This is a genomic window from Dactylosporangium sp. CA-152071 (genome assembly GCF_050936335.1).
GTDB classification, from domain to species: domain Bacteria; phylum Actinomycetota; class Actinomycetes; order Mycobacteriales; family Micromonosporaceae; genus Dactylosporangium; species Dactylosporangium maewongense.
This window is the reverse complement of record NZ_JBNJMZ010000002.1, coordinates 1,934,209-2,154,099: the sequence shown is the minus strand read 5'-3', so window position 1 is coordinate 2,154,099 and position 219,891 is coordinate 1,934,209. Positions and strand designations below refer to the sequence as shown.

Below are 219,891 nucleotides of genomic sequence, written 5' to 3'. Positions count from 1 at the left end.
GGCTTCCGCACTGTCGTCAGCCAGGACGGCACCCGCCTGTCCGGCTTCTACCTGCAGTACTCCGCCGCCGACAACGCGTGGGCCTTCGCCATGCTCGCCGCGGACACCGCCGGCGCCGCCGCGACCCGCGCGGTGTCGCCGTTCCCGCCGCAGGCCGGCGGCTGGACCCACCTCGTCGGGGTCCGCGACGCCGCCGCCGGGCAGCTGCGCCTCCACGTCAACGGCGTCCTCGTCGCGACCGCCTCGAAATCCTCGGCGTGGGCCTCGGGCGGGGCCTTCGCGATCGGCCGCGGCAGGTGGAACGGTGCCGCCGCCGACTTCCTTCCCGGCCAGGTCGACCGGGTCAGGGTCTGGAACCGGGCCCTGACGACCACCGATGTCAGAGTGCTGAGGTGACCTCATGCGACGCGTCCTGGTATCCCTGCTGCTGCTCGGGTTCATCGTGCTGCCCGGGCCGGCCGCGCACGCCGCGGCCGCGATCTGCGCGCTCTACTGCGACACCCGCGACCCGTCCCTCGCCCGGCAGGAGACGTTCCCCGTCCCGACGGTCGTGATCAACGGCCGCCGCCTCGTGCTGCACGTGTCCGATGTGGACGGCATGGCGTGGGGCAGCATCGACGCCGGCGTCGTCGGCGACTCGGTGTGGCTCGACCGGTCCTTCGACGGCGGCGCCACCTGGGACGGGCTGCTCGGCAAGGCGTCGATCCCGGGCACCTGGACCGGCACCCGCACCCTCATGTACAACGTGGGCGACCCGTCGCACCACCGGCGGGGCGTGATCCGGGCGTGCGGCGACGCCGGCGGGGTCACCTGCACCGGCTGGAGCCACCTGCCGCTGTGCGCACCGACGTGCGACGGGGCCTCCGGCGGTACCGACGCCGAAACCGTCAGGACGACCAGCCTCAACGGCCGGACGTTCGGGCTGCACCTGGACGCGGCCGGGATGGCGTGGGGCACCATGTCGGGCGCGCAGGCCGGCGACGAGGTGTGGCTGGACCGCTCCTGGGACGCCGGCGCGTCCTGGCCCGGCGGCTCGCTGCTCGGCCGCACCACGGCGGCGCGCACCGCCAGGTTCAACACCGCCGATCCCGTGTCGCTGCTGTACGGCGGCGCGATCCGGGCCTGCGGGCGGGCCGGCTCTGTCACCTGCACCGCGTGGGCGCGCCCGTCCTCGAACCGTCCCTCGGCGATGGCCGACGCGCTGATGCACTCCTACGACCCGAGCACCGCGTGGTGGCCGTCGAGCTGGTGGAACTCCGCCGTCGCGCTGCGCACCGTCATCGACTACACCCGCCGCACCGGCGACAACCGGTACCTGTGGACGGTGCGCCGGACGTTCGACGTGAACCGGGTCGCGTTCCCGGCCGGCGCCCGCTCCTCCGACCCGATCGACGGGCACTTCATCAGCCGCTCCATCGACGACAGCGCCTGGTGGGGCCTGACCTGGGTCGCCGCCTACGACCTCACCGGCGACCGCGCCTACCTCGACGAGGCGGTCACCATCGCCGCCTACGTCCACGGCTTCTGGGACACGTCCACCTGCGGCGGCGGCGTGTGGTGGGACCGGGAGCGCACCTACAAGAACGCGGTCACGATCGGCCTGTACGTGCGGCTCACCGCGGCCCTGCACAACCGCCTCGCCGGCGACACCACCTGGCTGCAGCGCGCCGTCACGTCGTGGAACTGGTTCACCGCCAGCGGCATGATCAACGCCTCCGGGCTGGTCAACGACGGGCTCACCACCGGCTGCGCCAACAACGGGCAGACGGTGTGGAGCTACAACCAGGGCCTCGCGATCGGCGCCGCCATGGAGCTCTACCGCGCCACCGGCACCGCCGCCTACCAGGACCGCGCCCGCCAGCTCGGCACGGCGGCGCTCGCCTCGCCGCTGGTCCGCTCGGGCGTGCTCACCGAGGCGTGCGACGTCGCACCGTCCACCTGCGACGACAACGGCAAGCAGTTCAAGGGGATCTTCATGGGGTACCTGGCGGAGGCGGGCACCCAGTTCCAGTCGTTCCGCACCACGCAGGCGAACACCGTGTGGAACGGCCGCGACTCCCTGAACCGGGTCAGCTCCCGCTGGGCCGCCTCCTCGTCCGCCCCCGCGGACTGGCGCACCCAGGCCAGCGCCCTGTCCGCCGTCCTGTCCAGCTAGCGGTAGTTTGTTGCCTGCGGCTTCTGGGCAGTAATAGCCGTGAAGTGTTCGGACTTTTGTAGGTTTGCTGAGGTGTGAGCGATGACTGTGCGTCGTCGGTGTCCACCGGCGCCGGGTTCGTTGGAGGGCTACGCTGCCCGCTTCGATGATCTGTTCGGCAGGCTGGCCCAGCGTCGGGGGTTTCGTGAGTACCTGACCGGGCTGCTCGCGCCGCGTGACCGGAACAAGACGTTGACCTGTCTGGCCGGGGCTGAGCCGGTCATCGGGGCTCAGCATCCGGCGGTACAACGGCTGCAGTTCTTCCTGTCGGAGTCCACCTGGGACCATGAGCAGGTCAACGCCCGGCGGGTGGAGTTGCTGCTGGCTGATCCCGCCACCGCGCCGCATGCCGGTGGGGTGCTGGTCGTCGACGATTCCGGTGACCGCAAGGACGGTACCGCCACCGCGCATGTGGGCAACCAGTGGCTGGGCCGCTATGGCAAGACCGACCGCGGGATCGTCACCGTGACCACCCTGTGGGCCGACGAGCGGCTGTACTACCCGCTGCATGCGGTGCCCTACACCCCCGCGCACCACTTCCCGAAAGGCAAGCACGACCCAGACTTCCGCACCAAGCTGCAGATCGCTGCCGACCTGGCCGTGCAAGCCCGTCAGTCGGGCGTGGTCTTCCGCGCGGTGGCCGCCGACTGTGCCTACGGCGACCAGGACGGCTTCCGGGCCGACCTCCGCGCGGCGGGACTGCCATTCGTCATGGCCCTCAAACCGCACCGGGGGACATGGGCCTACGCAGACCAGGCGTACACCCCCGTCGACGCTGCCCGCGACCTGGCCTGGAACAGTCCCGAAGAGCCGGGCGACTGGACGCCGGCGCCCCGGACGTTCCGCGACGGGCATACCCAGACGTGGTGGGCCGCCGAGGCGCGGCTGGGCTGGTGGGGGCCGGACGGGACGACCCGGCTGGTCGTGGCCACCGCCGACCCGGCCACCCTGCCGGAGAAGGCCACCTGGTATCTGGCCACCGATCTGCCTCGACTCGGCGGCCCCCGGGCTGTCGACAGCCCTCATCCACCCGCGGACCTGGCGGAGATCGTGTGGATCTATGGGATCCGGCACTGGATCGAGCAGGGCTACAAGCAGGTCAAGGACGAACTCGGGTGGGCCGATTTCCAAGCCCGTTCCGACACCGCCATCCGTCGCCATCAGACCCTGGTCAACTGCGCGTTTTGCTTCTGCTGGGATGCCTGGTTAGCAGATCGAGCACCGTCACAGCCAGCAGCACCACCCCCTGATCCCGGTGCTCGAGAGAGGGGACCCGCACCCGGCAGGCCGTCGGCAGCCCTGTGCTGGCCCCGAACCATCCGGGAGGTCCGCGGCTGGCTCGTTCCCTGGATCATGTTGCGGCGCTGTTGGCGGGCGTGGTCGAACAGGCCCCCACCCGCCGAGCTCCAGGCACTCCTCGACGCCGTCGCAAGTGGACAACCCCTGTACCTGTACCACCTGAGCTAACAAACTACCGCTAGTGGTTTGTCGGTGAGATAGCGCGGTAGTACTGCGTATGCCAGTGAGGACGGCTCCGGCGTTGCCGGTCACCGGTGAGCAGCGGGCCGAGTTGGGTCGGATGGCCAGGTCGGCGGTGCTTGCTCATCGCAAGGTGGTCCAGGCCGAAGCGTTGCTGTGGGCGGCGGATGGGATCGCGAATGAGGAGATCGCCCGTCGTTGTGGGGTCGACTCGGACACGGTGCGGCGGTGGCGTGCCCGGTTTCTGCAGACGGGTCCGCAGGGGGTCGGTGTCATCGCGAAGGGACGCGGTCGTAAGCCGTCCCTGCCGGCGGGCACGGTCGCGGAGGTGGTGCGGTTGACCCTGCACGAAGCCCCCGCAGGCGGGTCGACGCATTGGACGACGCGGTCCCTCGCGCGGCGGGTCGGGATCGGTAAGGACGCGGTGGCCCGGATCTGGGCTGACCACAACCTCAAACCGTGGAAGGTCGAAACGTTCAAGGTCAGCAACGATCCACGATTTGAGGAGAAGCTGGTCGACGTGGTGGGTGTCTACCTCAACCCGCCGGCGCGGGCGGTCGTGTTCAGCTTCGACGAGAAGCCCCAGTGCCAGGCCCTGGACCGCACCCAGCCCGGTCTGCCGCTCAAGCCGGGCCGGGCGGGCACGATGACCCACGACTACAAGCGCAACGGCACCGTCGACCTGTTCGCCGCGCTGAACATCGCCACCGGTGAGGTCCTCACCCACTGCCGGCAGGCTCACGCCGCAAGCGACGTGTTGCGGTTCTTTCAGCAGCTCGACGCCACGGTGCCACGGGGACTGGCCGTGCACGTCGTGCTGGACAACCTGTCAGCACACAGCGCGCCGGAGGTGACCAGGTGGCTGTCCCACCGCGACCGCAGACGCTGGCACCTGCACTTCATTCCCACATCCAGTTCCTGGCTGAATCTGGTCGAGCGCTGGTTCAAGGAACTGACCGACAAACGGCTACGCCGTGGACGGTTCACCAGCGTGGCAGATCTCACCGAGGCCATCACCGCCTGGGCCACCGCCTGGAACGACGACCCCAAGCCCTTCATCTGGAAAGCCACCGCAGAAGACATCATCGCCAAGGTCCAACGCGGACGCGACACCCTCCACCAGATCAAAACACAGACGGACCACTAGCGGTAGTTTGTTGCCTGCGGCTTCTGGGCAGTAATAGCCGTGAAGTGTTCGGACTTTTGTAGGTTTGCTGAGGTGTGAGCGATGACTGTGCGTCGTCGGTGTCCACCGGCGCCGGGTTCGTTGGAGGGCTACGCTGCCCGCTTCGATGATCTGTTCGGCAGGCTGGCCCAGCGTCGGGGGTTTCGTGAGTACCTGACCGGGCTGCTCGCGCCGCGTGACCGGAACAAGACGTTGACCTGTCTGGCCGGGGCTGAGCCGGTCATCGGGGCTCAGCATCCGGCGGTACAACGGCTGCAGTTCTTCCTGTCGGAGTCCACCTGGGACCATGAGCAGGTCAACGCCCGGCGGGTGGAGTTGCTGCTGGCTGATCCCGCCACCGCGCCGCATGCCGGTGGGGTGCTGGTCGTCGACGATTCCGGTGACCGCAAGGACGGTACCGCCACCGCGCATGTGGGCAACCAGTGGCTGGGCCGCTATGGCAAGACCGACCGCGGGATCGTCACCGTGACCACCCTGTGGGCCGACGAGCGGCTGTACTACCCGCTGCATGCGGTGCCCTACACCCCCGCGCACCACTTCCCGAACTTCCGCACCAAGCTGCAGATCGCTGCCGACCTGGCCGTGCAAGCCCGTCAGTCGGGCGTGGTCTTCCGCGCGGTGGCCGCCGACTGTGCCTACGGCGACCAGGACGGCTTCCGGGCCGACCTCCGCGCGGCGGGACTGCCATTCGTCATGGCCCTCAAACCGCACCGGGGGACATGGGCCTACGCAGACCAGGCGTACACCCCCGTCGACGCTGCCCGCGACCTGGCCTGGAACAGTCCCGAAGAGCCGGGCGACTGGACGCCGGCGCCCCGGACGTTCCGCGACGGGCATACCCAGACGTGGTGGGCCGCCGAGGCGCGGCTGGGCTGGTGGGGGCCGGACGGGACGACCCGGCTGGTCGTGGCCACCGCCGACCCGGCCACCCTGCCGGAGAAGGCCACCTGGTATCTGGCCACCGATCTGCCTCGACTCGGCGGCCCCCGGGCTGTCGACAGCCCTCATCCACCCGCGGACCTGGCGGAGATCGTGTGGATCTATGGGATCCGGCACTGGATCGAGCAGGGCTACAAGCAGGTCAAGGACGAACTCGGGTGGGCCGATTTCCAAGCCCGTTCCGACACCGCCATCCGTCGCCATCAGACCCTGGTCAACTGCGCGTTTTGCTTCTGCTGGGATGCCTGGTTAGCAGATCGAGCACCGTCACAGCCAGCAGCACCACCCCCTGATCCCGGTGCTCGAGAGAGGGGACCCGCACCCGGCAGGCCGTCGGCAGCCCTGTGCTGGCCCCGAACCATCCGGGAGGTCCGCGGCTGGCTCGTTCCCTGGATCATGTTGCGGCGCTGTTGGCGGGCGTGGTCGAACAGGCCCCCACCCGCCGAGCTCCAGGCACTCCTCGACGCCGTCGCAAGTGGACAACCCCTGTACCTGTACCACCTGAGCTAACAAACTACCGCTAGCGGACCCCGACTGGAGGATCGCACGGCCGACCGATCGTGCGGTGGGGCCGCCATGGTGGTAGAGAGGAGTTGCGTCGATCGCCGGCCGTGGAGGGGCTTCCGGAAGTGTCTGATGAAGACGAGCTGTCCGCCGTGGTCGGCGACCCGGACGTGGTCCGGTCGGTGTACGAGGAGCTGCCGGTGGTGTCGTACGCCACCGAAGGCCGGACCACCGGGTCGTGGCGACGAACGCCACGTTCCGGGCCTACACGGGGCGTGGTCGCCTGATCGGGATGCCGCTGCGGGAGGCGTTCCCGGAGTCGATGGGCCAGCAGATCCTGCCGATCTTCGATCAGGTGCTGGCCTCGGGGCAGCCGGTGCATCTCCGCGGCTTCCGGGCGCAGCTGACGTGGCAGGACACCGGGGAACAGATCGAGGTGTACACGGACCTGCGGTGGCATCCCCGGCACGGACCGGACGGTGCGGTCGTCGGCGTGATCGTCGACCTGGTCGCCGCCACCTCGGACGTCGCGGCCGCGATGTCCGCGCTGGACACCGCCGCCGCCGGCATCCGCGGGGCGCGAGCCGCCACGGTGTGCGTGATGGTGATCGACCCCGGCATCGGAACGCTGCGGTACGTCACCGCCGGCCACCCGCCGCCGCTGGTGGTGTCCACCTCGGGCACGGCCCGGTACCTGCCGGCCACCGGTGCGGGGCCGATCGGCGTCGTCATGCAGGTCGCCGACGGGGGCCGCTGGCGCGAGCCTGCCCCGTCCGCCGACCGCGGGCTCGGCCTGCAGATGACCTCCCAGCTGGTCGACAGCCTGCGCATCGCGCACGACGAGCAGGGCACCACCGCCACCGTGTCGCACCAGGTGAGCCGGCCGGCCCGGCTGCTGACCGCCGGCGACCTCGCCTGGGCGTCCGCCCGGCCGCCCGCCCGCACCGAGTTCCTGCTGGTCCTGGAGCAGCCGTCGGCACCGGGCCCGCGCATCCGCGTCGACGGCCCGGTCGACGCCGCCACCGTCGCCGAGTTCGACCGCGCGATCCGCAACGTCGGATCCACCGGCACCCGGTCGCTGACCGTCGACCTGACCGGCGTCACCCACCTGGCCAGCGCCGGCGTCGCCGCGCTGCACCGGCTGACGGCCCTGCACCGCGACAACGACACCAGTCTGCGGCTCTACGCGCCCGTGGGGGCTCCCGCGGAAACGATCATGTCGCTGGTCGCCCTCGACCATGACACCCTCGACCCAGAGGCCGACTGAGGAACCGCACCGTGACCGGCTCCACCCAGCACGTCAGAACGGTGAAACCATGGAACCTGACCGTGCCCGGGCCGTCGTCACACCGGTCATCACCCCCGAGGCCCTCATCCTGCGGATCGTCGGCGACGTCGACGCCGACACCAGTTGGGCCGTGCACGCCGAGTGCTGGGCGGCGGTGGTGTCCATGCCGCCGCCCAGCCTCGTCATCGTCGACCTGCTCGCGGTCGAGTTCCTCAGCGCCGCCGCGGTCCGGCTGCTCCTGCAGTTCGCCGACGCCTGCGGCGCCAAGGGGCTGCGGCTGTGCCTCATCGTCACCCCTGGCACCCTGCAGCTGCGGATCCTCATGCTGGCGGGCCTGCACCAGCGCGTCCCCATCTTCCCCGCCGTCAACGACGCGTTCGGCGCCGACGGGGCTTGACCTGAAGCCCGGTTGAGGTCGGATGGTGTCCGGCATGGACACAGCGATCGCAGCGATCCGGGACGTCGTCGGCAGGGTGCAGGACGCGCAGCGGCGGGAGGCGGTCGACGACTTCGTCGCGCTGTTCCGCCACGACGCGGTCTGGACCACTGGGCACGGGAAGCGGCTGACCGGCCGGGACGAGATCGGCGAGTTCACAAGGAAGGTGCTGCCCGGCGCGATGCGCGGCACGACCGTCACGTATGAGCTGGTCGACGTCCTGTTCATCCGGCCCGACGTGGCCGCCGCGCGGGTCCGCCAGACGACGGCGTCGCCGGACGGCACCGCCGAGGGCAGCCCCGTCTACGTGATGGCCCTCGAGGACGGCCGCTGGCTGCTGACCGCCTGCCAGAACACCCCGGTCGTCAGCTGAGGTCCCTGAGGTCCCTGAGGTCCGCCGCGTGGTCGCGGGCCCACTCCGCGAACGTGCGGGCCGCCCGCCCGGTCACCGGCGTCGCCGTCGGCAGCTCCACCGGGACCGGCGCAGTGGCCTCGACGGTGGCCTCGACGTCGGCGGAGGGCACGTTGCCGGAGTAGTCCTCGAACCCGAGCAGGAAGTCCGCGTTGGCCGCCGCGAAACCGCCCTGCGCGCGGTACAGCTCCCGGGCCCGCCCGGCGGTCACCACCTCGAGCCGCACCGGCCGGCCGGTCGCCGCGGCGATCGCGTCGACCTGCTCCCGGCGGGTGATCACCGCGGGGCCGTTCACGTCGTACGCCCTGCCGTGGTGCCCGTCCTCCAGCAACGCCACGGCAGCGACGTCGGCGATGTCGGCCTCGTGGACCGGGCACCATGCGGCGTCGGGGAACGGCTCGCGGACGACGCCCTCGGCGCGGATCGACGGTCCCCACAGCCACAGCTTGTTGAGCATGAACTCGCCGGGGCGCACGTGCGTCCACCGCAGGCCGGAGCCCTCGACGGCCCGCTCGACCGGCAGGTGGAAGTCGGTGTCGTATCCGCCGGTGACGGCGCCCGAGGACAGGGTGACGATCCGCTCGACGCCGGCCCGCGCCGCCAGCTCCACCACGTCGCGGGCGGTGCGGGCGACCGGGAACAGGTACATCCGCGAGACCCCGCGGAGCGCGCCTGTGAGTGACGCCGGGTCATCGAGGTCGCCGCCGAGCACCTCGACACCATCGGGGAACCGTGCCGTGCCGGGCGAGCGGGTGAGGGCGCGGACCCGCGCTCCCTGTGCGGCGAGCCGCCGCACCACGAGCCTGCCCACGTTGCCGGTCGCGCCGGTCACCAGGATCGTCATGCCACCGATCCTAGGCGCGGCGCAGGTCGGTGGCGGTGGCTCGGCGGCGGACGGCGGCGGGCGCGATCGCGGCCAGGACGCCCAGCAGCGCGGCCGCGACCCACAGCGCCGGGGCCGTGGCGCCCAGGACGTCCGATGTGGACAGTGACAGCGTCCCGGTCCAGGCGGCGAGCACGACGCCGGCGCAGGCGCCGGCCAGGGCCAGGGCGACGATGAGCGGGACCGCGGCGGCCAGGAACTCCGCCGCGGCGACCGTGCGCCACGGCGCGCCGACGACGAGGAGACGGGCGTTGCGCCGGCGGTGCTGCAGGAACCGTTCGATGGCGCCGACCCCGAACGCGGCCCCGGCGAGGAGCGCGGCGACGGCGAGGGTCACCGACGGCAGGACCAGCCCGGCGGAGCGGTCGAAGCCGTGCGCCGACTCCAGCGGCCCACCGAGCGGGACGGGCCGCAGGTCGCCGGGCCGCTGCAGATAGGTCGCCGGGAGGTGCGCGGCGAGGTATGCGGCGAACGCCTCGGCGTCGGCCGGATCGGTGGAGAGGGCGACGACGGTTTGCCGGCCGTCGTCGGACGACCCCGCCACGCGGTCGACGCCGGGTGCTTCCGTCAGCCCGGCCGTCGGGCCGAAGACGATGTAGGTCGCCAGCGGGGTGCCGTTGCGCGGGCTCGGGCCGGTCCATTCGGCGTGGCCGGCCGCGGCGGCGAGACCGACGACCGAGAGGAACAACGCCACGGCGACCGACGCGACGTGCCGCGGCGCGTGGGACGGCGTGTGGTCCAGGCGCCGGCCGGCCAGGCGCGCCGGCACCGGGCCCACGGTGGCGAGGCGGCGGCCGAGCCAGGCGGTGAGCACGGGCACCGCCGCCGGAAGGCCCGCGGCGCACAGCAGGACGCCGCCGCCGAAGAGAGCCGCCTGCGCGGCGAAGGGCAACCCCGGCACCAGTACCGACGCCGCCGACGCCACACCGAGCACCGGGGTGAGCAGCCGGCGCGCGGTCGGGCGCGGCGCTGGAGTGTCGCGGGGCAGCGGGAGCCCGCCGGAGTAGTCGTCGATGTGGACGGCGAGCAGCGTCAGCCCGGCCACCACCGCGGCGATCATCGCGGGTGGGGTGCGCACGTCGGTGGCGAACCAGTGGAACCGGCCCAGGTGCCAGCCGCCCGACAGCGGCCGCAGCAGGAGCAGGAACACGCCGGTGCCCAGCAGCGCGCCGAGCGCGGAGACGACGCCGGTCTCGGCCGCCGCGACCAGCTCCACCTGGCGGCGGCTGGCGCCCAGGCGGTGCAGCGTGTCGGACCGGCGGCTCGGCACGCCAGGGGCCACCCCGGAACAGGCGGCGAGCAGCGCGCCGAGCGGGAACAGCAGGAACACGGTGAGCACGGTGGTGACGATCCACTCGCCCACGTAGTACTTCGCCCACGGGACGGGCGGCTCGCCGCGGGGGCCGAAGCCGATGATGACGGGCGCGTCGGCGAGCGCCGCGGGGTCGACGCCGACCCAGGCGCGCAGCTCGTCGGGGGCGACGAGGCCGGCCGGGCCGATCGTGCCGACGATCCGCTGCGGGAAGCGGGCGCGGGCCCGGGGGTCGGTGCGGATGAGCTCGGCGAGCGCGGGCGAGACGACGGCCTGGTCGGGCAGCGGGACCTTCGCCAGCCCCGGTGGCACCTGCGGATCCCGGGATCCGATTGCCGCGACCGCGAACCGGACGAGCTCCCGCCCGCCGATGCTGTCCTGGATCATGGTGAAGCGCGTCCCGCCGTCCTTGTCGCCCGGGCCCACGACGATGTCGCGTGCGGTCTCGCGGTGGTCCTGCGCCTCGATCACGCCGGGGACGGCGAGCGCGCCGAGCAGCAGCACGGCGCCGATCGCGGTGCCGGACGCCATCAGCGCCATCCGGGCCCACGCCCGGCGCCCGCCGGCGAAGGTGAGCCGGATCCCGAGGCGCAGCCAGGGTGCCATGTCACGTCCTCAGATCGGGGAGTCGGTGGGACGGCCGTCGTGGAGGAAGACGGTGCGGTCGGCGTACGCGGCGACGCGGGCCTGGCGCGTGGCGAGCACGATCGCGGCGTCGCGGCGGCGGGCGGCGCTGGTGAACGCGTCGAGGAGCAGCTCGCCGGCGGCGTCGCCGACGGCCGTGGCCGGCTCGTCCGCGAAGACGACGGCGGGGTCGTGGACGAGCGCCCGCGCGACGGCGGCCCGCAGCACCTGGTCGCCGGGCACCTCCCAGGGCCGCCGGTCGGCGACGTCGGCGAGATCGAGCTCCTTGAGGAGCCCGGCCGCGGAGTCGCGGCGGCCCTGCAGGCGCAGCGGCAGCTCCACGTTCTCCAGCAGGGACAGCTCCGGGATCAGGTCGCCGGACTCGAACACGAAGCCGAAGCGGCGCAGGCGGATCGCGCTGCGGGCGTCGTCGGACAGCCCGTTCAGCTCCTGGCCCTCGAAGGTGACGAGGCCGCCGTCGGGGACCAGCACCCCGGACAGCACGTGCAGCAGCGTGGACTTGCCGCAGCCGGCGGGCCCGACGACCGCCACGACCTCGCCCGGCGCGACGGACAGGTCGACGTCGTCGAGCGCCTGCGCGGCGCCGAACGCGAGCCGCAGCCCCCGGCCCGTCAGCACGGGTGCTCCTGGAGGCTCGCCCGGATGCGGTCGATGCGGGGGCCGGCGGCGTCGATCCAGCGCAGGTCGGCCTCGAGGTGGAACATCTCGAAGTCGGCGTCGAGCTGCTCGATCGGCTCGCCCGCCGTGCGGACCTCGCGCAGCTGCCGCATGCGGGCCATGTGCGTCTGCCGCTGCCGCTCCAGGATCCGCTGCGGCTGCCGGCTGGTCAGCAGCGCGACCACGATCTTGGCGAACAGGACCTGCCGGGCGGCGCGCAGGTCGGGCAGCTCGGGCTCGGCGAGCCAGCGCTCCAGCTCCTCGACGCCGGCGCCGGTGATGCCGTAGAGCCGCCGGTCCGGGCCGCCGCCGGGCTCGACGCCGACCTGCTCGGTGAGCCCGGCGTCGGCGAGGCGGCGCAGCGACGAGTACACCTGGGCGGAGGCGACCGGATGCCCGCCGGCGAACCAGCGGTCGTACCGCTGGCGCAGCGTGTACCCGTACTGTGGCTGCCCTTCGAGCAGGCCCAGCAGGGATCGACTGACCGACATGTGTCGGACAGTACCGCAACTAGCAACCGCGTTGCTAGAGTCCTGGAAAGTCCTCCGGGACGCGGGCCGGCTCGTCGTACTCGGCGCTCAGCCGGGCGATCTCCGCGGCGAGGTCGGCCCGCAGCTGGTCGTGCCCCGGCCCGAGCGGCACCGTGTGCGCCGCGGCCGGGTAGTGACTGACCGGACCGCGCAGCAGCTCCGGCGGCTCCCACCCGTACCGCGGGTGGATGTGCGCGTGCAGGATCGGGTCCAGGTTGCCGAGCACGCTGTAGTTGACCCGCCGGAACTGCGGATCGTGCCGCGCGCACACGGTCTGCACCGCCTCGCCGATGAGGTCCACATCCGCCAGGAAGGCCAGGCGCCGGGAGCGCGACAGGTCGGCCAGGCGGTCCGCGGAAGGGTCGTCGGACAGCAGGAGGCAGTAGCCCGGCAGGAACTGCGTGTCGCCGATCACCGCGAACCCCGACGACAGCCGGGCCAGCACGGTCGGGTTGCGACCTTCCAGTGCCGACCGGATACGGTCTTTGCGCCAGTCGTCCATCGCCGTCACGGTACCGTCAGCGCATGGGGACGAGCTACCAGACGCTGCTCGTGGCCGCCGCGCTCGGACCGGTCTGCGACGCGCTGGCCGTGGCCGGCGTCGACGCGATCGCGCTGCCCGCCGCGCCCGACCGGACCGCGGTCATCCCGCGCGAGGGCGACCTCGAGTTCGCCGACCCCGGCGACCTGGCGGAGCGCATCGGCGCCGGCACCGGCTGGGCCACCCTGGCCAACGTGGTCGAGGACTCCGACTGGCTGCAGCTGGAGGCCTACCGGGAGGGCCGGTTCGTGCACCGGTACCGCTCCGACCGCCCCACCCCCGACGACGCCGCCCGCCTCGCCCCGTTCGGCACCGGCGAGGTCGACACCACCCGCCTCGGCCGGGCGCTGCGCGGCGAGTTCGACGGCACCGGCCCCGTCTACGCTGAGTTCCAGCACCGCCTCATCCTCAACGCCCTGCACCTCGACCCGCGCGGCCTCACCACCGCCTACCGCTGGGCCGACCCCGGCGACCTCCCCGGCGCGGTCAGGGTCGCCCCGTAGCCGGTCACGCCGGGTCCAGGATCGCGGCGAAGCGCTCCTCGGCGAGGTCGAGCTGGCGGAAGATGTGCTGCTTCACCAGCCGCGACAGCGGGGTGTCGGGCCGGGCCACCAGCTCGCGCAGGACGGGGACCAGCGGCCGGTACTTCGCCGCGGACGAGGCGACCTTCGGCCCCGTGGTGTGGATGACCCCGACGCCGTTGTCCGTGAAGTCGGAGACCTTCAGCACCCGCGCCCACGGCTCCCGTTCCAGGCTGTCGCGCACGTGCTGCCGGTACTGCGTGTGCTTGTCGACGGCCGGGTCGTAGACCGGGTTGGTCACGGCCGCGACGAGCCGCGCCGTCCGCTCGCCGAAGCGCGCGGCGAGCACAGCCAGGGCCGCCTCCGCCGTCGCGCCGGGCGTGCCGGCCAGCTCGTCCGGGTGGTCCTCGACCGCGTCGTGCAGCACCGCCGCCACGATCACGTCGACGTCGCCGACCTCGTAGTGGTGCATGATCCGGATCGCCACGCGCAGCAGATGGTTGACATACGGCTCCCGCACCCGCCGGTCGTCCTGGTGCAACCGCGCCGCCAGCTCCAGCGCCTCGACCAGCCGCTCCCGCTCCTGGGGCGCGAACCGCTGCACCTCGAGCCGGTACCGCTCCCGCAGCCCGTCCTCCCCGTAGACCTCGGTGATCGCGTGCATCGGCATCGTCGCGAGATACGCCGGATAGTCCATCGTCAACTAATACCGGATCACGGCAACCGCCGGGTTGACCTGAACCCAAGTTGAGGTTGCACGATCGCCGGGTGATGCGAGCTGTGTGGTGGCGTGCGGTCGGTCCCCCGTCGGTGCTGGAGCTGGGGGAGGCGGACGAGCCGGTCCCCGGGCCGGACGAGGTGCTGATCCGGGTGGAGGTGGCCGGGATCACGTTCATCGAGACGCAGACCCGGGCCGGCCGGGCCCCGAAAGCGGGCGCGGTCCCGCCGGCCGTGCTCGGCAACGGGGTCGGCGGGACCGTCGCCGCGGTCGGGCCGGGCGGCGACCCCTCGCTCGTCGGGCGGCGGGTCGTGGCGAGCCTGAACGGCACCGGCGGCTACGCCGAGCTGGCCGTCGCCGCGGTCCGCGACACGGTCCCGATCCCGGACGGCGTGCCCACGCCGGACGCCACGGCGCTCGTCGCCGACGGCCGGACCGCGCTCGGCCTGCACGAGCTCGGCCGCCCGCGGCCGGGTGAGACCGTGCTCGTCGAGGCGGCCGCGGGCGGCGTCGGCAGCCTCCTCGTGCAGCTCGCCCTGGACGCCGGCGCGCGCGTCATCGGGGCGGCGTCGGGGGAGCGGAAGCTGGCCCTGATCCGCGACCTCGGCGCCGAGGCCGTCGACTACACCGCGCCCGGCTGGACCGGGCCGTTCAAGGACCTCGACGTCGTGTACGACGGGGTCGGCGGCGCCATCGGCCGCGCGGCCCTCGCCGTGACGGCCGGCCGGTTCGTCGTCCACGGCGCCGCGGGCGGCCCGCCGACCCAGCCCGGCGACGGCGTGACGGCCTTCGGCTTCCCGGACCTGCTGGCGATCGGCCGCCGCGCCCCGGAGCTGGCGACCCGAGCCCTGCGCGCCGCCGCCGAGGGCCGCCTGCGCCCGGTCATCGGCCAGACCTTCCCCCTCGCCCGCGCCGCCGACGCCCACGCCGCCATCGAGTCCCGCCAGACCATCGGCAAGACCCTGCTGGCGGTCTAACCGACGGGGGTGCCGGTGCGGGCGGCGCGGGCGGAGCCCCAGTCGTAGAGGGCCTGCAGGACCGGGGCGAGGCTCGCGCCCTCGTCGGTGAGGCGGTATTCGACGTGCGGCGGGACGGTGCCGTGGTCGTGGCGGGACACCAGGCCGTCGGACTCCAGCTCGCGCAGGCGCTGCACCAGCATCTTCTCGCTGATCTGCGGCATGCGGCGGCGGAGCTCGCCGTACCGGTGCACGCCCTCCTTCAGGTGCGCGAGGATCACCGGGCGCCAGCGGCCGCCGATCACGTCGACGGCGAGCTCCACCGGGCAGTGGTAGCGCTTGTCCAACACGGGCTCCTACTCACCGGAAGGTGCGTACTTGATCGACAACCGCGGGGTGTGGTCGGGTGTTCCCATGAGAGGCCAGCGAAGCGGCTCGGGCCGCTCATCATGTGACAGTTTCGGCTCAGGCCGACGCCGGAGCGCAGCGGAGGTGGCGGCATGAGCGATGTTGACTCGTCCCAGACACCGACGCTGTACGAGTGGGCCGGCGGCACCGAGGCGCTGAAGAAGCTCACCGAGGCGTTCTACCGCAAGGTCCCGCAGGACGAGGTGCTCGCGCCGGTCTTCGCGCACATGAGCCCGCACCATGCCGAGCACGTCGCGGTGTGGCTGGCCGAGGTGTTCGGCGGGCCGGCCACCTACACGGAGCGGCACGGCGGCTACCCGTACATGCTGAGCCAGCACCTCGGCAGGGCGATCACCGAGCAGCAGCGGCGCCGCTGGGTGAACCTGATGCTCGACACCGCGGACGAGGTCGGGCTGCCCGGCGACCCCGAGTTCCGGGCGGCGTTCGTGGGCTACCTGGAGTGGGGCACGAGGCTGGCGCGGGAGAACTCCCAACCGGGCGCGCAGCCGCCGAAGGAAGCGCCCGTCCCGCGCTGGGGGTGGGGTGTCGCGCCTCCGTACCAACCGTGAGACAACGGGCCTGTAGGACATTTAGCCTGAATGGGTGGGAGGCTATCAGCTGAGCGTCGACCTCGGCACCTCGAACACCGTTGCGGTGCTCGCGGGGCCGGACGGCGTGCACCATCCGCTGCTGTTCGACGGCGAGGAGTTCATGCCGTCCGCGACGTGTCTGGACAACGCGCCGCACCTGCTCGCCGGCCGTGACGCGCTCGCCCTCGGCCAGTCGTTCCCGGACCGGCTCGCCGCGTACCCGAAGCGCTGCGTCGACACCGGCGGCGTCGTCCTCGGCGGGGTCGAGTGCCCGGTCACCGACCTGTACGCGGCGGTCCTGGCCCGCGTGGCGGCCGAGGCGCGTCGCGTCGCGGGCGAGCCGATGAGCACCGTGACCCTCAGCCATCCCGCCTGCTGGGACCGCCGCCAACAGCAGACGCTCACGCGCGCCGCCGCGAAGATCGGTCTGGGCCCCACCAGGCTCGTCGCCGAGCCTGTCGCGGCGGCCCTGCACGTCGTCGACTCCGGCGTCCTCGACGTCCCCGACGGCATGTCCCTCATCGTGTACGACCTGGGCGCCGGCACCTTCGACGCCGCCGTCGTCTGCCGGACGGGCGCGACGTTCGAGGTCCTCGCGCAGCGCGGCCTGCCCGACGCGGGCGGCCTCGACCTCGACGCGGCCATCGTCAGGCACCTCGGCGCCGTGCTCGCCGACGACACCATCCGGTGGGAGCGGCTCACCCGCCCGCAGACGGTCGAGGACTGGCGCGCCGGCCGGCGCCTGCTGGACGCGGTCCGCGCCGCGAAGGAACTGCTCTCCGTGGCCGAGTCCACCACGATCCAGGTGCCACTGTTCGAGGAATCGGTCCTGTTGGACCGGAAAGATCTGGAGAAGGTCGCCCGCCCGCTGCTCGACCGGACGGTCGAGGCCACCTGCGGCGCGATCACGGAGGCGGGCATCATGGCCGAGGAGGTCGCCGGCGTGCTGCTCATCGGCGGCGCCTCCCGCATCCCGCTCGTGTCCCGGCTGCTGCGCGACCGGCTCGGCTTCGAGCCGACCCTGGACCGCCGGCCGACGCTCGCGGTCGCCGACGGCTGCCTGCCGGTCCGCCCCCGCAACGCCGCCCGCCGCCCGCGCCGCGCCACCGCCGCCACCGTCTCCGCCGCGGCCGCCTCCCGCGCGGCTGCCGCTGCCGCGAACGCGGCCTCTGAGGATGCCGCTCCTGTTGCGGATGCTGCTCCTGTTGCGGATGCGGCTGATGTACCGCCCACCGCCGCGCCGCCCGTCTCCGCCCCGCCGGTGTCGTCGCCGCCCGTCTTCACGCCGCCCGTCTCCGGTCCGTCGCCGTTCGCGCCCGCTGCCGGGCCTTCGCCCTTCACGCCGGCTGGCGGTCCGTCGCACTTCGTGCCGACCGCCGGGCCGTCGCCCTTCGCACCGTCCTCCGCCGGCGTGCCGTCGGCGGCCGCACCGGTCGATGCGGCCTCGCCTGTTGCGTCGCCGGCGGATGTACCGTCGGCCGCGGCGCCGCCCGTCTCGGCACCGCCGGTCTCCGCCCCGCCTGTTTCTGGGCCGCCGGTGTCGGGGCCGCCTGTGTCGGCGCCGCCTGTTTCCGGACCGCCGGCGGCCGACGAGGTGGCTGGTGCGGTGGTCGACGCGGAGCCCGAGGCCGCGGAGCCCGAGGCCGCCGAGCCTCCGGAGCCGGAGCCGCCGCGCGTCCCGCACCCGGCGTCCAGGGCACACGCGTCCGCCGTCTCGCACGTGACCGACGCCGAGCCGGAGCCCCCGGTCGAGCAGCCGCCCCCCGTCGCGCACCCGGCATCGGCCGCGCGCGCGTCCGCCGCGGACCACTCGCCGGGCGCCCGGCGCAGGACGTACGGCAGGCACCCCGGCTCCGGCCGCCAGCGGGCGTCGGTTCCTCAGGCAGACGACAGCTGGGACCCGCAGGAGACCCCGTCCCCGGACGGGGCGCCGCAGGACTCCTGGGGCTCGCCCGAGGAGGAGCACTGGGACCCGCGCACGACGCCGGACCAGTACGCCGCCGCGCCCCCGCACGACTGGGTCGCGGCACCCGGCCACCAGGAGCCCTGGGACCCGTACGGAGCTGCGCACGCGGCTTCGGCCCGTCACGAGTCCTGGGACCCGCGAGACGCCGCCCCGCACGCGGCTCACGCCCCCCAGGAAGCCTGGCATCAGCAGGAGGCGTGGGAATCGCAGGAGACGTTCGTCCCGCACGAGGCGTGGACCACGCACCCGGCGACCGGGTCGCCCGAGGCCGCTTCGACGAGCACGGCCTCCGCGCCGCCCCAGGCCCCGTGGGTGGACCCCCACCCACACCCGACCGGCGCGTCGCGGCAGTCGTCAGCCTGGCCGTGGTCCGAGCCGGCGTTCGGCCAGGCACCCGCCCCCGCGACGACCGCGCCGCAGAAGATCCCCAAGGTGCGCCGCAAGCCCGCGAACATCACGGCCGGCAGCACCAGGTCGAAGGCCGTCCGAGCCGCGAAGATCACCGCTGGCACCCTCACCGGCGCGGTCGTGGCCATCGCCGCCGGCGTGTGGGTCGGCTTCGCCGTCGCGCCGTCGGAGCAGCTGCCCACGATCCAGGTCGGTCAGTGCGTCCGCCAGGACGGCGCCCAGGCCCGCCGCGTCGACTGCACCGAGCCCGACGCCTACACCGTCACCGCCAGGGTCTTCCCGGCCGGCTCGTGCCCCGACCCCGCCCAGCCCTACGCGATGCAGGAGCAGACCCAGCTCTGCCTCGCCCCCGCCGCCCGCAAACCCGCGGGCCCGAAACCCGCCGCCCCGCCGACCCGCCGCTACGGCCCCTGACCGGCGGCTAGGGTCGAGCGCATGGAGCGCGATGACTGGACCGTGGAAGACCACCTGCGCGGCAAGCCGGCCGGCAGCGTGGAGCTGTACCACTGATTCGTCGAGCTGGTCGAGGCGTGCGGGCGACCGCGGGCAGCTCGACGACGCGTTCGCCGGATGGGTCGCCGAGGCGTACGAGGTCGGCCAGGGCGGGCACCTGACCCGGTGAGCGCTGCGCGGTTGGTAACTGAATCGGCTAAGTTCCATCCTTGACCGATGTTCGGTGGAGTCGTAACCTGACTTCGCTTAACCGGTTAGGTCGATCACGTTCAATGCTCGCGGCTGGCGCCGGCCGCGGGACACCCCGCCCGATCGGCATCGAAGGAACCCGCATGAGCAAACCCGCCCGCCGCCGATGGCCCGCCGCGCTGACCGCCGTCCTCCTGGTCCTGGTCGGCGCCGTCGTCACGCTGACCGGCGTCAACCAGGCCGCCGCCGCCACCGCCTTCGTCCAGCGCTGCGGCATCCGCTTCTGCCTCGGCGGCAAGAGCTTCTACTTCGCCGGGACCAACACCTACGACCTGTTCACCTACGGCTCCGGCTCCGGTGACACCGAGACCCAGTACATGGACAAGGCCAAGATCGACGCGCACATGACGAACCTGGCCGCCGACAAGGTGACCGTCCTGCGCCTGTGGATGTTCAGCATGGAGAGCTGGCACGGCTTCGAGACCGCCAAGGGCGTCTACAACGAGCAGCAGTTCGCCCTGTTCGACTACATCATCGAGTCGGCCCGGATCCACAACATCCGCCTCATCCCGGTCTTCGACAACTACTGGGAGGCGTACGGCGGGATCGACCGCCGCCTCCAGTGGGAAGGCCTGTCCGGCGGCCAGCCGGGCCGGGGGCAGTTCTTCAACAAGTCGAAGTGCCCAGGCTGCTTCACCAGCTACAAGAACTACGTCTCGTACGCGCTGAACCGCACCAACCACTACAGCGGCGTCAAGTACAAGGACGATCCGACCATCATGGCGTGGGAGCTCATGAACGAGCCGCGCTACGAGAACCAGACCCCCAACGAGAACACCAGCGGCACGACGCTGCGCGCCTGGGTCGACGAGATGGGCGCGTTCATCAAGGGCATCGACCCCAACCACCTGCTCGGCACCGGCCTGGAGGGCCACGAGACGCGGTACGGCTTCGGCGGCGACGAGGGCAACCCCTTCGTCTACATCCACCAGTCGCCGTACATCGACTTCACCTCCGCGCACCCGTACCCGACGGAGTCCTGGGCGAACCTCGGTATCGAGCAGACGAAGACCCTGGTCCGCGCCTGGATCAACGACTCGCACAACCTCGTCGGCAAGCCCTTCTTCATGGGCGAGTTCAACGTGCACAACGTCGACCGGACCGCCTGGTTCAGCGCCCTGTACAGCGACTTCGAGGCCGCCGGCGGCGACGGCAGCGCCTTCTGGTGGTACTCGGCCACCAACGTCGACGGCAAGTTCGGCGTCATGAAGGGCGCACCCGAGCTCGCCCCGTTCCGCACCCACTCCGCCAACATGATCACCAAGAGCGGCGGCGTCGTGCCCAGCGTGTCACTCTCCGCCAGCCCGTCGCGGACGCCGTCCACGTCGCCGTCGGCCTCGCCATCGGTGCCGCCACAGTCCGGCCCCTGTACCGTCCACTATGGACTGTCCGACTGGGGCAGCACGTTCAACGGCGACGTGACGATCCGCAACACCGGCACCGCCCCGATCGCCGGCTGGGCCCTGCGGTGGACGTTCCCGGGCAACCAGGTCGTGACGAACATGTGGAACGCCGTGCCCACCCAGACCGGCAACCAGGTGACCGCCAGGAACCCGGCCGACTACAACGTCACCATCCCCGCCGGCGGCAGCCTGAACTTCGGCTTCAGCGCCACCTCGGTCCCCGGCACCAACGGCATCCCGTCCACCTTCACCCTCAACGGCGCCACCTGCACCAAGGTCTGACGAGGTGGGGGCCGGCCCGCCGGCCCCACCTCCTGCATCTCCGCGGCGTCCGGAAACGCGGCGACCGTCTCCGCGGCGAGCTCCCGCAGGACGTCATCGGCCGGCCTGGTCCGCGCGACCGCGCCCGCCGCGTCCGGGGCGGCACCGAGCAGTACCACGAGCCCACCAGTCAGCGCCTCCGCATCGCCCCGGACGCCCCCGTCGGCGGCGACTTCCTCGTCAAGGCCGCCCTGTCCGAGATGCTCCCCGCCGACGAGACCACCGCCGACGTCACGATCCTGCGCCACGTCCGCCTCACCCCCGATTAGGCCCGCAGCGTCGCCGAGCGCTTGGAGCAGTTCGCCGGCAGCGACCACCTCCCCACCGACGACCCCACCGGCGAGCCCCACGGCATACTGCTCAGCCTCTACCGTGCCGACATCCCCTCCCTCCCCGTCGAGCCCTCCGCGCCGGCGCACACAGAGCAGTAATCGGAAGGTTGCGGGTTCCAGCCTCGCCGTCGGCCCTCAACTCGATTGCTTGTTTACGCTGGTCAGCTGCCTCCTTCCGTTCCTCTTTCTCGATGGATCGAACGCGAGGATCTTGGCATCCGGGCCCTCGGAAACCTCGGTAGCGGGGGGCCGGCCTGGGTCGGCTGCGGAGAGGTCTCCTGCTTGGCAAGAGCAACCAGCACGGCAAACTGCTCCGGGGTGATGTCACGGAGTTCAGGTCCTGGGCCGCCACCACCGACAGCCTTCCAGCGGCCGCAGAGCGCTGAGGAAGCCGGTGGCAGCACCGATCCAGGTTTCATCGCGCGGCGTCGGCCACACTGCGGCATGCCGGTCGGCTGCTGCGCCGCGCCGGAACTGCTGGCATGCCAAAACTGCGTTTCAGGCGTGAGCTGGGGATTTGCCTAGTGGATCAAGCGGCGGTGGCGCGTCCGACGAGGAGTTCCGCGCCTTCGGCATCGGCGTGCCGGCGCCGCGGGACAAGGTCGACGGGTGGATGCCGTCGCTGGGCTATGCGCCGCTGGACCGCCCGCCCGGGATGCGTGACCGCGTCGCCACCGCCGCGGCGGCGGCCGGCCGCTCGATGGACGACATCACCTGCGCCCCCAACGTCGAGGTGCGCGTCGGAGACGTCAGGCCCGGCGTGATCTCCGGATCGCCGGACCAGGTCGCCGAGCGGCTGCGGGCGCTGACCGGGATGGGCTTCACCGTGCTCAACCTGAAGCCGTCCGGACCCGGTCGGGACGAACAGGTCGAGCGCCTCGCCCGCGAGGTCCTACCGGCCGTCTGACCAGCACCGCTCCGGCCGTCGTGGTCGTCACGGCGCCGCCTCGCGGTATCTTCGGTGACTGCCTCGTCGACGCTCTGGCCGTGTAGCCGGCGCGACCGGTCGCTTACCAGCGCCGCGGGACGTCCCGCGGCGCTGTTGTGTTGCGGCTCGTCGCGGATTTTGACGGTTCTGTTACGTCCGTGCGTCCGTGGCGTTCTTGACACGCTGGGCGCCCGTGGCCAAGATGTAAAAACCAAGCGCTTGTTAGGTTAATGGACATGAGGCCAAACGGCCGGCGGTGTTCGCCGCGATCACTCCTCCTGAGGCTGACGATTCGTATAATTCCGTGACAGGGGTACAAATGGGCGTTTCATTGACGAGCCGCATCGTCAGCTGTCTCGCGCTGGCGGCGCTCACCGTCGCCGGCTGCGGTAACAAGGCGGGGAACGAAAAGCCGAGCAACGGCACCGCGTCCGGCGCTCCGATCATCATCGGTCTGGACGAGGACAGCACCGGCTCTGGCGCCTCCTACAGCACCATCGCCGGCAAGACGATCCGGCTGGCGATCCAGGACGTCAACGACAAGGGCGGCGTGCTGGGCCGCCCGCTGCAGCTGGTCGTCGAGAACGACGAGTCCGACCCGACCAAGGTGCCGGCCGTGCTGCAGAAGCTCGCCGGCCAGGGCGCCAAGGCACTGTTCCTGCAGAGCGGCAGCGCCGCCATCCTCCAGGCGAAGTCGACGCTCACGGCGCTCGGCCTGCCCGCCATCGCACCCACCGGTGTCACCGCCACACTGGTCGCACCGCCGGACAACGAGCTGATCTACATGCTCGCCAACACCACCACGGACTGGGCACAGGTGTACTGCGGCGCCTTCAAGGCCGCGAACATCACGAAGATCGGCGTCCTCACCGACGACACGACCACGATCGCCGCGCTCGACAAGGCGCTGCTGCCGGCGCTGTCCTGCGTGCAGATCGTGGCCACCGAGAAGGGCGCGGCCAACGCCTCCGACCTGTCAGCGCAGGTGGCCCGGCTCAAGAACGCCAACCCTGACGCGGTCCTGGTGACCAGCGTCGGCGGCGCGTTCGAGGTGCTCGCCCAGAACACCCTGGGCAGCCAGATGAAAGGCACGAAGCGCTTCTCGCTCGCGTCCATCGGCAACCAGCCCGCCTCCTGGAAGCTGGCCGCCCCGGGCGCCCTGGAGGGCCTCATCTTCATGGGCTCCATCAACACGGCAAACCCGCGCACCCAGGCGCTCGTGACCCTGCTGAAGGACAAGTACGGCAAGGACTACGACATCACCGCATACGACGCCCAGGCATGGGACTCGGTGCACGTGCTCAAGCTGGCGATCGAGAAGGCCGGCGGGGTCGACGACTCGAAGAAGCTCAACGAGGCGATCCAGAGCGTCAAGGGCTACCCGGCCACCTTCGGCCAGGCGAACTTCACGCTGTCGTTCGGCGCCGACAAGCACCTGGGCGCGGACGGGGCGTGCGGGCTGTCGCTCATCGAGTTCGGCGCGGACAACAAGCCCAAGGGCCCGTGGGCCACTTTCCAGCCGCCGTGCGCCAAGTAGTGAGGTAACAGTATGGGCCAGCTGCAGCTGTGGTTGTCCGCCCTCGAGATGGGGTGTTTCTTCGGCCTGCTCGCGCTGGCCTACTACCTGGTCCTGGTCGGCGCCGGGTTCTTCAACTTCGCGATCGGGCCGTACGCGATGGTCGGCGGGCTGTGCACGTCGTACCTGGTGCTCTACGAGGACATGAACGTGTGGGCCGCGGCGGCGGTGGCGATCACCGCCGCCGCGGCGCTCGCCGTCGTCACCGAACTGGTCGTGGTCAGGCCGGTGCAGCGCCGCTCCGGCGGCGGCGAACTGCCCGCCCTGGTCGCCGTCGCGGCGGTGCTGTTCGCGATCCAGCAGCTCGGCGGGTACCTGTTCGGCTACACCACGTTGCCGGGGCAGAACCTCCTCACGTTCGACCCGGTGACGGTCGGCGACACGGTCGTGCAGCCGAGCGCCCTGGTGCTGCTCGCCTTCACCGTCGTCGCGTTCGCGGGTCTCGCGGTGTGGATCCGCAGCACCCGTACCGGCCGGCTGCTACGCGCGGTCGGTGACAGCACCCACGCCGCCGGACTCCTCGGCCTCCCCGTCAACCGGGTGCGGCTCATCGCGTTCCTGCTGTCGGGTCTGCTCGCCGGGATCACCGGGCTGCTGTTCGCACCGAAGGCGGGCGTCAGCTCACTGTCGGGGCTCAGCTGGGCGCTGTCGGGCTTCCTCGCGATGGTGGTCGGCGGCACCGGCTCGGTCTGGGCGCCGCTCGTCGGCGGGCTGCTGCTCGGCGCCGTCGAGGTCTTCGTCCCCTACTACTTCGGCGGCCAGTCCCACGTGTACGGGCTGCTGATCGTCGCCCTGTTGTTCTTCGCCCTCAAACCGAGCGGCCTGTTCGTGCGGAGGGTACGAGCATGAAGCGCTTCCCCGGCTCCTTCGGCCTGCTGGGCGGCGTCGTGGGCGCGGTGCTGATCCTGCTCTGGGTCGGCGCGGACGGCTACAAGCAGACGCTGGTCACCACGACCGCCACCTACGCGCTGATCGCACTCGGCATGTACGTGCCGTACCTGATGGCGGGATCACTGTCGATGGCCTACGGCGCGTACGCCGGCATCGGCGGCTACGCGGTCGGCCTGATCTCGACGAAGAGCGGCCTGCCGCTCATCCTCGCCTGGGTCGCCGGGCCGATCGTCGCGGCGGCCGTCGCCGTGCTGCTCGGGCTCGCCACCCGGCGGCTGTCCGGCTTCTTCCTCGCCGCGGTGACGCTGCTGTTCGGGATGGCGTTCACCGCCTGGCTGGTGGACGCCGAAGGTATCTCCGGCGGCTCGGGGGGCCTCGGCAGCCTCCGCAAGCTCGACATCCTCGGCTGGCAGCCCAGCCACTACCAGGTCGTCGTCGGCTGCACCGTCGTCGTGTGCGTCATCGCGTTCCTGCTCGACCGGCTGCGGATGTCGCCGTGGGGTGTGATCGTGCGGACCATGCGCGACGCGCCCCGCGCGGTGGAGGCGGCCGGGGTGCGGGTGCCGGTGATGAACCTCGTGTCCCTGGCCATCGGCGCCGCGATCGCGGCCGTCGGCGGCGGCCTGTTCACCTACTCGGCCGGCAGCGTCACCCCGGACACGTTCACCCTCAACCTGGTGTTCCTGGCCATCTTCATGCCGCTCATCGGCGGCGCGGCCACCCCCTGGGGTGCCGTCCTCGGCGCCGTCATCGCCGTCGAGCTCACCCTGAACTTCCCCGCCGTGGAGACCAGCGGCACGCTGATCCTCGCGCTCGGGGTCCTCGTCATCCTGCTCGTCGCGCCGCAGGGCGTCATCGGATACGCGAGCAGGCTCACCAAGCTTGTGGGGGGACGCCGTGGCTGAGACGCTCCTCGTCGGATCCGGCCTGACCAAACGCTACGGCGGGGTCACCGCCCTGCAGGACGTGTCGTTCTCGCTCACCGCCGGTGAGGTCCTCGGCCTCGTCGGGCCCAACGGGGCCGGCAAGACGACCCTGGTCGACCTCATCTCCGGCGCGCAGCCGGCCACCGAGGGATTGTTGACGCTGCGCGGGCAGCGCCTGGCCGGTCCCGCGTCCCGGCGCGCCAAGGCCGGGCTGGCCCGCACCTTCCAGTATCCGCAGCTCGCCCTCGAGCTCACCGTCGCGGAGAACCTGCTGCTCGGCCGGGCCGCCCGGCGGCACGGCACCGTCTGGCAGATGATCGCCGGGTCGTTCAGCGGGGCGTTCCGCCCGTACCCGCCGGCCGACCTCGCCGCCGTCGCCGCGCTCGCCGAGGAGCTCGGCATCGACCGGCTCGACCGGCCCGCCGGCGACCTGTCCCTCGGCGAGCAGCGCCTCGTCGAGGTCGGCCGCGCGCTCGGCCAGGACCCCCTGGTGCTGCTGCTCGACGAGCCGTTCGCCGGCTCGGACGCGGCCGGCGTCACCGGCATCTCCGAGGTGGTGCGCACCGTGCAGCGGCGCGGCCACGCGGTGATCCTCGTCGACCACAACGTCGACCTCGTCGCGGGCCTCGTCGACCGGATCATGCTGCTGGACCGCGGCCAGTCGGTGTTCGACGGCTCGCCCCGGGAATGCCTCGACAGCCCGCAGATGCAGCAGGTGTACTTCGGGGTCACCGACCCCGCCCCGGCCGCTGCCCCAGATGACGCCGAGGAGGTTCCGCATGTCGTCTCATGAGCTGCGCCTCGAAGGGCTGACCGTCCGTTACGGGCATGCCAGCGCGGTCGCCGGTGTGGACATCGTCGCGCCCGGCGGCGTGATCACCGCCCTGGTCGGGCCGAACGGCGCCGGCAAGAGCAGCGCCCTGCTCGCCGCGTACGGCTCGGTCGCGGCGACCGGCCGGGTGTTCCTGGACGGTGAGGACGTCAGCCGGCTCAAACCGGCTGCCCGGGCCCGCGCCGGGATCGCCGTGGTGCCGCAGGGCCGCCAGCTGTTTCCGAAGCTCAACGTCGCGGACAACCTGCAGGTCATGGCGGAGCTGCTGCGCCTGCCGCGCAGTGCGGTGCAGACCGCGATCGACCGCTTCCCCATCCTGCGGACCCGGATGAAGAGCCTCGTCGGCGTGCTGTCCGGCGGTGAGCAGCAGATGCTCGTCGTGTCCCGGGCGCTGATGGGCTCGCCGCGGGTGCTGCTGCTCGACGAGATGATGACCGGGCTCGCCCCGCTCGTCGTGCAGGAGCTGCTGCGCACCGTCACCCAGCTCGCCGGCGAAGGCGTCGCGGTGCTCATGGCGGAGCCCGCCCTCGGCGCGGTCCGCGGCGCCGTCGACCGCGGCTACGTGCTGGTCCGTGGTGAGGTGGTCGCGACCCGCGAGGACGGCGGCGCGGCCCTCGACGGCGAGTACCGCACCCGGATGGGTGTGCTGAAGACCGCCGCGCACTGACCCAGCCGCATCGGGCCCGTACGACGTCCTTCGTCGTGCGGGCCCGAACGGTGTGGTCAGGCGGCGTAGCCGCCGTCGACGTCGAGCTTCTGGCCGGTGATGAACCGGGCCCGGTCGCTGGCGAGGAAACACACCGCCTCGGCGACGTCGGCGGCGGTGCCGAACGTCCGCAGCGGGATGTTGCCGCGGGTCACCTCCAAGGCGCGCTCGTCCAGATCGCCGTCGGCGATGAGGCGGGCCGCCATGCCGTCGGTGAGCATGCCCGGCCCGACGCAGTTCGCCCGGACGCCGAAGCGGCCCTCCTCTGCGGCGATCCCGCGCACGAGCGCCTCGACCGCCGCCTTGGGGCCGGCCGAGAGGCCGTCGCGGACCGGGAACCGGCGGGTGGCGGCGGTGGTGACCGCGACCAGGCTGCCGCGGGATTCTCGCAGCCGCGGCAGGGTCGCGGCGAGGATGTTGAAGAACCCGGCCACGTCCTCGGTGAGCTGCGTGGCGAACCGGTCCGGCGCGACCCGGCTCAGGTGCAGCATCGGCACGTGTGGCCCGGCGGCGTGCACCAGGGTGTGCACGACCGGTGCCGCGTCGATCAGCGCCGCGCACGACGCCGGATCGCTCAGCTCGACCCGGTGCGCGCTCGCACCCGGCAGGTCGGCGGCGAGGGCCTCGGCCGCTGCGGCGTTGCCGCGGTAGGCGAGCAGCACGCGGCTGCCGCGAGCGACGAGGAGGCGGGCGACGGCGCTGCCGATGCCGCCGGTGGCACCGGTGACGACGGCGACGCCCTTGCGGAACCTGAAATCCATCCGCTCAAGGTACCAAGCAAGCGTTTGGTAGAGTACCCGTCGTGGAGCTGAAACTCGGGGTCATGCCCGTCCTCGGCGGCACCGGCGCCGCCGATCCCGCCACCACCGCCCGCTTTGTCCGGCTGCTCGAGGACCTCGGCTGCGAGTCCGTCTGGGCCGTCGAGCACGTCGTGGTCCCCGACGACTACACCTCTGCGTATCCGTACGACCCGGGCGGCCGGATGAGCCTCGGCGCCGGCGACGACATCCCCGACCCGCTGCACTGGCTCACCTTCGCCGCCGCGCACACCACCACGCTGCGCCTCGGCACCGCCATGCTCATCCTGCCCGAACACCACCCCGTCGACCTCGCGAAACGCCTCGCCACCGTCGACGTGCTCAGCGGCGGGCGGCTCCTGGCCGGCATCGGCGTCGGCTGGCTGCGCGAGGAGTACGACGCCCTCGGTGTGCCGTTCGAGGAACGCGGCGCCCGCGCCGACGAGTACCTCTCCGCCATGCACGCGCTCTGGACGCAGGCCCCGGCGAGCCACACCGGCCGGTTCGTGTCGTTCCACGACGTGCACAGCCGCCCCCGGCCCACCCGCCCCGGCGGCGTGCCGATCGTCGTCGGCGGGCACTCGCTCGCCGCGGTGCGCCGGGCCGCCCGCTTCGGCGGCGGCTGGTATCCGCTCGGCGTCAGCGCAGACCGCTTCGCCGAACTGCGGACCGCGCTCGCCGCCGAGTGCGCGGCAGCCGGCCGCACCATCGACGACGTCGAGATCACCATGAGGGCCCCGGGCAACGTGGGGGAGCTGGAGACGCTGCGCTCCCTCGGCGTCTCCCGGGTCGTCATCCGGGCCGACCCCGCCGACCTCGTCGGCGTCCGGGACAAGGTCCGCCGGTATCAGCGAGAGGTGCTCCGCGCATGAGATCCGTCATCGTCACCGGCGCCGCCCAGGGACTCGGCAAGGCGCACGCACTCGCCTTCGCCGCGGCCGGCGCCCGCCTCGTGCTCAACGACCTGGACGCCGGCGCGCTCGCCGAGGTCGCCGCACACACCGGCGCGGTCGCGTTCCCCGGCGACATCGCCGACTGGGACTTCGCCGCCGCCCTCGTCGGCAAGGCGGTCGCCGAGCACGGCCGCCTCGACGCCCTCGTCAACAACGCCGGCCTGGCCCGCGACCGGATGGTCGTCAACCTCGCCGAGGACGAGTGGGACGCCGTCATGAGGGTCAACCTCAAGGGCACCGCCGCTCCGCTACGGCACGCCGCCGCGCACTGGCGGGCCCGGGCCAAGGCCGGTGAGGACGTCGCCGCCCGGGTCGTCAACACCACCTCCGGCGCCGGGCTCATGGGCAGCGTCGGGCAGGCGAGCTACAGCGCCGCCAAGGCCGGGATCGCCGCACTGACCCAGGTCGCCGCCGCCGAACTGGCCCGCTACGGCGTCACCGTCAACGCCATCGCCCCCAGCGCCCGCACCGCGATGACCGAGGAGGTCTTCGCCGACGCCATGCGCGCCCCCGACGCCGGCTTCGACGAGATGGACCCCGGCAACGTGTCCCCGCTCGTCGTCTGGCTCGCCGGCGCCGACAGCGGCGACGTGACCGGCCGGGTCTTCGAGGTCTCCGGCGGCCGGGTCAGCGTCGCCGGCGGCTGGCAGCACGGCGAGGTCCGCGACGCCGGCCGGCGTTGGCACCCCGACGAGCTCGGCCCCGTCGTGCGCGACCTGCTGTCGCGCGCACCAGCCCCGGCGGCCGTCTATGGCGCCTGAGGTGAGCCTCCGGGCGGCCGACGTCCGCGCCTGGCTGCGGGAGCACCTGACCGGCGAGTTCGCCCCGCTGGTCGGCGCGGGCGGACCGGGCCGGGAGCACGAGCAACTGGAGCTGCGGGCGAAGTGGGAGCGGGAGCTCGGCGCCGCCGGCTGGATCGGCCTCGGCTGGCCGGCGCCGTACGGCCGTGGTGCGAGCATCGCCGAGCAGGTGGTGTTCTTCGAGGAGTACGCCCGCGCCGGCGGCCCAGGCCGGCTCAGCCACATCGGCGAATACCTGCTCGCACCGACCCTCATCGCGCACGGCACCGAAGCGCAGCGCCGCCGCTTCCTGCCGCCGATCGCCCGGGCCGAGGAACTGTGGTGCCAGGGCTACTCCGAGCCCGGCGCCGGTTCCGACCTCGCCGGGGTCCGCACCCGCGCGGAACTGTCCGGCGACCGCTGGCGGATCACCGGGCAGAAGGTGTGGACGTCCCTGGCGCACGCCGCCGACTGGTGCTTCGTGCTCGCGCGTACCGACCCCGCCGCGACCCGCAAGTCCGGCCTGTCCTACCTGCTGGTGCCGATGCGTCAGCCCGGCGTCGAGGTGCGGCCCATCATGCAGCTCACCGGGACGTCGGAGTTCAACGAGGTCTTCTTCGACAGCGCCAGCACCGACGCGGACCTGGTCGTCGGGGCGCCCGGTGACGGCTGGCGGGTCGCCACCCGCACCCTGTCCTACGAGCGCGGTGTCGCCACCCTCGGCCAGCAGCTCGGCTTCGCTCGCGAACTCGACGCCGTGGTCGCCGCCGCGCGGGCCAACGGGTCCTTCGACGACCCCGTCGTCGCGGACCGCATCGCGGAGGCCTGGGCCGGGCTGCAGGGCCTGCGCCACCACGCGCTGCGGGCGCTGTCGGCCACCGAACCGGACCCGGTCGGGGCGTCGGTGGCGAAGCTGCTGTGGGCCGGCTGGCATCAGCGCCTCGGGGAACTGGCCATGGACGTGGGCGGGGCCGCGTCGACCGTCGCCGAGGCCGCGCCGTATGAGCTGACCGACGCCCAGCGGCTGTTCCTGTTCACCCGCGCCGACACCATTTACGGCGGCTCCGACGAGATCCAGCGCAACATCGTCGCCGACCGGATCCTCGGCCGAACCCCGCGAGGCACCCGATGACCCTGGAGCAGGAACAGAAGCAGGAACAAGAGCAGGAGCACGCCGCGCTGCGCGAGAGTGTCGCCGCGTTCTTCAGCACCGGCGCGGACTGGGGCCGGCTTACCGGCGAACTCGGCCTGACCGCCCTGGCCATCGGGGAGGACCACGGCGGCTTCGGCGCCTCCCTGGTCGAGGTCGGCATCGTCCTGGAGGAGGCCGGCGCCGCGCTGCTGCACTCGCCGCTGCTGTCCACCACGGTCGCCGCCCTCGCCCTCGACCCGGACCTGCCCGCCGCCGCGTCGCTCCTGCCGGCACTCGCCGCCGGTGACCTGATCGGCGCGGTCGCCCTCGACGGCAGCTGCACCGCCCGGCCCGACGGCGACGGGTTCGTCCTGGACGGCTCGTTCGCGCACGTCCTGGACGCCGAATCGGCCGGGGTCGTGATCGTGTCGGACGGCACTGCGCTGTACGCCGTCACCGACCCGGAGATACGGCCGCAGCCGACCCTGGACCAGACCCGCGGGCAGGGGACCCTCGTGCTGTGGGAGGCGCCCGGCCACCTCGTCGCCCGCGACGCCGCCCGCGCGCAGGACCTGCTGCACGCCGCGCTCGCCGCGGAGTCCATCGGCGTGGCCCGCGCCTCGCTGCGGGTCACCGTCGAGCACCTGCGCACCCGCGAGCAGTTCGGGGTGCCCCTCGCGACGTTCCAGGCGCTGCGGCACCGCGTCGCCGACCTGCACGTCCACCTCGAACAGGCGGTGTCATCCGTGTGGTACGCCCTGCGCGCCGCAGGCACATCCGAGTTCGCCACCGCGGCGCCCCTCGCCAAGCTGATCGCGACGGAGGCCGCGTGGACCGTGACCCGGGCGTCGATCCAGCTGCTCGGCGGGATCGGCTTCACCTGGGAGCATGACGCGCACCGCTTCCTGAAACGCGCCACCGCCAACCGGCTCCTCGCCGGCGACCCGGTCGCCCTGCGCCGCCTCCTGCTGTCCCGCGCCGGCCTGTAGCGCCGCTACGCCAGGCGTGGCAGCGGCTTCGGTGCCGACCGCACAACGTTGCCGGCCTGCGACATCAGCGTGATGGCCATCTGGAGCACGAACTTGACCGTCACGATGGCGGCCAGCGCCGCCACGGCGACGAGGGTGGCTTTGGCCCGCCAGGCGAGCGTCACGTCAAGAGCGTAGGCGGTCGTGCGCCGTCGCGAGGACCCGCCGGATGGTCAGGGCGTGACGGGGCGGGCGGTCTCGGTGTAGCGGGGGAGCTGGCCGCCGCCGTCGACGAGGAGACTCGCCCCGGTCAGGTACGCCGCGAGGGGCGACGTCAGCAGCAGCACCGCGTCGGCAATGTCGGCGGGGGTCGCCATGCGGCCCATGGGGACGGTCGCGGCGACCGCGGCCAGGGCGTCCTGTCGCCGTAGTGCGCGGCGTGTCGTCGGTGCGGACCACGCCGGCGGTGACGGTGCTGACCCGGACCTTCGGCGCCCACTCCAGGGCCAGGGCGCGGGTGAGGACCTCGAGGCCGGCCTTGGCGGCGGCGTACGCGGCGGTGCCGGGTGCCGGTCGCAGCGCGGACACGCTGCCGATGTTGACGATCAGCCCACTGCCCGGCTGGGTCTGCATGACCGCGTTCGCGGCCTGGGCGACGAAGAACGGCGCGAGGAGGTTGAGCCGGACGACGGCGGTCACCAGGTTCGGCGAGGCGATCGCGGCCGGGACCGCGGGGGAGCCGCCGGCGTTGTTCACCAGGAGGTCGAGTCGGCCGAACCGGTCGACGGCCGTCGTCACCAGCGCGGCGGCCTCGTCCGGCTCGCGCACGTCGGCGGCGGTGAAGACCACCCCGGCCGGCAGGTCGGCAGGTTCGCGCCGGCCGCAGACCAGGACCTGGAAGCCGGCACCGGCGAGACGCGCCGCGATCTCCCGGCCGATCCCGCGGGTGCCGCCGGTGACCAGCGCGGCGGGTTCAGAGCCGTTCGATGATGGTGACATTCGCCGTCCCCCCGCCCTCGCACATGGTCTGCAGCCCGTAGCGGCCGCCGGTGTCCTCCAGGGTGTGCAGCAGCGTCGTCATCAGCCGGGCCCCGGTCGCGCCGAGGGGGTGGCCGAGCGCGACCGCGCCGCCGTTGACGTTGATCCGGTCCGGGTCGGCGCCGGTCTCCCGCTGCCAGGCGAGGACCACCGGCACGAACGCCTCGTTGATCTCGACCAGGTCGATGTCGTCGATGGTGAGGCGGCTGCGCCGCAGGGCGTGCGCGGTCGCCGGAATCGGGCCGGTGAGCATGTAGACGGGGTCGTCGGCGCGGACGCTCAGGTGGTGCACGCGGGCGCGGGGGCGCAGGCCGTGGGTGCGCACCGCCGCTTCGGAGGCGACCAGCAGGGCTGCGGCGCCGTCGGAGATCTGGCTGGCGAGTGCGGCGGTGACGACCCCGCCCGGGGTGAGCGTGGGCAGGCCGGCCATCTTCTCCAGCGAGGTGTCCGGGCGCGGTCCCTCGTCGGCGGACACGTCACCGTAGGGCACCGTCTCGCGCGTGAAGCGGCCCGCGGACCGGGCGGCGGCCGCCTTTTGATGGCTGCTCAGCGCGTACACCTCCATCTCAGACCGGCTGAGGGACCATTTCGTGGCGATGAGCTCCGCGGCCCTGAACTGGCTGATCTCCTGGTCACCGTAGCGGGTCTGCCAGCCGGTGGAGCCGCGGAACGGATCGTCGAAGCCATACGTCCGGCCGGCCAGCATCGCGGCGGAGATCGGGATGGCGCTCATGTTCTGCACGCCACCGGCCACGACGAGGTCGGCGGTGCCGGACATGACGGCCTGGGCGGCGAAGTGCAGCGCCTGCTGGGAGGAGCCGCACTGCCGGTCGACGGTGACGCCGGGGACGGCGTCGGGCAGGCCGGCGGCGAGCCAGGAGGTGCGGGCGATGTTGCCGGCCTGCGGGCCGATGGCGTCGACGCAGCCGAAGATGACGTCGTCGACGGCGGCCGGGTCGACGCCGCTGCGGTCCATGAGCGCGGTCAGCACGTGCGCGCCGAGGTCGGCCGGGTGCACGCCGGCGAGGCCGCCACCCCGCCGGCCGACTGGGGTGCGCACCGCTTCGACCAGGTAAGCCTCTGTCATGCTCGACACTTTACCAAGCGAGCGCTTGGTTGGTAAGGTGTGTGGCATGGAACCGTTGAGTGCCCGGACGCTGCCGGACCTGGTGTGCTCCGGCGCCGAGCACCACCGCGACCGCGAGGCGATCGTCGACGGCCCGGTCCGGCTCACCTACGCTGGGCTGGCCGAAGAGGTCGCCCGGTTCGCCGGAGCCCTTGCCGCCAGGGGTGTCGGCAAGGGTGACCGGGTCGCACTGTGGGCGCCGAACTCGTGGCGGTGGGTCGTCGCCGCGCTCGGCGTCGTCACCGCCGGTGGTGTCCTCGTCCCGCTGAACACCCGCTTCAAGGGGCCGGAGGCCGGCTACATCCTGGCTCGCAGCGGCGCGCGGCTGCTGCTGGTCGACGACGGCTTCCTCGGCAACCGCTACGTCGACTCGCTGGCGGCGGAGAACCTACCCGACTTGTCGGACATCGTAACCCTGGCGGAGTGGGACACCTTCAGCCTGCGGGTCGCGGTCACCGGCGCCACCACGGTGCCGGTGGTCATGATCGAGCGGCTCCGCGAGGAGCTGAAGCTGGCGAGGGTGCTCACCGCCTACGGGCTCACCGAGTCCTGCGGCACGGCCACCATGTGCCGCCCCGGCGACGACCCAACCACCGTGTCGACCACCTGCGGCGCCGCGATCGACGGCGTTGAGGTCGCCGTCGATCCGGTCACCTCGGAGGTGCTCATCCGCGGGTACAACGTGATGCGCGGCTACTGGCAGGATCCGGCGGCGACCGCCGACGCGCTCGACGCCGCCGGCTGGCTGCACACCGGCGACATCGGCGTCCTCGACGAGCGCGGCTACCTGCGGATCACCGACCGGCTCAAGGACATGTTCATCGTCGGCGGGTTCAACGCCTACCCGGCCGAGATCGAGCAGGTCCTCGCCCGGCACGAGGGCGTCGCCGAGGTCGCGGTCATCGGCGTCCCCGACGAGCGCCTCGGCGAGGTCGCCCGCGCCTGCATCGTCCCGCGAACGGACCACACAGTGACGCATGAGGAGCTTGCCGTGTACTGCATGGAACGCCTCGCGAACTACACGTTGCCGCGCTCCTACGTGTTCCTGGACGCGTTGCCGCGCAACGCCAGCGGCAAGGTGCTCAAGACAACCCTGCGCGCGGCGGCGTAGATGGACACCGTCATCGTCACCGGTGGTGCCAGCGGCATCGGCGCCGCGATCGTCCGCCTCGCGCTGGAACAAGGCCTCCGCCCGGTTGTCTGGGACCTGGCCCCGACCGACGGCGGTCTCGTCGTCGACGTCCGCGACCCGGCCGCGGTCGCGGCGGCGCTGGAGGCGAGCGGGCCGGCCCGGTTCCTCGTCAACAACGCCGGCCCGGCCAGCGGCGGCGCCCCGCTCGGCTTCGCCGAGGGCCTCACCGCGACCGCCGGCAGCGTCGAGACCGTCACCACGGCCTGGCTGCGCACCGGCCCGCCCGAGGGCGCGGCGGTGGTCAACGTCGCCTCCGTCGCCGGGAATCTCGTCGGCACCGACTCGGCCTGGTACTCGGCCGGCAAGGCCGCCATCGCCGGCTACACCCGCCACCTCGCCACCCGGATCGCGCCGGCGGTGCGCGCCAACGCCGTCGCCCCCGGCTTCATCGACACGCCGAGGATGGCCGGGTTCGGCGACACGCCGCTCGGCCGGGACCTCATCGCCCGCAACCCGATGCGCCGCGCCGGGCGCCCCGAGGACGTCGCCGCCGCGGTGCTGTTCCTGCTCTCCCCGTCCGCCGCGTACATCAACGGCGTCCTGCTGCCCGTCGACGGCGGCTGGACGGTCTCCCAGTAACCGTCAAGGAAAGGGGCTGCGCAGATGCCTGACGCCGTCATCGTCTCGGCCGTGCGTTCGCCGATCGGTCGCGCCTACAAGGGTTCCCTCGCCGGCGTGCGCGCCGACGACCTCGCCGCACAGGTCGTGCGCCTGGCCCTGGAGCGGGTCCCGTCGCTGGACCCGCGGACGCTGGACGACCTCATGCTCGGCTGCGCCCAGCCGGCCGGCGAACAGGGGTACAACCTCGGCCGGCAGGTCGCGATGCACCTCGGCCTGGACATGGTGCCCGGCACGACCGTCAACCGGTACTGCGCGTCGTCGCTGCAGGCGATCCGGATGGCGTTCCACGCGATCAAGGCCGGAGAGGGGCACGCGTTCGTCGCCGCCGGCGCCGAGGTTGTCTCGCACTACCCATTGGGGAAGGCGGATGGCATGCCCGGCACCCGCAACCCGCGCTTCGACGGCATCACCGGGTCCCGGCCCTGGTCGGACCCGCGGGACCGCGGGGAGCTGCCCGACGTGTACATCGCGATGGGGGAGACCGCCGAGAACGTCGCCGAGCTGTGCGGGATCACCCGGCTCGAACAGGACGAGTTCGCGGTCCGCAGCCAGAACAACGCCGAGAAGGCCCTCGCCGACGGCTTCTGGGACCGCGACATCACCCCGGTCACCCTGCCCGACGGCACCGTGCTGCGCCACGACGACGGGCCGCGGGCCGGCGTCACCCTGGAGAAGGTCGCGGCGCTGCAACCCGCGTTCCGACCCGACGGCACCGTCACCGCCGGCAACTGCTGCCCGCTCAACGACGGCGCCGCCGCCCTGGTCGTGCTCAGCGACGTGCGGGCCCGCGAGCTCGGCCTGACCCCCCTCGCGCGGATCGTCAGCACCGGCGTGTCCGCGCTCAGCCCGGAGATCATGGGCCTCGGCCCGGTCGAGGCGACCCGCCGCGCCCTCGCCAACGCGGGCCTGGGCATCGGCGACATCGACCTGGTCGAGATCAACGAGGCGTTCGCCGCGCAGGCGATCCCGGCGTACCGGCAGATGGGCGCCGACCCGGAGCGCGTCAACGTGCACGGCGGTGCCATCGCGGTCGGCCACCCGTTCGGGATGACCGGCGCCCGGATCGCCACCACACTGCTCAACGGCCTCGTGCACCGCGACGCACAGTTCGGCCTGGAGACCATGTGCACCGCCGGCGGGCAGGGCATGGCCATGGTGATCGAGCGGCTCGCCTGATGGGTGCCCTGGACGACAAGGCGGTCGTCGTCACGGGCGCCGGGCGGGGCCTCGGCGCCGCCTACGCCCGTCTCGCCGCGGCCGAGGGGGCGGCGGTGCTCGTCAACGACGTCGACGCCGACCTAGCTCTGACCGTCGCTGCGCAGATCACCGCGTCCGGCGGCCAGGCCGACGTGGCGGTCGGCACGATCAGCACCTGGGACGGCGCCGGCGCGGTGGTCGAGCGGTGCGTCGAGGTGTTCGGCGCGATCGACGGCCTGGTCAACAACGCCGGGATCTTCCGCCTCGCGCACCCGTCGCAGCAGGACCCCGACGAGTTCCGCGCCGTCATCGAGGTGAACCTGCTCGGCACGGCGTACTGCGGCCTGCACGCGATCCGGGCGATGCTCGCGCAGGGCGGCGGCTCGGTGGTGAACGTGACGTCCGGCGCGCACGCCGGGTCGGCGGCAATGGGCGCCTACGGGGCCAGCAAGGGCGGCGTCGCCTCGCTCACCTACTGCTGGGCGGCCGACCTGACCGGCACGGGAGTGAGGGTCAACGCCGTCTCACCGAACGCGCACACCCGGATGGCCGACACGTTCGAGGCGTACCTCGGCGCGGCCGCGAAGGGACAGAACGTGAGCAAGCCGCCGGAGCAGAACGCCCCGGCGGTCATCTACCTGCTCTCCGACGCCGCCGCGGCCGTGCACGGGCAGGTGGTCCGCATCGACGGCGACGAGCTGTCGATGATCGCGCACCCCGTCGTGCAGGGCACCGGAGCCCAGGACGCCGAGTGGACGGTGGAGAAGGTCGAGGCGGCCTTCGCGGCCGGTGCCGTCGGCCCGATCAGCCCGGTCGGCCTGCACCGCGCCTAACTTGATCTTTAAACCTGTTCGGCGTGGTCGGGACTGGTGGATTTCTTCCCCGCGGAACCGGCCGAGATTCCCACCCGCACCACCACGGCCACCGTCAGGCACGCTGATCCTCCGCAGCCCTTGATCGGATCTTCTTCCCAGACAAGAGGAATGATCGATCAAGGGCTGCACCCATGATCAGCCAGGGGCCGATGCCAGCCCACCCGAGGTTGAAGATCAAGTTAGCGGGACTTGGCCAGGCCGTCCAGGAACAGTGAGGTGCAGTCCTCGGCGAGGCGGGTGATCGGGTATGCCGCGGTGGGCTTGAACCAGCGCACCGACAGCCAGACGGCGTCACGCATCAACCGGTAGAGGATCTTGGGGTCCAGGTCGTCGCGGATGACGCCCTCGGCGATGCCTGCCTCGATGACGGACAGCCAGGTGCTCTGCACCTCTTTGCCGGCGGTGCGCAGATATCCGAACCGTTCGATCTGGGTCAGATAGTTGACATCGTTCTGGTAGATCTCGGTGGCGTGCGGGTGCGCCTCGACGACCTCGAGCGAGGCCACGATGAGGTCGTGCAGGCGGGTCCGCGGGTGGCTTTCGCCGTCCAGCACCCGCTTGTAGCGGGTGCGCAGGTCGTCCAGGTAGGAGGTCACGATCTCGTCGACCATGGCTTCCTTGGACTCGAAGTGGTGATACAGGCTGCCGGACAGGATGCCGGCCTCGTCGGCGATCTCGCGCACGGTCGTGGCCGAGACGCCCTTGCGGGCGAACAGCGCCGCAGCGCTGGCGAGAATCCGCTCGCGTCGATCCCCAGGCTCTCGTGCCATCCCGCTCTTCCTCACCGATGTCGTTGTGCAGCCTCGTCAATCCCGTTCGCACCAGGAGTCTACGTGGACCGCGGCCGTGAGATACGGCTCGGCAGCGAGTGTAGCGCAATCAAGCAAGCGCTTGGTACGTTCATCGGGCAAGGTCCAGCCTGCGCGGTGAAGAAGGCGGCGATGGCGAACAAGCAGATGACCGAAGATGAGGTCGTGGCACAGCTGCGCTCGGGCATGACGATCGGGATCGGCGGCTGGGGATCCAGACGCAAACCGATGTCCCTGGTGCGCGCGATCCTGCGCTCCGACCTCACCGACCTGACCATCGTCAGCTACGGCGGCCCTGACGTCGGCCTGCTCCTGGCCGCCAAGAAGGTCCGCCGCCTGGTGTACGGGTTCGTCTCCCTGGACACGATCCCGCTCGAGCCGCACTTCCGGGCGGCCCGCCAGGCGGGCGCGGTGGAAGTGACCGAATACGACGAGGGCATGCTGCGCTGGGCGTTGTACGCCGCAGCGTGCCGGCTGCCCTTCATGCCCAGCCGTGCCGGGCTCGGCTCCGACGTGCTGAAGGTCAACCCCGCGCTGCGGACCGTCGCCTCGCCCTACGACGACGAGGAACTCGTCGCGATCCCGGCGGTGCGCCTCGATGCGGCCCTGGTGCACCTCAACCGGGCCGACGTGCGCGGCAACGCCCAGTACCTGGGGCCCGACCCGTACTTCGACGACCTGTTCTGCAGCGCCGCCGACAAGGCCTACGTGTCGTGCGAGCAGATCGTCGACACCGCCGAGCTCATCCGGACCGCACCCGTGCAGTCGCTGCTGTTGCAGCGGTGGATGGTGCACGGGGTCGTCGAGGCGCCCCGCGGCGCGCACTTCACCTCCTGCGCCCCTGACTACGGCCGGGACGAGGCGTTCCAGCGCGAATACGTCGCGGCCGCCGCCGACCCGCAGGCGTGGGCGGCGTTCTACGACCGGTACCTGGGGGTCCTGACGTGAGCAACGGCATGAGCGCTGTCACTCGCGCTGAGGTGTGCGTCGTGGCCTGCGCCGAGGTGTGGCGCGGCGACGGGGAGATCCTCGCCAGCCCGATCGGCCTGGTGCCGAGCATCGCCGCCCGGCTGGCCCGTGCCACCTTCGCGCCGGACCTGCTGCTGTCCGACGGCGAGGCGTACCTGACGCAGGGCACCTGGGCGATCGGCGCCACCCCGCCGGTCGTCGAAGGCTGGATCCCGTTCCGGGCCGTGTTCGACCTGCTGTACACCGGCCGCCGGCACGTCATGATGGGCCCCAGCCAGATCGACCGCTACGGCAACGCCAACATCTCCGCCATCGGCGACTTCGCCCGCCCGACCCGGGCGCTGCTCGGCGTCCGCGGCGCGCCCGGCAACACCGTCAATCACCCCACCAGCTACTGGGTGCCCCGGCACGGGCAGCGCTCGTTCGTCGCCACGGTCGACATGGTCAGCGGCGTCGGCTACGACCGGGCCGCCGCGAACCCGGCCGCCGGCCGCTACCACGAGATCCGGCGGGTGGTCAGCAACCTCGGCGTCTTCGATTTCGGCACCGACGACCACCGGATGCGTCTGGTCTCGGTGCATCCCGGCGTCACCGTCGACGAGATCGTTTCCGCGACCGGCTTCGAGCTGACCGTGCCCGCGGACGTACCGCAGACCCGGCTGCCGACCGACGCCGAGCTCGCCCTGATCCGCGAGGTCATCGACCCGGCCTCGGTCCGTTCGCGGGAAGTCGACACGTGAGTGCGCTGCGGCCGCCGATCTGCGAGCTGTTCGGCATCCGGTACCCGATCGTGCAGACCGGCATGGGCTGGGTCTCCGACGCCCGGCTCACCGCCGCCACCTCCAACGCCGGCGGCCTCGGCATCCTCGCCAGCGCGACCCTGTCCTACGAGGAACTGGTGACCGCGGTCGCCGACGTGCGGCGGCTGACCGACGCGCCGTTCGGGGTCAACCTGCGCGCCGACGCCCCCGATGCGGCAAAGCGCGCCGATCTGCTCATCCGGGAAGGTGTACGGGTTGCCTCGTTCGCCCTCGCGCCGAAGCCCGAACTGATCGAGCGGCTCAAGGCCGCCGGCGTGGTGGTGGTGCCGTCCGTCGGGGCGCGCCGGCACGCGGAGAAGGTCGCCGCGTGGGGCGTGGACGCCGTCGTCGTGCAGGGTGGCGAGGGCGGCGGGCACACCGGCCCGGTCCCCACCACCCTGCTGCTGCCCCAGGTCGTCGACGCCGTCGACATTCCGGTCATCGCCGCCGGCGGCCTCTTCGACGGACGTGGCCTGGTCGCCGCCCTCGCCTACGGCGCCGCCGGGATCGCGATGGGGACCCGGTTCCTGCTCACCAGCGACAGCCCGGTCGGTGCGGCGGTGAAGCAGCGGTACCTCGACGCCACCGTCACCGACACGGTCGTCACCGCGGCGCTGGACGGCGTGCCGCAGCGGGTCCTGCGCACCCCCTTCGTCGATGACCTCGCCGACACCGGCGCGCTGCGGCGGCTGCCCCGCGCGGTCCGCAACGCGCAGTTGCTGCGGAAGCTGTCGGGCCGGTCGTGGCTGAGCATGCTGCGCGAGGGCCGGGCCATGCGCGGCAGCCACGACCTGCGCCTCAGCCAGCTCGTCCTCGCCGCGAACACCCCGATGCTGATCCGCGCCGCCATGGTCGACGGCCGCGCCGACGCCGGCGTCATGGCCACCGGCCAGGTTGCCGGGCTCATCGACGACCTGCCCAGCTGCGCGGAGCTCATCGAGCGCATCATGGCCGAGGCCGCGGACACGCTGAAGCGGTTCGCCTGATGCCCGCCTACGCCATCGAGGACGTCGTGCCGGTCGTCCACCCGACCGCGTACGTCCATCCGACCGCGGTGCTCATCGGCGACGTCCACGTCGGCGCCGGCTGCTACGTCGGCCCACTCGCCAGCCTGCGCGGCGACTTCGGGCGCATCGTCATGGCGGCCGGCTCGAACGTCCAGGACTCCTGCGTCCTGCACACCTTCCCCGGCACGGTCCTGACCCTCGGCCCGGACGGACACGTCGGGCACGGCGCGGTCCTGCACGGCTGCCGCGTCGGCGCCGGCGCGCTCATCGGCATCAACGCGGTCGTGCTGGACGGCGTCGACGTCGGCGAATACGCGTTCGTCGGCGCGCACTCCCTCGTCAGGGCCGAGTTCGTGGTGCCGTCGAGGACCCTGGTGGCCGGCGCGCCGGCGAAGGTCGTGCGGGACCTGACGGACGTGGAACTGGCCTGGAAGGCGCACGGGACGGCGGTGTATCAGGCCCTGGCCGTGCGCAGCCGCGACTCGTTGCGACCTGCTACGCCGTTGACGGAGGAGGAGCCGGACCGGCCGCGGCTGTCGACGACCGCGGCGGTCGCGGTGCCGCTCGATCAGGCCCGGCGCGCCTCTGGTCAGCCAAGCAAGCGCTTGGTAGAGTCGTGACCATGCCGAACAAGACATCGGGCCACGGGCTGCTCGCCGGTCGCACCGTGCTGGTCACCGCCGCCGCGGGCACCGGCATCGGCTTCGCCACCGCCGAGCGGTGCGTCGAGGAGGGCGCCACGGTCGTCGTCTCCGACCGGCACGAGCGCCGCCTCGCCGAAGCCGCCGAACGCCTCGGCGTCCTCGGCGTGCCGTGCGACGTCACCGACCAGGCCCAGGTGGAGCACCTCTTCGCCACCGCCGTCTCGCATTTCGGTGGCGGGCTCGACGTGCTGGTCAACAACGCCGGGCTCGGTGGCACCGCCGCCGTCGTGGACATGACCGACGAGCAGTGGAGCACGGTCCTGGACGTCACGCTCACCGGCACCTTCCGCTGTACCAGGGCGGCACTGCGGCACATGATCCCGCGCGGCACCGGGGTGGTGGTCAACAACGCCTCCGTCATCGGCTGGCGGGCCCAGGAGGGCCAGGCGCACTACGCCGCGGCGAAGGCCGGGGTCATGGCGCTCACCCGCTGCTCCGCCCTCGAGGCGGCCCGCTCCGGGGTGCGGGTCAACGCCGTCGCGCCCAGCCTGGCGATGCACCCGCACCTGGCGAAGGTCACCACGGACGAACTGCTCGCCGAGCTGTCCACCCGGGAGGCGTTCGGCCGCCCCGCGGAGCCGTGGGAGATCGCCAACGTGATCGTGTTCCTGGCCAGCGAATACAGCTCATACATGACCGGCGAGGTCGTCTCGGTCAGCAGTCAACACCCGTAGAGAGGCCGGCATGGTCGACGACAGTGCAGTCGGGGTGACCGGCGAGCCGTTCACCCTCGACATCGAACGCGGCAAGATCCGCGAGTTCGCCCGCGCGACCGGCTCGGCGAACCCCGACTATCTGACGGCGGAGGACCCGGTGATCCCGCCGACGTTTCTGACCACCGCGTTCTTCTGGCAGACCGGGGGGTCCGACCCCTGGCCGGCGGTCGCGATGGACCAGCGCAAGGGGCTGCACGCGGAGCAGGAGTTCGTGTTCCACGGCCCGCCACCCCGCGCCGGCGACCGGCTCACCGGGCGATCCCGGATCGAGTCGGTCACCCGCAAGGAGGGCCGCAGCGGCACCCTCACCTTCGCGGTGATGGTCACCGAGTTCCGCGACGAGACCGGCCGCCACGTCGCCACCGCCCGCCTCACCGGCGTGGAGACGGCAGTGACCGGTACGCAGCGCAGCGGAGAGGCCGGTCATCAGGCAGCGCAGTCCCAAGGTCAGGGCGGCGCCGAAGCGAAGGTGACGGCATGACCGCCTCCGTCCACGGCCCGCTGACTCGGACTGACCTGGTGCGTTACCAGGGGGCGTCCGGGGACTTCAACCCGATCCACCACGACGAGCTGTTCGCCCTGGCGGCCGGGATGCCGGCGCCGCTGTCGCTGGGCATGCTGCAGGCCGGGTTCCTGGCGACCTGGGCGACCGACCGGTTCGGCGCCGCGGCGGTCCGCTCCTTCCGGGTCCGCTTCGCCGCCCAGGTCTTCCCTGGCGACACCGTCACCTGCGACGGCACCGTCGTGCGGCAGGACGAGGGCAGCTTCGACGTCGAGATGACGTGCACCACCCAGGACGGCACCGTCGCCGTGTACGGCTGGGCGACCTTCACCACGGAGGCATCGTGATCGAGTCCACAGTGGACGAACTCGGGGTGGCCGAGATCGTCATGGCCAACCCGCCGGTGAACGCGCTGCCGGTGGCCGGCTGGTTCGCCCTCGCCGCCGCCCTCGACGCGGCCGGCGCCGACGCGGGCGTCCGCGCGGTCGTGCTGCGCGCCGAGGGACGCGGTTTCAACGCCGGCGTCGACATCAAGGAACTCCAGGCGAGCACCGGCTACGGCGCCCTCGTCGGGGCCAACCGTGGCTGCGCGGCCGCGTTCAGCGCCGTCTACGACTGCCCGGTCCCCGTCATCGCGGCCGTGCACGGGTTCTGCCTCGGCGGCGGCATCGGCCTGGTCGGCAACGCCGACGTCATCGTCGCCTCCGACGACGCCACGTTCGGGCTGCCGGAGGTCGACCGGGGCGCCCTCGGCGCGGCCACGCACCTGTCGCGGCTGGTGCCGCAGCACAAGATGCGGGCCATGATGTACACGTCGGCGACCGCGACCGCCGCCGAGCTGCACGCGTTCGGCTCGGTCCTCACCGTCGTGCCCCGCGACGAGCTGCGGGCCGCCGCGTTCGCCGTCGCCCACGACATCGCGGCCAAGGACCCGGCGGTCATCCGGGCCGCGAAGGAGTCGCTCAACGGCATCGACCCGTGGGACCCGAAACGCAGCTACCGCTACGAGCAGGGTTTCACCTTCGAGCTCAACCTCACCGGCGTGGCCGACAAAGTCCGGGACGAGTTCGGCCAATGACCGGAATCCGCCTGGAAGACACCCCGGACGAGGCCGCCTTCCGCGCCGAGGCACGGGCCTGGCTGCGAGCCAACGTGCCCGGCCCGCTGCCGTCCGGCGACACCCGCGAGGGCTTCGCCGAGCACCTGCACTGGGAACGCGCCCTGTTCGACGCCGGCTGGGCCGTCGTGTCGTGGCCGCGCCGGTACGGCGGTCGCGACGCCTCGCTGTGGCAGTGGCTCATCTTCGAGGAGGAGTACTACGCCGCCGGCGCACCGCAGCGCGTCACCCAGAACGGCATCTTCCTGCTCGCCCCGACTCTGTTCGAGTTCGGCACCGCTGCGCAGCAGGACACCCTCCTGCCTCGGATGGCCGCCGCCCGGGACCTGTGGTGCCAGGGCTGGTCCGAGCCCGGCGCCGGCAGCGACCTCGCCGCCATCAGCAGCCGCGCCGAACCCGTCGACGGCGGCTGGCGGCTCAACGGGCAGAAGACCTGGACCACCCGAGGCGCCTTCAGCACCCACCTCTTCGGTCTGTTCCGCACCGACCCGGCCGCCGCCCGGCACCGCGGCCTCACCTACTTCCTCGTCCCCCTGGACGCCGGCGGGGTGACGGTCCGCGGCTTCGGCCGCCTCGACGGCGACGAGGGCTTCGCCGAGGTCTTCTTCGACGACGTGTTCGTCCCCGCCGGCGCCGTCCTCGGCGAACCCGGCAAGGGCTGGCAGGTCGCCATGTCCACGACCGGCTCCGAACGCGGCCTCACGCTGCGCTCCCCGGGCCGGTTCCTGCACACCGCGCAGCGGCTCGTCGCGCTCGCCGCCGCGCAGGGCGACCGGCTGCGGCCCGTCGTGCGGGAGCGGGTCACCCGGGCCTGGCTCAACGCCCGCGCCTACCAGCTGTTCACCCTCAACCAGGTCACCGACCTCGTCGAAGGGCGACCACCCGGCGCCCGATCGAGCCTCAACAAGCTGTTCTGGTCGCGGCTGGACATCGAGCTGCACGAGATCGCCCTGGAGCTGCTCGGCGCGGAAGCGGTCCTCGACTCGCCGTGGACCCGCGGCTTCCAGTTCTCGCTCGCCGGCCCGATCTACGCCGGCACCAACGAGATCCAGCGCAACATCGTCGCCGAGCGGGTGCTCGGCCTGCCACGAGCGTGAAGGGAAGCCACTGTGCGGTTCGCGTTGACTGAGGACCAGACCGCGCTGCGCGACGCGGTGCGGGCGCCGCTCGCCGCGGGCGGCTGGTCCACGCTCGCCGATCTCGGCGTGTTCGCCGCCATGGCCGACCTCGGCCTGGACGAGACCGACCTCGTCCCGGTCCTTGAGGAGGTCGGCTACGCCGCCGTCGCGCTGCCGGTCACCGCGACCGCGTTCGTCGCCGTGCCGCTGCTCGCCGCGCTCGACGACGACCGGGCCGCCGCGGCCGCCACCGGGTCGCTGCGGATCGCGGTCGCCGGGCCGGGCGGCCTCACCCCGTTCGGCGGGCACGCCGACCTCGTGCTGCACCTCGACGGCGGTGTCGCCCGGATCGGTGGCCTGAGCACTGCCGCATCCACTGTGGACACCAGTCTCGACGCCGTCGTCTCCATGGCTGCCGGCGTCCTCACCGACGACCCGGCACTCGTCGAGGCCGCCGCCGGGCGGGCCGCCCTCGGCCACGCCGCCGAACTGGTCGGGCTCGGCCGGCGGATGCTCGACCTGACCGTCGGCTACGTCCAGCAGCGCTACCAGTTCGGGGCGCCCGTCGGCAGCTTCCAGGCCGTCAAGCACCAACTCGCCGACGCGTACCTCGGCCTGGAGTTCGCCCGGCCCGCCGTCCTTGCCGCCGCCTGGGCACTGCAGGAAGGCGCGGACGCGGGACCCGCCGTCGACGGCGCCGTCGTGCTCGCCGCCGACGCCGCGCACGCGGCGAGCCGCGCCGCGATCCAGTGCCACGGCGCCATCGGCTACACCGTCGAATACGAACTGCACCGCTTCGCCAAACGCGCCTGGGCCCTCGCCGCCCTCGCCGGCCCCGGCGACCGCCTCGCCGCCCTCGCCACCACCATCGGTCTGAAGGAGCAAGGGACATGACCGACGAAGCAGACGTCGTCCGGTATCGCACCGAAGGCCCGGTCGCGGTCGTGACGATGCACCGGCCGCAGTACCGCAACGCCCAGAACTCCGCGATGACCTACGCGCTCGACGACGCGCTGTACCGCGCCGCCGGCGACGACGAGGTCAAGGTCATCGTGCTCACGGGGGAGGGCAAACACTTCTCCGCCGGGCACGACATCGGCACGCCCGGCCGGGACATCGACACCACGTTCCCGCGCCGCGCCGGCCTGTGGTGGGACCACGTCGGCAAACCCGGCGCGGAGAGCCGCTTCGCCCGCGAGTCCGAGGTGTACCTCGGCATGTGCCGGCGCTGGCGGGAACTGCCGAAGCCGACCATCGCTGCGGTCCAGGGCGCCTGCATCGCCGGCGGGCTGATGCTGGCCTGGTGCTGCGACCTCATCGTCGCCGCCGACGACGCGTTCTTCGCCGACCCGGTGGTGCGCATGGGCATCCCGGGCGTCGAGTATTTCGCCCACCCGTGGGTGATGGGTCCCCGGCACGCCAAGGAGTTCCTGTTCCTCGGTGAGCGGGTGTACGCCGACCGCGCCCTGCAACTCGGCATGATCAACCGGGTCGTGCCACGCGCCGACCTGGAATCGTCCACGATGGACATCGCCCGGCGGATCGCGGAGATGCCCCGCCTCGGCCTCGCCCTGACGAAGAAGGCGGTCAACCAGGCCGAGGACCTGATGGGCCTGCGCGCCGGGATGGACTCGGTGTTCGGCCTGCACCACGTCGCCCACGCGCACAACGCCGAGGTCGGCCACGACTCCCTCGCCGGGCACGACGCCCGGTCGATGCGCGACGGCGGTCGCTGATGCCGCGACGGTACGACGGCCGCGTCGCCCTCGTCACCGGTGCCGCCTCCGGCATCGGGCGGGCCGTCGCGACCCGCCTGCGGGACGAGGGCGCCCGCGTCGCCGGCCTCGACATGGCCGCCGTGGACATCGACGGGGTCCACGGCATCCGCTGCGACCTGCGCGACGAAGATCAGGTCGCCGCCGCCGTCGCCGACGCGGCCGGATGGGGCGGCCGGATCGACCTGCTCGCCAACGTCGCCGGGGTCGCCTCCTACGCGCACACCACCGACGTCACCCTCGCCGAGTGGGACCGGATCCTCGCGGTGAACCTCACCGGCACGTTCCTCGCCTGCCGGACCGCGCTGCCGCACCTGATCGCCGCGCGGGGTGCCGTCGTCAACGTGGCGTCCCTGGCAGGGGTCCGCGGCTGGCGGTACAGCGCCGCGTATTCCGCCGCGAAGGGCGGGGTCGTCGCGCTCACCCGGGCCCTCGCCGTGGAATACGCGCCGGATGGGGTGCGGGTCGCCTGCGTGTGCCCGGGGTCCGTGGACACGCCGCTGAAACGTAACCTGGTGCCCGTGCCGGACCAGGACCCGCGGCTGGCCGGGCACGCCCGGGCGCTGCTCGACCCGCCGGTCGCCGAGCCGGACGAGGTCGCCGCCGCGATCGCCTACCTCGGCTCCGCCGAAGCGCGCTTCGCCACCGGTGCCGTGCTGCGCCTCGACGGCGGCGCCGGTGTCTGAGTACCCTCCGGACGTCGTCGCCCACCACGCCTCCGGCACCTGGACCGCCGAGACGATCGCCGCGATGGTCGCCCGCAACGACCCCGACCGGGTCGCGTTCATCGCCCCCGAGGGCACCTTCACCTGGGGCGAATACGACGTCCTGTCATCACGCCTGGCACAGTCCTATGTGGATGCCGGGTTCGCGCCCGGGGACCGGCTCGCCGTCCTGCTCACCGGCGGCGCGCTGACCCACGTCGCCTACCTCGCCGCGCAGAAGGCCGGCCTGGTTACCGTCGGGATCGGCCCCCGGGCCGGCGACGCCGAGATCATCCACCTGCTGACCAAGACCGGTGCGGTGGGGCTCGCCACCCGCTGGTCGCACCGCGGCCGGCCGGGCGCGGAGATCGCCGCGCGCTGCGGCGCGCCCCGGCACGTACCACTCGACCTGGCGTCCCTGCCCGCCGCCGGCCACCCGGGCCCTGGGCTCGGCGCGGACGACCTGTTCTTCGTCAACTCCACGTCCGGCACGACGGGGCTGCCGAAGTGCGTACGGCAGACGATGAACAACCGCAAGTACTTCGGACCCCTCGCCCACGCCGCCGGCCGGTTCGGCCCCGATGAGGTCTTCGCCAGCGCGCTGCCCGCCCCGTACGGCTTCGGGCTGTGGAGCGCCCACGTCGTGCCAGCCATGTACGGCTACCCGACCGTGCTCACCGCCGAGTTCGACGCCGCCGAGACACTGCGGCTCATCGAGGAACACCGGGTCACCGTGCTGTGCGCGGTCACCGCCCAGTTCATCATGCTGCTGAACTCACCGGCGTTCGCGACCACGGACCTTTCCTCGCTACGGGTCATGTTCACCGGCGGGGAACGAGTGCCGGTCGAGCGGGCCCGCGAGTTCGAGGAACGGACCGGCTGCGCGGTGCTGCAGTTCTACGGCTCCAACGAGGCCGGTCCGCTGTCGGTGACCACCGTGGACGACCCGCGCACGGCCAGGCTGACCACCGCCGGCCGGCCGATCCCCGGGGCGCGGCTGCGGCTGCTCGCCGACGGCGCCGACGTCACCGCCGACGGGGGACCGGGCCAGGTGGCCGCCAGCGGCCCCGGCTGCACCCCCGGCTACCTCGACGACGACGCCGCGAACGCCGCCCTGTTCCGTCCCGACGGCTGGCTGCTGACCGGCGACGTGGCCACCGTCGACGGCGACGGCTACCTGTCCATCACCGGCCGGATCGCGGACTTCATCATCCGCGGCGGCCACAACGTGAGCGCGCTCGTCGTGGAGGAGGCGGTCGGCGCCCACCCGTCGGTCGCGCAGACCGCCGTCGTCGCCGTCCCCGACCCGGTTCTCGGCGAACGCGTCTGCGCCTACATCGTCACCCGCGACGAGCTGACCCTCGACGCCCTGCGGGTGCACCTGGACGCGGCAGGGGTGTCGAAGCAGAACTGGCCGGAGTACCTGGTCGCCCTGCCGTCGCTGCCCCTTGGTACCGGCGGCAAGGTGGACAAGGCGGCGCTGCGAGCCGACGCGGCCCGGCGCTTCACCGCCTGACGTCCGCGGCGCCGCGGGCACCGGACAGCGTGGCGGCACGGGCGACGCTGCGACCTACCGGGACCTCGGGGAGGCGGCCTGGGCGTGGACGCTGCGCCACGTGCACCGCGACGACGGGCCGTGGCTGCCTGACCGGGTCACCGACGGCCGGCCGGAGCCCGCGCCTGACCGGGACTCCCTCCACGCCGGCATCGCGGGGCTCGCGCCGGTCCTCGCCGAGATCCGGCTGCGCCGGCCGCTGAGCGGGGCCGAGACCGCGCTCTCGGGCGGGATCGTCGAGCGGCTGGCAGCGCAGGCCGAGACGCGCGTGGAGCCGTCGCTGTACGACGGCGAGCTGGCCCAGGTAGGTCAGCTTCAGTGCCTGATGAGGGTCTGGGCCACCTGGCCGTCACCGATGGGGCGGCCGTCGAGGGTGGCGTGCACGTCGAAGAGGTAGCGCCGGCCGCGGACGTCGGCAAGGACGGCCGTCACCACGAACTGCTGGCCGGTGCGGGCCGGGCCGGTGTGCCGTACCCCGATCCAGGTGCCCAGTGACGCGGTTGCCGGCGCGAAATACGGGCGCAGGACGTCGGCGGCGGTGTCCTCCAGGCAGGCGATGAGCGCCGGGGTGCTCAGCACCGGCTCGGTGTCCGGGACGTGGTCGGTGGTCTGGTCCGCGGTGACCGTGAAGGTGCGGGTGCGGGAGGCGCCTGGGCCGAGGTCGGTGCGCAGCAGCCGGTGCGGTGCCTCGTCGCGGGGTGCGCCGTGGCGCACGCGGAGGTCGGCGACGAGCCGCTCACCCCGCACCAGCCGCAGCATCACCACCCGGCCGCCGGTCGCACCCTCCACGGAGGTGAGCCGCAGCGGGTCGTCGCCGTGGCCCGCTGGGTCGCCGTGCCAGATGAGCTGCTCCACGTGGGCGTCCGCCGGGATGGGCAGCAGCGGCAGGATGCGAAGGTCCGCCGGGGTGCCGGCGGGGGCAGTCCAGAGGTCCGGCACGCGGCGCTCCCTACCTTGACATGCTCGAAGGGTCAGGAACAGAATGGCACAACCAAGCGCTTGTTTGGTAGAGGTCTTGGGGGTTCTTCGTGCACGACCTGTTCCCCGCCGGAGCCGCGCCGGCGCCCGGCAGCGTCCACGAGCGCTACGTCGCCGACCGCCTCGCCGAGGTGCGGGACGGCGAGACGCTGCCCGACACCGTCCGCCGGCACGCCGCGGCGCAACCGGACGGCATCGCCTTCGTCGCCGGCGACGACCGGCTCACCTGGGCGCAGTTCGACGCCCGCTCCACCGCCTTCGCGCAGCGGCTCGCCGACGCCGGGCTCCCGCGCGGCACCCGCGTCGGGGTCCTGCTGCCCGACGGCGTCGAGGTGCACGTCGTGTACCTCGCCGCGATGAAGGCCGGCATGATCGTCGTCGCGATCGGCCCGCGGGCGGCCCGTCTGGAGGTCCGGCACCTGCTCACCGTCGGGGGTGCCACCGCGCTCGTCAGTCTGGCCCGGCACCGCGACGAGCCGGTCGCCGCACTCGTGGAGGGGCTCGGCATCGTCGTACACCTCGAAATCCAGAAACTCGAGGACGGCACGGTCGCGCCGAAAGGGGCGCACGAGCTGCGCCGCGACGAGATCCACCTGCTGAACTCGACGTCCGGCACGACCGGCATGCCCAAATGCGTGGTGCACAACCAGGACCGCTGGTTCTACTACCACGAGCTCGCCGTCGAGTGTGGCGACCTGCGCCCCGACGACGTGTTCCTGACGCTGATCCCGGCGCCCTACGGCTTCGCGCAGTGGACCGCCAACTTCACCCCCACGCTGCTGGGCGCCCCAACCGTGGTCATGCCCCGCTTCTCCGCCGACGAGGCGCTGCGCCTCATCGAGCGCGAGCGGGTCACCGTCGTGTGCTGCGTCAGCACCCAGTTCATCATGATGCTCAACTCGCCGGTCGCCTCGGACGTGGACCTGTCGTCGCTGCGGGTCATGTTCACCGGCGGCGAGGCCGTGCCGTTCGAGCGGGCCGCCGAGTTCGAACGCCGCACCGGCGCCAGAGTGTTGCAGTTCTTCGGCTCCAACGAGACCGGCGCACTGTCGCGGACCTCGGTCACCGACACCACCGACCAGCGGCTGCGTACCGCCGGGAAGGTCATCGACGCGATGCGGGTGCGGCTGTTCGCCGAGGACGGCACCGACGTTACCGCCGTCGGCGGCCCCGGCCAGGCCGCGTGCGCCGGCCCCGCCACGTGCCTGGGCTACTTCGCCGACCCGGCCGCCAACGAGGCGCTGTTCACGGCCGACGGCTGGATGCTCACCGGCGACATCTGCACCATCGACGCCGACGGCTACCTGCGGGTCGTGGACCGCAAGTCCGACTTCATCATCCGCGGCGGCAAGAACATCAGCGCCGCCGCTGTCGAGGACCACGTCGGCTCGCACCCCGCGGTCGCCATGGTCGCCGCGGTGGCAGTGCCGGACCCGACATTCGGCGAGCGGGTCTGCGCCTTCGTCGTGCTGCGCGACGCGGAGACCCTCGACCTCGACGGGCTCCGCCAGCACCTCGACGTGCGCGGGGTGTCCCGGGACAACTGGCCGGAGCGCCTGGAGATCGTGCCGGACCTGCCCCGCGGCTCCGGTGGCAAAATCGCCAAGGCCCAGCTCCGCCAGCGCCTGCGTGCCTGAACGGCGTTGCCGGGCCGTCAGGCCTTCGGGTCGGTGAGCAGATCGCGCAGGCGGCCGCGCTGGATCTGGCCGGTCGCGGGGGTGCGGGGGATCGTGCTGGTCGTCGCGACTCGGCGGGGCACCTTGAACCCGGCGAGCCGGCCCTCCACATGCGACCGCACCTGGGCCACCGTCGGCGGCGGGCAGCCGTCGGGGACCACGAACACCGCGCAGACGACCTCGCCCCACCGGTCGTCGGGCAGGCCGACGACCGCCACGTCGAGCACGCCCGACAGGTCGCGTAGCGCGTGCTCGACCTCCGCCGGGCCGACCGACTCGCCGCCGGTGCGGATCACCTCGCGGGTGCGGCCGGTCAGGAACAGGTAGCCGTCCTCGTCGAGGCGGCCGAGGTCGCCGGAGCGGTACTCGCCGGTGAGCGGGTCGGCGCCGAGGTAGCCGTTCATCAGCGCGGGGCCTTCGACGCAGACCTCGCCGTCGGCGGCCAGCCACAAGGCGTTCGGGGTCGCGGCCCGCCCGACGCTGCCGGGCTTGCGGGCCAGATCCCAGTCGTGCAGTGCCGCCATCCGGCCGGCCTCGGTGGAGCCGTACAGGATCGTCGTGGTCGTGCCGGGCAGCCTGGCCTTGATCCGTTCGACGAGGTCCGCGGCGACGCTGGACGTGCCGGTGTCGGCGTGCAGGAGCGAGCGCAGGTCGGCGGCGCGGTGCTCCCGGTCCAGCAGACGTTCCCAGACCGCCGGGATGCAGTACAGCGCCGAGGGGCGCTGCCGGCGGACCACGTCGATCACCTCGACGGCGTCGGCGCGGCGCACCAGGTGCACGGCGGTGCGGTGCTGCCAGGCCTCCATCACGTAGTGCCAGCCGCCGTAGTGGTACAGCGGGAACGTGCACACCACGCCGCCGTGCCCGCGCAGGCCGCTGGTGAACGTGCCGCCGCCGGGTGCCGCACGCAGCCAGCTCGCCCGGTGGCTGACCAGGGCGCCCTTCGGTGTGCCGGTGCTACCGCTGGTCAGGTACACGATGTGCGGCGCCGCGTCGTCCACCGGCCGCCGGTCCCAGACGCTGGAGCCGTTGCCGAGGGTTTCGTGGTGTACGACTCCCGCCTCGCCGAACGCCAGGTCCGACAGCACGAGCCGGGGGTCGAGGTACCGGCGGACCGCGTTGCGTTCGTGCACCGGCAGGGCGGGGTTCAGCGGGGCGAACACCGCGCCGAGCCGCGCGCAGGCGACGAACACGTCCAGGGAGCGCAGGGTGGGCGTCGCGCACCACAGCACGATGTCGCCGGTGCCGACCCCGCGGGCGGCGAGGGCGTTCGCGGTCCGGTTCGCGGCGACGTCCAGCTCCGCGAACGTCACCGCCCCCGCGCCGAGGGTGGCAGCGGTCCGTCCAGGGGCGGTGAGCGCGGCAAGCGTGACGATGTCCCCGATCAGCAGGCTCATGCGGCTGCGTCCCAGGGGCCGATGCTGACCTGTGCGGGGCCGGCTGCGGCGTGCGCCGCCTTGTCGCGGGTGATCTCCAGGGCCTTCGGCAGCGCGTCGACGCCGTCGAGCCGGTGCGTCACCAGGCAGTCGAGGTCGACGTAGCCGCGGCGCACCAGGCGCAGCGCCTGCTCGAACGCGCTGCCGCCGGGGGAGTAGCCGCCCGCGCCGGACCGCGGGTGCAGCAGTGCCACGGCACGCTCCCGCAGCAGGCCCAGCGGTGCGCTCGCGTGCCGGGGCAGGACCGCGACCATGACGATCCGCCCGCCGCGCCGCACGCATTGGGCGGCCAGCTCCAAGGTGGACGTGCCGGCGAGTCCGGCGCTCGGCATGCCGCCCGCGGTCTCGAACACCACGTCGGCGCCGATGCCGCCGGTCGCCTCCAGGACCGCGGCGTGGACGTCCTCGGTCGCGTCGATGACTGCATCGGCACCGGCCGCGAGAGCGAGCCGCCGCTTGGCGGGGCTGCGGCCGGTGACGATGATCAGGCCGGCGCCGCCGTGCCGGGCCACCTGCGTGTGCAGCACGCCCATCACGCCGGCGCCGAGGATCAGGACGCTGTCGCCGGGCCGCACCTCGGCGATGGCGTGCCCGTGCAGCGCGCCGGCGAGGGGCTGCACGGCGGCGGCCTGCGCCGCGGTGACCCCGTCCGGGACGGTGACGACCGACTTCGCCGGCACGGCGACCCGCTCGGCGAACGCCCCCGCCCGGGTGAAGCCGAGCACAGCGGGGGAGGGGCAGGCGTCCGGGCGGTCCCGGCGGCAGGCGGCGCAGGTGCCGCACGCGGCCGTCTCGACGGCGGTCACCCGGTCCCCGACCGCGTGCCCGCTTCCCGGCCCGGCGACGCTGATGACCCCGGCGAACTCGTGGCCGCCGAAGCGGGTCGGCCCGGCGGCGAGCCGGGCGGCGAGGACGTCGTGCATGGCGACCGGGTCACCGGCGATGAGCATGCACTCGGTGACGCTCGGCTGGACGCAGGCGACGTCGATGACGACCTCGTCCGGCCCGGGGACCGGGTCCGGGACCTCCTCGACGGTCGGATCGCCGAAGCCGTGCAGTACCAGTGCCCGCATCTCATGCTCTCCTCGGCCGTGCTTGACGGTGCAGTTAGATTTTGTATTCAATATTCAAATCTCGTCAAGGGAGGCTCGGATGGAGCGGGAGCTCATCGTCACCGGGGTCGGCGGGCAGGGCATCCAGCTGCTCGCGAAGACCCTCGCCCTCGCCGCCACCCGGGAGGGGCGCTATGCGATGCTCGCCGCGGACTACGGCGGCGAGATGCGCGGCGGGCCGTCCAAGGCCGGCGTCGTCGTCGGCGACGCCCCACTGCACGCCCTGCCGATCCTGCCGTCAGCCTGGTCCGCGATCTTCGCCCACCATCGCTTCGCCGAGGGCGTGCAGGACCGGCTCCGACCCGGCGGCATCGTCGTGGCCAACACCCCGCTCGTCGACCCCGACGGCTTCCGCGCCGACCTGCGGGTCTTCGTCGTCGACGCGATGGCCGCGGCCAAGGAGTGCGGCGCGCCGAACGCGTCCGGGTTCGTCCTCCTCGGCGCCTACAACGCCCTCACCACGATGGTGGCGGCGGCGTCGCTGGTCGCCGCGATGGAGGAACTGCTGCCTCCCTACCGGCAGCAGCACGCCCCCGCCAACGCGCGTGCCCTCGAGGCGGGCGCCCTGACCGTGCGGGCCGGTGTGGCATGAGCCTGGAGCTGCTCGACGGCGGGGCCGCCATGGCTGAGGCGGCGATCGCCGCCGGGTGCCGGTTCTTCACCGGCTACCCGATGTCACCGTTCACCGGCCTGCTGGAGGAGATGTCACGGCGGCTGCCCAAGGCCGGCGGGGTCTGCCTCAACGCGGAGAGCGAGATCGAAGGCGTCAACATGACCCTCGGCGCCGCCGCGGCCGGAGCCCGCGCCGCGACCGGCTCGTGCGGGCAGGGCATCGCGCTGATGCAGGAGGCGATCGCCGAGGCCGCGCTCAACGAGACCCCGTTCGTCGTGTTCAACCTGGCCCGCAACCAGCAGGACTACTTCCAGGCCACCCGCGGCGGCGGCTGGGGCGACTACCGCACGATCACCCTCGCCCCGAAGGACGTCCCGGAGGCCATCGAGCACACCCAGCTGCTGTTCCACCTCGCCGACAAGCACCGCGCGCCGGTCATGCTGTACGGCGACCCGCTGCTCGCGCAAACCCGCGTCGGCGTCGACGTCCAGGCCCTCGACTTCGGCCCGCTGCCGGCCAAGGACTGGGCGCTGGACGGCACCGGCGGCGGCACCGGCCGCAGCCGCCAGATCTGGACCTGGGCGATGGGCAAGGCCAACGACCCCGGCCCCGGCCCCGACGGGCACTGGCGCGCGGTCGCCGACAAGTTCGACCGGATCGCCGCGGAGGAGCAGCGCCACGAGGAGTCCATGGTGGACGACGCCGAGACCGTCGTGGTGGCGTTCGGCACGGCGGCGAAGTTCGTCGAGCACGTCGTGACCGGGCTGCGCGCCGAAGGCCACCGCATCGGCTGGTTCCGGCCCGTCACCCTGTGGCCGTTTCCCGGCGCCGCGCTGCGCCGTGCCACCACCGGCGCCCGCAACGTTTTGGTCTTCGAGCTCAACGCCGGGCAGATGCTCGACGACGTGCGCATCCACGCCGCCGACCGCGACGCCGTCCGGTTCGTCGGCGGGGTCAGCATCGCCGAGTCCGGGCTCTCCTACGGTCCCCTGCTCGACGCCCCCGTGATCCGCGAACGAATCCTAGGTGCGACATGATCATCGACACGTCCGGGCCGCCCGCCGTCCCGGCGAAACAGGTCGCCGACTTCAAGCCCAGTCTCCTGCTCGGCGAGCACTCGCTGTGCCCCGGCTGCGGCGAGCCCGTCGCCCTGCGGATCCTGCTGGAGGTGCTGCAGGAGCTCGACATCGTGCAGCGCAGCATCGGCGTCGTCGGGCACGGCTGCTACGGCAGCTTCGTGCGCATCATGGACGTCGACGTCCTGCAGTGCCTGCACGGCCGCGCCCCGGCGTGCGCCACAGGCATCAAGCGGGTCCGCCCCGGCGTCGCCGTGTTCACCCTGCAGGGCGACGGGGACATGGCCAACGAAGGGCTGCAGGAGGTGCTGCACGCCGCCGCCCGCGGTGAGAACATCACCTGCGTGATGCTCAACAACGGGGTCTTCGGCGACACTGGCGGCCAGCAGACCGCCGCCACCGTCCTCGGCCAGCGCACCAAGACCAGCATCGACGGGCGCGACCCGGACACCCACGGCTACCCGATCCCGGTCGCCGACCTGGTCGCGTCGCTGCAGGGCGTCGGCTACGTCGCCCGCGGCGCCGTCTCCAGCGCCGGTGGGGTGCTGCAGGCGAAACGGATGCTGCGCAAGGCGTTCGAGACCCAGCTCGCCGGCGGCGGGTTCAGCCTGGTGGAGATCCTCACCATGTGCCCGACCGGCTGGTTCGTGCCGACCGCCGAAGGACCGTCGTATCAGCAGGGCACCATGGAGCAGACGTACGGCATCGGCGAGCTGGTGACCCGGTGAAGCTGCAGCGGGCCAACACCAGCGAGGCGGTCGCGGCGCACGTGCTGGACCTGTTGTTCGCCGGTGAGCTGCGCAGCGGCCAGCGTCTCGACCTCGACGAGATCGCTTCGCGGCTCGGCGTGAGCCGGGTGCCGGTCCGCGAGGGCCTCATCCAGCTCGAACGCGACGGTCTCGTCGAACGCGCCCACTACAGGCGGGCGTTCGTCGCGGAGTTCGACGACGCCACCGTCCGGGAGGCGTTCGAGCTCTACGGCATGCTCAGCGCGTTGACCAACCGCCGCGTCGCCGCGCGCCGCGACCCAGCGGTCGTGGAGGCTCTGGGCAAGCTCGACGAGAGCCTGGCCGGCTGCGACGACCCGGCCGAATTCGAGTCCCTGGCCCGCGAGTTCCGCCGGGTCGTCAACGTCGCCGGCGCCCGCAACCACCTGCGGGCGTTGCTGCGCACGTTCAGCGGCCTGGTCCCGGCCGCGGCCCGGTTCTCCATCGACGACGCCCTGCCGGCCGAGCGTGCCGCCCTGCACGCCGAATACGCCGCGATCCGCGACGGGGACCCCGACGCCGCCGGCGCCGCGGCCCTCGCGCACCTGCGCCTCACCGCCGACAACGCCGTCGCCGCGCTGCGCCGCCGCGGCGTCTTCCCACCGTCCGTCGTGGACGGTGCAGAGTGGACGGACGCGGCGGCCGTCCTGAAAGGAACGACCCCGTGAGCCGTGGCACCCTCGTCATCGACACCGACCGCTGCAAGGGCTGCGAGCTGTGCCTGGCCGCCTGCCCCCCCAGCGTGCTGAGCATGTCCGCGACCGTCAACGAGCAGGGCTACCGGTATCCGGAGCTGCACGACGGCTGCACTGGATGTACCGCCTGCCAGATCGTCTGCCCCGACTTCGTCATCGCCGTCTACCGATACACCCCGCCGCCCGCGTGAGGGCGGCGAGGCTCCCGACGGACGGTCAGTTGTTGGAGTCGGCGCTGGTCAGGAAGCCGGCGTTGACCCGCGCGCCGCCGCTGTCGTAGCAGGCCACGTCGCGCGCACAGTCACACCGAGACGGTTTGCCGACAGTCCGTGGCGCTGGTGTTCGTTCACCATGTCCTTCGATATCTCGCGGCGCCGCACCCGGCGGTCCTCGCTGTCGCCGTCGCCGCCGTGTGGTTCCTCGTCCGCGACGAGCCGGCCGCCCCCGACGCCGGTGACTGCCTGAGTTAACCCGCCCCGTCGACGTTCGAGACGGGCGACTGCGGGTCCACCGGCGCGCGGTACGTCGTGCTCGGCCGGGTCGAGAACCGCACCGACGAGGACGCCAGGGACGTCTCGATCATCTGCGCCCGCTGGCCGGACGCCACCTTCGACTACTGGCGCGAACAGCCCGGCAGCAAGGGCGTCGTCATCTGCGCCAAGGAGCGCTAGCCCGCGGGGGCTTGATGAACACGTCGTCTACCCGGTGGATCGGTGGTCCCAGCAGACCGGCAATCCACTGGGTAGTCATGCTGCCGCCTTGGGCGGCGCCACGTCAGTGGCGAGGCGAATTCAACCAAGCGATTGCTTGATTTGCTGGCGGGGTGCGGCTTAATCTTCTAAAAGATTTGGAGGTGAGCCGTGACACTCACGACAGCACCGCCCGGCTCGACCGACGCGCCCATGCGCGACGGCGGGACCGCCACCTGGTCGCCCCGCATCACCCCGCCGATCGGCGTCGACCTCACCGACCGGCAGGCCCTGGCCTGCGCGTTCCGCATCCTGGGGAACAGCGGCTTCAGCGAGAACATCGCCGGCCACATCACCATGGTCAAAGACGGCCAAGGCGGCACCGAAGGTGCCATGTGGGTCAACCCGTGGGGCCTGTGGTGGGAGGAGATCTCCGCGTCCGACCTGTGCGTGGTCGACCGGGACGGCACCGTCCTGGATGGCCGGTGGGACGTCACCCCGGCCATCCACATCCACACCGAACTGCACCGGGTCCGGCCCGACGCCAGGGTCGTCGTGCACAACCACCCGTACTACGTCACCGTGCTCGCCGCGATTGGGGTGCTGCCGCAAATCGTGCACCAGACCGGGTGCATGTACGACGGCGACCTCGCGTTCGTGCACGAATACACCGGCGAGGTCGACGACGCCGCGCTCGGCGCCGACCTGGCCCGCCGGATCGGGGACAGCTCCGTGGTCATCCTCGCCAGCCACGGCATCATCGTCACCGCCCCGACGATCCAGGAGGCGACATACCGCTCGGCGAGCATCGACCGTGCCTGCCGCCTCGCCTACGACGTCATGCTGCTCGGCCGCGACCCCCTGGAGATCGCCCCCGGCCTGCGGCACGGCATGAAGAAGTCACTGCTGGAGCGCGGCACCGACGTGTTCTGGGCCGGCGCCGTGCGCTCACTGCTGCGCCGCGAGCCCGAAGTACTGGACTGAAAGGCAACGTCATGGCATCGATCGACGAGTTACTGCAGAACAGTTCGTTCACCATCGCCGACCGGTCGAAGGTGACCTTCCTGCCCGACCCGCCCCGCCAGCCCCGCAAGTACACGTTCATCTCCGTCGACGACCACATCGTCGAGCCGCCCGACGCGTTCGAGGGCCGCATGCCGGCGAAGTTCGCCGAGCAGACGCCCCGGGTCGTCGAACAGGACGGCAGCCACGTCTGGATCTACGACGGCAAGGAGTTCCCGAACGTCGGCTTCAACGCTGTCGTCGGCCGGCCGGTCGACGAGTACAGCATGGAACCGAGCCGCTTCGACGACATGCGCCGCGGCTCGTGGGACATCCACGAACGCATCAAGGACATGGACCTCAGCGGCGTGTACGCCTCGCTGTGCTTCCCGTCGTTCCTGCCCGGCTTCGCCGGCCAGCGCCTGCAACTGTCCACGAAGGACACCGAGCTGGCCCTCGCCGCCACCCGCGCCTGGAACGACTGGAACATCGAGGCGTGGTCCGGCGCCTACCCGGACCGCATGATCCCCTGCCAGCTGCCGTACTTCCTGGACCCCGAGGTCGGCGCCCAGGAGATCTACCGTAACGCCGAGCGCGGGTTCAAGGCCGTCACCTTCACCGAGGCACCGCACCTGCTCGGCATGCCGTCGCTGCACACCGGGCACTGGGACCCGATCATGCGCGCCTGCGAGGAGACCGGCACCGTCATCAACCTGCACATCGGCTCGTCGGGAACCTCGCCGTCCACCGCCCCGGACGCCCCACCGGACGTCGTCGGCGTGCTGTTCTTCGGGTACTCGATGTTCTCCGCCGTGGACTGGTTGTACTCCCGTATCCCGGTGCGGTTCCCCGGCATCAAGATCGTGCTGTCGGAGGGCGGCATCGGCTGGGTGCCCGGCCTCGTCGACCGGCTCAACCACATGCTGAGCTACCACGAGATGTACGGCACCTGGAAGGGCATCGACCTGACCCCAGCCGAGGTGCTGCTGCGCAACTTCTACTTCTGCGCGGTCGAGGACCCGTCGTCCTTCGCGCTGCGCGACGTCATCGGCGTCGACCACATCTTCCTCGAGCAGGACTACCCGCACTGCGACTCGACCTGGCCGCACACCCAGCGCACCATCGAGGAGGAGATCGGTGGCCTGCCCGACGCCGACGTGCGCAAGATGACCTGGGAGAACGCGTCCAGGGTATACCGGCACCCGGTCCCACCCGCGGTCCAGGACGACCCGGACGCCTACTAGACTCCGCCTCCATGGTCTCAGCCGACCGGCTCGCCGAGCAGGTGGCCGATCACATCCGCGGCCAGATCGTGCGCGGTGAGCTCGCAGACGGTGCCCCGCTGCCCAAGTCGGAGGAACTCATCCAGCGCTACCCGGTGAGCATGCCGACGTTCCGCGAGGCGATGCGCATCCTGGAGGCGGAAGGCCTGATCACGGTCCGCCGGGGACGGCTCGGCGGTGCGGTCGTGCATCGGCCCTCCCCGGCGAACCTCGGCTACAACCTCGGCCTCGTCCTCGCCGCGCAACGCGTCGGCATCGACGACGTCGCCACCGCGCTCCGCCACGTCGAGCCGGCCTGCGCCGCCCTGTGCGCAGGCCGGCCCGACCGGGCCGACACCGTGGTCCCGCGGCTGCGGGCGCTGCACGAGGAGTATCTGGCCTGCATCGACGACCTGGTCGAGGTCGTCGGCGTGTCCCGCCGCTTCCACGAGGCCCTCGTCGGCCTGTGCGGCAACCCGCCGCTGATCGTGCTCGCCGGGGCGCTGGAAGCCCTGTGGTCCAGTCACGAGCAGGACTGGGCCACCCGCATCCGGGAGACCACTGGCGTACCACTGCGCGAACGCCGCGCGGCCGGCGAGGTGCACGGCCGGATCCTCGCGCTCATCGAGCAGGGCGCCGCCGACGAGGTGCACCGGCTCGTCACCGAGCACCTGACGTCCGCGCAGCGCAACCCCAGCCCGGCCGGCCCGTCCGCCGTCATCGACGCGGCCCTGATCCGCCGGCAGCCACGCGGGTAGCGGAGGTAACGGCCTTTCGAACGCGGTTGGATCGCTGGCCTTTCGACACCCGCATGCGGTGCGGTTGTAGGACCGCCCGCCGAACCCGGGTGCGTCGGGTGGAGGCACGATGGTGGTCATGGAGCGTGCGGGGTGGGACCGGTCCGTGAGACGACGGACCAGCCGGCGGTGCGCCGCGGCAACCTGTGCCGCACGCTGCGGCACATCCGCGCCAGCGGGCCGCGGTCCCGGGCCGCGATCGCCGCCGGCCTGCACAAGACGACCGTGTCGAGTCTCGTCGAAGAGCTGCTGAGCCGCCGCCTCGTCCGTGAGACCGGGCTCGAACGGTCCGGCGTCGCCGGTCGCCCGGCGCGCTGGGTGGCGCTGTCACCTGAGCTCGGCGCGGTCCGGGATCGAGATCAACATGGACTACCTGGCGGTGCACGGCTGCTACCTGACCGGCCGGACGGGTCGTCGAGCGACGGGTCGGCTTCGACGCGCAGGGTCGCGACGTCGAGACCTGCCTGGCCGATCTGGCCGCCGCTCGTACCATCGCGGAACTGACGGATCATGGTGTGACCCCAGTGCAGCACTGACCGCGGCGGAGGAGACACAGCGACGCCGGGAACCACACGAGCTTCCGCTTCTCGCAATGTCTGACCGGCAACGGAATCCGGCCGTCCATGGGGCCCGTCGGCGACTCGTTCGACAACGCACTGATGGAGTACTTCTGGTCGACCTTGAAGATCGAACTGGTCCATCGCACCAGCTGGCGAACCCGCGACCAGGCAGGCTCCCCCGGTGGTGTTGTACGCGGTGATGCGCATCCCTTGCCGGGGCCAGGACCGGCGTACCTGCAGGCGGAACCAGCCGCGGGCGTAGCTCACGACGAGGCGGTACACGGCGCTGGCCGCGGCGGTCGCCGGACGGTGTGCGGGGTTGAGGTCATGGCTGCTGGGGCGTGAGGACCTCCGTCAGGTCGCGGAGCATCTCGGAGGCGGTGACGGGGTCGAGGGCGTCGAACGTGCGGGTCAGGGTGCGTGGGGCCCAGGTGCCCCGCGGGTGGTCGTTGAGCCAGATGGTCCTGAGCTCCTGGTCGGTGAAGATGTCGTGGGCGCCGATCGGGATGCCGGGGTCCAGGTCGATGACGATGGCGCGGTTGTCCGGGGCAGGGCGCCAGATCCAGCACTGCACGCCGGCGTCCTGGGGCTCGCCGCGTCGCCAGCCGCGGCGTTCCAGGCCGAGGAGGGTCTTCGTGGGGACCTTCAGGTCGGTGAACCTGGCGAGGCTCGTCGACGCCCGCTCCGACGCGGTCAGTGCGTGCACCGCGCGGCCCAGCTGCGCGAAGGGCTGGAGGATCTCGTAGTCGGCGAACAGCGACACCCAGGCGGGCAGGTCCGCGCCGAGCAGGACGGGGTGGGCGAGGGCGACGGCCGCGGTGGGCGGGAGGGTGTACGAGTCGTCGGCGGCGTCGGCGAAGGTGCCGTCCTCCGCGACACGGAAAGCGGTCACGCCGAACGTGGTCATGCCACCGTTGTCCGCGGCGGCGGTGGTCGCGTCGACGCTGGGCTCGGTCGGAAGGAGGGTGGCGGTCCACACGAGGCGCCGGGCGATGTGCCGCAGCAGCGGGTGCGCCACGACGTGGTCCTGGAACGACGCGGCCGTCCAGTGGCGCCGGCTGACCATCGCGGCCTCCAGGCGGCGGATCTGGTCGGCGGCGATGGTGCGGACGTCCTTCTTCAGGGCGGTGTAGCGCTGGTACGCGGTGGGCGCCAACTCCTGGTCGTCGCGCGCCCCCGGCTTCGGCAGGTCCTTGCGCGGCGCGCCGCCGTCCGCGGTGACATAGGGCTTGAGCTGCTCGTCGAAGCCGACCACGAACTGGCGAGGCCCGTAGTCCAGCAGGAGGGAGCCGGAGGCGTCGAGGCCGAGATCGGGGACCAGGCGGTCGGCGAGCTGCTCCTCGGTGAGGCCGAGCGAGGCGGCGACCTCGGCGACCTTCTCCGTCGCCCGCTCCTTGAGGCCCTTGAACTTGGCCTTCTGCGCGATCCCGCTCAGGTGCGCCAGCGCGAGGTCGGAGCCGATGCCGGCGAGGACGTCCAGGCCGGTGACGGCCTTCGCGTGGCCGCCTTCGCCGGGCCAGGCGCGGATCACGGGGGAGAGGCGGCGGACGGTGTCGTCGTCGCCGAGCCACTGCAGGGCGAGCAGGGGCCACGGCTCCTTCGGCGGGGCGCCGACCGACTGCCACTGGGTGAACACGGCCCAGGCGAACTGGGCGAGGGAGCGGCGGTCGAGCTGCTCGACGACGAGCGGCACGCCCGCATACACCTCGTCGGGCCGGGAGATGGCGAGCATCGTGCACAGGTGGCGGGCCGGCTCGTCGCCGAGGGCGGCGGAGCGGTCCTTGAGCAGGACGCGGGGCATCAGCGAAGGGTCGGCCCAGGCCGGCAGGTCGGGGATCTTCGCTGGCAGCACGTCGAGGGTGCTGCCGCCGAGCAGCGCGTCGAGCGCCGCGCCGGCGTCGGGGCCGAACGAGGTGCCGGCGGCGAGGACCTCGTCGCGGTGCCGGACCGCGAGCATCCGCAGCACCTCCTCGGCCGCCTGCCGGTCCGGGCCGGTCGGGCCCACCGCGGCCGGGGTCAGCGCCCGGGCCGCATACGCCGGGTGCCGGTCGAGCCAGGCGAGCACGAGCGCCCGCAGCGACTTCAGCCGCCGCAGCGAACGGGCCATGTGCGTGGCGACCTCGGGCGAGGCGAACGGCAGCAGCAGCTCGGTGCACGTCCCGGCCTGCTTGTCCGCGAGGTGCAGGGCGGCCGGCAGCGCGGCGAGCCCGAAGCGGGCGGCGATCGGCGGGAACCACTGCGGGGCGTCCCAGATCCGCTGGGGGCGCCAGTCGGGCAGCAGCTCGGCGACCACGTCGTCGGGGGCGGTCAGCATGAGCGTGACCTCGTGGTGCCCCTGCAGGGCGCCGGCGCGGTAGTGCTGCACCGCGGTCTCGATGGATGTGTCGAGGGCCCACCAGGTCGCATTCGGCACGCGCCGCGCGGCCCACGCGTCCCGCTCGCCCGGCGCCCAGTCGAGCACGGGCTCGGCGGTGAAGCCGAGGCCGGGGACGACCTGCGGCCGCGACCGCGGGCGCCGCACCGTCCACGGCGGGGTGACCAGCAGCTCCGGCAGTGCCGGCGGCGACGCCAGGGGCACGGCGCTGTCGTCGGCCAGGATGGCCTCGACCCGCGCCTGCGAGGCGGGCGGCAGCGCGACGCCGGCGGCGAGGTCGCCGTGCGCGAGGACGTGCACCCGCAGCATGTCCTGCGCGGCCCGGCCGGCGTCGGCGGCGAGGATGCGCAGCGCCCGCTCCGGGAAGCGGCGGGCCGCGTCGAGGGCGGCGAGCGGCACGTACTTGCGGTCGAGGCGGGCGACCAGCCCCGCGAACGCCTCGTCGGTCGGGAACAGCGCCAGGGCGCTCACGAGCCGCTGCTGGATCTCGGCGTCGACGTTGCCCGTGTCCAGCCACTCCAGCAGGTGCGGCGTGACGGCGGGTCCGGTGCCGTCCACGGCGGTCGCGAGGGCCTCGGTGTCGCGGGCGAGCCACCAGCCGCCGGAGGCGGGCGCCGCCACGGCCAGGTGCGCGCTGCCGGACGCCGCGCACCACAGCAGCTTGGCCCGGTAGTTGTCGGTGGTGCCGGCCAGCTCCGCGGCGACGCCGTCGACCCAGTCCCGCCGCGTGGGGACGAGGAACGCGGCGGCGGCCCGCCGGTAGGCCGATCGGTCCCGGTGGCCGGCGAGCATCGCGACCACCGCGGCGTGGTCGTCGTCGGACGCGACGGCCAGCGCCGCCCTGACCCGCCCGGCGAGCGCAACCCAGTGCGGGAAATAGCCCCAGCCGGGCAGGGCCCGCCACGTCACCCGCGCCGGCACCTGGACGCTGTTGTGCATGTAACCGCCGGTGTCCAGGTCGACCGCCTCCACCGTGGCGGCAGCGGCGAACAGCAGCCCCCGCGAGGGGATCCACAGGTCGGCGAGCCGGGCCAGCCGGCCCGTGTCCTTCCACGACACGTAGGGGGCGACGAGCGCCGCCACCACCCCCGCGCCGGCGGCGGGGCCACTGGAGGGGTCGGCGAGATACGCCCGCGCGGGCGCCACGAGCGAAGGATCGCTGTCGGGATGGTCGAGCCGGGCGTCGATCATGCCCCGCGCAGCGGCGATGAGCTCCATCCCCCGGGCCCGGTCGTGCTTCAGTACGGGCCCAGGGGTGCCGCCCCGGCGGGGGATGAACACCTTGCGCCAGGAGGCCGGAAACTCGAGATCCACGCCGACACACTAACGACGAGGTACGACAAAAACCTCAGGCGCCGACGTACTCCGCCAGATGCTGCCCGGTCAGCGTCGCACGGGACGCCACGAGCGCGGCGGGCGTCCCGGTGAACACGACCTGCCCGCCGTCGTGCCCCGCCCCCGGCCCGAGGTCGATGATCCAGTCGGCGTGCGCCATCACGGCCTGGTGGTGCTCGACCACGATCACCGACTTGCCCGCGTCCACGAGCCGGTCGAGCAGCCCCAGCAGGTGCGACACGTCCGCGAGGTGCAGGCCCGCGGTCGGCTCGTCCAGCACGTACACGCCGCCCTTGTCGCCCATGTGCGTGGCCAGCTTCAGCCGCTGCCGCTCACCGCCGGACAGCGTCGTCAGCGGCTGCCCGATCGTCAGGTACCCGAGCCCCACGTCGACCAGCCGGCCGAGGATCACGTGCGCCGGCGGCGTGTGCGCGTCGGTCCCGGGGCCGAAGAACTCGAACGCGTCGGCGACCGACATCGTCAGGACCTCGCTGATGTCGCGGCCGCCCAGGTGGTAGTCGAGGACCGACGCGTCGAAACGCTTGCCCTCGCACACCTCGCAGACGGTGGCGACGCCGGCCATGACCACCAGGTCGGTGTAGATGACGCCGTTGCCGTTGCAGTTGGGGCAGGCACCCTCCGAGTTGGCGCTGAACAGCGCGGGCTTCACGCCGTTGGCCTTCGCGAAGGCCTTGCGGATGGGTTCGAGGAGGCCGGTGTACGTCGCGGGATTGCTCCGCCGGGAGCCGCGGATCGGGCTCTGGTCGACGGACACGACATCGCCGAACGTGGGAACGGAGCCGTGCACCAGTGAGCTCTTGCCGGAGCCGGCCACCCCGGTGACGACACAGAGCACGCCGAGCGGGATGTCGACGTCGACGTCGCGCAGGTTGTGCGCGTTCGCGCCGCGGACCTTGAGATACCCGGACGGCGACCGCACGTCGGGCTTCAGTGCGACACGGTCGTCGAGGTGCTTGCCGGTGAGCGTACCGCTGTTGCGAAGGCCCGGCAGGGTGCCCTCGTAGCAGACCGTGCCACCCCCGGAGCCGGCGCCCGGACCGAGGTCGACGACGTGGTCCGCGATCGCGATCGCCTCCGGCTTGTGCTCCACGACCAGCACCGTGTTGCCCTTGTCGCGCAGCCGCAGCAGCAGGTCGTTCATCCGCTGGATGTCGTGCGGGTGCAGGCCGATCGTGGGCTCGTCGAACACGTACGTGACGTCGGTCAGCGGCGAGCCGAGGTGCCGGATCATCTTGACCCGCTGCGACTCGCCCCCGGACAGCGTGCCGGAGGGGCGGTCGAGGGAGAGGTACCCCAGCCCGATCTCGACGAAGGAGTCCAGCGTGTGCCGCAGGGCCGCGAGCAGCGGCGCGACCGACGGATCGGCCAGCGTGGAGACCCATGCGGCCAGGTCGCTGATCTGCATCGAGCACGCGTCGGCGATGTTCCTACCGTCGATCTTCGACGAGCGGGCCTCCTCGCTGAGCCGGGTGCCGCCGCACTCGGGGCAGACCCCGAACACGACCGCCCGCTCCACGAACGCCCGCACGTGCGGCTGCAGCGCGTCGACGTCCTTGGACAGCATCGACTTCTGGATCTTCGGGATCAGCCCCTCGTAGGTCAGGTTGATCCCGTCGACCTTGATCTTCGTCGGCTCCTTGTGCAGCAGGTCGTTGAGCTCCCGCTTCGTGTACTTGCGGATCGGCTTGTCCATGTCGAAGTAGCCGCAGCCGCTGAAGATCCGGCCGAACCAGCCGTCCATGCTGTAGCCGGGGATCGTCAGCGCGCCCTCGCTGAGGGACTTGCTGTCGTCGTACAACTGCGAGAGATCGATGTCGTTGACCTTGCCGCGGCCCTCGCAGCGGCTGCACATGCCGCCCGTGATGCTGAACGCGCGGCGCTCCTTGATCGTCTGGCCGCCCTTCTTGACCGTGACGGCGCCGGCACCGCTGATCGAGGCGACGTTGAACGAGAACGCCTGCGGCGAGCCGATGTGCGGCTGCCCGAGCCGGCTGAACAGGATGCGCAGCATCGCGTTGGCGTCGGTGGCCGTGCCGACGGTCGAGCGGGGGTCCGCGCCCATCCGCTGCTGGTCGACGATGATCGCGGTGGTCAGCCCCTCGAGCACGTCGACGTCGGGTCGGGCGAGCGTCGGCATGAACCCCTGCACGAACGTGCTGTAGGTCTCGTTGATCAGCCGCTGCGACTCCGCGGCGATCGTGCCGAAGACGAGCGAGCTCTTGCCCGAGCCGGACACGCCGGTGAAGACCGTCAGCTGGCGTTTCGGGATCTCGATGCTGACGTCCTTGAGGTTGTTCACCCGTGCGCCCCGCACCCGGATCAGCTCGTCGGCCATCACATCTCCCTCTGTCGTCGGCTCCCGTCCACGCTAGCCGGAGCCTCACCGCCCGTGCTTCTCGAATCCTGATCAGAAGCGCGACCAGCAGCCTGATCAGAAGCGCGACCAGCAGCCTGATCACAAGCGTGATCAGCAGTCCCATCAGAAGCGGCGGCGGCCAGCAGCCGCTGCCCGATGACCCGTGCCGTGTGCCGCAGCTCGGGTCCGCCCACGATCCGGAAGGCGCACGGCAGCGCCGCGAGCTGCTCGGCATACCACCACGGGTTGCCGGTCGAGCCCACCAGCCGGCACGTGGCGTCGTCGAGCGCCTCGAGCCGCCCGAGCGCCGCCGGTACCCTGCCCGCCAGCTCGCCGATCGGCCGGTCGAGGACCAGGTCGACGGCGTACTCCCAACCGACCGTGAGGTGCTCCTCCAGCACGGCGACCGGGTCGAACGGCGGCGGCGGGTCGAACCCGCCGTCGAGCACCGAGACGGCCGCCACGCGATCGACCCGGTACGCCCTGCGCGCGCCGGACGCGTGCGACCAGCAGATCAGGTACCACCTTCCGTGCCGGACGACGACCGACCACGGGTCGACCTCGCCGTCCCACTCGGTGCCGGACTCGTTGCGGTACGACACCCGCAACCGCCGGAAGCCGGCGCACGCCTGCACGAGCGTGGCCGTGATCTGCGGGTCGGGCCGGGCGGCGGCGCGGTCGGGGGCCGGTGCGGTCGCCCGCCGCACCGCGTCGGCCTGCGCGGCGACCTGCTCGGGCAGCGCCCGCACCAGCTTGCCGAGCGCGGCGCCGACCGGGCTCGCCGGGTCACCGGCGTCGTGGTGACCGTCGAGGACCGCCATGACCAGCGCGAGCGCCTCCGCGGCGGTGAACGTCAGCGGCGGCGGCCGCAGGCCACGACCCACCCGGTAGCCACCGTACGGTCCGCGGACCGACTCGATCGGGATCCCCGCGTCGCGGAGCACCGCGATGGACCGCCGCGCCGCCCGCTCCGACACGCCGAGCCTGGCCGCGAGCCGGTCGGCGGTGATGCCCGGGCTCGCCTGGACGAGCTCCAGCGCGAGCAGCGCCCGGGAGGCGGGACTTTCCACGGTCGCCCTTCCGCGAATCCGGACGCGAAACGTCCGGAACCGATCCTACCGTGATCGGCATGATGCTGAACGAGCCACCGCCGGACGCCGGCGAGGCGGAGATGCAGTTGTTCGCCCTCGAACGGTCCCGCGCGCAGTTCGCGTGGAAGGCCGGCGGGCTCGACGAGGCGGGGCTGCGGCGCGCCCAGCCGCCGTCCACCCTCACCCTCGCCGGGCTGCTGAAGCATCTGGCGCTGGTCGAGGAGCTGTACACGATCGACTTCACCGGCAAGGCGCCCGGACCGCCGCTCGACGCGCCCGAGGCGGCCACCGACCTCGACTGGGTGTGGCGCAGCGCGGCCGGGGACTCCGCCGAATACCTCTACGAGCTGTGGCGCGGCGCGGTCGAGCGCTCCCGGGCCGCCATGGCCGAGGCCCTCGCCGACGGCGGGCTCGACCAGCCCGCGAAGTACCGGGCGTTCGACGACGGCAGGCGGCCGAACCTCCGGCGGCTCGTGATGGACCTGCACGACGAGTACGCCCGCCACGTCGGCCACGCCGACCTGCTCCGTGAGGCCATCGACGGGCTCGTCGGCGAGGACCCTCCGCTTTCGTGATCGAATGCGTAGCGCGCAGACTCCCGGCTTCAGCCGTGGGGTTAGCGCGTCGACTCTGCGCGGACAGTGGAAAGCGCGTTGCTGTGTAGTGTTCGTGTGTCCGTCAGGCTGCGGTCGAACAGCAGCATCGTCTTTCAGTGCGCGTTTCATGTGGTGTGGTGCCCGAAGTACCGGCGATGCGTGCTCGGCGGCCGGATCGAGGAACGACTCGAGCAACTCATCCGCGGAGTCGTGGAGGAGAAGGGGGCGTGGCTGGTGGCCTTGGAAGTCATGCCCGACCATGTCCACCTGCTGGTCAAGGTCGACCCGCAGCTCGGCGTCCATAAGAGCGACCGGCAATAGGTCAGGATCTGGGCGGGTGGGGACCCCGGGTGCGAGGCAGGCACGGGTCCATTGATTATCGGAGTTCTCTACGCTTCGTAACCGATGGAGTCCCGTGCCTGCGCTGCCATCATCGTTGTTCGAGCCTGTCTGGGTCCAGTTCGCCGCGCTGTGGCCTGAACAACCCGAGTTCGACCCGGCGCATCCCCTCGGTTGTCACCGCCGCCGAATCCCGGACCGGGTCGTGTTCGAGCACGTCATCGCCGCGCTGGTCCACGGATCCGGGTATGAACGCGTCGCCTCGCAGACCTGCTCGGACCGCACGATCCGCCGGCGTCTGCGGCTGTGGGCCGACGCCGGGCTCGGCGAGCAGATCCACGAGCTGGCCCTGGACGCCTACGACCGGATGATCGGCCTGGACCTGGCCGACGTCAGCGCCGACGGCGCGATCACGAAAGCACCGTGCGGCGGGGACCGGGCCGGCCGGTCACCGGTCGACCGTGGCAAGGGCGGCATGAAACGCTCGACCGGCGTGGACGGGTACGGCATCCCGCTCGGCATCGTCGGCGCCACCGCCAACCGGCACGACTCCCCGCTGCTGCGCGACACCTTCGCCGCGTGCAGCACCCAGCTGCGGCACCACTGGCCGGAACGGGTCACTGCCCATCTCGACCGCGGCTACGACAACAACCGGGCCCGTGACCTGCTCGACGAACTCGGCTTCGACGCGCAGATCGCCCGCAAGGGCGTACCCGCCCCGATCCAGATCGGCAAACGCTGGGTGGTAGAGCGGACGAACTCGTGGATGAACGGCTTCGGCAAGATCCGCCGCTGCACCGACCGCGACGCCCAGACCATCGACTTCTACCTGTACCTGGCCGCCGCCATCGTCACAATCCGTCAACTCATCCAACGAGCCCGCACCCTCTACCGCTGGGACACCCGACCCACCACCCGCAGACTCAAGTGACACCTACTGCCGGTCGCTCTAAGCTGGTGAAGGCCGTCAAGGCCCGCACGTCGCGGGTACTGCGCGACGAGTTCCCGTCACTTCGTTCGCGGCTGCCGACGCTGTGGACGAACTCGTACTTCGTGGCGAGCACGGGCGGTGCCCCGTCGGCTGCGGTCAAGGCGTACGTCGAGCAGCAGAAGGACCGTTGAATGCTGACCGGCCGCCGCTATCTGCTGGCGTTCACCGACGAGCAGGCCGCCTACGCCGAGGCGGTCGGCGCGGTCTGCCGTGCGGTGTGGAACACCGCGCTGGAGCAGCGCCGCGTCTACCGTCGCCGCGGCGCGTTCATCTCCTATGTGGAGCAGGCCCGGCAGATGGCCGAGGCGAAGAAGGACCCGGACTGCGGGTGGCTGGCCGACGCCCCGTCACACACGCTGCAGCAGACGCTGCGGGACCTGGACCGGGCGTGCAGGACCCACGGGACGTGGAAGGTGCGGTGGCGGTCCAAGACGCGGACCGCGCCGTCGTTCCGGTTCCCCGACCCGAACCACATCGCGGTACGGCGGCTGAACCGGCGGTGGGGTGAGGTGCGGCTGCCGAAGTTCGGCCCGGTCCGGTTCCGCTGGACCCGGCCGCTCGGCGGCAGCATCCGCAACGCCACCGTGTCCCAGGACGGCGGGCGCTGGTACGTCTCGTTCTGCGTCGAGGACGGCGTCGCCGAGGCCGCCGGGAACGGCAGGCCGCCCGTCGGCGTCGACCGGGGCGTGGCAGTTGCGGTCGCAACCTCCGACGGCGGCCTGCACGACCGGGCTTTCGCCACCCCGGGCGAGACGGCACGTCTCAAGCGGTTGCAGCAACGCCTGTCCCGATCGTTGCGCACCCATGGCCGTAACCGCCGCTCCAACCGACGCGACGCGGTGCGTGCCCAGTTCGGCCGGCTCAACTCCCGCATCCGGGCGCGGCGGGCCGACTTCGCTGCGCAGACCGCCGTGCGGCTGGTCCGTGAACACGGCCTGGTCGCCGTCGAAGACCTGCGCGTGACGACCATGACGGCCAGCGCGAGAGGCACCGCCGAGCAGCCCGGCCGTAACGTGCGGCAGAAGGCCGGGCTGAACCGGGCCATCCTCGGCAAGGGCTGGGGCGGGTTCCTGCTCACCCTGCAACACGCGGCCCGCTACCACGGCGCGACCGTCGTCAAGGTCAACCCCGCGTACACGTCGCAGACCTGCAACTCCTGCCGGCACATCGCCCGGGACAGCCGCGAGAGCCAAGCGGTCTTCCGGTGCGTCGCCTGCGGGCACCAGGACAACGCCGACGTGAACGCGGCAAAGAACATCCTGGCCGCCGGGCTGGCGGTCACCGGGCGTGGAGACCTCGCCACCGGGCGGTCCGCGAAGCGCCAACCACCCGAACGGCGCTCGGCATGAACACGCCTCAGCCACGGGAATCCCCCGGCTTCAGCCGTGGGGAGGAAGTCAACCTTTGGTCTTCGTGAAGAGTCGCTCATGCGCCGTCACATCGATTGCCGAAAAGGGTTTCGGCATCGAATATGGACGGACATGGAGCTCAGAGCAAGGCGCCGCCTGATTGTCGGTGTCGTCGCCGGTACGGTGGCAGCCGTCGCACTCGCCGCGACCCTCTATGTCACGACGGGATCAGGCGGCGGCACCGGCGGGGAGCGGCCGCAGGTCCAGGCGGCGGAGCAGGCCGGCCTGCCCGCCGACGGCGCTCAGGGGGCCGGGCTCACCAGCGCCGGCCCGTCGGCCTCGGTGTCCGCCTCCGCGCAGACCGCAGGCGCCTGCTCCCGTCCGGTCGGCGCCGCGCCGGTCGTGAAGGTCACCGACGTCGCCACCGGGGTGCGCGTCACCGGCTACGGCCGCGAGGGCGACACCGACCCGCTGCCGATGGCGATCGCGGCGGCGCCCGGCGGCGGGTCGTGGCTGGCGTGGCTCGGCACCGACGGCCGCGTGTACCTCGGCCGGCTCGGCTGCGACGACAAGCTCGTCGGCAGCCCGACCAGCTTCACCGGCATCGACCTGCAGGACGTCGCCGCCGACGCGAACGGCGGCGTGCTGCTGCTCACCCGCAAGGGCAACTGCGGCGGCGGCACCCTCTGCGGCGGCTCGTCGAGCCCGTGCAACACGATGCACATGATCCGGTTCGACAACTCCGGCAAGCAGGTGTGGGAGCGGCAGGTGACGAACCTGACCGGCGACCGCACCGGCTACGACGACGGCGCCAGGTTCATCTGGTGGTACCAGCATCACGGCCGCCTCGCGTACGACGGCACGAACTACGCGGCGTACTTCGGTGTCGCCATCACCGTCAAGAACGGCGCCTGCGTCGACATTCACGAGGGCGACCGCATGCAGGTCGTCGGGCCCTCCGGGGCCCTCGTGTCAGGTCGCGGGAGCTTCGAGGTCGGGTGCAGTCACAGCTGGACGACCCGCATCGCCTGGGACCCGCGGGTCTCCCGCTTCGCGATGGTCTGCGCCACCGACAACGCGTGCCGGATCGCGCAGCCCAATCCGTACCGGACCGTCGCCTCCGGCACCTGCGACGGCACGCTCTTCGGCGGTGACCTGGTCCTCGCCGCCTCGAAGGGCTACTGGACCACGTGGAGCCAGGGCGGCAAGGCCCGCCTCGAACACTTCAGCACCGGCGCGTCCGATGCCACCGTCACGACCTCGGCGAAGACCGCCCATCCGCACCTGGTGGCCTACGGCTCCGGCCGGATGCTGCTGGCGTGGGAGTCCGGCTCGTCGATGACGGCGCAGGTGTACGACACGGGCGCCGCCCGCGCCGTCGGCGGCACGTTCACCGTCGACGCGAAGGACCACGCGTACCAGGCGTTCAAGGCGTACCCGGACGGCAGCGTCGCCTACGCGGCGGCCGGCGCGAACGCGACCACGATCCGGATCGCCCGCGTGCAGCCGATGGCCTGACCCGGTGGTGGGGCGCCCCCTCGCACAGGGGCGCCCCACCGGCTCTCAGCCGGCCGCGCGCTCCGGCCAGGTGCCGAGGTGGACCAGGTCGTCGCTGAACGTCGCCCCCTCGGCGAGCGCCAAGGCGTCCTGCTCGGTGACGCCCTCGCCCTTGATGTTGACGAAGAGGTTGCGCCCGTCGGTGCCGGGCACCGCGAGCTGTTGCCCCGGCCCGCTCGTGTACCACATCGCGGGCCGGCCGTTGACGGTCCGGTTCGGCACGAACTTGGTGCCCTCGGCGGACCAGTCGGTGACGTTGCCGTAGGTGAGGATCAGCGAGTCACCCGACGCCCCGCGGAAGGACACGGAACCCGACTGCCACGACCGGCCGTCCGCGCCCGCCGGACCCATGCTGGTCGTGCAGCTGTTCCACTCGGTGCCGGCCGGCACGGCGCCGACCCAGATCGGCACCGCACACCGCTGGGACCGGTCGAGGTGCACGCCCGTGGCGGCAGCCGTGACGACGGCGGCGGCATCGGCGGTCTCCATCGTGAGCACGGCCCACAGCCCGTCGACCGGCTGCCACCACAGCGCCCACGTGACCTTCCCCGGGGTCCATCCGTCCGGGAACTGCTGGATCGTCCCCGGACGACCCGCCACGGTGACCGCGACCGGCGCCGGGCTGTTCGGTGGGCCCCCGCCGGCGGCCAGCCCGCCGACCTTCGCCTGGTCCAGGTCCGGGCTGAGCACCACCGTCGCGGTGTGCTCGGTGGTGGACTCCCGGGTGCCCGAGCCGGTCCAGATCTCCGCCCGCTCCACGCCGGGGCCGGACCGCCACCAGCCACCCGTGCCACCGAACGCGGCCAGGTCGACGTCGAAGTGCAGCACGGCCCGGTCCGTCCCCACCGTGTCCGGTCGTTGCGCCGCACCCGGCACGTTCGCAACAGGCAGGGCCGCGGCCCTCGCGGTCGCCCTGTTGACCGATACGCTCGGCGGCGCCGCGACCGTCGGCGTCGTGCCACCACCGGGCAGCAGCCGCGGCACGGCCATCGCGCCCGCGGTGAGGGCCGCCGCGGTGCCCGCCGCGGCGAGCACGAGCCTGCGCCGCCGGGCGGCCCTGACCCGGCTCATCGTGCCGGCGCGCAGCGCCGCCACGTCGACGTCACCCTCGCCGTGCGGGCGCAGCGCGTCGGTGATCGAGTCCGCGAGCTCGGTGTGGTTCATCCGGTCCTCCCCGTCAGTACCGGCTCGGTCACCCCGAGCCGGAGGCGCAGCGCCTGCAGCGCGCGGGCCGCGTGCGTGCGCACCGTAGCCTGGCTGCAGCGCATGATGTCGGCGATCGCTGCGTCGTCGAGGTCCTCGTAGTAGCGCAGGACCAGCACGGTGCGCTGCCGCTCGGACAGCCGGCGGATCTGCCGCCACATCGCGTCGCGCTCGACCGTCTCGGTCCCGTGGTCCCCGGCGGCCGGCCCGTCCACCGGCTCGCCGACCGCGGGCTCCCGGTTGCTGCGCCGCCGCCACCACGAGTGCGCCGCGTTGGCGATGACCCGCCGCACGTACACGTCGGGCTGGTCGGTGCGCAGGATCCGGTTCCACCGCGGGTACGCCTTCGCGAGGGCCTCCTGCACGAGGTCCTCGGCGCGGTGCGGGTCACCGGTCAGGACCCGGGCGAACCGGATCAGACTGGGCCCGCGCGCCGCGATGTACTCCTCGAATGTCACGCTGGGAAACCTCCTTCGCGGGTCCAGACGCAACACCGCTCTCCGCCTGTTGACACGCGTTCTGTCGCCGATGCGACGCTGTGCCATGCGGGGGGCAAAAAACGCGGCAGCCGCCACCGGGACGGTGACGGCTGCCGGACGGGGCAGGGTGGAGCTACCGCACGACGTTGTAGGCGTTGATCTCGCCGGCGCCGTAGAACCCGTTACGGTTCCCGCCGGAGCAGGTGGCCTCGTAGCCGACCAGCTTCGGGACCGGGTTGTAGACGCCGCTCGGGCACGGCATGCTGACGGCGGTCCGCTCCATGAACGAGGCGAGCGCGCCGGGCGTGAGGTTCGGGTGGGCGGACAGCGCGAGCGCCGCGACGCCCGCGGCGTGCGGGCCGGCCATCGAGGTGCCCTGCTTGTAGCCCCAGCCGTTGGTCTTCGTCACCGTGTTGAAGGTCGTCGACAGCACCCCGTCGGTGATCGTCGACGGGCTGCCGCCGGTGCGGAAGCGCGTGTCGCCGCCGGGCGCGGTCACGTCGACGACGCCCTGGCCGTAGGAGGAGTAGTAGCTCTTCTGCTTGGTCGGGCCGACCGCGGAGACGGTGAGCACGCCCGGAGCCTCGGCGGGCAGGTCGACGCACGCGCCGGTGATGGTGCGGTCCTCGACCGGGAAGCTGCCGTCGTTAGGGCTGCCGCTGTCGACGAACTTGTGCTGCAGGTCGACGTTGGAGTTGCCGGCCGACGCGACGTTGAGCACACCCTTGCTCTGCGAGTACCGCAGCGCGCGCTGGACGGCGGTCCAGACCGGCCGCTGCCGCTCGTCGTTGCGGCAGTTGAACTCCCACGGGTCGATGAAGTAGCTGTTGTTGGTGACCCGCATGCCGTGCTCGGCGGCCCAGATGAACCCGCACACGGCGGCCTCCGGGTAGATGAACCCGTCGTCGTTGACGACCTTCACGGAGGCGACCTTCACGCCGGGCGCGACACCCGCCACGCCGACGCCGTTGATGGCCGCGGCGATGGTGCCGGCGACGTGCGTGCCGTGGTCCGACGTGGTCGGGTTCCAGGCGGCCTCGGTCGTGTCGACGACGCCGCCGATGCAGGACGCGCTCTTGTCCTTGGCGATCTGCGTGACCAGGTCCGGGTGCGTGCTCGAGATGCCGCTGTCGAGCACACCGACGACGACGTCAGGGCTGCCGGTGGTGACCTTGTGCGCCTGCGGGACGTCGATCTGCGTCATGTCCCACTGCTGGCCCCACAGCGGCTCGCCCGTCGGGTCGCCGGTCGCCTGCACGGTCGCGGAGTCGACGACGGCCACCGTCTCGTCGTCGTCCAGCGCGGTGGCGAGCCCGCCGGTGGACGCGACCGCGTCGACACCGGCCCCGGCGACCGCCGACTGGAACGCCGGGTTGGTCGTGCGGGCCACGAGCACGCCGATCTGGTCGTAGCGCGCCACGACCGTGCCGCCGGCCGCGGCGACCCGGCTCACCGCCTTGGCGGTCGACTGCCCCTGCGGCGCCAGCACCAGGAACGTGCTCTCCGGCCCGACCGCCCACGCCGGTGCCGAGGTGGTGGCCACAGCCCCGGCCCCGGCAACCAGCGCCGACACGACTGCCAGCGTAGTTCGACGAGAATGTCTCACCGTGTTCCCTCCGTCAGGAATGTCCGGTTGACCGTGCGGCGCGGTAGCGCCGCACGCCGGAAAGAGCGCCACACCGGCCACTCGCGTTACACCACCCACTCGCGTCGCACCGCCCCGGAAGCCGGCGGCGCCGGAAACGCCTGATGAACGGTCGTCTACGCCGCTTCGCGCGAGGCCACATCGGAGGAACGCCACCCGGCGACAAGCCACCCGACACGCGGGAACGCCCGTCACGCCAGGCGGTCGGCGCCGTCCACGCGGAGCCGGAGGTCGGCCGCGGCGGGGTGGTGCAGGTCGTCGAGGATGTCCAGGGCGCGCCGCCAGGCGTGCACGGCGAGGCCGGCGGCGCCCGCGGCGCAGTGGCAGTCGCCGAGGTGGACCAGGGTGTCGGCCTCGTAGTAGCGGTTGCCGGCGTCGCGGTAGAGCTCGATGGCCCGCTCGTAGGAGGCGACGGCCTCGGCGTGGCGGCCGACCTTGTGGTAGGCGAAGCCGAGGCTGTCCAATGTGGACGGCATCTCGCCGCCCAGGTGGCGCTGGAGGTCCAGGGCCCGACGGCAGCAGTCGAGGGCGTGGTCGTAGTCGCCGAGCAGCGCGTGATACCAGCCGACGATGCCGAGCGATAGGGCGTAGCCGGACTCGTGGTCGGCGACCCGGAACAGCTCGAGGGCCCGCAGCGAGTGGGCCAGCGCGCCGCGGTGGTCGGCGTCGCGTTCCAGGGTCAGCGACAGGTTGATGCGGCAGCCGGCCTCCACGGCGGGTTCGTCGATCGCCTGGCGCAGCTCGATGGCGTGGTCGAGGCGGGTGCGCGCCTCGTCGTCGCGGCCCAGCCGGATGCAGGCCCGGGCGGCGTAGCGGCCGGCGTGGATCTGCCCGACCAGGTCGGCCGAGCGTTCCGCCGCGTCGAGGGCGGCGCGCTGCACGGCGGCGAAGTCGTGCCAGTAGCCGCTCCAGTCGAGGAAGTCGCTCAGGGCCCACGCCAGCTGCCAGGCGTGGGTGTCGAATCCCGCGGTGGCGGCCTGGGTCACCGCGTTGATCAGCACCCGGTGTTCGCGGCCGAGCCAGCGGTGCGCGGCCTCCCGGTCGGGCAGCCGCTCCGGGGTGGTGTCCGCGCGACGCTCGGTCACGGCGACGAGAAGATCAACTACGGCGGCCCTGTGCCGGTCGCGCCGTTGCAGGCGCAGGCGCAGCCGGCCGGGCCGCAGGCCACCCAGGCGGCCGGTGCCGGTCTCGCCGCCGCGTGCAACCCGACCGGGCTGCGCAACAACCAGGGCTCCGAGTACCTGCAGCGCTGGCGGGTGCCGGACCGGAGCTCGTTCGGCTCGCTGTTCGAGGGCAAGCGGGAGATGAAGCTGGTCGTGATCGGCTCGATCGGCGGCATCATCAAGACCTACTTCTTCCCCAAGGTCAGGAAGCGGGACATCGACAGCTGGCAGAACTCCGACGTGTTCATCACCACGTGGGACCGCGCGGTGTGGGGCAACGCCATCGCCTACCAGTGGTTCGAGCTCGACGGCGGCGGCACCACCAGCACGGCGGTCAGCGTCCCCGTCCAGGGCGGCGGCACGATCACCAGCACCGTGTCGGGCCAGGATCGCGACGACAACGGCGGCGGCGCCGCGGTCGTGTTCAGCGAGTCGACGTTCCAGGAGTACGACACCGGCCTGATCAGGTTCAACATGTGCAGCACCGGCGGCGACGGCGGCACCGGCATCGAGAACCTCGCCTGCGGCGCGATCGCGTCGGCGTCCAGCACCTTCTCCGGGTACTCCCCGTCGAGGGCCACGGACTGAAACCCCGACACCCGCCTCGGCCCCGCGTACAGCTGGGCCAACAACAGCGGCACGTACCCGCCGAACAACCCGGAATGGCTCCAGGCCGACTTCGGCGTGAACAAGACCTTCTCCAGGGTCGTGGTCAAGACCAGCGCCGGCTACCCGATCCGCGACTACGACATCCAGGTCTGGAACGGCATCTCGTTCCTGACGGTCGCGTCGGTGCGCGGCAACACGGCGCTGAGCATCACGTCGACCTTCCCGTCGCGGACGGCCCGGCTGATCCGCATCTCCGGCCGCAGCGGACCGACCCATCAGCTCAACTACGTCCGCGTGAACGAGCTCGAGGTGTACGCGGTGTAACTCGACGAGAGGCACGGGGCGGGCGGCGACGGCCCGCCCGCCCCGGTTGGACCGGTCAGAACGGGTGGAACTCGGTGAAGGGCGGCTCGACCAGCGCGTCGGGCAGCCGGAGAGCGCGGCAGCGGGGCACCGCCTCGGCAGCGGGGTCGTCGGCGATGTGCCGCAGGGTGCCGGCGGCGAAGGCACCGGGTATCGCCGTCCAGCCCAGGTGCCGCTCGTAGTAGCGGACCGCGGTGCGCACCGATGGCGTCCAGTCGTCGTCCATGACGACCAACCCGCCCGGCCGGACGATCTTGCGCAGGAAGTAGAGGTCCACGAAGACCTCGTGGAAACGGTGGCTGCCGTCCACGAACGCCGCGTCGGCGATGAACCCCTCGGAGACGAGCTCCGGCAGCGCGACGGAGGACGGCGAGCGCATGAGCGTGGCGACGGAGTCCAGGCCCGCGGCGCGCAGCAGGTCCCAGCCGACATCGGAGTACGCCTGGTCCTGGAAGGGATCGACGATGACGTGCCGTGGGTGCGGCGGGTCGACCGTGACCAGCGCCTCACCGACCGCGAGGGCGGAGCTGGCGTAGGCGAGCCCGACCTCGACGACCGTCCCGGCCCCGTCGGCGATCAGCAGGTCGCGGAGCAGGTCGCAGTCCCGCTCCGGCATCGTGACCGTCTGGAAGTCCAGCTCGTGGTCCCGCGTCCACGGCGGACCGTCCTGCGCGAGGCGGCGGCGCACCTCGCGGACCCGTGCCCCGCGCTCACTCATCTGAATCCCGCCCCCGATCGACCACCACCGTAACACGGTCTGGTGTCGGGTTTCGGGCGCTGCCGCGGGGGTTGCGGCGCGTAGCGTACGCGGCATGCAGGCCCGCGCTCGTCGCGTCGATCCAGGGCGTCCTGGACCCCGGACACCGTGTCTCGGCGGCTCGGACAGGTCGAGGAACTGCTCGCGCTGAGCGCCCACGACGCCGGGCTGGAGGCCGCCGCCGTGCACCTCCCGCCCCGCACCTACGAGTCGTACGTCCGCGACACCGCCGCCGACTGGAGCGCCGGTCAGCGACCCGTGGCGGACTGAGCCTTGTCGACCATCTGCTGAGGAGACTCCTGACCGGGCAGCTCGGCCTGCTGGGCGAGGGCCTTGGCGATCTGGGCCTCCTGCTCCATCCAGGTCGCGACGTCCTTGTCGTGCTGGGTGGGCACGCTCGCGACCGCGCCGTGGTCCTGCACCCCCGTGGAGTACCCGGCCGGCTTCTCGCCGTCGGCCGGGTGCGTGACGCCGGTCTGGCCGCCGTCACCGATCGGGGAGCCCGTGGCGGCGTCGGCGGTGGTGTCGTCGCCGGACGGCTCGCGGGGGCTGGTCACGTAGTAGTGGAAGTCATGGTCGTGGTCGGCGGCGGTGCTCGCCGTGGTCTGGGCCGGTGCGTCGCTGTGCTGGTCGCCGCGCGAGTCGGCGCCGCTCGACGACGACATCGAGGTGGACATCGAGCTGGACACGGAGTCGTTGGACATGGATCCGGAGTCGCTCACGGGGTGCTCCTTCGCTGGGCCGGGGTCAGCAGGTGGATGGTGGGCCAGGTGCAGCCGTCGAACTGGGTCAGGGCGGTGCCGACCCGCTCGGGCCAGTCCCCGGCGTCCGGTACACCGCCGACCGTCAGCTCCACAGTGGACGGTCGCCGGGCGCCGAACGTCACCAGGTCGCGCCGTGGCCGGTCGCGGTGCTCCTCGGCGAGCCAGCCGGTCACCGCCGCCAGCTGCTCGGCCCGGGTCGTGCCGGGGATGATCCGGTGGAGCTCGCGCTGCCACCGCGCCGTCCGCGGGTCCGGTCCGTCCGGCCCGCTCAGGGTGAGCGCGTGCCGCACCCGCTCCCACCGGTACGGCCGCGCGAGGAACGTCAGGGCGTCGTCCCCGCACCGGTGCCCTCCCGGCGCCCGCAGGGCCGCGCACACGTGGGTGGCGAGGGCGTCCGGGCTCACCGACGGCTGCAGCACGGACGACCGGACGGCGACCGCGTCGTCGACGGCGTGGGAGATCGCGCAGTCCAGGACCCGCGCGCCGGCCGCCCGGCCCGCGAGGGCTTCGAGGAGGTCGGGCCGCGGCACCGGCGTCGGGTGGCCGGCGAGGTGCGCCAGGACCGCCAGCTCCGCCCACAGCGCCAGCCACGGCTCGGCGGCGAGCAGCTGCTGCGCGGTCCGCATGTGCCGCAGCGTGCACGCCGACCGCAGGCAGGCGGCGCCGCACGTGGCGCTGCGCCGGCCGATGACGGCACCGATGCCGGTGGCCGACCTGTTCGCGTCTTCAGCGTCGGTACCGCCGGGCACGCGCACCAGGAGCGCGTGGTCTGCGCCGTCGGGGAACACCGCCGCCTCGCCGGCCGCGAGGGTCAGCAGGTGCCGCGACTGCTCCTCGTCGAGGTTCATGGCGGCACCGACGAGGTCCCGGTCGTCGGCGGCGGCGAGCCGGTGCACGACCTTGACCGCCGTGTTCTTGACGACGTCGGGGACGAGCTTGCCGGGGATCTGCTCGACGACGACGATGCCTTCGCCGTACGCGCGGACCTCGGCCAGCAGCGCCGCGAACAGCTCGACCGCGTGCGCGGCCGGCCCGGGCGTGTCCGCGCCGGGGCGGCGCAGCAGCCGGTGCGCCTCCTCCACCACCGTCAGGTGCCGCAGGCCGCGGCCGGCCGGCGCGACCCGCAGGTGCTCGACGAGCCGCATGACGACCGCGCCCATCAGGAACGCCTTGTCGGTGTCGTCGCCGACGTCCTCCAGCTCCAGCACGACGTCGCGGGACAGGAGCCGCCCGGCGTCGATCGGGTGGCCGCCGTCGAAGAACCTGCCGACGCTGCCGAGGCGGAGGCTGGCCAGGCGGACGGCGATGAACCCGCGCACGTTGTCGGAGATCTCCCGCCCGTAGCCGACGTCGCGGACCACGGCCTCGGCGACGCGCTGCAGGTCGCCGAGGGTGGGGTAGCGCGGTCGCTGCCCGGGGTGCGCGGGCGCGCCGAGGGTCAGGTCCCAGCCGAGCTCCTCGTAGCAGCGGTGCAGGGCGGCGGCGAGCACCTGCGGGAACGGCTCGTGCGCCGCGAACGCCGCCAGGAACAGTGCCCGCAGCAGCTCCACGTGGGTCTGCAGCGGGAAGCCGGGCGCCGGTTCGAGCGGGTTGAGACCGGCCGGCGGCGCGTCGGGGTCGTTCGGGCGGATGACGACGGCGCCGCCGAGCCGGGCGTACTCGGCCTTCGCCGGCTCCAGGACCAGCCACGGCAGCCCCCGCCGGGTCGCCTGCCGGAGCAGGTGCCGCACGGTGTGCGACTTGCCGGCGCCGGTCGTGCCGCAGACGAGCGTGTGCCGGTTGAGCGCCCCGAACGGCAGCCACAGCTCGTCGCACGGGTGCCTCGCGCGGTCCAGGACGGCGCCGAGCCGCACGCCCTCACCGGGCGACTGCTCCGGGGTCACGTCGAACGTGTGCGGGGTGACCAGGCGCAGTCCCGGAAGCTCCCGCCGGGGCGGGCGGAGCAGCGCGGTGAGCAGCGGCGCACCGGCGGTGAACCAGCCGCCGGCGGCCAGCGCGTCCCGCAGCGGCCACGCCTGGTCGCCGGGGATCAGCCGGTACGGCAGGCCGTCGAGCTGCGCGGCCGCGCACAGCATCGCGGCGGTGACGGCCGCCTGCCGCGGGACGGCCCCGGCGACGAGCACCTTGACCCGCCAGGCGCCGCCGAGCCGGGCGCGGGTCAGCTCGCGGTGCCTGGCCTGCTTGCGCTCCAGGGTGCGGCGGCCGGCCTCGCTCAGCTGCGGCCGGTCGAGGACCACGATGTCGGTGACGAGGCCGTCCAGCTCGGGCCCGACGGCGGCGGCGGTCAGCGGCCCGGCGACGACGAGGAACGCGAACGGTTCGCTCAGGTGGCCGACGAAGCTGTCGAACGCGCCGCGCCCCTCCTCGCCGCCCCACAGCGGGTCGAACCGGCCCTCGCACACCACCCAGTCTGGGAACGCGTCCAGCAGCGCGGTGGCCGCGCCCGCGTCGAACGGCTCGGCGACGGCGCCGGGCGGGAACAGCACCCCGCCGTCCACCGCGGGCGGGAACAGCGGGCGGCCGGCCAGCAGGAGCCGCAGCCGGCGGTCCGCCGGTGGGCGCGTCCAGACCGCCATGACCGCGGCGTCCGGGTGGCCCGCGAGGGCGGCGTGGGAGCCGTCGACCGCGGCCCGGAGCTCCTCGTCGCCGGCCGGTCCGGGGACCTCCAGCAGGCGGTGGAACCGGAACCCTCGCAGCGCGTCCCCGGTCACCCGTCCCCGCCTCGCAGCGCCACCCGGTCCAGCAGGCAGATGCCGGGGTTGCCGTCGGCCAGTTCGACCCGGCGGCCGCGCGCCGTGTTGTCGACGAGGACGAACGAGGTCTCCGGCAGGCTCATCAGCTGCCGCGGGTCGGCCAGGAACTCGTACACCCGCGACGACACCGAGGCGGAGCTCACCTGCTGCGTCGAGGACCAGCTGCGCACCCCGGACCACGTGTGCCCGCGCGACTCCGCGAGGCCGGTGGTGGCGCCGCGTTCGCGGACGGCGCCGGGCAGGGCGTTGGAGGCGCGGTCGGTCGCGCCGGTGAACGTGTCGCCGCCGCCGTCGGTGAACGCCCGGCCCACCTCCCGGGTCACCTGGCTGACCACGAACCGGTGCTCGCGGCCGATGAACGCGGCGGCCACCTCGGCGTCACGGTGGTTGAACAGCTTCATGACGCAGACCGCGCCGCCGGTGCCGACGGTCCGCTCGATGTCGCCCTGCGGCTGGTCGATCATCAGGATCAGCCTGATCCCGGCGGCGCGGGCGTTGTCCGACAGCATCTCCAGGGTCGCCGCGCCGAGCCGGTCCGCGCCCGCCACGACGAACACGTCCGCGAACCTCCGGCCGCGGTGCATCGCGGCCTGCGCGAGGTGGGCGAGCATCCGGTCGACGAGGTCCTTGCGGTCGTCCCGCCCGCCCGCCCGCCGTCGCCACCACCGACAACGCCGCGTCCGCCCACAGCGGCCGGCTCCCCACCCGGACGGTCTCGCCGTCGCTCAGCACGGCCAGCTGGCCGGCGACGAACCGCAGCTGCCGGACCGACCAGTCGTCGTCGCCGACCTCGCCGACGCGCTCGGCCAGCTGCCGCAGCTCGGCGGGGGTCAGTACCGGAGCGGCCGTGGCCCTGCGCAGCACCTGCACCCCGGCGGCCAGCCGCGCGAGGGTGACCGGCCCGTCGAGGGTGCGCAGGACCTGCCGGAGCAGATCCCTGGTGAGGGCCCGCTCGTGCCGCAGGTCGCCGGTCTCGTCGCGCCCGGTCAGGGTGTACGTCACGACGTCGAGCAGCGCCTCCTCGCCGACGCCGGCGAACAGGTCGACGCCCGCCCCGGGCAGGTCGACCCGGTGCGTGGCCCGCCCCCGGGCCCGTGCGACCGCTTCGAGCCCGCCGCCGACGTCGCGCCCCGTGAGGTCCAGCAGCGCGATCCGCTCCCGCCGGCCAGCACCGACGTGCCGAGCGTGACGAGCAGGCTCGCCCAGCCGTGCCGGCGCGGGTCGCCGCCGATCACGTCCGTACGGGCCGGCGGCACCTCCGGCAGCACGGGGATCCACTCCGGTCCGTCCCTGCGCGCGTGCACCCGCTCGTCCCGCCGGCGGATCGCGTCGTTCCACTCGGCGGCGGCCGTCTCGTACCGCTGCCGCTCCAGCCTCCTCGCCCGGCGGAACGGCGCCTCGAACTCCCGCTGGTCACGCAGCGCCACGTAGTACGCGCCCATCCGGGGCAGCACCTTGAACGCCAGCACGAGCAGGCCGATCCCCGCGAACAGCCGCACGGCCGGGTAGGCGTCCCCCTCGAACCCCTGCTCGGCCAGCCACTGCCGCACCCGCGGAAGCAGGACGCCGGCCGCGACCAGTCCGCCGACCACGGCCAGGACCTGCCCCATCAGCGCCCAGAACGCGACCGACACCGCCCGCCGCAGCTCGCTGGTGTCCGGCCGCGGCGGCTCCACCCACTCCGGCCGCTCCGACGGCACGAGCCCGTCGTGCCGCTCGCCCGCCACGACGTCGACGCTCCGCCATCCCCATCGCCCCGGCGTCACGAAGAGCCGCTCAGCCGCCCACGGCACCGCCTCGTCACCCATGCCGCGAGTCTCCGGCCGCCGCCCGACCCCCAGAAGAGGAAAATTCCCTATCTCCGGCCGCTCGCACGGGCGATGGGATTCGCGGGGGTCTGGGAGGATCCGGGGATGTACCGAGCGGTTCGTGCTGTCGTCGTGGTCGCGATGATGCTGGGTTCCGGCGGGTGCGGGCAGCAGGTCGGCGACGGCGGGTGGAGCGCCGACACCGAGGGGCGGAAGGGACTCGGGAAGGTGCCGGCGACCGAGCTCGGGTTCGTCAGGCACGGCGGGGCGGTCGAGTGGCCGGCGGTGTCCGACTGGATCCCGCAAGGGCAGGGGTTGCAGCGGCTGCTGCCGGTCGGGGGGTGCGTGCTCGGGATCGGCACGTATCAGAACGGGTTCCGGGCGGTCGGGGCGAACTGGACGGGGAACGAGACGTGCGACCGGCTGGCGATCGACCCCGCGCCGGGCGGGAGCGACGCCGGCGGGGACCGGCCGCCCGGGAAGGGCGGCGGGTGGGCCGGTGGCGGGATCGGCGGGGACGGGTTCGTCGTCGAGGCGGAGGGGAACGTCCTCGCCGCCGGAAGTTCCGGGCTCTACCGGTACCGCGGCGGCGAACCCCAGCAGTTGGCCAGGCTGGACCTGTCGACCACCGGGTTCGAGGGGCAGGGGTCGCGGAGCCTGGTCAGGGGGATGGTCAGGACGGCGAGCGGCAGGATCATCGTCAACGCCGACCTGACCGCGAAGAAGGAGCAGCCGCCGGCGGTCCTCGTCTCCGACGACGGGGGCGTGACGCTGCGGCGGGTCGACCTGCCGGCGGCACCACGGCAGAGCCGGGCGGAGCGGCAGCTGCTCGCGGTGCTCGAGGCGGACGGCGACACCGTGGTCGCGATCGGCTACGGGTGGGACCGGCCGGGGGCATGGCGGTCCACCGACGGCGGCCGGACCTGGCAGGTGTCCACAGTGGAGGGACTGCCGGCGGGTCTCATGCTGACCCGGCTGGTGAAGGCCGCCGACCGGTGGCTGGCGTTCGGCGGGATCGAGGGCGGCGGGCAGCAGGACTCCACGTACGTGCTGACCAGCGCCGACGGGCTGACGTGGACGCGGGGCACGGTGGAGGGCATGGGGGCCGGGCGGGTCGCGGACGTCACCGCGGGCGGGGACGGGACCGTGGTGGTCGTCGGCGTCATCGACGACTCCCGGCAGCACAAGGTGGACGAACGCAACGACTACTGCGGCGTCGTCTGGCTCGGCGACGGCGCCGGGGCGTGGCAGCGCGGGGAGCTGGGCTGCGGTGACGCCCCGCCGCAGGCGGTCGCGACGCTGCGCGACGGGCGGGTCGTCATCGCCGGCAACCGGGACCTGTGGGTGCGGGCGGCGACGTAGGTCAGCCGGAGGGCACCAGCAGCACCTTGCCGATGTTGTGGCGCTCGCCGAGGCGGCGGTGCGCGTCGGCGGCGCGGTCGAAGGGGTAGACGCCGTCGATGCGCGGCTTCACCACGCCGGCGTGCCACAGGTCCATGAGCGCCGACAGCTCCTCGCGGAGCAGGTCGGGGCGGCCCCACAGGTGGCCGAGGTTCACGCCGCTGACCGTGCGGTTCTGGTTCATCAGGCCGAGCGGGCTCAGCAGCGGCACGCCCACCGCCTGCCGGGCGAGCCGAAGGATGCTGCGCCGCTCACCGGAGGCGGCGTTCGCGAAGCCGTACGCGATGAGCTGCCCGACCGGTCGCAGCAGCCGCATCCCGCGCTTCCAGTCGCGACCGCCGAGCGGGTCGAGGACGATGTCGACACCGTCCCCGCCGGTGAGGGCACGGACCCGGGCGGCGTAGTCCTCGGTGCGGTAGTCGATCGGATGCGTGCAGCCGAACTCGCGCAGCACCTCGTGCTTGCCGGCCGACGCGGTCCCGAACGTGACCACGTCCGGCACGGTGCGGCACAGCTGCAGCACGGCGAGGCCCACGCCGCCGGCCGCCATGTGCACGAGGATCCGGTGGCCGGCGCGGAGGTTCGCCACGCGGAAGAGCATGTGGTGCGCCGTGAGGTAGTTGACCGGGATGGCGGCGGCCTCCTCGAACCCCAGCGCGTCGGGCAGCTCGACGACCTGCGCGACGGGGGCGCACACCAGCTCGGCGTGCCCGCCGAAGCGCACGAGCGCCAGCACCCGGCTGCCGATCGCCGGTCCGTCGACGCCTGGGCCGTGCGCGTCGACCACGCCCGCCACCTCGTAGCCGACGACGCACGGCAGGCGCGGCGCGTCGGGGTAGAGGCCCTGCCTGGCTATCACCTCGGCGAAGTTCAGCCCGGCCGCGTGCACCCGGATGCGGATCTCGCCCGTGGCGGGCGACGGGTTGGGCGTCGTGCGCACCTCGAGCACCTCGGGGCCGCCGGCCCTGGTGATCCAAACCGCTCGCATACACCGACTCTAATGTGTCCTGGGTCACACCCGTCGCCGGGCCCGCTGCTGGCCTCGGTTATCGTCGCTCAATGGGCCACCCCATCATGTTCGACGACGCCGACCCGATCCTGGGCCGGGTGCGGGAGCTCGCGCTCGCCCTGCCCGACGCCGCGGAGAAGATCTCCCACGGGCACCCGGCGTTCTACACGACGAAGGTGTTCGCCTACTACGGCGGCTCGGTCAAGGTCGACGGCACCTACCGGCAGCACGAGCGCTCGGTCCTCGTGCTGGTCGACCCGGCCGAACGCGACGCGCTGCTGGAGGACGCCCGCAGCTACGTCCCGGCCTACCTCGGCCCGTCCGGCTGGATCGGCGTGGACCTGGACGACGACACCGACTGGGACGAGATCGCCGAGCTGCTGGACGCGAGCTACCGGCGGACCGCGGGCCGCCGCCGCGTCGCTCTCCTGGACCAGGACGCCTGACCACGGTTGCTGTCTACGGCTTGCGCAGCCAGAGCCTTGCGCCGGCCGGCACCGCGCGGGGATCCCGTTGCCAGGTGACGCCGTCGGCGGAGGTGAGGACCACGACGTCGCCGCCCGGGCCGGTGCCGGTGGCGACGAACGCCGAGCCGTCGTGGACTACGCCGGTCAGCTCGGCCGCCTCCGGGTGCGCCCGGACCTGCCAGGTGAAGCCGCCGTCGGCGCTGGACCAGATGACGGCGGTGCCGCCCGCGCGGCCGACCACGACACCCGGGCCGATGTCGAAGGCGGAGCGTTCGGGGCGGAACACGTCCGGCGCGCCCGCGACGCCGAGCGGCTCCGCCGGGCCGGTGCCGGGCAGGGGCAGCGGGCGGTCCCACCAGTGGCTCCCGCTGGGCGACAGGTACACCGTCGGCTCGTCGCCGTGCCGTCCGACGACCGCGTACTGACTGTGGATGGCACCGACGGCCACCGGCACGTCGCCCCGGTCGTCGGGGGGTTCGCGGAGCCGGCCCGACACCCCGCCGGACGGGCCGCCGAGGGTCGTGTCGGCCCACGCACGGTCACCGGCGGTGGCGGCGGCGACCGTCAGCCAGGTGCCGTTGCCTTCCAGGTCGGTCGCGTCCACGACCGTTTCGCGCTGGGTGATCTGAGGGTTCGTCGGCGGCACCTCCACGGGCCACTCGAGCCGGACGGTGTCGCACGCCCCGGCGGCGACCCAGATCCCGACGTGCCGGCGGATCCCGGCGTCGACGGTGCCGGTGGCCGAGAAGCAACCGTCCGCCGACGGGTACAGCAGGACCGCGCTCACGGTGGCACCCGGCGGCGCCGCGAAGGCATCGGGGATGCGCCGCCACAGCACGTCTCGGCCGTCCGGTGCGCCGTCCGGTCCGCCGTCCGGTCTGTGCCGGGCCGCGACCGCGATCATGACCGCGGCGCCGGCGAGGACCGCCAGCGTCGCCGCGCCCGCCCCCACGAGCCGCCACCGCACATCCTCGACGGTACCGGCGATCAGGCGACGAGATGACCGGCACGCTGACCTCAACGGTCAACCTCACACGTGGGTGAAATATTGCGGAGTTTCCCGAATTGTCCGCGGTGCCGCTCATGTTGCGGCAGCGTCGCCGGTACGGGGTAACGCCTGCTCAGGCCGCCGGTCGCGGGCAGCGCGCTCGCAGCTTTCTGTCAGGCGGCGCGGGTAGGCTTCCCGGCGGGGGCTTCGAACGATGGGGGATGGCAGCATGGGATTCTTCGACCAGCTCAAGAGCCGGACGCAGGAGATGAGCGGGCAGCTCAAGACGCGGGCCGGCCAGTTCAAGAGCAAGGAGTTCGCCAACGCGAGCATGGCGATGTGCGCGCTCATCGCCGCCGCCGACGGCAGTATCGACCCCTCGGAGCGCCAGCGCACCGAGGGCGTCATCACCAGCAACGACATCCTGGCGGTCTTCCCGCCCGACGAGCTGCGGCAGAAGTTCGCCTTCTATGCCGACCGGCTGGTCCGCGACTTCGAGTTCGGCAAGGTCGAGGCGATCGCCACGATCGCGAAGCTCAAGTCGAAGCCCGACCACGCCCGCGCCGTCATCCAGATCGGCATCATCATCGGCGGCGCCGACGGCGACTTCGACGACAACGAGAAGAGGGCGGTCCGCGAGGCCTGCTTCGCCGTCGGCATCCCACCGGCGGAGTTCGACCTGTAGCAAGCCCTGCACACCCGGCGCGGCGGCCCCGGCCCCGCGCCGGCACCGTCACCTGATGTATTGACCTGGGTGCTGAACGTAGCCGGGTCGCCAATGCCACAATGATCGCCACCAGTGCCGGGCAGATCCATTGGCATCGACGATGTACGCTGCGGCCGTGCCTGCAACGGGGAACGTGAAGAGCAGGCGGTCGCGCTGGACGGCGAACATCGTCATGCTTGTCGTGGCGGCGCTGGTGGCGATCGTCGTGCGCACCTATCTGGTCCAGACGTTCTTCATCCCGTCAGGCTCGATGGAGCAGACGCTGATCATCGACGACAAGGTGCTCGTCAACAAGGTGCTGTACCGCTTCCGTGACCCCGAGCGCGGCGAGATCATCGTCTTCCGCCCGCCGCCCGCGTGGTCCGCCGGCCCCGACGAGGACTACATCAAGCGCGTCATCGGCGTCGCCGGCGACCGCGTCAAGTGCTGCGACGACAAGCACCGGGTCACCATCAACGGCACCGCCCTGGACGAGGACTACCTCTACCCGGGCGACGAGCCGTCCATGACCCCGTTCGACGTCACGGTGCCCGCCGGCCGCCTGTTCGTGCTCGGCGACCACCGCAGCGCCTCCGCCGACTCCCGCGCCCACCTCGGCGCCTCCAGCGGCACCATCTCCGTCGACCGCGTCGTGGGCCGCGCGTTCGTCACCTGCTGGCCCCTCCCAAGATGGCGCAGCCTCTCCGTGCCCTCGACCTTCGCCGGCGTGCCCGACCCGCACTGACCTGCCACCGCATCGCGACCCGCGCGACGCCGGGCGGGTCGGCGGACGTGGGCCCGGGGTCGGTCGTGTTCGTGCCGGCGGGGGAGGAGCACCGGTTCGTCGACGTGACCGAGGACCTGGCCCTGCTCGTCGTGTTCGGCCCCGCGTACGGCAGCCGCGCCGCCGGACGAGGCCCGCGTACTCCAACCGCGACCGGATGTGAAGGCCAGCCTGCTTCCACCGCTGGTCGGCTCAGCGGCCGCGGTGGCGGGCGCGGGCGGCCTGGCGGGTGAGGTGGTCGCGCTCCGGGACGCTGGTCGCGGCGCGGGACGCCTCGGCGTAGAGGTCCGCGGCGCGGGCCAGGTCGCCGGCGCGCTCGTGCAGATGGGCCGCCACCGCCGCGTACCGGGGGACGGCGGGGTCGACGCCACCCAGGGCCGCCAGGCCGGCCCGCGGGCCGTCGGCCTCGCCGACCGCGACGGCCCGGTTGAGGCGCACCACGGGACTGTCGCCGGTGAGCGGGAGCAGCTCGTCGTACCATTCGACGATCTGCACCCAGTCGGTCGACTCCGTGGTGCGCGCGTCGGCGTGCAGGGCGGCGATCGCGGCCTGCGCCTGGTATTCGCCGAGCCGGTCGCGGGCCAGCGCCGCCTGCAGGATCTCGACGCCCTCGGCGATGAGGGCGGTGTCCCAGCGGGACCGGTCCTGTTCGCTCAACGGCACCAGCCGGCCGTCGTCGCCGGTACGGGAGACGCGCCGCGCGTGGTGCAGCAGCATCAGCGCGAGCAGCCCGGCGACCTCAGGTTCCCGGGTCAGCGCGAAGAGCTGGCGGGTGAGCCGGATCGCCTCGGCGGCCAGGTCGACGTCGCCGCTGTAGCCCTCGTTGAACACGAGGTACAGCACCCGCAGCACCGTGCCCAGGTCGCCGGGCCGGTCGAGGGACTGCCCCGCGATGCGGCGCTTCGCGCGGCTGATCCGCTGCGCCATCGTCGCCTCCGGCACCAGGTAGGCGAGGGCGATCTGCCGCGTCGTCAGCCCGCCCACGGCGCGCAGCGTGAGGGCGACGGCCGCGGCGGGCGGCAGCGAAGGGTGCGCGCACAGGAAGTACAGCCGGAGCGTGTCGTCGGCGCCGGGCACCGCCCCGGCGGGCGGCTCGTCCTGCACGGCCAGCTCCCGGTCCCGCCGGGACGCCTCGGAGCGGGCGGCGTCGACGAACTTGTGCCACGCCGCGGCGACGAGCCAGGCCTTCGGGTCGCGCGGCGGGTCGTCCGGCCACAGCTTCAAGGCCCGGATCAGCGCCTCCTGCACGGCGTCCTCGGCCGACGCGAAATCCGCTCCGCGCCGGACGAGGACACCGATCACCGCGGGCACGAGCTCCCGCAGCAGGGACTCGTTCATTCGCCGACCGAGGGCAGCTCGGTGTAGAACGGCCGGACCTCCAGCCACTCGAGGATCGGCCTGCCACCCGGGCCGGGAGCGGCGGACAGCTCGCCGGCCAGCTCGACCGCGCGGTCCCACGACTCGACGTCGATGACGTACCAGCCGGCGATGAGGTCCTTCGTCTCGGCGAACGGACCGTCGGTCACCGGCGGCCGCCCCTCCCCGTCGTGCCGCACGAACGCGCCCTCCGGAGCCAGCGCCTGCATGTCGACGAACTCGCCGGCCTTCTCCAACCTGGTCGCGAATTCGCCCATGTACCGGATGTGCGCGTCGACGTCCTCCGGCGCCCACTGGTCCATCGGCGGGTGGTCGACCGCCGGCGTCGGTCCGCCACGGTAGTGCTTCAGCAACAGGTACTTCACGGTGTGCTCCTTCGTTCTCGACCGGTTGTCCCCCTGGGACGGAGCCGGCTCCCCGTTCTCGACACCGTCAGGCATCCCGGCGAAAAATATGTACCCCGCCCCGCCGAAGTCACCCAGCCCCTACGCCGCGGGTCCGGCAAATCCCCGGCCACAAGCATCCGCGCCAGGGCAGTGCGGGAACCGGGCCGGTGAGGCCGGGTGGTCACCGCCGTGGGCAGCCGCGCCTCACCTGGTCCTGCCAGCTGGTGCCGTTCAGCTGGATCGTGGTCGTCACCGGGCGTCGGACCCCGTCCTCCGTCACCGCCACCAGCCCGACCCGTAGCGGCCGGCTCGCGGCGTCGTCGGTGCAGGTGATGGTGGCGCTGACCCGGAACCAGCCCGCCGCGCCGGGCTCGATCCGGTGCTCGCCCCGGACCATGACGTCGGCGACCACGCCCGCGCCGGCCACCTGGACCGGCCTCGGCCCGCCGTTGAGCACGGTCACGGTGCCCCCGATGGTCAGCCGGTCGCCCTCGGCCTGGCCCGACTCCGTCCCGGCAACCGTCACGAACAGCGACACCTCCGCCGCCCGCCGCTCTTCCTGCCGCGCGGCCTCCCACCGCTGACCGGCGACGGCACCGATCAGGACGCCGAGCACCACGAGCGCCACCGCCTTCGCCGGCACCCTGCGTCGCCACCGCGCGACCACCGGCGGCCGCACGGACCGCTCCGCGGGCTCGTCGAGATCGATGACGTTGACCGCTTCCCCCATCGACCCACAGTACCGGCAGAGGCTGCGGCGGCCACGTCGGGCAGGATGGGCTGATGACCGGCTACTGGGACCCGCTGCCCACCGCGCGGAGTGTGGTGGAGCGCCTCGGCGAGCCCGCCGATCGGCTCTTCACCGGGCGTTGGGAGCATCGGAACTGGCGCAACGTGCCGGGGCCGTTCTACGCGGGCGAGACCGACAGTCTGGCCATCGGGCGGCGGGATGCCCCGGACCACATCTGCTACGACGACGATCTCGGCGGCGGAATCGGGTTCGAGTTCATCTACCGGCAGCCGGTGGACGAGCGCGAGACCGAGGCCGTGGTGCACGGCTGCCGGGCGGAGCTGTACAGCGGCTACAACTGGGACGGCGACGAGCACTGGACGGCCGGCGCCGTCCGCGAGTGGTGGCGGGACCGGGGTCGCGTGCGGGAGTGGGCGGTCGCGACGGCCGCCGACTGGGGAGCGGACACCCATCCGCATTGGGGCTTCAACGCCGACCCCCAGTTCCTGGGCCACTACCACGATGCCGCCCGAGGGCAGCGCGACTTCGTCGCCTACCTCGACGACGGCCTGGAGGGGTACCTCCGCGGCTATGTGTTCTGGCTCGACCTGCGGCGCGAGCCACGACCCGGCGAGGCACTTCCCCGGCTGTGAGCCGGCGCGGCGGGTCAGGCGCGCATGGCCGGGGAGTTGTAGATGGTCGGGACGCGGAAGCCCGCGCACCACTGCGTCAGGCGGTCGGCCTCGGCGGACAGCAGGCGGCGGGCCTCGGCGGGGACGTCTTCGAGGAGGCGGAGCCGCACGACGCCGGCGGGGTCCTGGGTCCAGCAGCCGACCACGCGGCCGGAGTACCAGGCGGTGGTGCCGGCGTTGCCGCGGCGGTCGAAGATGCCGGCGCGGTGCGGGCCGAGGTAGAAGTCGCGGTGCTGCCAGCCCATGACGGTCGGGTCGAGGACGGGGAGCAGGGCGGCCCACGGGCCGGGGTCGGGGAGGTCGTCGAGGTCGTCGGGCAGGAGCCAGCCGGTGCCGCCGCCGTCGAGGGAGACCTGCACGGCGCCGAGGGCGGCGAGGGCGGCACGGACGATGCCCTTGGTGGCGCCGAGCCACCAGACCAGGTCGTCCTCGGTGCCGGGGCCGAAGGTGAAGAGCCAGCGCCGCACGAGTTCGCGGTAGCCGTCCGCCGCCACGGCGTGCTCCGCCGAGGGCAGCCACGAGGACATCAGGGTCCAGCGCGGGCGGGACAGGTGCCAGCCGCCGGCGTTGACGGCCCGGACGATGTCGCCGGCGGCGCCGAGGTAGGTCAGGACGCGGGTCGAGACGCGCGGGTCGGCGGTGGTGATGTCGAGCGTGACGTCGATCATCGGTACGGCGCGGCGGATCTCGGTCGGCTGCAGGCCGTCGGGTGCGGCGGCGAGCGCGGCGAGGACCTCGGCGCGGGCGCGGTCGAGCCATTCGTCGCCGTCGGTGGTGGTGCCGGTGGCGACGAGGTCCCTGACCAGGCGGGTGCGTTCGCCGGCGGCGACCCGGGCGGACGCGCTCGGCCAGACGGCCGGGAGCAGCTCGCGCGGGAACACGAAGAGTGTCCGGCGCATCGCGAGCTGTTTGACCAGGGTCCGTTCCTGGTACAGGGCACGGTCCACGTCGGCGGGGCGCAGGTCCGTGGTCCGGGCCTGGCACGACAGGTGGACCGTGGCGGGCTCGGTGGCGTGCAGGACGGTCATCGCCCCGGTGACGGCCTCCGGGGTCGCCACCCTGAAGTCCGGGGCGAGCGCGTGCCGGACCGCGAGCCGGGCCCGGCGCTGGTCGTCGGACACGTGACGCACCCGGACATGCTGCCACAAGTCCGGACGGCGGGCCGGGCGGCCCGCCGTCACGAGCGGGGGTCAGGCGCGGGCGGTGCCGAGCGCGGTCTGGATGGCCTGGACGAGGACGCTGACGACGAGCGCGACCGACGGGCGGATCGAGGACTCCTCCATGCTGACCGTGCCCGTGAAGCCGGCGTTGTCGCTGATCTCCTCCAGCCGCCGGTGCGCCGCCGCGATCTCGTCGCCCGACAGGTAGAGCGCCGGCTCCATCCGCGCCGCCGCGACCAGCGCCGCGAGGGCCGCGGTCCGCTCGTCGGGGACGTCGTCGCCGGTCAGGGCGCGGCCGAGGCGGGCGCGCACCTCGGTCTCCACGGTCGCGTCGGCCATCGGGTAGCGGTGCACGTGGATGAAGCCGAGCTGGACCTCGTCGACGTCGGTGAGGATGCCCCGGGAGCAGAGGTCGGCCAGGACCCGGTCGCGCAGGCCGTGCCGGAGCCGCTGCAGCCACGACGCCGGGGTGTGCGGCGTGTCGCCGACAACCCGGGCGAGGACCTCGTCGGCGATCGGCTCGCCGGTCGGCGCGTCCTTGACGACGACGATCATCCCCCCGGCGTAGGCCAGCCGCCCGGCGAGCGCCAGGTCGACCAGGACGCCCGCGGCCATGCCGAGGTCGAGGCCGATGTGGGAGCCGGTGGCCTTCCCGGTGTCGTCATCGTAGGCGAGCAGGAGCAGCTCCTCCGCCAGTGCAACGGAACTCATGGCTCGGAACGGTAGCGCGCGCCCGCTCGTCCCGCATTACCGTGTCGGATACGTTGCGGAGCGCGACGGCCGGACCCACATGGCGGTGACGACGAGCAGCACGAACCCGGCGCCCATCAGGGCGGTGCTCATGCCGAACGCGGACCGGTAGCCGAAGTGCGCGGCCACGCCGAACAACGGGCCGGCGACGACCGACCCGATCGGGAACGTGTTGGTGTACAACGTGGTGGCCCGCCCCGGCTGACCGGGCAGCAGGTTCTGGACGTACGTGATGCCGACGCCGGAGATGGCCGAGATGAACAGCGCGTTGACCACCTGCCCGGCGGCGAGCACCCACAGGTTGGGCGCGACCCAGGCGATCGCGTAGTAGGCGGTCCCGCACGCTCCGCCGATGAGGATCAGCGTCTGCAGCTTGAAGCGGGTGGTGAGCGCGCCGAGGCCGAGCATCAGCGGGATCTCCAGTGCGGCGCACAGGCCGAGGATCAGACCGGCCCGGGACGCGTCGCTGTGCAGGTCCTGTTCGATGTACAGCGGCAGCGCCTGCACACCGAGCGTCATCGGCACCTGCATCAGCACGAACGCCACGATCGTCAACCACAGCACCCAACGCGGCCCCTCCGGCCCGGCCGCCGCGTCGGCCGAAGGTCCCGCCGCCGCGTCGGCGGAAGGTTCCGCCGTCTTCGAAGGGGCCGGCGCTTCCACCTCCTCGAGCCAGACCACCGCGATCAGGGCGGCGAGGGCATACGTGGCGGCGGCCAGCCCGTACACCAGCCGGAACCCACCGACGTCCAGCAGCACCGCGGCGAGCGCCGGGCCACCGACCCACGAGAGGGAGAACACGGTCCGCAGCGCGCTGATGCCCATCGCCGCCTGGCCGGGACTGTCCCGCTCGAGGATCTGCCGGGCGTACGCGAAGGACTGCGGGAACAGCGAGCCCGCGAACGCGTAGGCGGTCATGCACAGCGCGAACAACACCCAGTAGTCGCGGACGAACATCGCGACCAGGCTGCCCACGACGCCGAACAGGGCGGCGCCGACCAGGATCTTCCGGCGGATCGGCCACCGGTCCGACACCCGGCCGACCACGGAGGAGACCAGCACGCCGGTCAGCGGTGACGCGATGAGGAACACGGTGACCTGGACGGGGTCCGCGTGCACGGCCGTGCTCAGGAACAACGACAGGAACGGGAAGACGACGGCGACGGAGATGCCGACGGCGAAGAACATCAGCCCGAGCGGTAGGAGGGCACGACTGAGCGGCCGCTGGCGCGGCGGAGCGGCCAAGGTCATGGCCGGACTGTACCGCTACAGCCAGACCCCGCGCGACCCCGTTTCACAGGGCTTTCAGGAGCGTGGCCGTACCAGACCGGCATCGAAGGCGGCGATCACCAACTGCGCCCTGTCCCGCGCCGCGAGCTTCGCCATGAGGTGCGTGATGTGCGACTTCACGGTCTTCACCGAGATCGACAGCGCGGTGGCGATCTCGTCGTTGGACAGCCCGCCGCCGATGAGCGTGAGCACCTCGACCTCGCGGCCGGTGAGCCGCCGCAGCGCCGCGGTCGGCCGGTCCGGACGGGGCGCGGCCACGTAGTGCGCGACGAGCCGGGTCAGGATCGACGGCGCGAAGAGCGACTCGCCGCGGTGCGTGCGGCGGATCGCCTCGATCAGCTCGGCGGGCCGGGCGTCCTTGAGCAGGAAGCCGGAGGCGCCCGCGTGCAGGGCCTCGTAGACGTACTCGTCGAGCTCGAACATGCTCAGCACCAGCACGCGCGCCGCGGCCAGCGACGGGTCGGCGCAGATGCGGCGGGTCGCCTGCAGGCCGTCGAGGTGCGGCATCCGCACGTCCATGAGGATCACGTCGGGCCTGGCCGCGCGGGCCTGCGCGACGGCGTCGGCACCGTCGCCCGCCTCGGCGACCACGCGGAGACCCGTCTCGTTGTTGATGATCATCGCGAGGCTGTGGCGGAGCAGCGGCTGGTCGTCGACCAGCATGACCCTGATGTCCGCGATATCCGTCATGTACGTCATGCCGCGTCATCCGGGATCCGCGCGGCGACCCGGAAGCCGCCGCCGACCGGCTCGGCCGTCAGCGTGCCGTCGAGGCTGGTCACCCGCTCCCGCAGGCCCACGAGGCCGTGCCCGGCGCCCGGTGTCGCCCGCCACGCGGGGTCGGACGGCCCGGCGTCGGTCACGGCGGCCACGACGAACCGCCCGTCGCGGTGCACGGCCACCCGGACGTCGGTGGGGCCCGCGTACCGCGCGGCGTTGCTGAGCCCTTCCCGGACGGTCTTGCACACCGCCACCTGCACGCCCTGCGACACCGCGCCGAGCTCCGGGTCGACGGTGAGCCGGGTGCGCAGGCCGGCGACCGCCGCGCTGTCGACGATCGCCGGCAGGTCGTCCAGGCCGTCCAGCGGCGCGCGCAGCCCGGCGGCGGACGGCTCGCGCAGGACCGTCAGCATCCGCCGCAGCTCCGCGGTCGCGTGCCGGCTCGCGTCCTCGATGTCGGTGAGCGCCGCCTCGACCTCCGCCGGCTTCGGCAGGTGCCGGGTCGCCGCGGCGCGGACCGTGATGAGCCCCAGGCCGTGCGAGACGATGTCGTGCAGGTCGCCGGCGATCCGCAGCCGCTCGGCGAGCACCGCCTCCGACGCGGCCCATGCGGTCAGGCGCGACTCGTAGGCGGCCCGGTCGGCGCGGGCGCGGCGCACCGCCCACGCCGCGGCGGCGAGCGCGGCGCCGACCATCGCCCACGGCAGCACGATCCGGCCCGGGCCGTCCCCGCCGACCGTGCACATCACCGCCAACAGCACCATGCCCACGATGACGAGCACCGGCAGGACGCTGGAGCGTCCCGACGGACGCGGATGGGCGTTCACGCCGCCGACTGTAGTGCTCAGACCAGGGTCTGACGGCCCACGGTCGCACGCCGCCCCGACGATCCGAGCCGGGCCCGATGCCCGCGGCCGGGCGCCCCGGTTGACTCGGCCTATGATCACGATCGATCGCGTCAGCAAGCGCAAGGGCAGGGCGCGGGTCCTGCACGACGTCACGTTCGAGGCGCGCCCCGGACGCGTCACCGGATTCCTCGGGCAGAACGGCGCCGGCAAGACCTCGACGCTGCGGGTCCTGCTCGGGCTGGACCGCCCGGAGCACGGCAGCGCGCTCGTGTGCGGCCGCCCGTACCGCGAGCTCGACCGTCCCCTCACCGTCGTCGGCGCGCTGCTGGACGGCAGCGGCGCGCACCGCGCCCGGACCGCCCGCGCGCACCTGCGCTGGGTCGCCGTGAGCAACGGCCTGCCGGTGTCGCGCGCCGACGAGGTGCTCGAGGTCGTCGGCCTCGCCGGCGACGCCCGCAAGCGCGCCGGCCGCTACTCCCTCGGCATGAGCCGCCGGCTCGGCCTGGCGACCGCCCTGCTCGGCGACCCGGCGGTGCTGGTCCTCGACGAGCCCGTCAACGGCCTCGACCCCGCCGGGATCCGGTGGATGCGCGAGTTCCTGCGGGACCGGGCCGCGCGGGGCGGCACCGTGCTGCTTTCCAGCCACCTCATGGGCGAGCTCGCCGAGATCGCCGACGACGTCGTCGTCATCCACCAGGGCCGGATCCTGGTGCAGGGCGGCCTCGCCGAGGTCACCGGCGACCACGCGACCCTCGAGGACGCGTTCCTGGCCCTGACCGCCACCGCGGGTGCGCCGTGGTGAGTGCCTTCCGCTGGGCGGTGGCGGCCGAGGTCCGCAAGCTGCTGGGCCTGCCGACCGCCTGGATCGGCATGGTCCTGGGCACCCTGCTGGCACCCGTCATCGTGCTGCTCAACGCGCCGTACATCCGCCGCGGCATCGACGACGGCACCATCACCGACACGTCCGACCTGGGACTGCAGGACCTCGGCGTCGGGCTCATCGGCCCGATGGTGCTCGGCGTGGTCATCATCAGCAGCGAATACACCAACACCGGCCACGACGCCCCGCGCGCCCGCCAGCTGACCGCGACGCTCGCCGCCGTCCCGGGCCGGCTGCGCCTGCTCGCCGCGAAGGCCACCGCGCTCGTCCTCGTCGCCGCGACCCAGGCCGCGGTCACCGCCGCCGCCGCGCTCACGCTCACCGAGGCCCTGCACGGCGACCGGGTGTCCGCGCCCGCGCCAGGCCGGGTCGCCGCCGCCGTCCTGTACTGGACGCTGATCGCCCTGCTGTCGTTCGCCATCACGCTCATCACGCGCAACGGGATCGTGCCGCTCACGTTCCTCATCGTGAACAGCACCGTCGTCTCCGTGTCGTACCTGCTGACGAAGGTCACCGACGCGGCCGCGTACCTGCCGGACATCGTCGGCGCGCAGATGTTCCTCCACACGCCCGACTTCCCGGTCCGCATCGCCCCGCTCACCGCCGGCCTGGTGATGACGGCGTGGATCGCGGCCCTCCTCGCCGTCGGCGCCGCGCTCTTCCACCGGCGCGACCCGTGACACTGCTGACGCTCCTGCACGCCGAGCTGCGCAAGCTGCTGACGCTGCCGTCGCTGCGGCTGACCGTGCTGCTGACGGTCGCCGTCGCGCTCCTGCTGGCGTCCCTGGACGCGGCGCAGCCCGTCCGCTACGTCCAGGCGGGGTTCCTGGTGCTCGGCGTCCTGGCTACCGCCTCCGAGCACCAGGGCGGCGACCAGATCCGCGCGACCCTCCTCGCCATGCCGCGCCGGCTCCCCCTGTACGCCGCGAAGGTCGTCGCGCTCGCCGTGGTGACGCTGCCGGTCGCCGCGCTGGTCGCCCTCCACTCGACCGTGCACCTGACGCTCACCACCCTGCTCGCCGCGGCCGCCGGCACCCTCGTCCGGCGCACCGAGGCGGCCGTGGTGCTGCTGCTCGTCGTGTACTACGTCGGCCCGCTGCTGCGGACCACCTACACGCCGGACACCGCAGCGGTCGCAGTGGGCACGCTGTTCGCCATCGCCGCGGCCGGATACGTCTTCCACCGCCGGGACGCATGACAAACACTTAAGCCATCACTTGAGCTTTGCTGGTGAGGCGGCTACGGTTAAGTGCATGCTTAAGCATGAGGCGGGGGCGACGGGCCGGGTGTTCCACGCGCTCGCGGACGGCAACCGGCGGGCGGTGATCGAGCGACTGGCCCGCGGTCCGGCGACCGTGAGCGAGCTGGCCGCCCAGCTCGGCGTGACCGTCGCCGCGACGGTCCAGCATCTCCAGGTGCTGCAGGACAGCGGGCTGGTGCGGTCGGAGAAGGCCGGCCGGGTCCGCACCTGCCAGATCGATCCCGCCGGCCTCCGCGACGCCGAGGCGTGGTTGCAGCGCCAGCGCACGACGTGGGAGCACCGCCTGGACCGCCTCGGCGCGGTCCTCGACGACGAGCAGAAGGAGCAAGGATCATGACCGACCACTCGGTGAAGCACAGCACGTTCACGCTGGAGCGGACCTACGCAGCCGCGCCCGCCACGGTCTTCGCGGCCTGGTCCGACCGCGACACGAAGGCGAAGTGGTTCGCGGCCGGGGACGGACGGTATTCGCTGGACTTCCGGGTCGGCGGCACCGAGGCCGTGCACGGCGGCGCCGGGACCGACCTCGTGGCGAGGAGCGAATATCACGACATCGTCCCCGACGAGCGCATCGTGTACACCACGGCCCTGTTCACCGGCAGCGTCCTGTCGACCGTGTCGCTGACCACCGTGCAGCTCGCCCGCGAAGGCGACGGGACCCGCCTGGTGCTCACCGAACAGGGAACCTTCCTGGACGACCAGGAACAGCCCGAGTGGCGCGAGCAGGGCACCGGCGACTGGCTGGACGCCCTCGGCCGTCAGGTGGCCCGGCGATGACGGCCGGCAGCGAGCAGCAGATCCGCGCGCTGCTGGAGACCCGCACCCGCGCCTTCGCCCGCCGGGACGCCGCCACCGCGGCCGCCGGCTACGACGACGACCTAGTGCTGTACGACGCGGTCGGCCCGCTCGTCCGCCGCGGCGAGGACCCGGCCGACCGGTTGGAGCGGTGGATCGCGTCGTACCGCACGGGGATCGGGCACGAGATCCGGGACCTGGAGATCACCGCCGGCGCCGACCTTGCGTTCTGCCACTGCCTGGTCCGGATCAGCGGCACGATGCGGGACGGCACCGAGGTCGGCATGTGGGTGCGCGCGACGAGCTGCCTCCGCCGCCGAGGCGATGCGTGGACGATCGTTCACGAGCACGCGTCGGTGCCCTTCGACGCCGACACCGGCCGCGCCGAGCTTCGCGCCGAGCTCTGACGACGCTCCAGGACCGGGCCGAAGACGTTCTCAGTGAGTTCGATGCCTGGAATTGATTGACCGGTCCCTGCGAAGGGCCGTACGTTGCCGTGAGTGGAACTGTGTTTCTATCAGTGAAACGGTGGGTCCGGCATGGTGTCACTCATCTTCGCGGTGCTGGCGGTCGGCATGGTCGGTGCCGGGGTGGTGGCGGTGCGGCTGCGGGCCTGGCTCGTCGTCGTGGTGGCGGGTGCGCTCGTCTACGACAACACGGTGATCGCGGCCGGGCGGTTCGTCGGTGAAGGGGATGCGCTCGAAGGGCTCAACGCGGGGCGGTTCGTGGGGCACGCGCTGTTCACGCCGCTGCTCATCGTGGTCGGGGCGGGGCTGACCGGGCTGGCCGGGCTGGCAAGGGGCGGGCGCAGGACGCTGACAGCGCTCGCGGCGGTGCTGGTCGGGATCGGGATCTGGGCCGACGTCGTGCGGCTGCGGCTGGTGCCCGAGCGGTACGCCGACACCCTCCGCTACGTCAACGACAACGCGGCCGGGCCGCCGGTGCCGGCGGTCGTGGCGATCCTCGTGCTCATCGGCGTCGGGGTGGTGCTGTGGCGGCGCGACGGATGGCCGTGGCTGCTCGCCGGGGCGGTCGCCATGTTCGCCGCCGCGGCGGCCGGGTTCGCGGTGCCGTGGCTGGGCAACCTGGGCGAGCTCGTGCTGCTGGCGGCGGTGGTGTCAAGCCTGCGACAGACGAGGGAGCGCGTCGCAACCGGATAGACGGGCATAGCGTGTGACGTGACATGCCCGAGTCCGACCGCCGCGCCACCGACCGGCCGCCGCCCGCCGCGGCCGACTTCGACGCGCTCTACGACGCACGCTACGGCGACGTCGTCGCCATGGTCTACGCGCTCGCCGGTGACCTCGCCGAGGCGCAGGACCTCGCCCAGGAAGCGTTCTGCCGCGCCTGGCAACGCTGGGGCGACGTCTCCCGGTTCGACGACCCGCTCGCCTGGATCCGCCGGGTCGCGGCCAACCTCGCCACGTCCCGGTGGCGGCGCGGCCGGGTCGCCCGCGCGTATCTCGGCCGGGAACGCACGACCGACGTCCCAGCGCTGAGCCCCGACCATGTGGCGCTCGTCGCGGCCCTGCGCCGGCTGCCCAGGGAGCAGCGGCGGGCGGTCGTGCTGCACCACCTGATCGAGTTGCTGGTCGCGATCTCCTGCGGCGGCGCGGCGTTCGTGGCGGTGCTCGAACGGCAGACCGACGGGTCGTTCCGCGCCGTCGACGCCGTCCGGCCGCCCGCGGGCACGACCGTGTCGAACTGGTCGCTCGCGAACGGCGTCCTGACGCTGGCCACGGCGTCGGGCCAGGAGGTGCGGTACACCTGGAACGGCGAGTACTTCCAGCGGTGACTACCGGCCCAGCGCCGCACGCGCGAGCTGCTCGTCGTGCGGCCGGGCCAGGTCCCGCGCGACGGCGATGATCCGTTCGAGCTGCGCGGCGGCCTCGTCGCGCAGCCCGGCGGCCCGGCACGTCTCGGCGTAGGCGTGCCGGCAGTCGAGCTCCAGCTGCACCTCGGCGAGCGGTTCGAGCAGCTCCAGGGCGCGCCGGTGGTGCTCCAGGGCCTCGTCGAGCGAGCCCTGTGCGCGCAGCGCGACGCCGAGGGCGTTGTGGCACAGCGCCTGGTTGTGCGCCAGGTTGTGCTCCTCCGCGAGCCGCAGCGCGTCCTGGAGGGTGCGCAGCGCCTCCTCCGGCTCGCCGGTGGCGAGGCCGAGCGTCACGAGCCCCGTGATCCGGCCCGGGCCGGCGGCGAGCTGGACGGACGCCCGCGCGAGCTCGACCGCCTCGGCGGGCCGCCCCAGCCGCAGGGTCACCCAGCCGTCGATGGCCAGCGCCTGCGCCTGGCCCGCGGGCCGGCCGAGCTTCTCGAAGAGCTCGCCGGCCCGCCGCAGCTGCGCCCGCGCCGCCTCGAGGTCGCCGAGGTCGCGGTGGGCCATGCCGGTGCGCAGCGCCAGCCCGGCGGCGGCCTCGTCGTCGTCCGCGGCGGCAGCCTGGGCCTGCTCGTAGGCGGCCATGGCATCGGTCAGCCGGCCCGCGGCGGCGCGGGTGAAGCCGAGGTCCGACAGCAGCGCCACCCGCTCCCGCTCCCGGCCGAGCCGGCCCGCCGCACCGGCCGCCGCCTCCAGCAGCCGGGCCTGGTCGTCGGTGCCGCGGTGGCGGAAGAAGTACACCCGCATCAGCTGCGGCAGCGCGGCGGCGACCTCGTCCGCGCCGATCCGCACGGCGGCGTCGACGCAGGCGACCAGGTTCACGTACTCCAGCTCGAACCAGGCCGTCGCCCGCGCCGGGTCGCCCGGCTCGGGCCGCGGGCGGTGCGGCGAGGGCAGGGTCCGCTCGTGGGCGGCGGCCTGCGCCAGGTAGTGGTCCAGGGCGCGGCGCAGCGCGGCGTCCGACTGGGGCTCCTCGTCGGCGGCGAGGTCCGCGGCGTACTGGCGGATCAGGTCGTGCATCCGGAACCTGCCCGGCGCGACCTCCTGCAGCAGGTGCGCGTCGACGAGCTCGTCGAGGACCGCGCCGACGCCGGAGCGCAGGCCCGCCAGGGCGCCCGCCGTCGAGGCGTCGAAGTCTGCGCCGGGAAGGACTCCCAGCAGCCGGAACACGCGCCGCTGGTCAGCGTCGAGCTGCTGTAGCGACATGCCGAAGACCGCGTCGAACCGGCCGGTGGCGTCGCGCAGCCGCTCGGCGAGCACCGCGACCGTCCAGCCGGGCCGGTGCCGCAGCCGGGCGCCGGCCATCCGCAGCGCGAGCGGCAGCCCGGCGCACTGCTGGAGGACCTGGCCGACGGCGTCCTCCTCGGTGGCGGTGAGCCCGGCCGCGCGGCCGAACAGCCGCGCGGCGTCGCCGTCGGCGAGGGGTTCGAGCGACACCGGCGGCACGCCGTCGAGGCTGACGAGCCGGTTGCGGCTGGTGACGAGGACCGCGGACTTCCCGGCCCCGGGCAGCAGCGGCCGCACCTGCTCGGCGTCGACGGCGTTGTCGAGCACGACGAGCGCCCGCCGGCGGGACAGCTCCGAGCGCCACAGCGCGGCCCGTTCGGTGAGGCCGGCCGGCGGGTGCGTGACGTCCAACGCGGCGAGGAGCCGGCCCAACGCCGCGGGCGGGTCGAGCGGCTCCTGGCCCGGCGTGAACCCGTGCAGGTCCAGGTACAGGCCGCCGTCCGGGTACGCGCCGGCGACCCGGTGCGCGACGTGCACGGCGAGGCTGGTCTTGCCGACCCCGCCCATGCCGTCGACGGCGACCGCGCCGGCGGTGCGCAGCAGCTGCTCGACCAGCGCCGACTCCGCCTTCCGGCCGGTGAAGTCGAACAGGTCGGCGGGCAGGTCGTTGCGGCGGGGCGGGGGAGCGGCGCCGGCCTTGGCCGCCTCCGCCCACACGGCGCGCAGCGGGCGCGGGTCGCGGCCCACCGCCCGGCAGAGCGCGACGACGGCCTCCCACGGCGGCACCAGCTGGCCCGACATGTACCGCGACAGCGACGAGCTGCTCAGGCTCGACTTCGTCGCGAGGGCGCGCAGGCTGAGCCCGCTGAGCTCCTTGATCCGGGCGAGCTGCGCGACGAGGTGTTCCTGCGGGCTCGACACGTGCAACACCGTACCCGTCCCGCCCCACGGGGCCGGCTCAACGGTGCAACGGCCCAGCTCAGCGCCGTCGCGCGTGTCCCACGGTGTCCCACGGACGTCGAGGGACGGGGTGCGTCGCTGGTCAGATGGGTCCTGTCAGCGAGAGCACACAGCAAGGGAGTTCGCGATGTCGACGGAGCGCATGCCCAACCCGGCGGCCCTGATCCCCGGGGCGATGGAGGCCCTCATGGCCCTCACCGGCGCGATCGCCGGCGCCGGGGTGAGCGAGCGGGTGCTGGCGCTGAGCCACCTGCGCGCCAGCCAGATCAACGGCTGCGGGCCGTGCGTCGCGGGCGGCGCCGCCCAGGCCCGCCGGCACGGCGCCGGCGACAACCAGGTCGACGCCGTCGCCGCGTGGCGGGAGACGCCGTGGTTCAGCGACGAGGAGCGGGCGGCGCTCGCCCTCACCGAGTCCGTGACCCGGCTCGCCGACCGGCCCGACGCCGTCCCGGACCAGGTGTGGGACCTGGCCGCGAAGCACTTCGACCACAAGGAGCTGGCGGCGCTGCTGCTGAACATCGCCGTCACCAACGCCTTCAACCGGCTCAACGCCCCGACCCGCCAGCAGGCCGGGCAGTGGTGACCACCCTCGACGTCAGCTCCGACTCCAACTCCGACTTCGACTCCGACTTCAACGAGAGAGGCACGACCATGGCGAACACCGAGAAGTACGACGGCTTCACCACCGCCGAGCGCACCGCGATGAAGGACCGGGCGAAGGAGCTCAAGTCGACCGCGCGGCGCGGTGCCAAGGCGGACACCGAGAGCGAGGTCCTGGCGAAGATCGCCGAGATGTCCGATGCCGACCGCGCCCTCGCCGAGCGCCTCCACGCCATCGTGAAGGAGAGCGCCCCCACGCTGACGTCGAAGCTCTGGTACGGGATGCCCGCCTACGCCCGCGACGGCAAGGTCCTGTGCTTCTTCCAGAGCGCCGCCAAGTTCAAGACCCGCTACGCCGTCCTCGGCTTCAGCGACGAGGCCCAGCTGGACGACGGCACCATGTGGCCCACGTACTACGCGCTGACCACCCTGTCCGCCGACGACGAGGCCCGCATCGCCGCCCTGCTCAAGCAGGCCGTCGGCTGAAGCCAGTCGCTGCTGGTTCGCCATGCCGCCAGAAGGCCCCCTCCCCAGGGGGCCTTCCGCGGTGGGGCACGGGCATCATGCGTGAGATGCGGAGCAGGGTGTTCGGTGAGGTCGCGGAGCTGTACGACGCCGGGCGGCCCGGCTACTGCGACGACATGGTCGACGAGGTCCTCGCCTACGCCGCGCTGGGTGCGCGGCCGGCGGCCGAGATCGGGGCCGGCACCGGCAAGGCGACGGTCCAGTTCGCGGCCCGCGGTGTCCCGGTCGTCTGCGTGGAGCCCGACGAGCGGATGGCCGAGGTGCTCCGTCGCAACACCGCCGGGCACGGTGCGGTGACGGTCGAGGTGAGCGCGTTCGAGGATTGGCAGCGCGCCGGCCGGCGCTTCGGGCTGCTGTACGCGGCGACGTCCTGGCACTGGACGGACCCGGGCCGCCGGTGGGATCTGGTGCACGCCGCCCTGGAGCCGGGCGGCACACTCGCGCTGTTCTGGAACCCGCACGGCGTCGTGGACGCCGGGCTGCAGGCGGAGCTGGCCGAGATCGACCGCCGGCACGGTGTGGAGCACTCACCGCACGACGCGGTCGCGTCCTTCTACGGCGACGTGCCGGGGGCGTGGACCGGTGAGGAAGGTTGGCCGCTGGAGGAGTGCCTGCGCGACGGGCGCTTCGCTGACCTGCGGTCGGTGCGGTTCCGGGACCATGTCAGCTACGACACCGGCCGCTACCTGGCCTACCTGACCTCGATCTCCGCCTACCGGATCCTGCCCGTCGCCGACCGTGAGCTGGCCCTTTCGGAGACCGCGCGGGTGCTGGACGCCAACGGCGGCGGGATCGACATGGTGCGCCTGAGCGACCTGTTCCTCGCCCGGGCCGCGTAGTTACTCGCAGAAGACGCGGACCTTGGCGTCGGGCTGGTCGACGTCGACGGTCATCTCGTCGAGGTGCTCGATGAGCGCCTCGAGCTGCTCGGGCTTGAGCTGGGTCAGGTCGAACGGCACGCCCGACTTGTGCATCTCGGCGTTGGCGTGCTGGAGCGCCTGCGGCGGGATGAGCGCCACCAGCTTCACGCCGGCACGCAGCAGCTGCAGCGGCACGCGGACGTTGACGCGGCCCGGCTCGCCGCCCTCGAGGGTGTCGACCAGCACCCGCAGGTACTTGGGCTTGCCCTTCGGCCGGGCCTCGGGGAGGGTCGCGACGGGCGGCTGGTCGCGCTCCAGCGCGGCGATGAGCTGCTCCGCCTCGTCGACGGTGATCTTGCCCGCGGCGAGCATGTCGAGGATGTCCTTGCGTTGCTCGTTCATGGTTGACGCTCCTATCGGATGGAGACGAGGAAGGCCGTGTGGCCGTCCTTGATGTCGACCCGGGTGCCCGGCAGCGCGGAGACGATGCGCCAGCCGGTGCCCAGGGTCCGTGGCACGCTGATGCGGAAGACGATGCAGGCGATGATCCCGCCCAGCAACGCCAGCACCAGCAGCGGCGCCAGGATCAGCGCCACGGGCAGCACCGGGATCCAGAGCCGGACGGGCCGGCGGTGCCGCCGGTCGACCCGCACCGTGAGCAGCTGCGGCATCATGTGCGACCGTCCAGTTCGGACAGTGCCTGCTGCGCGGTGATCTCACCGCGCCGCAGCCGGTCGATGACGTCGGCCCGCGACGGCCGCGGATCGGTCTCGACGAAGTCGAGGGACTGCGTGATCCTGTTCAGCCGCGCCTTGATCGTCGGGTAGCTCACCCCGAAGATCCGCTCCATCTCCTTGATGGAGCCGTGGCACCGCACGAACGCCGTGACGAAGACCTGGTCCTCGACGTTGAGCTGGGCCAGCTGCGGCAGCTCGAACCGGCCCTCGATCGCGACGTCGCTGTCGGCCAGCCGCACCCGCTCCACGACGAACGGCCGGCCCCGGGTCAGGTTCGTCAGTTCCTGCCAGTCCATCGCCTGCTCTGTCATACCTGAAGTATGCACGCGCCATGGATTAACTTTCAAGAAGTTGATCTTAAGATTTTTAATTACCCCCTCTGGAGGGCAGTCGCGATCCTGACAGCGGGGAACGGCGCCGCCCGGCGGCCGGTCAGAGCTGCCATGAGACGCAGATTCGCCGCAGCCGCCGTCGTGACCGTCCTCGCCGCCGCCGGCTGCGACGGCGGAGCGGCCCGGCCGAGCCCGAACTCAAGCCCGAACCCGAGCCCGGAGCCGTCGTTGGCGGCCGTCGGCGGGCCCGTCCCGTTCAGCGTCAAACTCGGCGCGGGCCAACGGCTCATCCCGCTGTCGCCGGGGCCGCAGGGCTGCCCGGGCGTCGACACGCGGGTGCACCTCGGCGACGGCCGGCTCGTCCGGTTCACGGCCTACGCGACCGGCTGCCCGCTGCCGGACGACCCCCGGCGCATCAACGGGCGGCACGGCGTCTACCGCAGCACCGCGGACATCCCCGCCGACCTCCGCGCCGGCGCGACCAGCATCCAGACGCCGCTGGGCGAGGCGACGGCGTTCACCCAGGACTACTCGGAGTACACCAACTCCGCCAACCACTACACGGAGCCGGTCGCCGTGATCACGCTCGCCCGGCCGGCGGATCCGGCGTACCAGACGCTCACCGTCATCGCGGAGAAGGGCACGTTGCCGATGGACGAGCTCGCCACCGTCCTGCGTGAGCAGCTGCTGGCACCCTGAGCCCGACGCGAGGCACGGCTCAGCGCAGCGGCCCGCACTGGCCGCAGGTGCAGATGGAGCCGGTCGTGCATCCCGGCGCCGTTCTTGAAGTACCAGGCGTCCATCGCCGGGCCGAGCTCCCGCAGCGCCGCGTCGTCGACCCCGGCGCGCGCCTCCGGGCTGCCGAGGGCGCCGGTCAGGTCCCACAGTCCCGCGTACGCGTCGAGCATCCGCTCGGTGGTCTTCTGCCGGACGTTGCGGCGGTAGCTGTGCCCCAGCCAGAGACCGGGCACGCCGAGCACCACCGCGACAAGCACCTGCGTGTCCAAACACCGCCCCCTCGGTCCGCGCCCACCGGCCGCAGCGACATCATCGCAGCATCGCCGGCGGACGTGGGGGCACGTCGATGGGCGGGATCAGGGCGACACCGGCACCGAAGCCATGATCGGCTCGACGAGCTGGCCCATGTGCTTGAGGTTGGCGAGGCGCTCCAGCAGCACGTCGGTCACGTACATGCCGCGGCCGACCAGGACCAGACCGCCCGAGGTCAGCACGTCCTCGGCGATGCGCATGCCGGCGTCGAGCTGGCCGACCGTGCAGGCCTGCACGACCTCCTGCGCCTCGACCACCTGCAGGAGCCGCCGCAGCGCGGCCAGCACCGCCGGGTTGTGCCTCGGGTCGCGGTCGAGGATGACCAGGGCGCTCGCGGTCGTCAGGCCGCGCCGCTCCAGCAGCCGGACGCCGGCCCCGCCCTGGACCGCATCCGCACCGAGTACACCGAGGTCGCCGCCGTCTGCGAGGCCCTCGCCGGCGAGTTGAGCCGCTCCGCGCCCTGACCCGGGCGCCCGCCGCGGTCCCTCGCGATCCGCTCAGCGCGGGACGAGGCCGCACTCGTAGGCGACGACGACGAGCTGGGCGCGGTCGTGGGCGCCGAGCTTCGTCATCGAGCGGTTGATGTGGGTCTTCACCGTGTGCGGGCTGACCCGCAGATGGGCGGCGATCTCGTCGTTGGACAGGCCCGTCGCCACCAGGCCGACGATCTCCCGCTCGCGGCCGGTCAGCAGGTCCACCAGCGGCGCCGCGTCGAGACGGCGGCGGGCGGCGGGGGCGGGCTCGGCCAGGAAGCGGGCGATCAGGGCGCGGGTCGCCGCCGGCGAGAGCAGCTGCTCGCCGCGGTGCACGGTGCGGATCGCGGCGAGCAGCTCCGCCGGCTCGGCGCTCTTGCCGAGGAAGCCGCCGGCGCCGGCGCGCAGGGCCTGGAACACGTACTCGTCGACCTCGAACGTGGTGAGGATGAGCACCCGAACGCCGGCGAGGTCCGGGTCGGCGGTGATCAGCCGGGTCGCGGCCAGGCCGTCGAGGTCGGGCATGCGGATGTCCATGAGCACCACGTCGGCGCGGGCGGAGCGGGCCAGCTCGACCGCCTCGCGCCCGGTGGCGGCCTCACCCACGACGGTCACGTCGTCGGCCGAGTCGACGAACACCCGGAACCCGCTGCGGATCAGCGGCTGGTCGTCGGCCAGCACCACCCGGATCACCGAGCCTCCAGCGGCAGCACCGCGGTCAGCCGGTAACCGCCGGCGGGGCGCGGGCCGGCCTCCAGCGACCCGCCGAGCGCCGACACCCGCTCCCGCATCCCGACCAGCCCGACACCGGGCGTTGCCGCCTTCCGCGGGTGCGCCGCCGGTGCGTTCTCAACCCGGATCGTGAGGGCATCTCCAGTCCGTTGCAGCAGGAGGTGTACGGCCACCGCCCCGGCATGCTTGCAGACGTTGGTGAGCGCCTCCTGCACCACCCGGTACGCGGTCAGGTCGACAGGCACCGGCAGGTCGAGCGCGTCGCCCAGCCCCGACGCCGACACGGCCAGCCCGGACCGGCGGAACGTGTCGAGCAGGTCGGGCAGGCCCGTCAGCCCCGGCACCGGATCGACCGGCGCGAGCTGGTCACCCGGCTGGCGCAGCAGGCCGATCGTGTCGCGTAGCTCGCCGAGCGCGGTCCGGCTCGCGTGCCGTACATGGGTGAGCGCCTCCCGGGCCCGGCCGGGCTGCGCGTCGAGCAGGTGCGCGGCCACGCCCGCCTGCACGTTGATCAGCGCCAGCTGGTGCCCGACGGCGTCGTGCAGGTCGCGGGCGATCCGCAGCCGCTCGTCGGTGACGCGGCGGCGGGCGTCGGCGTCACGGTCGCGTTCGGCGCGCAGCGCCCGCGCCTCCACCTCCGCCAGGTACTCCCGCCGGCTGCGGGCACCGTCGCCGGCGGCCACGGCCAGCCCGCCGAGCGCGGCGAGCGCGAGGTTCTCCGCGCCGAGCCACGACGCCGGCTTCGCCAGCATGTGCAGGCCGGCGAACGCGGACACCGCCAGGACCCCGATCGTCAGCGCGCGCCGGCGGCTGGCCGACTCCGCGACCGTGTACAGAGCGATGAGCGGCGCGGCCAGGATCAGCATGCCGTTCGCCGTCTCGTGGTTGAACACCAGGTACGCCTCCGCGGCGACCGAGCTGACCAGGAACGTGTGCAGCGGCCACCGCCGCCGCAGCGCCAGCACCAGGCACGCGACCGCCGCGACCAGCGTCGCCGTCACGTCCAGCGGCGCGGCGTGCGGCGTGCCGTGGGTGGTCGCCAGCACCACGACCCCGACGACGAGCCCGATGGCCAGATCGACGGCACGGTCGACGGCCGGGTCGATGCGCATGCCCACACGGTAGGCCGGTGCTACCGCGTGGACATCCCGCAGCCGCGGTATGCGGGATGCCGCCGCTGCGGGACGACTTCTCCGGCCCCGGCGGCGATCGTTGGCGGCATGACAGCAGTCCACGTCCGAGAGCTGGCCAAGCGGTACCGGGGTGTCCGCGCGGTCGACGCCCTCACCTTCGACGTCCCCGCCGGCTCGGTCACCGGCTTCCTCGGCCCCAACGGCGCCGGCAAGACCACCACCCTGCGCATGCTGCTGGGCCTGGCCCGGCCGACCAGCGGCACCGCCCTCATCGACGGCCGCGCCTACCACGACCTCGCCGAGCCGCGCCGGACCGTCGGCGCCGTCCTCGAGTCCGGCGGCTTCCACCCGGGCCGCACCGGCCGCGACCACCTGCGGATCCTCGCCGGCTCGGCGCGGCTGCCGATGGCCCGCGTCGACGCGGTCCTCGACGAGGTCGACCTGACCGGCGCCGCCGACCGGCGGGTCCGCACGTACTCCCTCGGCATGCGCCAGCGGCTCGGCCTCGCCGGCGCCCTGCTCGGCGACCCCGGGCTGCTCGTGCTCGACGAGCCCGCCAACGGCCTCGACCCGGCCGGCATGTCCTGGCTGCGCGGCCTGCTGCGGCGGCGGGCGGCCGCCGGCGGGACGGTGATCGTCTCCAGCCACGTGCTGTCGGAGATCGCGCAGACCGCCGACCACGCCGTCATCGTCGGCGCCGGCCGCCTGCGCCACGCCGGCCCCGTCGGCGACGACCTGGAGCGCACCTTCCTGGCGGTGACCTCGAATGCGAACTGAACTGCGCAAACTCGCCACCGTCCGGACCCCGTGGCTGCTGCTGGCCGCCACCGTGGCCCTCGTCGTGCTCGGCGCGAGCGGCCGGCTGTCCGGCCACCCCGACGACGTCGCCGGCGCCGCCGCGCACGTGGGGCTCGTCGCCCTGTTCCCGCTGATCCTCGGCGTGATCGCGGTCGCCGGCGAGTACCGGCACCGCACCGTCGCCGACACCTACCTGTCCACGCCGCGCCGCGAGCGGGTGTTGCTGGACAAGCTCGCCGTGCACACGCTGCTCGGCGCCGGCTTCGGCGTGGCCGCCTCCGTGACGGCCCTCGCCACGATCGCGGCGTGGGGCTCCTGGACGTCGTCGACGCTCGACGACGTGTGGCCGACCCTCGCCGGCGACGTCGGGTGGAACGCCGCCTTCGCGGCGATCGGCGTCGGGCTCGGCGCCCTGGTCCGCAACCAGATCGCCGCGGTCGCCGGCGCCCTCGCCTGGCTCGCCCTGATCGAGGGCGTCGCGGCCGAGCTGATCGGCACCGACGCGGCCCGCTGGCTGCCGTTCCGGGCCGGCAGCGCCCTGGGCCGGCTCCCGGCGGCCACCGGCCTGGACCAGTGGACGGCCGCCGCGGTCCTCGCCGGCTACGCCGCGGCCTTCACGATCGCCGCCGTCGCCGCCCAACGCCGCGACCCGATGTGAGTCGATGCGTCGATGGGGTTAACCCTCGCCTCATGCTGACACCGGCGTCAATCCAGGGAACCTGCCTTAGGCTGTCACACGCCGTTCAGCTCTCGTCCGCCGGCAGGGCCTAACGTCCGTGAGTCGGCCTCCAGCAGTGACGGAGCCGAATCACGCCCACCTGGAGGTCCGGGTCTATGTCCCGTGCGGTCATCCGACGCACAACCGTCGTTTTGTCCCTTACCATGGCCGGCGCAGCCTGGCCATTACTCGCCGACCCTGCCGCCGCGAACCCGGCCGGCACGGGCCTGGTCATCAGCGAGGTATATGTCAATGGCGGCTCGTCCGGCGCGAGCTACCTGAACAAGTTCGTCGAGCTGTACAACCCGACGTCCGCCTCGATCCCGCTGAGCGGCACGACGCTGCAGTACCGGGCCCCCACCAGCACCGTCGTGCCGAGCGGGTCGCAGGTGTTCACGCTGACCGGCGCCGTTGCGGCGCACGGGCACTTCCTGATCATGCTGCCGGGCAACAACGCCACCACCAACCCGGGCGCGCCGCTGCCGACGCCCGACCTGTTCACCGGCACCAGCGTCAACCCGGGCGCCGGTGGCGGCACGCTGTACATCGCGGCCAGCGCCACCGGCGTGCTGCCCACCGACGCGGCCGTCATCGACCGCGTCGGCTGGGGCACCAGCAACGCGCCCGAGGGCACCGCCGCGGCCGGTAACTCCCTGGTCCTGAGCTACCAGCGGGACGCGGCCGGCGCCGACACGGACAACAACGGCGCCGACTTCCGCACGGCCACCCCGGTGCCGCAGAACGCGGCGTCCGACGGCGGCACCGCGACCGTCACGGTCACCAGCCCCGGCAACCAGAACGCCACGGTCGGCACCGCGATCTCGCCGCTGACCCTGAGTGCGTCCGGCGGGGCCGCGCCCTACACGTGGTCCGCGACGGGCCTGCCCGACGGCCTCACGATCTCCAGCGGCGGCGTCATCGACGGTACGCCCACCGCGGCCGGCACCGCGTCGGTGACGGTCACCGCGACCGAGTCGGGCGGCGCGAGCGGCTCGGCCACGTTCACGTACACCGTCACGACGACCACGACGGTGCTGCCGATCGCCGCGATCCAGGGCACGAACACCGACACGTCGCCGGAGGTCGGCCGGAACGTGACGACCGAGGGTGTCGTGACCGCCGTCTATGCGACCGGCGGGTTCAACGGGTTCTACCTGCAGACGGGCGGGTCCGGCGGCGCCGAGGCCGACGACGCCACCCCGGGTGCCTCCGACGCGATCTTCGTCTTCGGCTCCGCCGCGGCGGGCCAGGTCCACATCGGCGACAGCGTGCGGGTCACCGGCAACGTCGTGGAGTTCCAGGGCACGACGGAGATCTCCGCGCCGACGGTCACGCAGCTGGCGACCCCGCTGCCGGCCGTCGCGCCCGGCACGATCCCGTGGGCGTCGCTGACCACGGCCGCGCAGAAGGAGGCCCACGAGGGTGAGCTGATCGCGCCGCAGGGCACGTTCACCGTCGCGGACAACTACGACGCCAACTGGTACGGCTCGTTCACGCTGGCCGCCGGTGACGCGCCGCTGCGCCAGCCGACCGACGCGGGCCGGCCGGGCAGCGCCGAGGCGCTCGCCGCGGTCGCCGACAACGCGGCCCGGAGCATCACCCTCGACGACGGCGCCAGCGTCAACTACAGCGGCTCGGCCAACACGGGCACTCCGCTGCCGTGGCTGACGCCGACCAACGCGGTCAGCATCGGGTCGAAGGTCACCTTCAAGCAGCCGGTGATCCTCGAGTACCGCTTCTCGCTCTGGAACTTCCAGCCGCGGCAGCGGGTCACCGACAACGGTGCCGCCGTCGCGACGTTCGGCGACACGCGCACCGGCAACGCGCAGCCGGCCAACGTCGGTGGCACGGTGCGCCTGGCGACGTTCAACGTCGAGAACTACTTCCCGACGACCGGCGAGTCGTACGTCGCGCAGGGCTTCGGCACCTGCAGCTACTTCAACGACCGGGCCGGCACCCACATCGCCGTCGACAAGTGCGTCGGGCCGGGCAACGCGGCAGGCGTCCGCGGCGCCGCCAACGACGCCAGCTTCCAGCGGCAGCAGGCGAAGATCGTGACCGGCATCAACCGGCTCGGCGCCAGCGTCGTGTCGCTGGAAGAGGTCGAGAACTCGGCGAAGTTCGGCAAGCCCCGCGACGCCGCCCTCGCCCAGCTGGTCGACGCGCTCAACGCCGCCGCCGGCGGCCCCGTGTGGGCGTACGTGCCGTCGCCGGCCGTCCTGCCGCCGATCGCCCAAGAGGACGTGATCCGCAGCGCGTTCATCTACAAGCCGGCGGACATCGCGCTCGTCGGCACCTCGGTGATCCTCACGACCGCGTCCGGCCCCGGCCAGCCGTTCTCGATCGCCCGCGAGCCCCTCGCGCAGGCGTTCAAGAAGGCCGGCGCGACCGACGCCGACGCGTTCCTCGTCGTCACGAACCACTGGAAGTCCAAGGGCAGCGGCGACCCGCTGTACCCGGGCGACGCCGAGGACACTTCCTCGCCGGCGAAGAACCAGGGCTCGTTCAACGCGACGCGGGTGCGTGAGGCGGAGGAGACCGTCGCGTTCGCCAACCAGGTCGCGACGAGCATCGGCACCGACCGGATCTTCCTCGTCGGCGACCTCAACTCGTACACCCACGAGGACCCGATGCACGTCCTGTACGACGCCGGCTACACCGACCTCGGTGCGGCCTTCGACCCGAACGAGTCGACGTACTCCTTCGACGGCCTGCAGGGCTCCCTCGACCACGTGCTGGCCAACGCGGCCGCCCGCACGCTGGTCACCGGCGCCGACGTCTGGCAGATCAACGCGCAGGAGGCGGTCGCCTACGCGTACAGCCGGTACAACTACAACGCCACGCTGCTGTTCAACGGCGGCGACCCGTTCGCGGCCTCCGACCACGACCCGGTCGTCATCGGCCTGAACCCGCCGGTGACGCCGCCGGCCCCGGCGTGGAGCGCCTCGACGGTCTACAACGCCGGCGACAAGGTCTTCTACCAGGGCTCGGTCTGGCAGGCGACCTGGTGGACGAAGAACCAGGCCCCGGGCGACCCCTACGGCCCGTGGCAGCAGATCTCGACCGCCCCCGACGGCACCGCGATCTGGACCGCCTCGCGCATCTTCACCACCGGCGACGTGGTCCTCTACCAGGGCAAGAAGTACGAAGCCAAGTGGTGGACCCGCAACCAGGCCCCCGGCGACCAGTGGGGCCCCTGGAAGCTGCTGCCGTAACGCTCCTGCTGTAAACGGGGCCGTCCTCACACCGAGGGCGGCCCCTTTGCGGTCCACTGTGGACCTGGGGGATCCCGATGGGTGAGGAACGGCAACATCCGGTGGGCTTCGTCGTCGATGTCCTGCCGCTCGGCGGCGGTGAGCGGGCGAAGGGGCGCGAGCCGTATGTCGCCGTCGGTGAACGACCACGTGCCACGGACGACGCCGTCGACAAGGATGGTGGGGCGCACCAGGGCTCGGCCCGGCATGACCTGCCTGCGGTCCTCGTCACTGATGATGCGGGTGCGGTCGGCGTGACCCAGTAGGGCGTTGTCGTAGGCGGGCAGCAGACGCGCGGGCGCAGGGACGTCCGGGTCGGGCAGCTGCACATCCGGCAGGTCGAGCAGGGACTGGCCGTCGGGTCCGGTGTAGCGGCGCAGTGCGACGCCCATCTCGGCGACGACGCGGTTCAGCCGGGTCAGCCCGCTCCAGGCCTGGACGTCGGCCACCGAGGCCGGTCCGAAGGCGGCGAGGTAGCGGCGGATCAGTTCGTGCGTCGCCGCGGTCTCGATGGCGTCAGTCGGCACGGTGGTGACGATGACGGAGGACCGGTTGCCCCAGCTGCCCCAGGACGCGGTGGCGGGATCGTGGACGAGCGGGGTGCGGAGCTCGAACTCGCCGGCGAGGATCCGCCCGTCGCGACCCGGATGGCGGGCGGACAGGCCGCGGGCGAGGTCTCTGCGGGCGAGCGGTCCAGCGTCCAGCAGCGCATGTCCGTCGGCCATGAGCGTTCGGGTGGGCGGCCGGTCGCCGTCGCGCCGGAAGTACGGCGAGCTCGCGGTGCGGTCGAGGACGGGCTGCAGGAGGGGCCGCAGCCGACGGAAGTCGTCGGCCGCGGCGAGGTGCTGGGTGCTGCGCAGCAGGCTGGAGCGCACGACGTGCCTGTCGAGCAGCAGGCCGGTCAGATCGGTGTGGGTGAACCCGCGGATCCGGCTCCACAGCCCGACGTAGGGCCAGTTCGGTTCCTGTGCCTGCAGGGCGACCAGGTGCCGGATCACATCGAGCGGCGCCTGGTCGGTGCGCTCCAGCAGGAACTGACGCTGCAGCAGCGCCCGGTTGAGGGCGCGACGCGACAGGCGCGTCACGTCAGCCGCACCGAGACGTTGCCGCGGTAGGCGCCGTGCAGCAGTGACAGGAAGGTGTCGGGCACGGCGTCGATGCCGGCCTCGACGACGGTGTGCGGGAAGACGAAGCTGTCCTGGTCGAGCCAGGCCCGGAAGTGGGTGTGCCATGCGGCGATCTGATCGGGCGTGTGGTGGCAGGAGAACGGCAGCAGCTCGACCTCCTTTGCCGCGGCGACGGCCTGGTCGGGCTCGGGGAATCGCTGCGCCGCCGCACCCAGCTGGGTGGACAGCGACCCGCACAACGCGAACCGCGCGCCGGGCGCCGCAACCTCGAGCGCGGCCTCGTACAGTGGGCCGCCGACCGTGTCGAAGAAGACCGTGATGCCCTCGGGTGCGAGCTCCTTCAGCGCCGCGACCGGGTCCTGGTGGTAGTCGAAGGCGGCGTCGAGGCCGAGCTCCTGGACCAGGTAGTCCACCTTCGCCTGGCTGCCCGCGCTGCCGATGACCTTCGAGGCGCCCAGGTTGCGGGCGATCTGCCCGGCCAGCGAGCCGACGCCGCCGGCCGCGCCGGACACGAACACGACGTCGCCGCGGCCGACCTTGGCCACCTCTGCCATGCCGTAGTAGGCGGTCGGCCCCTGACCGAGGTGATAGCTCGGATCCGGGTACGCGTCGCGGTCCAGTTTGATGTACGAGGTGGCCGGCCCGGCGGAATGCGTCGCCCAGCCGGTCATCGACTGGACCAGGTCGCCCTCTCGCAGGTCCCGGCTGTCCGACCGCAGGACGGTGCCGAGCGCCATCACGCCGATGCGCCGGCCCGGCTGCCAGGCCGGGATCGGCAGGTGGCAGTCGGCGCGCATGAGCTCCAGGTAGGTAGCGGCCAGCCCCAGGTCGTCGGTGCGGACCAGGACCTCACCGTCGATCTCGGTCTGCACGACGGTGAAGTGGTCCCGGCCCGGAACGCCGGCGATCTGGCTGGTCAGCTGAATCTCACGAGCAATCATGAGATCGACCGTAGCCAGGCTTCCGGCCAGTTCCTGACCGGAAGTCGTGCAACGATCGCGGCATGGCCAACACCAGTTCCCGGACGCTCCGGCTGCTGTCGCTGCTGCAGACCCATCGTCACTGGTCCGGGACGGATCTGTCCGACCGTCTCGGGATCTCGGAACGCACCCTGCGCCGCGATGTCGACCGGCTCCGGGAGATCGGCTACCCGGTGCACGCCACCCGTGGCACCGACGGCGGTTACCAGTTGGCGCCTGGTGCGGTCCTGCCGCCGCTGCTGCTCGACGACGAGGAAGGCGTCGCGCTGGCGGTCGGCATGGGCGACGCCACCCAGAGCGGCATCGCCGGGATCGAGGACGCCGCGGTGCGCGCGCTGACCAAGGTGGTGCAGGTGCTGCCGCCGCGCCTCCGCGCACGGGTGAACGCGTTGCGCGCGATGACCGTCTCGCCCGCGGCCGCGGGGCCGGTCGTGCCCGCCGAGGTGCTCACGGTCATCGCCCAGGCGTGCCGGGACGAGGAGCGGCTGCGGTTCCGCTACGCCGCACGCGGCGGCCCCGACACCGACCGGGAGGTCGAACCGCACCGGCTCGTCGCGCTCGGCGGCCGCTGGTACCTGGCCGCCTACGACCTGACCCGACATGACTGGCGCAGCTTCCGCCTCGACCGGCTGACCGACCCGCACAGCACCGGGGCGAAATTCCGCCCGCGGCCCCTTCCCGCCGACGACGCCGCCCAGTTCGTGCGCGCCTCCACCGGCGTACCGTCGGGGCACGTCGTCGAAGCCCTGGTCCACGCACCCGCCGAACACGTCCGCAGGATCGTCGGCCAATGGGGCACGATCGAAGCCGTCGACGGTCGGTGCTGCCGGCTCACCATGGTCTCGACCAGCCTGGACTGGCCCACCCAGGCGCTGGGCAACATCGGCGCGGAGTTCGAGGTGATCAGCCCACCGGAGTTCGCCGACCACCTCCGGGACTGGGGCACCCGGTTCCTCCGTGCCGCGACACCGCCCGCCGCCGGATGACGGATACGGCCGGTCGCATTCCGCGACCGGCCGTCTTCGCCGCGGGGTCAGCCCCAGATGGCGGCGGCCCACTCCGGGTGGTCGATGAAGGGGTTGCGGTTGTGCTGCCAGGTGGCGTAGATGCGGTCGTTGCGGCGGCGCTCGAAGGCGTCGGGCGGGTCCTGCTGGTTCCACTGGAGCAGGACCGACAGCTTGCCGATGTAGGGGGCGGAGCCGTTGGTGGTCGAGTTGTTGATCTCCAGGTTGGGCCAGCCGTCGTCGCCCTCGTAACGGATGGCCATGTACATGATCATGCGGGCGACGTCGCCCTTGACGGCGGCGCGGGGTTCGAAGGAGTCGCCGTCGGTGAGGCAGCCGGGGGCCTCGCTGACCGCCGAGCCGCCGAGGTCGAAGTCCTTGTTGCCGCGGGCGGAGTTGACCGACACGTCCTCGGGGCGCAGGTGGTGGACGTCCGTGCCGGGGCCGGTGGCGGTACCGAAGTCGCCGTGGGACTTGGCCCAGACGTGCTCGCGGTTCCAGTCGTTGGCGCCGCCGCCGTTCGTCGACTTGCTCTGCGACCGGCCCGAGTAGAGCAGGATGACGTTCGCGCTGTTGTTCGGGTCCTGATCAGTGTCCTTCAGGGCGTCCCAGACCTGGTCGTACGTGAGCTTCGTCTGCGTCTTGATGATGCCGTGCAGTGCGTTGCGCAGCGCGGTGCCGGTCTTGCCCGCGGCGGCGGCGTAGTAGGTCTCGACGGGGCCGGTCGGGCCGGTGGTCGGGCTGCTCGTGGGGGTGGTGCCGGCGAAGGCCATCGAGGTCGGGGACTTCAGGCCGCCGTGGGAGAAGTACGCGGTCAGCTGCCCGGCGACGACGAGCCGGCGGCCCATCACCGACGGGTTCGTCTGCAGACCGAACTGCGCCCGGTATGCGGCGGTGATCTGCACGTACAGCATCCGCGAGGTGCCGGTCTCGCTCGCGGAGTCGGCGAGGGCGAGGGCCGTGTCGCCGGTGAACCCGGACCGCAGCACGGTGCTGGTCGCGGTCGGCTGCCCGACGACGTACCCGACGACGGAGGCCGACCGGCCGTCCTGCGCCGCGAGCGCCTGGCTCACCGAAAGGTCCGCGGCCACCGCCGCGGTCGAGGTCATGACCACGGCGGCACCGGCCGCGGTCAGGGTAAGAGCAATTGCCGTCGCGATCCGCCGCGATCTCCACATGGCCAGAACCTCATCTCGCAGCCGTGTGGAGACATCGTAGATTGCCGATGTGTCGGGCGGCGTGGACCGCAGTGGGCGGGCGGGTTACATATAGGGTGCGGGCGTCAGGTCACCAGCAGCGTGCCGCCGGCCTTGACGCGGCGCACGACCGGTGCGGTCTCCACCGAGGCCACGCCGTCGAGGGAGCCGATGTCCCCGGCGATGTACTCGTAGAGCTCGTTCAGGTCGCGGCAGATCACCGACGCCGCGATGTTGGCCGGGCCCGTCGTCGCGGCGGCGTACGCGATCTGCGGGTGCGTGGCCAGGGCCCGGGTCGTGGCCGAGAGGGCGGACGGCGCGACGGTCAGCCACATCATGGCCTCCGCGTGGTAGCCGAGCAGCGCCGGCTCGATCTCCACGTCGAAGTACAGGACGTTGCCGCGGCACAGTTCGTCCAGCCGCCGCCGGACGGTGGTCTCGGACCACCCGGTGGCGGCCGCGAGCGCCGGCAGCGGCGCCCGGCCGTCCCTGGCGAGCGCGGCGAGCAGCGCGTTGTCCGCTCTGGTCGGCGGTGTCTGCAGCGGTACGGGCGGCGCCGGGCGCAGCGCCGTGACCTGGTCGGGGTCCAGTGCGTCGGTGCGGCCGGGCCAGCCGTGCAGGCCGGCGACGCCGCGCAGCATGCAGTGCGCGCTGAGGACGGTGATCCGTGGCGTGCGGGGCAGCTTCTGCAGCAGGAGGTCGCCGTCCGCGGACTGCGACCGGGTCCGGGTGATACACGTGATCTCGGTGCCGCCGGACACCAGCGTCACCCACGACGTGTCCTCGCGCCGGGCAAGGGCAGCGGCGACCGGCACGGCGGTGTCGGGCGAGCAGCGCATCCGCACCAGCCAGTCGACGTGGCCGAGGGCCGCGGCGTCCGGCAGGCCCACGACCCGCAGCGCGCCGGCCTCGCGCAGCCGCCCGTACCGCCGGGCGACCGTGCGGTCCGAGGCGCCGAGCACGGCCGCGATCCGGCTGAACGGCGCCCGCCCGTCGACCTGCAGCGCGTGCACGACCTGACGGTCGAGCGTGTCCAGATCCACCGCCAGACCGTACCAACGTGTCGGAATCCGCCGTGTTCTTGTGCGCAAACGCCGGCCGGACGATCTGGTGGGCATCGTCGTGGCATGCGCAAATGGTTGCCCCTGCTCGCGGTCTCGCTGAGCACCTTCATGCTGCTGGTCGACCTGACCATCGTCAGCATCGCCGCGCCGGACCTGGCGCGGGAGCTGCACTCGTCGTTCGCCGCCCTGCAATGGACCGTCGACCTGTACGTGCTGGTCCTCGCGGCCCTGCTGATGGCGGCCGGCTCACTGTCGGACCGGCTCGGCCACCGGCGGGTCTTCGTCGCCGGCCTCGTCATCTTCGCCGCCGCGTCCCTCGCGTGCGGTCTCGCCACCGGCACCGGGACGCTGATCGCCGCCCGTGGCGTGCAGGGCGCCGGCGCCGCGGCCATGTACGCCACCAACGCGGCGCTGCTCGGCGTCGTCTACGCGGGCCGGGACCGGTCGGTCGCGTTCGGCGTGTGGGGCGCGGCGAACGGCGCCGCCGCCGCGGCCGGCCCGATCCTCGGCGGGTTCCTCACCGAGCACGTCGGCTGGCGGTCGATCTTCCTGGTCAACCTGCCGGTGGCCGTGGTCGCCGTGGTGCTCGCCCGGGTCGCGATGCCCGGCGGCCGCGGCTCGGCGGCGGGGCGGGTCGACGTGCCCGGCGTGGCGACGTTCACCGCCGCCGCCACGCTCGTCGTGTACGGGTTGATCCGCGCCGGCGACACCGGCTGGACCGACCCGCTGACCGTGGGCGTGCTCGCCGCCGGCGCGGTGACGGCCGCCGGCTTCCTGCTGGTGGAGCGCCGCCGGACCGACCCGATGCTGGACCTCACGCTGTTCCGCCGCCCGTCGTTCGCGGTGCTGATGTTCGGCGCGGCGGCGGTGACCGCGGCGGCGTTCGCCAACCTGGTGTTCGTGTCGCTGTGGGCGCAGTCGGTGCTCGGGCTCGGCGCGATGGCGGCGGGGCTGATCCTGGCGCCGATGGCGGTCGTCGCGTTCGTGGTCGCGGGGCTGGGCGGCCGGCTGCTGCACGCGGTCCCGCCGCGGCACAGCATCGGGTGGGGGCTGCTGCTCGTCGCCGCCGGCACCGCGCTGTGCATGCTGGCCGGTCCCGGGTCGGGCTGGGCGGCGCTCATGCCGGGGCTGTGCGTGTCCGGCCTCGGCGTCGGCCTGTGCACGCCGGTCCTGGCGTCGGCGGCCCTCGCCGTCGCGCCACCCGGCCGGGCGGGCATGGCCAACGGCGCGTCGAACACGTTCCGCCAGCTCGGCTACGCCCTGGCGCTGCCGGTCTTCGCCACCGTCGTCACCGCCCGGGCCGGCGAGATCCTCGGCGATGCCGCCACCGCCCGGCGCCTCACCGGCGGCGGCTACCAGGACCTGGTCGGGCAGGTGCCGGCCGGCGTGCTGCGGGCGGCGTACGTCGCCGGCCTCGACCGGATCTTCCTGATCAGCGCCGTCATCGCCGGCGTGGCAGGGGTGGCGGTCCTGGCCCTGCTCCGCCCGCCCGCGGTCGGCGGCGCCGAGCCGGACCGGGCCGGGGCGCCGTCGGGCGTCGCAGCCTGACGCCCGGCCGCCGGCGCGCTCACCACCAGAAGTTGTCCTGCGGTGTGTAGGCGGCCTCGAGATCGGTGAGCTCGCCGGCGGTGAGCTCGAGGGCGAGGGCGGCCACGGCGTCGCGCAGGTGGTGCGGCTTCGTCGCACCCACGATCGGGCAGGACACGACCGGCCTGGTCAGCAGCCAGGCCAGGGCGACCTGCGCCATCGGCACCTCGCGGGCCTCGGCGACCCGCTGGATCGCGTCGACGACCGGCCGGTCGACGTCGCGGTCGAACGCCCGGGCGACGGCGTCGGACGAGGACCGCGCCGTCCGCTCGCCCCAGGGCCGCGCCGCCCTGCCCTTCGCGAGCGGCGAATACGGTGTGAGACCGACGCCCTGGTCGAGGCACATCGGGATCATGTCCCGCTCTTCTTCGCGTTTGAGGATGTTGTACTGGTCCTGCATCGCCGCGAACGGTGTCCATCCGCCGAGCACCGCGACGTGCTGCAGCTTGGCGAACTGCCAGGCCCACATCGACGAGGCGCCGAGGTAGCGGACCTTGCCCGCCTGCACCAGCGTGTGCAGCGTGGCCATGGTCTCCTCGGCCGGCGTCTCGGGGTCGAAGCGGTGGATGTAGTAGACGTCGATGTAGTCGGTGCCCAGCCGCCGTAGCGACGCGTCGACCTGCTCCAGGACGGCCTTGCGGGACAGGCCGCTGCCGCCGGGCCCGTCGTGCATCTTCCCGCTGACCTTGGTGGCGAGCACGATGTCCTCGCGCCGCGCGAACCGGCGGATCGCGCGGCCGACGAACTCCTCCGACGTGCCGCCCTGGTAGACGTTGGCGGTGTCCCAGAACGTGACGCCGAGCTCGACGGCCTGGCGGAAGAACGGGGCCGCGGCGTCCTCGTCCAGCGTCCACTGGTGCATGCCCGCGGCGGCGACGCCGTAGCTCATGCAGCCCAGCCCGATCCGGCTCACCCGCAGCCCGGTCCGGCCCAGCCGTGCGTACTCCAATGCGCTGCCCTCCTGAGTACACCATACCTCGCTTGGACTGTTCGTCCACAGTCTGGACGTTTACTATCGAGCGCGTGACGCTGGAATCCCTCTCGTTGCGCTGCGGCGCGTGCGGCCACACCGAACCGCTGGACGGCCTGGCCTGGCGGTGCGCGAAGTGCCACGGCGTGCTCGACCTCGACGGGTTCGCCGCGGCCCCGCCGTCCCTGGCCGACCTCGCCGGGCGGGGCACCAGCCTGTGGCGGTATCGGGAAGCCCTTCCGATCGACGAGCCGGGCGACATCACCATGGGGGAGGGGATGACGCCGCTGGTCGGTGCGCCCGGACGGCCCGGGGTCACGCTCAAGGTCGACCACCTCATGCCGACCGGGTCGTTCAAGGACCGGGGCGCGGTCATGCTCGTGGCGCTCGCCGCCCGGCTCGGCGTCGCGCGGCTCATGGCCGACAGCAGCGGCAACGCGGGGACCGCCGTCGCCGCGTACGCCGCCCGCGCCGGGATCGCCTGCGACGTCTACGTGCCCGCCGACACCTCCGCCGGGAAGGTCGGGCAGCTGCGGGCCTACGACGCGGCCGTGCACCAGATCCCCGGCAGCCGCGAGGACACCGCCCGGGCCGCGGCGCTCGCCGCCGGCGAGCCGGGCGTGTTCTACGCCAGCCACGTGTATCACCCGTTCTTCGTGCACGGCACCAAGACCTACGTCTACGAGGTGTGGGAGCAGCTCGGCGGCCGCCTGCCCGACACGCTCGTGCTGCCGGTCGGCAACGGCACCCTCGTCCTCGGCGCCCACCTCGCCTGCGCGGAGCTGCTCGAGGCGGGGCACATCGAGCGGTTCCCGCGCATCGTCGCGGTCCAGGCCGCCGGATGCGCGCCGCTGGCCGCCGCGTTCGCCGGCGGGTCGCCGGTGCCGGCGAACATCGCCACGCAGGGGACCGTGGCCGAGGGGATCGCCATCGCCCGGCCCGCCCGCGGCGCGCAGATCCTCGCCGCCGTCCGTGCGACCGGCGGTGCCGTCGTCACCGTGACCGACGAGCAGGTGCGGGCCGCGCACGCCGCCCTGGCCCGCTCCGGCCTCTACGTCGAGCCGACGTCCGCCGTCTGCTGGGCGGCCATCGAGGCCGGCGAGGTCGAGCCGGCAGGGACGGTCGTGGCGCCGCTGTGCGGCAGCGGGCTGAAGTCCAAGCCGCCCGTTATGTGACCGGCTCGAACAGGAACGACAGGTCCTGCCAGTACTGGCGCGATCGGGCGACGTGCGCGGGCCAGGAGCCGTGGACCGTCTCGGCGCGCGGGTCGGCGCCCTCGGCGAGCAGGCGGCGCATCAGCTCCGGCGGGCCGCCGTTCATCACCGCGAGGTAGAGCGGCGTCCGGCCGACGCGGTCCCGGGCGTCGACGGGGACTCCCGCGGCGAGCAGGAGCGGCAGCACCCGCTCCCAGTCGACCCACATCACCAGGTGCAGCAGCGACCAGCCGTTGGCGTCGCGCATCTGCGGGTCGATCACGCCGCGGCCGAGGCCGTCGAGCAGCCAGCCGGTGTCGCCGTGCTGCATGCGGTGCTTCACCTGCCGGCGCTGCGCGGCGAGCCCGTGCGGCAGCCGGCCGACGCCGGTGGTCCAGGTCTGCTGCACGGCGTAGCAGCCGCTGCTGGCGCCGCCGAGGGACCGCAGCACCCGCTCGCGCAGCTGCTCCTCCTCGTCGTGGTCCGGCAGGCGCAGCGCACCGCCGTCGACGCCGACCCGGTGCCATTCGCCCTGGCAGCGCACTCGCACCGCGGTCTGGGCCGCGTCGGGTCTCGCAACACCGTGGGCCGCCACCGACGCCGGGAACAGCGCCTCGCGGACGAGCGGGTGCAGGTCGGCGGGGCGTTGCAGGCCGGCCGCGAGGAGCGCCAGGTCCGGCGGCACCGGGCCGGTCAGGATCCGCGTCGGCACCTCCAGGTATTCGCTGAGATCAAGGGCCTCGGCGGTCATCCCGTCGACGGTCAGCGTCAGCGACGCGCCGTACAGGGTGGCGACCTGCTGCACGCCGAACGCGGCCGCGGCGGCCCTGGCCTCGTCCGCGACCCCGACCGGCAGCGTCGGCGGGGCCGAGGGCCGTTGCAGGGCGTCGGGGTCGACCCCGCGCACGTCGATGCCGCACTCGCGCCACGCCCCTTCGAGGTCCCCCGCGACGATCCGCTGATGGATGCGCTCGGTGGTGGCGGCTTCGTCGGTACCGGCGGCGATCGTCTCTCTCGACAGGGCCTTCCCCTCCGGGGTGAGGAACGGCATCCTGGCCGCGGACCCGCCCCACGCCTTCCGCACGGCGGCGGCCTCGCGCACGTCCCAGGTGTAGCGGGGCGCGACATACCAGCGCTCGTGCTCCAGCTCGGCCAGGGTCGTCACGGTCAGCAGCAGCCGCTGGGGCCCGGTCGGCGATTTCGGCAGCCGTACCTTCAGCAGCGGCGCACTGTCCGCACCGGTCCGCGGCGGCAGGACCGCGCTCACCATCGGCTGCAGCGTGCTCATCCCGCCGCGGTGCCTCGGCAGGTGCCACCACAGCAGGTCGAGGCTCAGGTGCCGCAGGTCGTCGCTCTCATACCCCGGAGCTATGTCGACGTCGCAGCGGGCGAGCTCGGCGGCGCGCCGCCAGTCACCGGCCTCCCGGGCCCTGGCCGCCGCGTCCACGACGTCGTGCGGCAGCGACTCGGCCCTGATCCGGCGCCACTGCGGCAGGTCGTTGCGCACTGCGGTGCATACCTCCACGCGGGGTCTGAGGCGGCAGGCCGACCGGATTCGAACCGGCGTCTTCCAACTTCGCAAGGTGGTGTGACGACCTCTGCACTACGGCCTGCCGCTCGCGAGCCTAGGCCACGACCCGCCTTCAGAAAAAATGTCGTACCCGGGAGCTACGTTGTCGGGCATGAGCAACGCTGTGCAGTCGCTGAGCTATCTGGCCCCGTCGGCACTCCACGACGGAGGGCTGCAGCTGCAGACCGCCGGTGGTGTGGCGCAGCGTGCCGTCACCGCCAATCCGCGGTTCTTCACCGGGTTCCTGACCACGCCCGCCGCGGCGGCGGCCGGGCTGCTCGCGGTGGCCGAGGTGGCCCGCACCCGCTATTTCCAGCCCCTGAGCCCGGCCAGCCTGGACCCGGTCGTCACCGGCAGCCGGGACCGGCTGCGGTTCGAGTCGTTCTCCGGCTGCTGCGGCGTCTATGCCCGCCTCGACGTGCTGCCCACCGGCCTCGACGGTGAGATCGTCGACCACGGCACCACCAACGTCGACGTCAACACGCCACTGCGGCAGGCGCTGCAGCGGCTGACCGGCGTCGACCCGCTGCACGTCAGCGTCGGCCCCGACGACCTCACGGTGTCCACGATGGACGGTGCGGTGGTGGAGAAGAAGGTGCCGCTGCCGTCGCGCTGGCTGCGCGGGTTCGCCGAGGTGCAGGTCATCGCGTCCGGCTTCGACCCGCGGGCGGAGCTGTCCGCGGCCGAGGCGACCGCGTTCCTGCGCCGGCTCCCGTCGGGCGGTGACCGCTCGGTGCTGTGGGCCGTCCCCGCCGGCCGCTCGCTGCGGCTCACGTCCCGCCCGGTGCCCGGCGCCGTCTGCCTGCCCGGGCCGGCCCGGCTCGCCGCGCTGAAGCCGGTCCTGCGCTTCGCCAAGCACCTGCGGGTCTATGGTCCGGCGGTCACCGCCGGCAGCGGACCAGTGTCGAGCACGTGGGAGCTGGACACCGGCGAGCTGCGTCTGTCGCTCACGCTGTCGCCGCAGCCGAGCCGCGGCTTCTCCGGCGAGGGCGCGGTCCTCGCCGCGCTCGCCAGCGACGACGTCACCGACGACGCCGAGCTGATCGCGACACTGCTCGCCTGGGACCCGACGGTCGACGTCGACGCGCTTGCCGAGCAGGCCGCGATGCCGGCCGCGCGGGTCAGGTCGGCGCTCACCCAGCTCGGCACCGCCGGCCAGGTCGGCTTCGACGTGTCCGAGGCCGCCTATTTCCACCGCGTGCTGCCCTATGACGCGCAGCGCGCCGAGCGGCACAACCCGCGGCTGGCCGGCGCCCGGGCGCTCGTCGAGACCGGCGCGGTGACGCTGGACGGGTCCGGGGCGAGCGTGCGCAGCGGCGAGGAGACCTACCGGGTCCGCGCGGCCGGCGACGCGCTGCACTGCACCTGCCCGTGGTGGGCGAAGTACCGTGGCGGACGCGGCCCCTGCAAGCACGCCCTGGCCACCGAGCTGGCCCGCGCCGCCACCCCGGCGGTGACCCGGTGAACCTGTTCACCCGCCGCCGCTCCGGCCCGATCGAGTGGCCCGACCTGCTGGCCATGCTGCAGAAGGGCAACTTCGCGGCCACCGTGGAGGCGCTGCGCGACCTCGACGAGACCCAGCGCGCCGAGCTGGGCCACAAGCTCGTCGCGCTGCGCGGGGACGCCGGCACCTGGTTCAACCCGCAGCAGGCCACCGCCTATGCGGTCGCCGCCGTCGGATGCGCGTCGACGGCCGCGAAGGCCGTCACCGTGATCGCCCGGCGCGGCTGGCCCTGGTCGGCCATCCAGCCGCAGCCGGTGCTGCGCGCCGCCGCCGACCGCGGCGTGCCGTGGCTCGGTGACCTCGCGACCAGGCTGGCCGGCAAGCTGCCGCGCGACGGTGGGTCGCTGCGCTCGTGGCGCCTCGTCGCGGACCTGGTCGTCGCCACCGGCGTGCCCGTCCCGACCGGCGAGCGGTTCGTCGACGGCTGGCTGCTGTCGCTGCAGATCTCTGAGCGCAACAGTGTCGTGGCGGACAGGCTGAGGAGCAGCCCGTTCACCGACGCGCTGCTGCCGCACGCATTCGAACGCGACCAGATCGCCTTCACCGTCGGCCACCACGACCCGGACACCGGCAAGTGGGTCACATGGCCCGGCATCCTCTTCGCCGCCGCCGCGCTCGTCGACGAGGGCCGGTTTCCGCGTGCCGACATCCTCGACCGCTGCCTGGACGCCCTGCTCGCCGTCCGCCCCAAGGCGGTGCTGCACGCCTTCGTCAGCTTCCACGACAAGCTCGCCCCGACGGAGGCCGAGGTCGCCGAGCGCACCACGATCTACCTGAAGCTGCTCACCGACGCCATGGGCTCGGTGGCGACGATGGCGCAGAAGGTGCTGAAGACCGCGGAGGCGGCCGGCGGCGTGGAGCTGGAGTCGCTGCTCGACGCGTCCCGCACCGTCCTCACCCGCAGCGAGAAGGGCCTCGTCAAGGCGCAGCTGATCTGGCTGGAGAAGCTCGCGAAGCGGCACCCCACCCGCGTCGCCGAGATCGCCGAGGTCGTCGCCGTCGCCGCGGACCACCCCGACGTCCAGGCCCGCGACCGCTCGGCGGCGTTCCTGGCGAAGCACGCGGCGCCCGGGGCCACCGGCGTGCAGGTCGTCCCGCCCGAGCCGGACCTGCTGACCGCGCCGGTCGGCGCCGCCGACATGCCCGAGCCGATCGCCACCCCCGACGAGCTGGCGGAGGAGATCGCCGCGCTCGACCAGACCGACTGGCAGACGGTGCCGTTCGAGCGGGTTCTCGCGGCGGTCGTCCGCATGCACGCCGCCGACCCCGTCGGGCTGCGCGCCGCGATCGCCCCGGTGATGCAGCGGGCCCACAACCGGATCGGCGACGGCTGGTGGGGCTCCGAGGGCCACCGGCGCACGGTCGCGATGTTCACCGCGGTGCTCAACAAGGCCGCCGGGCTGCCGTTCGTCCTCGACGACGCGGCCCGCGCGCTGAAGGGCACCCCCGCCGACCTCCGTCTCGGCAACTCCTATGCCAAGCTGCAGGGCGTCCTGACGATCCGGCTGGCCGAGATCGTCATGCGGCTGTCCACCGACCCGGTCCCGTCCCTGGTCGCGACGCCCACCCTGGTCAACGGGCTGCTCGACCCCGCCGCGCTGGTCGAGCGGCTGGCCCGGGCCGAGCGGGAGGGCTGGCAGCCGTGGAAGCGTGACCTGCGCCAGGCGCTGTACCGGCTGCCCGCCGACGCCGATCCCGACACGCTGCGGCAGGCCCGCACCCTGACCTCCGACGCGGGCCGGACCCTCGTCGAGTGGCTGGAGACCGGCGGCGCCGGCCGGCCCGACGTCCGGGTGGTCCGGGTGCACCGCCAGCGCGCCGAGCGGGGCCGCTATCTCGAGTGGCTGCCCGAGTCGCGCTTCTACGCCACCTCGTCGCCGGACCGGTCCGGTCTGGACCCCTACTGGCTGACCGAGCTCGCGGCACCCCCGGTCGTCAACGCCGACAGCAGCGACGGCCTCGGCCTGGCCGCGCTGTGGCCGGCGGTGCTGCCGTCGCAGCGGGAGATCGTCGCCGCGTGCCTGCTGCCCCTCGTCGCCGGCGCCGCCGACCTCGACTCCGGCCGCGGCAATGTCCAGCTGCTGCCGCTGCTCGCCGACCTCGCCGGCCCGGTCGGCCCCGCGACCCTCACCGCCGTCGCCTACGGCCTCGCCGCCACCCAGCCCGACGAGCGCATCGCCGCGCTCGACGCGCTCATGGCCCTCGGCGGCGCCGCCGACTTCGACGGCGGCGAGCTCGGCGCCCAGCTGGCCCGAATGGCCGGCACCAAGCTGATCGTCCTGAGCCGCGTCGTCACCCAGCTGGAGGAGGCGGGCCGCATCGCTCCGGCGCTGACGTGGCGAATCGCGTCGGGCGCGCTCGGCGGCCTGCTGCCGGCGGAGACCAGCAGGCCCGCGCCGGGCCCCGCCATCACCCCGCCGGCGTCCGCCGCACCCCTCACGAGAGCCGCCGCCAGGGCCGCCGCAAGGGACCTGGCCGCGGCATTCGGCTCGGCTGCAGCTCCCGGCTCGGCCGCGGCTTCCACCTCAGCGGCGACTTCCGGGCCGGCCGCGGCTTCCGGGTCGGCCGAGACTTCCGGGTCGGCCGCGGCTACCACCTCAGCAGCGACTTCCGGCTCGGCTGGGGCTTCCGGCTCGGCTGGGGTGACTGCGGCGTCGGGGGCGGCTGTCCGGGGTGGCGGGGCAGGGGCGGACGGCAAGGCGCACGTCACGCCCCGCGGGCTGCCGGACCTGCTGACGCTCGCCTCGACCACGGCGGCGGCGTCCGGCAGCCGGGGTGAGGTGCCGGGCCTCGCCGACCTGGCCGCACGCAAGGGCTCGACCCGTCTCGTCGTCGAAGCGAAACGCCTGCACCGGACCCTGACCACGACCTGACCCCTGCCTCCGCACCACCTCAACCACCGCGATGCCGGCGGGCCTGCGGGCAGCCACTGCCGCCGGCACCGCTTGGTGGATGCGGGTTGGCCAGCGCTTTGCGGCGGCGGGGAGGCCTCCTCGCGGGCCCGTCACCTGGCGTCGAGCAGGCTCATGGCGGTGGCGGCGGGCGGAAAATTGGGCGGCGGGCATTGGCCCGGGTCGGTAGCTTGCTGGGCGTGAGCAGGATTCTCTCGGTCAACCTCGCGGTGCCGGAGCCGAACCCGGCCAAGGGTGGTCTCACAGGCATCAACAAGCAGCCGGTCGACCACCTGGTGACCGTGCGCGCGCCTGGACCAAAGACGACCGGCCTGCACACCGGCCTGGTCGGCGACCAGATCTACGACATCCAGCACCACGGCGGCGACGACCAGGCGGTGTACGCGTACGCCCGGGAAGACTACGACTGGTGGCAGGCCCGGCTGACCCGCCGGCTCGCCAACGGGATCTTCGGCGAGAACCTGACCACGGAGGGCGTCGACGTCAACGGTGCCGTCATCGGCGAGCTGTGGCGGATCGGCCCGCGGCTGGTCCTGCAGCCGACGTTCGGCCGGATTCCCTGCTCCACGTTCCAGCACAAGATGGGCGAGCCGCGCTGGTTGAAGACGTTCACCCGGTCGGTCCGCCCCGGCGCGTACCTGCGCGTGGTGGAGCCGGGCGAGGTGTGGGCCGGCGACCCGGTGACCGTCCTGGACCGCCCGGCGCACGGGGTGACGATCGCGCAGGCGTTCCGCGCGTACATGACCGAGACAGAGCTGCTGCCCGGCCTGCTCGCGATCGAAGGCCTGCCCGACGATCTCCGCGCGACGTTCGAGGAACGCCTCCCCAAGCGCCGGCCGGCGCCTCCCACGACGTCCGCCCGCTGACCTCACCCGGGTCGGCTCGATCCTGGAGGGAACGTAGCGATCCGGTACGGTCGCCGGACCGGGCCGGGCGGCAGGACCACGCCGCCGGCGGGGACGAGCGGGGAGGCGGGGGCGGTGGCGGCAGGGCGGGTCGTGGTCGAGGGGCTGGTGTGCAAGGAGCCCGCCGGCATGGCGTGGGAGGACGGGGAGCGGGACCTGTGGTGGTCGCGGGCCGCGGCGATCGAGCACGGCCTTGAGCGGCCCGACTGGGGTGCGGTGGCGGCCGGCGCGGACCGGGTCTCCGATCTGACTCCGCCGCAGGTGGTGTGGTTGTTCGCGAAGGGGCCGGAGGTGCCGGCGCGGGCGCTGCTCGGCAAGCTGGTGATGCTGCGGCACCGGCAGCGGGTCGATCTGTGCCGGGTGCTCGTGGCGCGGTTCGAGCTGGACGCGCTGCCGTTCGTGCGCGGCGAGGCGAAGGAGCACGCGGACGAGCTGGGGGTGCTGCTGCTGCCGTTCCGGGCGCCGGAGGTGGCCACGCTGGTGGCCGGGTGGCTGCGGCACCTCGGGTCCGCGCGGCTGTGGGCGCGGCTGTGGCTGGGCCGGCACGCCGGGACCGCGGCGCGGGCGTTGATCCCGGCCGCGGCGGGACGCTCCGCCAGGGAGCGGCAGCACGCCGAGGAGGGGCTGCGGTTCCTGGCCTCGACCGGTCACGGGCCGGCGATCGCCGAGGCCGCCGCGGAGTACGGGCCGGACGTCGCCGACCTGGTCGCCGCCGGACTCGAGCAACCGGCGCCGCGGGCGGCGCGGAGAGGGAAGCGGTCGGGGTGGACGCTGCCGGAGCGGCTGCCGGAGATCCGCCTGGCCGGTGGCGGGACGATGCCGCTGGACGAGGTCGCGCGGCTGGTCGACGGGCTGACCCGGGCGCGGCTGGCGGATCCGCCCGAGCCGCCGCCCGGTGATCCGGCCCCGCGGCAGGACCGTCCCACGTCGGGTGTGGAGTCGTCGAAGGCGCGGCAGCCGCTCGTACACCTGCCGGATCCGCAGACACGTGCGCTGATCGACGACTGTGACCGGGGGAGTCTGGCGGAGTTCGGCCGGGCGCTGCTGACGGCGTGGGTGGCGGACGGGATGCCGCCGGCGGAGGCGTGGGTCGTGCCGGCGCAGGCCCACGTCGGCGACGACTCCACAATGGACATGCTCGCGCCGCTGCGGCGGTCGTGGTCGCAGGGCGGCCGGTGGGAGCGGTCGGTCGAGGGGCTCGCGGTGCTGGCCACGGCCGGCACCGACGTGTCGCTGCGGCATCTGCTGGCGGTGGAGGAGCGGTTGTCGGCCGGGCCGACGAACGACCGGACCGGCGACTACCTGGCGCAGGCCGCCGAGCGGCGCGGGATGACCGTCACGCAGCTGGCGGACCGGCTGGCGCCGGCGCACGGGCTGGACACCGGCGTCACCCTCGACTACGGGCCGCGAGCGTTCACGGTGGGCGTCGACGGGCAGCTCACGGCGTTCGTCGCCGACGCCGACGGGCGGCGCCTCGCCCGGCCGCCGAAGCCGGGCGTCAAGGACACGAACCCTGCGGCGTACCAGCAGTTCCTGCGGCTGAAGAAGGACCTGCGGTCGGCCGCGGCGGCGCAGGTCGCGCGCCTGGAACGGGACATGCTCGCGCGCCGGTTCCGACCGGCCCGCGACCTCCCGGCGGTCGTCCTGCCGCACCCGGTGCTGGGGCCGATCGCGCGGCGGCTGCTGTGGGGCGAGTACGGGCCGCGCGACCACCTGGTCCGGGCGCTGCGGATCGCGGAGGACGGCAGCTTCACCGACCGCCACGACGCGACCGTGACCGTCGGCGGCGACGCCTGGCTCGGCGTCGTGCACCCGGCCGACCTGGGCGGGGACCTGGCCGGCTGGGTGCAGGTGTTCACCGACTACGAAATCTTGCAGCCGTTTCCGCAGCTGTACCGCCCGGCGATGGCGCTCACCGAGGCGCAACGCGACATGACGGGCCTGACCGGCTTCGGGCCGGTGCCGACGGACCGGATCGCGCACCTGTTGGGCGGCGCCCGGTGGCAGGGCAACGGCTACCACCGGCAGCAACGGCTGCACACGCAGCTCGCCCACCGGCTGCCCGGCGGCCTGACGGTGCTGGTCGAGCTGGACCCGGGGGTGGAGACGTCGGCCGTCACCGCCGTCCGGGAGCAGCGCGTCACCGAGATCTGGGCCGACGACTCGTGGTCGGACCACTGGCAGGTCGAGCGCCGTATCCCGATGGGGCGCTGCGACGCGGCCGCCCTGTCGGAGGTGCTCGCGGAGCTGTACGCCGTCACCTGAACCATCGCCCAAAGGGAAGGACGGCACCGGTGCCCTCGTGTCACCGGTGCCGTCCTTCGCTGGATTCATCGTCGCCGACGGGTGGCCGGACCTCCAGGACGTTGACCGGAACTTGGTCGGAACTTGTCATACCGGAGGCATAGGGTGGCGGCAGCGGCAGAACACGCGGTCTGGGGATGGCGATGGTCGAGGTCGACGGGGCGTTCGGAGCGCTCGTGCGTGCTCACCGGCAGCGTCTGGGGCTGACGCAGGAGGAGCTGGCCACGAAGGCCGGCCTGAGCGTCCGCAGCATCGTCAAGTTGGAGGGCGGCCGGATCGGGGTGCCGCGGCCGCCGACGGTGCGGCTGCTGGCGCAGGTGTTCGGGCTGACCGGCGCCGACGCCGAGGACTTCCGCCGCTGCGCGGCCGGCGTCGCCGCCGAGCCGCCCGCCGGCGGGCGGGTGGGTTCCGGCCGGGTGCCGGCGCAGCTGCCGCCGGACGTGTCGGCGTTCACCGGCAGGGAGGCGCAGCTGGCCGCCCTCGACGCGCTGGCGTTCGCGGCCGCCGACCAGCCGACGGCGGTGTTCGTCGCGGTCGTGACCGGGCCGGCGGGCGTCGGCAAGACGGCCCTCGCGGTGCGGTGGGCGCACCACGTCCGTGACCGGTTCCCCGGCGGGCAGCTGTATGTCAACCTCCGCGGCTATGACCCGGCCCGGCCGATGGCCGCCGGCGACGCCCTCACCAGGTTCCTGACGGCGCTGGGGGTCGCCGCCGAGGACGTGCCGGTCGACGAGGACGACCGGGCCGCCCGGTTCCGCACCGAGGTGGCCGACCGCCCGCTGCTGCTCCTGCTGGACAACGCGTCGTCGGCCGAGCAGGTCCGGCCGCTGCTGCCCGGCACCGCGTCGTGCACGGTGCTGGTGACGAGCCGCGACACGCTGCCGGGGCTCGTCGCCGTCGACGGCGCCCGGCGGGTCGAGGTCGACCTGCTGACCGCCGGCGACGCGGAGGTCCTGCTGCGGCGGCTGATCGGGGCGCGGGCCCGGTCCGCGCCCGACGCCGTCGCCACCCTCGCCGAGCAGTGCGCGCGGCTGCCGCTGGCGCTGCGGGTCGCGGCCGAGCTGATCGCGGCGCGCCCCGAGGTGACGCTGGAGGACCTGGTCGACGAGCTGCAGGACCAGCGGCGCCGGCTCGCCGTGCTCGCCGCCGGTGAGGACCCGCGGGCGTCGGTGCCTGCGGTCCTGTCGTGGTCGGTGCGGCACCTGCCGCAGCCGGTCGCGCGGGCGTTCGGACTGCTGGGGCTGCATCCGGGGCCGGACTTCGACGCGCACGCCGCCGCGAGCCTGACCGGTGCCGGCCTGGCAGAGACGCGCGACGCCCTGGCGCTGCTCGTCCGGGCACACCTCGCGCACCGGACGGGTCCGGGCCGCTACGGCATGCATGACCTGCTGCGGGCGTATGCGGGCGCACATGCCGAGCAGCCGGGCGAGGCCCGCCGGCGGATGTTCGACTTCTACCGCGCGACCGCGGCGAGCGCCGTCGCCACGCTGTTCCCGCGTGCGCAGATGCCGGCGGCCGCGTCGCCGGTCCTGCCGCCGGGTGACCGGGATGCGGTTTCGCCGGTTCGTCTGGTGGGTGACCGGGATGCGGTTTCGCCGGTTCGTCTGGTGGGTGACCGGGACGCGGCCCACGCCTGGCTGGAGGCCGAGCGGGCGGCGTTGCTCGCGATCGTCGCCGAGGCCGCCACGAGCGGGCACCCGACGCACACCGTCGACCTGGCGGCGATCCTGGCGCGCTATCTCGTCGACGGCCCGCCCGCCGACGCGGTCACGGTCCACGGTCTCGCCGCCGACGCGGCGCTCGGCGACGGGGCGAGGGAGGCGGCGGCCCGCGACGCCCTCGGCCTGGCGCTGCTGCGGCAGGGCCGGCCCGCGACCGCCACGGCGCAGTTCGACCGGGCGGAGGCCCTGTTCGCCGATCTCGGCGACCTCGCCGGCCAGGCCCGCGCCGCCCTCGGGCAGGGCCTGGCCGAGGGTCAGCGGCACCGGCTCGAGGCCGCCGCCGCCAGGTTCGAGCGCTCGCTGCACCTGTTCGAGCAGGCCGGCGACCGCACCGGTGAGGCCCGCGCCCTCAACAACCTCGGCCTCGTCGAGGAGCGCCTGGGCCGCTACAGTCCCGCCGAGGCGCACCAGCAGCGGGCGCTCGTGCTGTACGAGCAGCTCGGCATCCTCCTGGGAGTGGCCGCCGCCCTGACCGACCTGGGCATCGTCGAGCACCGGCTCGGCCGGGCGGAGCAGGCCGCCGCGCACCACCGCCAGGCCTTGGAGCTGTTCCTCGACGGCCGCGACCGCCTCGGCGAGTCCTGGGCGCGCAACGGCCTCGGCGAGGCCGCCATGGCCTTCGGCGACCCGTCCACCGCCCTCACCCACCACGCGGCCGCCCTCGCCGTCGCGACGATCGCCGCCGCCCGCGACCAGGAGGCTCGCGCCCACCTCGGCCTCGGCGACGCCCACGAGGCCATGCACGACCTGTCCAGCGCCCGCGCGCACCACGAGGAGGCGGTCGCTCTGTTCACCGAGCTCGGCATGCCCGAGGCCGACGGCCTCCGCACCCGCCTGACCCGCGCCCCCGAAGAAGGTCCCCGCTGACTCCGCCCGCCGTGTTGTGGGCGTGCGGGTGTCCGTGCCGCCGCAATCCGTCCGGGACCAAACCTGATGTGACCGTGACAGGGGCGACGCGCCGACCCCGGGCCGGCGGGGACTGGCGGCAGGCGGCGGCGCTGCTGCTGCACGACGGCCGGCTTCGGGCCGGGGCCGCGCGGCATGTCTCGGATCGACCTGAGGAACCGGCCGGCGCGTTCCAGATCGGTGGCACCCGCCTTGCCGACCAGGTCGACGAGGATCCATTCGCGCTGGGTCGGCTCGTCGAGGGCGTCCACGAGAGCATCGGCCTGCGGCCATGCGCCGCGGTCCGCGAGGTCACGGACGAGGATGCCCAGCGCGGCGGTCCGCAGGGCCGGTGCGCCGATGGACCTTTGCGGTGTCCTCGGCGGCGCGGTACTGACCGGACTCGACCAGTGCACGGGTGATCTCCATCAGTGCTCTGCCCTTGGCGTGCGCGCCCCGGATCGACCCGGCGACCAGCCGGGCCTTTTCCAGCGATCCCGCGTCCTTCGCCAGCGCGCTCACGACCTCGCAGAGTGCCCGTTCGCGCTCCTCCTGGTCGGTGATCGACCGCGCGAGGACCTCCGCGCGGTCGAACTCGCCGAGGCTCGCCCAGGCGGCGGCCAGGTCGACCGGAATTCGCGTGCCGCGGCGCCGCAGGAACGCCTGGTGTGCCGCGAGCCGTCCGACCGTGTCGAGGTCGACCTCGACACGCGACCGTGTCGAGGTCGACCTCGACGCCGGCGGTGAGCAGCCGTGCGGTCGCGTCGATCTCGGTCATGGTCAGGTGGTCGCCGCCCGCGGCGACGAGCACCCTGTCGTGCAGCACCCGGTCGACCCCGCGCTCCACCAGGCGGGTCGCATCGCCCGTCGTGAGCAGCAGGGCGCCGTAGCCCGACAACAGGTAGACCGGCGTCTCCTGCGGCCATCCTTCGCCGCGGTACCGGTCGGCCCAGGCATGGATCCTGTCCTGCAGCTCGGTCAGGTGGCCCGGACCGATCCGCTCGATGGCGGTGGTCCGCAACGCGTCATGGCTGAAGACGTACACCTCGGTGTCCTGCCCCACCCGCCACCGGCTCGGCTGGGCCAGGAACAGCCGGCCGGCCCGGCTGCCCAGCAGCTCGGCGAGCCCCCAGTCCGGCCGTCCGGTCAGCTCGGCGAGATCCCGTCCCGTCAGCGCGCCACGCGCGGCGGCGAGCAGGCCGAGCACGTCCGGTCCTGGACCGGCGCCGCCGAGCAGGACCTTCAGGTCGCGGATCAGATCATGCCGGATGACCGCCGCCGCCGGCGAGCTGGTCAGCGTGCGTACGACGGACGGATCACGGAGCGGATGGTCCCGTGGGACGTCGTCCGGCAGCGGTGGATTGGGCCTTGACGCGACCATGACCCGGACGTTGGCGTGCGGGCGTCTGGGCAGCAGCGCGGCGATGCTCGGGGTGTGCAGGTCGGTCGCCAGCGCCAGATCCTCGTCGAGCCCGTCGACCAGCAGGACGAGCCGGCGTTCCTGCCGGGCGCAGCGCTCGCCGGCCCGGTCGAGGAGATCCAGGAACAGGGTGTCCCGCTTCGGTTCGGTGATCGCCGGCGCCGGCTCGTCGAGCAGTTCGGCGAGCTGCTCGATGACGAACTCGGTGAACGCGATCCTGCCGTCCTGCTCGGCAGGCTCGCCGAGATGAAGAACGGCACCACGCGGACCCCGGCCGGCGGCCGCAGCGCGAACCAGGACAGCAGCGCGGTCTTGCCGGCCCAGGCCGGTGCCTGCCACATGACGTACTGCCCCGCGGTGCCCGTGGCGAACGCGGCCAGGTCCGCCAGCTCGCCGTCGCGGCCCTCAAGGGTCTGCGGCGCGATCCGCTCCACCTGGTGCCGGTACGTCGACCGCGCCGGCCCGGCAGCGTGGAAGTAGTTGTGCTGGACGTTGTGGTCGCCGATCTGCACCCCTTGCGACCGCGAACCGGCCTCGCCGGATTCAGATGCGGCGCCCATACCCCCGATGATGCGCACTGCCGGGCCACTTGTTCAATGCCTGAACTGATGAATGTGCATTGACGCCGGCTGTCCGGTGCGCATCGCAGCGGCTTGGCGAAACAGGGCGGGCACTCAGGGTCGAGCGGCAGAATCGGCGGGTGATCAGTCGAGTGGGGGCGGCCGACGTTCGGCTCTTCGATCGGGCGATGGCCGAGTTCGGGGTGGTGCCGGGTGGGGGCCGGGCGTTTCTGGGCAGTCCGGGCGCGTTGGCCTTCGTGGCTTCTGACGGTGCGGAGGTCTTCGGTTGGTGCTGGGGTTATCTCCTGGTCCGGCCGGATGCGTCCTCGATGCTGTACCTGCATCGGCTGGAGGTGGCGCGGCAGCACCGCCGGCGGGGAGTCGGCAGGGCGTTGCTGCGGGCGTTCATGGCGGACGGCGTGCGGGCCGGTGCCAGCAGGATGTTCTTGACGACGGGAGAGGCGAATGTCCCGGCCCGGGCGCTGTACGAGTCGCTGGGCGGTGGGCTTGCCGCGCAAGGTCCGACGGTCAGCTACTGGTTCCCGCTGCGGCCGGACACGGCGGCCGATCAGCCGCCTGACTGCCGGGCCTTGCTGCTCACCGGCGTCGCCGGGGTGGGGAAGTCGACCGTGGCGGACGCGGTCGGACGGGTGCTGACCGGGGCCGGCCACGTCACGGCGGTCGTCGACACGGACCTGTTGGCGCAGTTCGGGCCGCGTGCGGGAGGCTATGACGAGCTCAAGTGCGCCAACCTGGCCTCGGTGTGGGCGAACTTCAGGGCCGCCGGCGCGCGCTTCGTCGTCGTCGCGGCCGTCGTCGACAGCGTGGCCCAGCGGGAACGGTATGCGGAGAGTCTCGCGGGCTGTGCCGTCCGGGTGGTCAGGCTGACCGCAGATTTCGGCATCGTCCGCGACCGCCTGTACCGACGAGACACCGGACCGAAGCTTGAACAACACCTGCGGGCGCTGGACCGGCCACCGGTCGCGACCGCCGTCGAGGACCTCACGGTCGCGAACGACCGCACCCCCGCCGAGATCGCCACGGAGATCCTCGGCCGGGTGGGATGGGCGTGACCAGCGGTCAGCGGTGAGGGCGGAGGTGGCGGGCGACGGTGTCCAGGGCGTCCAGGACCTCGGCGAGGGCCGCCGGCTCGTCGGTGCTGAGGGCGGCGGCGACCGTCGGCGCGATGTCGATGGCGGCGACCTCGCGCTGGCGGGCGGTGGGGGTGGGGTTGCGGGCGAGGAGCTGGCGGCGGCGGTCGGCGGGGTCCGGCTCGGCGAGCACGGAGCCCGCCTCGCGCAGGCGGGCCACGGCGCCCGAGACCGCGCTCTGGGGGAGGCCGGTCCGGGCGGCGACCTCGCCGACCGTGGTGCCAGGGTGCTCGTATACGTCGGACATGACGATGACGACGGTGCGTTCGCCGCCGCCGGTCGACGGCAGGGCCTGCTCGCCGAGCTTCATGAGCGTGCGGCCGAGCAGCATCAGTTCCACGGGACCCATGTGAGGCAGAGTACATCATTCTTGATGCATCAGAAATGATGCATTACGTTGGGCGGCATGGACACCTCAGTGAAGGTCGACGGAGCCCGGATCCACTACGACGTCACCGGCCGCGGGCCGGTGCTGCTGGTCGCGCAGAGCGGGGAGGGCGACGCCGACAGGACCGTCGATCTGGTCGGTCACCTCGCCGGGCAGTTCACGGTCGTGACGTACGACCGGCGGGGGCTGTCCCGCAGCCGGCCCGACGACCCGGCCGCCCCGGTGTCGGTGCGGCAGCACGCCGACGACGCGGCCGCCGTGCTGCGGCAGGTCACCGACGCGCCGGCGCTGATGCTCGGGCTGAGCCTCGGCGCGGCCATCGGCCTGCACCTGATCGCCGCGCACCCTGGCACCGTCGGCACACTCGTCGCGCACGAGCCGATCGCGCCGCGGTTCCTGACCGCCGCCGAGCAGGCCACGGCGCGGGCAGACCTGGAGAGCGTCCGGCGGGCGCACCGGGAGCAGGGCTGGCGGGCGGCGGCGGCGCGGGTCGCCGCGGTGCTCGGGATCGACCCGCACGCGCAGGAGACGGAGCCGGGTATCACCCAGTTCCCGTTCACCGAGGCGCGCGCCGCCAACTTCGAGTTCTTCCTCGCCAACGACCTGGCCGCCGTGCTCGCCGACGGCCTGGAGCTCCGCGACGTGCCGAAGGCCGCACACGTCATCCCCGCGGTGGGGAGGACCAGCCCGCGTGACGGGTTCGACTACCTGGCGGCGCAGGCGCTCGCCGTACACCTGGAAACCCCGGCGCGAAGCTTCGCCGGTGGCCACAACGGCAACCTGACGCACCCGCGCGCGTTCGCCGAAGGGGTGTGCGAGGTCCTGGAGATCAGGACGGCGGCCCGCCGGTAGCGTCGCGGAACTCGAACACCGAGGCGGTCCAGCCGGTGTCCGGGGTGGCGTCGAGGGCGGCGCTGATCGTGCGCTCCTCGAACCGGAAGTGCGACTCGAGGATGGCGGCGAGCCCGTCGATCGAGTCGGTCGAAGGCCCGTCCGCGAGGCCGGCGATCCGGGTCAGCAGCCCCGCGATCATCTCGTGGTCCTCGACGAGCTTGGCGACGGTGCCCTCGAGGTCGGGGCGCAGGCGCAGCAGCTCGGCGAACATGCCGGCGTCCTCGCCCTGGTGGTGCGCGGTCACCGCGGCGCAGAACGCGAGGCAGTGCGTGGTGAGCGTGCCGGGGGAGCCGGCCCTGAGGGTGGCGAGCTGCCGCCGCAGCTCCTGGTGCGCCTGCTTGAGCTGGAGGCTGAACGCGACCGCCCGGTCGCCGTGCTGGGGTGCCATGGAATGGCTGCCCTTCGGTCCCGCACCTCCATGCCTGACGCAGACCGTCACCGGCACGCGATGCTGGACCCATTCAATCAGGGGCGCGCCGCCAGGTGGTCGGCGAGGTGGGAGACGACGAAGCGGGCGTCGTCCTCGATGCCGTGGATGAAGGTCGACTTGCGGCGGCGCAGGACCGGCAGGCCGAGGGCGTAGAGGCCGGGGCTGGGCAGGACGCCGCCGTCGTGGTCCAGGTTGCCCTTCGCGTCGAGGACGGGGACGTCGAGCCAGTCGTACACGGGACGGAAGCCGGTCGCCCACACGATGCTGCGGATCTCGCCGGAGGTCAGGTCGAGGTGCAGCCGGGAGGTGGCCGGCACCCGGGTCGGGGGCAGTGGCTCGATCGGCGGGAGGCCGGCGAAGGCGTCGAAGCCCCGCAGCAGGCGCTGCTGCTTGAGGTCGGCGAGGGAGAACACGTTGCGCAGGCCGCCGGAGAACAGCACGCGGCCGTCGCGGAGCCCGGCCCAGCGGCCGACGAGCTGGACGCCGAGGTCGGTGAGGGCGTTGAGGTCCAGCGTCGAGCGGTCCGGCGTGCCGGCGAGCTGCGGCGACGGCAGCCGGCGGGCGCGGGTGAGGTCGTCGATCTCGTCGTGGCGCTGGTCCCACACCCCGGAGGCGTCCATCCACCAGAGGATGTCGCGGTCGCGGTACGTGCGGGGCAGCCGCGTGTGCTCCCCGACGGCGAGGGTCACGGGCCGGCCGGAGCGCTGCAGCTCGGCGGCGAGCTGCACGCCGGTCGCCGAGGCGCCGACGACCAGGACCCCGCCCTCCGGGAGCTTGGACGGCCCGCGGTAGTCGAAGGGCGTGAACTGCTCGACGTCACCGGGGACCGCCGAGGCGAACGCGGGCACCACGGGCCGGTTGCAGGCGCCGCTCGCGATGACCACGGTCCGGCAGCGGAACAGGCCCTGGTCGGTGACCACGTGATAGCCGTCGTCGACCCGCCGCACCGCGGTCACCGTGGTGCCGGTGCGGACGGGGGCGGCGGTGACGGTGGCGAAGCGCTCGATGAAGTCGACCACTTCGCCCATCGTCATGTACCCGTCGGGGTCGGCGCCGTCGTAGGTGGACCCGGGCAGGCGGGTCAGCCAGTTGGGCGTCAGCAGCCGCAGGGAGTCCCACCGCTCGCGGCGCCACGAGTTGGCGACCTCGCCGCGCTCCAGCACGACGTGGTCGATGGACCGCTCGCGGAGGAAGTGACTGGCGGCGAGGCCGGCGTGTCCTGCGCCGATGACGACGGTGGTGACGTTCAACGTGGGGACCTCAGGCCACTTCGACCGTGACGTCGGTGGGGTTGGTCAGCGCGTCGAACACCGCGGACCGCTTCTGCGACTGCGCGACGAGCGCCTGGATGTCCTCCTTCGACGCGTCGGCGTCGATGGTGAAGGTCACCTTGATGTCGTTGAAGCCGTTGCGGACGTCGGCGTCGGCGCCGAGGATGCCGCGGATGTCGTGCTTGCCCTCGACGACGGCGTCGACGGAGCGCAGCTGGATGCCGCGGTTCTGCGCGACCGACGCCACGCCCGCGGTGAGGCAGCCGGCGAGGCCGACGAGCAGGTACTCGATCGGGGTGATGCCGTTGTCCTCGGCGGCGAAGACCGCGGGGTGGTCGGCGTCGAACACCGACTCGTTCTTGTGGCTCTGCTCCTGGCCGAGGCCGTAGAACTGCTGGACCCGCGTGGTGCTGTGCACGCCGTGGTCCCACTTCGAAGTCGCCCGCCAGGTGAACTGCGCGGCCTCGGGCGCGCTCTGCAGCGCGGTGCGCGCCTCGAGCAGGGCCTGCACGTTGACGCCGTTCTCAACCGTGGTCATCGGATGACGCTCCCTTCAAACAGCCATATTCCCCATCGGGATGGTTGACAGTACATCGGCTTCGCGGCGACGGCTATGATCGCCACCATGAGTTCAGCCTCGACCCGCGCGGCCGGCTCGGTCGGCGTCGTCGAGGCCCAGTATGCCGACCTGCCCGGACCGGTCCACCTTGACTGCGGCCGGGAGCTGTCCCGAGTTCGTGTCGCATACGAGACGTACGGGACGCTGAGCGCACAACGGGACAACGTGATCCTCGTCTGCCACGCGCTGAGCGGCGACGCGCACGCGGCGGGGGAGTCCAGCGGGCCGAGGGAGAGCACCCGCGACGGCTTCGGCGCCGAGGACCGCGACGGCTCGGCCGGCAAGGGTCTCGGTTGGTGGGACGGGATGATCGGCCCGGGCAAGGCGTTCGACACCGACCGGTTCTTCGTCGTGTCGACGAACCTGCTCGGCGGCTGCGCGGGCACCACCGGCCCCTCGTCGATCGACCCTGAGACGGGCCGGCCGTTCGGCGCGGACTTCCCCGTGGTCACCGTCGCCGACATGGTACGGACCGAGCGCGCCCTCCTCGACGTGCTCGGCATCGAGCGGCTGGCCGCGGTCGCCGGAGGGTCCCTCGGCGGGATGCAGGCCCTGCAGTGGGCGGTGCTCTACCCCGACCAGGTCGACGCGGTCGTGATGATCGCCAGCACGCACGCGCTGCACCCGCAGGGCCTGTCGTGGAACGCGATCGCCCGCGACTCGATCATGCGCGACCCGGACTGGCAGGGCGGGCATTACTACGGCACCGGCCGGAAGCCCGACGCGGGCATGGGCGTGGCGCGGATGGTCGGTCACGTCACCTACCTGTCGCAGGCGTCGATGGGCGACAAGTTCGGCCGGCGGCTGCAGTCCTCCGACGACGTCCGCTACACGATCACCGACGCCGAGTTCCAGGTGGAGAGCTACCTGCGGCACCAGGCGGAGACGTTCGTGCGGCGCTTCGACGCCAACACGTACCTCTACACCTCGCGCGCCCTGACCTACTTCGACCTGGCCCGCCAGCACGGCGAGGGGTCGCTGGAGCGGGCGCTGGAACACGTGCGGGCCCGGACGCTGCTGATCGCGTTCACGTCCGACTGGCTGTACCCGCCGCAGGCCTCGCAGGAGATCCACGACGCCCTGGAGAGCACGGGCAAGCCCGTCGAGCTGCACGTCATCGACGCGCCGTACGGGCACGACTGCTTCCTGCTGGAGGAAGCCCGGCAGACGCCCCTGATCCGCGCATTTCTGAACCTGGAAGAGGCACCGTGACCGACAAGCCCCTGCGGGCCGAGGAGGCCCGCGAGTTCGGGTTCGAGACCCGGCAGCTGCACGCCGGGCAGCGCCCCGACCCCAACACGGGCGCGCGGGCCGTGCCGATCTTCCAGACGACCAGCTACGTCTTCGAGGACCCGGAGTCCGCCGCCGCGTACTTCAACCTGCAGGAGTACGGCAACACGTACAGCCGCATCATGAACCCGACCGTCGCGGTCTTCGAGGAGCGGGTCGCGAACCTCGAGGGCGGCAGCGGGGCGGTCGCGTTCGCCAGCGGGATCGCGGCGCAGGCGGCGGCGCTGTTCACCCTGCTGCAGCCCGGTGACCACGTGGTGTCGTCGTCCGCGCTGTACGGGGGCACCGTCAACCAGTTCAAGCACCTGCTGCGCAAGATGAGCGTCGAGGTGACCTGGGTCGACCCGGACGACACCGACGCCTGGGCGAAGGCCGTCCACGACAACACCAAGGCGTTCTTCGGCGAGACGATCGGCAACCCGTCGGGCAACGTCCTGGACATCGAGACCCTGGCCCGCATCGCGCACGAGCACGACCTGCCGCTGATCGTCGACAACACGTTCGCCACGCCGTACCTGTGCCGCCCGATCGAGTGGGGCGCCGACATCGTCATCCACTCGGCGACGAAGTTCATCGGCGGGCACGGCACCAGCATCGGCGGCGTCGTGGTCGAGGCCGGCACGTTCAACTGGTCCAACGGGCGCTTCCCGGTCGTCGCGGACCCGTCGCCGGCGTATCACGGGCTGCAGTTCCACGAGACGTTCGGCACCTACGGGTACCTCATGAAACTGCGCGCGGAGACGCTGCGCGACCTGGGTGCGGCGCTGTCGCCGTTCAACGCGTTCCTGTTCCTGCAGGGCCTGGAGACGCTGTCGCTGCGGATGGACCGGCACGTCGCCAACGCCCGGCGCGTGGCGGAGTTCCTGGCGGCGCACGACCTGGCCGCGAACGTCACCTACCCCGGGCTGCCCGGCAGCCGGTACCGTCCGCTGGTGGACAAGTATCTGCCGCTGGGCGCCGGCGCGGTGTTCTCCTTCGAGTGCGCCGGCGGCCGCGAGGGCGGGCAGGACCTGATCCGCGGCGTGCAGCTGTGGTCGCACCTGGCCAACGTCGGCGACGCGAAGAGCCTCATCATCCACCCGGCGAGCACCACACACCGCCAGCTCAGCGACGACGAGCTGCGCGCGGCCGGGGTCGCGCCGGGCACGGTGCGGCTGTCGGTCGGCACCGAGTCGGTCGACGACCTGATCTGGGACCTGGAGCAGGGCTTCGCGAACGTCAAGGCAGGTGGCTGATGACCTCCCTCGATCTCAACCTGTACCAGGACCCGCTGACGATCCAGCGGGTGTTGCACGGCGCCCGGACGATCGCGATCGTCGGGCTGTCCGGCAACGAGCTGCGGGCCAGCCACTTCGTCGGCTACTACCTCAAGCGGCACGGCTACCAGGTGATCCCGGTCAACCCGCGCGAGCCGCGGATCCTCGGCGAGACCAGCTACCCGAGCCTGACCGACGTGCCGGTCCCGGTGGACATCGTCAACGTGTTCCGCGCCCCCGACGCGCTGCCGGGCATCGCCCGCGACGCCGTCGCGATCGGGGCGGGGTCGCTGTGGACCCAGTTCGGCGTCATCAACGCCGAGGGCGCCCAGATCGCGGCGGACGGTGGCCTGACGGTGATCATGGACCGGTGCCTGAAGGTCGAGCACGCCCGCTACGTGGGGCGCATGCACTGGCTCGGCTTCAACACCTCCCGCATCACGTCGGTGCGCGGCGGCCTGCAGTAACGGTCACCGCGTCCAGCCGACGTCGACGTACTGGCGGTCGCTGCGCAGGCCGAAGGCGCCGAAGTCGGCCAGCCCCGGCCGCACCGCCGAGATCTGCGGCGTCTGGAACAACGGCACCGAGTGCCCTGCCTTCCACAGCAGGACGTCGGCCTGGTTGAGCAGGTCCACGGCCTTGCCCCGGTCGGTCTCCGCGCCCGCCTGGTCGAGCAGCTTGTCGATCTCCGGCGCGCCGACCTTGCCGTAGTTCTGCTCGCCGTCGCTGCGGTACACCGGGAACAGCAGCGACGGGAAGATGTTGTCGACGTTGCGGAGCGACGTGAGGTCGAAGGCGCCGATGTTGACGTACCTGCTGAAGAAGTCGTTCAAGCCGCCCCGGCCCGTCACGGCGCCGCCGGTGCTGCGGGTCACCGGGCTGCGCCGCACCTTCGGTGTCCACAAGGGATGCAGCTGGTGTTCCAGGATCCGTTCGCCAGCCTCGACCCGCGCCTGCCCGTCGGCGACGTCGTCGCCGAGCCGCTGCTCGCCCAGGGCCGCCCCGCCCCGGCGGCGCGGGCCCGGGTCGCGGAGGTACTGCGCCTCGTCGGCCTCGACCCCGCGCTCGCGCGTCGCTTCCCGCACGAGTTCTCCGGCGGGCAGCGGCAGCGCATCGCGATCGCCCGCGCGATCAGCGTCGCCCCCGACCTGCTGGTGCTCGACGAGCCGGTGTTCTCGCTCGACGTGACCGTGCAGGCCGCGATCCTCGCGCTGCTGGGACGGCTCCAGACGGACCTGGGGCCTGGCGTACCTGTTCGTCACCCATGACCTGGCGGTGGTCGCCCAGATCGCGGACGTCGTCAGCGTCATGTACCTCGGCCGCGTCGTGGAGACGGGTCCCGCGGCGCTCGTCCTCGGCGACCCGCTGCACCCCTACACGCGGGCGCTGCTGTCCGCGGTGCCGGTGCCGGACCCGGTGGCGGCGCGGCAGCGCCCGCCGATGCTGCTGCCGGGCGACCCGCCGGCGGCCGACGAGCGGATCACCGGCTGCGCGTTCCGCCCGCGGTGCCTCCTGTACGCCACCCTGTCACCGCCCGAGCGCTCGGTGTGCGAGACCACGCCACCGCGGCTCGTCGACCGTGCCGCGTGCCACCACGTCTGAGTCCCGGGTGGACACGACGAACGTGGCGGCGACGTGGTCGTGCCAGCCGCGCTTCCACGGTCCGGGGTCCAGCAGCGGGGACAGGTAGAACAGCAGCCCGCCGAGGCCGCACGACAGGCAGCCGGCGATGGTCAGGAAGAACGTCCTGCTGAACGCGGCTCCCCACCCGGGCTCGTCGCCGTCGAGGCGGACGACCCGCAGCCGCATCACCCGTTTGCCGATGGTTTCTCCGTACGCGCCGAGCATCACGAACTCGTAGCCGCACAGCACCCCGAAGGCCGGCACGGCCAGCATCGCCGGCAACCGGCTGCCGTCCCCGAGCAGCAGCACCGCCAGCCCCAGCACCAGCACCGCCCCGGCCAGCACCCCGGTGTCGATGAGCCGCGCCACGGCCCGGTCCCTGACCGTCGCCGGCGCCATCGGCGGCCCCTCCTCCACGTCCCCGATCATGCCAGTGACCTGGTCCGGCGTCCCCCGAACGGGTCATCCCGGGCGGCGGGCGCCGAGCGGTCCGTCAGATGTGCCCGTGGGGACGGGACCGAACGAATCGGGTGATGGGATGACGACGTTTTCCGCGAGCGACCTGCTGCATCCGGCCGACGAGTCGGCGCGGCGCCATCTGGAGTCGATGAGCGGGCTGCAGAACGCGGTCAAGACGTACCACAAGAACTTCAGCGAGCGGCTCATCCGCAACGGCCAGCTCGCGGAGGCGCTCCGGCTCGGGCCGCACCAGCTGCCGGAGATCTACCGGCTGCTGCCGCCGATCTGCGAGGCGTTCGGGATCGAGGAGCCCGAGCTGTACCTGGCGCTCGGGCCGGTCAACGCGTTCACGACCGGCGCGACCAGGACGTCCATCACGCTGTACAGCGGGCTGCTCGACCACCTGTCGCCGGACGAGATCGAGGCGGTGATCGCGCACGAGTGCGGGCACATCCTGTGCCAGCACATGCTGTTCCACTCGATGGCGCAGTTCATCGAGCTCACCGTCAAGGTCGGCAGCGCCGCCAACATCCCGATCGCCTCCACGGTGCTCAGCGTCGCCTCGCACCCGCTGCGGATGGCGCTGAGCAACTGGAGCCGCAAGAGCGAGCTGTCGGCGGACCGGGCGGCCGCGGCGTACATGGGCAGCGCCGACGCGATCACGCGGGTGATGTTCCGGTTCGCGGGCATCCGGCACGACTCGCGGTACACGCAGAACATCCAGCCCTTCGCCGACCAGGCCCTCGAGTACGAGGCGCTGCGGGAGTCGAAGTGGGACCGGTTCCTGCAGTGGCAGATCAGCCAGTCCTCGACGCACCCGCTGCTGGCGGTGCGGGTCAGGGAGATCCAGAGCTGGGTCGGCACGCCGACGTTCGCGAACCTCGCGGCGCTGGCGGCGAGCGTGCGCTCGGCGCCGCGCTGCCACAGCTGTGGCGGGCGGACCCAGCCCGGCTGGCGGCACTGCCAGCGCTGCGGCACGACGCTCATCTACGGCGGCGCGCCCGCCGTGGCCGCCACGGGTCCCATCCCGGGGCAGCCGGTGCCGCAGGCCGGTGCCCAGCCGGCCTGGAAGCGGTGATCCGGCGATGGGCGTGTTCAAGAGCGAGCGGCGCTTCTGGCTCGACGCACCGATCGACCCGGCGCCGATCGTCGCCGACGTGACCCGGCACTTCGAGGGCGCCGGATACCAGGTCGTGTCGGCGCGGACCGGGGCCGGCGCGTGGGACGTCGACGTCACCCGCACCGGCATGTTCCGCACCGTGGCGGGCATGCGGACCGCGTTGAAGATCCGGCTCGAGTGCGACGAGCAGGCGCTGGTCGCCCGGGCCGGCGTGGGGGTGCTCGGCCAGCAGGCGCTGCCGACGCTGATCACGGCGTTCGTGTTCTGGCCGGTGATCCTCACGCAGGTGTGGGGCGTGGTCCAGGCCGCGCGCATCGACAACGACGCGATCAGGGTGATCGAACGCAGCGTCGAGCACCGCAAGGCCCTGCCGCCGCCCGCACCGGCAGCGCCCGGCCAGCCGCCCGCGAACGGCTGCGCCCGGTGCGGACAGGTCAACGACACCGGCAGGTTCTGCACCAACTGCGGGGCGCCGCTGCCGGTCGGGTGACGCGGCGCCGGGCGGCGTCAGGACGTGGCGCGCAGCTCCGCCTGCATGGCGCTCAGCAGGTCCATCAGGTCGGCCGCCGCGCCGCCGGCCGAGCGGGGGATGCCGTCGCCGAGGTCGACGTGGGTGGGTGGCGCCCCGGCGATGCTGGCGACGGAGCGGAACGTGCGCCCGGGGAACGCCCGATAGGGGACCGCGATCACCACCGAGCCGCGGTCCTTGTCCAGCCAGTACAGCGCCGCGTCGGTGAGGAGCAGCCCCGCGCCGACCGGCAGCCGGCCGACCGCCAGGGTCTGCTCGCGGTCGGCGACGCCCGCCGTGCTGCGGATCGTCCGTTCGAGGCGGCTGCGGGCAGCGGGCGCGACCTGCATGCCCGCGATCGCGCCGGTACGGGCCGCGACGACGGCATCGATCAACGCGGCCGGCGGCGCGGCCGGTGACTGCGGCGCCGCGGGCATCGGCGGCGCCTCGTCCGGCAACGGCAGCGCGTACCCGTACGGCGGCGTGCTCGTGTACGGCGGCGGGCTCGTCTGCGGTGGCGTGCTCGTGTACGGCGGTGTGTTTGTGTGCGGCGGCGGGTCTGAGGTCGGCGGCGGGTCTACGGGCGGCGGTGTGTAGGTGCGGGGCTGCGCCGGCGGTGGCTCCACGGGCGGCATCCATGGTGGGGCCGGCTCCGGCTCGTCGGGCGGCGGCGCGATGGGTTCCCAGGGGCCGGCGGGGACGCCGATGGCGAGCTTCGCCTCGGCCTGCATGATCAGCTGCGGGATGCCACGCGTGGTGTCAAGGATCCTGCGGCACCGGGCCCGGTCGCCGCCGGGACCCGCCTGCCCGGACCGGTGCTCGCCTGAGCGGGCCGGCAGCAGCCCGCTCAGGCCGGGCAGCTCGCGCATCAGCTGCAGCGACTCGATCAGGTCGAGGCCCAGGAGCCGGTGCCGGCACACGTCGGGACGCTGGAGATCGACCGGGGCGACCCGGCTGGTCAGGATCGCCCGCGACTCGCCGCGGTGCCCGGTGAGCGCGCCGATCAGGTCCGCCCAGCGCGGGTCGCGCCAGCGGCCTTCCGGGGTGAGCAGGCTCTCCAGGCCGTCCAGCACGATCAGCAGGCCACGGTCCGCGAGGAGCTTGGCCAGCTGCGGCAGGAACGCGTGCAGGCCGGCGACCGACTCGACCGCCTCGGCCATGGCGAACCCGTACGGCTGCAGCTGGCGCTCCAGCGACCGGGCCAGGCCGAGGAGCGCGCCGGCGAACCCGTCCGGCGGCGGCGCGGCCCAGTACGCGGAGGCGGCGAACGTGTCGTGGCGGCCGTAGGCGAGCTCCAGGGCGCACGCGGTCTTGCCGACGCCCGCTTCGCCGTCGAGCAGCACCGTCGTGAACCCGCTGCCCGCGGACAGGGCCCGGCCGGCGGAGATCAGCACCGCGGTGCGGCCCACGAAGGACTCCGGCTCGGCCGGGAACCCCGCCATCGGCGCCTGCGCCGGGTCGAGCACGGGCCCGGCGGCCGGCGGCACCAGCGGCAGCGTGGCGGTCGCCGCGCCGTGCAGCGTCGGGACGGCGATCGAGATCGCGGGCCGGTCGGGCGTCGGCGTCGTGCCCGCCGCCGGCACCGCCCGGGCGACCGCGGCGGCCACGGGCAGCTCGAACGTGAACAGCCCGGTGTACACCTCGCGGGCCAGCGCGATGGCGTACTCGTCGCTCACCGGGAACCGCATGGCCAGCACCGCGGCGCCGAGCTCGCGCGCGATCACGTGCGCCAGGCTGCTGCCGGCCCACCGGACCGGGCCGCGCTCCAGGCCGCCGGGCCCCGGACCCGGCAGACCCCACCCGGCGAGGTCCCGGCCGGAAGGGCCACCGTCCGGGTCGTCCGGGCCACCGGCCAGGCCGGCCCAGGCCGCCGCCTCCGCCAGGCCGGCGCCCGACTCGCAGGCCGACAGCACCACCAGCTTCAGCTGGTTCTTGCCCGGGCGCAGCAGCTCGACGAGATCGTCGGTGCCGACGAGGTCACGGCCGCCGGTCTCGGACTCCAGCACCAGGCCGCCCGCGGTGCCGTGCGCCGAGATGTGCAGGACGTCCGGCCCCTGGCGCAGCCACATCTTGTTGATCAGCTCCTGGCGGGTCGCGCCGTACTGCAGCACCTCCAGGTCGATCGCCTTGCGCTCGTGCGCCGCCAGCCGGCGGACGAGCCGGCTCAGCGCGAACCGCTCGTGCCGCAGCGCGAGCGCCGTGGTCGCGGTCGGCTGGCCGAACACCGCCAGCATCCGCAGCCGCGCCCCGACCGGCCGCTTGTCCTGCCCGGCGCCCGCTGCCCGGAAGACCAGCGCGATGTCGCCGCGGGCGGCCAGCGGTACACCGGCGACGTGCGCCAACTCGAGCGGCCCTGGATCGACCGGCGGCGCCGCCTCGACCCACACGGTGGCGGGCCGCGCGGCCACGATCGCCCGGCCGATGCCTTCCCCGAGCACCTCCCGGCCCAGCCACTCCCCGAACCCGTCGAGGACCGCGGACCCGCCCCCGCTCCCGTGGCGCACCAACCGGTGCAGGTCGTCCATTCCGGCGGCCTGCCAGGCCGACCGGTCGACCCTGACGGTGTGATCGCCGAGCACGTTGCCGGCGGCGTCGGTCAACAGCCACCGCCACGCATGCCGGCCGTCCACGTCGATCGCCTTGAGGATCAGTTCCATCACGGACCAACGTAGAGGACGGCCCCTCACGCGCGACAGTCCCCGATCGCGCCGCACGCACCCGTCAGGGGCCCTGGATCAGGCGGTCCAGGATGGCGCGGGCGGCGGCGAGCTTCTCGATGGACCGGGTGATCCGGGCGCGCTCCTCGGCGAGCCCGTCGAGCAGCTCAGGGCAGGTTGGAGCGAGCACGGTCGTGTCGTCCGGGACGCAGGGCAGGATCTCGGCGATCACGGTCGTGCCCAGGCCGGCGGAGAGCAGGAGCTGGATGTGCCCGACGGTGTGGATCGCCCGCCGGTCGTAGTCGCGGTAGCCGCTCGCGCGGCGGGTGGGGTGCAGCAGGCCCTGCTCCTCGTAGTAGCGCAGGGCTCTCGGCGTGGTGCCGGTCCGGCGGGCGAGCTCGCTGATCCGCATGCCCTGCACTGCATCAGGACTTGACCTTCACGTCAACGTGAACGTTTACGGTCGGCGGCGTGACAGACACCGACATCGCGATTCTCGGGCTCGGTCCGATGGGCCGGGCGCTCGCCGCGGCGGCGCTCGCCGCCGGCCGCTCCACAGTGGTCTGGAACCGGACGCCGCAGCGCGCGGCGCCGCTCGTCGAGCAGGGTGCGGTGCTCGCGCCGTCGGCCGGCGACGCGGTGGCCGGGGCCAGGGTCACCGTCGCATGCCTGCTCGACTACTCCGCCGTCCGGGCGTGTGTGGCGCCCGTACGGGACCGCTTCGGGGGCACCCTCGTCAACCTGAGCAGCGGACCCGCAGCGCAGGCGCGCGCCATGGCGGACTGGGCCGGGCAGCACGGCATCGACTACCTCGACGGGGCGATCCTCACGCCGGCGCCGACGATCGGGACACCCGCCGCGACGGTGCTCTACAGTGGCGCCCGCCGCTCTTACGAGCGAAACCGCCGCACCCTGGAAGCCTTCGGCGGGACGGGTGTCCACCTCGGTGAGGACGCCGGCGTGGCGGCGGCCTACGAGATGGCGCTGCTCGACGTGTTCGCCATGTCGGTCGGCGGGCTCGCGCACGCGTTCGCGCTGGCCATGGCGGAGGGCATCGAGCCGGCCGCGTTCGCGCGCTTCGCCAGGGGCATCGGCGCCATGCTGCCCGGCATGGCCGACCGCTTCGCCGACCAGCTGACCGAGGGCCGCTTCCCCGCCGACATCTCCAGCATCGCGTCCGCCGGCTCCGCGATGGCCCACGTCGCCGACGCCGCCACGGCCCGCGGCATCGACGCCGCCCCGCTGCGCGCCGTCCAGCGCATCGTCGACCGAGCCGTCGCCGCGGGCCACGGCGGCGACAGCTACGCCCGCCTCGCCCAGTTCCTCGGCGAGCCCGCGGCCTGACCGGACGAGACCGGCACGCGGGTGGCGGTCCGGCTCGTCCGGCAGGGGCGCGTCGCTGAGGCCGTCGACCTCGTGCGCGTGCCGGTGGAAGCGCGCGCGGTGGTCGAGCGGGAGCTGGACGCGGTGTTCTGGCAGCGGTTCAGCGGACAGGTACGCGGGCGGACCAGTCCTCGAAGCGGGTCGGGGCGATGACGACGCCGGGGCGGGGGATGAGGGCGTCGCCCGGGACGGCGGCGAACAGGCCCGCCGAACTGTCCGTGATGACCGGGCGAGGGTCGTGGTGGGCGGCGAGGGCGAGACGGCCCAGCGCGTCGAGGGAGAAGACGTCGGGGCCGGCGACCTCCCGGGTGCCCCGCAACGGCGCTCCGACGCTGACGTCGGCGACGGCGCGGGCCACGTCGTCGGCGGCGATCGGCTGGATCGGGGTGGCCGGCAGGCGCACGGCGTGCTCGTCGGAGGTCCACGACATCACCGTGTCGATGAACTCGAAGAACTGGGTGGCGCGGATGATGGAGTACGGCACCGGGGCGGACTTCAGGATGTCCTCCTGCGTGATCTTCGCCCGGTAGTAGGCGAGGTTGGGCACGCGGTCGATGCCGACGATCGACAGCAGGACCGTGTGGCCGACGTCCTCGGCGACGGCCGCCCGCAGCAGGTTGTCCATCGTGGTGCGGAAGAACGCCGCCGCCCTGTCGTCGAACGTCGGCGAGCTGGTCACGTTGATCACGACGTCGGCGCCGCGCAGGCCTTCGGTGACGCCCCGGCCGGTGAACAGGTCGAGACCGGTGGACAGGGCGTGCGGCACGGCCCGGTGGCCACGCGAGGTGAGGATGTCGACGACCCGTGAGCCGATGCGGCCGGTGCCGCCGATCACAGCGATGTGCATGATGTCCTCCCTACAAGGCGTTCCTACAAGGCGTTCAGAGCTGGGACTCCCTGGACAGCGTTCGGAGCTCGGCCTCGTCGACGAGCGTCAGCATCGGCTCGCCGGGGGCGCAGAACATGGTGACGATGAAGCGGAGCGGGACGTCGTCGCGGTTGTTGCCGTCCCGGAAGTGGATGACGTCGCCGCCCGGCTCCCAGAACGCCTCCCCGGCCTTGACCACCCGCGGCGGCGAGCCCTGCAGCTCGAACAGCATCTCGCCCTCGAGGACGAAACCGAACGCGGGCCCGGGGTGCCGGTGCGGGGGCGTGCCGGGGTCTCCCGGCGGGAACTCCACCATGACAGTCATCTCGTGCGCGTCGGCCGGGATCCACGGCGGTGTCGCCTCCTGGACGACGGTGACCGCCGACCTCCAGGCATCAGAGTGAGCCTTCATGCCGGCGCACTACCCGCCCAGGCCGGGCCCACACAAGCCGCCGGCGAGAGGGTGAGGCCGAGCCGTCCCGCGTCGCAGTAGCGTCGGACGTGGCTACCTCGGAAGGGATTCGTGATGTCCTCAACCGCAGTCCTGCTCGTCGCCATCATCGTCGTGCTCGTCATCGCGCTCATCGCGGTCAGCTACAGCCGGCACCGTCGCACCAATGAGCTCAAGCAGCAGTTCGGGCCCGAGTACGACCGGGCGATCGGCGAGCAGTCGAGCCGCCGCGCGGCCGAGCGCGACCTGCAGCAGCGCCAGCGCCGCCACGACGAGCTGGAACTCAGGGAGCTCGATCCTCAGCAGCGGCAGCGGTACGCGGAGCAATGGGAGCGCATGCAGGCCCACTTCGTGGAGGAGCCGGAGGCGGCCACCCGCGAGGCCGACGACCTGGTGACGAAGGTGATGCACGAGCGCGGATACCCGACCGGGGACTTCGACGTCCGGGTCCAGGACCTCAGCGTCGACCACGCCGAGACGCTCGGCCACTACCGCGAGGCCCACGAGATCAATCAGGTGAACGAGCGTGGGCAGGCGTCGACGGAGCAGCTCCGCCAGGCGCTGATGCACTACCGCCTGCTGTTCGCCGAGCTGCTCGGCGACCCCTCGGGCGGCGGCCGGCCGATCCCCGGGCACGGCTGAGACAAAGGCACGGCTGAGACACAGGCACGGCTGAGACACAGGGAACCACAGGGAACCGCTGAGACGCAGGGATGCAAGGAGGCGCGACCGTGATCCGAGACGACAACGCTCCCGTCGGTGGGGGCCAGGCGCCGCAGCCACCCGGGGCGTTCCAGACGCCGCCCGCGACGCCGCCACCAACGACCACCACGAGCGCGGGCGAGCCGGCCGCGCCGCAGACGACCACCACGAGCGCGGGCGAGCCGGCAGCGCCGCAGACCACCACCGCCGCCGCGCCGGAAGGCGTCCGCGACCTGAGCATCTGGGACACCGGCAAGGCCGACGAGTTCCGGCACCGCTGGCACGACGTGCAGACCCACTTCGTCGAGGACCCCCGCGGCAGCGTCACCGAGGCGCGCCAGCTGGTCGACGAGGCGATGCAGGCCCTGTCCGCCAGCGTCCACGAGCGCGAGGACCAGCTCGAACGCGCCGGCGCCCGGTCCTCGGACAGCACCGAGGGCATGCGCGACACGGTCCTGCGGTACCACCAGCTGCTGGACCGGCTCCTGACGGTCTAGAACCAGTATCAGAACGCGGCGAGCTCGGCGGCCGCCGTCTCAAGCGTCGCGTCGGTGCCGTGTGCCAGCATCCGCACGAACGTGGCGTCGCCGGCCGCCGCGGCGCGACGGACCTCCGTCGCCATGGCGAGGACCCGCCGGCGCACGACGCCGACGAAGTCGCCGGCCGGGCCGGGCCACCCGTACGCGTCGAGGAACAGCCGCAGCCGGCGCGGCCGGTCGGCGAACGCCGTGAACCCCTCCGCCGCCACCACGTGCCGCGCGTGCAGCGGCACCCACCCGAACGCGACCGACGCCAGGTCCTCCTCGACCGTGGCGGGCGCGGCGAGGTCCCAGTCGAAGAACCCGGCCAGCCGCCCGCCGGACCAGACCGCGTTGTACGGCGCGGCGTCGTTGTGCGCGATGACGAGCCCGGGCCGCCAGACGCTCCCGTCGCGCCAGACCGCGCCGTCCGGCGGCACGAACGTCGCGACGGCGGCGTGGTAGTCGCGCAGCCAGGTGGCCACCTGGCGCAGCGCGTCGTCGCTGTGCACCCAGTCCGGCCACGGCCGCTGCGCGCCGACGACCGTGCCGGGCAGGAACGACAGCACCTCTCGGCCCTGGTCGTCGACGCCGAGCGCGCGTGGCGCACGGTCGAACCCGGCGGACTCCAGATGCCGCAGCAGCAGGTGTACGGCCGGCGTCCACGCCCCCGCGGCCCGCCGGACGGTGTCGCCCACGCGGACCGCGCCGTTGTCGAACCCGCCGGCGAGGCGCTGCCCGTCGCCTTCAGCGGTCAACGGCGCTCCCGCAGCAGCGCCGCGACGTCGGCCGCCAGCCGGATGGTGGCCTCGATCTCGGCGCGGCGGATCGAGACGCTCTCGACGTTGAAGCCGTACGGCATGCCGAGGTGCTCGCAGAAGTCGGCGAGGTCCCGGGCGATCGCCATGGCCTGCCGGTAGGACTCGGCGAGCGGGTCGTCGGAGTAGCGGATCGAGTTCTGCAGCCAGCGGGGCACGTCGACGCCCAGCCAGCGGACGAACTCGAGCGTCTTGAGCGACCCGCACAGCGACAGCGTGAAGACGACGGTCCGCGGCGCCGTCCCCCGTTCCTGGCACGCGTAGAAGTAGTCGGAGAGCAGGTTCTTGGTGTCGTTCACGTGGTACACGACCTGCGAGACGAAGAACGAGCAGCCGCGCTCCTGCTTGGCCAGCATGCGCAGGTGCTCGTCGCCGCCGCGGGTGTGCCGCTCGCCGATGACCACCGCACCCAGCGGCAGGTCGGGACGGACCTCCTGCCGAACGGCCTGGGCGCGGCGCATGTCGGTGCGCACCGACTTGTCGCCCGACGACGCGCCGACGAAGACGCTGAGGACCCGGCTCGGGTCGGCGTGCCGCAGCCAGTCGGCGAGGTCGTCCTCGTGGTACTTGCCGACGCAGCGGTAGATGATCGTCGGCTTGTCCCAGCCGCCGAGGTGCTGCGCGTGGAACACGGCCGGGTCCATCGTCGGCAGGTACGGGAACGGCCGCTCGTCGGGGTTGCGGTCCGACTCGTCGTCGATGTCGTACAGGATGAGGCCGTCGACGTCGAGCCCGGCGAGCCGGTCGAGCGTCACCGCGGCGATCTCCTTGACCCGTTCATCGCTCTCGCTGCGCCGCGGCGGTGTCAGGCTGAACAGCAGGATCCCCGACCGCGCCTCCGCCAGCTTCTGGTGAAGACCACTTCCAGACATCCCATCACCTTACGAGCCGACCCCCGCCGCGGACGATGTCACCCGACTCACGCCTCAGCGGCACTACAGCCCGCTGTACCACGGATGCGGTGGCGCGGGGTATCGGTCCTGGTCGCCGCCGTGCCTAGCCTCGGACGGCATGAGATCCAACTGTGCGGTGCGCCTCGATGCGGTGTCGAAGGCGTACGGGTCGGGCAAGCACGCGGTGCGCGCGCTCGACGGGGTGACGGCCGGGTTCGCGCGCGGGACGTTCACCGCGGTCATGGGGCCGTCCGGGTCCGGCAAGAGCACGCTGCTCAACTGCGCGGCGGGGCTGGACCGCCCGACGTCGGGGCGGGTGCTGCTGGGCGACACGGAGCTGTCCGGCCGGTCCGAGACCGAGCTGACGCAGCTGCGGCGGGACCGGATCGGGTTCGTGTTCCAGGCGTACAACCTGCTCGGCGCGCTGAGCGTGGCGGACAACGTCACGCTGCCGCTGCGGCTGGCCGGGAAGCCGGTCGACCGCGGGCGGCTGGCGGGCGTCCTCGCCGCGGTCGGGCTCGCCGAGCACCACGACCGGCGGCCGGGCAGCCTCTCCGGCGGCCAGCAGCAGCGGGTGGCGGTCGCCCGGGCGCTGATCACCGGGCCGGATCTGGTGTGCGCCGACGAGCCGACCGGCGCGCTGGACAGCCGCAGCGGCCGCCAGGTCCTGGATCTGCTCAGGAGGATCGTCGACGAGCTCGGCCAGACGGTGCTGATGGTCACGCACGACCCGGTCGCCGCGGCGCGGGCCGACACCGTCGTGTTCCTCGCCGACGGGAGGCTGGCCGGCGAGCTGCACCGGCCGTCCGCGGAGCGGATCGCGCAGCGGCTGACCCACCTGGGGGACGCGTGAAACGGCGAATGCTGTGGCTGGCTGTGTGGCTGGCAGGGAGCACCATCAGGGACCGCAAGGGCGGGTTCGTGGCCGCGTTCGTGGCGGTGGTGTTCGGTTCGGCGGTGATCACGGCGTGCGGGATCCTGCTGGAGAGCAGCGAGCGCTCGGGGGCTCCCACCGAACGCTACCGGGCCGCCGACCTCGTGGTGGGTGCCCCGCAGGCGCTGCCGATGGCCGACGACGTCGACCCGCGGTTCGCTGAGCGGGCCACCCTGCCGGCCGCCAAGGTCGCTGAGGTCGCGCGGGTTCCAGGTGTACGGGCGGCGATCGCCGACGTGAGCGTCCCGGTGAGCCTCGTGACGGCCGATGGGACGGCCGACGGGGCGGGTGGGCGGCCCGTGCTGGGGCACGGCTGGGGATCCGCCGTGCTCGGCCCGGTCACGATCAGCGCCGGGCGGCCGCCGGCCGGGCCGCGGGACGTGGTGCTGGACGCAGCGCTGGCCGAGCGGGCCGGCGTCGCCGCCGGCGCGGACGTCCGGCTCGCGGTCGGCTCGAACACGACCACCTACCGGGTGACCGGCGTCGCGGTGCCGCCGGGGAGCCGGCGGCCCGCGGTGTACTTCACCGACGAGCGGGCCATGGAGCTGACCGGCCGGCCGGACCGGGTGGCCGTGATCGGCGTGCTGGCCGCTCCCGGCGTCGACGACCTCGCTCGCGCCGTCAAGGACGCGGTCCCGGATGTGGTCGTCTACGCGGGGAGGGACCGCGGCGAGGCCGAGTTCCTCGACGTCGGCGCGACGCGGTCGTTCATCACCGAACTGTCGTTCGCCTTCGGCGGCAGCATGGTCGTGGTGATCATGGTCGTCGTCGGGAGCACCCTCGCGCTGTCCGTACGGCAGCGGCTGCGGGAACTGGCCCTCCTGCGGGCGATCGGCGCCACCCCGAAACAGGTGCTGCGCATGATCGCCGCGGAGACCGTGCTGGTGGGCGCGCTCGGCGCGGTGCTCGGCGTGGTCCCGGGCATCGGGCTCGCCTTCCTCCTGCGCGGCGTCTTCGCCCTCGCCGGTGCGGTGCCGGACGACTTCGAGCTGTCGATCGGCCCGCTGCCGCTGCTGGCCGCGACGGTGCTGTGCCTGATCGGTGCCCGCCTCGGCGGCTGGATCGCGGCCCGGCGCGCGGCCAGGCTCAGGCCGGTCGACGCGCTCGGCGAGGCCGCCGCGGAGCCGGCGAGACTCGGCCGGATCCGGTTGGCCGCCGGCCTGCTGCTCGTCCCCGCAGGCCTCGCCATGGCGATCGTGCCGCCGCTGCGGGTGCCCGGCGAGGGCGCCGCCGAGGGCGCCGCGTTCTCGGCGTTCCTGCTCGTCTTCGCCGTCGGGCTGCTCGGGCCGCGGCTGCTCACCGGCGCCGTCCGCGTCCTGAGCCCCTGGCTGCACCGCGGGTCGGGCGTCAGCGGGTTCCTCGCGACCGCCAACGCCCGCGCCAACTCCCGGCGGCTCGCCGCGGCGACCACCCCGCTGATCATCGGCGTCACCCTCGCGGCCGGGCAGCTCTTCAGCGGCACGACCGCGGGCGCGGCCGCCCTGGAGCAGGCCGGTGACGGGCTGCGCGCCGGCTACGTCGTCACCGCGACCTCCGCGGGGGTGTCGCCCGAGGTCGCCGACTCGCTGCGGGACGTGCCGGGCGTCGCGGCGGTGACCCCGCTCGTGCGCACGCGGACCCTCGCCCTCTTCGGCTCCGGCGACGACCGGCAGATCCGCAGCTACGCCACGCAAGGGGTCACCGGCGACCGGCTCGCGGCGACCCTGGACCTCGGCGTGCTCGAGGGCGACGTCGCGGACCTGCGGGGCGACACGGTGGCGTTGAGCCGTATCGCCGCGGGCACCCTCGGCGCGACGCTCGGCGGCACCGTCGACCTCCGGCTCGGCGACGGCACGCCGGTCACCCCGACGGTCGTGGCGATCTACGAGCGCGGCCTCGGCCTCGGCGACGTCACCCTGCCGCACGACCTCGTCCTGGCGCACACCACGGACCGGCTGGACTTCGCGGTGCTGGTCGCGGCGGCGCCGGGCACCGACGCCCGGGCGGTCGGTGACGCGCTGCGGTCCGCCGTCCGGGACCTACCGACGGTCCGGGTCAGCGACCGGGACTCGTTCGTGGCCGCGCAACAGGACGCCACCGCCGGCGAGTCGGTGGTCGGCCTCGTCCTCAACGCGGTGCTCCTCGGCTACCTCGCGATCGCGGTGGTGAACACGCTGGTGATGGCGACCGCCGCGCGCTTCCGCGAGTTCGCGCTGCTGCGGCTGGTCGGCGCGAGCCCCGGGCAGGTGCGCGCGATGATGCGCGGCGAGACGAGGATCGTCGTCGTGGCCGCCGTGGTCATCGGGTCGCTGGCCGCGCTCCCGTCGCTGGTCGGCACGAGCTTCGCGCTGACCAGGACGCCGATCCCGTCGGTGCCGCCGCCGATGTACGCCGGGATCGTGGCCGTCGCGGCGCTGCTCGGCTGGGCGGCGATCATGACGGCGACCCGGATCGCGATGCGGCCGGCGCCGGTCGACGCGATCGGCGCCCGCTCGTGAACGCCTCGGCCGTCGCCGCTCGCGAGCGAAGGCCTCGGCCGTCGTCGCTCAGCGGCCGGCGGCGTTGAGGTAGGCGAGGACGGCCAGGACGCGGCGGTGGCCGCTGTCGGTGACGGCGAGGCCGAGTTTGGCGAAGATGTTGCCGATGTGCTTGTGCACGGCGTTGTCCGTGATGACGAGCCGGGCGCCGATGGCGGTGTTGTCGAGGCCCTGCGCCATCAGCCCGAGCACCTCGCGTTCGCGGGGCGTGAGGGCGGCGAGCGGGTCGCCGGCGCGCTGCACCAGCTGGGCGATGACCTCGGGGTCCATCGCGCTGCCGCCGTCGGCGACCCGGCGCAGCGCGTCGACGAACCCGTCGACCCGGCTGACCCGGTCCTTGAGGAGGTAGCCGACCCCACCGCCGGCGGTGGCGAGCAGCTCCGCGGCGTACTGCTGCTCCACGTACTGCGACAGCACCAGCACCGGCAGCCCGGGGTGCTCCCGCCGGGCCTGCAGGGCGGCCCGGATTCCTTCGTCGCGGAACGTCGGCGGCAGCCGGACGTCGACGATCGTCACGTCGGGCCGGTGCTCCCGCACGGCGGCGAGGAACCCGTCCGCGTCCTGCGCGACGGCCGCGATCTGGAAGCCGGCCCGGCCGAGCAGCAGCTCCAGCCCGGTGGACAGCAGCACGTTGTCCTCGGCGATCACCACCCGCACGGCAGCTCCACGGTCACGGTCGTCGGCCCGCCGGCCGGGCTGTCGACGTCGACGGCGCCGTCCAGCGCGAGCACCCGGCGGCGGATCCCGGCGAGTCCGGTGCCCCGCCGCTCGTCGGCGCCGCCGGCACCGTCGTCGGTGACCACCACCGACAGCCGGTCCGCGGCGCGGCCGACCCGTACCCGGGCCGCGGTCGCGCCGCTGTGCTTGGCGACGTTGGTGAGCGCCTCGGCGACGGCGAAGTACACGACGGCCTCCACGGCCGCCGGGACCCGCTCGAACTCACCGATCTCCAGCCGGGTCGGCACGCCGCAGCGGGTGACCACGGCGGTCAGGGCGCCGTCGAGCCCCCGGTCGGCGAGGATCGGCGGGTACACCGACCGGATCACCTCACGCAGCTCGGCCATCGCCTCCTCGGTGCCCTCGTGCGCGTCCCGGAGCAGCCCCTCCACGAACTGCTCGTCCCGCGGCGACTCGGCGAACGCCTGCCGGGCCACGGCCAGCCGCATCGCGATGGCGACGAGCCGGGCCTGGGTGCCGTCGTGCAGGTCCCGCTCGATCCGGCGCAGCTCCGCGCCGTGCGCGTCGAGCACGTCCGCCCTGGTCCGGGTCAGCACGGCGACCCGCTCGGCGAGCTCCTCGCCGGCCCGGCGCGCCAGCACCGCCACGCAGATCCGGGCGTGCGCGCGGGCGACCGGCGGGAAGGCCACGAAGGCCAGCGCGGCGAGCAGCACGATCTGCAGCGGCCCGAGGGTCAGCGCCGTCGCCCACCCGGTCACCGGGACGTCGATGAACAGCCGCGGCCGCTCCACGAACGGAAACGCCCACCACAGCGGCGTCGCGATCAGCGCGACCACGATGTTGCCCACGCACAGCAGCGCCGGCAGCCCGAACGCCACGCCGGTGACCGCGTGCACCGGCAGCCACAGCAGGGCGCCGGCCGTCCGGCCCGTCGCCGCGTGCGCCCACGCCGCCCGCAGCGTGGGCCGCGCCCCAGACGCCGGGTCGAGCAGCCGCCGGGCGCGGTCGCGGTGCCAGGCCGCCCACCACCGGGCGAGCCGCGGCACGCACAGCAGCGGCAGCGCGAGCACGGTGCCGACCGCGGACAGCAACGCACCCAAGAGGTACACACCGCCCCGCCGCGCCGCCCGCACGGCGTCGAGTCTGCCCAAAGATCGCCGCGCCCGCCAATACAATCGGCCGGGCCTGAAGCGGACGGAGTGCGGACAGTGGATGACAGGGCGCAGCGGGTCCTCGCGGGCCTGCGCGAGTTCTACGAGGCACCACCGGGCGCGGCGGCGGTGGAGGACGGCGCCGAGCGGGCGCTGCGGCTGTTCCACGACGTCGCCGCGAGCGTGCCCGCGTACCGGTCGTTCCTGCGGGAGCGCGGCGTCGACCCGGCCGGCATCGCCACGGCGGGCGACCTCGCGCGGGTGCCGCTGCTGACGAAGGCCGACTACCACCGCCGGTATCCGCTGCCGGAGCTGTGCCGCGGCGGGACGCTCGACGGCGCCGAGACGGTCGCCGTGTCGTCCGGGTCGTCGGGGCAACCGACCGTGTGGCCGCGCTCCGTGCCGGACGAGCTCGTCGTCGCCCGCCGGTTCGAGCAGGCGCTGGTCGGCAGCTTCCGGGCCGACCGCCGGCGCACGCTGGTCGTGGTGTGCTTCGCGCTCGGGTCGTGGGTCGGCGGCATGTACACCGCCGCCGCCTGCCGGCACCTGGCGGCGAAGGGCTACCCGGTCACGGTGGCGACGCCCGGCAACAACGTCGACGAGATCCTGCGGGTCGTCCAGGAGCTGGGGCCGCACTTCGAGCAGGTGGTCCTCGCGGGGTACCCGCCGTTCGTGAAGAACGTCGTGGACGCCGGCCGGGAGCGGGGCGTGGACTGGCCCGCGTACGCGATCAAGCTGCTGCTCGCCGGTGAGGTCTTCAGCGAGGAGTGGCGCACGCTCGTCGGCGCCAGGGCCGGGATGGCGGACCCGCTGTCGGACTCGGTCTCGCTGTACGGCACCGCCGACGCCGGCGTCCTGGGCACGGAGACGCCGCTGAGCGTGGCGATCCGGCGGTTCCTCGCCGGCCGCCCCGACGCCGCCCGCGCGCTGTTCGGCGACCCGCGGCTGCCGACGCTCGTGCAGTACGACCCGGCGACCCGCTACTTCGAGACCCACGAGGGCACGCTGCTCTTCACCGGCGACGGCGGGATCCCGCTGGTCCGCTACCACATCGCCGACGAGGGCGGCCTGCTGTCGCACGAGGCGATGCTCGCGTACTGCGCCGGCCTGGGCTTCGACCCGGAGGAGGGCCTGGACGCCGGCGCCGCCCCGCGGCTGCCGTTCGTGTGGGTCTTCGGCCGGTCGCTGTTCACCGTGTCGTACTTCGGCGCCAACATCTACCCGGAGAACGTGACCGTCGCCCTGGAACGCGACGGCATCAGCGACTGGGTCACGGGCAAGTTCGTCCTGCAGGTCCTGTCCGACAGCGACGAGGAGCGGCACCTGTCCGTCGTGGCGGAGCTCGCGCAGGGCGAGACCGGCGACCCCGCAAGAGTCGGGCAGCTGGCCGGCGCGATCCGCGCCGAGCTGCGCAGGCTCAACAGCGAGTTCGCCAACTACGTCCCGGCCGCCTACCAGACCCCGCGGGTCGAGCTGCGCCCCGCCGGCGACCCCGAGTACTTCCCGCCGCAGGTCAAGCACCGCTACACCCGCCCGGCCGAGTGACCCGCGCGGGACGGTCTCATCCAGATGCGTCGCCGACCGGCGATGGCTGGCGCGGCACCGGTCGGGCCGGATCCGTCGCGGCCTGGCGGGCGAGGTGCTGCTCGAGGGCGTCGACGGCCGCCCGCAACGATGCCAGCTGCGCCGCGACCGTCGCGTCTCCCGGCCGCCCGACAGGGTCATCGGCGGGGTCTTCGGCGGGGTCTTCGGCTGGGTCTTCGGCAGGCGCGGGGGTGGCGTTCGCCGTGTCGCGCTCCTCCTGATGGGCGTCCTGCAGTGCGTTGAGCACGACGCCGACGAGGAGGTTGGTCAGCAGGAAGCAGGCGGCGACCATGTAGGAGACGTAGTACAGCACCGCCCACTCGGTGACGGCGCGGCCGGTCTGCAGGGTGTCGGTGATGCCGTCGAGGGACAGCAGCAGGAACAGGGTCAGCATCGCCTGCCCGACGGTGCCGTACCGGGCGGGGTTGGCGTCGGCGAACATCATCCAGCCGAGCATGGCGTAGCCGTACAGCAGCAGGACGGTGACGAGCAGGAAGCTGCCGAGGCCGGGCAGGCTGCGCCGGATGCCCACCAGGATCACCCGCAGGCTCGGGAAGAGCCGGAACGTCCGCACGATCCGGGCCAGGCGCAGCATGCGCAGCACGGTCACGTTCTCCCGCACCCCCGGCAGCAGCGGCGAGAGCAGGATGAACAGGTCGAAGAGGTTCCAGGCGTCGCGGAAGAACGCCCGCGGCGCCGGCAACTGCGCGCCGAACCGCACCAGCAGCTCGACCGCGAAGCACACGATGCAGCCGTACTCGACGACCCGGAGCACGCCGGCGGCGGCGCGGTGCGCACCGTCGTAGGTTTCCAGGCCGAGCACCGCCGCGTTGATGACGATCACCGTGAACGAGGCGACGGTGAACCAGCGGGCGTCGATCAGCGTGCGGCACGCCGTGGCGACGCGGGCCACGGACGGACGGATGGTGTTCATTGACGGGCCGGACTCCCAGGACGGTGACCTTCAACCGGGACGCAGCCTACGACATGATCGACATGTCCGGATCGACGGGACAACCCGCCGGAGGAAGCCGTGCTCAACCGGCCTGTCCGGGGCCGGGCGGACCTGGCGGCACCGGCGCGCGGCGTGCAGCAAGATGGGAGGCATGACTGAAACGCCTGCCACACCGCACCCGCTGCAGCCGGTCGACGAGGACTGGCAGCGGGCCCTCGCGATCGTCGCGCACCCCGACGACCTGGAGTTCGGCGCCGCCGCCGCGATCGCCCGCTGGACCGGTCAGGGCAAGGAGGTGGCGTACGTGCTGCTGACCAGCGGCGAGGCCGGCATCGACGGGATGGACCCGGCGGAGGCCGGGCCGCTGCGGGAGCGGGAGCAGCGGGAGTCCGCGCAGATCGTCGGGGTGTCGCAGGTGGAGTTCCTGGGCCTGCCCGACGGCGTCCTGGAGGGCGGTGTGCCGCTGCGGCGCGAGCTGGCGCGGGTGATCCGCACGCACCGGCCGGACATCGTCATCACGAACAACTTCCGCGACAGCTGGGACGAGGCCGGCGACGCGCTCAACATGTCGGACCACATCGTCACGGGCCGGGCGGTCCTCGACGCCGCGCGCGACGCGGGGAACCGGTGGGTGTTCCGGGAGCAGATCGACGAGGGGCTGGAGCGGTGGGGCGGGGTGCGGCAGGTGTGGGCGGCGAACTCGCCGCTGTCCAAGCACGCCGCCGGCACGACCGCCACGTTCGATCTCGGCGTGCGGTCCCTGGAGGCGCACGAGGCCTACCTGCGCGGTCTCGGCACCGGCGACTTCGACGCGGAGGAGTTCCTGGAGGGCTTCTCCCGGCAGACGGGCACCCGCCTCGGCGTCACGTTCGCCGCCGCGTTCGAGGTGTTCAAGCTGAGCCTGCTCTGACCGCTTCCGCGAGCGGGCGGGGCCGGAGGATCCGGCCCCGCCGCCCGTGCCCGCGGATCAGGCGTAGGTCTCGAACTCGGCGACCTTCGGGGTGCCCGTGGCGCTGGTGATCTCGAAGGTGACCTTCTTCAGCGAGGTGCGGGTGAAGGTGATGACGCCCGCGCCGGTGCCGGAGGCGAGGACCGCGCCGGTGTCACCGTTGAGCACGCGCCAGTTGCGGATGACGCCGGTGGAGCCGGACGCCTCGCGGATGTTGATGCGCGAGATCGCGGTGGCCGAGCCCCACTTGATGGAGATGGAGCCGGTCGTGCCGGACGGCGACCAGTACGTGCTCATGCTGCCGTCGCGGACGTCGCCGTAGCTGGTGCCGTCGGCCTTGCTGGAGCCGTCGGAGCCGGCGCCGATGCTGAGGTTCGTGCCGCCCTGCGTGGGTCCCGGCGAGGACGGGCCGGGGGAGGACGGCCGCGGCGACGACGAGGTCGGCCCGGCGGAGGTCGGACCGCCGGTCGGGCTGGTCGGCGTGCAGCTGCCGTTGGAGACCTGCAGGCCCTTGTTCGCGCCCGCGGTGCGGCTCACGACGTCCGGCACGCAGCTGGCCGGGTCGAGGGAGAAGCTGTACGGGATGCTGACGCTGGTGTTGGACGTCGGGTTCGGGCCCGCCGGGTTGGTGTCGGTGCCCTTCGGCGACCAGGTCACGTTGTCGAAGATGTTGCCCGCGACCTGCCAGTAGCCGGCCTCGCTGGTGTAGAACGTGCCGATGACGTCCTTGGAGTTCTTGAAGTAGTTGTTGTCGATGCGTGCCCGCGCGCCGGCCCGGGAGTTGATGCCGGACTCGTTGAGGCTCACGTAGGAGTTGTTGTAGATGTGAGCGATGCCGCCGCGCAGCAGCGGCGTGCGGGAGTCGATGTTCGTGTACGAGTTGTGGTGGAACGTGATGTAGCTGTTGCCCCGGTCGCTCTCGCTGGAGCCGATGAGGCCGCCACGGCCGGAGTTCTTCAGGGTGCTGTAGGACAGCGTCACGTACTGCACGTCGTCCTTGAGGTCGAACAGGCCGTCGTAGCCCGCCGACTCGCCGCCGGACGCCTCCAGGGACACGTGGTCGACCCAGACGTTGCGGACGGTGCTCTCCATGCCGATGGCGTCGCCGCCGTTGGACGTGGGCGAGCCGGACTTCTTCACGTTCCTGACCGTCACGTTCTGGATGATGATGTTGCTCGAGTCGCGGATGTGGATGCCGAGCTGGTCGAAGACCGCCCCGCCGCCGACACCGATGATGGTGACGTTGCTGATCTCCTTGAGCTCGATCTTGTCCTCGGCGGTGTTGCAGCTGCTGCCGGAGACCTTGGTCGTGTTGCCGTGGTTGATCGTGCCCTCGACCTGGATGATGATCGGGGTGCTGCTGCTGGCGCGGTTGCACAGGGCGGCGTGGATGGCGGTGCCGGTGGTGGCCCGGACCGTCTGCCCGCCGGCGCCGCCGGTGGTCCCGCCGTTCTGGGTCGCGAAGCCGGTGACGCCGCCGGTCGCCGCGGACGCCTCCGGCGTGGACAGGGCGACGCCGATCGCGGTGCCGACGATGGCGGTGGCGGCCGCGGCCACGCCGGCCCGGAGTGCGAGGCGGCGGGGTGTTCGGGACTGTGGGCTCATGCGAAGCCTCCGTGGGGGTGATGCGACGGGGGTGTCAAAGCATCGGCGGAACCCGATACTAGGAAAGCGCTTTCCTCCACGACAAGGGTTCTGGTGTGCAGGTTTGTTGCAGGAATCCGGATCCGTGAAATTTTCAGGCGCGGGCAAGAATGCGCTGCGCAAGACCGGTGATTCGCGGGTCTGACATCGCCGACGGTTGATGGACCAGGTGATACGTGATAGGCGGCAGGTCCCGGACCGGGCGGGCCGCGACCCCCGCGGGCGGCGGCACGCAGCCGTTGACGACCGCCAGCCCCACGCCGAGCGCGACGAACTGCGCGATCAGCGGCCACCCCTCCGCCTCCACCGCGACCGTCCAGCCGACGCTGGCGGCCCGCAGCGCCTGCTCCAGCAGCACCCGGTGCGGCCGGTGCTGCGGTGGCACGACCATGCGGGCGCCGTCCAGGTCGCGCAGCCCGACGCTCCTGCGCCGGGCCAGCCGGTGTCCTTCTGGCACGAACAGCATCTGCGGGAACGTCGCCAGCTCCGCCACGGTCAGGTCCTCGGGCAGCACGTCCAGCACGCTCACCCCGAGGTGCGCCTGCCCGGTCCGCACCGCGGCGAGCATCTGCCGGTGGTCGCAGTTGATCAGGCGCAGCCGGGTCGGCTCCTCGGCCAGCACCGCCCGGATCGTGTCGCCCAGCAGGTACAGGTAGGCGCCCTGACCGGCGGCGAGCACGACCGGCCGGCGCGGCGCGGCACCTGCGAACTCGGCCAGGAACTGCGCGAGCCGCTCGTCGTGCGCGCGGGCGAACCGGGCCACCGCCTCACCTTCGGGCGTGAGCACCAGCCGCCGCCCCACCCGGTGGTACAGCGGCCGGTCCAGCTCCCGCGCCAGCTTGCCGATCTTCACGTGCAGCGCGGGCTGGGAGATGCGCAGCCGCTCCGCCGCCCGGGTGAAGTTGAGGTGCTCGGCGAACACCGCGAACGCGGCGAGGGCGTCCGGCGACACTGCCATAACCTCAGACTATAGCCGCGCGGACAAGAATAGTTCCGCGCTAGTACCGCGGCGGCGACGCTGAACCACATGAACACAGCAGGCAGCAGGCTCGGCGTCGACATCGGCCGGGTCATCATCGGCGGGGCCGCCCCGGGCGGCGGCGACACCCAGTTCTTCAGCGGCGACACCGCCAGGATGCTGGCCACGCCGGCGGTGCCCGGCGCGTTGGAGGCCCTCGCCCGTCTCGTGCCGCGCTTCGAGCAGGTGTGGCTGGTCTCCAAGTGCGGCGAGCGGGTGCAGCGCCACACGCGACAGTGGCTCGACCATCACGCGTTCGCGGCCCGCACCGGCATCCCCCGCGAACACCTCCGGTTCTGCCTGCGGCGGCCCGAGAAGGCCGTGCACTGCGCGGAGCTGGGCATCACCCACTTCGTCGACGACAAGCTCGACGTGCACGAGGCGCTGCGCGGCATCGTGCCGCACCGGTTCCTGTTCGGCCCGCAGCCGGCCCCGCCGCCGCCGTGGCTGCACCACACCGAGACGTGGGACGCCGCCGAGGCCGCGATCCTGCGCAGCCTCGATCAGGCGCCCGCGCGGCGGTAGGCGACCACCGCGGCGAACAGCCCCGCGAGCCCGGCGAGGAGGCCGGCGATGCCGAGCGTGATCGGGGTGCCGTCGGTCTGGCCGTCGGCGGCGGTGTCGGCGGCGTCCTGCGCGGCGGTGACCGGTGCGGCGGATGCGGTGGCGTCGGTCTTCTTGGTGACTTGAGGACGGGGGCGGCGGGCATCGTGGTCACCGGCGCGATCGGCTGGGCCCTGCCGACGTTCGGCGTCACCCTCGCCGCGTTCATCGTCGTCGACGGCATCGCCGGCCTGCTCCGCCGCCGCCGTCGCGCCGCGGCGGACCCGCCCGCAGTGGCGTAGCGGCGCCGCGGGCCGGCGCCGGGGTGGGTCAGCCGGGCTGGGAGCAGAGGCAGAAGGGCTTGCCGACCGGGTCGAGGAAGACGCGGAAGGTGTCGCCGCCGGCCTGGAGCCGGGTCGCGCCCAGGGCCAGGGTCGCCGCCTCGGCCTCGTCCAGGTCGTCGACCAGCACGTCGAGGTGGAGCTGCTGCGGGTGGGCCGGGTCCGGCCAGCGCGGCGGGGTGTAGCCGTCGACGCGCTGGAAGAGGACGGGGCGGTCGCCGTTGTCGCCGATCTGCGCGAATTCGTCGTCGTTGTGGGTCAGGGGCTTGCCGAGCAGGGCGGTGTAGAACTGGCTGAGGCCCCACGGATCCGCGCAGTCCACGACCGGGCCGAGCAGGGTCACGCCGTCGTTGCCGGGCTGCCAGCAGAGGTCGAACGGGTGGCCGGCCGGATCCGCGACGGTGATCCAGCGGTCGTTGCGGCGCAGCAGGGTGCCGCCCAGCGCCAGCACCCGCTCGAGGGCGGGCTCGAGTGCGGGGACGCGGAGGTCCAGGTGCGCCTGCTGCGGGCGCTCCTGGCCGGGCCACAGCGGCGGGCGGTGGTCGGGGGCGAGCTGGAAGCCGACCTTCCATCCGTCGTTCGCGCGCAGCGACACCCAGTCGTCGTCGGCGTAGGTCTGCTCCCAGCCCGTGAGCTCGGCGTAGAACGCGGCCAGGCCGCGGTGGTCGGCGGTGTCCAGGACCACGACGTCCAGCGTTCCGATCATGGGTCGAGGATACGACCGCCGCCGCGGTGCACCCGTGCGCGGGACCTCGCCCGGGCACGCGTAACCGGCTACGTCCTCAGGTCGTTGAGGAGTGAGGTCCAGCAGACGAGGTGGGCCGGTCGAGCGTTACGTGGGGGTGCGGGGCTGATGGCACGATGCTGATGCGGCGGGTCGATCCGCCGGGCAGGGCGGCGCCGGCGCGCAGGGCCGGCGTCACGCTGGCCGTGGCCGTCACGGGCTACATCTTGCATTACTGGGCGTGGATGCTGATCGGCCCGCTCGGCCCGCAGCTCGGTTACCGCTTCGGGCTCGACGCGGGCGCCTGGGCCCTGCTCGGCAGCGTGCCGCTCGTCGTCGGCGTGCTGCTGCGGGTCCCGGCGGGGGTGCTGACCGACCGGTTCGGTGCCAGGATCGTGCTGCCGGCGGTGAGCCTCGCCGCGGCCGTCGCGGCGGCCGCCCTGGCCGTGGTCGACGGGCTCGCGGCGCTGATCGTCGTGGCGTGCGCCCTCGGCGTCGGGGGTGCGGGCCTGCCCGCCGCCGCGGCCGCCCTCGTGCGAGCCGTCGCGCCCGGCCGCCGCGCGCCCGCGTTGAGCCTTCTCGCCGCGGGCATGTGCCTCGCCGCCACGGCCGGGGTCGCCGTGCGGGCCACGGTCGCCATCGACCGGGAGCACGGCCTGCTGATCCTCACGTGTGCGCTGCTCGGCCACGCCGGGCTGGCCGCCGTCGTGCTGCGCGACCGGCCCACCGCCGGGCGGCGGCCGGGGGGCGCCTGGTCGGCCGTTCCCGCCCTGGTGCGCCGGCCGGTCACCCGCTATCTCTCCGTCTGGTACGGCGTCTCGTGCGGCGGCCTCGTCGCCCTCGACGTGTACCTGCCGGCGTACCTGCACCACACGTACGGCGTCGGCTGGACCGTGGCCATGCTGTTCGCGGCCGGCGCGGTCGGTCTCGGCGCGGTGGCCGGGCCGTTCGGCGGCTGGCTGTGCCGGCGGCGCGCCCCCACCGCCGTGATCGGCACCTGCTTCACCGCCCTCGCCGGGCTGCTGGTGATCCTGGCGTTCGAGCTGCCCCTCGCCTGGGTCGCGGGCCCGGCCCTCGGGGGTGTCGCGGTCGCGCTGGGCACCGCGTTCGGCAGCGTGCTGGCGCTCATCGGGCGCACCGCGCCGCCCGCCCAGGCCGGCACCATCACGGGCGTGATCGGTGCCGTCGGCAGCGGGGTCGGGCTCTTCCCGGCGCTGCTGCTCAACATCGTGCACGACATCAACGGCTCCTACGCGATCGGGCTGATCCTGCTCGCCGCCGCCGCGGTCAGCGGCGCTAGCAGCCTGCGGGCCCGGCGCGCCTGGATCGGCGCCGCCGTCGCCTTCCCCGCGCCGGCCGAGGTCGCGGCACAGGCCGACGACGCGTCGCAGGCCGCCATGACGATCGTGGCGCTGGAGGGGCCACAGGTCCGTGCGTACCTCGGCGACGTCACCGCCGTCCTCGCGACCCTCGCGACCCGGCACGAGGTGGCGGTCGTCTGCCGGGACGGCGGCACGGGCATCGGGTTTCAGCTCGTCGCGGGCCTGCGCCGGCACCTGCCGGCGCACACCGTGCTGGCCGTCACCGCCGAGACGCCGCCGCACCCGCACGAGACGGCGGCGATCGCGGAGATGATCGACGCGGGGAAGATCCCGGTCGTGCTCGTCGACGGCGTCGACCCCACGCCGACCGCGATGCTCCTCGCGGTGGCCGTCGACGCCGACCAGGTGCTCCAGCTGAGCCCCGACCGGGTCGAGGGCCTCATTCCGTTTCAGCGTCTCCCCGGGACGCACCTGCCCCTCGCCGGCGGGTGATCCGGCGGTACAGCAGGAACACCACGACGACCAGGAACACGCTGCCGCCGGCGGTGGTCACGGTGAACCATCCGGGCCACGGTCCGCGGTCCGGGTCGGCGCGGCGCACCACCAGCGACGGCAGCAGCCCGGTCGCCATGCGGATCTCGTACGCGTGGCACGTCTGCGTCCCGTACTCGCAGCTCTGCCCGGCGTCGAACCGGCTCAGCAGCGTGCCGGGCAGCCCGCCGCCCAGCGGCACGTCCCGCAGCTCACCGGGGCCCTCGCCGGCGGAGACCAGCGCGACGATCCGGTCGCCTGACCGCCACCCGAGCATCTCCTCGGCCGCGATCGGCTCCGGCACCGGCCCGCTCCCGGTGGCGTCGGCGAAGACGATCCGCCGGTGGTAGTGCGTGACCCCGTCGCCGCCGCTGGAGGTCGTGGCGCCGGTCGCGGCGAGGAGCCGGCCGTCCGGCGACCAGGCGGCGTTCATGGTGAGGACGTGCTCGACGGGCAGGTCGACGGTCCGCGCCGCCGTGCCGTCGAGGTCGACGATCTCGACCTGGGGCCCGGTCTGGACCGCGATCCGCTGCCCGTCGGGCGCGAACGACGCGGCGAAGACCGGGGTCACGCCGCTCAGCGTGCGGTGCCGGCCGGTGGGGAGGTCCACCAGGGTCAGCACGCCGGTCCGGCGGGACTCGCCGAGGGTGTCGCTGTACGGGTCGCCCATCGGCATCGGCACCGCCGAGTACGCCAGGGTCCGCCCGTCGGGGGAGAACGCGAGCGGCACCGCACCCGTCGGCGCGGGCAGCGGGACCGCCCGCCGGCGTCCGGTGGGCAGGTCGACGAGGGTCAGCGCGTCGACGGCGATCCGGTCGTCGGTGAGGACGGCGGTCGTCCCGTCCGGCGACAGCAGCCAGGGCCGGATGCCGCGGCGCCCTTCGGCCGCGTCCAGCTGCCGGTAGGTGTCCCGGTCGGCGCCGAGCGCGAGCGGCTGGAACTGGTTGAACAGCTCGCCGTTGCCGAACTGGTACAGCATGACGGCCCGCCCGCCGGGGGAGCGGCTGACGGTGCTGGTCAGCGACGAGTACGGCGCGATGTGGTCGGGCAGCGACGGCGTCGCCCCCGGCGTGGCCGGCACGACGGCGACCGGCCGCACGAGCGGCAGCAGCCCGAGACCGGCGGCGAGCACGGCCACGACGGCGATCACCGCGGCGACCCGGCGGCGCCGCACGGACCTGCGCCCCCGCGCGACGAGGGTGTCGACGTACTGCGGCGGCAGCGGCGGCTCGTCGAGCGGCACCGACCGGAACAGCTGCTCGCTCACCGCGCCTCCCAGGCGTAGTCGGGCATGAGGCGGCGCAGCGCCGCGAGGGCGTAGGACGTCTGGCTCTTCACCGTGCCGGTCGAGCAGCCGAGGACCCGTGCGGTCTCCGCGACGTCGAGCCCCTCCCAGTACCGCAGCACCAGCACCGCCCGCTGCCCCGGCGCCAGCTTGGCGAGCGCCGCGTGCAGGTCGACCCGGTGCTCCAGCGCCGGCACCACCGGCGCCGGATCGGGCTCGGCGTCGGTGAACAGCCGCACGTTGCGCGCCCACCACGTGCCGCGCTGCTGCAGGTACACGTTCACGAGCACCTGCCGCACATACGCGTCCGGCGAGTCCGCGGCGCTGATCCTGCCCCAGTGCCGGTACAGCTTGATGCAGGTCGCCTGCACCAGATCGTGCGCCTCGTGCCAGTCCCCGCACAGATGGTAGGCGGTCCTGCGCAGCGCGAGCACCCTGTCGCTCACGTACTGCACGTAGGCGTGCTCCTCGTCGGCCCGCATCCGGCTCCCTCCCCGCTCACCTCCTGGATCGCAGCAACCACCGGATCGGTTGTGCCCGCCGCCCGGAAATTCTGCGGGATGCGGGGCCGGCGCGGAAGGTCAGGGGAGCTGGCCCGGGAACTCGCAGGCGGTCTTGCTGGCGCCGCCGGTGTCGGCGTGGCACCAGTCGATGTCGGCGCCGCCGTCGAGGGCGTCGTAGCCGGAGCCGCCGGACAGCGTGTCGGCGCCCTGGTCGCCGTGGATGGTGTCGCCGCCGGCGCCGCCGTGGAGGTCGTCGGCGCCGTACCCGCCGTAGATGGTGTCGGCGCCGTCGCCGTCGGTGATCGTGTCGTCGCCGCCGAGGCCGTACGAGACGTCGTTGCCGCCGAGCGGGTAGATGGTGTCGTCACCGCCGGTGATGGGCAGCCAGTTGCCGCTCGGGTCGCCGCGCAGGACGTTCGCCGAGTCGTTGCCGTACAGGACGTCGTCGGCGAAGCCGCCGGTGAGGTTCTCCACGGCGGAGCCGATGAGGTCGCCCTCGCCGGGCGCGCCGTCGTTGGCCAGGCCGTCCAGGCTGGCGGTGACCGGGACCGCGTGGTCGCCGTAGCTGACCGTGTCGACGCCGGTGCCGCCGTACATCGTGTCGGCGCCGTCGCCGCCGAGGAGCGTGTCGTTGCCGCCGCCCCCGCTGATCAGGTCGTCGCCGTCGCCGCCGCTCAGCGTGTTGGCCCCGGCGTCGCCGGTGAGCGTGTCGTCGCCGGGACTGCCGACGACCGCCTCGACGGCGGCGAGACCGTCGTGCTCGGGGCCGCCGTCGCCGGTGCTCAGGTCGACGGTGACGGGTCCGGGGTGCTGTGCGTAGCTGACCGTGTCGGTGCCGGCGCCGCCGTCGATCTGCTCGCCGTGCGTGCTGGACGTGACGGTGTCGTTGCCGTTGCCGGCGGCCACGTTGGAGCCGGAGACGGTCACGCCGGTGAGGTCGACGGTGTCGTTGCCGTCGCCGGCACCGATGAGCCAGTGCACCGAGCCGCCGCCGATCACCGTGACCCGGTCGCTCCAGTCGCCCGGCTCGACGTGGATGTCGGGCGACATCGACACCGTGCACTGCGCGACCGTGTCGTCGCCCGGCACGGGGTGCGTACAGTCGCCGGAAACGCTGATCGGATAGATGTCGTCGATCGTCACGGTCGTGCCGGACTTCGTCACCACGACGTCGTTGGCGAACCCGGGGGCACCGCTGAAGGTCAGGTTGTGGGAGATGTCCGTGCCCGCCGACCCGCCGGGCGGCACGGCCGCCGCCGGCTCGACCGTGACCAGCACTGTGCTCATCGTCGCCGCCACCGTGAGCGCGGCCAGCCGTCGCATCATGCAGCCGTGGTACCAGCGACGGTCACCGGCCGCTCCGACGGGGTCAGCTATCCGACACGCTGAGTGACCAGGTTGGCATCCCGGTCAGACGCGGGGCAGGTCGAACCAGACGAGCTTGCCGCCGGTCGGGACGAGCTCGGAACCCCACGCGGCCGCCAGGTGCTCGATGATGTGGAGGCCGCGGCCGTTGTCGCTGTCCGCACCGGCCGGTGACGTCCGGCGCTCCGGCGGGCGGATGCTGGTGTCGTGGACGGTGACCCGCAGGTACTCGTCCAGGCACAGCTCGACGGTCACGTCACCGACGGTGTGCTGGATCGCGTTGGTGATCACCTCGTCGAGCAGCAGCAGCGCGTCGTCGATGATCGGTGCCTGCTTCCACGCGGTGAGCATGTCGGCGGCGAAGCGGCGGGCCGCCGCCGCGCTGATCGCCTCGCCCCGGAAGCGGCGCCGCGCGGTCGGCGGCGCGGTCGGCACGGCGTCGCTGGTGAGGCAGAGGACGGCGACGTCGTCGGTGCGGGGCCGCGGGCCGACGTCGCTGCCGAGGATGTGGTCAAGGGTGCCGCCGGGATCCCGGGTCGGCGCGCTGTGCAGGGCCGCGCGCAGCTCCCGCAGCCCCTGGTCGATCGGGTGCCGGCGGTCCTCGACGAGGCCGTCGGTGTAGAGCAGCAGCGTCGCCGCCTCCGGGATCAGCAGCGTCGTGTCGAGGTAGACCGCGTCAGGTGTCACGCCGATCGGCGGGCCGGGCCGCAGCCCCAGCCGGTGCACACCGTCGGCGGTCCGCAGCATCGGCGGGGGATGCCCGGCCGTGACGGCGGTGACGGTGCCCTCCGCGAGGTGCACCTCCAGGTAGCAGCAGGTCGCGATGGTGTCCGGGTGCAGGTCCAGCACCAGCCGGTTGACGTGGTGCACGACGCTGGCCGGGTTGTGCCGCTCGCCGGCGTACGCGCGCAGCGCGTTGCGGACCTGCCCCATCGTCGCCGCGGCCGCCGCGCTGTGCCCGGCGACGTCGCCGATGACGACGCCGACGGCCCCTTCGCCGAGGTCGATGATGTCGTACCAGTCGCCGCCGACGTCGACGCCGTGGGTCCACGGCAGGTACCTGGCCGCGTGGCGCAGCCCCGGCACGCGCGGCAGCGTCGCGGGCAGCAGCGCCCGCTGCAGCGCGGACGCGAGCGTGGTGCGCGCCTCGAAGAGCAGCGCCCGCTGCAGCGCCTGGGCGCCGAGGCCGGCGAGAGCCATGAGCGTCGCCTGCTCGTCGTAGTCGAACTCGCGCGGCCTGCGGTAGCCGACGACGAGCGTGCCGAGGACCTCACCGCCGACCGCCAGGGGCAGGAACGCCCAGGCCTGCCGCTCGCCCGCCGGCACCGCCGCCGCCGGGTCCGGCTGCGCGGCCTGGAACTGGGCGAGGGACGTCAGGTAGAGCGGCTGCCCGGTCCGCGCGACCGCCGTCGCCGGATACGGGTGGTCCAGCGGCAGCTCCCGCAGCTTCTCGACGACGTCGGGCTCGTAACCGTCGTGGAACCGCAGTTGCAGCCGCTGCTCGTGCAGCAGCAGGAGCGCGAGGCCCTGGCCGCCCGCCGACGGGCGCAGCACCGAGCCGATCGCCGCGTACACCTCGGCCGTCGTGCTGGCCGCGACCAGCGCCGTCGTCGCCGTCTGCAGCGCGGTGGCGCGGGCCGCCGCGTCCGTCGCGCGGGCGGCGGCCCGCTCGGCCTCCGCGGCGACGGCGGCGAGGTGCCGCTGCTGCCCGACCTGGTCGGTGACCTCCCGGAACGACACCGCCACGGCCGGCGTGCCCGCGTCGGTCCGCGCCCGGGCGATCTTCACCTCCCACACCTGGCCGACCTGCGGATACGGCCGCTGCCCCAGCCACGGCTCGCCGGTCTCGGCCACCGACCGGTACCGGTCGAACAGGCCGTCGTCCCAGCTGCCGGGTGCCACCTCGCTGAGCGGGTGCCCGATGACCTCCTCGGCGGTGCGGCCGACGAGCTTCGCGCCGAGCTGGTTGACGTAGTCGCAGACGAAGTCGACGATCGCGCCGCTGCCGTCGGTCACCGCCCGCAGCAGCGTGAAGCCGTCGAAGGCGGCGTCGAGGACGTCATACAGCCGGGTGCCACCCGTCGACTGCGGCGCGACCGTCAGCTGCCGCAGGTCCACGAACCGCACCCCGAGCCCGTCACCCCACGGGCTGACCCGCATCTCGAAGTGCCCGGTCACGCTCGGCCGGTCGTAGTAGACCGTGCGGGTGACGGGCTGCCGCGTCTCCACGACCTCCCGGTAGAGCGGCAGCGTCCCGTCGTGCACGGTCTCCGGCCACACCTCCCGGTAGCGCCGGCCGATCAGCTCCTCGCGGGACCGGCCCGCGAACCGGCAGCCGGCGTCGTTGATGTACACCATCTCGAAGTCGACGATCTCGCCGTCCTCGCGCACCGCCGTGGCGAGCACCCAGCCCTGCCGGTCGTCGTCGAGCATTGCCAGCAGTCGCGCATCGCGCGGCGCGCCGCCGTCCTCGCCCAACGGGCCTCTCCTTCTCCCCGGTGCGTCCCGGTGACGCCCTGTCATCCTCCCGCATCCGCCGCGCGTCGTCGAACCACCGCGACGCTGACCCCTCGTCGGTGCCGGGAGCTTCGCAGACGACGGGCTCGGATGCGGGACGGGTGCGAGCAGGGTGCTGAGTCGGGCGATGTGGCGGTGGTTACCACGAAACGGGACGGGACCGGCTGATCGGACGACAGCCCCGGGCCCGCGGGGGCCTCACGATCGAATGACCGCACCGTCAGATGGAGGTTTGATGCGTTCAGGTTCCCTGATCCGGGCCGCTGTTGCCGCGACCGCGGCGACCGGTCTGCTGGCCGGGCCGCTCGTGGGGCCGGCGGCCGCGGCCGTCCGCACGGGGCACGCCGCCGAGGCGTCGATGGCGGTGATCGTCCGGCATGACGGGACCGGCGGAGCGGAGGCCGCCGTAGCCCGGGTGGGAGGCGCCGTGGGACAGCACCTCGACCTGGTCGGGGCGTTCACCGCGACGATTCCCGCGGGCGCGCTCGCCGCGGTGAGCGCCGCGCCGGGTGTACGGGCGGTCACGCTCGACGGCGCGGTGCGCCTGCAGGGCGAGGAGTGGAACGCCGACAAGGACCAGCACTCGATGTACAGCCTGACCCAGTCGATCGGGGCGCAGGACGTCTGGTCGGCCACCGACGCGTCCGGCGCGAAGCTGACCGGTCAGGGCGTCGGCGTCGCCGTCATCGACTCCGGGATCGCGCCGGTCGCGGGTCTCGACACGCCGGGGAAGGTCGTCAACGGCCCCGACCTGTCGTTCGAGTCGCAGACGCCCGCGCTGCGCAACCTGGACACGTTCGGGCACGGCACCCACATGGCGGGCATCATCGCCGGCCGCGACAGCGGGGTCGCGGCCGGCAAAGAGGCGGACAAGAAGCGGTTCGTCGGGGTCGCGCCGGACGCGCACCTGGTCAACATGAAGGTCGCCGCGGCCGACGGCGCCGTCGACGTCTCGCAGGTCATCGCGGCGGTCGACTGGGTCGTGACGCACAAGGACGACCCCGGCCTCAACATCCGGGTGCTCAACCTGTCGTTCGGCACCGACTCGACCCAGGACCCGCGCCTCGACCCGCTGTCGTACGCGGTGGAGGCGGCCTGGAAGAAGGGCATCGTCGTCGTGGTGTCCGTCGGCAACGACGGCCTCCAGGAGTCCCGCGTGGGGATGCCGGCGCAGAACCCGAACGTCCTGGCCATCGGCGCCGCCGACCCGCTGACCACCGCGGACCGCTCCGACGACGTCGTCGCCGACTTCAGCACCGGCGGCTCCGCGACCCGCCACGCCGACCTCGTCGCGCCCGGCAAGTCGGTGGTGTCGCTGCGCGTGCCCAACGCCTTCATCGACGCCGCCTACCCGCAGGCACGCATCCCCGAGGACCCCGACCAGCGGTACTTCCGTGGCAGCGGCACCTCGCAGGCCGCCGCGGTCGTGTCCGGCGCCGCCGCGCTGCTGCTGCAGCAGCGCCCCGAGCTCACCCCTGACCAGGTGAAGAAGCTGCTGACGGGCACCGCCGACGCCATGCCGGCCGGTGACACGCTCGCCCAGGGCGCGGGCCAGCTCGACATCGCCGCCGCCGTGAAGGCGCCGACCCCGGCCGCCGCGGCGCAGGGCTACCTGCCGGCGACGGGCCTCGGCTCGCTGGAGGCGTCGCGCGGCACCTCGCACGTCGCCGACCCCGACACGGGCACCGAGCTCACCGGCGAGGTCGACATCATGGGCCAGGCGTGGACGCCGGCCGGCTGGGCGCAGGTCTGCACGACGGGCACCGCCTGGAACGGCGACACGTGGAACGGCCGCACGTGGTCGGGCCGCACCTGGTCCGGCGGCAACTGGGCCGGTCGCACCTGGTCGGGCCGCACGTGGTCCGGCGCCGTCTGGGACGGCCGCACGTGGTCGGGCCGGACCTGGTCGGGTCGCACGTGGTCCGGCCGCACCTGGTCGGGCCAGGCCTGGTCCGCGAGCGACTGGGCCTGACGCGTCCCGGCTCACCGGCTCCCGGTCGCAGGGTTCCGACCCCGCGACCGGGAGCGCTCTGGTGCTGCCGCCCTACGTGGTGGTCGCGGGCAGGCGGGGAGCGGGCACCCGCGGCAGGCCGCGGCGGCGGTCAACGACCCGTCGCGCTCGTCACGAAGACGGCCGCGGGCGTGGACTAATTGCTAGTTACCAGATAGGATTTCAGGGAAACCGTGCGGGGTGCGAGAGCCACCGCACCCCGCCGCGGGAGCGTCACTCGAACAGCTCGTAGACCGAGTCCGGGGCGGGGATCGCGCCGGCCGGCTCGGTGACCGGCTGGACCGAGCCGAAGCCGGCGAAGGTCAGCCGGATCGACAGCTCCGGGTCGATCGCGTCGCCGTCCACGGCGAACTCGGTCAGCCGGCCCTTGGCGTCGACGGTCGCTGTGAACGGGACCGCCTTGGCCTTCGCGCCGGCCTTGCGCACCGCGTCGTCCGGAGGGGCGAGGATGGTGTCGGCGGCCGTCACGTCGATGGTGCCCTTGTAGTGGGTGGCATCGGTCCGCTCGACCTCGCCGAGACCGTTCTCGCACAGCTCGGTGATGCCCAGGCGTGGTGCGCCGGCAGGGTCGATCGGCAGCGTCGCCGAGGCGCCGACCTTCGACCGGTCGACCCGCATCCAGTGCGCCGCGTCGACGCCCCACGCCTTGTTGAGCTGCGCGCCGAAGTCGGCCTTGACCCACAGCTCGGGCGCGATGACGGTGTACGCCACTGAGATGTCGATGGTCCCGACCCGGCCGCCCATGGACATCGTGGCGGCCTGGTCCGCGGGGTCGATCCTGCCCCCGCCGGTCTTCGCGCCCTGCTTGATCTCGAACGTGTACGCGGTGCTGCCCAGCGTGTTCACCGCCGCCAGCAGCGCCTCCTTCGGCGGGAGATCGGCCGTGGGTGCGCCGATGACCCGGCCCGCTGACGGCGTCCCGACCTGCGTCTCGATCGTGCAGCCGGTCAGGCCGCCCGCGGTCAGGGCGAGCACGAACAGCACAGTTATGTGTCTCATCTGGCAAAGGCCTCCGCATCGGGGTGCACCCCCAGGCTCGGAGGCGCAGCCGCACGGACGGTATCGGCCCGCCGCCATGGCCCCGACCGACCGGAAGCCGTGGTGACGCAGGTCAGCGCGATCAGCCTCATTTCCGTGACACGACTTGTGTCGACTATCCGCCCCCGGCTCCGTGCTCAAGTGGAGGACCGTGCTGCCGATGAACGGGGCGTGTTCAGGGTTCTGGCCGTCGCCGCCGTCACCGTGCTCGCGATGTCCGGGTGTGCCGGAGGCGGTGACGGTGCGAAGGAGACGGTCGGGTACGCCGCGGACCAGCCGCCCGTCACGATCGACTTCTGGTACATGCCGTCGGGCGGGCCGCTGCAGGAGAAGGCCGTCGCCGAGGAGGCCAAGGAGTTCCACGCCGCGCACCCCAACATCACCGTCAACCCCGTGCGGGTCGTCTGGGAGGACGCGCTCACCCGGCTGAGCACCGCGTCGGCCAGCGGCGAAGGCCCCGACGTCACCCAGCTCGGCACCACCTGGGTCGGCGGCTTCAGCCGGCTGGGGGCGCTGCGCCCCTACACGGCGGCCGAGATCGACGCGGTCGGCGGGCAGACGGCCTTCACCGCCGCCAGCTGGAGCTCCAGCCATCTCATCGGATCCCCGGACACGACGGCGATGCCGTGGCTGGTCGACGTGCGGGCGCTGTTCTACCGCACCGACGTGCTCAAGGCCGCCGGTCTGGACGCGGCCACGGCGTTCGCCACGTGGGAGTCGCTGGAGGCGGCCCTGCAGCGGATCCAGGCCGCCGGCGGCGGGGTCGCGCCGCTGGCGATCGGCAACGAGAACACCTTCGGCATCATCCACAACGTGGCACCGTTCGTGTGGAGCGCGGGCGGGGACCTGCTGGACACGGCCGGCACCGCGTCGCGCCTGTCCGAGCCGGCGGCCGTCGACGCCGTGCACTACTACCAGCGGCTGGTCACGCGGTTCAACGACCCGCAGGTGGCGAAGATGATCAACAATGACGTGCCGGCCGCGTTCGCCGCCGGCCGCGGCGCCGTCACCATCGACAACTCCCAGTCCGTCGGCGACTTCCTGGCCGACCCGGACCGCCCCGGGCTGCGGGCCGGCTGGGCGACCGCGCCGTTGCCCGCGGGCAAGGCCGGGCGGTTCGGCTTCCTCGGCGGCTCCAACCTGGCGATCCTCAAGGACGCGAAGCACCCCGGAGCCGCCTTCGAATGGGTGCGGTTCCTCACCGGGAAGCAGAGTCAGCAGCGGTACGCCGTGAGCACCGGCCTCTGGCCCGCGCGCTCGGAAGCGGTCGCGGGGACGAGGCTGGAGACGGAGCCCGCGTACGCCGCGTTCCGCGAGATGATCGGCCACGGCAGGATGTACCCGTCGGTCGCCGCGTGGATCGTGGTGGAGAGCGTGATCGCCAAGGACTTCGCCGAGCTGTGGCACGCGCCGGGGGAGCTGACCCGCGACCAGGTCCGCTCGATCCTGGCCAAGACCAGCGCCGACATCGACGAGACCCTGGCCGATCCGGGCCGGACCGGTATCGGCGAGTAGCCCGGGCGGTGGTTGGTGTTGTTGTGACGAACCACTAAGTTCGGTCACGACACAGCACGCCGCCTGGAAAGGACGCCGGTGGACAGCAGCGAGCAGAGCCGGATCGACACCACTGTGCCGCACCCCGCGCGGCGGTACAGTTACTGGCTCGGCGGCAAGGACCACTTCGCAGCTGACCGCGAGTCCGGCGACGCGATCGCCGCCGCCTTCCCGGCCGTCGTCGCCCTGGCCAGGGCCAACCGGGTGTTCCTGCGCCGCGTCGTGCACTTCCTGGCCGAGGCCGGCGTCCGGCAGTTCCTCGACCTCGGCACCGGCCTGCCCGCGCCCGACAACACGCACGAGGTCGCGCAGCGGGTCGCCCCCGAGTCGCGGGTGGTCTACGTCGACAACGACCCGATCGTGATGGTGCACGCCCGGGCGCTGCTGCAGGGCGACCCGCGCGGCGCGACCGCCTACCTCGAGGCCGACGTCCGCGACCCCGACTCGATCCTGGAGCACCCGAGCCTCCTCGAGACGCTCGACCTGACCCGCCCGGTCGGCGTCCTGCTGATCACCACCCTGCACTTCGTCCACGACGACGAGCAGGTCGCCGCCATCGTCAAGCGCCTGGTCGACGCGGTGCCGTCCGGCAGCTATCTGGTGATCACCCATGGCACGATGGACTTCAGCACCCAGCAGGGCATCACCGCGTATGAGCAGATGTTCGCCGCCGGCCGCACCGACGTCCGCGCCCGGCCCCGGGCCACTCTCGAGCGCTACTTCGCGGGCCTGGAGATCGTCGAGCCCGGCATCGTCCCGGTCGGCGACTGGCGCCCCGACACCGATCAGCGCCCGGTCAGCGAGGATCTGCAGATCTACGCGGTGGTCGCCCGGAAGCCGTAAGGTTGCAGGGTTCGGTGTCGATTGGTGGGAAGCGCAACCGTCGCACCGACCGAAGGGGTCACGTTGGGCCTGCTGCGAGCACGTGGTCGAGTCCAGGAGCCCAGCTCCGCGGTCCCCCGGGACGTGGAGGCCCTGGAGCAGCTGGTCGCCGCCCTGGAGCGGGCGACCGACGAGGCGTCGACCTGGCGGATCACGGTCGAGTCGCTGGTCGGCTCCCACGGGTTTCTCTACGGCGCGGTCTGGCTGCCCGGGTCCCCGGGCTCCGCTGCGGGGTCCGTGACGGGGCCGGCCGGTGGGCTGCGGCTCGAGTTCGAGACCGGACCGATCGCCGGGCAGCTGAAGGCGGTCGCCGGCGCGACCGGCGGGCTGGTCGGTCGGGCCTTCCAGGGCCGCCGGCCGATCTACGCCGACGACACCCGCGGTGTCCGGGACTGCCCGCGCTGCGAGGCGGCGACCCGGGCGGGTGCCGTCTCCGCCGTGCTGATCCCGGTGGTCAAGGCCGGCGAGGTCATCGCGGTCTTCGAGTACTACTCGCCGCTCGAGCCGCGCGTCGACGGGCCGCGGACCGAGAAGTGGAACGCGATCGCCCGCATCGCCGAGCAGGCCCGCACCCAGGCCTGCAACGCGGTCCAGTTGCAGCAGCTCGCCGACGACCGGCTCGCGGTCACGACGGTCGTCGCCGCGCTCGGCTCGGCACACGACTCGCAGAGCGTGATCCGGGCCGCGCTGGACACGGTGCGCAGCGCGTTCGGCTGGGCGTACGGCTCCTACTGGGAGGTCGACCCGGCCACCCAGGAGCTGCGCTTCCAGCTGGAGTCCGGCTCCGCCGGCGACGAGTTCCGCCAGGTCACCCTGGCGGCCACGTTCGCCGAGGGCGTCGGCCTGTCCGGTCGCGCGTGGCGGGCCCGTGACCTGGTGTTCATCCGCGATCTCGCCGAGTTGACGGATTGCGTACGGGCACCGGCCGCCCAGCGCGCGGGCGTCAGGTCGGGCATCTGCTTTCCGATCATGATCGGTGACCGGGTCATCGGCACGATGGACTTCTTCACCACCGAGTTCATCGAGCTCAGCGAGTCCAGGGCGTCAGCGCTGCGCAACGTGCAGCAGCTCGTGTCGCAGCGGCTCGACATCTGCCGCGCGCAGGAGACCGCCGCCACCAACGCCCGCGACCTGCTGGACTCGATCTCCCGGCTGCGCTCCGCCAGCCAGGACGCGACCGGGGTCGCGCGGGAGGCGGTCGCACGGGCCTCGGAGATGACCACGAACGTCACGGCGCTGAGCGAGTCGTCGACCGCGATCGGCGACGTCATCAAGATCATCTCGTCGATCGCCGACCAGACGAACCTGCTCGCCCTCAACGCCACCATCGAGGCAGCCCGCGCCGGCGACGTCGGCAAGGGCTTCGCGGTCGTGGCCGGCGAGGTCAAGGATCTCGCCCGCGAGACCGCCACGGCGACGCAGAAGGTCGCCGAGCAGGTCGCCGGCATCCAGACCAACGCCCAGTCCGTCACCGACGGCATCCACGTCACCAGCGAGACCATCGGCCAGATGGACACCGTGCAGGCCCGCATCAACGAGGTCCTCGAGGATCAGGCCCGCATGGCGAAGCTGCTCGAACGCGGCTGAGATCCCTCGCGCGACGAAGGCCCGGCCGGATCGGCCGGGCCTTCGTCGGTGCGTCACTTCTGCGAGCCGGACTTCGGGGCCTTCTGCGACAGCGCGCTGCCGGCGGCCTGCTTGTCCGCGCTGGTCGCGTCGGGATCGCGCAGGACCTCGCTCGCCGCGGAGGCCGCCTTCTCGCTGGTCTGCTTGGTGTTCTCAGCCATGAAAACCGCTCCTCGCATTCGTTGCCGATCGGCGCCGCGCCGGGGGAGGCGCGACACACCACTTAGGAGAGTGGTTGCCCGCTGCGGCACCGGTTCAATCAGTCCGCGTGGATCGCGGCCGGCGCTTCGGCGTCACGCGTCCGTGGCGATGATCGACCGCGTCCGGGTATGAGAAGCCGAGGTAGCGAGTTTCGTCAAGTCTCGTCAAAAGTCTGGGCCATGTGCCGTCACATCACAGTTTGATTGCCGTGAGTTGACAGAACAGCCTGTGCGGGACGAAGGTTCGGGCAGGTCTTTCAATCATGCTCAAACATGTTCGACCACACACCGACATCTCTCAACACCCCCGTGTAATCCCCGCACAGGAGGACACATGCGCGTCAAGACGCGTGCGCTCGTCACCGCCGCCGGCCTCGCCCTCGCCCTCGTGGTGAGCGGCTGCGGCGCCGACGACGGCGACGGCAGCAGCAACGGCAGTGGTGGCAGCAAGAAGGTCGAGGTCTTCACCTGGTGGGCCGACGGCGGTGAGAAGGCGGGCCTGGACGGCCTCGTCGCGCAGTTCAAGACCGACTGCTCGCAGTACGAGTTCGTCAACGGCGCGGTCGCCGGCGGTGCCGGCTCCAACGCCAAGCAGGTCCTCGCGTCCCGCCTGCAGCAGAGCGACCCGCCGGACACGTTCCAGGCGCACGCCGGCGCCGAGCTGTCCGACTACATCAAGGCCGGCCAGATCGAGGACCTCAGCGCCCAGTACAAGGAGTGGGGCCTGACCACGGCGTTCCCGAAGGGTCTCGTCGACAGTCTCACCGTCGGCGGCAAGATCTACTCCGTGCCGGCGAACATCCACCGCGCGAACGTGCTGTGGGCCAACAAGACCGTCCTGGCCAACGCGGGCATCACCGCGCCGGCGAAGTCGCTGCCCGAGTTCTTCACGCAGCTGGACACGTTGAAGGCCAAGGGCATCGCGGCGCCGCTCGCGCTGGGCAAGGACTGGACGCAGCAGATGCTGTTCGAGGCCGTGCTCATCTCCGACCTCGGCGCCGACAAGTTCAACGGCCTGTGGAACGGCAAGACCGACTGGGCCGGCGCGGACGTGACGACCGCGATCAACGACTACAAGAAGCTGCTCACCTACAGCAACAAGGACCGCGACACGTTCGACTGGACCGACGCGGAGAAGCTGCTCATGGAGGGCAAGGCCGCGTTCCAGCTCATGGGTGACTGGGAGGCCGCCGACCTCGACGCCAAGAACTTCAAGGACTACAGCTACTCGGTGTTCCCGGGCAACGGCGACGCCTACCAGTGGCTGGCCGACTCGTTCGTGCTGCCGAAGAACGCCAAGAACGCCGAAGGCACCAAGTGCTGGCTGAAGACCCTCGGCTCCGCGGCCGGGCAGAAGGCGTTCAACGTGAAGAAGGGCTCCATCCCGGCCCGCACCGACTCCGTCGCGACCGACTACCCGGCCTACCAGCAGGCCGCGATCGCCGACTGGGCCAAGGGCACCCCGGTCCCGTCCTGCCCGCACGGCTCGGCCTGCTCGCAGGGCTGGCAGGGTGCGGTCGGCTCGGCGCAGGGCAAGTTCTCCAGCGACGGTGACGTCGCTTCGCTGCAGAAGGCGCTCGTCGCCGCCGCCAAGCAGTTCGCCGGCAAGTAGGTGTCTTCGCGCCGGGGCTTTTTTCAAAGCCCCGGCGCGTCGGTGATTGGAGAACGTTGACCACCAAGAACACGGCCCGGATGCGCCGGTGGGCGCCGGGCCTGCTGCTGCTGTCCCCCTCGCTCGTCGTGCTCGGCGTCTTCGTGTACGGCCTCATCGGCTGGACCGCGAAGCTGTCGCTGACCGACGAGCACGACGCGTTGGGCAGCAAGGGATTCGTCGGGCTGAAGAACTTCGTCGACCTCTTCACCGAGGACATCAACGACCGGTTCGTGCACTCGCTCAAGAACCTGCTCGTCTTCACCGTCGTCTTCATGCTCGGCGCCCTGCTGATGGGCCTGCTGTGGGCGTTCCTCCTGGAGCGCGGCGTGCGCGCCGAGGGGTTCTTCCGGGCGGTGTACCTGTTCCCGATGGCCGTGTCGTTCGTCGCGTCCGGCGTCGTGTGGCGGTGGCTGATGAACTCCGGCACGGGTGACGCCGCAGGCGGCCTGAACCGCATCTTCGTCGACCTGCACCTGGGCTTCCTGCAGAACCCGTGGTGGACCGACCCCGACTGGGGCATGGCCGCGATGGCCCTGCCCGCGATCTGGCAGCTGTCGGGCTACGTGATGGCCCTGTTCCTGTCGGGGTTCCGCGGCATCCCCGCCGAGCTGCGCGAGGCCGCCGCGATGGACGGCGCCTCCGGCTACCAGCTCTACCGGCACGTCATCTTCCCGCAGCTCACCCCGACCGCACTGTCGGCGCTGATCATCCTCGGGCACATGTCGATGAAGATGTTCGACCTGATCATGTCGGTGTCGGGCGCCCAGTGGATCACCGAGGTCCCCGCCGTGTACGTGTGGCAGACGCTGCTCACCAGCGACTACGCCAAGGCCGCCGCGATCTCGGTCATCCTGCTGCTGCTCGTCGCGGTCGTCATCATCCCGTACCTGGTCTACAACAACCGCGTGGAGCGACGCTCATGACCGCCACCATCCCACGCGACGCCGCCGACGCCGCCACGGTGCCGTCCCCTGGCCGCAAGCCGAGCGGCGGGATCAACCGCCGCTCGCCACTGGGGCGGGTCATCACGTACGCGCTGCTGCTGCTCTTCCTCGTCATCGTGCTGATGCCGGCGTACGTGCTGATCGTGACCAGCCTGAAGTCGGGCCGCGAGATCGGCGTCAACGGCCAGTGGAACCTCCCGCACGAGTGGACGTTCGCGTCGTGGGAGAAGGCGTGGACGTCGCTGCGGCCGTCGTTCATCCGCACGTTCGAGCTCGCCGTCCCTGTCGCGGTCATCTCCTCGATCCTGGGCGCCGCCAACGGTTTCGTGCTGTCCCGCTGGCGCTTCCCCGGCGCCGACGTGGTGTTCACGCTGATCCTGTTCGGCATGTTCATCCCGTACCAGGCCGTCATGATCCCGCTGCGCTCGATCGTCCACGACATCGGCCTGCCGCCCGGCATCCCGACCCTGGTCTTCGTCCACTGCGTCTACGGCATCCCCATCTGCACGCTCATCTTCCGCAACTACTACGCCACCACCGTGCCCGTCGAGCTGATCGAGGCGAGCCGCGTCGACGGCGCCGGCATGCTCCGCACGTTCGGGTCGGTGATCCTGCCGCTGTCCGCACCCGGCTTCGTCGTCACGGTGATCTGGCAGTTCACGTCGGCCTGGAACGACTACCTGTTCGCCATCTTCATGTCCAACACCCGCAACGGCCCGATCACCATCGCGCTCAACGCCCTCGCCGGCGCCCAGTCCCCGGACTACGCCGCCTCGATGGCCGGCGCGCTGATCGCGTCGCTGCCCACCCTGCTCGTCTACATCGTGCTCGGCCGCTGGTTCATCGGTGGTCTCATGGCAGGCTCCGTCAAGAGCTGACCACATGCCCCGCGGCGGGCTCGGCGCATCCGGGCCGAGCACCGTCGCGGGCTTCTTCCTCCGCCGCACCGCGGATCCCCGCGGCAGCCGGGCGAGCGCGTCGGCGTCCTTGACCGGGGTGGCCAGCTCGGTGAGCGCGGGATCGTCGTAGACGTCGGTGCCGACGAGCAGCGCGTGCCGGGCCATCAGCCGGCGGCCCCGCGGTCCGCCAGCGCGGCGACGACCTTGGCGAGCGCCTCCTGCTGCGCCGGGCCTAGGTCGCCGTCGATCTCCAGCTCGACGTCGCCGGCGGTCAGCCTGATCCGTTTCGCGGCGTGCCGGTTGATGAACGCGACCGCGATCTGGCTGATCGCGGTGACGGTCGCGGCGGAGAACACCCCGGCGACCGCGAGCTGCCCGATCGTCTGCGCGGCACCGGACTTCGCCCCCTCCGGCGCCGGCGCGGTGACCGGCACGGCGTCGACACCCGCACGCCACAGCTCGGCGCCGAACATCCGGGTGGCCTCGTCCTGCGCCCCAGCGTCGTCGGGGAACAGGCTCACAACGGTCAGCTGCACATCCATGCGGACCATTGTGCTGGCAGAAGCCCGCCCCGCGGATTCACGACACCGGCAACGTCAACCGCTGACAGCCCGGCGGGACTGCTTCGCCTCGACGGCGACGAGCTCGTGCAGCCACTCGCCGTCCGGGCGCCCGTGCCGCTCGGTGTGTTCGCGGCGGATCTCGGCGACGCGCCCGCCCGCCGGGAGCCTGGTCGCGTCGAACGCCACGACCGTCGCCGGCCCGGAGCTCAGCCACGCGGACGGGTCGAGCCCGAACTCCGCCATCGCGGCGAACACGCCGTCGCCGCTGCTGTCGACGAGCGGGAACTCCTCCTCGCACGGCAGCGGCTCACCGATCGCCATGCCGAGGGTCAGCCCCGCGAACGACATGAACGCGTGCCGGACGAGGTCACCGTCGCGCGCCACCGTCAGCCAGTACGAGCCGGAAACCGTCTCCGCACCGGCGCCGACGACGGTGCCCAGCGCCTTTGACATCTCGATGATCATGTCGGCCGCGTCGGACAGTATCATGGACGCGTCGACCAGGAACGCCCGGCCGTCGCCACCGCCGAGCAGCAGTCCGAACTCGTCGGCGTCCGCGTCGGCGGTCCGGTCGACCACGGCCCCCGTCGCGAACTCGCCCGCGTGCCGGGACAGCTCCTCCAGCAGCGCGGCGGGTTCGGCGGTGGCGACGAGGTATCCACAATGCAGGCCCATGGGGTCGCACCTTAACCGCCGCCGCGGTGTCGGTGTGTCCCGCGGCGGCGATGCTGCCGGATGATCGGATCGGTCCGCAGGTGTCGGGCGCGACCGGCCCGCGGGCGGCGAGGCTGGACGTCGAAGGGAGGCCACTGTGATCGCAGCGCTCAACCGGCTCGTGGACCACGTCGAGCGGCACCTGACCGGCGAGCTCGACGTCGCCGGGCTCGCCGCGGCGGCCGGCACGACGGAGTACCACCTGCGGCGGATGTTCTCGTCGCTGGCGGGGATGCCGCTGTCGGAGTACGTGCGGCGGCGCCGGATGACGGTCGCCGCGGCCGACGTCGTGCAGGGCAGCGACGACCTGCTCAGCATCGCCGTCCGGTACGGGTACACCTCGACCGAGGCGTTCGGGCGGGCGTTCCGGGCGGTGCACGGCGCCGCGCCCGGCGACGTCCGGCGGGACGGTGGCCCCCTTCGCACTCAACCGCAGGTCAGGTTCCGCCTGACCGTCGAAGGGAGCAACCCCATGGACACCCGCATCGTCGAGCGGCCCGCGTTCCGGCTCATCGGGCACGCGGCCCGCGTGCCGCTGATCCACCACGGCGTCAACCCGCACATCCAGGCGCACATCGCCGCCCTGCCGCAGACGGAGCACGTCCGCCTGAAGGCGCTGAGCGACACCGAACCCGGTGGCCTGCTGCAGGTCACCGACGACGTCGACCCCGACGCCGCCGAGGGCACCGAGCTGACCTACCTGCACGGCGTCGCCGTCGCGGAGGGATCGGCAGTACCGGAGGACCTCGACGCCATCGAGGTCGCGGCCGGCCGGTGGGCCGTGTTCCGCACCAGCGGCCCGTTCCCGCAGACGCTGCAGTCGACCTGGGCGGCGACCGCCACCGAGTGGTTCCCCTCCAACCCGTGGCGCCTGCGGCCGGGCCCTTCCATCGTCTCGATCCTCGACCGTGCCGCCGACTTCACCACCGCGACCTGCGAGCTCTGGCTCCCGGTCGAACCGGCTTCGTGAACGGCTGACCTCGACGCGGGACCACCGCGGCGCGTGACCGTCCGACATGGACCGTCACGCGCCGGTCGTGCGTTCAGGTCGTCAGCAGAGCAGTTCCAGCCAGTAGGCGCGGTCGTTCAGGTAGCCGGGCATGTTGCCGAACCCGTGCCCGGCCAGGACGGGGGTCAGCGTGAACCACTCGTCCTCGAACCGGATCTTGGCGCCGCCGGTCTGGTTGTTGTACCAGGAGGAGGCGCCGGCGCGCTGGCCGGTGGGGAAGCCGTACTCCGGGAGGCGGTAGGTCCCGCAGCGGTAGAAGGCGTACCCGTAGCCGGCCCGGTTGGCGTCGGCGTGCACGCAGGCCCGCCCGGTCCCGCACCAGCTGCCGGCCGCCTCTCCGGTGACGGTGAGGACCACGCCGTCGTCGGGCCAGGCGACCTGATCGGCGGACAGTCGGGTCGCGGCCGGGTCGGTGGCAAGGATCCTGGCGATCTCAGCGTCGGCGACGGCGCCCGGCGGTGCCGCGCCGGCCGGGGCCGCCGGCGCGGCGAGCGGCACGAGCGTGGCGAACGCGAGGGACAGGGCGACACCGAGCACCCCACGGCGGCGGCGGGGTGTCGCTTGAGCGTTGGTCATCGAAGCTCCTCGGGGATCGGCGCGGCCGCGCGGGCCGCACCGTTGGACGAATTCAGGACAGTGGTGCGGTGAGGGACCTTCACCCGGCGAGGCCGAGCACGACCAGGCCGAGTCCGAGCGGCAGGTCCAGCGCCATGCAGGCCTCGGCCAGCGAGCGGGACACGACCGTCCCGCGGCGGTGGTGCAGGGCGTCCCACGCCGCGTGTGCGGCCAGGACGAGCCCGGCCGCGACGAGGCCGGCATTCGGGTCGAGGGTCAACGCGGCGAGCGCGAGACCGCCGTACACGACGCCGGCGACGCTCTGCGTGACCACCTGGCGGCGCGGGCCGCCGACGATCAGGGCGCCGGCGGCGAGCACGGCCGCGGTGGCGCCCAGCAGCACCCATCGACCCGTGCCGGCGATCTCCCCGACGGCGATGACGACGCTGCCGGCGGGCACGGCCACCCACGCCATCCACGGCCGGTGCAGCGCGGCCGCCGCGACGTAGCAGAGCGCGGCCACCCACACGCAGGTGACGGCGGTCTCCCGGTCGGCGACGGTGAGCAGCACAGCGGTCGCGGCGGCCAGTCCGACCGCGGTCGGCCAGCGGCGCGTCAGCCACGAGGACGTGTCTCGATCGACGGTGTGCGAGGGGTTCATGCCCTCACTGTGACCACGCCGCGGCCAGGTGAGGGAGCGGACCCGTCATCGCGTCAGGAATCCTGGCACTCCGGGCAAGGGCCACCCGCATCACGGCTGCGAGCGGGTTTCGGGCCGGCGGAGAGCGCCGTCGACATCGACCGGTACTGCGACGGCGGCACTCCGTACTGCGCGACGAACGCCTGCCGGAGGGTCTCCAGCGACGTGAACCCGCACCATCGGGCGACCAGCCCGATGGGGTGGCCGGTGGTCGACAGCAGCCGCGCGGCGGTGTCCAGCCGGGTGCGGCGCACGAACCGGCCGGGTGGCATGCCGAGGTGCTCGATGAACAGCCGGTGCAGCTGCCGTGCGCTCACGTCGCAGTGCTTGGCCACCGTCGCCGTGTCGAGCGTGGTCGCCAGGTGCGCGGTGACGTAGGCGACGGCCTCGCGGACCGTCACGTGGTCGGGGTTCGGTGCGGTGAACACGCTCATCTGCGCCTGGTTGCCCGGCCGCTGCAGGTAGGTGACCAGCGCCTGCGCGACGATCCGGGCCAGGTCGGGCCCGCAGTCCTCGGTCACCAGCGCCAGCGTCAGGTCGAGGGCGCTGGTGACACCGGCGGACGTGGCGACGCGCCCGTCGCGGATGAAGATCGGCCGGGCATCGACGTGGACGGACGGGTACTGCCGCGCGAGCGCGTCGGCGTAGTGCCAGTGCGTGGTCGCCCGGCGGCCGTCGAGCAGCCCGGCGGCCGCGAGCACGGTCGCGCCCGTGCACACCGACGCCACCCGCCGGGCGAGCGTGGCGAGCCGCCGGACGTGCGCGACGATCGCCGGGTCGGCGGCCGCGGCCTCGTGCCCTCGACCCCCGGACACGACCAGCGTGTCGATCGCACCCGTCGCGCGCTGCAGCGACCCGTGGCTGTGCAGCTCCAGACCCGAGTCACAGCGGATCGGCTGCCCGTTCGGGGAGACCAGCTCCGTCCGGTACAGCGCCCGCCCCGCGACACGGACGGCCAGGTCGAGCGTCGAGGTGACGCAGGCGATGTCGAGCAGCTCGGACCCGTCATACCCGACGACCACGACCCGCCGCGCAACGCCGTCACTAGATGCGTTCGCCATCTCCGCATCCTCCCAGACCGCCCCACCGGCATGCCGGACCGGTCGCGACCGCATCGTGGCATGTCGATGGCGTCAATTGCGGCTGAAACCTCCAAATGTCCACTATGGACACCGGGGCGGCGACTCGCGGCGCGCGGACCTACGATCCGAGCCGTGCCTTCGTTGCGGAGCTTCACCTCATGGCCGATGGCGTCATCGTCGACGGGGGACAGTTCACCTTCATCGCCGGCTCAGGGTGGCGGCGCCGCGGTGAGGTCGATGCTGAGCCGCCAGAGCCGCGTTCTGACGTCCTGCTGATAGGCGGTGGGATGCGCGCGCGCTTCCGCGGTGCGGTCGAAGAAGCGTCCGGTGGTGCCGGCCAGCTCGGGTAGCCTGATCAGGCGCCAGGTCGCGGCGGTGCCGGCTTCGAGCGTGTCGACGCTGTGACCGAGGCCGGCCAGCACCATCTTGGTCGGCATGTACGTGGCCGGATGCAGGCTGTTGACGGTGACGGGTTCGCCGCGCAGGCGTTCGGCCAGTTCGAGGCCGGCGATGATCTGGGCGAGCTTGCTCTGCCGGTACGCGCGCACCGCGGTGTAGCCGTGTTCGAGCATGACGTCGTCGAAGTCGATCGGGTGCTGGCCGATGGAGGCGACGTTGACGATCCGGGCGTGCGGTGCGCGGCGTAGGAGGTGCAGCAGCCGCAGGGTGAGGTCGAAACCGGCGAGGTGGTTGACGGCGAAGCGCAGTTCGTGGCCGTCGGCGCTGAGCTGCCGGTGCCGCTCTTCAGGCCCGCCGAAGCCGACTCCGGCGTTGTTGACGAGTGCGTCGAGCCGGTCGGTGGCCGACGCCACGTCGCGGGCCAGCCGGCGGACCTGCGCGAGCTCGGACAGGTCCGCGCAGACGGTGGCCGGTTGTGGGCAGCCGTGCCGGCGACGCAGCTCCGCGGCGGTGTGGCGGAGTTTGCCGGGGTCGCGTCCGTGCAGGACGAGCCGGGTGCCGTCGGCCGCGAGCCGGTGGGCCAGGGCGCGGCCCAGACCGTCGGTGGCGCCGGTGATCATCACGGTGGGCCGGTCGATCGTCATGGATCTCCTGCCACGCCGGTCAGCGGGAGGCGCGCGAAGCCCGGTGGGTCGAAGCCGAAGAGTTGGCCGTAGAAGCCGAGCTCGGCTTCCAGCGCGGCGGCGATGGTCTCTGACTTGCCGAAGAGGTGCCCCTCGTCGGCGAACACGAGCAGGGCGTGGGGCACCTGCCCGGCGGTCAGCGCCTGGGCCAGCGCCTGCGCCTGCTCCAGCGGAACGACCGGGTCGCGCTCCCCGTGCAGCAGCAGTACCGGCCGGGTGACCGCGTCGATGTGTGACAGCGGTGACCGGTCGTCGTAGGTGGCCTGCGCCTCGGGTAGCGGCCCGATGAGCCCGTCGAGGTAGCGGGACTCGAACTCGTGGGTGTGCCGCGCGAAGTGGCTCAGATCGGCGACGCCGGCGTAGGAGACGCCTCCGGCGAACGGCGAGCCCGGCCGCGCCAGTGCCAGCAGCGCGGTGAGCCCGCCCGCGCTGATCCCGCGGATGGCGATGCGGGACACGCGGCTGCGCTCGAGGAGGTCGCGGGCGGCGGCGATGCAGTCGGTGACGTCGGCGACGCCCCACTGTCCCCGCAGCGCGGTGCGGTGCCGCCGGCCGCGTTCGCTCGATCCGGTGTAGTCCACGGCGACGAAGGCGAGGCCGCGGCTGGTGAAGTAGGCGACTTCGGGCTGGTGGTGCTGCGGAAAGGACGCGGTGGGGCCGCCGTGGGCCCACATGATGGCCGGCGGCGCGGTGCCCTCCGGCAACCGGTACAGCGGCGAGGTCGGCGGGTAGAAGTGCACCGGCACCTCCCCGGTTGGGGTCGGGACGGTGCGGCGGTGCGGCCGTGGTGTCCAGACCGGATCCGGCTGGGGCGGCTCCGCGAGGACGGTCCAGGCGCCGGTCACGATGTCGACCTTGACGATGGCGGGTGCGCGGTCGTCTGCCGCCGCGACCCCGGCGACGACGTCACCTTCGGCGTCGAGCCATGGCAGCCAGCTGGTGAACGGGCACTCGAACGCGGCGGCGGTGCCGTCCGGGTCGAGCACGACCAGCCGACCGCCGGACACCACCGCCGTGCGACCGCCGGAGACCGGGACGTGGCTCCGGAAGCCCAGCTGCCACAGCGGGACACCGCACTCCTGGGCCACCGGCCACATCGGCGCCGGCTCGCCGTCCGCGGAAGGGTGGGCCGCCGGTACGGCGACGAGATTCCACCACCCGGTCCGGTCGGTCGCCGCGCACACCGTGCGGTCGTCCATCCACGACGGTGCCAGGACCGACTCCTCTGGCCCGCCGAGGACGACCGTCACGTCGTGGATGGCGGGACGTCCCTGATCGAACGTGAGTGCCGCGGTCCGCAGCAGCGTCCCGTCCCAGGGCATCAGCGGATGCTCCCAGGTCAGAAACGCGATGCTCCGCCCGTCCGGTGAGATCGCCGGTGCCGCGACGAAGTCCGACCCGGTCCACAGGTCCACGACGGCACCGGATCCGTCGAGCGCCACCGCGACCAGCGCGTGGCGCACCGTGGCCCGGTGGCGTTCGGCGACGCACACGACCCACCCGGTGCCTGGAAGCTCGGTCGGCTGCGCGTACCGGTCGGCGAGGCCGGTGTCGGGTGTCAGAGGTAGTGCCGTGCCGCCGTCCACGCGGTACAGGCGCTGATCGGCGAAGTTGCTCGTCACCAGGGTCTCGCCCACGGCGGTCCAGCCCTGTCCGCCGTACTCGTGCACCCGGGTGCGCGCGTCGAGCCGCCAGGGGAGCACCTCGCGCACCGAGCCACCGCGGTCGTGGCGGAACACGCTCACCCGGCCGGTGCTCCCGGGCGTGGTCTGCGCCCACCACACCGTGTCCCCGCCGTCGCGGACGGCGACACCTGCGTAGCCGACCTTGTCCGCCGCGGTGATCGGGCTCGGCCACGTGCCCGGCGGGAGGACGGGCGCCGCGGCGTCAGCGGACGGCGAGGGCATCGATCTCCACCCGGAACTCCGGGTCGATCAGGCCCTGGACCAGCACCAGCGTGCTCGCCGGCGGCCGGGCCAGGTCGATGTGCCGATCCCGCACGCGCCGGAACGCGGCGAGGTCGGCGCGGTCGGTCAGGTACACGGTCAGCTTCACGACGTCGTGCAGGCCGGCGCCCGCCGCGGCGAGCGCGGTGGCCAGGTTGGTGAAGACCTGGGCGACCTGCCGTTCGGGATCGCCGGCCCCCACCAGGTTCCCGTCGGCGTCCAGCGGCACCTGGCCGGACACCAGGATGCTGCGTCCCTGGTGCGCGACCGCGTGGCTGTACCCGTTGACGGGCGGAAGCCCGCTGGGTCGTACGTAGTGCTCCTGCTTCATCTGTGTTTCCTTCCCTGCGGGTCGATCAGGCGTTCGGTGCTCACCGTGCGGCAGTCCATCTCGAAGTCCAGGCCCGCCACCGGGGGCCGCGCGGGATGCCACGTCACGCCGCGGTGCGGCGCGAACCCGGTGGCGACCGGGCCGGTCAGGACCGCATGGATGTCGTGCGTGGAGTACACCTGCACGACGTGTGGCGCTTCGCCGGTCACGCCGAGGCCGGCCATGCGACCCGTCAGCTCGTCGAGCACGAACCGTGCCTTGTCCAGCAGGCCGCCGGGCGTCGTGTCCCCCGGGGCGACGACATGGTCGTGGTAGTTGTCCAGGCCCTCGGGGACCTCGGCGCTGCCGGAGACGACGAAGTCGGTGACCGGGCCGGCGGTGGCCGGCACGGTGAAGCAGAACGCATGCATGCTCGGCTCGTCGACCAGTCCCGCGGGTGGGCACACGTTGGTGCGGGCGACCGGGCTGCCGCCGCCGTGCAGCTGGACGCCGAAGGCCGCCAGGGCGCCCACGTACCGGCCGTTGAACGCGGTGAACTCCGCCTCCGTGAACGGGGCCGGCGTGCGCAGCTCGCAGGCGCACAGCGCGGCCGGCGGGCGGCCCGCGGCGTCGATGATCTCCGCGGCCAGGTTCAGCCCGTCGTGCAGTGCCACGGGGGAGGAGAACTGCACCCGGGTCAGGCCGTAGCCCTCGGTGCCCACCACGCCCTGGGAGTACTGCCTGACGCCTGGCAGGAAGGCGTAGCCGAACGGGGTCGGCACCAGATCGGACACGGCACATCCTCGGGATCGGCGGAAGCGGGTCGGTTCACCGACGAGCCTTGCATTCGCCAATTGAGATGACCAGAATGATTTCTGGCAGCGATCTTGCGAATAAATCGCAAGATCATCGAGACGCCCGGAGGTGGCCCGCTGCACTCGACCGAATCATCGGCGCTGCGCTACTTCCGCGAGGTCGCGGCCACCGGCTCGGTGATGCGCGCCGGTGCGAACCTGTTCGTGGCGCCCAGCGCCGTCAGCCGCCAGATCCGCCTGCTGGAAGAGGACCTCGGCGTGCCGCTGTTCACCCGCGGCTCCCGCGGGATGACCCTGACCGCCGCCGGGCACCACGTCCTGGAGTTCGCGACGCACACCCAGCAGCGCGCCGCCGACCTGCGTTCGGAGCTCGACGCCGACCGGCACGGCGTGCGCGGACACGTCGTCATCGCCACCGTCGAGGGCCCGCTGGGCCGGTACATCCCGGACACCCTCCAGGCGCTGGCCTCCACCCACCCCGACATCCGCATCGATGTCCGCGTCGCCGGCTCCCACGACGTCGGTGCCGCCGTCGCCGAGGGCACCGCACACCTCGGGTTCGTCTTCGGAGCGCCGACCCGCTCGGATGTCATCACGCTGAAGGACCAGCCGTTGCCCCTGTCCGTGATGGTCCGCCCCGACCACCCGCTCGCCGGGCTGCCGGCGTGCTCGCTGCGCGACGTCGGCGATCATCCGGTCGCCCTGCCCGGCACGCGCTTCGGCATCAGGCAGGAGGTGGACCGGGCCTGCGCGGAGACCGGTACCCACCTGAGGATCAGCCACGAGGTGGACTCGCTCGCCCTGCTGCGCGACATCGCGGCACGCACCATGACGGCGATCTTCATGGCCGCCGAGGACACCGCCGCCGAACTGGCGCAGGGCACCCTGGTCCGCGTCCCCCTCACCGACCGGCGGTTGACCAGAACCCGCCTGACCCTGGTGAAAGGGCTCCAGCCCTACAGCTCTCCCGCCGCGAGGACCGTCAGCGACGCGCTGCTGGCGGCCATGGACTGATCCGTTGGCCTACCGGCCGTCGAGCGCTGTGAGGTCGGCGCGGACGTCGGCGGCGTGCGGGGAGCCGAGGTCGGTGTAGAGGGCCAGGGCGTGGTCGTAGTGGTGCCGGGCGAGGGCGGGGTCGCCGAGGGCCCGGTGGGCGTGGCCGAGGCTCGCGTGGGCGCGGGCCCGCTGGTCGCGGGGGGCGGTGCGGAGCACGGTGGTGAGGTGGGGCAGGGCGTCGGTGGGGCGGCCGGCGGCGATCGCGGCCTCGGCCAGGCCGTTGAGTGCCCGGGTCTCGCCGTCCCGCTCGCCGGACTTCTGGAAGAGGGCGAGCGCCTGCTGGTGGAGGTCGGCGGCCCGGTCGGGCCGGCCGAGCCGGGTGTGGACACTGCCCAGGCCGTCCAGCGCCCAGGCCTCGCCGCGGGGCCAGGCGAGTTGCCGGCACAGCGCGAGCTCCTGCTCGTGGTGCTCGGCGGACGCCTGGTAGCGGCCCCGCCGCATCTCGGCGATGCCGAGGTTGTGCAGGGCCATGGCCTCGCCGCGTGGGTAACCGGTCTGCCGGAACAGGGCGAGCGCCTGCCCGTGGTGCTCGGCGGCGGCCTGGTAGAGACCCCGGAAGTCCTCCACGACGCCCAGGTTCATCAGGCTCATGGCTTCGCCGGTGGTGTGACCGGCCTGCCGGAACAGGGTCAGTGCCTGCCTGTGGTGGTTGGTGGCGGCCTCGTACCGCCCCCGGTGCTCCTCGACGTTGCCGAGACTGGTCAGGACGCGGGCTTCGCCGATCGCGTCGCCGAGCTGCCGGTACAGGATCAGGGCCCGCTCGTGGTGGTCTGTGGCGACCTGGTGCCGCCCCCGGTGGTCGTCGACCCGGCCGAGGTTGAGCACGACGCGGGCTTCGCCGACCTGGTCACCGGCGCGCTGGAACAGGGTCAGCGCCTGTGCGAGGTACTCCCCGGCGGGGTCGGTCCGGCCGAGGCCGAGGTTGGTGGTGCCGAGGGCGAGCAGCGTGTGGGCCTGCCCGGCGACGTCGCCGGTCTGGCGGGCGGCGTCGCGGGCGTGCCCGTGGATGGTCAGCGCGTCGATGTAGTGGCCGCCTTCGAGGTGTTCGTACAGGGCCATCGACAGCCGCACCGCGTGGGTGGGCAGACCGTGGACCGCGGTGTGGGTGACGGCGGCCAAGAGGCAGGGCCGTTCGGCGTCGAGCCACCGTTGGGCGGTCTCGGGGTCGGTGAGGTCCGGGGCGGCTGCGACTGGCGGGGGAGTGCCGGACTGGTCCTGGGCGCCTGCGGGGTGCAGGAGACGCGCGGCCGCCGTGGCGGTGGCCAGGTAGTAGTCGAAGAGCCGGGTCGACGCCGCCCTGCGGCCGGTCTCGGGGTCCTCCGCACTGGCCAGGCTGATGGCGTAGGCGCGGAGGAGGTCGTGCATGGCGTACCGGCCGGGGCCGGTGGGGTGCACGAGGTGGGCCCGGGCGAGCCGGTCCAGGGCGTGGCGGGCCGGCGCGAGGCCGGCGCCGGTGAGCGCGGCGGCGCTGTAGGCGTCGAAGTCGGGGCCGGGGTGCAGGCCCAGGAGGCGGAAGGTTCGGGTGGCGTCGGGCGGAAGGTGTCGTATCGACCAGGAGAACACGGCGGTCACGGCGGCGCGGGGGTCGCCGTCGGCGTCGAGGAGGTCCAGGCGCTGCTGGTGGTCGGCCAGCTCGTCGACGAGTTCCGTGATGGGGGTGGTGGGGCGGGCGACGGCGAGTTCGGCGGCGACCCGTAGCGCCAGTGGTAGCAGGGCGCACTGGGCGGCGAGTGTGGCGGCGGCGGTGGGGTCGGCGTCGATGCGGTGGCCGATCAGGCGGCGGAGGAGGGTGACGGCGTCGTCGGGTGGGAGCAGGTCGAGGGTGAGGCGTTGGGCGCCGTGGACGGCGACGAGTCCGGCGAGGCTGTCACGGCTGGTCACCAGCACCATGCACGGTCCGGTGCCGGGCAGCAGCGGGCGGACCTGTTCGACGGTGGCGGCGTTGTCCAGGACGATGAGCATGCGCCGGCCGGCGATCTCGGTGCGGTAGCGGGCGGTCCGTTCGTCCAGGTCGGCGGGGATGTCGGGGCCGGTGACGCCGAGCGTGTCGAGGAACCTGGCGAGGACGTCGTCGGGTCTTGCGGGTTGGTCGGGGTCGTAGCCGCGGAGGTTCACGTACAGCTGGCCGTCGGGGAACCGGTCCCGGGTCTGGTGGGCCCAGTGCACGGCCAGCGCGGTCTTGCCGACTCCGGCGGTGCCGGCGACGGCGGAGATGACGACGGTCGCCGACCGGTCGGCGTTGTCGAGCAGTTTGGTGAGGTGTCGCAGGTGGTCGGTGCGGCCGACGAACCCGGCCACGTCGGCGGGCAGCTGCGCGGGCGCGGGCCGCCCGCGTGCCGGGGCCTCGTCCGCCGGCTGCTGCCCGGCGTCGTCCAGCGCGGACCGGAAGAACCGGTCCCGGTCGTCGCCGCGCAGCGCGAACGCGTCGGCGAGCAGCCGCACGGTGCTGGCGCGTGGGCGGTCGATCCGGCCGGCCTCGAGATTGCGGATGCTGCGGGCACTCACGCCCGTCCTGGCGGCCAGTTCCTCCTGCGTCATGCCCCGCCGCTGGCGATGGGCACGCACCTGCGCGCCGAACATCCGATCCTTCCCGTAGATGCCGAGCCCCGACGGCATCAGTACCGGGCCGGACCCATGCCGGGGCCCAGGATCTCAGCGGCGGAAGTTGCCGGTCAACTTCCGCCCGCCGACCTCGCGGCCGCCACTGCGCCCGGCGATCCTGGGAGACATCCCGGACACCGGTGCTTCGACACGACGCAGGCCAGGGTGGTGGGCCGGAAACGGGGGGCCCACCACCCTGGCCTGCCGGGCGGCTGTCGTTAAGGCGCGACCAGGAACGGGGTGATGACCTCGACCGGGCCGGACGGCGCCGACTCGTCGCCGTTGGCGTTGACCGCGGTCAGCCGGTACACGTGGCGTTCGGCGCCCCGCGTGCGCAGGGTCACCGCGCCGGCCGGGTAGGTGCCGACCACCGTCGCGCCGTCGTAGAGGCGGTAGGTCAGGCCGGCCGAGGTCGACCAGGACAGCGGGATGTCGGCGTAGTACCCGTCGGCGATCGTCGCCCGGCCCGCCTGGAAGCCGGCCGGGGCCGCCGGCCGGTCGGCCGCTCCCGGCAGCGTGGTCACCGTGACCGGCGCCGAGGCGGGCGTGTCGGTGCAGCCGGTCAGCAGGCCCACCACGCGCAGCTGGTGCGTCGACGCGGACGCCAGGCCGGTGAGCACCGCGGCCGGCTCGGTGACGGTGGCGACGACGGTGTTGCCGTCCAGCACGGTGTACGAGGTGGCGGTCGACTCGAGGGTCCAGTCGAGGCGGACGGTGGACGCGGTGACGGCGGACGCGCTCACCCGCGCCGGGGCCGGCGGCTGGGCCGGGCAGGGTTCGGTCGACGGCGACAGCACGGGGCTGTGCTCGGACTCGTTGCCGGCCACGTTCAGCGCCGCCACCGTGAAGCGGTGCCCGGTGCCGTGGAACAGTCCGGTGACCGTCGCCGACCGGGTCCAGCTCGTGGCCACCCGGTAGGCGCCGTCGTAGATCGCGTACTGGTGGACGTAGGACCCGTCCGCCGGCCCCGACCAGGCCAGCGCGATGGAGCGGTCGCTGCGGCCGGTGACGACCAGGTCGCGCGGGGCCGCCGTGGTGTTCGTCGTGCCCGGCAGGGTGCGGGTGGTCGCGTACCCCACCGTGGGTTCCTGCGAGCCGCAGCCGACCCGCCGCAGCGCGACCGCGTACGAGGTGTCCGGGGTGAGGCCCCCGACCCGCAGGCTGGTGCCGGACACGATGCCGTGATCGCGGCCGTTGACGCTCAGGGCGAGCAGCGGCGACGACCGGCCCACGGTCCAGCGCACCGACAGGGCGGAGGAGGTCACGTCGAACACGGTGGTTGGCGCGGGCTCGGTGCACTGCGGCGCCATGCCGGGCGTCCACGTGGTCCCCGTGAACGGCGCCGACTGGGCCGACTCCACGCCGGTCGCGGAGACCGCGGTCACGGTGTAGGTGTGGGTGGTGTTGACGCCGATGTACTGCATGGGCGCCGACGTCGTCGCGGTGCGCCGCACGACCACCCCGCCCTCGTACACCCGGAACGACGCGACCGCGGGACCGCCCGCCGGCTGCCGCCACGACAGCGAGATCCCGGTGTTGGCGACCGACCCGGTCAGGTCAGCAGGTGCGAGCGGGACCGGCCCGGTCGCGGCGGTGGCGCCGGACACCCCGGTGAGCCCTGCCAGCAGCACGCCGAGCGCGGCTGCCCGAACGAGGAACCTGCGCATCGACGATCCTCTCTAGGGGGAACGGCGAGCAACTGTAAACAAAGCTTCCTGTTGATGTCAATCGTCTGGCGCGAGCGGCGCCTGGGGGCAGCGAGGCCCACACCGCCTCATCGGCTCCTATTCGTCATAGGAGGTCGCATGTACAGGCGGAGCAAGGCGAAACGGCGCACGCTGGCGGCCGGAGTGCCCACCGATACGCTCGTCAGCTCGGTGTGCCGCATGTCCGATCGCCAATAGGAATACACGCCACGTGACGATCCGGCTGCGTAGCGAAGGAAGTCGGCCGATGGGTTGATTTGCGGTCGTGGACCTCTCTACGGTGGGCCACGGCCCGTCTCGGCGGCAGGTCTCCCTCGAGGCCCTGGGGCGCCGGCTGGAGGAAGGGCGTCGCCTCGGTGGACCGTAACCGCACGTTCTCGATCGTTCGCAGAACGCTGGTCGTGGCCGCCGTCGCCCTCGCCGGACTGGTGCCGTCCGTCTCGGCGCACGCCGAGCCGTCGCTGCCGGAGATCGAGCGGCAGCTGGACGAGGCGTGGGAGAAGCTCGAGCCGGTCATCGAGCAGTACAACGACCTGCACAGCCAGCTCGCGGCGAACCAGGCCAAGGCCAAGACGCTCACCGCCACGCTCACGCCCCTGCAGCAGCAGGTCGACGCCGCCATGCACGAGGTCGGGGTGATGGCGGCGCGGCAGTACAAGTACGGCAGCGCGTCGGTGCTCAGCGTGCTGCTGTCGACCGACTCGCCCCAGACGTTCGCCGAGCAGCTCGCGACGTTGAACCGCCTCGCGAAGAGCAGCGCCGACCAGATCGCGTCCGTCGCGCAGCTCCGCGACGGATACGCCGCCGACAAGGCGAAGATCGACGCCCTCGTCGCGCAGCAGCAGGCGCAGGAGACCGAGCTCGCCGCCCGCAAGAAGTCGATCCAGGCCGAGGTCGACCGGCTGCAGGCGCTGCGCCGGCAGCTCGGCGCGACCGACGTGCCCAAGAGCGAGCTGTACATCGGTCAGTGCCCGGCCGTGTACATCGGCGGCGCGGCGGGCACCGCGGTCAAGACCGCCTGCGCGCAGATCGGCAAGCCGTACGTGTTCGGCACCGTCGGACCCGGCACCTTCGACTGCTCCGGCCTGACCCAGTACGCCTGGAAGGCCGCGGGCGTGTCGCTCACGCACTACACGGGCGCGCAGTGGAAGCAGGGCAGCGCGGTCAGCAAGGCCGACCTGAGACCCGGCGACCTGGTCTTCTTCTACAGCGACCTGCACCACGTCGGGATGTACGTCGGCAACAACCTGATGGTCCACGCGTCCCGTGCGGGGGTGCCGGTCCGGATGGCCCGCATCGACACCATGCCGTACATGGGCGCCCGCCGCCCCGGCTGACGGATCCCGCCCGTTCACCGGCTCGGGGTGAGCTGGACCCGGCGCAGGAGTTGCGCGTTGAGCGCGACGACGATCGTCGACGCGGACATCAGCACGGCCCCGACGGCCGGGCTGAGGGTGATCCCGGCCCAGGCGAGGGCGCCGGCGGCGAGCGGGATCGCGACGATGTTGTACCCGGCGGCCCAGGCCAGGTTCTGGACCATCTTGCCGTAGCTGGCCCTGGACAGCCGGATGACGCCGGTGACGCCACGCGGGTCGGACGAGGCCAGCACGACGCCGGCCGACTCGATGGCGACGTCGGTGCCGGCGCCGATGGCGATGCCGACATCGGCGCGGGCCAGGGCCGGGGCGTCGTTGACGCCGTCGCCGACCATCGCCACGCGCAGCCCGCGCCGCTGCAGGTCGGCGACGGTCCGGTCCTTGTCGGCCGGGAGGACCTCGGCGTACACCTCGTCGACGCCCGGCCGCAGCCCGAGGTCGGCGGCGACGGCGTCGGCGACCTGCCGGGCGTCCCCGGTGATCATGACGGTCTTGCCGACGCCGAGCCGCCGCAGCCGCGCGATCGCCTCCCTCGCCTCCGGCCGGACCTCGTCCTCCAGGGCGAGCGCGCCGACGGCGTGCGCGGCGTCATCGTCGAGCCGGATCAGGTGCAGCACGGCGGCGCCGCGCCCGGCCCACGCGGCGGCCGCGGCGGCGACGTCGTCGGGCAGGCCGACGCGCAGCTCACGCAGCAGCGCCGGGCCGCCGACGGCGTAACGGACCCCGCCGACGGTGGCCCGCACGCCGCGGCCGGTCAGCGACTGGAATTCCTCGGCACGCAGGTCGGTCGCGCCGTCCCGCCGGGCCGCGGTCACGATGGCCCGGGCCAGGGGATGTTCGCTGTCGGCCTCCACCGCGGCGGCGGTGCGCAGCACCTGCAGATCGGTGTGCCCGGCGGCCGCGGTGACGCCGGTGACGGTGTGCGCGCCCTTGGTCAGGGTGCCGGTCTTGTCGAACAGCACCGCGTCGACGGTGCGCATCCGCTCCAGCGCGAGGCGGTCCTTGACCAGGATCCCGGCGCGGGCGGCCACCGCCGTGGACAGCGCGATCACCAGCGGGATGGCCAGGCCGAGCGCGTGCGGGCAGGCGATGACCAGCACCGTGACCGTCCGCACCACCGACCCGTCCAGGTCGCCGGCCGCCCACCAGGCGGCGAAGGTGATCAGCCCGGCGCCGGCGGCGACGTAGAACAGCCAGGCGGCGAACCGGTCGGCGAGGACCTGTGCCCGGCCGCGGGACCGCTGGGCCTGCCCGACGAGGCGCTGGATGCCGGCGAGGGCGGTGTCGTCGCCGACGGCCTCGACCTCGACGCGCAACGCTGAGTCGGTGGCGACGGTGCCGGCCACGACCCGGTCGCCGGCGGTCCGGGCGACCGGCCGCGACTCGCCGGTCACCATCGACTCGTCGAGCTCGGCCCGGCCGTCGACGATGCGACCGTCGGCGGGCACCCGGCCGCCGGAGCGGACCAGCACCGTGTCCCCGACGCGCAGGTCGCTGACCCGCACGGGCCGTGGCCGGCCGTCCGTGTCGAGGAGCTCGGCGTCGTCGGGCAGCAGCGCGGCGAGGGCCGCGAGGGCGCCGCCGGCCTGGCCGATCGCCTTCATCTCCTGCCAGTGCCCGAGCAGCATGATGGTGACCAGCGCGGCCAGCTCCCACCAGAACTCCAGGTCGAACCAGCCGAGGCTGGTGGCCATGGAGGCGGTGTAGGCGACGGTGATCGCCATCGCGATGAGCAGCATCATGCCCGGGGCGCGGTCGCGGACCTCGGCGACCGCGCCGGCGAGGAACGGCCATCCGCCGTAGAGGAACACCACCGTGCCGAGCACCGGCCCGACGAGAGCCATGCCCGGGAAGTCGAGCCGGTAGCCGAGCCAGCCCATCACCATGTGGCTGGTCGCGACGATCGGGATGGTCAGCACGAGGCTGAGCCAGAACTTGCGCCGGAACGCCTCAGGGTCGTGCCCCGCGTGCTTGTCGTGCCCGGCGCCGTGCGGCTGTGTCATCGCCGGCTCCTTCCGTCCCGCTCGACGCACCCCCATGGGGTATGCACGGCAGTCGAGAGTGGCCTGGGTCCGAGGTCTACGATGTTGCATAGGAGGTGGTCGGGGAGTGGTGCGAAGCCGCCGCATTCAGTCTGCCGGTGTGCGGTCGCACGCCTGGCTGCTGGCCGCGGTGCTGCTCGTGCTGGGTGTCGCGTGGATGCACACCCTGGCCGCCGCCCCGCTCCCGCAGGCGACGCACGCGAGCACGGCGACGACCGTCCAGGCGATGCCGCAGTGCGCTCCGGACGGGCACCACGACTCCTGTCCCGGCGGTCCGCACGGAGGCGGTCACGCCGAGGCGATGTGCCAGTCGGCCATGCCGCCCGCCATCGGCGCCCCAGCCCCCACCTTCACCGTGTCACAAGCGGTGCCGCCCGCCACTGTGGTCCGGACGCTGGCCGTCACCGTCGCGGCCGAGGCGGCCGGCGGCAGCGGTTGCGGACCGCCGGCGCGCAGCGTGCTGTCGATCTGGCGTACGTAGGCCGTCTCAGGAGTCGTTGATGCCGCCGGCACCCTGCCCGCGGCGACGTCCTGACGCGTCCGCGTCACCGTTTCGAATCCTCAGGAGCTGGACTCACCATGCGCACGATCAACCTTCGCCGGGCCGCGATCGCCACCGGCGCGCTCAGCCTCGCCCTGCTCGCCGGTGGTTGCGGCGACGGCGGGATGGACCACGGCACCATGGGCACCGGCGCGCCCACGTCCGTCGCGGCGCCGAAGTCGGGTGCCACGTTCAACGCCACCGACGTCAAGTTCGCCACCGACATGATCCCGCACCACCGTCAGGCCCTCGACATGGCGAAGATCGCCCAGTCGAAGGCCACCACGCCGGAGGTGAAGGCCCTGGCCGACAGGATCGCCAAGGCGCAGGAGCCGGAGATCGCCACCATGTCCGGCTGGCTGACCGCCTGGGGTGAGCCGGTCCCCAGCCCCGGTGGTATGAGCCACGGCGACATGGGCGGCATGGGACACATGCCCGGCATGATGACCGACCAGGAGATGCAGGACATGTCCAAGGCCACCGGCAAGGACTTCGACACCATGTTCCTGCAGATGATGATCAAGCACCATCAGGGTGCGGTCGAGATGGCCAAGACCGAACAGGCCCAGGGCCAGGACCCGGTGGCCAAGCAGCTCGCCGGGAAGATCGCCGCGGACCAGACCGCGGAGATCACCGAGATGCAGGGGATGCTGGCCAAGCTGTAGTCGCTCCGTGTCACCCCGTGGGTGCGGCGCCGGCATGCGGCGGTGCCGCACCCGCGGGTTCGTTTCAGTCCCCCGCGCGGCATCACCGGCTTCGGCCTGCGCCGCGCCGCAGCGGCCTCATAGCAGGGGCCTTCAGCCGCGGTGCAGCAGGCGGCCGACGGCGGCCATCATCTCGGTGGCCATCTCCTCGCCCTTGCCCTCCTCGGCGCCGTGCTGCATGCAGTGCCGGGAGTGGTCGTCCAGCAGGCCCAGTGCGACCTTGTCCAGGGCGGCCTGGATCGCGCCGATCTGGGTGAGCACGTCGATGCAGTAGCGGTCCTCGTCGACCATCTTCTCGATCCCGCGCACCTGCCCCTCGATGCGTCTGAGGCGGCCCTGCAGCTGGTCCTTGGTCGCGGTGTAGCCGCGTGCCGGTGTCGTCATGCCACCCAGTGTATGAACCCCCCGGGGGTATCGTCCAGGTCGTCTGCCGCGGCTCAGCAGCGCTCGACGCGCGCGGACGAACATCCGGATCGCCGGCGGCGGTCGCTGTGGCGAAGTCAGGGTTGACGGGTATACCCCCTGGGGGTAAGGATGGCTCCACGCAATACCCCCTGGGGGTACGAAGGAGTGGTGGAGATGGCAAGCGCATCCCGGCGGTGGTGGGCCCTCGGGCTCATCGCCCTGGCTCAGTTCATGGTCATCATGGACACCTCGATCATCGGTGTCGCCCTGCCCCGCATGCGGGACGACCTCGGCTTCACCCCGGGCGACCTGTCCTGGGTCTTCAATGCCTACGTCGTCGCGTTCGGCGGCCTGCTGTTGCTCGGTGGCCGGCTGTCGGACCTGTTCGGCGCCCGGCGGGTGTTCACCGGGGGCTGGGCGGTCCTGCTGGCCGGGTCGCTCGCCGCCGGGCTCGCCGACGGCGTCGCGGTCGAGCTGGCCGCCCGCGCCGTGCAGGGCGCCGGCGCGGCACTCATCGCCCCGTCGGCGCTGACGCTGCTGATGATGCTCTTCGGTGCCGAGCCGAAGGAGCTCACCAAGGCCCTGGCGCTGTATGGTGCGGCCGCGCCGGCCGGTGGCACGGCCGGGGTGTTCCTCGGCGGGGTCATCACCGAGTACGTCAGCTGGCCCTGGGTGTTCTACATCAACGTCCCGATCGCCGTGCTCGTCCTCGCCGCCATCCCGGCGGTGATGCCGTCCGGTGGCGCCCGCCGCGGCTCGCTCGACCTGCTCGGCGCGCTCACCGTCACCGTGGGCCTGGCCGCCGCGGTGTACGCGATCGTCCGCGCCCCCGAGGTCGGCTGGTCCTCGGTGCGGACCTGGCTCGTGCTCGGCGCCGCGGCGCTCGCGCTCGCCGCGTTCGTGGCGATCCAGGCGGCCCGCCGCGAGCCGTTGATGCGGCTGTCGATCTTCCGGGCGCCGAACCTCGCCGCGGCCAACGTCGCGCAGCTGCTGCTCGGCGCGGCATGGATCCCGATGTGGTTCTACCTCAACCTGTACCTGCAGCAGGTCCTCGGCTACAGCGCCTTCCCCAGCGGCGCCGCGCTGCTGCCGATGACCGCTCTCATCATGCTCGGCATGATCTTCCTCGCCCCGCGGGCGATCGGCCGGTTCGGCCCCAGGACGACGGTCGTCGCCGGCCTGACCGTGCTCGCCGCGGGCCTCGGCTGGCTGGCGTTCGTCCGCCCGACCGGCAGCTTCGTCGCCGACGTGCTGCCCGCCTCGCTCGTCGCGGCGCTGGGCATGTCGCTCGCCTTCATCCCGTCGCTGGGCACCGCGATCGGTGCGGCCAGGCCCGAGGAGGGCGGGCTGGCGGCCGGCATCGTCAACACCAGCTACCAGGTCGGCTCCGCGCTCGGCCTGGCCGCGATGACCGCGGTCGCCGCCGCGTCTGGCGCCGACCGGCTCGGCGACCTGCCCGCGCTCACCGACGGCTACTCCGCCGCGTTCACCGGCGCCGCGGTGATCGCCCTGGCCGGCGCCGTGATCGCCGCGATCGCACTGCGCCCGGCGCCCGCGGCCGCGACCGAGCCCGTCCGGGTCTGACCTGTCACATCCGCACCGGGACAAGACCGTCTCGTTGATACCCCTAGGGGGTAGGGGTACAGTGGAACCATCGACCGATGAGGAGCACCGCAATGAACACGACGACTTCCCTCTACGAGGTGGCGAGGTAGTCATGCGCACACCGCTCAAGCTCGGCGCCTACGCGCTCGGCCTGGCGGCCGTGTTCGCCGCCGCGGTCGGGATCGGCCACGTCGCCGGTCCCACCGCGGCCCCGGCCGCCCACACCGGCACCGACCACGACGCCGCCGCCGACCCCGGCCACCAGCCGACCGGCGGCCACGACCAGCACCAGACCGGGGCCGCGGCGGCACTGCCCGCCGGGCTGCAGGTCACCCAGGACGGCTACCGCATCGAACCGCTCAGCACCACGCTGAGCACGACCGGGCCCGCCCCGTTCCGCTTCCGGATCACCGGCCCCGGCGGCGGACCCGTCACCGCCTACACCAGAAGCCACGACAAGGACCTGCACCTCATCGTCGTGCGCCGCGACCTGGCCGGGTTCCAGCACGTGCACCCGCAGCGCGACGCCGACGGCACCTGGAGCGTCCCCCTCACCGCCGGAGCTCCCGGCCAGTACCGGGTCTTCGCCGACTTCCAGCCCGCCGGACATCCGCGCGGCCTCACCCTGGGCGTCGACGTCCCCGCCCCCGGCGACTACCAGCCCCGGGCCCTCCCCGAGCCAGGGCGCACCACGACCGTCGACGGCTACACCGTCACCGTCGACGGCGACCTGGTCCCCGGCACCTCGTCGAAGCTGACCCTCACCGTCACCCGCGACGGCGTCGCCGTCACCGACCTGCAGCCCTACCTCAGCGCGTACGGCCACCTCGTCGCGTTGCGCGACGGCGACCTCGCCTACCTGCACGTCCACCCCGACGGCACGCCGGGCGACGGCCGCACCACCGCCGGCCCGCGGATCACCTTCTACGCCGAGGTGCCGTCGGACGGGACCTACCGGCTGTTCCTGGACTTCCAGCACGGCGGCGTCGTCCGTACCGCGGAATTCACCGCCACCGCCGGCGCCACGGCGCAATCGAATCCGGCCCCGTCTGAGCACGGCGAGCCCGGTCACACGCACAGCTGAGGACATGTCATGGCACTCACCCGGCCGCTGATCGCGGCACCACAGCGCTTCGAACTGGCCATCGGCGGCATGACCTGCGCCTCCTGCGCCGCGCGGATCGAGAAGAAGCTCAACCGCATGGACGGCGTCACCGCCACCGTCAACTACGCCACCGAGAAGGCCGACGTCACCGTCACCGGCGACGTCACCGCCGCCGATCTCATCACCACCGTCGAGCAGACCGGCTACACCGCGGCCCTGCCCACGCCACCACAGGCAACCGCCGAGCCCGTCGACGAGCTGCGACCGCTGCGGACCCGGCTGTGGGTTTCGCTGGTACTGACCGTGCCGGTGATCCTGCTCGCCATGGTCCCGGCGTGGCAGTTCGACTTCTGGCAGTGGGCGTCGCTGACCCTCGCCGCACCGGTCGTCGTGTACGGCGGCCTGCCGTTCCACAAGGCCGCCTGGACCAACCTGCGCCACGGCGCCGCCACCATGGACACGCTCGTGTCGCTGGGCACCCTGGCGGCGTTCGGGTGGTCGCTGTGGGCGCTGTTCCTCGGCACCGCCGGCACCCCCGGCATGACGCACCCGTTCGAGCTCACCATCGAACGTACCGACGGCGCCGGCAACATCTACCTCGAGGCCGCCGCCGGCGTCACCCTGTTCATCCTCGCCGGCCGCTACTTCGAGGCCCGGGCCAAGCGCCGCGCGGGCGCCGCCCTGCGCGCCCTGCTCGAGCTCGGCGCCAAGGACGTCGCCGTCCTGCGCGACGGCACCGAGCACCGCATCCCGGTCGACCAGCTGGCGGTGGGGGACCGGTTCGTCGTCCGGCCCGGGGAGAAGATCGCCACCGACGGCGTCGTCGACGAGGGCACCTCCGCCGTCGACGAGGCCATGCTCACCGGCGAGTCCGTCCCGGTCGAGGTCGGGCCCGGCAGCGCCGTCACCGGCGCCACCGTCAACGCCGGCGGGCGCCTCGTCGTGCGGGCCACCCGCGTCGGCGCCGACACCCAGCTCGCCCAGATGGCCAAGCTGGTCGAGCAGGCCCAGACCGGCAAGGCCGCCGTCCAGCGCCTCGCCGACCGCATCTCGGGCGTGTTCGTCCCGATCGTCATCGCGCTCGCCGCCGGCACCCTCGGCTACTGGATCGGCACCGGCTCCGGCCTCACCGCCGCGTTCACCGCGGCCGTCGCCGTGCTCATCATCGCCTGCCCCTGCGCCCTCGGCCTGGCCACGCCGACCGCGCTGCTCGTCGGTACGGGCCGCGGCGCCCAGCTCGGCATCCTCATCAAGGGCCCCGAGGCCCTCGAATCCACCAGGCGGATCGACACCGTCGTGCTGGACAAGACCGGCACCGTGACCACCGGCCGGATGGCGCTGGTCGACGCGGCCGCGGTCGACGACGAGGTGCTCCGCCTCGCCGGTGCCCTCGAGGCCGCGTCCGAACACCCGATCGCCCGCGCGATCGCCGCCGCGGCCACCGAACGGTTCGGCGCACTCCCCGCGGTGTCCGGATTCGCCAACGCCGAAGGGCTGGGCGTGCGGGGCACCGTCGACGGGCGGCTGGTTGTCGCCGGGCGGGCCCGGCTGCTGCTCGACGACGGACTGACCATCCCCGACGAGCTGCGGGCCGCACAGGCCGCCGCCGAGCACGCCGGGCAGACCGCGATCCTCGCCGGCTGGGACGGCCGGGCCCGGGGCGTGCTGACCGTCGCCGACACGGTCAAGCCGACCAGCCGCCAGGCGATCACCGAACTGCGCCGGCTCGGCCTCACGCCGATCCTGCTGACCGGCGACAACGCCACCGTCGCCCGCACCATCGCCGAGCAGGTCGGCATCACCGAGGTCGTCGCCGACGTGCTGCCCGCCGGCAAGGTCGACGCCGTCGCCCGCCTGCAGGCCGCCGGGAAGGTCGTGGCGATGGTCGGCGACGGGGTCAACGACGCCGCCGCGCTCGCCCAGGCCGACCTCGGCCTCGCCATGGGCACCGGCACGGACGTCGCCATCGAGGCTTCCGACCTCACTCTCGTCCGCGGCGATCTCCTCACCGCAGTCGACGCGATCCGGCTGTCCCGGCGGACCCTGCGGACCATCAAGAGCAACCTGTTCTGGGCGTTCGCCTACAACGTCGCCGCCCTGCCCCTCGCCGCCGCCGGCCTGCTCAACCCGATGCTCGCCGGCGCCGCCATGGCCCTGTCGTCGGTGTTCGTCGTGTCCAACAGCCTGCGGCTGCGCGGCTTCCGGTCCCGGCACGCCACCACCGCATGATGCGGGCACGCTCGCCTGATGCATGGCGCTCGATGTAGGTTCTGGCGATGGCGCCGGTGGTGGAAGGACAGGGGATCCCGCGCCGCTCGGTGCTGGCCGGCGCCGGGATCCTGGGCGGGTCGCTGCTCGGTGCGGCGGCGTGCAGCGACCCGCCGCCACCCGCGTTCCACGGCGTCCACCAGTCCGGCATCACCACGCCGGTCCTGCCGTTCCTGCAGATGTCCGGCTTCGACGTGGTGGCGAGGGATCGCGACGGCCTGATCGAGCTGCTGCGGGCGTGGACCGGGGTCGCCGAGGAGTTGACCCGCACGGCGGGTGCCGCGCTCACCGTCACGTTCGGCTTCGGACCGGCCCTGTTCACGGAGGGCCGGTTCGGCCTGGTCGACCGCCGCCCGGCGGCACTGGCCGAACTGCCCACGTTTCCCGGCGAGTCTCTGGAGCCCGCCGCTGGCGGCGGCGACCTCTGCGTCCAGGTCTGCGCCCAGCACCCGACGACGGCACACGACGCGGTCCGTGCGCTCGTGAGCGCCGGTCGGGGCAATGCCGTGCTCCGCTGGCGGCAGGTCGGTTTCCGCGACGCGGGCGACGCGGCGGACCCCGTCGGGTTGTTCGGGTTCCGCGACGGCACCGCCAACCTCGACCTGGCCAAGGAGCAGGAACAGGCCGAGCACCTCTGGGTGAGCGACGGACCCGCGTGGCTGCACGGCGGCACCTACCTCGTCGTGCGCCGGATCCGGCTGCTGCTGGACACCTGGGACCGCACCGACGTCGCGACCCAGGAGACGGTCATCGGCCGCCGCCGCGACAGCAACGACCGCCTGGACCTTCCCGCGTCGCACGCCCGGTTGGCGTCGCCCGAGGCGAACGGCGGCGCCAAACTGCTGCGGCGGTCCTACTCGTACGACGCCGGCGCGGACCCGAACGGGCTGATCGACGCCGGGCTCATCTTCATCTGCTACCAGCGCGACCCGCAGCGGCAGTTCGTCGCCATCCAGCGCCGGCTCGCCGCGAACGACCCGCTCAAGGGCTTCAGCCAGCACCTGGCCGGCGGCGTGTTCGCGTGCCCGCCGGGGGTCGGGCGGGGGTCGTGGATCGGTGCCGCGCTCTTCTAGGGTTTCGCTCTGGGCAGTGAGATCCGGGTGACCGCGATGGCCTTGGCCTTGGCGTCGGCCGGCGGGTTCCGGCCGCTGAACTTGGTGATGACGTGCGTCTTGCCGCTCATCACCTGCAGCTCGTACTTGTCCGGCGTCCAGTACGCCTCGTCGCCGATCCCGGTGACGGGCTCGACGACGGCGGGGTTGCTGCGCCCACGCTCGAAGTCGTCACGCCCGCTGGTCTGGGAGTCGTCGAGCAGGTACAGGTACTCCGTGATGGTGGGTGTGCCGCCGGGGGCGAGGGGTCCGAGTTTGGCTGTCAGGCCGAAGGCGCACACCGGCGGCCAGCTCTCCACCTTCCTCGGCGGGTCGACCGGGATCGCCAGGACCTGGGCGGCCTCCTGCTGCGTGAGGGTCCGGCACGGGTCGTCCACCTGACTGACGTCCCACGAACCGTGCAGGGCCGTCGGGCTGCCGGACGGGTGCACCGGCAACCCGGCAGACGGCGGCGCGAGCACCGGACCGGCGACGGCGGGCGATCGGTGCTCAGTCGGCGGTTGTCCAGCGGTACAGCCGGCGCAGGCCGCGACAAGCGCCGTCGCCGCCAGCACCCGACAGGAAAACGATTGCCTGGCGGACGTCCTCCACATGCAGCGGAGTCTACGACCATCGATAGTATTTTAACAGGTCGCGAAAAAAGTCCCGGCACCGAATCCTGTCGATGATCGACTACCGTGTTGCGCGTCGTCTCGTCGATGCTCCGGACGGCAAACTACTATCGAATCTAGTAGCTTGCGGCGTACGGTCGTGGCTCCGACGACCGGTCGCCACCGTTCGGGCGGCGCGGTGGTGGGCGCGGCCACGCTACGCTAGCCGTCAGTCGGGCGGAGGGTGCGTCGTGCAAGGGTTCGGAGAGCTGGAGACGGCACTCATGGAGGTGCTGTGGAAGCGGCAGGCGCCGACCACCGTCCGCGAGGCGATGGACGACCTGCGGTGGCACCGGAAGCTCGCCTACACCACCGTCATGACCGTGATCGACACGCTGTACCGCAAAGGCTGGCTGACCCGTGAGCCGGACGGCCGCGCGTACCGGTACCTGCCGGCACTGACCCGCGATCAGGTCGTCGCGCGGACCATGCACGAGGTGCTCGTGGACAGCGGCGACCGCGGCGAGGCGCTGATGCACTTCGTCGGCCGGATGACCATGGACGACGCCGCCGCGCTCCGCGAGGCGCTCAACAGCTACGAGCGGCGGATCTCGGGCCGATGAGTCCACTGCTGCTCATCGCGTTCACGCTCGTCCTCGCGCTCGTGGCCGCGCCGCGGCTGGCCGGGGCGTCGTGGGTGGTGCGGGCGCCGCGGCTGGCCCTGACCGCCTGGCTGGTCGGGTCGTGCGCCGTCGTGGCGGCGAGCCTGCTCACCGGGCTCAACCTGCTGCTGTACTGGGACCGCACCCACGACCTGGTGAGCGGGGCCTGGCACTTCTGCCTCGACTCGCTGCTCGGCCGGCACGACGCGCCGGCCCAGGTCGCCGCGGTCGTCGGCCTCGTGACCGTGGCAGCGCTGTGCTACCGGATGGGGCTCGGCGTCACCCGGATGGCCGCCGTCCAGCGTGCGCGGCGGGCCGATCTGCGGATGCTCGTCCGGCTCGCCGGCATCCCCTCGCCGGTGCCCGGCGCGACGGTGGTGCGGCATGACCAGCCCGCCGCCTACCTGATGCCGGGGCGGGCGACCGACATCGTGATCACCTCCGGCGCCGTGGACCAGCTCCGGGCGCCGGAGCTGCACGCCGTGCTCGCCCATGAGCGCGCCCACGCCAGCGGACGGCACTACCACCTCACCCACTGGGTCCGGTTCCTGGAGCAGGCGTTTCCCGGGGTCGCCGCCTTCACGCTGGCGAGGCGGCAGGTCGAGCGGCTGGTCGAGCTGTGCGCCGACGACACCGCCGCCCGCAGTGCCGAGCGGATCGACCTCGCCCGGGCGCTCGTCACCATGGCGCAGCCGGTCGGCGCGGGCGGCGGGCTGCTGGCCGTCAGCGGCGGCGACAGCCTGGAGCGACTGCACCGCCTCCTCGCCCCGCCGCGGCCGCTCGCCACAGCGGCCAAGGCGTGCGTCGCCGCGGGAGTGGCCGCGGTCGCGGTCGCGCCCCTCGCCATGGCGATGTTCGACCGCTGCTGCGGGTCCTGGGTGCCCGCCGCGCTGTCGTTGTAGCCGGGAACCTTGGCGCTGACCGTTTCGCCCTTTTTCAGCTATTTCACAGCTGGCATCCCGTAACCGGCGTGAGCCGGCCGTGTTGATCCACCCGACTGATCCCGCCGGCGGAGCCGACGAGAGGGTGGATGTGCAGCGCAAGGTCGTGTCGGCCGTGGCAATGGTCGTGTGCGCGCTGTCGCTGCACCTCGGCGCGGTGCACCATCCGGTCGGCGCCGTCTCCGGCGTACACGCGGCGGCCGGCGACCAGCAGTTGCCGGTCGTGGAGCGTCCCGCCGACTGCACGGGGATCGACCGCGACCAGGTCGCCAGACCCATGCGGAGCCAGCCCCTGGCGGAGCGCCGGGCCGGCGGTCAAGGTCCTGCCGCAGCTGTGGCGTGAGCACCGGGGCGAGGCGCTGGTGCTGGCCGGGACCGCCGGCGCCATCCTGCTCATCGACATGTTCCAGGGTGTCCTGATCGGGATCGGTCTCGCGGTCGCGAAGTCGGCCTGGGAGACGTCGCACGTCCGCGTGCACGTCACCGACTCCGGTCAGGGCCCGATCCACGTCAGGCTGGTCGGCAACGCCACGTTCCTGCGGTTGCCCGTCATCCTCACCGCGCTGTCGGCCCTGCCGGCGCACCGGGCCGTGCAACTGGACCTGCGCGGCCTGCGGCACGTCGACCACGCCTGCCAGTCCGCCCTGAGCACCTGGGCCGACCGGCACAACAGCACCGCGCCGACGCCGGTCCTGCTGCTCGCCGGCGGACACGACCCACCGTCGGCCTCCGGGCCGTAGCGGCCGCGATGCGTGGCTTCCGCACGCGTAAGGGCGTGTCCTCCGCCTGATGGCGGCTGACACGCCCCGCTGGCACCTGCGCGCGGACCGCTCGACCCCGTCGGGGGTCGTAGAGGGGTCAGTGTCCGGCGATGGAGGGGCCGTGCCCGCCGTCGGAGATCTGGGTGCCCTCGGCGAAGGCGGACTGGAACTGGGCGCGCAGCGCGTCGATGCTCGCGTACTCGGAGGACGACGACTGCTCGCTGCCCTCGGCGGCGAAGACGCTGTTGGTCTCGGCCTCGTCGTGGCTGTAGCTGGTGTAGTCGGTGGACTCGTAGCGGGAGCCGTCCGCGCCGACGTACTCGACGTGCTTGCCGGTCTCGAAGTCCGTGGACTCGGCCGACGCGCTGTCCTGGCTGTAGACGCCGAAGTCCGACTGGTAGTCCTGCTCGCTGCCGGCCTCGGTGTGCAGCTGCTCGACGTCGCCGGACTCGTAACCGGTCTCGAACTCGCCGTACTCGCTCATCGCGGTGTTCCTTCCAATTGGCTGTGTCGTTGTCGTCCGTGTTGCTGAGAAGGACAGTACTAGGCAGGCTAGTAGTAACGAATCCCCGAATCGTGCCACCGCCGTGGCCGGATCGGGCGGCGGTGACGGGGCGCGTACCGTGGCGGCATGCAACTGCGCGGGGTCGAGGTGGCGGACGGGACGACGGCGACGCTGTGGTTCACCGACGGCG

At 73.1% G+C, this 219,891-nt stretch carries 218 protein-coding genes, 1 tRNA gene and 6 pseudogenes (2 of these 225 cut by a window edge); 134 read left to right on the top strand and 91 right to left on the bottom strand.

Annotation, left to right across the window (positions count from 1 at the left end; genetic code table 11):
• The 9 genes and pseudogenes from ACQEVZ_RS49595 to ACQEVZ_RS49555 form a co-directional block, all read left to right on the top strand.
• Positions 1–396: the end of a glutaminase domain-containing protein gene (locus tag ACQEVZ_RS49595; RefSeq protein ID WP_433386129.1), read on the top strand. 2,292 nt of this gene lie to the left of the window's left edge; the window shows 396 of its 2,688 coding nt (coding positions 2,293–2,688); its start codon lies off the left edge, out of view; its stop codon occupies positions 394–396.
• 4 nt (positions 397–400) lie between these two features.
• Entirely contained in the window at positions 401–2,155 is a 1,755-nt protein-coding gene (locus tag ACQEVZ_RS49590) for a glycoside hydrolase family 76 protein (protein ID WP_433381912.1), read from the top strand.
• Positions 2,156–2,236: 81 nt separating this feature from the next.
• Entirely contained in the window at positions 2,237–3,661 is a 1,425-nt protein-coding gene (locus ACQEVZ_RS49585) for an IS701 family transposase (protein ID WP_433376502.1), read from the top strand.
• 43 nt (positions 3,662–3,704) lie between these two features.
• Positions 3,705–4,820: an IS630 family transposase gene (locus ACQEVZ_RS49580; protein ID WP_433386127.1), complete on the top strand. Its 1,116-nt coding sequence runs from the start codon at positions 3,705–3,707 to the stop codon at positions 4,818–4,820.
• Positions 4,821–4,901: 81 nt separating this feature from the next.
• Positions 4,902–6,308 (top strand): IS701 family transposase, encoded by a 1,407-nt coding sequence (locus ACQEVZ_RS49575; RefSeq protein ID WP_433381909.1) that lies wholly within the window; start codon positions 4,902–4,904, stop codon positions 6,306–6,308.
• A 229-nt stretch (positions 6,309–6,537) separates the two neighbouring features.
• Positions 6,538–7,026, top strand: a pseudogene (locus ACQEVZ_RS49570) (SpoIIE family protein phosphatase); the annotation flags it as partial.
• 6 nt (positions 7,027–7,032) lie between these two features.
• Entirely contained in the window at positions 7,033–7,569 is a 537-nt protein-coding gene (locus tag ACQEVZ_RS49565; protein ID WP_433386125.1) for an STAS domain-containing protein, read from the top strand.
• A gap of 49 nt (positions 7,570–7,618) precedes the next feature.
• Positions 7,619–7,987: an STAS domain-containing protein gene (locus ACQEVZ_RS49560; protein WP_433381906.1), complete on the top strand. Its 369-nt coding sequence runs from the start codon at positions 7,619–7,621 to the stop codon at positions 7,985–7,987.
• Positions 7,988–8,021: 34 nt separating this feature from the next.
• On the top strand, positions 8,022–8,399 hold the full coding sequence (locus ACQEVZ_RS49555) for an SgcJ/EcaC family oxidoreductase (RefSeq protein WP_433381903.1): 378 nt from the start codon (positions 8,022–8,024) through the stop codon (positions 8,397–8,399).
• On the opposite strand, the gene ACQEVZ_RS49550 is transcribed toward ACQEVZ_RS49555, so the two are convergent.
• From ACQEVZ_RS49550 to ACQEVZ_RS49530, 5 genes are read right to left on the bottom strand one after another with little or no spacing between them, the layout of a single operon-like run.
• The gene (locus tag ACQEVZ_RS49550; RefSeq protein ID WP_433381900.1) at positions 8,392–9,282 is read right to left on the bottom strand and encodes an SDR family oxidoreductase; all 891 of its coding nucleotides are present in this window, start codon (positions 9,280–9,282) and stop codon (positions 8,392–8,394) included. The genes ACQEVZ_RS49555 and ACQEVZ_RS49550 overlap by 8 nt on opposite strands.
• A gap of 10 nt (positions 9,283–9,292) precedes the next feature.
• Positions 9,293–11,239 carry a hypothetical protein gene (locus tag ACQEVZ_RS49545; RefSeq protein ID WP_433381897.1) on the bottom strand — a complete coding sequence of 649 codons (1,947 nt, stop codon included), beginning with the start codon at positions 11,237–11,239 and terminating at the stop codon, positions 9,293–9,295.
• 9 nt (positions 11,240–11,248) lie between these two features.
• Positions 11,249–11,896 carry an ABC transporter ATP-binding protein gene (locus ACQEVZ_RS49540; protein ID WP_433381894.1) on the bottom strand — a complete coding sequence of 216 codons (648 nt, stop codon included), beginning with the start codon at positions 11,894–11,896 and terminating at the stop codon, positions 11,249–11,251.
• Positions 11,890–12,426 carry a PadR family transcriptional regulator gene (locus ACQEVZ_RS49535; RefSeq protein WP_344499646.1) on the bottom strand — a complete coding sequence of 179 codons (537 nt, stop codon included), beginning with the start codon at positions 12,424–12,426 and terminating at the stop codon, positions 11,890–11,892. The genes ACQEVZ_RS49540 and ACQEVZ_RS49535 overlap by 7 nt, the downstream gene beginning before the upstream one ends.
• A 34-nt stretch (positions 12,427–12,460) precedes the next feature.
• Positions 12,461–12,967, bottom strand: a complete 507-nt coding sequence (locus ACQEVZ_RS49530; RefSeq protein ID WP_354904404.1) for a diadenosine tetraphosphate hydrolase — start codon at positions 12,965–12,967, stop codon at positions 12,461–12,463.
• A gap of 23 nt (positions 12,968–12,990) precedes the next feature.
• On the opposite strand from ACQEVZ_RS49530, the gene ACQEVZ_RS49525 reads away from it, so the two are divergent.
• A complete protein-coding gene (locus ACQEVZ_RS49525) occupies positions 12,991–13,509 on the top strand; it encodes a hypothetical protein (protein ID WP_354904401.1) in 519 nt (172 codons plus the stop codon).
• A 4-nt stretch (positions 13,510–13,513) separates the two neighbouring features.
• Here ACQEVZ_RS49525 and ACQEVZ_RS49520 read toward each other — a convergent pair whose 3' ends face one another.
• The gene (locus ACQEVZ_RS49520) at positions 13,514–14,224 is read right to left on the bottom strand and encodes an HD domain-containing protein (RefSeq protein ID WP_344499652.1); all 711 of its coding nucleotides are present in this window, start codon (positions 14,222–14,224) and stop codon (positions 13,514–13,516) included.
• 74 nt (positions 14,225–14,298) lie between these two features.
• Between ACQEVZ_RS49520 and ACQEVZ_RS49515 the strand changes: the two genes are divergently transcribed.
• Positions 14,299–15,222 carry a zinc-binding dehydrogenase gene (locus ACQEVZ_RS49515; RefSeq protein ID WP_433386123.1) on the top strand — a complete coding sequence of 308 codons (924 nt, stop codon included), beginning with the start codon at positions 14,299–14,301 and terminating at the stop codon, positions 15,220–15,222.
• Here ACQEVZ_RS49515 and ACQEVZ_RS49510 read toward each other — a convergent pair.
• The gene (locus ACQEVZ_RS49510; RefSeq protein ID WP_433381889.1) at positions 15,219–15,548 is read right to left on the bottom strand and encodes a winged helix-turn-helix transcriptional regulator; all 330 of its coding nucleotides are present in this window, start codon (positions 15,546–15,548) and stop codon (positions 15,219–15,221) included. The two genes, ACQEVZ_RS49515 and ACQEVZ_RS49510, sit on opposite strands and share 4 nt — an antisense overlap.
• A 153-nt stretch (positions 15,549–15,701) precedes the next feature.
• Between ACQEVZ_RS49510 and ACQEVZ_RS49505 the strand changes: the two genes are divergently transcribed.
• The 10 genes from ACQEVZ_RS49505 to ACQEVZ_RS49460 all read left to right on the top strand — a co-directional run bounded on the left by ACQEVZ_RS49505 (position 15,702) and on the right by ACQEVZ_RS49460 (position 27,151).
• Positions 15,702–16,178, top strand: coding sequence for a group II truncated hemoglobin (locus tag ACQEVZ_RS49505; RefSeq protein ID WP_433381886.1), 477 nt, complete (start codon positions 15,702–15,704; stop codon positions 16,176–16,178).
• Positions 16,179–16,212: 34 nt separating this feature from the next.
• Positions 16,213–18,987, top strand: a complete 2,775-nt coding sequence (locus ACQEVZ_RS49500) for an Hsp70 family protein (protein WP_433381883.1) — start codon at positions 16,213–16,215, stop codon at positions 18,985–18,987.
• A 31-nt stretch (positions 18,988–19,018) separates the two neighbouring features.
• On the top strand, positions 19,019–19,195 hold the full coding sequence (locus tag ACQEVZ_RS49495) for a hypothetical protein (RefSeq protein ID WP_433381880.1): 177 nt from the start codon (positions 19,019–19,021) through the stop codon (positions 19,193–19,195).
• Between the two features lie 163 nt (positions 19,196–19,358).
• The gene (locus ACQEVZ_RS49490) at positions 19,359–20,960 is read left to right on the top strand and encodes a cellulose binding domain-containing protein (RefSeq protein ID WP_433381877.1); all 1,602 of its coding nucleotides are present in this window, start codon (positions 19,359–19,361) and stop codon (positions 20,958–20,960) included.
• Between the two features lie 888 nt (positions 20,961–21,848).
• Positions 21,849–22,238, top strand: coding sequence for a hypothetical protein (locus ACQEVZ_RS49485; protein ID WP_433381874.1), 390 nt, complete (start codon positions 21,849–21,851; stop codon positions 22,236–22,238).
• Between the two features lie 340 nt (positions 22,239–22,578).
• Positions 22,579–23,796, top strand: coding sequence for an ABC transporter substrate-binding protein (locus ACQEVZ_RS49480; RefSeq protein WP_344499665.1), 1,218 nt, complete (start codon positions 22,579–22,581; stop codon positions 23,794–23,796).
• Between the two features lie 12 nt (positions 23,797–23,808).
• On the top strand, positions 23,809–24,684 hold the full coding sequence (locus ACQEVZ_RS49475; RefSeq protein ID WP_344499667.1) for a branched-chain amino acid ABC transporter permease: 876 nt from the start codon (positions 23,809–23,811) through the stop codon (positions 24,682–24,684).
• Positions 24,681–25,631, top strand: a complete 951-nt coding sequence (locus ACQEVZ_RS49470; protein WP_360558836.1) for a branched-chain amino acid ABC transporter permease — start codon at positions 24,681–24,683, stop codon at positions 25,629–25,631. The genes ACQEVZ_RS49475 and ACQEVZ_RS49470 overlap by 4 nt, the downstream gene beginning before the upstream one ends.
• Positions 25,624–26,445, top strand: a complete 822-nt coding sequence (locus tag ACQEVZ_RS49465) for an ABC transporter ATP-binding protein (protein ID WP_363398040.1) — start codon at positions 25,624–25,626, stop codon at positions 26,443–26,445. The genes ACQEVZ_RS49470 and ACQEVZ_RS49465 overlap by 8 nt, the downstream gene beginning before the upstream one ends.
• Entirely contained in the window at positions 26,432–27,151 is a 720-nt protein-coding gene (locus ACQEVZ_RS49460; RefSeq protein ID WP_360558833.1) for an ABC transporter ATP-binding protein, read from the top strand. The genes ACQEVZ_RS49465 and ACQEVZ_RS49460 overlap by 14 nt, the downstream gene beginning before the upstream one ends.
• Before the next feature lie 56 nt (positions 27,152–27,207).
• Here the strand turns inward: ACQEVZ_RS49460 and ACQEVZ_RS49455 are convergent, their stop codons facing one another.
• Positions 27,208–27,951 (bottom strand): SDR family NAD(P)-dependent oxidoreductase, encoded by a 744-nt coding sequence (locus ACQEVZ_RS49455; RefSeq protein ID WP_433381867.1) that lies wholly within the window; start codon positions 27,949–27,951, stop codon positions 27,208–27,210.
• Positions 27,952–27,992: 41 nt separating this feature from the next.
• On the opposite strand from ACQEVZ_RS49455, the gene ACQEVZ_RS49450 reads away from it, so the two are divergent.
• From ACQEVZ_RS49450 to ACQEVZ_RS49435, 4 genes are read left to right on the top strand one after another with little or no spacing between them, the layout of a single operon-like run.
• Positions 27,993–28,859: an LLM class F420-dependent oxidoreductase gene (locus ACQEVZ_RS49450; protein ID WP_344499677.1), complete on the top strand. Its 867-nt coding sequence runs from the start codon at positions 27,993–27,995 to the stop codon at positions 28,857–28,859.
• A complete protein-coding gene (locus tag ACQEVZ_RS49445; RefSeq protein WP_344499679.1) occupies positions 28,856–29,701 on the top strand; it encodes an SDR family oxidoreductase in 846 nt (281 codons plus the stop codon). The genes ACQEVZ_RS49450 and ACQEVZ_RS49445 overlap by 4 nt, the downstream gene beginning before the upstream one ends.
• 1 nt (position 29,702) lies before the next feature.
• The gene (locus ACQEVZ_RS49440) at positions 29,703–30,851 is read left to right on the top strand and encodes an acyl-CoA dehydrogenase family protein (RefSeq protein WP_433381862.1); all 1,149 of its coding nucleotides are present in this window, start codon (positions 29,703–29,705) and stop codon (positions 30,849–30,851) included.
• Positions 30,848–31,840 (top strand): acyl-CoA dehydrogenase family protein, encoded by a 993-nt coding sequence (locus tag ACQEVZ_RS49435; RefSeq protein ID WP_433381859.1) that lies wholly within the window; start codon positions 30,848–30,850, stop codon positions 31,838–31,840. The genes ACQEVZ_RS49440 and ACQEVZ_RS49435 overlap by 4 nt, the downstream gene beginning before the upstream one ends.
• A gap of 5 nt (positions 31,841–31,845) precedes the next feature.
• Here ACQEVZ_RS49435 and ACQEVZ_RS49430 read toward each other — a convergent pair whose 3' ends face one another.
• The 3 genes and pseudogenes from ACQEVZ_RS49430 to ACQEVZ_RS49420 form a co-directional block, all read right to left on the bottom strand.
• A complete protein-coding gene (locus ACQEVZ_RS49430) occupies positions 31,846–32,004 on the bottom strand; it encodes a hypothetical protein (protein ID WP_433381856.1) in 159 nt (52 codons plus the stop codon).
• A gap of 48 nt (positions 32,005–32,052) precedes the next feature.
• A pseudogene (locus ACQEVZ_RS49425) lies at positions 32,053–32,818 on the bottom strand (SDR family oxidoreductase).
• Positions 32,793–33,944 (bottom strand): acetyl-CoA C-acetyltransferase, encoded by a 1,152-nt coding sequence (locus ACQEVZ_RS49420; protein WP_433381854.1) that lies wholly within the window; start codon positions 33,942–33,944, stop codon positions 32,793–32,795. Before ACQEVZ_RS49420 ends, ACQEVZ_RS49425 begins: the two are co-directional and overlap by 26 nt.
• A gap of 46 nt (positions 33,945–33,990) precedes the next feature.
• Between ACQEVZ_RS49420 and ACQEVZ_RS49415 the strand changes: the two genes are divergently transcribed.
• From ACQEVZ_RS49415 to ACQEVZ_RS49400, 4 genes are read left to right on the top strand one after another with little or no spacing between them, the layout of a single operon-like run.
• Positions 33,991–35,094 carry an AMP-binding protein gene (locus ACQEVZ_RS49415; protein WP_433381851.1) on the top strand — a complete coding sequence of 368 codons (1,104 nt, stop codon included), beginning with the start codon at positions 33,991–33,993 and terminating at the stop codon, positions 35,092–35,094.
• Positions 35,095–35,754, top strand: a complete 660-nt coding sequence (locus ACQEVZ_RS49410) for an SDR family NAD(P)-dependent oxidoreductase (protein ID WP_360558823.1) — start codon at positions 35,095–35,097, stop codon at positions 35,752–35,754.
• Positions 35,755–35,778: 24 nt separating this feature from the next.
• Positions 35,779–36,972, top strand: a complete 1,194-nt coding sequence (locus tag ACQEVZ_RS49405; RefSeq protein WP_344499693.1) for an acetyl-CoA C-acetyltransferase — start codon at positions 35,779–35,781, stop codon at positions 36,970–36,972.
• Positions 36,972–37,826 (top strand): SDR family NAD(P)-dependent oxidoreductase, encoded by an 855-nt coding sequence (locus ACQEVZ_RS49400; RefSeq protein WP_433381847.1) that lies wholly within the window; start codon positions 36,972–36,974, stop codon positions 37,824–37,826. The genes ACQEVZ_RS49405 and ACQEVZ_RS49400 overlap by 1 nt, the downstream gene beginning before the upstream one ends.
• Before the next feature lie 221 nt (positions 37,827–38,047).
• On the opposite strand, the gene ACQEVZ_RS49395 is transcribed toward ACQEVZ_RS49400, so the two are convergent.
• Positions 38,048–38,638 carry a TetR/AcrR family transcriptional regulator gene (locus tag ACQEVZ_RS49395; RefSeq protein WP_354894174.1) on the bottom strand — a complete coding sequence of 197 codons (591 nt, stop codon included), beginning with the start codon at positions 38,636–38,638 and terminating at the stop codon, positions 38,048–38,050.
• A 171-nt stretch (positions 38,639–38,809) separates the two neighbouring features.
• Here ACQEVZ_RS49395 and ACQEVZ_RS49390 point away from each other — a divergent pair, with 171 nt between their 5' ends.
• The 13 genes from ACQEVZ_RS49390 to ACQEVZ_RS49330 all read left to right on the top strand — a co-directional run bounded on the left by ACQEVZ_RS49390 (position 38,810) and on the right by ACQEVZ_RS49330 (position 49,605).
• Positions 38,810–39,625, top strand: a complete 816-nt coding sequence (locus ACQEVZ_RS49390; protein ID WP_433381843.1) for a CoA transferase subunit A — start codon at positions 38,810–38,812, stop codon at positions 39,623–39,625.
• 8 nt (positions 39,626–39,633) lie between these two features.
• On the top strand, positions 39,634–40,386 hold the full coding sequence (locus ACQEVZ_RS49385) for a CoA-transferase subunit beta (protein WP_344499701.1): 753 nt from the start codon (positions 39,634–39,636) through the stop codon (positions 40,384–40,386).
• Between the two features lie 62 nt (positions 40,387–40,448).
• Positions 40,449–41,432: an NAD(P)H-dependent flavin oxidoreductase gene (locus ACQEVZ_RS49380; protein ID WP_433386121.1), complete on the top strand. Its 984-nt coding sequence runs from the start codon at positions 40,449–40,451 to the stop codon at positions 41,430–41,432.
• Positions 41,432–42,073 (top strand): gamma carbonic anhydrase family protein, encoded by a 642-nt coding sequence (locus ACQEVZ_RS49375; RefSeq protein ID WP_344499705.1) that lies wholly within the window; start codon positions 41,432–41,434, stop codon positions 42,071–42,073. Before ACQEVZ_RS49380 ends, ACQEVZ_RS49375 begins: the two co-directional genes overlap by 1 nt.
• Before the next feature lie 2 nt (positions 42,074–42,075).
• Positions 42,076–42,831: an SDR family oxidoreductase gene (locus tag ACQEVZ_RS49370; RefSeq protein ID WP_433381839.1), complete on the top strand. Its 756-nt coding sequence runs from the start codon at positions 42,076–42,078 to the stop codon at positions 42,829–42,831.
• A gap of 10 nt (positions 42,832–42,841) precedes the next feature.
• Positions 42,842–43,354: an FAS1-like dehydratase domain-containing protein gene (locus ACQEVZ_RS49365; protein WP_354894180.1), complete on the top strand. Its 513-nt coding sequence runs from the start codon at positions 42,842–42,844 to the stop codon at positions 43,352–43,354.
• Positions 43,351–43,722: a MaoC/PaaZ C-terminal domain-containing protein gene (locus ACQEVZ_RS49360; protein WP_433381836.1), complete on the top strand. Its 372-nt coding sequence runs from the start codon at positions 43,351–43,353 to the stop codon at positions 43,720–43,722. The genes ACQEVZ_RS49365 and ACQEVZ_RS49360 overlap by 4 nt, the downstream gene beginning before the upstream one ends.
• Positions 43,719–44,453: an enoyl-CoA hydratase family protein gene (locus ACQEVZ_RS49355; RefSeq protein ID WP_344499712.1), complete on the top strand. Its 735-nt coding sequence runs from the start codon at positions 43,719–43,721 to the stop codon at positions 44,451–44,453. Before ACQEVZ_RS49360 ends, ACQEVZ_RS49355 begins: the two co-directional genes overlap by 4 nt.
• Positions 44,450–45,589 carry an acyl-CoA dehydrogenase family protein gene (locus ACQEVZ_RS49350; protein ID WP_344499714.1) on the top strand — a complete coding sequence of 380 codons (1,140 nt, stop codon included), beginning with the start codon at positions 44,450–44,452 and terminating at the stop codon, positions 45,587–45,589. Before ACQEVZ_RS49355 ends, ACQEVZ_RS49350 begins: the two co-directional genes overlap by 4 nt.
• 24 nt (positions 45,590–45,613) lie before the next feature.
• Positions 45,614–46,504, top strand: a complete 891-nt coding sequence (locus ACQEVZ_RS49345; RefSeq protein ID WP_433381831.1) for an acyl-CoA dehydrogenase family protein — start codon at positions 45,614–45,616, stop codon at positions 46,502–46,504.
• Positions 46,501–47,346, top strand: a complete 846-nt coding sequence (locus ACQEVZ_RS49340; RefSeq protein ID WP_433381828.1) for an enoyl-CoA hydratase — start codon at positions 46,501–46,503, stop codon at positions 47,344–47,346. Before ACQEVZ_RS49345 ends, ACQEVZ_RS49340 begins: the two co-directional genes overlap by 4 nt.
• A complete protein-coding gene (locus tag ACQEVZ_RS49335) occupies positions 47,346–48,071 on the top strand; it encodes an SDR family NAD(P)-dependent oxidoreductase (protein ID WP_433381825.1) in 726 nt (241 codons plus the stop codon). Before ACQEVZ_RS49340 ends, ACQEVZ_RS49335 begins: the two co-directional genes overlap by 1 nt.
• Positions 48,064–49,605 carry a class I adenylate-forming enzyme family protein gene (locus ACQEVZ_RS49330; protein ID WP_433381822.1) on the top strand — a complete coding sequence of 514 codons (1,542 nt, stop codon included), beginning with the start codon at positions 48,064–48,066 and terminating at the stop codon, positions 49,603–49,605. The genes ACQEVZ_RS49335 and ACQEVZ_RS49330 overlap by 8 nt, the downstream gene beginning before the upstream one ends.
• 354 nt (positions 49,606–49,959) lie before the next feature.
• Here ACQEVZ_RS49330 and ACQEVZ_RS49325 read toward each other — a convergent pair whose 3' ends face one another.
• Positions 49,960–50,583 (bottom strand): thioesterase family protein, encoded by a 624-nt coding sequence (locus tag ACQEVZ_RS49325; protein ID WP_354894194.1) that lies wholly within the window; start codon positions 50,581–50,583, stop codon positions 49,960–49,962.
• An 89-nt stretch (positions 50,584–50,672) separates the two neighbouring features.
• Between ACQEVZ_RS49325 and ACQEVZ_RS49320 the strand changes: the two genes are divergently transcribed.
• Entirely contained in the window at positions 50,673–52,259 is a 1,587-nt protein-coding gene (locus ACQEVZ_RS49320; RefSeq protein ID WP_433381819.1) for a class I adenylate-forming enzyme family protein, read from the top strand.
• A gap of 17 nt (positions 52,260–52,276) precedes the next feature.
• Here the strand turns inward: ACQEVZ_RS49320 and ACQEVZ_RS49315 are convergent, their stop codons facing one another.
• Both ACQEVZ_RS49315 and ACQEVZ_RS49310 read right to left on the bottom strand, forming a co-directional pair.
• Positions 52,277–53,695 carry a class I adenylate-forming enzyme family protein gene (locus tag ACQEVZ_RS49315; protein WP_433381816.1) on the bottom strand — a complete coding sequence of 473 codons (1,419 nt, stop codon included), beginning with the start codon at positions 53,693–53,695 and terminating at the stop codon, positions 52,277–52,279.
• Entirely contained in the window at positions 53,692–54,807 is a 1,116-nt protein-coding gene (locus ACQEVZ_RS49310; protein WP_433381813.1) for a zinc-dependent alcohol dehydrogenase, read from the bottom strand. Before ACQEVZ_RS49310 ends, ACQEVZ_RS49315 begins: the two co-directional genes overlap by 4 nt.
• Before the next feature lie 79 nt (positions 54,808–54,886).
• Here ACQEVZ_RS49310 and ACQEVZ_RS49305 point away from each other — a divergent pair, with 79 nt between their 5' ends.
• From ACQEVZ_RS49305 to ACQEVZ_RS49255, 11 genes and pseudogenes are all read left to right on the top strand, one after another.
• On the top strand, positions 54,887–55,438 hold the full coding sequence (locus tag ACQEVZ_RS49305; RefSeq protein ID WP_344499734.1) for a 2-oxoacid:acceptor oxidoreductase family protein: 552 nt from the start codon (positions 54,887–54,889) through the stop codon (positions 55,436–55,438).
• Positions 55,435–56,496 carry a hypothetical protein gene (locus ACQEVZ_RS49300; RefSeq protein ID WP_344499736.1) on the top strand — a complete coding sequence of 354 codons (1,062 nt, stop codon included), beginning with the start codon at positions 55,435–55,437 and terminating at the stop codon, positions 56,494–56,496. The genes ACQEVZ_RS49305 and ACQEVZ_RS49300 overlap by 4 nt, the downstream gene beginning before the upstream one ends.
• On the top strand, positions 56,493–57,263 hold the full coding sequence (locus tag ACQEVZ_RS49295) for a thiamine pyrophosphate-dependent enzyme (protein ID WP_344499738.1): 771 nt from the start codon (positions 56,493–56,495) through the stop codon (positions 57,261–57,263). Before ACQEVZ_RS49300 ends, ACQEVZ_RS49295 begins: the two co-directional genes overlap by 4 nt.
• On the top strand, positions 57,260–57,970 hold the full coding sequence (locus ACQEVZ_RS49290; RefSeq protein ID WP_344499740.1) for a GntR family transcriptional regulator: 711 nt from the start codon (positions 57,260–57,262) through the stop codon (positions 57,968–57,970). Before ACQEVZ_RS49295 ends, ACQEVZ_RS49290 begins: the two co-directional genes overlap by 4 nt.
• Positions 57,967–58,188 carry a 4Fe-4S dicluster domain-containing protein gene (locus ACQEVZ_RS49285; protein ID WP_344499742.1) on the top strand — a complete coding sequence of 74 codons (222 nt, stop codon included), beginning with the start codon at positions 57,967–57,969 and terminating at the stop codon, positions 58,186–58,188. The genes ACQEVZ_RS49290 and ACQEVZ_RS49285 overlap by 4 nt, the downstream gene beginning before the upstream one ends.
• Positions 58,189–58,335: 147 nt before the next feature.
• Complete coding sequence (locus ACQEVZ_RS49280) at positions 58,336–58,467, top strand: hypothetical protein (RefSeq protein WP_433381807.1); 132 nt, start codon at positions 58,336–58,338, stop codon at positions 58,465–58,467.
• A gap of 24 nt (positions 58,468–58,491) precedes the next feature.
• Positions 58,492–58,668: pseudogene (locus tag ACQEVZ_RS49275) on the top strand (LppU/SCO3897 family protein); the annotation flags it as partial.
• Between the two features lie 189 nt (positions 58,669–58,857).
• A complete protein-coding gene (locus ACQEVZ_RS49270; protein WP_344499745.1) occupies positions 58,858–59,670 on the top strand; it encodes a class II aldolase/adducin family protein in 813 nt (270 codons plus the stop codon).
• 11 nt (positions 59,671–59,681) lie between these two features.
• The gene (locus tag ACQEVZ_RS49265) at positions 59,682–60,932 is read left to right on the top strand and encodes an amidohydrolase family protein (RefSeq protein ID WP_354894205.1); all 1,251 of its coding nucleotides are present in this window, start codon (positions 59,682–59,684) and stop codon (positions 60,930–60,932) included.
• A gap of 11 nt (positions 60,933–60,943) precedes the next feature.
• Complete coding sequence (locus ACQEVZ_RS49260; protein ID WP_433381803.1) at positions 60,944–61,708, top strand: FadR/GntR family transcriptional regulator; 765 nt, start codon at positions 60,944–60,946, stop codon at positions 61,706–61,708.
• Positions 61,709–61,840: 132 nt separating this feature from the next.
• Positions 61,841–62,251, top strand: a complete 411-nt coding sequence (locus ACQEVZ_RS49255) for a hypothetical protein (RefSeq protein ID WP_433381800.1) — start codon at positions 61,841–61,843, stop codon at positions 62,249–62,251.
• 381 nt (positions 62,252–62,632) lie between these two features.
• Here the strand turns inward: ACQEVZ_RS49255 and ACQEVZ_RS49250 are convergent, their stop codons facing one another.
• Genes ACQEVZ_RS49250 through ACQEVZ_RS49240 form a run of 3 tightly spaced genes read right to left on the bottom strand, consistent with a single transcriptional unit; the run spans position 62,633 to position 69,463 of the window.
• The gene (locus ACQEVZ_RS49250) at positions 62,633–65,995 is read right to left on the bottom strand and encodes a DUF4132 domain-containing protein (protein ID WP_433381797.1); all 3,363 of its coding nucleotides are present in this window, start codon (positions 65,993–65,995) and stop codon (positions 62,633–62,635) included.
• Between the two features lie 34 nt (positions 65,996–66,029).
• Entirely contained in the window at positions 66,030–68,372 is a 2,343-nt protein-coding gene (locus ACQEVZ_RS49245; RefSeq protein ID WP_433381794.1) for an excinuclease ABC subunit UvrA, read from the bottom strand.
• Positions 68,372–69,463 (bottom strand): helix-turn-helix transcriptional regulator, encoded by a 1,092-nt coding sequence (locus ACQEVZ_RS49240; RefSeq protein ID WP_433381791.1) that lies wholly within the window; start codon positions 69,461–69,463, stop codon positions 68,372–68,374. The genes ACQEVZ_RS49245 and ACQEVZ_RS49240 overlap by 1 nt, the downstream gene beginning before the upstream one ends.
• Before the next feature lie 59 nt (positions 69,464–69,522).
• Between ACQEVZ_RS49240 and ACQEVZ_RS49235 the strand changes: the two genes are divergently transcribed.
• From ACQEVZ_RS49235 to ACQEVZ_RS49210, 6 genes and pseudogenes are all read left to right on the top strand, one after another.
• A complete protein-coding gene (locus ACQEVZ_RS49235; protein WP_433381789.1) occupies positions 69,523–70,059 on the top strand; it encodes a DUF664 domain-containing protein in 537 nt (178 codons plus the stop codon).
• 96 nt (positions 70,060–70,155) lie between these two features.
• A pseudogene (tnpA, locus tag ACQEVZ_RS49230) lies at positions 70,156–70,386 on the top strand (IS200/IS605 family transposase); the annotation flags it as partial.
• A 109-nt stretch (positions 70,387–70,495) separates the two neighbouring features.
• On the top strand, positions 70,496–71,350 hold the full coding sequence (locus ACQEVZ_RS49225; RefSeq protein ID WP_433381786.1) for an IS5 family transposase: 855 nt from the start codon (positions 70,496–70,498) through the stop codon (positions 71,348–71,350).
• A gap of 17 nt (positions 71,351–71,367) precedes the next feature.
• Positions 71,368–71,541, top strand: a pseudogene (locus ACQEVZ_RS49220) (IS200/IS605 family transposase); the annotation flags it as partial.
• On the top strand, positions 71,542–72,759 hold the full coding sequence (locus tag ACQEVZ_RS49215) for an RNA-guided endonuclease InsQ/TnpB family protein (protein WP_433381783.1): 1,218 nt from the start codon (positions 71,542–71,544) through the stop codon (positions 72,757–72,759). It abuts the pseudogene before it with no gap.
• A 183-nt stretch (positions 72,760–72,942) separates the two neighbouring features.
• Complete coding sequence (locus tag ACQEVZ_RS49210; protein WP_433381780.1) at positions 72,943–74,277, top strand: hypothetical protein; 1,335 nt, start codon at positions 72,943–72,945, stop codon at positions 74,275–74,277.
• Between the two features lie 45 nt (positions 74,278–74,322).
• Here the strand turns inward: ACQEVZ_RS49210 and ACQEVZ_RS49205 are convergent, their stop codons facing one another.
• From ACQEVZ_RS49205 to ACQEVZ_RS49190, 4 genes are all read right to left on the bottom strand, one after another.
• Positions 74,323–75,480 carry a hypothetical protein gene (locus tag ACQEVZ_RS49205; protein ID WP_433381777.1) on the bottom strand — a complete coding sequence of 386 codons (1,158 nt, stop codon included), beginning with the start codon at positions 75,478–75,480 and terminating at the stop codon, positions 74,323–74,325.
• Complete coding sequence (locus ACQEVZ_RS49200; RefSeq protein WP_433381774.1) at positions 75,477–75,977, bottom strand: SigE family RNA polymerase sigma factor; 501 nt, start codon at positions 75,975–75,977, stop codon at positions 75,477–75,479. The genes ACQEVZ_RS49205 and ACQEVZ_RS49200 overlap by 4 nt, the downstream gene beginning before the upstream one ends.
• A 154-nt stretch (positions 75,978–76,131) precedes the next feature.
• Positions 76,132–77,571: a S8 family peptidase gene (locus ACQEVZ_RS49195; RefSeq protein WP_433381771.1), complete on the bottom strand. Its 1,440-nt coding sequence runs from the start codon at positions 77,569–77,571 to the stop codon at positions 76,132–76,134.
• Positions 77,572–77,834: 263 nt separating this feature from the next.
• Positions 77,835–78,728, bottom strand: a complete 894-nt coding sequence (locus tag ACQEVZ_RS49190) for a tetratricopeptide repeat protein (protein WP_433381768.1) — start codon at positions 78,726–78,728, stop codon at positions 77,835–77,837.
• Between the two features lie 30 nt (positions 78,729–78,758).
• On the opposite strand from ACQEVZ_RS49190, the gene ACQEVZ_RS49185 reads away from it, so the two are divergent.
• Positions 78,759–79,394, top strand: coding sequence for a hypothetical protein (locus tag ACQEVZ_RS49185; RefSeq protein WP_433381765.1), 636 nt, complete (start codon positions 78,759–78,761; stop codon positions 79,392–79,394).
• A 42-nt stretch (positions 79,395–79,436) separates the two neighbouring features.
• Positions 79,437–79,739 (top strand): annotated as a pseudogene (locus ACQEVZ_RS49180) (discoidin domain-containing protein); the annotation flags it as partial.
• Between the two features lie 55 nt (positions 79,740–79,794).
• Here the strand turns inward: ACQEVZ_RS49180 and ACQEVZ_RS49175 are convergent.
• Entirely contained in the window at positions 79,795–80,496 is a 702-nt protein-coding gene (locus ACQEVZ_RS49175) for a class I SAM-dependent methyltransferase (protein ID WP_433381762.1), read from the bottom strand.
• Positions 80,497–80,643: 147 nt separating this feature from the next.
• Between ACQEVZ_RS49175 and ACQEVZ_RS49170 the strand changes: the two genes are divergently transcribed.
• On the top strand, positions 80,644–80,805 hold the full coding sequence (locus ACQEVZ_RS49170) for a hypothetical protein (RefSeq protein WP_433381759.1): 162 nt from the start codon (positions 80,644–80,646) through the stop codon (positions 80,803–80,805).
• Here ACQEVZ_RS49170 and ACQEVZ_RS49165 read toward each other — a convergent pair.
• From ACQEVZ_RS49165 to ACQEVZ_RS49150, 4 genes are all read right to left on the bottom strand, one after another.
• The gene (locus ACQEVZ_RS49165) at positions 80,784–81,257 is read right to left on the bottom strand and encodes a hypothetical protein (protein ID WP_433381757.1); all 474 of its coding nucleotides are present in this window, start codon (positions 81,255–81,257) and stop codon (positions 80,784–80,786) included. The two genes, ACQEVZ_RS49170 and ACQEVZ_RS49165, sit on opposite strands and share 22 nt — an antisense overlap.
• Positions 81,254–84,010: an ATP-binding protein gene (locus ACQEVZ_RS49160; protein ID WP_433381754.1), complete on the bottom strand. Its 2,757-nt coding sequence runs from the start codon at positions 84,008–84,010 to the stop codon at positions 81,254–81,256. The genes ACQEVZ_RS49165 and ACQEVZ_RS49160 overlap by 4 nt, the downstream gene beginning before the upstream one ends.
• Positions 84,007–84,663, bottom strand: coding sequence for a hypothetical protein (locus ACQEVZ_RS49155; RefSeq protein WP_433381751.1), 657 nt, complete (start codon positions 84,661–84,663; stop codon positions 84,007–84,009). Before ACQEVZ_RS49155 ends, ACQEVZ_RS49160 begins: the two co-directional genes overlap by 4 nt.
• Positions 84,664–85,050: 387 nt before the next feature.
• A complete protein-coding gene (locus ACQEVZ_RS49150; RefSeq protein ID WP_433381748.1) occupies positions 85,051–85,860 on the bottom strand; it encodes a hypothetical protein in 810 nt (269 codons plus the stop codon).
• Between the two features lie 105 nt (positions 85,861–85,965).
• Here ACQEVZ_RS49150 and ACQEVZ_RS49145 point away from each other — a divergent pair, with 105 nt between their 5' ends.
• Positions 85,966–87,222 (top strand): hypothetical protein, encoded by a 1,257-nt coding sequence (locus tag ACQEVZ_RS49145; RefSeq protein ID WP_433381745.1) that lies wholly within the window; start codon positions 85,966–85,968, stop codon positions 87,220–87,222.
• 1 nt (position 87,223) lies between these two features.
• Here ACQEVZ_RS49145 and ACQEVZ_RS49140 read toward each other — a convergent pair whose 3' ends face one another.
• A complete protein-coding gene (locus ACQEVZ_RS49140; RefSeq protein ID WP_433381742.1) occupies positions 87,224–88,249 on the bottom strand; it encodes a synaptic vesicle VAT-1 family membrane protein in 1,026 nt (341 codons plus the stop codon).
• Between the two features lie 71 nt (positions 88,250–88,320).
• Between ACQEVZ_RS49140 and ACQEVZ_RS49135 the strand changes: the two genes are divergently transcribed.
• Positions 88,321–88,716 (top strand): MmcQ/YjbR family DNA-binding protein, encoded by a 396-nt coding sequence (locus ACQEVZ_RS49135; protein ID WP_433381739.1) that lies wholly within the window; start codon positions 88,321–88,323, stop codon positions 88,714–88,716.
• A 13-nt stretch (positions 88,717–88,729) separates the two neighbouring features.
• On the opposite strand, the gene ACQEVZ_RS49130 is transcribed toward ACQEVZ_RS49135, so the two are convergent.
• Positions 88,730–89,704, bottom strand: coding sequence for a hypothetical protein (locus ACQEVZ_RS49130; protein ID WP_433381736.1), 975 nt, complete (start codon positions 89,702–89,704; stop codon positions 88,730–88,732).
• 250 nt (positions 89,705–89,954) lie between these two features.
• Between ACQEVZ_RS49130 and ACQEVZ_RS49125 the strand changes: the two genes are divergently transcribed.
• Both ACQEVZ_RS49125 and lepB read left to right on the top strand, forming a co-directional pair.
• Positions 89,955–90,410, top strand: a complete 456-nt coding sequence (locus ACQEVZ_RS49125) for a tellurite resistance TerB family protein (RefSeq protein WP_433381733.1) — start codon at positions 89,955–89,957, stop codon at positions 90,408–90,410.
• A gap of 142 nt (positions 90,411–90,552) precedes the next feature.
• A complete protein-coding gene (gene lepB / locus ACQEVZ_RS49120) occupies positions 90,553–91,176 on the top strand; it encodes a signal peptidase I (protein ID WP_433381730.1) in 624 nt (207 codons plus the stop codon).
• 231 nt (positions 91,177–91,407) lie between these two features.
• Here lepB and ACQEVZ_RS49115 read toward each other — a convergent pair whose 3' ends face one another.
• The 3 genes from ACQEVZ_RS49115 to ACQEVZ_RS49105 form a co-directional block, all read right to left on the bottom strand.
• Complete coding sequence (locus ACQEVZ_RS49115; RefSeq protein ID WP_433381728.1) at positions 91,408–92,553, bottom strand: RNA polymerase sigma factor; 1,146 nt, start codon at positions 92,551–92,553, stop codon at positions 91,408–91,410.
• Positions 92,550–92,957 (bottom strand): YciI family protein, encoded by a 408-nt coding sequence (locus tag ACQEVZ_RS49110; protein ID WP_344499804.1) that lies wholly within the window; start codon positions 92,955–92,957, stop codon positions 92,550–92,552. The genes ACQEVZ_RS49115 and ACQEVZ_RS49110 overlap by 4 nt, the downstream gene beginning before the upstream one ends.
• A gap of 202 nt (positions 92,958–93,159) precedes the next feature.
• Positions 93,160–93,708: a hypothetical protein gene (locus ACQEVZ_RS49105; protein WP_433381725.1), complete on the bottom strand. Its 549-nt coding sequence runs from the start codon at positions 93,706–93,708 to the stop codon at positions 93,160–93,162.
• A gap of 53 nt (positions 93,709–93,761) precedes the next feature.
• Between ACQEVZ_RS49105 and ACQEVZ_RS49100 the strand changes: the two genes are divergently transcribed.
• A complete protein-coding gene (locus tag ACQEVZ_RS49100; RefSeq protein ID WP_433381722.1) occupies positions 93,762–94,361 on the top strand; it encodes a hypothetical protein in 600 nt (199 codons plus the stop codon).
• Positions 94,362–94,375: 14 nt separating this feature from the next.
• Here the strand turns inward: ACQEVZ_RS49100 and ACQEVZ_RS49095 are convergent, their stop codons facing one another.
• The 5 genes from ACQEVZ_RS49095 to ACQEVZ_RS49075 are packed head-to-tail and all read right to left on the bottom strand — an operon-like array spanning position 94,376 to position 99,147.
• The gene (locus ACQEVZ_RS49095) at positions 94,376–95,530 is read right to left on the bottom strand and encodes a winged helix DNA-binding domain-containing protein (protein ID WP_433381719.1); all 1,155 of its coding nucleotides are present in this window, start codon (positions 95,528–95,530) and stop codon (positions 94,376–94,378) included.
• Between the two features lie 60 nt (positions 95,531–95,590).
• Entirely contained in the window at positions 95,591–96,271 is a 681-nt protein-coding gene (locus ACQEVZ_RS49090) for a GOLPH3/VPS74 family protein (RefSeq protein WP_344499812.1), read from the bottom strand.
• Between the two features lie 36 nt (positions 96,272–96,307).
• Positions 96,308–97,561: a sugar efflux transporter gene (locus ACQEVZ_RS49085; RefSeq protein ID WP_433381716.1), complete on the bottom strand. Its 1,254-nt coding sequence runs from the start codon at positions 97,559–97,561 to the stop codon at positions 96,308–96,310.
• A gap of 54 nt (positions 97,562–97,615) precedes the next feature.
• A complete protein-coding gene (locus tag ACQEVZ_RS49080; RefSeq protein WP_354894664.1) occupies positions 97,616–98,263 on the bottom strand; it encodes a response regulator transcription factor in 648 nt (215 codons plus the stop codon).
• Between the two features lie 32 nt (positions 98,264–98,295).
• Complete coding sequence (locus ACQEVZ_RS49075) at positions 98,296–99,147, bottom strand: sensor histidine kinase (RefSeq protein WP_433381713.1); 852 nt, start codon at positions 99,145–99,147, stop codon at positions 98,296–98,298.
• A 112-nt stretch (positions 99,148–99,259) separates the two neighbouring features.
• Between ACQEVZ_RS49075 and ACQEVZ_RS49070 the strand changes: the two genes are divergently transcribed.
• The 8 genes from ACQEVZ_RS49070 (at position 99,260) to ACQEVZ_RS49035 (ending at position 103,899) form a co-directional block, all read left to right on the top strand.
• Complete coding sequence (locus ACQEVZ_RS49070) at positions 99,260–99,970, top strand: ABC transporter ATP-binding protein (RefSeq protein ID WP_433381710.1); 711 nt, start codon at positions 99,260–99,262, stop codon at positions 99,968–99,970.
• Entirely contained in the window at positions 99,967–100,728 is a 762-nt protein-coding gene (locus ACQEVZ_RS49065) for a hypothetical protein (RefSeq protein ID WP_433381707.1), read from the top strand. Before ACQEVZ_RS49070 ends, ACQEVZ_RS49065 begins: the two co-directional genes overlap by 4 nt.
• Positions 100,725–101,246, top strand: a complete 522-nt coding sequence (locus ACQEVZ_RS49060) for a hypothetical protein (protein WP_433381704.1) — start codon at positions 100,725–100,727, stop codon at positions 101,244–101,246. The genes ACQEVZ_RS49065 and ACQEVZ_RS49060 overlap by 4 nt, the downstream gene beginning before the upstream one ends.
• A 55-nt stretch (positions 101,247–101,301) precedes the next feature.
• Entirely contained in the window at positions 101,302–101,646 is a 345-nt protein-coding gene (locus tag ACQEVZ_RS49055; protein ID WP_433381701.1) for an ArsR/SmtB family transcription factor, read from the top strand.
• Positions 101,643–102,086, top strand: coding sequence for an SRPBCC domain-containing protein (locus ACQEVZ_RS49050; protein ID WP_433381698.1), 444 nt, complete (start codon positions 101,643–101,645; stop codon positions 102,084–102,086). The genes ACQEVZ_RS49055 and ACQEVZ_RS49050 overlap by 4 nt, the downstream gene beginning before the upstream one ends.
• Positions 102,083–102,511 carry a YybH family protein gene (locus ACQEVZ_RS49045; RefSeq protein ID WP_433381695.1) on the top strand — a complete coding sequence of 143 codons (429 nt, stop codon included), beginning with the start codon at positions 102,083–102,085 and terminating at the stop codon, positions 102,509–102,511. The genes ACQEVZ_RS49050 and ACQEVZ_RS49045 overlap by 4 nt, the downstream gene beginning before the upstream one ends.
• 132 nt (positions 102,512–102,643) lie before the next feature.
• Positions 102,644–103,264: a hypothetical protein gene (locus ACQEVZ_RS49040; protein ID WP_433381692.1), complete on the top strand. Its 621-nt coding sequence runs from the start codon at positions 102,644–102,646 to the stop codon at positions 103,262–103,264.
• 23 nt (positions 103,265–103,287) lie between these two features.
• On the top strand, positions 103,288–103,899 hold the full coding sequence (locus tag ACQEVZ_RS49035) for a sigma factor (RefSeq protein WP_433381689.1): 612 nt from the start codon (positions 103,288–103,290) through the stop codon (positions 103,897–103,899).
• Here ACQEVZ_RS49035 and ACQEVZ_RS49030 read toward each other — a convergent pair whose 3' ends face one another.
• The gene (locus tag ACQEVZ_RS49030; RefSeq protein ID WP_433381686.1) at positions 103,900–106,125 is read right to left on the bottom strand and encodes an ATP-binding protein; all 2,226 of its coding nucleotides are present in this window, start codon (positions 106,123–106,125) and stop codon (positions 103,900–103,902) included.
• Between the two features lie 166 nt (positions 106,126–106,291).
• Between ACQEVZ_RS49030 and ACQEVZ_RS49025 the strand changes: the two genes are divergently transcribed.
• The 3 genes from ACQEVZ_RS49025 to ACQEVZ_RS49015 all read left to right on the top strand — a co-directional run bounded on the left by ACQEVZ_RS49025 (position 106,292) and on the right by ACQEVZ_RS49015 (position 108,128).
• A complete protein-coding gene (locus ACQEVZ_RS49025; RefSeq protein ID WP_433381683.1) occupies positions 106,292–106,747 on the top strand; it encodes a carboxymuconolactone decarboxylase family protein in 456 nt (151 codons plus the stop codon).
• A 68-nt stretch (positions 106,748–106,815) separates the two neighbouring features.
• Entirely contained in the window at positions 106,816–107,250 is a 435-nt protein-coding gene (locus ACQEVZ_RS49020; RefSeq protein ID WP_344500722.1) for an iron chaperone, read from the top strand.
• A gap of 86 nt (positions 107,251–107,336) precedes the next feature.
• Positions 107,337–108,128 (top strand): class I SAM-dependent methyltransferase, encoded by a 792-nt coding sequence (locus ACQEVZ_RS49015; protein ID WP_344499840.1) that lies wholly within the window; start codon positions 107,337–107,339, stop codon positions 108,126–108,128.
• Here the strand turns inward: ACQEVZ_RS49015 and ACQEVZ_RS49010 are convergent, their stop codons facing one another.
• Genes ACQEVZ_RS49010 through ACQEVZ_RS49000 form a run of 3 tightly spaced genes read right to left on the bottom strand, consistent with a single transcriptional unit; the run spans position 108,129 to position 109,197 of the window.
• Positions 108,129–108,551: an SHOCT-like domain-containing protein gene (locus tag ACQEVZ_RS49010; protein ID WP_344499842.1), complete on the bottom strand. Its 423-nt coding sequence runs from the start codon at positions 108,549–108,551 to the stop codon at positions 108,129–108,131. It lies immediately after the preceding gene.
• A gap of 11 nt (positions 108,552–108,562) precedes the next feature.
• A complete protein-coding gene (locus ACQEVZ_RS49005) occupies positions 108,563–108,823 on the bottom strand; it encodes a hypothetical protein (RefSeq protein ID WP_433381679.1) in 261 nt (86 codons plus the stop codon).
• Complete coding sequence (locus ACQEVZ_RS49000) at positions 108,820–109,197, bottom strand: DUF2089 domain-containing protein (protein WP_344499845.1); 378 nt, start codon at positions 109,195–109,197, stop codon at positions 108,820–108,822. Before ACQEVZ_RS49000 ends, ACQEVZ_RS49005 begins: the two co-directional genes overlap by 4 nt.
• A gap of 132 nt (positions 109,198–109,329) precedes the next feature.
• Here ACQEVZ_RS49000 and ACQEVZ_RS48995 point away from each other — a divergent pair, with 132 nt between their 5' ends.
• A complete protein-coding gene (locus ACQEVZ_RS48995; protein ID WP_433381676.1) occupies positions 109,330–109,917 on the top strand; it encodes a hypothetical protein in 588 nt (195 codons plus the stop codon).
• A 395-nt stretch (positions 109,918–110,312) separates the two neighbouring features.
• On the opposite strand, the gene ACQEVZ_RS48990 is transcribed toward ACQEVZ_RS48995, so the two are convergent.
• Positions 110,313–110,555 (bottom strand): hypothetical protein, encoded by a 243-nt coding sequence (locus ACQEVZ_RS48990; protein ID WP_433381673.1) that lies wholly within the window; start codon positions 110,553–110,555, stop codon positions 110,313–110,315.
• Positions 110,556–110,564: 9 nt separating this feature from the next.
• Between ACQEVZ_RS48990 and ACQEVZ_RS48985 the strand changes: the two genes are divergently transcribed.
• Positions 110,565–110,732 carry a hypothetical protein gene (locus tag ACQEVZ_RS48985; protein WP_433381671.1) on the top strand — a complete coding sequence of 56 codons (168 nt, stop codon included), beginning with the start codon at positions 110,565–110,567 and terminating at the stop codon, positions 110,730–110,732.
• A 33-nt stretch (positions 110,733–110,765) separates the two neighbouring features.
• Here ACQEVZ_RS48985 and ACQEVZ_RS48980 read toward each other — a convergent pair whose 3' ends face one another.
• Together ACQEVZ_RS48980 and ACQEVZ_RS48975 are read right to left on the bottom strand one after the other, a co-directional pair.
• On the bottom strand, positions 110,766–111,434 hold the full coding sequence (locus tag ACQEVZ_RS48980) for a response regulator transcription factor (protein WP_344499852.1): 669 nt from the start codon (positions 111,432–111,434) through the stop codon (positions 110,766–110,768).
• On the bottom strand, positions 111,431–112,585 hold the full coding sequence (locus ACQEVZ_RS48975) for a sensor histidine kinase (protein ID WP_433381667.1): 1,155 nt from the start codon (positions 112,583–112,585) through the stop codon (positions 111,431–111,433). The genes ACQEVZ_RS48980 and ACQEVZ_RS48975 overlap by 4 nt, the downstream gene beginning before the upstream one ends.
• Positions 112,586–112,693: 108 nt before the next feature.
• Between ACQEVZ_RS48975 and ACQEVZ_RS48970 the strand changes: the two genes are divergently transcribed.
• From ACQEVZ_RS48970 to ACQEVZ_RS48960, 3 genes are all read left to right on the top strand, one after another.
• Positions 112,694–113,383: an ATP-binding cassette domain-containing protein gene (locus ACQEVZ_RS48970; RefSeq protein WP_433381664.1), complete on the top strand. Its 690-nt coding sequence runs from the start codon at positions 112,694–112,696 to the stop codon at positions 113,381–113,383.
• Positions 113,373–114,062, top strand: a complete 690-nt coding sequence (locus ACQEVZ_RS48965) for an ABC transporter permease (RefSeq protein ID WP_433381661.1) — start codon at positions 113,373–113,375, stop codon at positions 114,060–114,062. The genes ACQEVZ_RS48970 and ACQEVZ_RS48965 overlap by 11 nt, the downstream gene beginning before the upstream one ends.
• Before the next feature lie 224 nt (positions 114,063–114,286).
• A complete protein-coding gene (locus tag ACQEVZ_RS48960; protein WP_433381658.1) occupies positions 114,287–117,337 on the top strand; it encodes an ExeM/NucH family extracellular endonuclease in 3,051 nt (1,016 codons plus the stop codon).
• A gap of 26 nt (positions 117,338–117,363) precedes the next feature.
• On the opposite strand, the gene ACQEVZ_RS48955 is transcribed toward ACQEVZ_RS48960, so the two are convergent.
• Both ACQEVZ_RS48955 and ACQEVZ_RS48950 read right to left on the bottom strand, forming a co-directional pair.
• Positions 117,364–118,461: a winged helix DNA-binding domain-containing protein gene (locus tag ACQEVZ_RS48955; RefSeq protein ID WP_433381655.1), complete on the bottom strand. Its 1,098-nt coding sequence runs from the start codon at positions 118,459–118,461 to the stop codon at positions 117,364–117,366.
• Positions 118,458–119,444, bottom strand: a complete 987-nt coding sequence (locus ACQEVZ_RS48950) for an MDR family NADP-dependent oxidoreductase (RefSeq protein ID WP_433381652.1) — start codon at positions 119,442–119,444, stop codon at positions 118,458–118,460. The genes ACQEVZ_RS48955 and ACQEVZ_RS48950 overlap by 4 nt, the downstream gene beginning before the upstream one ends.
• A gap of 62 nt (positions 119,445–119,506) precedes the next feature.
• Here ACQEVZ_RS48950 and ACQEVZ_RS48945 point away from each other — a divergent pair, with 62 nt between their 5' ends.
• On the top strand, positions 119,507–120,469 hold the full coding sequence (locus ACQEVZ_RS48945) for a helix-turn-helix transcriptional regulator (protein WP_433381649.1): 963 nt from the start codon (positions 119,507–119,509) through the stop codon (positions 120,467–120,469).
• 47 nt (positions 120,470–120,516) lie between these two features.
• Here the strand turns inward: ACQEVZ_RS48945 and ACQEVZ_RS48940 are convergent, their stop codons facing one another.
• Both ACQEVZ_RS48940 and ACQEVZ_RS48935 read right to left on the bottom strand, forming a co-directional pair.
• The gene (locus ACQEVZ_RS48940; RefSeq protein ID WP_433381646.1) at positions 120,517–121,665 is read right to left on the bottom strand and encodes an endonuclease; all 1,149 of its coding nucleotides are present in this window, start codon (positions 121,663–121,665) and stop codon (positions 120,517–120,519) included.
• 104 nt (positions 121,666–121,769) lie between these two features.
• Positions 121,770–122,726 carry an Lrp/AsnC family transcriptional regulator gene (locus ACQEVZ_RS48935; RefSeq protein WP_433381643.1) on the bottom strand — a complete coding sequence of 319 codons (957 nt, stop codon included), beginning with the start codon at positions 122,724–122,726 and terminating at the stop codon, positions 121,770–121,772.
• Positions 122,727–122,810: 84 nt separating this feature from the next.
• Here ACQEVZ_RS48935 and ACQEVZ_RS48930 point away from each other — a divergent pair, with 84 nt between their 5' ends.
• A complete protein-coding gene (locus ACQEVZ_RS48930; RefSeq protein ID WP_433381640.1) occupies positions 122,811–124,295 on the top strand; it encodes an MFS transporter in 1,485 nt (494 codons plus the stop codon).
• A gap of 19 nt (positions 124,296–124,314) precedes the next feature.
• On the opposite strand, the gene ACQEVZ_RS48925 is transcribed toward ACQEVZ_RS48930, so the two are convergent.
• Entirely contained in the window at positions 124,315–125,283 is a 969-nt protein-coding gene (locus tag ACQEVZ_RS48925; RefSeq protein WP_363398076.1) for an aldo/keto reductase, read from the bottom strand.
• Positions 125,284–125,357: 74 nt separating this feature from the next.
• On the opposite strand from ACQEVZ_RS48925, the gene ACQEVZ_RS48920 reads away from it, so the two are divergent.
• Positions 125,358–126,479, top strand: a complete 1,122-nt coding sequence (locus ACQEVZ_RS48920; protein WP_433381636.1) for a pyridoxal-phosphate dependent enzyme — start codon at positions 125,358–125,360, stop codon at positions 126,477–126,479.
• Here the strand turns inward: ACQEVZ_RS48920 and ACQEVZ_RS48915 are convergent.
• Together ACQEVZ_RS48915 and ACQEVZ_RS48910 are read right to left on the bottom strand one after the other, a co-directional pair.
• The gene (locus ACQEVZ_RS48915; protein WP_433381633.1) at positions 126,472–128,004 is read right to left on the bottom strand and encodes an ankyrin repeat domain-containing protein; all 1,533 of its coding nucleotides are present in this window, start codon (positions 128,002–128,004) and stop codon (positions 126,472–126,474) included. The two genes, ACQEVZ_RS48920 and ACQEVZ_RS48915, sit on opposite strands and share 8 nt — an antisense overlap.
• Positions 128,005–128,037: 33 nt before the next feature.
• Positions 128,038–128,110 (bottom strand) — tRNA-Arg (locus ACQEVZ_RS48910).
• Between the two features lie 69 nt (positions 128,111–128,179).
• Between ACQEVZ_RS48910 and ACQEVZ_RS48905 the strand changes: the two genes are divergently transcribed.
• The 5 genes from ACQEVZ_RS48905 to ACQEVZ_RS48885 all read left to right on the top strand — a co-directional run bounded on the left by ACQEVZ_RS48905 (position 128,180) and on the right by ACQEVZ_RS48885 (position 138,280).
• Positions 128,180–129,532, top strand: a complete 1,353-nt coding sequence (locus ACQEVZ_RS48905; protein WP_433381630.1) for an SWIM zinc finger family protein — start codon at positions 128,180–128,182, stop codon at positions 129,530–129,532.
• Positions 129,529–132,444 carry a DUF6493 family protein gene (locus tag ACQEVZ_RS48900; protein ID WP_433381627.1) on the top strand — a complete coding sequence of 972 codons (2,916 nt, stop codon included), beginning with the start codon at positions 129,529–129,531 and terminating at the stop codon, positions 132,442–132,444. The genes ACQEVZ_RS48905 and ACQEVZ_RS48900 overlap by 4 nt, the downstream gene beginning before the upstream one ends.
• 218 nt (positions 132,445–132,662) lie before the next feature.
• Positions 132,663–133,349 carry an MOSC domain-containing protein gene (locus ACQEVZ_RS48895; protein ID WP_433381624.1) on the top strand — a complete coding sequence of 229 codons (687 nt, stop codon included), beginning with the start codon at positions 132,663–132,665 and terminating at the stop codon, positions 133,347–133,349.
• Between the two features lie 114 nt (positions 133,350–133,463).
• Entirely contained in the window at positions 133,464–135,653 is a 2,190-nt protein-coding gene (locus ACQEVZ_RS48890) for a DUF4132 domain-containing protein (RefSeq protein ID WP_433381621.1), read from the top strand.
• Positions 135,654–135,829: 176 nt separating this feature from the next.
• Complete coding sequence (locus ACQEVZ_RS48885) at positions 135,830–138,280, top strand: ATP-binding protein (RefSeq protein WP_433381618.1); 2,451 nt, start codon at positions 135,830–135,832, stop codon at positions 138,278–138,280.
• 330 nt (positions 138,281–138,610) lie between these two features.
• Here ACQEVZ_RS48885 and ACQEVZ_RS48880 read toward each other — a convergent pair whose 3' ends face one another.
• Entirely contained in the window at positions 138,611–138,820 is a 210-nt protein-coding gene (locus tag ACQEVZ_RS48880) for a hypothetical protein (protein WP_433381615.1), read from the bottom strand.
• Positions 138,821–139,325: 505 nt separating this feature from the next.
• Here ACQEVZ_RS48880 and ACQEVZ_RS48875 point away from each other — a divergent pair.
• The 3 genes from ACQEVZ_RS48875 to ACQEVZ_RS48865 all read left to right on the top strand — a co-directional run bounded on the left by ACQEVZ_RS48875 (position 139,326) and on the right by ACQEVZ_RS48865 (position 141,351).
• Complete coding sequence (locus tag ACQEVZ_RS48875) at positions 139,326–139,670, top strand: hypothetical protein (RefSeq protein ID WP_433381612.1); 345 nt, start codon at positions 139,326–139,328, stop codon at positions 139,668–139,670.
• 63 nt (positions 139,671–139,733) lie between these two features.
• Complete coding sequence (locus ACQEVZ_RS48870; protein ID WP_433381609.1) at positions 139,734–140,198, top strand: hypothetical protein; 465 nt, start codon at positions 139,734–139,736, stop codon at positions 140,196–140,198.
• Between the two features lie 268 nt (positions 140,199–140,466).
• Entirely contained in the window at positions 140,467–141,351 is an 885-nt protein-coding gene (locus tag ACQEVZ_RS48865) for a GNAT family N-acetyltransferase (RefSeq protein ID WP_433381606.1), read from the top strand.
• Between the two features lie 7 nt (positions 141,352–141,358).
• On the opposite strand, the gene ACQEVZ_RS48860 is transcribed toward ACQEVZ_RS48865, so the two are convergent.
• Positions 141,359–141,778: a MarR family winged helix-turn-helix transcriptional regulator gene (locus ACQEVZ_RS48860; protein WP_433381603.1), complete on the bottom strand. Its 420-nt coding sequence runs from the start codon at positions 141,776–141,778 to the stop codon at positions 141,359–141,361.
• 57 nt (positions 141,779–141,835) lie between these two features.
• Here ACQEVZ_RS48860 and ACQEVZ_RS48855 point away from each other — a divergent pair, with 57 nt between their 5' ends.
• On the top strand, positions 141,836–142,669 hold the full coding sequence (locus ACQEVZ_RS48855) for an alpha/beta fold hydrolase (RefSeq protein WP_433381600.1): 834 nt from the start codon (positions 141,836–141,838) through the stop codon (positions 142,667–142,669).
• On the opposite strand, the gene ACQEVZ_RS48850 is transcribed toward ACQEVZ_RS48855, so the two are convergent.
• The 3 genes from ACQEVZ_RS48850 to ACQEVZ_RS48840 all read right to left on the bottom strand — a co-directional run bounded on the left by ACQEVZ_RS48850 (position 142,647) and on the right by ACQEVZ_RS48840 (position 144,950).
• On the bottom strand, positions 142,647–143,099 hold the full coding sequence (locus ACQEVZ_RS48850; RefSeq protein ID WP_433381597.1) for a hemerythrin domain-containing protein: 453 nt from the start codon (positions 143,097–143,099) through the stop codon (positions 142,647–142,649). The two genes, ACQEVZ_RS48855 and ACQEVZ_RS48850, sit on opposite strands and share 23 nt — an antisense overlap.
• A 77-nt stretch (positions 143,100–143,176) precedes the next feature.
• The gene (locus ACQEVZ_RS48845) at positions 143,177–144,391 is read right to left on the bottom strand and encodes an NAD(P)-binding domain-containing protein (protein ID WP_433381594.1); all 1,215 of its coding nucleotides are present in this window, start codon (positions 144,389–144,391) and stop codon (positions 143,177–143,179) included.
• Positions 144,392–144,401: 10 nt separating this feature from the next.
• Entirely contained in the window at positions 144,402–144,950 is a 549-nt protein-coding gene (locus ACQEVZ_RS48840; RefSeq protein WP_344499896.1) for an OsmC family protein, read from the bottom strand.
• Positions 144,951–145,037: 87 nt separating this feature from the next.
• On the opposite strand from ACQEVZ_RS48840, the gene metX reads away from it, so the two are divergent.
• From metX to ACQEVZ_RS48825, 3 genes are read left to right on the top strand one after another with little or no spacing between them, the layout of a single operon-like run.
• Positions 145,038–146,243, top strand: a complete 1,206-nt coding sequence (gene metX, locus ACQEVZ_RS48835; RefSeq protein WP_433381590.1) for a homoserine O-acetyltransferase MetX — start codon at positions 145,038–145,040, stop codon at positions 146,241–146,243.
• On the top strand, positions 146,240–147,556 hold the full coding sequence (locus ACQEVZ_RS48830; RefSeq protein WP_433381587.1) for an O-acetylhomoserine aminocarboxypropyltransferase/cysteine synthase family protein: 1,317 nt from the start codon (positions 146,240–146,242) through the stop codon (positions 147,554–147,556). Before metX ends, ACQEVZ_RS48830 begins: the two co-directional genes overlap by 4 nt.
• Positions 147,556–148,044: a CoA-binding protein gene (locus tag ACQEVZ_RS48825; RefSeq protein ID WP_433381584.1), complete on the top strand. Its 489-nt coding sequence runs from the start codon at positions 147,556–147,558 to the stop codon at positions 148,042–148,044. The genes ACQEVZ_RS48830 and ACQEVZ_RS48825 overlap by 1 nt, the downstream gene beginning before the upstream one ends.
• Positions 148,045–148,047: 3 nt before the next feature.
• Here the strand turns inward: ACQEVZ_RS48825 and ACQEVZ_RS48820 are convergent, their stop codons facing one another.
• On the bottom strand, positions 148,048–148,452 hold the full coding sequence (locus tag ACQEVZ_RS48820; protein WP_433381581.1) for a hypothetical protein: 405 nt from the start codon (positions 148,450–148,452) through the stop codon (positions 148,048–148,050).
• Positions 148,453–148,494: 42 nt separating this feature from the next.
• Here ACQEVZ_RS48820 and ACQEVZ_RS48815 point away from each other — a divergent pair, with 42 nt between their 5' ends.
• Both ACQEVZ_RS48815 and ACQEVZ_RS48810 read left to right on the top strand, forming a co-directional pair.
• Positions 148,495–148,845: an ATP-binding cassette domain-containing protein gene (locus ACQEVZ_RS48815; RefSeq protein WP_433381578.1), complete on the top strand. Its 351-nt coding sequence runs from the start codon at positions 148,495–148,497 to the stop codon at positions 148,843–148,845.
• A 7-nt stretch (positions 148,846–148,852) separates the two neighbouring features.
• On the top strand, positions 148,853–149,179 hold the full coding sequence (locus ACQEVZ_RS48810) for an oligopeptide/dipeptide ABC transporter ATP-binding protein (RefSeq protein WP_433381575.1): 327 nt from the start codon (positions 148,853–148,855) through the stop codon (positions 149,177–149,179).
• Here ACQEVZ_RS48810 and ACQEVZ_RS48805 read toward each other — a convergent pair.
• Complete coding sequence (locus ACQEVZ_RS48805; protein ID WP_433381572.1) at positions 149,105–149,629, bottom strand: RDD family protein; 525 nt, start codon at positions 149,627–149,629, stop codon at positions 149,105–149,107. The genes ACQEVZ_RS48810 and ACQEVZ_RS48805 overlap by 75 nt on opposite strands.
• 109 nt (positions 149,630–149,738) lie before the next feature.
• Between ACQEVZ_RS48805 and ACQEVZ_RS48800 the strand changes: the two genes are divergently transcribed.
• Both ACQEVZ_RS48800 and ACQEVZ_RS48795 read left to right on the top strand, forming a co-directional pair.
• On the top strand, positions 149,739–150,737 hold the full coding sequence (locus ACQEVZ_RS48800) for a M48 family metallopeptidase (RefSeq protein WP_433381569.1): 999 nt from the start codon (positions 149,739–149,741) through the stop codon (positions 150,735–150,737).
• Between the two features lie 7 nt (positions 150,738–150,744).
• The gene (locus ACQEVZ_RS48795; protein WP_360562921.1) at positions 150,745–151,269 is read left to right on the top strand and encodes a zinc ribbon domain-containing protein; all 525 of its coding nucleotides are present in this window, start codon (positions 150,745–150,747) and stop codon (positions 151,267–151,269) included.
• Between the two features lie 17 nt (positions 151,270–151,286).
• Here the strand turns inward: ACQEVZ_RS48795 and ACQEVZ_RS48790 are convergent, their stop codons facing one another.
• Both ACQEVZ_RS48790 and ACQEVZ_RS48785 read right to left on the bottom strand, forming a co-directional pair.
• Positions 151,287–153,944, bottom strand: a complete 2,658-nt coding sequence (locus tag ACQEVZ_RS48790; protein ID WP_433381565.1) for a CHAT domain-containing protein — start codon at positions 153,942–153,944, stop codon at positions 151,287–151,289.
• 64 nt (positions 153,945–154,008) lie between these two features.
• Positions 154,009–154,356, bottom strand: a complete 348-nt coding sequence (locus tag ACQEVZ_RS48785; protein ID WP_433381562.1) for a MerR family transcriptional regulator — start codon at positions 154,354–154,356, stop codon at positions 154,009–154,011.
• A 59-nt stretch (positions 154,357–154,415) separates the two neighbouring features.
• Between ACQEVZ_RS48785 and ACQEVZ_RS48780 the strand changes: the two genes are divergently transcribed.
• Positions 154,416–155,288, top strand: a complete 873-nt coding sequence (locus ACQEVZ_RS48780) for an NAD(P)-dependent oxidoreductase (protein ID WP_433381559.1) — start codon at positions 154,416–154,418, stop codon at positions 155,286–155,288.
• Between the two features lie 139 nt (positions 155,289–155,427).
• Here ACQEVZ_RS48780 and ACQEVZ_RS48775 read toward each other — a convergent pair whose 3' ends face one another.
• Positions 155,428–156,174: an SDR family oxidoreductase gene (locus ACQEVZ_RS48775; RefSeq protein ID WP_344499922.1), complete on the bottom strand. Its 747-nt coding sequence runs from the start codon at positions 156,172–156,174 to the stop codon at positions 155,428–155,430.
• 34 nt (positions 156,175–156,208) lie between these two features.
• Positions 156,209–156,607, bottom strand: a complete 399-nt coding sequence (locus tag ACQEVZ_RS48770; protein ID WP_344499924.1) for a cupin domain-containing protein — start codon at positions 156,605–156,607, stop codon at positions 156,209–156,211.
• A 114-nt stretch (positions 156,608–156,721) separates the two neighbouring features.
• Between ACQEVZ_RS48770 and ACQEVZ_RS48765 the strand changes: the two genes are divergently transcribed.
• On the top strand, positions 156,722–157,288 hold the full coding sequence (locus ACQEVZ_RS48765) for a hypothetical protein (protein ID WP_433381554.1): 567 nt from the start codon (positions 156,722–156,724) through the stop codon (positions 157,286–157,288).
• Positions 157,289–157,377: 89 nt separating this feature from the next.
• The gene (locus tag ACQEVZ_RS48760) at positions 157,378–157,845 is read left to right on the top strand and encodes a hypothetical protein (protein WP_433381551.1); all 468 of its coding nucleotides are present in this window, start codon (positions 157,378–157,380) and stop codon (positions 157,843–157,845) included.
• Positions 157,846–157,853: 8 nt separating this feature from the next.
• Here ACQEVZ_RS48760 and ACQEVZ_RS48755 read toward each other — a convergent pair whose 3' ends face one another.
• Positions 157,854–158,624 (bottom strand): phosphotransferase, encoded by a 771-nt coding sequence (locus tag ACQEVZ_RS48755; RefSeq protein ID WP_433381548.1) that lies wholly within the window; start codon positions 158,622–158,624, stop codon positions 157,854–157,856.
• Positions 158,621–159,556 (bottom strand): methylenetetrahydrofolate reductase, encoded by a 936-nt coding sequence (locus tag ACQEVZ_RS48750; RefSeq protein ID WP_433381545.1) that lies wholly within the window; start codon positions 159,554–159,556, stop codon positions 158,621–158,623. The genes ACQEVZ_RS48755 and ACQEVZ_RS48750 overlap by 4 nt, the downstream gene beginning before the upstream one ends.
• A gap of 139 nt (positions 159,557–159,695) precedes the next feature.
• Here ACQEVZ_RS48750 and ACQEVZ_RS48745 point away from each other — a divergent pair, with 139 nt between their 5' ends.
• Positions 159,696–160,430, top strand: a complete 735-nt coding sequence (locus tag ACQEVZ_RS48745; RefSeq protein ID WP_433381542.1) for an ABC transporter ATP-binding protein — start codon at positions 159,696–159,698, stop codon at positions 160,428–160,430.
• A gap of 8 nt (positions 160,431–160,438) precedes the next feature.
• Positions 160,439–162,988, top strand: coding sequence for an FtsX-like permease family protein (locus ACQEVZ_RS48740; RefSeq protein ID WP_433381539.1), 2,550 nt, complete (start codon positions 160,439–160,441; stop codon positions 162,986–162,988).
• Positions 162,989–163,036: 48 nt separating this feature from the next.
• On the opposite strand, the gene ACQEVZ_RS48735 is transcribed toward ACQEVZ_RS48740, so the two are convergent.
• Together ACQEVZ_RS48735 and ACQEVZ_RS48730 are read right to left on the bottom strand one after the other, a co-directional pair.
• Positions 163,037–163,684 carry a response regulator transcription factor gene (locus ACQEVZ_RS48735; RefSeq protein WP_344499938.1) on the bottom strand — a complete coding sequence of 216 codons (648 nt, stop codon included), beginning with the start codon at positions 163,682–163,684 and terminating at the stop codon, positions 163,037–163,039.
• The gene (locus tag ACQEVZ_RS48730; protein WP_433381535.1) at positions 163,672–164,814 is read right to left on the bottom strand and encodes a histidine kinase; all 1,143 of its coding nucleotides are present in this window, start codon (positions 164,812–164,814) and stop codon (positions 163,672–163,674) included. Before ACQEVZ_RS48730 ends, ACQEVZ_RS48735 begins: the two co-directional genes overlap by 13 nt.
• Before the next feature lie 99 nt (positions 164,815–164,913).
• Between ACQEVZ_RS48730 and ACQEVZ_RS48725 the strand changes: the two genes are divergently transcribed.
• Complete coding sequence (locus tag ACQEVZ_RS48725) at positions 164,914–166,401, top strand: phenylacetate--CoA ligase family protein (RefSeq protein ID WP_433381532.1); 1,488 nt, start codon at positions 164,914–164,916, stop codon at positions 166,399–166,401.
• A gap of 16 nt (positions 166,402–166,417) precedes the next feature.
• Here ACQEVZ_RS48725 and ACQEVZ_RS48720 read toward each other — a convergent pair whose 3' ends face one another.
• Entirely contained in the window at positions 166,418–167,374 is a 957-nt protein-coding gene (locus ACQEVZ_RS48720) for an ion transporter (RefSeq protein ID WP_433381529.1), read from the bottom strand.
• Positions 167,375–167,546: 172 nt separating this feature from the next.
• Here ACQEVZ_RS48720 and ACQEVZ_RS48715 point away from each other — a divergent pair, with 172 nt between their 5' ends.
• On the top strand, positions 167,547–168,305 hold the full coding sequence (locus ACQEVZ_RS48715; RefSeq protein WP_433381526.1) for a PIG-L deacetylase family protein: 759 nt from the start codon (positions 167,547–167,549) through the stop codon (positions 168,303–168,305).
• A gap of 57 nt (positions 168,306–168,362) precedes the next feature.
• On the opposite strand, the gene ACQEVZ_RS48710 is transcribed toward ACQEVZ_RS48715, so the two are convergent.
• Complete coding sequence (locus ACQEVZ_RS48710) at positions 168,363–169,949, bottom strand: pectate lyase family protein (RefSeq protein WP_344499946.1); 1,587 nt, start codon at positions 169,947–169,949, stop codon at positions 168,363–168,365.
• A gap of 133 nt (positions 169,950–170,082) precedes the next feature.
• Entirely contained in the window at positions 170,083–170,946 is an 864-nt protein-coding gene (locus tag ACQEVZ_RS48705; RefSeq protein ID WP_433381522.1) for a LysR family transcriptional regulator, read from the bottom strand.
• A gap of 69 nt (positions 170,947–171,015) precedes the next feature.
• Here ACQEVZ_RS48705 and ACQEVZ_RS48700 point away from each other — a divergent pair, with 69 nt between their 5' ends.
• Together ACQEVZ_RS48700 and ACQEVZ_RS48695 are read left to right on the top strand one after the other, a co-directional pair.
• Positions 171,016–171,531, top strand: coding sequence for a hypothetical protein (locus ACQEVZ_RS48700; RefSeq protein WP_433381519.1), 516 nt, complete (start codon positions 171,016–171,018; stop codon positions 171,529–171,531).
• Positions 171,532–171,692: 161 nt separating this feature from the next.
• Entirely contained in the window at positions 171,693–171,851 is a 159-nt protein-coding gene (locus tag ACQEVZ_RS48695; RefSeq protein WP_433381516.1) for a hypothetical protein, read from the top strand.
• Positions 171,852–171,879: 28 nt separating this feature from the next.
• Here ACQEVZ_RS48695 and ACQEVZ_RS48690 read toward each other — a convergent pair whose 3' ends face one another.
• Positions 171,880–172,596, bottom strand: coding sequence for a VOC family protein (locus ACQEVZ_RS48690; RefSeq protein ID WP_433381513.1), 717 nt, complete (start codon positions 172,594–172,596; stop codon positions 171,880–171,882).
• 155 nt (positions 172,597–172,751) lie between these two features.
• Here ACQEVZ_RS48690 and ACQEVZ_RS48685 point away from each other — a divergent pair, with 155 nt between their 5' ends.
• A complete protein-coding gene (locus ACQEVZ_RS48685; RefSeq protein ID WP_433381510.1) occupies positions 172,752–174,428 on the top strand; it encodes an MFS transporter in 1,677 nt (558 codons plus the stop codon).
• On the opposite strand, the gene ACQEVZ_RS48680 is transcribed toward ACQEVZ_RS48685, so the two are convergent.
• The 4 genes from ACQEVZ_RS48680 to ACQEVZ_RS48665 form a co-directional block, all read right to left on the bottom strand.
• Positions 174,376–175,734, bottom strand: coding sequence for a WD40 repeat domain-containing protein (locus ACQEVZ_RS48680; protein ID WP_433381507.1), 1,359 nt, complete (start codon positions 175,732–175,734; stop codon positions 174,376–174,378). The two genes, ACQEVZ_RS48685 and ACQEVZ_RS48680, sit on opposite strands and share 53 nt — an antisense overlap.
• On the bottom strand, positions 175,731–176,234 hold the full coding sequence (locus tag ACQEVZ_RS48675; protein WP_433381504.1) for a SigE family RNA polymerase sigma factor: 504 nt from the start codon (positions 176,232–176,234) through the stop codon (positions 175,731–175,733). The genes ACQEVZ_RS48680 and ACQEVZ_RS48675 overlap by 4 nt, the downstream gene beginning before the upstream one ends.
• 99 nt (positions 176,235–176,333) lie before the next feature.
• Complete coding sequence (locus ACQEVZ_RS48670) at positions 176,334–177,581, bottom strand: calcium-binding protein (protein ID WP_433381501.1); 1,248 nt, start codon at positions 177,579–177,581, stop codon at positions 176,334–176,336.
• An 84-nt stretch (positions 177,582–177,665) separates the two neighbouring features.
• The gene (locus tag ACQEVZ_RS48665; protein WP_433381498.1) at positions 177,666–180,098 is read right to left on the bottom strand and encodes a SpoIIE family protein phosphatase; all 2,433 of its coding nucleotides are present in this window, start codon (positions 180,096–180,098) and stop codon (positions 177,666–177,668) included.
• Positions 180,099–180,372: 274 nt separating this feature from the next.
• Between ACQEVZ_RS48665 and ACQEVZ_RS48660 the strand changes: the two genes are divergently transcribed.
• Entirely contained in the window at positions 180,373–182,109 is a 1,737-nt protein-coding gene (locus ACQEVZ_RS48660; protein WP_433381495.1) for a S8 family serine peptidase, read from the top strand.
• A 252-nt stretch (positions 182,110–182,361) separates the two neighbouring features.
• Here the strand turns inward: ACQEVZ_RS48660 and ACQEVZ_RS48655 are convergent, their stop codons facing one another.
• Positions 182,362–183,147 (bottom strand): hypothetical protein, encoded by a 786-nt coding sequence (locus ACQEVZ_RS48655; RefSeq protein ID WP_433381492.1) that lies wholly within the window; start codon positions 183,145–183,147, stop codon positions 182,362–182,364.
• A gap of 210 nt (positions 183,148–183,357) precedes the next feature.
• Between ACQEVZ_RS48655 and ACQEVZ_RS48650 the strand changes: the two genes are divergently transcribed.
• From ACQEVZ_RS48650 to ACQEVZ_RS48640, 3 genes are all read left to right on the top strand, one after another.
• Positions 183,358–184,701, top strand: coding sequence for an extracellular solute-binding protein (locus ACQEVZ_RS48650; RefSeq protein ID WP_433381489.1), 1,344 nt, complete (start codon positions 183,358–183,360; stop codon positions 184,699–184,701).
• Between the two features lie 78 nt (positions 184,702–184,779).
• Complete coding sequence (locus ACQEVZ_RS48645) at positions 184,780–185,583, top strand: SAM-dependent methyltransferase (protein ID WP_344499968.1); 804 nt, start codon at positions 184,780–184,782, stop codon at positions 185,581–185,583.
• A 24-nt stretch (positions 185,584–185,607) separates the two neighbouring features.
• Positions 185,608–187,209, top strand: a complete 1,602-nt coding sequence (locus tag ACQEVZ_RS48640; protein ID WP_433381485.1) for a methyl-accepting chemotaxis protein — start codon at positions 185,608–185,610, stop codon at positions 187,207–187,209.
• A 53-nt stretch (positions 187,210–187,262) separates the two neighbouring features.
• Here the strand turns inward: ACQEVZ_RS48640 and ACQEVZ_RS48635 are convergent, their stop codons facing one another.
• Positions 187,263–187,409, bottom strand: coding sequence for a hypothetical protein (locus tag ACQEVZ_RS48635; protein WP_344499974.1), 147 nt, complete (start codon positions 187,407–187,409; stop codon positions 187,263–187,265).
• Between the two features lie 373 nt (positions 187,410–187,782).
• Between ACQEVZ_RS48635 and ACQEVZ_RS48630 the strand changes: the two genes are divergently transcribed.
• The 3 genes from ACQEVZ_RS48630 (at position 187,783) to ACQEVZ_RS48620 (ending at position 190,924) form a co-directional block, all read left to right on the top strand.
• Positions 187,783–189,060: an ABC transporter substrate-binding protein gene (locus tag ACQEVZ_RS48630; protein WP_354894470.1), complete on the top strand. Its 1,278-nt coding sequence runs from the start codon at positions 187,783–187,785 to the stop codon at positions 189,058–189,060.
• Positions 189,061–189,140: 80 nt separating this feature from the next.
• A complete protein-coding gene (locus tag ACQEVZ_RS48625; RefSeq protein WP_433386118.1) occupies positions 189,141–190,025 on the top strand; it encodes a carbohydrate ABC transporter permease in 885 nt (294 codons plus the stop codon).
• A complete protein-coding gene (locus tag ACQEVZ_RS48620) occupies positions 190,022–190,924 on the top strand; it encodes a carbohydrate ABC transporter permease (RefSeq protein ID WP_425552119.1) in 903 nt (300 codons plus the stop codon). Before ACQEVZ_RS48625 ends, ACQEVZ_RS48620 begins: the two co-directional genes overlap by 4 nt.
• 185 nt (positions 190,925–191,109) lie before the next feature.
• Here ACQEVZ_RS48620 and ACQEVZ_RS48615 read toward each other — a convergent pair whose 3' ends face one another.
• Together ACQEVZ_RS48615 and ACQEVZ_RS48610 are read right to left on the bottom strand one after the other, a co-directional pair.
• The gene (locus ACQEVZ_RS48615) at positions 191,110–191,487 is read right to left on the bottom strand and encodes a hypothetical protein (protein ID WP_433381480.1); all 378 of its coding nucleotides are present in this window, start codon (positions 191,485–191,487) and stop codon (positions 191,110–191,112) included.
• 54 nt (positions 191,488–191,541) lie between these two features.
• The gene (locus ACQEVZ_RS48610; protein WP_433381477.1) at positions 191,542–192,183 is read right to left on the bottom strand and encodes a hypothetical protein; all 642 of its coding nucleotides are present in this window, start codon (positions 192,181–192,183) and stop codon (positions 191,542–191,544) included.
• Between the two features lie 136 nt (positions 192,184–192,319).
• Between ACQEVZ_RS48610 and ACQEVZ_RS48605 the strand changes: the two genes are divergently transcribed.
• Positions 192,320–193,192 carry an AraC family transcriptional regulator gene (locus ACQEVZ_RS48605; protein ID WP_433381474.1) on the top strand — a complete coding sequence of 291 codons (873 nt, stop codon included), beginning with the start codon at positions 192,320–192,322 and terminating at the stop codon, positions 193,190–193,192.
• An 81-nt stretch (positions 193,193–193,273) separates the two neighbouring features.
• Here the strand turns inward: ACQEVZ_RS48605 and ACQEVZ_RS48600 are convergent, their stop codons facing one another.
• The 7 genes from ACQEVZ_RS48600 to cnbZ all read right to left on the bottom strand — a co-directional run bounded on the left by ACQEVZ_RS48600 (position 193,274) and on the right by cnbZ (position 199,700).
• The gene (locus ACQEVZ_RS48600) at positions 193,274–193,807 is read right to left on the bottom strand and encodes a hypothetical protein (RefSeq protein WP_344499982.1); all 534 of its coding nucleotides are present in this window, start codon (positions 193,805–193,807) and stop codon (positions 193,274–193,276) included.
• A gap of 79 nt (positions 193,808–193,886) precedes the next feature.
• Positions 193,887–194,447, bottom strand: coding sequence for a hypothetical protein (locus ACQEVZ_RS48595; RefSeq protein ID WP_344499984.1), 561 nt, complete (start codon positions 194,445–194,447; stop codon positions 193,887–193,889).
• Positions 194,448–194,500: 53 nt separating this feature from the next.
• The gene (locus ACQEVZ_RS48590; RefSeq protein ID WP_433381471.1) at positions 194,501–195,547 is read right to left on the bottom strand and encodes a GlxA family transcriptional regulator; all 1,047 of its coding nucleotides are present in this window, start codon (positions 195,545–195,547) and stop codon (positions 194,501–194,503) included.
• Positions 195,548–195,777: 230 nt separating this feature from the next.
• The gene (locus ACQEVZ_RS48585; RefSeq protein WP_433381469.1) at positions 195,778–196,611 is read right to left on the bottom strand and encodes an SDR family NAD(P)-dependent oxidoreductase; all 834 of its coding nucleotides are present in this window, start codon (positions 196,609–196,611) and stop codon (positions 195,778–195,780) included.
• Positions 196,608–198,557 (bottom strand): prolyl oligopeptidase family serine peptidase, encoded by a 1,950-nt coding sequence (locus ACQEVZ_RS48580; RefSeq protein WP_433381466.1) that lies wholly within the window; start codon positions 198,555–198,557, stop codon positions 196,608–196,610. The genes ACQEVZ_RS48585 and ACQEVZ_RS48580 overlap by 4 nt, the downstream gene beginning before the upstream one ends.
• Positions 198,538–198,927 carry a RidA family protein gene (locus ACQEVZ_RS48575; protein ID WP_433381463.1) on the bottom strand — a complete coding sequence of 130 codons (390 nt, stop codon included), beginning with the start codon at positions 198,925–198,927 and terminating at the stop codon, positions 198,538–198,540. The genes ACQEVZ_RS48580 and ACQEVZ_RS48575 overlap by 20 nt, the downstream gene beginning before the upstream one ends.
• Positions 198,924–199,700: a 2-amino-5-chloromuconate deaminase CnbZ gene (cnbZ, locus tag ACQEVZ_RS48570; RefSeq protein ID WP_433381460.1), complete on the bottom strand. Its 777-nt coding sequence runs from the start codon at positions 199,698–199,700 to the stop codon at positions 198,924–198,926. The genes ACQEVZ_RS48575 and cnbZ overlap by 4 nt, the downstream gene beginning before the upstream one ends.
• 93 nt (positions 199,701–199,793) lie before the next feature.
• On the opposite strand from cnbZ, the gene ACQEVZ_RS48565 reads away from it, so the two are divergent.
• Positions 199,794–200,735 (top strand): LysR family transcriptional regulator, encoded by a 942-nt coding sequence (locus ACQEVZ_RS48565; RefSeq protein ID WP_433381457.1) that lies wholly within the window; start codon positions 199,794–199,796, stop codon positions 200,733–200,735.
• A gap of 9 nt (positions 200,736–200,744) precedes the next feature.
• Here the strand turns inward: ACQEVZ_RS48565 and ACQEVZ_RS48560 are convergent, their stop codons facing one another.
• Both ACQEVZ_RS48560 and ACQEVZ_RS48555 read right to left on the bottom strand, forming a co-directional pair.
• Positions 200,745–203,357: an ATP-binding protein gene (locus tag ACQEVZ_RS48560; RefSeq protein WP_433381454.1), complete on the bottom strand. Its 2,613-nt coding sequence runs from the start codon at positions 203,355–203,357 to the stop codon at positions 200,745–200,747.
• Positions 203,358–203,596: 239 nt separating this feature from the next.
• Complete coding sequence (locus ACQEVZ_RS48555; RefSeq protein WP_433381451.1) at positions 203,597–205,045, bottom strand: fibronectin type III domain-containing protein; 1,449 nt, start codon at positions 205,043–205,045, stop codon at positions 203,597–203,599.
• Positions 205,046–205,440: 395 nt separating this feature from the next.
• Here ACQEVZ_RS48555 and ACQEVZ_RS48550 point away from each other — a divergent pair, with 395 nt between their 5' ends.
• Positions 205,441–206,421, top strand: a complete 981-nt coding sequence (locus tag ACQEVZ_RS48550) for an NlpC/P60 family protein (RefSeq protein WP_433381448.1) — start codon at positions 205,441–205,443, stop codon at positions 206,419–206,421.
• A gap of 14 nt (positions 206,422–206,435) precedes the next feature.
• On the opposite strand, the gene ACQEVZ_RS48545 is transcribed toward ACQEVZ_RS48550, so the two are convergent.
• Positions 206,436–208,463, bottom strand: coding sequence for a copper-translocating P-type ATPase (locus tag ACQEVZ_RS48545; RefSeq protein WP_433381445.1), 2,028 nt, complete (start codon positions 208,461–208,463; stop codon positions 206,436–206,438).
• A 139-nt stretch (positions 208,464–208,602) separates the two neighbouring features.
• On the opposite strand from ACQEVZ_RS48545, the gene ACQEVZ_RS48540 reads away from it, so the two are divergent.
• Positions 208,603–208,983: a DUF6153 family protein gene (locus ACQEVZ_RS48540; RefSeq protein ID WP_433381442.1), complete on the top strand. Its 381-nt coding sequence runs from the start codon at positions 208,603–208,605 to the stop codon at positions 208,981–208,983.
• Positions 208,984–209,081: 98 nt separating this feature from the next.
• On the top strand, positions 209,082–209,708 hold the full coding sequence (locus ACQEVZ_RS48535) for a DUF305 domain-containing protein (RefSeq protein WP_433381439.1): 627 nt from the start codon (positions 209,082–209,084) through the stop codon (positions 209,706–209,708).
• 132 nt (positions 209,709–209,840) lie between these two features.
• Here ACQEVZ_RS48535 and ACQEVZ_RS48530 read toward each other — a convergent pair whose 3' ends face one another.
• Positions 209,841–210,131, bottom strand: a complete 291-nt coding sequence (locus tag ACQEVZ_RS48530; protein ID WP_433381436.1) for a metal-sensitive transcriptional regulator — start codon at positions 210,129–210,131, stop codon at positions 209,841–209,843.
• A 195-nt stretch (positions 210,132–210,326) separates the two neighbouring features.
• Between ACQEVZ_RS48530 and ACQEVZ_RS48525 the strand changes: the two genes are divergently transcribed.
• The 4 genes from ACQEVZ_RS48525 (at position 210,327) to ACQEVZ_RS48510 (ending at position 216,203) form a co-directional block, all read left to right on the top strand.
• Positions 210,327–211,736, top strand: coding sequence for an MFS transporter (locus ACQEVZ_RS48525; protein ID WP_433381433.1), 1,410 nt, complete (start codon positions 210,327–210,329; stop codon positions 211,734–211,736).
• Positions 211,737–211,869: 133 nt separating this feature from the next.
• The gene (locus ACQEVZ_RS48520; protein WP_433381430.1) at positions 211,870–212,841 is read left to right on the top strand and encodes a hypothetical protein; all 972 of its coding nucleotides are present in this window, start codon (positions 211,870–211,872) and stop codon (positions 212,839–212,841) included.
• A gap of 9 nt (positions 212,842–212,850) precedes the next feature.
• Positions 212,851–215,091, top strand: coding sequence for a heavy metal translocating P-type ATPase (locus tag ACQEVZ_RS48515; RefSeq protein ID WP_433381427.1), 2,241 nt, complete (start codon positions 212,851–212,853; stop codon positions 215,089–215,091).
• Between the two features lie 47 nt (positions 215,092–215,138).
• Positions 215,139–216,203, top strand: coding sequence for a Dyp-type peroxidase (locus ACQEVZ_RS48510; RefSeq protein WP_433381424.1), 1,065 nt, complete (start codon positions 215,139–215,141; stop codon positions 216,201–216,203).
• Here the strand turns inward: ACQEVZ_RS48510 and ACQEVZ_RS48505 are convergent.
• Positions 216,200–216,619, bottom strand: coding sequence for a hypothetical protein (locus ACQEVZ_RS48505; protein WP_433381421.1), 420 nt, complete (start codon positions 216,617–216,619; stop codon positions 216,200–216,202). The genes ACQEVZ_RS48510 and ACQEVZ_RS48505 overlap by 4 nt on opposite strands.
• A gap of 464 nt (positions 216,620–217,083) precedes the next feature.
• Here ACQEVZ_RS48505 and ACQEVZ_RS48500 point away from each other — a divergent pair, with 464 nt between their 5' ends.
• The 4 genes from ACQEVZ_RS48500 (at position 217,084) to ACQEVZ_RS48485 (ending at position 219,175) form a co-directional block, all read left to right on the top strand.
• Entirely contained in the window at positions 217,084–217,455 is a 372-nt protein-coding gene (locus ACQEVZ_RS48500) for a BlaI/MecI/CopY family transcriptional regulator (RefSeq protein WP_344500022.1), read from the top strand.
• Complete coding sequence (locus tag ACQEVZ_RS48495) at positions 217,452–218,396, top strand: M56 family metallopeptidase (protein WP_354894530.1); 945 nt, start codon at positions 217,452–217,454, stop codon at positions 218,394–218,396. Before ACQEVZ_RS48500 ends, ACQEVZ_RS48495 begins: the two co-directional genes overlap by 4 nt.
• Positions 218,397–218,520: 124 nt before the next feature.
• Entirely contained in the window at positions 218,521–218,778 is a 258-nt protein-coding gene (locus ACQEVZ_RS48490) for a hypothetical protein (protein WP_433381417.1), read from the top strand.
• Positions 218,779–218,797: 19 nt separating this feature from the next.
• Positions 218,798–219,175: a hypothetical protein gene (locus tag ACQEVZ_RS48485; RefSeq protein ID WP_433381414.1), complete on the top strand. Its 378-nt coding sequence runs from the start codon at positions 218,798–218,800 to the stop codon at positions 219,173–219,175.
• Between the two features lie 118 nt (positions 219,176–219,293).
• Here ACQEVZ_RS48485 and ACQEVZ_RS48480 read toward each other — a convergent pair whose 3' ends face one another.
• Positions 219,294–219,680, bottom strand: coding sequence for a hypothetical protein (locus ACQEVZ_RS48480; RefSeq protein ID WP_363397687.1), 387 nt, complete (start codon positions 219,678–219,680; stop codon positions 219,294–219,296).
• A gap of 147 nt (positions 219,681–219,827) precedes the next feature.
• Between ACQEVZ_RS48480 and ACQEVZ_RS48475 the strand changes: the two genes are divergently transcribed.
• Positions 219,828–219,891, top strand: partial view of a hypothetical protein gene (locus ACQEVZ_RS48475; RefSeq protein WP_433381411.1) — the 5' portion only. It continues 446 nt past the right edge of the window; 64 of the gene's 510 nt are visible here — the first part of the coding sequence; it begins with the start codon at positions 219,828–219,830; its stop codon lies off the right edge, out of view.

Coding starts and splice junctions, on each gene's coding strand:
- ACQEVZ_RS49590 (WP_433381912.1), top strand. CDS start 401: ATGCGACGCGTCCTGGTATCCCTGCTGCTGCTCGGGTTCATCGTGCTG.
- ACQEVZ_RS49585 (WP_433376502.1), top strand. CDS start 2,237: ATGACTGTGCGTCGTCGGTGTCCACCGGCGCCGGGTTCGTTGGAGGGC.
- ACQEVZ_RS49575 (WP_433381909.1), top strand. CDS start 4,902: ATGACTGTGCGTCGTCGGTGTCCACCGGCGCCGGGTTCGTTGGAGGGC.
- ACQEVZ_RS49565 (WP_433386125.1), top strand. CDS start 7,033: ATGCAGGTCGCCGACGGGGGCCGCTGGCGCGAGCCTGCCCCGTCCGCC.
- ACQEVZ_RS49560 (WP_433381906.1), top strand. CDS start 7,619: ATGGAACCTGACCGTGCCCGGGCCGTCGTCACACCGGTCATCACCCCC.
- ACQEVZ_RS49555 (WP_433381903.1), top strand. CDS start 8,022: ATGGACACAGCGATCGCAGCGATCCGGGACGTCGTCGGCAGGGTGCAG.
- ACQEVZ_RS49550 (WP_433381900.1), bottom strand. CDS start 9,282: ATGACGATCCTGGTGACCGGCGCGACCGGCAACGTGGGCAGGCTCGTG.
- ACQEVZ_RS49545 (WP_433381897.1), bottom strand. CDS start 11,239: ATGGCACCCTGGCTGCGCCTCGGGATCCGGCTCACCTTCGCCGGCGGG.
- ACQEVZ_RS49535 (WP_344499646.1), bottom strand. CDS start 12,426: ATGTCGGTCAGTCGATCCCTGCTGGGCCTGCTCGAAGGGCAGCCACAG.
- ACQEVZ_RS49530 (WP_354904404.1), bottom strand. CDS start 12,967: ATGGACGACTGGCGCAAAGACCGTATCCGGTCGGCACTGGAAGGTCGC.
- ACQEVZ_RS49525 (WP_354904401.1), top strand. CDS start 12,991: ATGGGGACGAGCTACCAGACGCTGCTCGTGGCCGCCGCGCTCGGACCG.
- ACQEVZ_RS49520 (WP_344499652.1), bottom strand. CDS start 14,224: ATGGACTATCCGGCGTATCTCGCGACGATGCCGATGCACGCGATCACC.
- ACQEVZ_RS49515 (WP_433386123.1), top strand. CDS start 14,299: ATGCGAGCTGTGTGGTGGCGTGCGGTCGGTCCCCCGTCGGTGCTGGAG.
- ACQEVZ_RS49505 (WP_433381886.1), top strand. CDS start 15,702: ATGAGCGATGTTGACTCGTCCCAGACACCGACGCTGTACGAGTGGGCC.
- ACQEVZ_RS49495 (WP_433381880.1), top strand. CDS start 19,019: ATGACTGGACCGTGGAAGACCACCTGCGCGGCAAGCCGGCCGGCAGCG.
- ACQEVZ_RS49490 (WP_433381877.1), top strand. CDS start 19,359: ATGAGCAAACCCGCCCGCCGCCGATGGCCCGCCGCGCTGACCGCCGTC.
- ACQEVZ_RS49480 (WP_344499665.1), top strand. CDS start 22,579: ATGGGCGTTTCATTGACGAGCCGCATCGTCAGCTGTCTCGCGCTGGCG.
- ACQEVZ_RS49475 (WP_344499667.1), top strand. CDS start 23,809: ATGGGCCAGCTGCAGCTGTGGTTGTCCGCCCTCGAGATGGGGTGTTTC.
- ACQEVZ_RS49470 (WP_360558836.1), top strand. CDS start 24,681: ATGAAGCGCTTCCCCGGCTCCTTCGGCCTGCTGGGCGGCGTCGTGGGC.
- ACQEVZ_RS49460 (WP_360558833.1), top strand. CDS start 26,432: ATGTCGTCTCATGAGCTGCGCCTCGAAGGGCTGACCGTCCGTTACGGG.
- ACQEVZ_RS49455 (WP_433381867.1), bottom strand. CDS start 27,951: ATGGATTTCAGGTTCCGCAAGGGCGTCGCCGTCGTCACCGGTGCCACC.
- ACQEVZ_RS49445 (WP_344499679.1), top strand. CDS start 28,856: ATGAGATCCGTCATCGTCACCGGCGCCGCCCAGGGACTCGGCAAGGCG.
- ACQEVZ_RS49435 (WP_433381859.1), top strand. CDS start 30,848: ATGACCCTGGAGCAGGAACAGAAGCAGGAACAAGAGCAGGAGCACGCC.
- ACQEVZ_RS49420 (WP_433381854.1), bottom strand. CDS start 33,944: ATGACAGAGGCTTACCTGGTCGAAGCGGTGCGCACCCCAGTCGGCCGG.
- ACQEVZ_RS49415 (WP_433381851.1), top strand. CDS start 33,991: ATGGAACCGTTGAGTGCCCGGACGCTGCCGGACCTGGTGTGCTCCGGC.
- ACQEVZ_RS49410 (WP_360558823.1), top strand. CDS start 35,095: ATGGACACCGTCATCGTCACCGGTGGTGCCAGCGGCATCGGCGCCGCG.
- ACQEVZ_RS49405 (WP_344499693.1), top strand. CDS start 35,779: ATGCCTGACGCCGTCATCGTCTCGGCCGTGCGTTCGCCGATCGGTCGC.
- ACQEVZ_RS49400 (WP_433381847.1), top strand. CDS start 36,972: ATGGGTGCCCTGGACGACAAGGCGGTCGTCGTCACGGGCGCCGGGCGG.
- ACQEVZ_RS49395 (WP_354894174.1), bottom strand. CDS start 38,638: ATGGCACGAGAGCCTGGGGATCGACGCGAGCGGATTCTCGCCAGCGCT.
- ACQEVZ_RS49390 (WP_433381843.1), top strand. CDS start 38,810: ATGGCGAACAAGCAGATGACCGAAGATGAGGTCGTGGCACAGCTGCGC.
- ACQEVZ_RS49385 (WP_344499701.1), top strand. CDS start 39,634: ATGAGCGCTGTCACTCGCGCTGAGGTGTGCGTCGTGGCCTGCGCCGAG.
- ACQEVZ_RS49380 (WP_433386121.1), top strand. CDS start 40,449: ATGGGCTGGGTCTCCGACGCCCGGCTCACCGCCGCCACCTCCAACGCC.
- ACQEVZ_RS49375 (WP_344499705.1), top strand. CDS start 41,432: ATGCCCGCCTACGCCATCGAGGACGTCGTGCCGGTCGTCCACCCGACC.
- ACQEVZ_RS49370 (WP_433381839.1), top strand. CDS start 42,076: ATGCCGAACAAGACATCGGGCCACGGGCTGCTCGCCGGTCGCACCGTG.
- ACQEVZ_RS49365 (WP_354894180.1), top strand. CDS start 42,842: ATGGTCGACGACAGTGCAGTCGGGGTGACCGGCGAGCCGTTCACCCTC.
- ACQEVZ_RS49360 (WP_433381836.1), top strand. CDS start 43,351: ATGACCGCCTCCGTCCACGGCCCGCTGACTCGGACTGACCTGGTGCGT.
- ACQEVZ_RS49350 (WP_344499714.1), top strand. CDS start 44,450: ATGACCGGAATCCGCCTGGAAGACACCCCGGACGAGGCCGCCTTCCGC.
- ACQEVZ_RS49340 (WP_433381828.1), top strand. CDS start 46,501: ATGACCGACGAAGCAGACGTCGTCCGGTATCGCACCGAAGGCCCGGTC.
- ACQEVZ_RS49335 (WP_433381825.1), top strand. CDS start 47,346: ATGCCGCGACGGTACGACGGCCGCGTCGCCCTCGTCACCGGTGCCGCC.
- ACQEVZ_RS49315 (WP_433381816.1), bottom strand. CDS start 53,695: ATGAGCCTGCTGATCGGGGACATCGTCACGCTTGCCGCGCTCACCGCC.
- ACQEVZ_RS49310 (WP_433381813.1), bottom strand. CDS start 54,807: ATGCGGGCACTGGTACTGCACGGCTTCGGCGATCCGACCGTCGAGGAG.
- ACQEVZ_RS49305 (WP_344499734.1), top strand. CDS start 54,887: ATGGAGCGGGAGCTCATCGTCACCGGGGTCGGCGGGCAGGGCATCCAG.
- ACQEVZ_RS49300 (WP_344499736.1), top strand. CDS start 55,435: ATGAGCCTGGAGCTGCTCGACGGCGGGGCCGCCATGGCTGAGGCGGCG.
- ACQEVZ_RS49295 (WP_344499738.1), top strand. CDS start 56,493: ATGATCATCGACACGTCCGGGCCGCCCGCCGTCCCGGCGAAACAGGTC.
- ACQEVZ_RS49265 (WP_354894205.1), top strand. CDS start 59,682: ATGGCATCGATCGACGAGTTACTGCAGAACAGTTCGTTCACCATCGCC.
- ACQEVZ_RS49260 (WP_433381803.1), top strand. CDS start 60,944: ATGGTCTCAGCCGACCGGCTCGCCGAGCAGGTGGCCGATCACATCCGC.
- ACQEVZ_RS49245 (WP_433381794.1), bottom strand. CDS start 68,372: ATGGCCGACGAGCTGATCCGGGTGCGGGGCGCACGGGTGAACAACCTC.
- ACQEVZ_RS49235 (WP_433381789.1), top strand. CDS start 69,523: ATGATGCTGAACGAGCCACCGCCGGACGCCGGCGAGGCGGAGATGCAG.
- ACQEVZ_RS49215 (WP_433381783.1), top strand. CDS start 71,542: ATGCTGACCGGCCGCCGCTATCTGCTGGCGTTCACCGACGAGCAGGCC.
- ACQEVZ_RS49205 (WP_433381777.1), bottom strand. CDS start 75,480: ATGAACCACACCGAGCTCGCGGACTCGATCACCGACGCGCTGCGCCCG.
- ACQEVZ_RS49175 (WP_433381762.1), bottom strand. CDS start 80,496: ATGAGTGAGCGCGGGGCACGGGTCCGCGAGGTGCGCCGCCGCCTCGCG.
- ACQEVZ_RS49155 (WP_433381751.1), bottom strand. CDS start 84,663: ATGCTCGCCCACCTCGCGCAGGCCGCGATGCACCGCGGCCGGAGGTTC.
- ACQEVZ_RS49150 (WP_433381748.1), bottom strand. CDS start 85,860: ATGGGTGACGAGGCGGTGCCGTGGGCGGCTGAGCGGCTCTTCGTGACG.
- ACQEVZ_RS49145 (WP_433381745.1), top strand. CDS start 85,966: ATGTACCGAGCGGTTCGTGCTGTCGTCGTGGTCGCGATGATGCTGGGT.
- ACQEVZ_RS49140 (WP_433381742.1), bottom strand. CDS start 88,249: ATGCGAGCGGTTTGGATCACCAGGGCCGGCGGCCCCGAGGTGCTCGAG.
- ACQEVZ_RS49135 (WP_433381739.1), top strand. CDS start 88,321: ATGGGCCACCCCATCATGTTCGACGACGCCGACCCGATCCTGGGCCGG.
- ACQEVZ_RS49125 (WP_433381733.1), top strand. CDS start 89,955: ATGGGATTCTTCGACCAGCTCAAGAGCCGGACGCAGGAGATGAGCGGG.
- lepB (WP_433381730.1), top strand. CDS start 90,553: ATGTACGCTGCGGCCGTGCCTGCAACGGGGAACGTGAAGAGCAGGCGG.
- ACQEVZ_RS49115 (WP_433381728.1), bottom strand. CDS start 92,553: ATGAACGAGTCCCTGCTGCGGGAGCTCGTGCCCGCGGTGATCGGTGTC.
- ACQEVZ_RS49105 (WP_433381725.1), bottom strand. CDS start 93,708: ATGGGGGAAGCGGTCAACGTCATCGATCTCGACGAGCCCGCGGAGCGG.
- ACQEVZ_RS49100 (WP_433381722.1), top strand. CDS start 93,762: ATGACCGGCTACTGGGACCCGCTGCCCACCGCGCGGAGTGTGGTGGAG.
- ACQEVZ_RS49090 (WP_344499812.1), bottom strand. CDS start 96,271: ATGAGTTCCGTTGCACTGGCGGAGGAGCTGCTCCTGCTCGCCTACGAT.
- ACQEVZ_RS49085 (WP_433381716.1), bottom strand. CDS start 97,561: ATGACCTTGGCCGCTCCGCCGCGCCAGCGGCCGCTCAGTCGTGCCCTC.
- ACQEVZ_RS49080 (WP_354894664.1), bottom strand. CDS start 98,263: ATGCTGGTCGACGACCAGCCGCTGCTCCGCCACAGCCTCGCGATGATC.
- ACQEVZ_RS49070 (WP_433381710.1), top strand. CDS start 99,260: ATGATCACGATCGATCGCGTCAGCAAGCGCAAGGGCAGGGCGCGGGTC.
- ACQEVZ_RS49055 (WP_433381701.1), top strand. CDS start 101,302: ATGCTTAAGCATGAGGCGGGGGCGACGGGCCGGGTGTTCCACGCGCTC.
- ACQEVZ_RS49050 (WP_433381698.1), top strand. CDS start 101,643: ATGACCGACCACTCGGTGAAGCACAGCACGTTCACGCTGGAGCGGACC.
- ACQEVZ_RS49045 (WP_433381695.1), top strand. CDS start 102,083: ATGACGGCCGGCAGCGAGCAGCAGATCCGCGCGCTGCTGGAGACCCGC.
- ACQEVZ_RS49040 (WP_433381692.1), top strand. CDS start 102,644: ATGGTGTCACTCATCTTCGCGGTGCTGGCGGTCGGCATGGTCGGTGCC.
- ACQEVZ_RS49035 (WP_433381689.1), top strand. CDS start 103,288: ATGCCCGAGTCCGACCGCCGCGCCACCGACCGGCCGCCGCCCGCCGCG.
- ACQEVZ_RS49025 (WP_433381683.1), top strand. CDS start 106,292: ATGTCGACGGAGCGCATGCCCAACCCGGCGGCCCTGATCCCCGGGGCG.
- ACQEVZ_RS49020 (WP_344500722.1), top strand. CDS start 106,816: ATGGCGAACACCGAGAAGTACGACGGCTTCACCACCGCCGAGCGCACC.
- ACQEVZ_RS49015 (WP_344499840.1), top strand. CDS start 107,337: ATGCGGAGCAGGGTGTTCGGTGAGGTCGCGGAGCTGTACGACGCCGGG.
- ACQEVZ_RS49010 (WP_344499842.1), bottom strand. CDS start 108,551: ATGAACGAGCAACGCAAGGACATCCTCGACATGCTCGCCGCGGGCAAG.
- ACQEVZ_RS49005 (WP_433381679.1), bottom strand. CDS start 108,823: ATGATGCCGCAGCTGCTCACGGTGCGGGTCGACCGGCGGCACCGCCGG.
- ACQEVZ_RS49000 (WP_344499845.1), bottom strand. CDS start 109,197: ATGACAGAGCAGGCGATGGACTGGCAGGAACTGACGAACCTGACCCGG.
- ACQEVZ_RS48995 (WP_433381676.1), top strand. CDS start 109,330: ATGAGACGCAGATTCGCCGCAGCCGCCGTCGTGACCGTCCTCGCCGCC.
- ACQEVZ_RS48975 (WP_433381667.1), bottom strand. CDS start 112,585: ATGCGCATCGACCCGGCCGTCGACCGTGCCGTCGATCTGGCCATCGGG.
- ACQEVZ_RS48970 (WP_433381664.1), top strand. CDS start 112,694: ATGACAGCAGTCCACGTCCGAGAGCTGGCCAAGCGGTACCGGGGTGTC.
- ACQEVZ_RS48965 (WP_433381661.1), top strand. CDS start 113,373: ATGCGAACTGAACTGCGCAAACTCGCCACCGTCCGGACCCCGTGGCTG.
- ACQEVZ_RS48960 (WP_433381658.1), top strand. CDS start 114,287: ATGGCCGGCGCAGCCTGGCCATTACTCGCCGACCCTGCCGCCGCGAAC.
- ACQEVZ_RS48950 (WP_433381652.1), bottom strand. CDS start 119,444: ATGATTGCTCGTGAGATTCAGCTGACCAGCCAGATCGCCGGCGTTCCG.
- ACQEVZ_RS48945 (WP_433381649.1), top strand. CDS start 119,507: ATGGCCAACACCAGTTCCCGGACGCTCCGGCTGCTGTCGCTGCTGCAG.
- ACQEVZ_RS48940 (WP_433381646.1), bottom strand. CDS start 121,665: ATGTGGAGATCGCGGCGGATCGCGACGGCAATTGCTCTTACCCTGACC.
- ACQEVZ_RS48930 (WP_433381640.1), top strand. CDS start 122,811: ATGCGCAAATGGTTGCCCCTGCTCGCGGTCTCGCTGAGCACCTTCATG.
- ACQEVZ_RS48905 (WP_433381630.1), top strand. CDS start 128,180: ATGAGCAACGCTGTGCAGTCGCTGAGCTATCTGGCCCCGTCGGCACTC.
- ACQEVZ_RS48885 (WP_433381618.1), top strand. CDS start 135,830: ATGGCGATGGTCGAGGTCGACGGGGCGTTCGGAGCGCTCGTGCGTGCT.
- ACQEVZ_RS48875 (WP_433381612.1), top strand. CDS start 139,326: ATGGCTGAAGACGTACACCTCGGTGTCCTGCCCCACCCGCCACCGGCT.
- ACQEVZ_RS48865 (WP_433381606.1), top strand. CDS start 140,467: ATGGCCGAGTTCGGGGTGGTGCCGGGTGGGGGCCGGGCGTTTCTGGGC.
- ACQEVZ_RS48860 (WP_433381603.1), bottom strand. CDS start 141,778: ATGGGTCCCGTGGAACTGATGCTGCTCGGCCGCACGCTCATGAAGCTC.
- ACQEVZ_RS48855 (WP_433381600.1), top strand. CDS start 141,836: ATGGACACCTCAGTGAAGGTCGACGGAGCCCGGATCCACTACGACGTC.
- ACQEVZ_RS48850 (WP_433381597.1), bottom strand. CDS start 143,099: ATGGCACCCCAGCACGGCGACCGGGCGGTCGCGTTCAGCCTCCAGCTC.
- ACQEVZ_RS48840 (WP_344499896.1), bottom strand. CDS start 144,950: ATGACCACGGTTGAGAACGGCGTCAACGTGCAGGCCCTGCTCGAGGCG.
- metX (WP_433381590.1), top strand. CDS start 145,038: ATGAGTTCAGCCTCGACCCGCGCGGCCGGCTCGGTCGGCGTCGTCGAG.
- ACQEVZ_RS48825 (WP_433381584.1), top strand. CDS start 147,556: ATGACCTCCCTCGATCTCAACCTGTACCAGGACCCGCTGACGATCCAG.
- ACQEVZ_RS48805 (WP_433381572.1), bottom strand. CDS start 149,629: ATGATCGGGGACGTGGAGGAGGGGCCGCCGATGGCGCCGGCGACGGTC.
- ACQEVZ_RS48800 (WP_433381569.1), top strand. CDS start 149,739: ATGACGACGTTTTCCGCGAGCGACCTGCTGCATCCGGCCGACGAGTCG.
- ACQEVZ_RS48795 (WP_360562921.1), top strand. CDS start 150,745: ATGGGCGTGTTCAAGAGCGAGCGGCGCTTCTGGCTCGACGCACCGATC.
- ACQEVZ_RS48790 (WP_433381565.1), bottom strand. CDS start 153,944: ATGGAACTGATCCTCAAGGCGATCGACGTGGACGGCCGGCATGCGTGG.
- ACQEVZ_RS48785 (WP_433381562.1), bottom strand. CDS start 154,356: ATGCGGATCAGCGAGCTCGCCCGCCGGACCGGCACCACGCCGAGAGCC.
- ACQEVZ_RS48775 (WP_344499922.1), bottom strand. CDS start 156,174: ATGCACATCGCTGTGATCGGCGGCACCGGCCGCATCGGCTCACGGGTC.
- ACQEVZ_RS48770 (WP_344499924.1), bottom strand. CDS start 156,607: ATGAAGGCTCACTCTGATGCCTGGAGGTCGGCGGTCACCGTCGTCCAG.
- ACQEVZ_RS48765 (WP_433381554.1), top strand. CDS start 156,722: ATGTCCTCAACCGCAGTCCTGCTCGTCGCCATCATCGTCGTGCTCGTC.
- ACQEVZ_RS48750 (WP_433381545.1), bottom strand. CDS start 159,556: ATGTCTGGAAGTGGTCTTCACCAGAAGCTGGCGGAGGCGCGGTCGGGG.
- ACQEVZ_RS48745 (WP_433381542.1), top strand. CDS start 159,696: ATGAGATCCAACTGTGCGGTGCGCCTCGATGCGGTGTCGAAGGCGTAC.
- ACQEVZ_RS48740 (WP_433381539.1), top strand. CDS start 160,439: ATGCTGTGGCTGGCTGTGTGGCTGGCAGGGAGCACCATCAGGGACCGC.
- ACQEVZ_RS48720 (WP_433381529.1), bottom strand. CDS start 167,374: ATGAACACCATCCGTCCGTCCGTGGCCCGCGTCGCCACGGCGTGCCGC.
- ACQEVZ_RS48715 (WP_433381526.1), top strand. CDS start 167,547: ATGACTGAAACGCCTGCCACACCGCACCCGCTGCAGCCGGTCGACGAG.
- ACQEVZ_RS48710 (WP_344499946.1), bottom strand. CDS start 169,949: ATGAGCCCACAGTCCCGAACACCCCGCCGCCTCGCACTCCGGGCCGGC.
- ACQEVZ_RS48705 (WP_433381522.1), bottom strand. CDS start 170,946: ATGGCAGTGTCGCCGGACGCCCTCGCCGCGTTCGCGGTGTTCGCCGAG.
- ACQEVZ_RS48700 (WP_433381519.1), top strand. CDS start 171,016: ATGAACACAGCAGGCAGCAGGCTCGGCGTCGACATCGGCCGGGTCATC.
- ACQEVZ_RS48690 (WP_433381513.1), bottom strand. CDS start 172,596: ATGATCGGAACGCTGGACGTCGTGGTCCTGGACACCGCCGACCACCGC.
- ACQEVZ_RS48685 (WP_433381510.1), top strand. CDS start 172,752: ATGCTGATGCGGCGGGTCGATCCGCCGGGCAGGGCGGCGCCGGCGCGC.
- ACQEVZ_RS48675 (WP_433381504.1), bottom strand. CDS start 176,234: ATGCGGGCCGACGAGGAGCACGCCTACGTGCAGTACGTGAGCGACAGG.
- ACQEVZ_RS48670 (WP_433381501.1), bottom strand. CDS start 177,581: ATGATGCGACGGCTGGCCGCGCTCACGGTGGCGGCGACGATGAGCACA.
- ACQEVZ_RS48660 (WP_433381495.1), top strand. CDS start 180,373: ATGCGTTCAGGTTCCCTGATCCGGGCCGCTGTTGCCGCGACCGCGGCG.
- ACQEVZ_RS48655 (WP_433381492.1), bottom strand. CDS start 183,147: ATGAGACACATAACTGTGCTGTTCGTGCTCGCCCTGACCGCGGGCGGC.
- ACQEVZ_RS48635 (WP_344499974.1), bottom strand. CDS start 187,409: ATGGCTGAGAACACCAAGCAGACCAGCGAGAAGGCGGCCTCCGCGGCG.
- ACQEVZ_RS48630 (WP_354894470.1), top strand. CDS start 187,783: ATGCGCGTCAAGACGCGTGCGCTCGTCACCGCCGCCGGCCTCGCCCTC.
- ACQEVZ_RS48625 (WP_433386118.1), top strand. CDS start 189,141: ATGCGCCGGTGGGCGCCGGGCCTGCTGCTGCTGTCCCCCTCGCTCGTC.
- ACQEVZ_RS48620 (WP_425552119.1), top strand. CDS start 190,022: ATGACCGCCACCATCCCACGCGACGCCGCCGACGCCGCCACGGTGCCG.
- ACQEVZ_RS48615 (WP_433381480.1), bottom strand. CDS start 191,487: ATGGATGTGCAGCTGACCGTTGTGAGCCTGTTCCCCGACGACGCTGGG.
- ACQEVZ_RS48610 (WP_433381477.1), bottom strand. CDS start 192,183: ATGGGCCTGCATTGTGGATACCTCGTCGCCACCGCCGAACCCGCCGCG.
- ACQEVZ_RS48600 (WP_344499982.1), bottom strand. CDS start 193,807: ATGACCAACGCTCAAGCGACACCCCGCCGCCGCCGTGGGGTGCTCGGT.
- ACQEVZ_RS48595 (WP_344499984.1), bottom strand. CDS start 194,447: ATGAACCCCTCGCACACCGTCGATCGAGACACGTCCTCGTGGCTGACG.
- ACQEVZ_RS48590 (WP_433381471.1), bottom strand. CDS start 195,547: ATGGCGAACGCATCTAGTGACGGCGTTGCGCGGCGGGTCGTGGTCGTC.
- ACQEVZ_RS48585 (WP_433381469.1), bottom strand. CDS start 196,611: ATGACGATCGACCGGCCCACCGTGATGATCACCGGCGCCACCGACGGT.
- ACQEVZ_RS48580 (WP_433381466.1), bottom strand. CDS start 198,557: ATGCCCTCGCCGTCCGCTGACGCCGCGGCGCCCGTCCTCCCGCCGGGC.
- ACQEVZ_RS48575 (WP_433381463.1), bottom strand. CDS start 198,927: ATGAAGCAGGAGCACTACGTACGACCCAGCGGGCTTCCGCCCGTCAAC.
- ACQEVZ_RS48560 (WP_433381454.1), bottom strand. CDS start 203,357: ATGTTCGGCGCGCAGGTGCGTGCCCATCGCCAGCGGCGGGGCATGACG.
- ACQEVZ_RS48555 (WP_433381451.1), bottom strand. CDS start 205,045: ATGCGCAGGTTCCTCGTTCGGGCAGCCGCGCTCGGCGTGCTGCTGGCA.
- ACQEVZ_RS48545 (WP_433381445.1), bottom strand. CDS start 208,463: ATGACACAGCCGCACGGCGCCGGGCACGACAAGCACGCGGGGCACGAC.
- ACQEVZ_RS48535 (WP_433381439.1), top strand. CDS start 209,082: ATGCGCACGATCAACCTTCGCCGGGCCGCGATCGCCACCGGCGCGCTC.
- ACQEVZ_RS48530 (WP_433381436.1), bottom strand. CDS start 210,131: ATGACGACACCGGCACGCGGCTACACCGCGACCAAGGACCAGCTGCAG.
- ACQEVZ_RS48525 (WP_433381433.1), top strand. CDS start 210,327: ATGGCAAGCGCATCCCGGCGGTGGTGGGCCCTCGGGCTCATCGCCCTG.
- ACQEVZ_RS48520 (WP_433381430.1), top strand. CDS start 211,870: ATGCGCACACCGCTCAAGCTCGGCGCCTACGCGCTCGGCCTGGCGGCC.
- ACQEVZ_RS48515 (WP_433381427.1), top strand. CDS start 212,851: ATGGCACTCACCCGGCCGCTGATCGCGGCACCACAGCGCTTCGAACTG.
- ACQEVZ_RS48510 (WP_433381424.1), top strand. CDS start 215,139: ATGGCGCCGGTGGTGGAAGGACAGGGGATCCCGCGCCGCTCGGTGCTG.
- ACQEVZ_RS48495 (WP_354894530.1), top strand. CDS start 217,452: ATGAGTCCACTGCTGCTCATCGCGTTCACGCTCGTCCTCGCGCTCGTG.
- ACQEVZ_RS48480 (WP_363397687.1), bottom strand. CDS start 219,680: ATGAGCGAGTACGGCGAGTTCGAGACCGGTTACGAGTCCGGCGACGTC.